The sequence below is a fragment of the Leptospira idonii genome (assembly GCF_004770995.1).
Classification (GTDB): domain Bacteria; phylum Spirochaetota; class Leptospiria; order Leptospirales; family Leptospiraceae; genus Leptospira_A; species Leptospira_A idonii.
Genome location: NZ_RQHW01000047.1, coordinates 230,686 through 461,371, shown reverse-complemented (window position 1 = coordinate 461,371; position 230,686 = coordinate 230,686). Strand labels below are relative to the sequence as shown.

Sequence of the window (230,686 nt, the reverse complement as noted above, 5' to 3'; positions counted from 1 at the left end):
TGAAAGTACCTTTTCTAGTATTTGGTTCATGGCTTCCTCTAAGAATGATTTCTTGTTTTGCGGTTCTTTTGCCGCCATTTTCGGATTTCTTCGTGATTGCCATTCACAAGTACATCCGGAACAGTCCAACCCATAAAATCGTAGGGTTTTGTATACTGTGGATATTCTAACTCTTCTTCTTCGTTGTGAGACTCTTCTTCCAAGCTAGCTTCCTTGCCCAAAAAGCCCGGAACCAAACGAGAAATGGAATCTGCAACTACAAGAGAAGCTAAATCACCCGATGAAATAACATAGTTTCCAATGGCCACTTCCCTGTCAATTAAATGCTCCGTTACTCTATGATCCACTCCTTCATAATACCCGGAAATAAAGGTAAAAGTTTGAGAACTGGCATACATTTCCTGGGCCAATCTTTGGTTGAAAAGTTGGCCGGAAGGACTGAGGAGCACAACCTGTCCTTTGTTTTCTCCCAAAGATTCTAAAGCTCTGTAGACAGGGCCTACCTGCAAAAGCATTCCTGGTCCGCCTCCGTAAATGGTATCATCCACCTTTTGGTGTTTGTTTCCTGCGAAGTCTCTCAGATGAACCGTATGAATTTGAATGAAGCCGTTGTTCTTTGCTTTGCCAGGAATTCCGGAAGAAAAATAAGAATCGATTTTATCCGGAAACAGTGTGATGAAATTAAACAGCAAACCAATCCTCCCAAGATTTCACTTCGATTTCTCCTGTTTCCAAATTCCAATCCCCGACATAGAGATTTAAAAAAGGCACAAGGATTTCTGAAAAATCTTCCTTAGGAGAATTAGAAACAAATCGAAGGATGGGGTGAGCAGGATTATCAATAACAGACTCTACCGTATAATCTAGTTTTTCTCCCCCGAGAGAGAGAACGGCAGACAAACCCACTAGATCGGTCACATACACTTCTCCATCATCGACTTTAGGAAGAAGAGAACGGGAAAGCCAGAGACTTGCATTTCGAAAAATGACAACGGATTCAGGAGAATCGTAACCTTCGATTTTACAAAGAAGATGATTTCCATTCGGCTTGAGAGAAGTGATTTTGATTTCTTTGGTTCCTCCCCCGAGAGGCCGAACCTGACAGACTAGAGGAAGTTTGGCAGAGACAAGAGAATCTCCACCTGTATGAACTTTGATAAAACCCTTGATGCCGTGGGTGGCCCCTAAGGTACCCACTTGGATGAGGGGGTCTTTAGTCGACAATTTCTAAAGTATAATTTTTGCCTTCTTTGGTTCCGGCAGCTTGCAAAACAGTTCGTAAGGACTTAGCGATACGACCATTTTTTCCGATGACTTTTCCCAAATCTTTGCCAGCCACTCTCAGTTCAATAACTGTCTCTTCTTCTCCAGGCACCTGAGTGACAGATACCTGGTCCGGCTGATCAACTAATGAATGTACGATGTAACGAACCAGTGATTCCATAATTTAAACTAAGGAATTAACCTTTGTGTTTCGCCCAAAGTCCGTCTTTCTTGAGGAGAGCCAAAACAGTCTCTGTAGGCTGAGCTCCTTTTTTTAACCAAGAAAGAGTTTTTTCTTCATTAAAAGTGGATTGTTGCACAGTAGATGCAGTAGGATGAAAGTGACCGATGGCTTCGATGAAACGACCATCTCGTGGAGACCGAATATCAGCCGCAACGATGCGGTAGTGTGGATCTGCTTTTGTTCCGGTTCTCTGTAATCTTAACTTTACCAAGAAAAAATACCTCTTTTGCAACAAGTTTTAAAAACTAGGGCTCTCTGTCAAGAGCGAGTTCCTATCCTTTTGCCAGTTCCTTTAATTTTTTACCTTGTTCGTTCGGATTTCCCGTTTTATAGAGTCCTGAACCCACCACGCAGATATCCACACCTAGGTCGGAGAGTTGTTTGATGTTGGATTCATTCACCCCTCCGTCTACTTCCAATTCGATCCCATAACCTTGGGTCATTTTTCTGATTTTTTCGATCTTTTCAAACCCTGTTTTCACGAAGGATTGCCCGTAAAACCCAGGATCTACAGTCATAAGAAGGACCAAATCCAGATAAGGCAAAATGGTAGAAATCGCTTCCGGAGGTGTGGCAGGATTGAGAGATACCCCTACTTTGCTCCCCGACTTGCGGATTTCTTCCGCCAAACGAACCGCAAAATGAGTGGTTTCGATATGGAAAGTGATGCAGTAAGGTTTAAATTCGAAATATTTATGGACGTGATCCTCCGGTTTAGCAACCATTAGGTGAACATCCAAAGGAATTTCGGTCAAACGTTTCACTTCTTTAGTGATCGCTTCTCCGAAAGAAATTTGAGGAACAAAATTTCCGTCCATCACATCCATATGGATGAAATCGATGTTTTCTTTTTTGTAACCGGGCATTTCTGCCGCCAGTCCGGTAATTTGTGCGGCCAAAATAGAAGCTGAAATTTTCATTTAAATCAATAATACCCTTTGAAATTCCAAACTTTCGCTTCACCTGTATTTTGTCCAACAAGAGTGAGCTTTGTTTTTCCTGCTCTGTAAAAAACCAGATGGATCGTTTGATCCTCATCCAAAGTTTGAGAAGTCATAATTTCTCTTTTTACTTCGTTTCCCGTTTTTTCATCCGTATAACTTAAGATAGCTGAATAAGAATCCTTATCGTCGATTTGGTAACGAACGGATTCGTAATCGTATTTCAATTTTTCTTCCGGGCTTAAATGGAAACTTGTGATTTCCGCACCCTTAGGAGTGATCTTTAAATTCTCCACGGAACCGTTTTTTTCACGAGTATCTGGCTTTTTCACTTCTTTGATGAGGTATGGCATTTTTCTTCGTTGCAATGCATCGATCGCAAAAGGAGTAGGAACTCCGATCAATTCCTTATCCCAATCGGAATTGGACTGACTTGCTTTTTTTTCATTCGTACCTTCCGTAACCAGAAGATAGATTTTTTCTCCCGAATGGGTTTCTTTTCCAGGAAGAGGAATTTGATCCACAACGGTATCCGGCGGTTCGTCACCAACTGACGGAACATAGGTGATTCCTCCGATAGGAAGAGGAACATAAACTTCTCCGGATAGAACCTTTTCCAAAATCGCTTTCGCTCTTTTTAAGTCTTGGCCTTTCAGGTCGGGGATAGTGACTCGGTCGAAACCGATATTGACAGTCAGATAGATTTTAGAACCCGCTTCTACTTCTTTTCCCGCATCGATGGATTGAGTTAAGATGATACCGTCCGTTTTTTCTGGAATTCTCATAGTTTCCAAACGAACCTTCAATTGCAGTCTTTGCAGTTCGTTGTGAACCTCTACATAGTTCTTTCCCACTACGGAAGGCATTGTGATTTTTTGTTCGTCTTTGGTTCGGACGACTACTACCAAAAATGCCGCCACGAAAAAAACCAAAAGACCTAAACTGACGAATAAAACATAACCGCTGTAAGGTAAAATTTTAAGAAATTTTTCTTTCACGTAAATCTTTCTCCAGAAGAAACTCTGGCTCCGTTAAAAAAATCAAAACCGCTCATAGGCTTTTTTCCCTCAGGCTGAACTGTCTCGATACCAATCAGATTTCCGTCTCCGCAGACACAGAAAAGTCTTTTTTTCTCGCCCAGAAAAAAGCTTCCCGGCGACCATTCTCCTTCCGGTGCCTTAGTTTCGGGAGAATAAAAAGATCTGTTCAAAATCACTCTTTTGCCTCGGAACTCAGTGAATGCCAGAGGATCGGGGTATAAAGCACGAATGCGGTTGTGGATTTCATACGCGGATCTTTCCCAATGAATCGGTCTATCTTCCGCTGTCATCTTTTTGCAATGAGTTGCCAGAGAATGATTTTGAGGAGTCCCCTTCAGTCCATTCGCTTCCAATTCGGACAGGAGCTGCAGCAATCGAACCGATCCTTTTTTAGTGATTTCGCTTAACAAGGATTCCGTTGTATCTTCCGAAGAAGTTTCCCATTCTTCCTGAGAAATGATGTCCCCCGAATCCACTTCCTTTGCCAAAAATTGAATGGTGTATCCTGTGTTTTTTTCTCCTCCCAAAAGAAAACTCTGCACGGGAGAAGCGCCTCTGAATTTCGGAAGAAGGCTTCCGTGAAGATTGATACTCCCGTACTTCGGATGGAGAAACACTGCTTCAGGCACAATGGAACCGTAGGCATATACGATATGGATTTGAGCAGGATAAGAATTTATTTTTTCCTGTGCAGCAGCATCGGTTCTCAATCTTTCCGACTGGATGACCGGCAAAGAATTTTCCTCGGCAAATACTTTAACAGGTGTAGGAGTGAGTTCCTTTTTTCTTCCTGCAGGTTTGTCGATATTAGTGACCACGAAATCGATTTTGATTCCGGACTCGAATAATGTTTTCAACAAATCCCTTGCATGGGAAGGGGAACCGAAAAAACCTATGGAAACGGACATACACTCACCTCGAATTTTTCATACAAGATCCAAAGGATCCAAATCATATTCCACATAACAACGAATATCCGGCTTTGCTTCCGACTTTAAGTTTCTTAAAACTTCCCGGACATTCTGTATCGTGGGAGACTTCAAAAGAATATGATAACGAAAATTATTATCTATTTTGTAAAAAGGACAGGGAGACGGACCGAGAATATCTATCCCTGAATTTTCGTTCAAAAGATTCACTAGTTTTTCTTTGTACAAAATAGCAGTTCTATTGGCACGCTCTTCTTCTTTGGAACGAAACACAAGCCTTGCCAGTCTGGAAAAAGGAGGATAGCGTAAGGAATGCCTCAGATCTATTTCCCATCTGTAGAATTCGTGAAAGTTTTGATGAAGCGCCATTTGAATGACCGGATGACTGGGATCACTTGCTTGGATAAAAACCTCTCCAGGGATGGCGCCCCTGCCTGCTCTCCCCGCTACCTGAGAGATCAAAGAATAGGTTCTTTCCGCACTTCTGAAATCAGGAACACCTAATCCATGATTGGCGTTTAAAATACCTACCAAACTCACTTTGGGGTAATCCAAACCTTTCGCAACCATCTGCGTTCCAGTAAGAATATCCAATTCTCCCGCTTCCAATCTTTCCAATACTTCCTTAACAATGTCCTTATTTTTAGTGGAGTCCTGATCGAGTCGTTCCACCTTCGCTCCAGGAAATATTTTGACTAAGGTTTCTTCCAGTTTTTGAGTTCCTGCTCCCACAAGATCGATCTCTCCGTTTTCCTCGGCAGAAAGATCTCTCATCATGATTTTATATCCGCAAAGATGGCAGCGGGCGATTCCTTCGTTATGATAACAAAGAGAAGAGGAACATTTGGGACATTGTATGTATTCGTTTTTCTGTTTGGAAAAAATAAGAGGACTGTATCCTCTGCGGTTCAAGAGGATAAGAGTCTGTTCTTTTTTTCTCAAACGATCTTGGATGCGAAATTGAAGGTCTCCCGAAATGAGTTGGGAATCTTCCCTGGGTTTTCCTATTTCGATTTTCGCCAAGGAAGAATTCGGATTCGCTCTTTTCGTCAACTTATGAAAGCCGATTCTACCGGTATATGCCTGGTGGTAAATTTCCAAACTGGGAGTGGCGCTTCCCAAAACCAATTTTCCAGAGTTCTTTTTTAATCGTTGTAAGGCGATTTGCCTCGCATGATAACGAGGAGAGGAATTTTCCTTATAAGAACCGTCGTGTTCTTCGTCTATGATGATCAGTTGAATGTCTTCGAAAGGAGCAAAGACAGCGGATCTGGTTCCGATCACGATCCTTTTTTTTCCTTCCAAAATATCGCAGTAATTTTGAAATTTTTCCTGAATTTTGAGATGCGAATGAAGCACTGCCACTTGGTTAGGAAATACTCTTTCAATTCTCTGGATGGTAGGAAAGGTAAGACTGATCTCAGGAACTAAAAATAAAATTCCTCCTCTTTCCTTTTCCAAGTAAGCTTTCATTAAATGGATATATACTTCCGTTTTACCGCTTCCTGTAATACCATATAACAAATGTACCATTTCTTCCAAGGAGGAGGAAAAAATTCGATCGAATGCATTTTTCTGCTCTTCATTCAATACTTGAAGGTTTTCCTCCAAGGTAGCAGGAATGGTTTCGGGCTTAAGTTTTCTTCTTTTTCCTTTGGGAACCATCTTAAATAGCGCTTCCCCCAGAGAGGAAAGATAGGTTTCCGCCATCCATTCTCCCAGCAAGATTTGACTTTCCGTAATCACGGGAGAAGTATCGATGAGTTTGATGATTTTTTTGGTTTTGTAATTCGGTTCGTTGTTATGCGTTTCTAATACGACAGCTTCGGATTCGTCTCCGTTCAGTTCCACAAGAACACGGATACCTCTTTCTATATTGGAAACTCCTTCGGGCAATTCATAGGTAAGGGTTTTGTTTTCCCAACTGATATTTACCGCCACCTCCGCATACAAAAACATAGATCAGGAAACGACGGATTGTAATTGTTTCAATTGGTTTAAAAAAGACTCTTCCAAAGAATTTCTTTCCTGGGCGTATTGGAAAAGAGCGGTGTCTTCATCGGAAGCTTTTCCTTTCGACTTTTCATCCAAAAATACAAGTGCCTCAGGAGAACGAATCGTAAGCACAGGAATTTTTTTCCCGGCGATCTCCCATTCAATCAATTTTCCCAAAGACTCTTTCGCTTTTTCTGCACCGAACACTAATTTAGCGGAAGAACCGAGAATTACGATCGCTTCAATCTGAAAGTCTTTGATGTTTTCTTCCACATAGACCTTGCACGTATCGACTCTTTTCTTCCAATCCATCTCGGTGGATTGAGTGTGGGAAAAATTGCAGGCAGGGTATTCCTGGTGAAACAACTCCAGATAGGAAAAACCGAATGCCTTCTGGATCAAATCGCCCCATACTTTTTCAGTCAGTTGTTCCCTAAAGATTTGATTCGGATTCTTTTTGACGAAAGGTTTTTCTTTGGGAGTTGTAGCTCCGGAATAATGCAAAACCAGGATAGGTTTTCTTCCCCGATAAAAGAAGTTTTTAATTCCGGAAACCTTACCGGTACATAAGGAACAAGGAAAATTGATCGTTTCTCTGTTCGATCTTTGTTTTTCCTTGGTTTCCAGAGCCTTTTGTTCCCCGGACTTTTTCGTCAAAGGTTTCCATAAAAAGTGCAGATCGTTCGGATCAGGTTCCGTTTCGTATTTATAAACAGGAAGAGTATTCTTTTTGAGAAAGTATTTGGTATCCTCAATGATTTCTACCAATTCCGTGAATATTGTTTTTTTATTCATTGAATTTTACCCTTCGTTCAATTGATCCGTTTGGATGTTCAAGGCTTTCAATTTTCTATATAAATGAGTTCTTTCGATTCCCAAAACCTTGGAAGCACGAGTGACATTCCCGTCGAAGTTTTGTAAGGTTTTGATGATATACTGCCTTTCGAATTCCTCTTTGGCATGTTTCAAATCCCCTCTTTCCGCCATCTCATTTGCTTTTTTAAAGCCGTGAAGAGAGTCTTTTACGTCTTTCGGTCGAATCGTATCTCCGGGAACCATAATGGAAAGCCTCTCCAAAATGTTTCTCAACTCACGAATGTTACCCGGCCAAAAGTGATCGGTCAAAAGATCCAAAGCTTCCCGATCTATAGATTTAGGACTGAGTCCGTTGTCTTTGATCGATTTTTTTAGATAATGTTCGACCAAAATAGGAATGTCCCCCTTTCGTTCCCTAAGAGGAGGAAGTTCGATGGGGATCACGTTCAAACGATAATAGAGATCTTCCCTGAATTTCCCTTCTTTAATGGCATCTTCCACGCTGATGTTCGTAGCAGCAATGACTCTCACATCCACGGAAATGGTTTCGTTTCCGCCTAACCGTTCGAATCTCTGTTCTTGCAGGACTCTAAGCACTTTGGCTTGAGTGGACAGGGACATATCGCAGATCTCATCTAAAAATAAAGTTCCCGTATGCGCCTGTTCGAATTTACCTATTTTTCTATCATTGGCGCCGGTAAAAGCCCCCTTTTCATACCCGAATAACTCCGATTCGATGAGTTCCTCCGGAATGGCGGCACAATTGATTTCCACATAAGGAGATTCCCTTCTTTTGGAATTTTGATAGATCGCCTTGGCAACCAATTCCTTTCCCGTTCCGTTATCTCCGTAAATGAAAACTCTGGCGTTCGTTTGAGCTGCTTGATAGATAGCGAACTTAACTTTTTTGATCCCCGGAGAAAGTCCAAGAATTTCATCATATTCTAATTTGATTTCCGGAATTTCATTATCGCCGTCTTTAGTTTTTTGAAGAGCGATCTCAATGGTTTGAATCACCTTTTCGATAGAGAGAGGTTTTTCTAAAAAGTCGACAGCACCCTTTTTTGTCGCATTTACCGCAAGTTCGATGGTTCCGTGCCCTGAGATCATTACCACAGGAAGAGTCGGATAGATTTTTTTACATTCGTCTAAAATGGTAAGGCCGTCTTCTTTGCCTACCCAGACATCCAACAAAATCAAGGAGGGACGTTCCTTAGAAAGAGCCTTCAATAAATTTTTTCCGTTGCTGAAGTCTTCCACAAGATATTCTTCGTCCTCCAAAATCGCACGAAGGGATTTGCGGATTTCCTTTTCATCGTCTAAAATGTAAATCTGCTTGGGCATACTTAAGACTGTCCTAATGGTAATTCGATCCGGAACTTACATCCACCTAATTTCGAATTCTCAACGGAAATATGACCATGATGGTCGATGATCGTTTTTTGAACCACAGCTAAACCGATCCCGGAACCGTGGTTTTCCTTAGTGGAAAAATAGGGTTCAAAAATCTTTTCCTTAAATTCGGGCTTTAATCCCGGACCGGAATCGTCGATTTCAATCACGATCGACCTACGCAAAGGTTTTCTTTGCAGTTTGGTCATGATCCGGATCTTTTTCATTTTGGGAGACCAAAGATCCACTTCCTCGCTGGAATTATAATCGGACTGAATCGCTTCGACCGCATTTTTCAATAAATTATTAATAACACCCAAAAACAGTCGTTTATCGAGAAACACTTCGGGAAGATTTTCCGCTAGTTTCAATTCGAAATCTATGTCAGTGGATTCTTTAAAAAGCCGGACAGCTTCCTCCAAAATCGGATTCAAATTCTGATTGATAAGAACAGGAACAGGCATTCTCGCAAATTCACTGAACTCTTTCACCAAATGTTCGAGCACCCTTACCTGACCGATGATGGTTTCCGTCGCATCCTTAATCACGGAACCTAAGTTTTCCGTCTTAGGATTTTGAAACTTACGTTGGATTCTCTCTGCGGAAAGCTGAATGGGAGTGAGAGGATTTTTAATTTCATGAGCCATCCTCTGAGCGACTTCCTTCCAAGCGGCGATCCTCTGAGTATGCATCAGCTCTTCCGACTTAGACTTCAAATCGGAAACCATTTGATTGAAAGATTCGATCAGAATTCCCATCTCACCGTCTTCCGTCATTTCGATCTTCACATCCGATTCACCTAATGATACTTTCTTGGTAGCGTTCGCAAGATTGATGATAGGCCTGGAGATTTTACGCGCAAAGATAAAAGAAAAAAGAATCGCAACGAAGAACATGGAAAACGAAAAAAAAGCAATGGTTAGTCGAATGCTGTGGGGGATTTTTTCCTTCCAAAGACGAACCGTATCGTATGTGGAAGTAGCGTTCACAATGTTCAAAACTTCCTTTTCGACACCCTTATGAATTCTTTGTCCCAAGTATAAATTAGTTTCTTCGTTCAATGTGAACTTGAGAAAATAATAAGCTTTGTCTTCCAGATAAAGTTTCGCCTGAAGAAAATCGGGTTTAGATTCGGGATGAACGAATTCCAGATTTTCGATATATTTATATAGTCCTCTGGATTCGAACTTAGCCTTCCCCTTTTCCGTATAACAAAGATAATAATCTTCTTTTTCGAAAAACCCGTATTCCACCGCTTTTCTGAATATATCGTAACCGTCCGAAGATTCGTTTTTAGCGGAACGAAACAGGCGGATTCCTTTTTCCTGAAGATTTTTCTCCGCTTCTTTTTCCGCATTAGAAATCAAAAATTCGGAGGATTGTAAGGCATTAGAGATATCTACTCTGTAAAACCCTTCGATCAGTTTCCCCGTCAAATTGGAAGAAAGGATAAAAATAGGAAGAGAAGGAAGAAGAGCTACGAATAAAAAAGCAAGTGTTAAACGATACCGTATGGAACTTCGAATTTTTCCCGTTTCTAAGTTCCTTTTGTTCCGGTAAATATAACTTAGAATGAGGGATAATATGAAAAAAGGAATTAAGAGAAGAACATAAGTATCGAATTTCGCGGAGAAAGGAACTTCCTCCTCGGAGCGAAAAATAAAAATTTCAGCCAAAGTGACGGAGACGGTTACGGTCAGACAGAAGATGAATACGTCCCTCAGGTAATAACGGTTTTCTTCCGAAATCCGAAAGGGAAATTTAAATCTATTTCGGAACATCCAGTTCAAAATTGTTTTTGATTAGGTTTTCCAAGGCAGCCAAAGCCTCGTCCTCTTTTTTGCCTTCCGCACGAACCGAGAACTCAATCCCGGCTCCAAGCGCGAGCATCATTAGTCCCATAATCGATTTGCCGTTCACCTCGATATCATCTTTGATTACGAAAATATCACAAGGAAAGGAGGATGCTACCTTTACGAATAAGGAAGCGGGTCTTGCATGAAGCCCCATGCTCTCTTCATTAATCTTTAACTGGATTTGTTTCAATTTTGCTCTGTTGTATATAAGATGTTAGTTTATTCGAAAATTCTTTCGCACTGTTTTTTCCCATCTTGCGAAGTCTTTGGTTCATCGCAGCGGTTTCCACGATGATAGGGATGTTTCTTCCCGGTTTGACGGGGATCTCAATATAAGGAACGGAAACACCCAAAATATCTTCCATACTTTGTTCGATCCCGGTCCTTTCGTAATCGCCCCCGCCTTCTTCCCATTCCTTCAGATTGATGATGAGTTCGATGAGTTTGTGATCTCGAACGGAACCGACACCAAACAAATCTTTAATGTTTAAAATTCCCAAACCTCGAATTTCCATATGATGCCGAAGCAAATCGGAACAGGAACCGATCAAATAACTTTCGCTGAGCCTACGAATCTCCACCATATCGTCCGCTACCAAACGATGCCCTCTTTCTATGAGTTCCAGAGCAGTTTCGCTTTTTCCCACTCCGGATCTACCGGTAAGAAGAGTTCCGATCCCGAATACTTCGATCAGAACTCCATGTCTCATCGTACGAGGAGCCAAGGCACGATCCAGAATTTGGGAAATCAAAGTGATGAATCTATGAGTGGAAACTTGAGTCACAAAAAGAGGGATTCCTTTTTCTTTCGCCTTTTCCACAAAAGGAAGCTGAGGCTCGTTGCCGTGAGTATAGATGATGCAGTTCAGATGGAATTGAAAGAATTGATCAGTAATATCTGTTAGTTTTTCAGGAGAAAGGGAGTTCAAATAAGCCCATTCTCCTTTGCCCAAAATTTGGATGCGGTCGTTGGCAAAAAAATCGAAAAAGCCCGTTAAAGAAAGTCCAGGGCGATTGATCTCCGCATTATTGATTCGATTGGTAAGCCCCTGCTCTCCCGTCAAAAGAACGAGCTTTAGATCTTCATGGTCTTTGAGAATGGTTTCAACTGTGATTCCCGGAACGGGCATGATCTTAACCTTTTAGGGAACTGATTCGTTTTCTTTGGTTCGAAGGTAAAATCCGAAGAACCTTACGATATTTTGCAACCGTCCTTCTTGCAATTTCAATCCCTTTTTTCTCCATCAAATCCACAATATCCTGGTCGGAAAGAGGGTTCGCCTCATCTTCGTTCTTCACTAAATTACGAATGATCTCATGTATTTTTTTAGAACTCTCTTTTCCGCCTTCCGCAGATTTCACTCCGGAAGAGAAAAACCATTTCAATTCGAAAATTCCCCAAGTGGTTTGAATATATTTATTCGTTGTTATACGAGAAATAGTGGATTCGTGCAGGCCTAATTTTTCAGCGACTTCTTTCAGGGTCAAAGGTTTGATATTGGTGATACCTCCCCTGAAAAAATCCACTTGAAAATCGATGATGCAGCTCACCACCTTCTGTAATGTTTGGCGTCTTTGTTGGATGGATCGAATGAGCCACTGCGCCGAACTAAACTTAGTTTGGAAATATTCCTTTTCGGCCGCAGGAAGTTTTGTGTTCAGTAGTTCCTTGTATTCGTCTTGGATGGAAAGTTTAGGAAGCCATTCGTCATTGATAAAGATATTAAATTCGTTTCCGATTTCTTTGACGACTACATCAGGCACGACATAGTCCGTTTTTTTTCCTTGGAACAAAGTGGCAGGATAAGGTTCCAATTTTTTAATGAATCTCGCCAGATGCGAAACCTCATCCTCGGATACCTTTAAGTTCCTTGCTATTTTTTTATAATCGATCTTTTCCAGGTCGGTCAAAAATTCACCGATCAATTGATGCAAAAGATGATTATCAGGAAATAAAATTTTAGCCTGAACGAGAAGAGTCTCTTGGATGTCTTTGGCTCCGATTCCGATGGGATCCAACTCTTGGATCAATTTCAAAACCTTTCGGAGTTTCAATTCGGGATAATTCATCTCTACTGCGAGTTCATTCAGGTTTTGAGTGATAAAACCCTTATCATCGATCATAGAGATAAGAACCTCTCCCATCTCAAACTCAAGTTTGGTGAGACGGATGAGGCGCAATTGGTTTAAAAGATGTTCCTCTAAAGACTCACCTCTGGAAGAGGATTCTATGTATTTTTGATTTCGATCGCTTGCTTCCTGATTGTAAGATTTCGGCCCTTCGATGGAATAAGTTTCCTGCCAATTGACATCCGTGCTCTTTTCATGGTTGAGCTTTTCGATTCTTTTGACTTCCTCGAACGAAAACAACTCTGGCATTTTCGCTTTTTCATCGGAACCCACTTCATCCAAAAGAGGGTTCTCCATCAATTCGCTTTGAATTTTATCGGAAAGTTCCAAAGTAGAAAGAGATAAAAGTTCGATCGACTGACGCAAATCATGCGTCATCACCAGTTTCTGCGTCTGCCTATGGGTGATCGCCGGACCGATTTTCATGGAACTCACAGCTTAAAGTCTTCTCCCAAATAAATTCTTCTGGTCTCAGGGTCGTTGATAAGATCGTCCGCTGTTCCGGAAATCAAAATTCGTCCGCTGTACATAATGTACGCCCTATCCGTGATTTTCAAAGTTTCACGAACGTTGTGATCCGTAATCAAAATCCCGAGACCTCTCGTCTTCAAAGATTGAATTACATTTTGGATGTCTTTCACCGCAATCGGATCCACTCCCGCAAAAGGTTCGTCCAAAAGAATGAAATCAGGATTCGTCACAAGAGCTCTTGCGATTTCACATCTTCTTCTTTCTCCCCCGGACAATGTGTAACCTTTTTGGTTGGCTACCCTCATGATCTGAAGTTCCATCAAAAGAGCGTCCCTTCTTTTTATGATTTCGTCGCCCGGAAGATTCATCGTTTCTAAAATCGCTTCCAGGTTTTCGGCAACGGTCAACTTTCTAAAGATGGAAGCTTCCTGAGCTAAATATCCGACTCCCATTCTGGCGCGGATATGCATAGGCGCTTTCGTAAGATCTTCCTCATCGATAAAAACATGTCCTTCATCAGGGGTCACAAAACCGACGCTCATGTAAAAGGAAGTGGTTTTTCCGGCACCGTTCGGACCTAAAAGCCCTACGATCTCCCCTTTTTTGATATAAAAGCTGACTCCATCTACCACCTTTCTCTTGTTATATATCTTAACAAGATTCTCCATCTTGAATGTTTTGATGTGAGCGGGAGGAGAAGGAACGGTTTCCACAACCTCAGTCTCAGCTGCCTGAGTTTTTTTAGTTCTTTTCGTCATTGTTCAACACTTTTAATCCGTCGCTCAAAGTAGCTTTATCTTCCGTAGGATAAAGAATGATCTTTCCTGCAGAAACCTTGGTTCCGTCTCTCACAAGAGTCGGATTTCCTTCCAAAATCAATTTATCTTCTTCTTCGTAATAGGTAGCAAACTCGCCTCCTGCAACGGAAGATTGAGTTTCGATGCGGACATTTCCTCTGGCGACCGCTTCTTTTTTTACATCGAATCGTTCGATGAACACCGCAGATAAATTTCCCTTTTCTGTCAGAGTTTTTTTATCCAAAAAGAAGATTTGAGGAGTTTCAGAAAGATATGAATACCCTTTTTGCTTATCGTATTCCAAAAAACCACCCTGCATTCTGTATCCGTTTTCTTTATCCAGATACGAAACATCTCCTTTAGCTTTTATGTTTTTATTATTTTCCCTACTTTCGATTTCTTTCGCACGGAATTCGGAATCTTCCCGATGCAAAAGAGCGTTTCCTTCCATGGAAGTATAAGAGTCTTGCCCTTTGTTTTTATGGACCAACTTATCTCCACTAAATATCGTTATATGGCGTTTCTTTTCTTCAGACAAGGAGGCGGATTTATTCGTATCTTCCTGTTTGTTTTTTTTACCAAAACCTTCTTTTTGGGATTTATCCTTTTCGTAACTTACCTGATAGATATTCGCATTCTCTTCCAAACGAATGCTTCCTTCTTTTACGAAATAAGAAAGAGTTTTCCCTTGCAAAAAACGATTTTCGCTGAATAAAAATGGTTCTCCTGCCAAATCGATTCTATCTTCTTTTTCATAATAAACTGCATCCTCTCCAAACACCTGAAAGTCGGAGGAAACTACAGTCACTTTTCCGGATAAAACAGTTTTTGCCTCTTCCAAATAACGGACGATAGATTCACAATGGATCTTAACCGTTTTACCGTCTTTTTTATGAATGAGAACCGGTTTATTTTCCAAAGAAACGGTGCCTTGAAGTTTATCGTAAACACCTTTAGAAGCGATGAGTGTGGCTCCGTTTTCCTGGTCCTCCACAACTACTTGCCCTTTTAGATTTCCGAGAACAGCATCTTCCCCTATGATTTCGATCTCACGAGCGCTGAGTTTCACTGACTTATGAGTGATGTAAGCGCCTCCTCCCAAAATAAAGGTCTTCATCTGAAATCCGTTGATCACTCTTTCTTCTTGTGTCAAAGAATTTCCTCCCCACAAAACAGGGGTTTTGTCTCTCTTTTTATCTTCCTTTTTATTCAAAATAGAATCCAAAGAATTGGATCTCAGAAGATCATCCGATCCGAACAAAATGGGCGGCTCTAAGGTATGAGCGGGAAGTCCCGAACCGATAAACAAACAAAAGATGATTAAAATATAAAACGAGGCTTTCATTTATCTTTCAATGGGTTGGTTCCGCCGACGGAAATTGCGGAAGGTCGCAAAATGGTATATTTGTTCAGGCCTTTATCCGCTCTTAAGCCTTTTCCTCGAATCGTGGTTCCGTCGGAAAAAATAGTCACATCATCATCCGTAGAAAGAGTTTTTTCACTTAAATTGTAATTTAAAGTTTCCGACGTCAGAGTTCTTCCTTCATCCGTTCTGAGTTTGACTCCTCCCTGCAATACGACAGCTTCACTGGCATGATTGATTTCTCCTCTTTCTCCCGATAAATACGATTTGAACTTACCGTTTTCGTATTGGTAGAACTCGAATCCGTAAACGATTGTGCGATTGTCTTTCGGGAAAATATAAGATTCTTTTCCCATCAATTTCCATTCCAATTGGCCTTCTTTCGTGTAAGAAATGCGGGAAAAATCCCTCATGGAAATCATAGAGCCGGATTCTTTCTCTTCTTCTACGCGAAGGTATTTTTTGTCCTTACAAGTGGAAAAACAAAAAACGAAAGAAAGAATCAGAAGAAACTTCATCAGAAATTCACCTAATAAAAATTACTCGAATCCCAGAACTTTCGTTTTTACAAAACGATCGATCTCCAAAAGGTTTTTCAATAGTTGTTTTGCCTTATGAAGAGGAAACTGTGTTGTCGCATCCGAAAGCGCTTTTTCAGGATCAGGATGCACTTCCATAAAAAGCCCTTCCACTCCTACGGAAACTGCGGCACGCATCATGTGAGGAATGAACTCTCTTACTCCTCCGGTGATGTTTCCTGCGGCTCCTGGAAGTTGAGCGGAATGAGTTCCATCGTAAACGATAGGGATTCCATGTTTATGGATCATCGGAATGGCACGAGTGTCGAAAACCAAGTTTCCGTAACCGAAGCTGGCTCCTCTTTCTGTAACCATATATTTTTCGGAACCTGATTCTTGGATTTTTGTTTTGATATGACGAGTGTCATCCGGTGCCAAAAATTGTCCTTTTTTTACGTTCACCCATCTGCCGGTTTCCGCAGCTTTTGCAATTAGATCCGTTTGGCGGCAAAGAAATGCAGGAATTTGGTAAATATCCACAGTGTCTTTCAAAGGGTCTACCTGAGCAGTTTCATGAACATCTGTTAGCACAGGGAGATTGTATTTGTTTTTTATGAAATCCAAAAGTTTTCGGCCTTCTTCCAATCCGGGTCCTCTGTAGGAATTGATGGAAGAACGGTTCGCCTTATCGAAGGAAGACTTAAAGATATAAACGATTCCCAATTCATCGCAGATCTCTTTCATTTCCCCGCAAACTCGATCCAAAAGATCTTTGTTTTCCATAACACAAGGTCCGGAGATCAGGAAAAAAGGATTACGACCTCCGATCTTTTTACCGAAAAATTCTCTTTCTTCTATTAAATCAGTCATATCATTCCTCCGATTTTTTCGCAAGTTTTGCGGATGCACGAATGAAACCGGCAAACAATGGATGCGGTTCCGTCGGTTTGGATTGGAATTCAGGATGGAATTGAACTCCTACGAACCAAGGATGATTCGGTATCTCCACGATTTCCACCAAACTTTCATCAGGTGAAAAACCGGAAAGAATCATACCTTTTTTCTCATATTCATCTTTGTAACGAAGTGTGAATTCGAATCTATGTCGGTGCCTTTCCGAAATTCGTTCCGACTTGTATTCCTGATACGCCAAACTTCCTTTTTTAATCACACAAGGATAAGCGCCCAATCTCATAGTACCGCCCATTCTTTCTATTTCCATCTGTTCTTCGATCATGGAAATGACGGGATATTTAACTTGCGGTTGGAACTCTGTGGAATTGGCATCCTTAAAGCCCAAAACATTGCGGCCGAATTCGATCACAGCACACTGCATCCCCAAACAGATTCCGAAAAAAGGAATGTTTTTGGTTCGAGCATATTGTATGGATGCGATTTTTCCTTCGATCCCTCTCTCTCCGAAACCGCCGGGAACTAAAATACCGTGCACCCCTTTGAGGAGTTCTTTTACGTTTTTGGAATCGATTTCTTCCGGGTTCAATTTTACAACTTGAACTTGGACATCGTTTGCAATTCCTCCATGAGCTAACGACTCGTAAACGGAGCGGTATGCATCTTGTAAGGAAATATATTTACCAATGAGTGCGATTTTAACGGTCTTCTTCGCATTTTTGATCTTTTTTACCAAATTTTCCCAATGGGCAAAATTCAGTTTTCGAAGATCCATTCCCAATGCATTGAGAACCACTTCATCCAATTTGTCTTCCCTATACATCATAGGGATTTCGTAGATGGAAGTTTCGATATCCACTGCAGAAATAACGTTTTGATCTTTTACGTTACAGAAAAGAGAGATTTTACTCTTCATTTCTTTAGACATAGGTTTGTTGATTCTACAGATAAGAACATCCGGCTGGATTCCCAAAGCTAACAATTCTTTTACGGAATGCTGAGTGGGTTTCGTTTTCGCTTCTCCGGCGGCAACGATAGTAGGAACCAAAGTTAGATGCAGGAAAAGAACCTGAGATGCTCCGTGCTCGTAGCGCATCTGACGAATCGCTTCCAGAAAAGGAACGGACTCTATGTCTCCTACGGTTCCTCCGATTTCCACAATGACGAAATCGGTTTCGTTGTCCCTAGACAACGCATAAATTCTATTTCGAATTTCATTCGTGATATGGGGAACCACTTGAACGGTTCTTCCCAGATAATCGCCTTTCCTTTCTCTTTCGATCACTGCATGATAGATTTGTCCCGTAGAAACAGAATTTTTTCTGGAGAACTTGGATTTGGTAAATCTTTCGTAATAGCCCAAATCGAGATCGGTTTCTGCGCCGTCTTCGGTCACATAAACTTCCCCGTGTTGGTAGGGACTCATGGTTCCCGGATCGATATTGATATAAGGATCCATCTTTTGCAAAGATACCGAGTATCCTCTTGCTTCGAGCAGGCAACCGAGAGCAGCTACGGTAACTCCCTTGCCAAGAGAGGAAGAAACTCCTCCCGTAATGAATATGTATTTGGTCTTGGACAAATCGGACCTCAGGAAATGAATTGTTTTTTACAGACTGGGAGAGTTTACCCCAAAATCAATACGTTTAGAGAGAGGATTTAGCTTTTTCCAAAAGAGAGGTTGTGGATTTCCCTTGTAAAAAGGGCAAAATGACCACTTCTCCGCCCAACGATTGGATGAGAGAAAATTCGGGAAGTTTTTCTTTCACATAATCCCCACCTTTCGTATGAATCTTGGGTTTCACTCTTTCGATCAAACGAAGAGGAGTGTCTTCTTCAAAACCGGAGATCAAATCCACACATCCAAGCCCTGCCAAAACTTTGGCTCTATCTTCCAAAGAATTTAAGGGTCGGCTAGGACCTTTCAGTCTTTTCACGGAATCATCCGAGTTGAGTCCCAGCCAAAGCAGATCTCCTAAATCTCTGGCACGAGAAAGATACTCCACATGACCTGGATGTAAGATGTCGAAACAACCGTTGGTAAAAACGATTTTTTTACCTTCCAAGGAAGAACGGATCTCTTCGATTTTCTCGGAAGGAACGAGTTTGGAAGAAAGAGAAGAATAAAAGCTCATTTATTTTGCCTCTTCCAAAAGACCCAATTGTTTTAAATTGTCTTCGATCTCTTTATGAGTCACGGTAGCAGCACCTAACTTCCCAACAACGACTCCCGCACTTGCGTTGGAGATCAGGCTCGCCTCGTGAATGGACATTCCTGCGGCAAGAAAAGCGGTATATGTGGAAATGACAGTATCCCCCGCCCCAGTCACATCAAACACTTCTTTGGCGACAGTGGGGATATGGTGAAACTTTTTAGTGTCCGTCTCATAGATCGTCATACCTTTGTCGCCTCTGGTGATCATCATCGCTTTGGGACGGATTCTTTCGGAAATTTCGATGCAGGCAGCTTCGATATCTTTTTCCGTTTCCAATTTTTTCCCCAAGGCCTTTCCTGCTTCGTGATGATTCGGAGTCATGATGTCGATCCCGTTGTATAGAAAAAAATGACTGATCTGAGGATCGACAGTTACGATGACTTTGTTTTCCACAGCGATCCGAATCACTTCTTCGATCACTTTTTTTGTCAAATAACCTTTGTCATAGTCGGATACGATCACTGCGGAACATTCCCCGATTTTAGACTTAAATTGTTCTAAAACGAAATTTTCCTCATCAGGAGTCAAAGGGACGATTTCTTCCCGATCCACCCTGCAAACTTGCTGTTGTGAGGCGATGATTCTGGTTTTTAAAATAGTGGGAATTGTCTCGGACTCTAGCAGTCGAAGATCTTTTTCGGACACATTTCCCTTGAGTATCAGGGACTTCATCAAGTCTCCCGCCTTATCTTTCCCCAATCTACCCATTACAATGGACTTGGTTTCTATGGAAGAAAGGTTTTGGATGACGTTCCCGGAGCCTCCCAAAGTGTGTTTGTCGTTTCTCACCCAAACAACAGGAACGGGCGCCTCGGGGGAAATGCGATCCACAGTTCCGAATAGATATTCATCCAGGATAAGATCCCCGATCACCATGATTTTTTGTTCTTTTAAACGGAGGAACGTTTCTTGCAATTTCAAGGAATTGATTTTCAAATGCTTCTCTTCTCTTTCTGGTCTTTTTAGATTTACAGCTTAACAGTGAATAGGAATCCTTTTTTCGTGTCAACCTTCACGTTGCCGATATTCCCCCTGCCGGAAGTATTCCTTTTCCCGGGAACTTTTCTGCCTTTGCATATCTTCGAGCCAAGATACAAGATGATGCTCGATTTTTGCCTGGAAAACGGAAGTGAAATGGCAATGGCGCCCTTTCCCAAAGAATGGAAGGGTCTGGGAATTCCTCCCATCCCTGAAATTTTCGGATGGGGTCATATCATCCAAAAGGAAAGACTTCCTGACGGGAGATCCAATATCATTTTGGAAGGTTTGGGAACTGCCAAATTACTGGAGTACCAATCCCAAGATCCGTTTCTCATCGCCACTGTGGAAAAAATTCCACAGGAAGGTTTTCAAAAACAAAACGATGAATTCAAAGCGGTTTTAGACGAACTTTTGATGCTCACCAAAAGAATCCTTCTGGCGGAGGGAGCGGATGAATCCCTCATCATGAAGATGAATCACATATCCAAACATCCTTTCCCTATCGATTTCATCGCATCTCTGTTAAACTACGAATTTTTAATCAAACAAGAAATATTAGAAACATCGAATATCATCGAAAAAGCGGCGAAATTATTGCATATTGTCCGCTCTTTGAATCTAAGAGAATGAAGTTCTAAAAAGGAGATAGTTCTGCGATAAAAAGCAGAAAAGGGGAAAGTTCCTTCGTATTTTCGCGGAAAAATACTCTGGGATGCACTTGGTCCGGAGACTGAAGATACAAATAAGAGGAAGTTTCTTTTCGAATATAAGCCCTTGTTAAATGATTCGCCTTTTGGGAATCGATCAAAAACTGGGATAAAAGTTCGGAAAGACTTGCGGACTTTTCTTGGTCTCTCCCGGAAGCACAGAAAAAAACGACTTTTTTGTCTCTCTCAGTGGTTTCCCAATTCATTTTGTATTTCCAAGAATCCTGAAAAGAAATTTCAGTATGGGAAATCTCTTCTTCGCCTAAGGAAAGTAAATCGGGAATGAATTCTAAAGTGACCAAATTGGAATTCTTTTTGAAATAACCCGACTTAGAAAGATACGTTTTCCAAATACGGGAAAGTCCTCTTACTTGGAGAGGTGCTCCGAAGGATTCAAAAACAAGAAAAGAACGAAGGGTTAAAAAAGCCAAAAATGCAGGATGGAACTGAGGAACATTTTGAAAGTCCCAGATCTCGTTTTTCTGCAAAGGGGACAAAAACAAAGAGTCCATCCCATAATAATCCTGATGGAGATAAGGGTAAAAAACGGAAGGTTCTAGTATTGATGAGGCTTGGCCATCCAAAGGATTCACATAAAATCTATCGGCAAAATGGGAAAAAAGAAGAAAGCAAAAAAAAACCGCCTCGAAAGAAGGCGGTTTTTTCGAACATCCAGTTCTGTAGCTTCCGATTTTAGTTATCAGTAGCGTACAAGCTGGCGATCTTTTCTTTATATTTCTCTGCGATGAGGTGGCGCTTCATTTTATGAAGGTTGGTCATCTCATCTCCCACTTCAAACTGTTTTGTAATCAAAAAGAAAGGAGTGACTTGTTCGAAAGACTTAAATCCGGTTTTCGTATTATTGAGAGCCTTGATTTCCTTTTTGTAGAAATCGACAACTTTCGGATTTTCAATCAACTTCTGTTTGTCGGTCTCGCTGATTCCGTTTTCTTTCGTCCATTCGGCTAATTTATCGAAATCAGGAATAATGATCGCTCCCAAGTTCTTTTGATCTTGTCCTATCACCATACACTGGAAGATATAAGGAGATTCGGTCAGTTTGTTTTCGATCGGAACCGGCTCTACGTTCTCTCCGCCAAGAAGCACTACAGTGTCCTTAGCACGACCGGTGATGGTCAAAGTCTTTTTGAAATTGAACATACCGATGTCTCCGGTATCCATCCAACCATCTTTCAATACTTTCGCAGTGGTTTCTGGGTTTTTATAATACCCTTTCATCACTTGAGGTCCTTTGATGTGGATCACACCTCTTTGTCCGATTTTACCGGCAAGAACCTTCTGGTTTGCATCCATATGAGTGAGAACTTTTCCGGAATCGTCCCGGATTTGAACTTCTGCCTGAGGAGTGATCGCTCCCACAGAACCTTGGATCAATTGTTTGAAAGTTCTTACGGAAATGACCGGAGAAGTCTCTGTCATACCGTATCCTTCCAAAACATTGATTCCTATATCATTGAAGAATGCATCCACATGTTTTTGAAGGGCACCACCACCGGACACGGAAGCTTTCAATTCCCCGCCTGTGGCTTCTCTGATTTTAGAAAGAACGATTAAATCCAAAACAAAATAGAGAGGAGCTGTAAGAACAAGAACCACGAAAGAGTAAATCCCCATTCCCAAAGAAACGATCGGGTTTCTGCCAGTATAATCGACTTTGTTCCCTTTCAAGAAGCGCAATGAAGCGTTGAAATGTTTGGAGAAAAAGTAAGCTAATTTGAACAAACCTCTTCGTATTGCAGGAGTTTGTTTTGGATCGCTGATTCTCGTATAAATTCCATTATAGATACTTTCCCAAAGGCGAGGAGCGGAAGCCATAAAAGTAGGCTTTGCTTTTTTCATATCGTCTCTTAGGTCACGAACGTTCGTGTAATAAGTGGAACATCCCGCAGCAATCGCAAGATATTCGAACACTCTTTCGAATACGTGCCAAACAGGAAGGATGGACAACATTCTTTCTTCCGCTTTGATATCGATCATTTCGGAAAGGATGCTAGTTGTTTGGTGAAGCATATTGGAATGTTTCAACATAACCCCTTTCGGCATACCTGTAGTTCCTGAAGTATAAATGATTGTAAATAGATCTTCGGAGTTGATTCCTTTGACTCTTTCTTCCGCTTTGCGAGAACCTTTCGCTCTCAACTCTTTTCCTTTTTCGATCAAATCGTAAAGTTTGAGAACTCCCGTAGCGGTAGACTTAGCATCCATAATGACCAATGTTTTCGCGAATTCGAATTGAGATCTGTTCTTTTGGAACTTCTCCAACATCTTATCGTTTTCCAAGAAAACAACTTTTGCTTCGCAGTGATTGAGAATATATACGATTTCAGAATCGGTAATATCTGTTCCACGAGGAACATCGGCAGCTCCGGACATCAAGATTCCGTAATCACTGACGATCCATTCCAAACGATTGTCCGCAAGTAAAGCGACGTTTTCTCTTGCTTGTACTCCTAAATCGATTAGGGCTTCTGCAAGATTTAATCCTAATTCATAAACTTCTTTAAAAGTAACTGGTTTGTAATTCTTTGTTTCGTCTTTACTAACAAAGGCGGGGCGGTTCCCAAATTTTTCAGCACTCTGCTGGAAGAGTTCGGGCAAATTGGCTGGCATTATTGACTCCTTTCTGGATCTATACGTAAAAAGGTATATTTAGCTGACTTGTACGAAGTCACTCAGTCAAGACATTTTCCACAGATAAAACTCTTTCGAAACAATTTTGCTAACGTTTGTTTTATTTGGCATCGCACAAATTTATAAAGAAAATATCAATCATTCCAAACTCTGGAACGTACAATGAGTCCCGCCAAATCTTCTGACTGAAGACCGTATTGACGATAGAGCATGCGCCCATCTTTTCCAAAAACGATAAGACACGGCATTCCTTCCACTTGGTAATTTTCAGTTAGTTTCCAATCCGGATCCAAGACGGATTTGTATTTCATATCCAATTTTTCGCTATGTTTTTCAATCTCTTGCACACTCGCTTCCGTGTCCGTGTTCACTCCCAAAAATAAAAAATCCTCTTCCGGCACGGAAGACTTCCAACGATTGATCACTGGAACCGCTTTGGAACAAGGCTCGCACCAAGTAGCCCAAAAATCCAAAACGACAACCTTTCCTTTCGCTTCGGAAAGATTGAACTTTTCTTTTTTTGTAGTGTAAACATCTAGATCGATGAGTTTTTGAGAAGGAGAGACATCACTCTTTTTGCAAAAAATGAGAGATGGAAGCAAAACGAAAAATAAAATGGACAGAGAAGTTCTCATAGGAATATAAAATTCTGAATTTTCGCCCTTACAACTACTTCTCTTCTTTCGAGGAATGGAAAATTTACGCTCGAGGAAAATGGTCCGGCTCCGGCCTTTCCATGATTCTGACGGAAAAAGAACCCTACGAAAATAATGCACAAACGGAAGTTTTGTGGTCCCATAAAAAGGGACAAGATGGTTCCGTTTTTGAAAGAGAAAAATCCAAAACGACAATCGTTTGGGAAAACCCTGTGGAAATTTACGCAGACACCCTGGAATTTACAGATCTTTCGAAGGAATGGAAGGCGAAAGTCCAAGCGATGACTTCCGACAAATTCCATCTCCATGTGGAATCTATTTCCCAAAAGAATTTGATTTTATTTTCCGGAATCGTCTGGAAAAAGAAGGGATTCTTTCAAAGATTCAATATCTTTTGAAATGTCTGCTCCGTAACTGAGGCGGCATTTTCCCAAGTGAACTTGGAAATGTCAGAACCCGGTTGGATGGGATTTTGATAAAATTTAAAAATTTCCAAAGCCCACTCTTTCGCATCTTCTTCCGTTTGGTAAGGAAGATAAGTCACTCCGTCCCCACCGATCTCTCTGAAAGTGGGAATATCCGAAACCATACAATATTTTTTATGGTAAATCGCTTCCAACATGGGAATCCCAAAACCTTCGTAATGCGAAGCGAACAAAAAGAGCCCTGAGTTTTTATAGATATGCTGAAGATCGGAATCTCCCACGGAATCCAGAATATGGAGGTCTTTGAATAAGGATTGTTCCTGTCTCAGCTCTTCAATGAATTCACTGTTTTCCCATCCTATTTTTCCCACAATCACCCAATGTTTGTGATCTTTGGGATTCATCCTTCTGTATTCCCGAAATACTTTCAAAAGGAAAGGATAGTTTTTTCTGGGTTCGATTGTGGAAACGGTAAGAATGAAATCTTCGCCTAAGTCTTGTATTCTTCTGGAAGGATCTTTTTTTAAAAGCTCATCTATTTCTTTTCGATTCACTCCAGGATAAGAGACATCCGTACGATCCGTAGGATAATCAAAATACGCACACATATCATCACTTGTCTGTCTGGAAATGGAAAGAATATAAGCGGCCCTATGCACGGAATAACTTTGGAATAATCTTTGCTGCCATCTTGCCAGAGTGCGCATGGTTTTAGGATAAAGATACAAAACCAAATCGCAATAAGTCAGTACTGCTTGGATTTTACCAGGTAAAAAAGGAGGGAGGATCTGCTGAGAGCCCCAAAAAAGATCGATAGGCATCCATCTCAAGATCCAAGGAAGATAGAGATTATAATACAATCCTCCTTTCCAACGGAAAAAACCTCCTCCGGAAACCAAAGTCACATTCGGTAAGTTCAATACGGAAAGATGGTCCGGATGGATGGGAAGATGGGTGAATAGATAAAAATGATATTTTTCAGGATGAGGAAAGGCCTTGATGGTTTCCGCAATCAATCTGCCTACCCCGGAGATGCGGGTGGAGAGAGGTCGGGCATCCATAGCGATTCGTATGGGATTTACCACTTGTCTTTTACCCTTTCCGACAAGGTGGAAATGGAAACCAGTTTTTCCAAATATCCTACAGCCTTTTTGTTTCCCGCAACAAGTCCGAAGGATTTCGTATCTTTTCTGTTAAACGAATAATTGGAATCTTTTTTCAAAGGGAAATATTTGAAATTCTCTTCATCTAACAAAGATATGCCGCCACAAATATCCCATTCGTTTTTGGGTTTTAAGGAAACGATCAAATCCACATGACCTGCGGATAATAAGCCTAATTTGTAAGCAATGCTTCCCATCGCCTTGATTTCAAAACCGTCTTTCCAAAAGGAATCTTCGAAAAGACCTTCTTTCATTTCAGAGTAAGAAACATTCAAAATAGGTTTGTGTTCCTTGCCGAAATCGATGTCTTCATGAGAAAAAACGGATTTGGAAGTGAGCAGAATTTTTTCCAAATTTTCGGCAGTGAAAAAAGGAGGAGTGAGTTTGATGAAAAAAGTAGAATCCAATTTGGAGAAAAACTCTCCCGTAGCAGGATTAAAAATCACTCCCCAAACAGGTGTTCCATTTCGAACCAAACCGAGGCTGAGTGCGAACTGATCGTTTTTTTTCACGAACTCTCTGGTTCCGTCGATAGGATCTAAAATCCAAACCCATTCTTTGTCCAAACGATCCGAATTGTCACGAATTTCTTCGGATAAAAAACCATGTTTAGGAAATCTTTCGGAAATTTTCTTTTGAAGGAATTCGCTGGCGAGGAGATCCGCTTCCGTAACCGGATCATTTCCTCCCTTGTCTTTCACTGCAAAATCGGTTTGGTAAATGGCAAGGATTTGATCCCCTGCCTCCAACACCCAATTCCATACTTCTACAAAATCTTCATTGCCCATTGAAACTCGAAAAAGTTATTTCGCCTGCGCTTTCTCATCTTGGTGAGGAGAAGCATTTAAATCCGCTCCTGCAGGTTTTTCCAAAAGTTTCTCTTCCACGGGAGTGGTTAAGTATTCTTCAGGATCTACCGCATAAGAATAGGATATATAGAAATTTTTATATTTTACGAACAGATTGTTCGTTCCTTCCAAACGCTCAGTCTGAACGTCCTGGATTTTTAAGTCTTTCAATTCTTTCTTCGGATCGGCAAGTCGTCGATTCAAAGTGATGCGAATCGAGTTTAGAATATTGGACTCGAAGATTTTTTTCTTCTCTTCGGGAGATTGTTTTTTATTTCTAAGGTAATCTTCCAGTTTAGTGAATTCTTCCGCCAAACCTCCGCTTGCTTGTGCAGATACGGATGCCGTGAATATAAAGGAGAATAGGAAAAGGACGATCAACTTTCTCATAAAACCTCTCTTTAGTTCAAGAGATTATCTCTAAGGGTGTGTATGCCAATAAGAATTTTTTCTCCGTATGGGCACCGAAACGCACTTCTACCTTACGATTGTCCCCCGTGCCCGAAATGGAGATGATCTTTCCCTCTCCATAAACCTTATGTCTAACTCGTATTCCTACCCTGTATTCGCCGGAAGATTTTTGGGCGGAAATGGATTCGTATTTATCCTCAGGCGTTCCTTTCGTACTAATCCCGGAAGCTTGAGGCGTTCTTTCCGGTCTTCTCACTCCGTAAGCGGATTCGATCCATTCTCCGATCAGATATTCTTTCGGAATCTCCTCCAAAAATCGAGAAGGGATTCTGGCTTCCACTTCTCCGAATTTACGAGTGTATCTGGAAACACTGATTTCCAATTTTTCTCTGGCTCTAGTGACCGCCACATAACAGAGTCTTCTTTCTTCTTCCAAACCGTCTTTGCTGTCGCTTGCCAAAAAATGAGGGAAGGTTCCCTCTTCCATTCCCGCCATATAGACGTTTTTGAATTCCAAACCTTTCGCATTGTGAACCGTCATTAGAATTACATAATCTGCTAAATCTTTCGTATTGTCTTCACTCGTAATCAGCGAGATATTTCCCAGATATTCCTCGAGACTTGGATCGGGAGTGGTTTCTTCGTATTCCTTCAATGCGTTTACGAATTCGTTCAGGTTTTCCAAACGGGAAATCGCTTCTTCCGTTCCTTCATTCTCCAAAAACTCTCTATAACCGGAACGTTCCAAAACCTCGTATGTGATCTCCGAAGGAGAAGCCTTTTTCTCGTGTTCTTCGATCATATCTTCGAAGAGTTTGGAAAGATCTTTTAATTTGCCTGCGGTTCCTTTTTTTACATCCGGAATTTTGCGGGACAAACATTCGAACAAAGAAATTCCTTCGTCGATGGAAAACTGAGTGAGTCTTCCTATGGTGGTATCTCCGATCCCTCTGGGAGGAGAATTGATGATACGAAGAAGAGAAGTGGAATCGACTGGGTTTACGATTACGGAAAGATATGCGACCAGATCTTTGACTTCTTTACGGTCGAAGAAACGAAACCCACCGAAGATTTTATAAGGAATTCCTTTTTTTCGAAAAGCTTCTTCGAAGTAACGAGACTGGCTGTTGGTTCGATAGAAAACCGCATTGTCCGAATAACGTGTGTTTCCCGTTTTATATTTTACGATTTTTTGTAGAATGCCAGCCGATTCTTCCGTTTCGTTTTGGTAAGCGGTGACACGGATTTTTTCGCCTTGAGGATTGTTCGTTCTCAAGGTTTTGTCCGTTCTTCTGGAATTATTGGAAATGATGCTAGCTGCGGTTTCAATGATCGTTTTGGTGGAACGATAATTTTCCTCCAGTTTCACAATCAAAGCATCCGGATAATCGCTGCTGAAATTTAGAATATTCGAAATATCGGCACCACGCCAGGAATAAATGGACTGATCGTCATCCCCCACCACGCAGATATTTCTGTGTGAGGAAGCTAATTGTTTTACTAGATGGTATTGGATTTTATTCGTATCTTGATACTCATCCACCATAACGTATTTCCACTGGTTTTGGTATTTTTCCAAAATCAGAGGGAAGTCGCGAAACAATAAAACCGTTTTGAGAATCAAATCCCCGAAATCGAGAGCGTTTCTTTTCTGTTTTTCATTCTCGTAAGCGAGGAACACTTCAGAAACGGTTCTTGCATACGAATCGTGATCGTTCTTTCTGGAATAGTCCTCTGCCGTTTGGAAAGAATCTTTGGCGCCCGAAAATAAATTTCCTAGATGAGCGGGACGGAATTCCTTAGTATCCAGATCTTTCTTTTTCAAAATTTCTTTGATTAAGGATTCCTGCATATCGCTGTCATAAACAGTGAAATTGGAACCCAACCCCAAAACCTTTCCTTCTCTTCTAAGAATGTACAAACAAAGAGAGTGAAATGTTTTAATGAAAGGTTCCGAGTTGGATGTATCTAGAAGGGAATGGCACCTCTCTCTCATTTCCTGAGCGGCCTTATTGGTAAAAGTAACCGCTAAAATTCGATTGGGATAAACTTTTTCATCGATTACAAGTTTGGCGATTCGATAAGTGATGACTCTCGTTTTGCCGGATCCGGCTCCTGCTAAAATCAAAACAGGTCCATCTACAGTTACAACAGCCTTTGTCTGTTCGGGATTTAAACCGGTTAAATCCACTAAAAACGCAAATCCCCGATACCAAATACGAATTGAAAGCTGTTATTGTCGGGATAAACTCCGAAAGGACGATCCGCCACACCCGTATAACGAATCTTTTGTGCAAAATAAAGACGAAGAGGAAGCACTGGAATTTGAATCCTAAGGCCGAAACCCCAAGAGTATTTGAAGTTTTGCAAAGATAAGTTTTTAGCGGAAAGAACCAATCTTTCAGGATCGTTCAGATCCAAAGGAGACATGGGAAGTTTCTGACCGTAAGCGTTGTAGTTTTCATAATAATAAGTTCCTACAGGATCTGTCATCCTTTGGGCTCTTACGGTAGCATCGTAATTTTGAAAATATTCTTTTCTCTCCCCGACCGCTTTATTGATCTCTTCGTACATGGCACCCGCATCCAAGAATACGACGAACCAAAGAAGCGAAGGTTCGATCGGAAAACGAAGTTCGGAAGTGAATAGAACCCTGTGTGCCGCACCGTTTTTCCATTCGTCAGGATAGTATTTATCATCAAAAAACCACCCACGCAAAGATTCGTATCCCCCTAGGAAAAGGCGGTCCTGAACCTGAACGTAAGGAACTTTTTCCTTATCCTGAGCCCTGTATTTTGGCGAACGTTCGAAAGTAAAAACGGAAGAAGTACGGAACTGCTGAACCACTCTCCATCGTTTCAGCATATTTTTACGAATCAAACCGAAAAGAGTATAGTCAAACCAAGTATGATAATATTCTAAAATAGGGCTGAACTGATCGAAATGGCTTTCCCCTCCCAAATACTGACCCACATTATCTACAGAGAAAATCATGTTGAAACCTTGGGTGGAATTGAACACATTATCCCTGTTATCGTAAGCAATACCATTGGTCAACTGAGAACGAAATTGCCAACCCCTGTCCACTTCCGCCAAAACCTGATCGGAAACCAGAGAGGTAGGTCTGGTAGATGCGAAAAAAGAAGGAGAATATCTATGGAAGTGAGTCCAGTTGATCAAAAATCTATGACCGATCCCCGCACTGACCCCGACTCCCGATCTTTCGTAAGAAGCAGTTTCCTTAATCCCTTGGTTGTTGTTTTCAGTGATGGAAGTCGCTCCCACATACAAGGTTCTGGAGGAATAAAAGGCGGATAAAGTCAAAGACCAAGGCTTATCGTTGAACCAAGGTTCAGTCCAGGACAACTGCAAATAACGACGGATGGGACCGAATTCGATACGACCGTTGATTTGTTGCCCCGTTCCATTCAAGTTATTTTCACCTAACTGAGTAAAAATGGAGAACCCAGTGATGGTTCCGTAACCACCCCCCATGGACACAGTCCCGGTAGGCTGTTCCAAAAGTTCGATGATGAGGTTCATTTTCGTCTCATCGGAACCGGGGCGCATGTTAAAGTTTACCTCTTTAAAATAACCCAAGTTAAAGATTCTTTCTCTGGAACGGTTTACTAACGTGGAATTGAAAAGATCTCCCGGTTTGAAAAGCAGCTCTCTTCGAATCACACGATCCTGGGTTTTTTTATTTCCTTTGATGATGATGTTTTCAACGAATGCCAGGTTATTTTCCCTGATGGTAAAATCCACATGGATGAATTTTTTACCTCTCAGATCCTTATTCGTTTGGTAGAGTTCCCTTAATTTAGCAATATTTAGACGATTGTATTCTTCTTCACAATCCCTAACTGCGTCGGGATTGGTTCGAACGGAACAATTTTCGTAACGACTCAAAGATTCTTCAGATAACTCTACGATCCTTCTTCTGGGGATTACCTGAGCGAAAAGATAACCTTTTTGGGAATAAGCCTCGTTGATAGATCCCCTGTCTTTTTGAAATCGGGACTCATCGAACACTTCTCCTACATCATTGTCAGCGAACTCGTATTGTTCCTTTAGGTGTTTCAGTTCATAAACAGGTTTCCACTCATCGGGAGGAGTTCCCACAGGGTTGTTTTCTTTATTCAAATAAAGAGGCATCCCTGTCGGTCCCAAAGTCATATCGTGAGCGGTGGAGTAACCGTTGAAGTAATATTGTTCTCCTTCGGTTAACTTAAAATTAACTACGACAACACGTTTGTCTTTTTTCTTGGGATTTTCCCATCGAATTTCCCAATTCGTTCCGTCGTTGCTGAGCTCCGCATCTACATAACCTTTGGTTTTCAAAAAACCGACTATTTTTTGTTTGTCGGTCTCAAATGCGGATTCTTTAAAAACGCCGGATTCGATAAGGCCACTTTCTTTCAAATCCAAAATGGACTGGATTTCGTAAGTGTCTACCTCTGAGTTTCCGAAAATATTGATTTTAGATACGGGGATTTCTTCCCCTTCATCGATGATGAATTTCGCTCGAACCGTGTTGGTCTCAGGATCTACAGGATCGGTTTCAAACCGAACGTAAGCTAGAAAAAAGCCTTCATCCCTGTATTTTTTAAGGATCACTTCTTTGGAAAGAGTCACTTTTTTAGGAGTGATGACTTCGTTCTCTTTCAAAGGGATTTTCTCCCTTAAATCGGAAGGGAATACCTCGTCGGCTCCGATAAAGTCGATGTCTTTGACTCTGGGTCTTTCCTTGACTACGATTAAAATTTTGACTCCGTCAGGTCCGTCTAACTCCCCTTGGATGTCGATTTGAAAGAAAAATCCGGATTGAAACAACGCTCTCATATCGGCGTTTAATAGATCTTTGGTGAGAACCATATCGGGTCTCATATCTACTAGATCTAAAATATCGTTTCCGGAAGTGTTTTTGTTTCCGGAAAATTCTATTTTTGTGATTCTTTTATCGATGAAAGCGGATCGATTCGACCAAAGAGCAAACCACTTTACGGAGAACAGCAGTACAAAGCAGAATAGAAAAAGGGAGAAAGAATAAAACTTATTGAGTTTCAAAAACTTATTTTGAAGTGCCTTTTACCATTGCTAAGTTAAATCGACTCACACCTGCTGCATTCACAGCATCAATCACTTTCACAACAATTTGGTAAGAGGCACCGCCATCTCCGCGAATGATCACTTTGTTTTTCTTCGGATCTCTTTCCTTTTCAGGACCTAAAAACCCGTTGATTCGTTCCGTCAATGCTTCTAGTGCGACAGGATCGGTACTTTTATCCAGGAATACTTTGCCTTGTTTGTCGACGGTGATGATGAGTTCATCTTTTTGTTTCTCTTTGGAAACACTGGAAGACCTAGGCAACTCCACTTTGAGAGCCGTATTTTTCTCCAAAGTGGCATTCATTAAAAAATAAATTACGATAAAAGAAATAACATCAATCAATGGGGCAAGTTCGATATTGTTGAAAGATTGTTGCTTCTTACGAAACTTCATAAACTTATTTTCGCTCTTCTGTTAAATAAGGGAGAACTAGCTCCGTTACGTTTTCCATTTCCACAATTCGTTCTTCTTTCGATTTGGAAAAATAATTATAAAAAACATAAGCAGGAATCGCCACCGCCAAACCCATAGCAGTCGTATAGAGAGCTTCAGAAATTCCTAGTTCCGCACCTTTCGATCCCATACCTTCAGCAAAAGACCGAACAATTCCCACAACGGTTCCCAAAACTCCCAAAAGAGGACCAATGGTCGCAATGGTTCCTAAACTGGTAAGATATTTTTCCATCAGGCTCACTTGTCGGTAACCTTCTTGTCTTACATCATCTTCCAAGTAAGGAATATTTCTTCTCTTCAGATCGAATGCAAGTTGAAGTAAGATGGATGCCGGGGATTGGCTCTTATGAGCAAGAAGATCTCTTCCTTCATCCCATTTGGATTCTCTCGCCAATTCTCTGACTTTTCGAAAATCGTCTTGAGAGATGGGCTTGAGTCTCCAAAAGAACACCAATCTTTCGATAATGATGGTCACTCCTACGAGGGAAACTAACAAAATAATAATAGGGATGGATTCAGGTGGAATCCACGAAATAAATGATTCTGATTTAGCGAAAGGAAAGAACATGAAATGACCCCAATTCAGGACTACAGAATAAGGATTTCTTTCTTCCCTTTTTCGCCAAATACTATTTTTTCCCGGAATTAAACCGCTTTCTTTTGTAACAAATCAGTGGCGGCTTTTAAGACTCCTTGGGTCAATTGTTTGCCTCCGATCATTCGAGCGAGTTCCCGTTTTCTTTCCTCATAATTCAAATCTTTTGCGGAAGCGATGGTCCTTCCATTTTCCGTATGTTTTTCCAAGCGGAAGTGCTGATCCCCTGTCGCCGCAATCTGTTGCGTATGAGTGATGAGTAGAATTTGTGAGTTTCTGGACAATTTTTTCAATTTAGAGGCAAGAGAATTGGCTGCTTCTCCCCCCAAACCGGTGTCAATCTCGTCCAAAATCAAAATTTGAGGTGCAGGGCTGAATTTCCCTAAGACACTCCTTAGTGCGAGCATCACACGAGACAACTCTCCACCCGAAGCCACTTTGCGCAGCGGACGGGGCTTTTCTCCCACATTGGCACTGAAATAAAATTCCACTTGGTCCAAACCGGATTCGGAAAGATAATAAGATTTGGAACCTTCTTCTACTTCACCGTCCGGATTCTCTTCCCAACGAAGCACCACTTGCAGCCTGCTTCCTTCCATCCCCAAATCATGAAGTTCTTTTTGCACTTCTTCTTCAAAAGGAGACAAAACATTTCGCCTAGCACGAGATAATTGAAATACCAATTCTTTCAGTTCTACCAGAGATTGATCGTGTTTTTGAACGAGAAAGTCTCTGTCTCCCTCTTCCAAACTCCATTTTTCCATTTCCGCCTTTTTTTCTTGCAGTTGTTGTAAAATTTCGGGAACCCCACATCCGTATTTTTTTTTGAGACGGGTGAGTTCTTGTAAGCGGGTTTGCACCATATCCAGGCGATCTGGACTGAAAAATAATTCCTCTTCATCCTCTCTCAATGTGGTTCTCAAAGACTTTAGATGATCATAAACTTCCTCCCATTCTTCTCTTAAGGTTTGTTTTTCTGGAAGAAGTTGGGAAATTTTTTCCATAGCATGGATGAGAGAAGGAAATGTTTTGAGTATGGAATTTTCCTTATCGGAAAGTTCCTCTAAAATATAACGATAGTTCTCGGATAGTTTTTCTCCGTTGGCAAGGAACCTTTCTTCTTGGGATAAGGATTCGTCCTCGCCCTCTTTCGGAGAAACGGATTCGATTTCTCCGATTTCATAAGAAAGGGTTTCTTTTCTTTTTTGGGAATGTTTGAGAGTTTCATCGAAATGAATCAATTTGTCTTTCCAATGGCGGAAGTTTTGCAGAGAAAGTTTCACCTTGGCCTTCATGGATTCCAAATGACCGAATCGGTCCAAAAACTCCAATTGGTGCGTTTTTTCCAAAAGGAAAAGTTGTTCGTTTTGGCTGTGGATTTCCGCAATGCATTTTCCCAGTTCTCTCAAATGAGAAGTAGAAGCAAGGGAGTCTCCGATTTTCACTCTGGCTTTTCCGTCTTTCAAAAGTTCTTTGCTGAGAATGATTTCTTCTCCTTCCCACTGGAACCCTTGTTTGGTGAGATATTCTTTCGCTTCTGGATGTTCTTTCAAGGAAACGATTGCCTGCAGAGAATATTTTTCTTTCCCTGTGCGTATATTCGTTGTGGAACACCTGCCCCCCAAGATAGAAGTGATGGCGTCGAAAACAAGGGATTTACCGGAGCCTGATTCCCCCGTAAATACCGACAGTCCATTCCCAATATCCAGGTCCAGGGATTCCAAAAGAGCAAAATCGCGAATTTTTAAATGAGTGATCATACAGACTCCTGTTTACTAAACATATAAATAGCACTATACGCATAACTAGTCAACAAAAAAAGCGAAAAATGCATAAAAAACCAAATTTCATTTCTTTCAGGAAATAAATTCTGGTTTTAGGAAAGAGAAAATGAAAGATCTCGACGGTAAAATTCACTTAGTATCAGGTTTGCCACTGTTTCGAAACCTGAACAAAAAAGAACTCCATTGGGTAGCGGATGCGGTGCAAATCGTAGAAGCGAAAAGGGACGAGATCCTATACAAAAAAGGTGGAGAAGATCAAAGTCTTTATTTGATTTTGTCCGGTTCCGTTTCCATTTTTAATCCTGCAAAAGGAGAAACCAAAGAGGAAGAACTTCAGATTTTAAAGAAAGGGGAATACTTCGGAATCCATTCCCTTCTCACAGGGGAAAATCATTCTCATAACGCCAAAACATTAAGCGACTCCCGCTTTTTGGTTCTATCTCCCAAAGAATTCAGGGAGTTACTGAAAAAAATCCCTATCTTATCCACTGCCTTCTCCAAAATGCTGACCAAAACTTTGCGAAACGAACTGTTAGGCAGCAAAGAATTCTTTCGCAATTCCGTAGTTTGTATTCTTCATTCAAATCCGACTGCAATTAACTACTATTCGGTGCTACTTGCGGAAGCCATCGAAAAAGAATCCGGCAAAAAATCTGTGATACTCCGATTCAATCAGCCTATTTCCGCAGAATTGGAAAAATCGGGTTATATCAAACAATATAGATTCAGAGATCCGGACAAAATCAAAGACAGTTTAGGCAGACATTATTCCACTCATTCCTTTATTTTTCTGGAAGTATTTCCGGACGATCCTCCCGAACTCATCCAATCCTTGTTAGATGAATCCGACAATGTGGACAACCTTGTGACCTTCGGAAAGGATCTCAAAAAAGAATTTCCAACAGTCTGTGAATTTCTTTCCGAAGAATCCAGATCCAACGACGTTCTGTATCATGAAACTCCCATCGATACGATCATCGATCATGGTAAACTGGAAATCCATATCCGCAGAAAGGCAAGAGAACTTTCAGGAGTCCAAGTAGGGCTCGCTTTGGGAGGAGGAGCTGCGTTAGGATTGGCTCAAATCGGAGTGATGAAAGTCTTCGAAGAAGAAGGACTCAGTTTGGATATGATTTCAGGAACCAGTATCGGTGCCATCGTAGGTGCATTCTGGGCCAGCGGTCTGGGATACAAAGGAATTAAACCTTTGTTAGCTGAAATAGATTCTTTTTTCAAAATGCTGAAACTCGTGGATTTGTCTTTTCCGGGACAAGGACTTCTCCATGGAAAAAACGTAAGAAATATGTTGGAAAAATATTTGGGAGATCTTTATTTCGAAGACCTTCCCGTAAAGCTGAGGCTCATCTCTTGCGATATTTCCAACAGACAAGAAATCGTTCTTTCCGAAGGGAAGGTGTTGGATGCGGTGATGGCAAGCATTTCGATTCCAGGGGTTTTCGTTCCACAACCTCAGGAAAACGGAAAGACCTATGTGGACGGAGGGATCGTAAATCCTCTCCCCGTTTCTCCCCTAACAAAGGAAGGTGTGGAGAGAATCATAGCGATCAATTCCATGCCTTCTTCCAGAGATCAGATGAAAACGAATAAACTTCTCAACCTGAATGTTTTGGATATCATCGTAAACAGTCTTTATTCCTTGCAGTATAGAATCGGAAAATACTCTGCCCAAGAGGCGGATGTGTATTTGAATCCTATCCTGCCCAACTCAAACTGGTTCGAATTTTGGAGAAGTGCAGAGTTCATAGAACTGGGAGAAAGAGTCGCCAGAGAATCTCTTTCCGAAATCAAAAAACTCTATATATGAAATATATTTTGGAGAAAAGATCAGAATCTTAACTTGTAAATAAATTTACACTACTCGGGGTTTATGCTTATTTTTAATTGCCGTTAAGGCAAAATATAAATCCATGAAACCCTTATCCCTTATTTTCCGTTTGTTCTTGGTTCTTTCTTTCACAGGCTGCAGTTATGAAAAAGCAAGTGAAAAAGACAAAGACACCGCTTTAGGAGCCCTTCTTCTTTCCCGATTGGCAAGTTCCTCTTCCTCTACAGCTTCCGGCGCTGCAGGCAAATTTCCCATCCCCAGCTGTGAAACTCCCTCTCCGGCCTTCTCCAGTCTTGCGACTGCGGGCTTTAACAGCACTTGTGGTACCTCCGGCTGCCACAACGGTTCCGTTCGTTACGACACTACCTCATACAGCCAAGTGAAAGGATACACCAACCCGGGAAGTCCTACCACATCCATCCTTTATAAGGAACAATCTACGGGAGCGATGGCAATCCATACGAACCAAGCAATAGACAAGGCCATTTATTGTTGGATTTTGGGAGGTTCTTCTCCATGAAATGGAATTATGTTTTCCTTAGTGTGATTCTTTTTTCGACAGCCGTATCTACCGAAGCACAGTCCTTGTGGAAAATAGAATCCGGAAAAATCCAATTCAAGTCCGAATCCAAACTGGAAACCATCTACGGGGAAGGAGAAACAGTTTCAGGGTTTCTGGATCCTAAAACGAAACAGATCCAAGTAATCATCGACTTAAAGGATTTCAGCACGGACAATCGACTGCAAACATCCCATCTGCAAGATAATTATCTGGAAACACATATCCATCCGAAAGCGATTTACATAGGTGAGGTGAAAGAGGTCAAGGAAACGGGAGAAGTGACTGCTCTGGGAAGTTTGGAACTACACGGAGTGAAACGGGAAAAAGTTTCTCTTACGGGAACGGTTGCAGGAAGTTCGGGAAGGATAGAATTACAATCATTATTCGAGATTCGATTGGAAGATTATAAAATCGAAGTCCCTAAGATGTTGTTCTACAAGATCAGCCCTGAAATCAAAGTCAGAGCCAAAATCATATTCAAAAAAGAAGGATAAAATGAAATTTTTCCGTATTTTTATCATCGCATTACCATCATTATTTGCATTTCCCTTTCCCGTTTTTTCAGAACCCATGTCCACAACACATTTTATGGGCTCAAGCATGATCTTTATGCCTAGCACGGAAGATATCGGTAAAAAGAATTTGGTCTTTCGATTCAATCATAGATTCGGAAACGCAAAAACGGGATTCGAAAATTTCTTCGGTTTGGACGACGGAGCCAACACTCAACTTTCACTCGACTATGGAATTACGGACAGGCTGAGTGTAGGAGTCGCCAGAACTTCCCAATACAAAACTTGGGAAGCCAGAACCAAATTCAAAATTGTATCCCAAAACGACGGGTTTCCTCTCACCATCAGTCTGTTTGGTGTTTTAGGTCAGGAAACAACGGATCAATCACTCACATTCAATTATTACAATCGAGCTTGGACGGGACAGTCGGTCATAGACAACAAAATCAATAAGGATCTGAATACATACGAACTTTCCGATTCGGACAAAAGATCCTATATGGCATCTCTTCTCATCTCTCGAAAATTTACGGAAAGAATTTCATTACAGATCTCTCCCCTATTCGTCCATAGAAACTTCGCTCCCTACCAGATTGCAAACGACAGAGCCGGATTGGAAATCGGAGGAAGGATCAAAATCACCAACCGATTCGACATCACCTTCGATTCTCTTCTCGCTCCTCACAGAGACTACTTCGGAGATAATTATGCAACTGAATCCCAAAAGACGAAACTCTCCGGTATCACTCAGTACACAAGCGATCAAATCAACCAAGGACTGGCGAACGGTTCGATTACTTTAGCAGATGTCTTTGCCAGAAATATCGTTTTGAATGAACCAGTAAAACATAGATTCGTTCCTTTCGCCTTGGGATTCGATTTGGAAACGGGAGGACATGTGTTCCAAGTGTTTGTTTCCAATACAAGAGCGCTTGCCCATACGCAGTTACTCCGAGGAGGGGACTACGACTATTTCAAACAGGAATTTTGTCTGGGTTTCAATATTATGAGGCAGTTTTATCTGGGCGAAGAAAAAGAGAAGTGGTAAACTAATCTCTATCAGGCGAAAGAATGATGATATTGAAAGGTTCTTTCGAATTTCTAGTCTCTTCCTCATGTATCTTTGCGGAAAAACGAAGAGCTCCAACGATGACGGTTCCTGTTGTTAATCCGGCAAAGATGCCCTCTTTTTCATAAAGATCTGCCTGCAAGTGAAGGGCTTCTTCCGGAGAAACTTGGAAGTAATCGTCGATGAGTTTGGGGTCATAAACGGAAGGAAGAGAAATGGATTCTTGTTCCTTTTTATCTTTTGCTCTTCCGTATCTCAAAAAGGAAGAGTTTTGTTTTCCTGAAATGATCACCTTTACTTTGGAGTTTTGGGATTTCAAATAACGTCCGATTCCAGTGATAGCACCACCTGAACCGGGTGCGGAAATTACAGCACCTACTTTGCCTTGTAAGTCTCTCCAAATTTCGGGACCGGTCGTTTTAAAATGAAAGTTAGGATTTGCAGGATTCGAATGTTCATCAGGAATCCAACCGTTTGTTTTCTGAGCTTTGGCTTCCGCCAATTCCGCCAAACGATTCAAGTCCGACTCGTTTGTGACAGTCACATCCGCACCGTAACTTCTCAAAATTTGAATTCTTTCTTGGGAAGTTTGCAGCGGCACCAAACAATACACAGGGTATTCTCTGAGTTTCCCGATCCAAGTAAAACTGATCGAAGAGGAACCGGCGCCGTAAAGAACTACGGACATTCCTTTCTTCAATTTTCCTCTTCGTTCCGCATCGATGAACATGGCAAGCGCCGTTCTATCTTTTGCGGAGCCCGTAGGATTGAGAAACTCCGCTTTTAAATAAAAATGAATTCCTGAATATTCGGAACCGATCCGATTCAATCGAATGAGAGGAGTGTTGCCGATCATCTGAAGAACATTATCTTTGATGGGATTGGCAACGGATAACTCCTTACCAAAGAAACCTTGGACGTTGTTTAACGCTTGTAATAAGCTATTTCCGAAGTCGTCAATTCCTTTCGTAATCGGGTCTAACATAGGTTATTTTACTTTGAGCAGTTCCACTTCAAAAATCAAGGTCGAGTTGGCAGGGATCGGTCCTACAGCTCTACCGCCGTAACCGAGTCTAGGAGGGATGGTTAAAGTTCTTTTACCGCCCTCTTTCATTCCAGCGATTCCTTTTTCCCAACCTTGGATCACTTGCCCGGAACCCAAATCGAAAGTGAACGGTTCTCCTCTGTCTACGGAAGAATCGAATACTTTACCGTTAGTGAGTTTGCCGGTGTAATGAACCGTAACAGTAGTGCCTCTCATCGCTTCTTTTCCCAAACCGAGTTTGGTGTCTTGGATTAGGAGATCATCCGCCGCAAAAAGAGATGTGATGGAAGTGATCACCGAAGCAAATGCTAATAATCGAATGAATTTTTGAATCATGAAAAGGATTATATAACGTTTTTATAGAGCCAGGGAACTTCTTTTTGATTCGAACTTTCAAATTTTTTAATTTTGTCTTCTTTTTGAAGAGTGAGTCCGATGTCATCCAAACCGTTCAGTAAACAGTGTTTTCTAAAAGAATCCACCTCAAAAGAATAGGATTTCCCTTCTTCCGTAACGATGGTCTGTTTTTCCAAGTCTATGGTTAATTTTGCGCCTACTTTTTTATCGATGGCTTGAAAAATTTCCTCTACTTTGTCTTCGGAAAGAACAATGGGAAGCATTCCGTTTTTGAAACAATTATTGAAGAAAATATCAGCAAAAGAAGGAGCAATGACGGAACGAAATCCGTAATCTTCCAAAGCCCAAGGAGCATGTTCTCTGGAAGAACCGCATCCGAAATTATCTCTAGTCACTAGGATATTCGCACCTTCGTATCTTGGCTGGTTCAATACGAAATCGGGATTGGGCTTTTGGCCTGCATCGTCCAAAAATCTCCAGTCGTGAAACAAGTGTTTACCGAATCCTGATCTTTCTATTTTTCTAAGAAATTGTTTAGGAATGATTTGATCGGTATCTACGTTTGCTTTATCTAATAAACCTGCGATTCCGTTTAAAACAGTAAATGCTTTCATAATGACTTTTCCTTATTTCCAATCTCTGATATCGACAAAATGACCTTCGATCGCCGTAGCTGCTGCCATAGCAGGACCGACCAAATGGGTTCTTCCCCCTTTTCCTTGTCTTCCTTCGAAGTTACGATTGGAAGTGGATGCACATCTGTCTCCGGGAGAAAGGACATCATCATTCATCGCAAGGCACATGGAACAACCCGGATTTCTCCACTGAAACCCTGCTTCCAAAAAGATTTTATCCAAACCTTCTTTCTCAGCCTGGCGTTTCACTCTTCCCGAACCGGGAACGATGATTGCTTCCACTTTAGAGCTTACTTTTTTTCCTTTCACTGTGTCTGCGACCACTCTTAGGTCTTCGATTCTGGAGTTGGTGCAGGATCCGATAAATACCTTATTTACTTGTATGTCTGAAATTTTTTGACCGGCACTTAACCCCATATAGGCGAGTGCGGATTCTGCGGATTTTTTCTGAATCGGATCTGAGAAATCATTCGGTCCGGGAACCAAGGAAGTCACAGGTACAACTTGTCCGGGAGAAGTTCCCCAAGACACCATAGGAGAAATTTCATTCGCATTGAGAACGACCGTTTTATCGAATTTAGCACCGGGATCGGTTGCATAAGAACGCCATTTTTGAATGGCACGATCCCATTCTTCCCCTTTAGGAGCGTAATCTCTTCCTTGAATGTAGGAAATAGTGGTTTCGTCAGGAGAAATCAAACCGGCTCTCGCTCCCGCTTCAATCGCCATATTGCAGATGGTCATTCTTCCTTCCATAGAAAGAGAACGAATGGCTTCCCCGGTAAATTCGATTACGTAACCGGTGGCTCCATCCGTTCCGATTTTTCCAATGATAGCAAGTACGATGTCTTTTGCGGAAACGAGGGGAGATAATTTTCCATCCACTCTGATTTCCAAAGTTTTCGGTTTTGTCTGAACCAGAGTTTGAGTGGCAAGAACATGTTCCACCTCGGAAGTTCCGATTCCGAAAGCAAGAGCACCGAAAGCGCCGTGAGTGGCAGTGTGGGAGTCCCCACAAACAATAGTTAAACCAGGATGAGTGATTCCCAATTCGGGAGCGACTACGTGAACGATTCCGTTGTCGGGATGATTCGTATCAAAAAGAGTGATTCCGTTTTCTTTGCAGTTGTCCATAAGAGTCTGCATTTGTAACACGGAAACAGGGTCTGCCGTTTTCCAATCTTTGGAACGAGTGGATACGTTATGATCCATAGTGGCGAAAGTTGCGTCCGGTCTGCGGACTTTTCTTCCTGTCAGTTTCAAACTTTCGAATGCTTGCGGGCTGGTAACTTCATGAACCAGATGACGATCGATATAAATAATGCAAGTACCATTCTCCTCATCGACAAGATGGTCATTCCAAATTTTCTCAAACATCGTTTTCATACGAACAATTCCCCTACCATAGTCATACATTAGACCAGGGGGGAGACGTCCAGAGAATTTGAAGAAAATAGAAGGGATTTAAGGAGTTTGCACTGTAGTTCCCGCTTGGAACACTCCTGGAGATGTACAGAGGGCCTGTGCGGAAGAAAGATCCAAAGAAGGTCGATATACGGAAACGATTGTGCCCACTCCCGATTGGGCGATTTTGCAAGACCCCACAACTGTTCCATCTTCGGTACATTTTCCGGATTGTTTGGTTCCTCCGAAAAGACAGGAGGAGAAAGATCCGTAATAATTCTGGCAAACTCCAGTTGCGACTCCGTCGCAAGCAAACTTGAAAGTGGTGGTAGAACCACCGTTCAAAATATCAGTCAGAGAATCGCCTGAGATCGCCTGCACAGGTGTTCCAGTCGTCAGGACTGTGGTAGGTGTTGTATTCGGATCCGGCTGTTGATAGAGATATAACAAATAACTTCCCGACTTCAAAAAGGAAATCGTTGTGGTATCTGCCACAGTTCTGGTGTATTCCGTTCCTTCCTTAGTTAAAGGAGCTGCATCCAAATCCAAGGGGCAACTGGATGAATTATAAATATTCGGTTTTAGATCTCTGTTGAGTACGACATTGGTTCCGATTTGTGCTCCAGCAATTTGAAGGACTGCATAATAAGTTTGTCCCGATAAACGATAGTTTACCGACTGAGAAGAGGTAGTGATTCCAGTGTATCCCGCTTTTACTTGCGTGCTGAGTCCGTAAACTGTGCATCCGTCTGCACCTGTTTCTTTAGGGAACAAAGCAGCAGTAGCTGCCGCATTGGAAGAGGTTTTCCCGCTGCAGGCAACTAACAAAGCCATAAGTAGAAATGAGATTGGAATTCGTTTGTTCATTGTTTCACCCCTCTTTTCCCGATGCGACCCTTCGATGATATACCATTTTATCTGGCTCGGAAAGAAAATAATGTTTTCCCGATTTCGATTTCATCCAAATCGTAAAGTGCTTTGGGACGTAATAATTTTTTTCCATTGAGAAACACCCCTGTACTGGAGGCACAATCGAAAATCAAAAATCGACCTCTTACCTTTTTGATTTTGGCATGCAGTAGTTCCGCATAAGGATCGGACAAAACGATGTGATTTGCCTCTCCTCTACCCAAAGTGATTTCCTCCCCTCTCACGGGGAATTGGGTTCCGGATCCGGCGCCTTCCTTCAGGATCAAAACCCCGTAGGAATAATTTTCTCCCGTAATTTTATCTCTTTCCACAATCTGAGCGATGATCTCGTTCTCTCTGGCTCTTTCGGCGACTTCGCCATACACTCGTTCGTAAACTTCCACTTCCTCTTTGTTCCTTTCTTCGTAAAAACCGGAACGAGGAGGAAGGATTTTAGTTGGAGAAGATTCCTGTTTGGAAAGAGAGGATTTATTTTCTAAGGGAGCGGAATACCCTCTTAAAAAATAAAGAACCGACAAACAAACAATGATTAGAAATAATAAGACCGGATAAAAGACCAGAGGGTCTTTCCCTTTCCTGTACAAACTGTGCAGAGGGGAAATCTCGTAACTGAAAGAAAGAGAATTTCCTTCTCCTAAAGCAAGATTGGATACGATGATGGATTGCTGCCACAAAGAAACATTCCAAGGGGAAAGATATACAAGTCTGAGTTTGGGAGAAATCAAATGATTGATTTCGGAATATAACTCTGCAAAACTTTCCTTCTTGGTGATATTGAAAAATCGACCGTTCACATAACTTGCCAGTTTGGTGGTTTCCAAAGAAGGAGGAGCCACTACTAAAAAATCTATATTCTCCGCATTCACTCTTCTGGCGAAATCGGATATCTTATAACGATCTTCCCATTCTTCTTTCAAACTGACTACGATCATCACCTTATCCGGGTTCGTATCCGAGTGAACTCTGGAAAGAACCTTTTCCCAAGAACGAATTGGATATTTAGGCTCTTTTTCTTTCGGAAGAGAAAAAGCGGGAGTCAGTTTGGAAGACGGAACTCCTTCGTAAAAAAGAAATTGATCATCCGACTGTACATTTAGAAAAAATTTACCTTTGGATTTTTCTGCAACGGATGCGATGGATTGGGCAAATTGAACCAACCATCTTTTTTCTTCCCAATTCGCATAACTAGGAATAGATAAATAAAAATGAACAGGATTCGGTTCGGAATGAGTCGTGAGTTCGAAACTGGTGCTTACCTTTTTGGCGGAAGCGATATCTTCCGTAATTTGGATCTCATCCTCTTTGCCGGACAAAGTTTCTCTTACCTTGAGGTCGACTCTCACCTGAGGGTAATCGGAAACATCCCAATCTGCGATTTTATAGATTTTTTCGGAAAAAATTGAGGAAGAAAAAAGAATGAAAACGGCAGAAAAAGAAAACAGCAGTTTAATGGAAGATGCGGCTTGTTTGTTCCAATAACTTTCCGTAATCCGATTTAGGTTCAATTTTTTTATCCTTAACGGGAGTGGTTTCCAAAACCTTCCCTTCTTTCATTATCGTAATCCGGGAGGCCATACTTTCGACGATCCGGAAGTCATGAGAAATAAAAAGAATCCCCTTTTCTCTTTCTTTTGCCAGTTTTCGTATGTTTTGCAAGACCCATTTTTCCGATTTGGCATCCAATCCCGTTGTAGGCTCGTCCAAAACTAAAATCCGTTGGTCTCCCAACACGGCCAAGGAAAGGCAAATTCTCTGCTTTTCACCCCCGGAGAGAGATTTCGCATAAGAATCCCATTTCTCTTCCGGATGAGAAATTCCCATCTCCCCCCAAAGATTTTGCATTTCTTCTTTAGGAACTTTTTTACGAAGAGACAGACGGAAAAAATCCTCCATCTGATCCCCCATCTTTCGATAAGGATGAAAGGCTAGATTTGGATTCTGAGGGACTAAGAACAGGGAACTTCCTCTGTTTTTTTCTCCCCAAGGCCCGGACCATTCTTCCAGAGAATGTCCTAAAACATCCCAAAGGCGGTATTCACAGTTCCAGAGAGAAGGAAGCAGGCCGAATAAAGAAAGAGCTAAAGTGGTTTTGCCGGATCCAGACTCACCCACCAAACAATGAATTTCTCCTTTCTTCAGATTCCAATCCAAACTCTTCCAAATAAGTGTTTGGCGTTCCGTGAAAAGATCGGCAGATTCGATTCGAACTAAATTCTCTTCGGAATTCAATCGAGTCCGAACAACTCCTTTTCGATGATGCTACAGATGATATGCCCGATCAAAATATGGGATTCCTGGATTCTAGCGGTTACAGTGGAAGGAACGATCACTTCCAAAGAAGCTCTTCCTTTCAATTTACCTCCATCACCACCTAACAAAAGCAGAGTTTTCATTCCGATTTTTTCCGCTTCGTCCATGGCAAGTATGATGTTTTTGGAATTTCCTGAAGTGGTCAGCCCGACAAAAAGATCGTTCGGTTTCCCGAAGGCTTCGATCTGTCTTTTGAATATATGTTCGTAACCATAATCGTTGGAACAGGCAGTAAGGACCGCCTGATCCGAATTGAGTGCAATTGCGGGAATCGCCTTTCTTTCGTTACCCGACTTATAGCGGATCACAAGCTCTGCGGCAATATGGGAAGCGTCACAACTGGAACCACCGTTCCCGCAGAAATACAACATCCCCCCTTTTTGCAGAGAGGATACAGCCAACTTTCCCGCTTCTTCGATGGCGGGAGCCAAGGTGGATAGTACCTGTTCCTTAACTCGAATCGACTCGGAAATTGCTTCCGTAACTAAAGATTTATGCTCCATTTTCCTGCTCCCTCTTGGTTGCCACGATGTCCATTTTCGTTGAAAAATCCCTCAGTGCCTGGCCAAACCCGTATAAATTCTTATTTTTTCCGTGAGGGTTATCCGTCTCCGAAGTTTTGCCTGAGTTTAAAAAGAAAAATTCATCCCTCACCAGTTTCTTTTGTCTATCAGTCGCCACAGATTCGAAGAATTTTTTGAATTCCTCACCTAGTCCCAAAATCACAAGTGCCGTTTCGTTCGGAGAAAGAGCCAAAAGCAACTGCTCTTTCCAAAACCTTTCCCAAGTTAAAATCAATTTCCAATCTTTCTGTTTGGCGGAAGAAGTCTGCAGGATATCGGTTTTAGGAATGGATACCTTATCCAAAAAACCTTCCAAAAGGGAAAACTCTCCCTGAACGGCTTGGTTGAGTTCCCCTTCATCCACGAAAAGAATGCCCGCAGTTTTGCCGTCTTTAGTTGGATACAAACTGTTCCCGGTGGCAATCACTACTGAAAACGTCTCTCCTTCCAAACGAAATAACTTATCGTTCGTTTTCAGAAGTCTGTATCCTTTTCTTTCCACAACAACTCCGCTTTCCACTTGTTTGGTGAGAAGAAGATGTTTCCATTTTTCATGGGCGATTTTCCATTCCATCTGGAAATGCTGCGGTTCTTTTTTGCGAGCCGCCGCTTGAGGAACGGAAGAAGATCCGCCTCCGAATAAGGAATCGATTAATTTTTGAAAGAAGGAAGGTTTATTTTTTTGTGCCATAATCTTTTCTTATATTGGACGGACGTTCTATGTATTTTTTATCAAGTTCGTAAATTTTGGCATATTTCAAAAAAGTAGAGAATGAAGATGCCAAAGCGATATAAAGCCCGGGAACCCCGTCTAAAAATCCTCTTTTCATCAGATAAATTTCTATAAATTTACCGATCGGTTTTAAAATCGATTTCAAAAGGGAAAAAGAATGCCCTTTCGCATAACGAGTATTTGCAACAATGGAAGAGAATTGATTGATCGTAGTGATCTGATGGGAAAAATCGGCGAAACTATAGTGCAGAATGTCCCCTTTCAGAATTTTTCCTTTTTTAGGATCTTTCAATTCGATAAAGTCGTGGGGATTTTCTCCCACCCAAACCGCCTTTTCTTTTCGGAACAATCTATATCTTCTTTGAGGATACCATCCGCTATGATAGATCCATCTTCCCAGATGGAAAGTGAGTCTTGCAATTTGAAAACCATCCACCTCTTCCGTTTCAGATTCCAAAAATTCCAGAATGGATTTTTGCAAAACATCATCCGCTCTTTCATCCGCATCTAAGGATAAAATCCATTCGTTACTGCAGTATCCGATAGCTTTGTTTTTTTGTTCCACATGACCGTGGAAAGGGCCTTCGTAGAAACGAACTAAAGTTTCTTTGGTTGCGATTTCTTTGGTTTTGTCCGTGCTGAAAGAATCCAAAACAATGATTTCATCGCAAATGTTTTTGACGGAATCGATGCAAGCTTGGATGTTCTTTTCTTCATTGAAAGTGATGATTGCAACGGAAAGTTTTCTTTTTGATTTGCCAAGCATAGCCGCTCTATCCTAAGTTCAGTACCAAGCATGTTCGGGAAAGAAACATTTCGAAACCTAAAACTAGTTTTTCTCTGTTTATTTTGGGTCTCCGTTCCACTTTCCATCAGCCTATCTCAAATCCTGGGAGGAGCCGCCCTCCTTTTTTATCTGATTTCCCTATTTTGGGAGAATCCTCGTTTGCCCCGCCTTTTCCTCTGGGGAGTCTGCCTCTATGTTTGGATTTTAATTTCAGGAATTTTCCAGTCGGAACTTTCTATCCCTTCCATAAAAAAAATAATTCTGAAAACGGAATTCGGGGATCTTTGGATGTATCTTCTCATCCCTGCAGTCGCCTCCTTTTCCGGAGGAGAAAAAAACAAAATCAAACGTTGGATTTATCTGGCAGGAATCATATTAGTAATCGCAGGAACCTTTTCTTTATTCTTTCCGTACAGACTGTCCACTTACGTGATGGACGGATTCAAATACATAGAAGGAAAACGACTTCCCCATTTGATCGGCCACCTCCCCGTTTTAGGAACGGGAGTGTTTCTTCCCATCGGATTTCAAAATACTCATCTTACCTATGGAGGGCTTCTTGCTCTATTTTTGCCGGTTCTTTTTTCCAAAAACTACAGATGTGCTAAAATTTACTTCCTTCTGAAAGGACGACAAAGGTTTTACTTTTATTTCTATTCTTTTGTTTCTCTATCCGGACTCGTTCTACTTTTTTTCAACCAGAGCAGATCAGTCTGGCTAGGTCTTATTTTATCTTTCGGATTTTATTTGTATTCCGAGAAAAAACTAAAATCGATTTTTACTCCGAAACATCTGATTCGCCTTACCATCGCAAGTTTATTGTTTTTGTTTCTCCTCGCCGCTTTTTACCAAAAGAACTGGCTTTTCAAAAGATCCATAGATCAGTTATTCGCTAAACAAACATTAGAAAATCAAAGGTTATGGATTCATAAGGGAAATTTCAATATCTTAAAAAACAATCCTTTCCTGGGAGTAGGTTCAGGGAACTATACGAAAGAATTTGAAGCTTCTTATGTGGATTTGGTAGAACGAAAACCCTACCTTTATTACGAAATTTCCATCACACCCAAGTCCCATGCCCACCACGACTTTCTTCATTTTTTGATTTTAGGGGGAATTTTAGGAGGAATTTTTTATCTTCTCATTTGGTGGGAGATATTAAAACTCCATTCGATTCAGAGAAAAGACCTTCTTTTCTTTTTAGGAATCTATTCTTTTTGGATCGCAGGCTTTTTCCAATGTTATCTTCTGGATGACGAGGTTTTATTTCCCTTTTTATGCCTTGTTGCCATGATGCTTCCGAACCATAGCAATACCGCCAAACTTAAGTTTGCCTGGGAAAGGGCTTTCTTTTTGTTTCTTCCTCTCTGTATTTCCCTTTTCGCGATCTTTTGGGCGGTAGATACCAAAGAAGAACATCTATTTCTTCATAGAGCTAGAGATCGAAATAATTTCCCTTCTCCATTGGCGCAGAAAACCATCAATGGCTCTCCTCAAATCTGGAGAGAAGGGAATGAAAATTCTTTCTATTTCAAATGGGAAGGATGCCTCAACCAAATCGCAAGTCTCACAGGAAAAAACAAATCCAGAGAGATTCCATTTCGTTTCCAGATTCGGATCGATTCAGAAATGTTAGGCGAATCTGCTCCGGAATCTTACAGATTGGAAATCAGAGAAAGGGAAAGTTTCGACCAAGACAAACACTTTAAAGCTCATGGAGAAAGAGTGATTCGCATCTTGGAAGGGAAATTTCATTCGGGCCAAAATGAATTCATCTTTCCTTCAGAAGAAACGAAAGATAAGCAGGATCTCTATTTTATCGATTTCGGAATGGAATATATTTGGAAGGCAGGATCGAAAGAAAAAAGCCTTCCTGTCTTACAAATCTCAGAAAATTGCGATTGATTTAGTTGGGAAAGGGTAAGAAACACTTGGAGCGGAAATCGCTTCCAACTTCGGACCTCCGACCTTTCGTTGTCAGCTCGTCTTGCTAGTCACCTCGGACTTCCGTCCTAGGAAAAAACGCTTCACGCTCCCTATGGGTCGCTACGTTTTTTTTCGACTCGCAATCGTTCGATTCATTACCTGGAGCGGGAATCGAACCCGCACGGGATTACTCCCACAGGATTTTAAGTCCTGTGTGTCTACCAGTTCCACCATCCAGGCATATTCGATGGAGGCGTCGGCCGGATTCGAACCGGCGGTCAAGCTTTTGCAGAGCCATGCCTTACCACTTGGCCACGACGCCTAATCATGGACTTTGGATACGCTAAAATGCAAGACCTCACTGTCAAATGGATTTAAGTTTCACATTTTAACCGGAATGTAATAATGTTACGGAATTTTCATTTGATGGGGGTTCGTTTGGATTTTTGCTATATCTATGAATCGAATTTTATTTATTTTCACTCTAACTTGCAGCACTTTCGCCATTTCCGCTTCCTTGTTTGCGGACAGCGTCACAATCAAAGCAACTAAAGTGGTTCTTGAGAACGTAAAAACGACTCAAGTAGGCAAAAAAGAAGTCATCGTAGAATCCAAGGACGGCACCAAACAGTCGTTTAAACCAAATCAGGTAGTCGTCACTTCCGCACCTGTCGTTTGGGAAGAAACAAAGCCTGAGGAAAAACCAGGATTTTTCAAAAGAATGTTCTCTTCCGAAAAGAAAGAGGAAGCTACTGCTTCCGCTACTCCGGAAGAAAACAAAACAGTCGCAACTGCGGGAGCTGAAACCGCCCAAGAAGAAAAACCTAAGTCTTTTTTCGACCGCCGATTCCCAGAAATCGCAATGGGAGTGATGGCGGTTCTTTGGATTCTTCTTCCTTAATTTTCTTTCTTTACTCCCACTCGATCGTACCGGGTGGTTTGTGAGTTAGATCATATAACACAAGTGAGATCTCTTTGATTTGTTTGATCTCTCTTGTGATTCTGCTGAGAATTCTCCGATCCATAGAATAAAAATTCGCAGTCATCGCTTCCAAAGATTCCACAGGACGAAGCACAATTCCATAAGTATCAGGAACGGCTCCCACAGGAACCAAAACCACAGGCATCTGCCAAATCTGAGTGTGAATTTTCTCTTCGTAAAGAATTCGATTTACGATGGAATCCGCCTCTCTGAGCAAATCGGAGTGTTTTTGATCCATCTTGATCTTTTGAAATGGAAAGGATACGGGTAGTTCGGATTCGTCAGGAGCAAAAACAACACGATTGATCTCTCGAATCGAATTCGTGATTTGAAGAGAAACCGATTCCAATTCCTTCCAGTCCTTCGTAAAATCATTTAGTACGGCACAGTTCGCATAACTTCTTTGATCCCCCTGCACACCCACGGAAAGAATCGGAAGAGTTCTAAATTGAAGCTTAGAAGAAAATTTTTGCAAGATAGGAGCGACTGCCTCTTTTAAATCGGGAGCGGCTGCTTGAGAAGAAGCGATCATTCTTACTACTAGACCAGGACCGGGGAAAGGATGTCTTTCGATCCATTGTTCCGGCAGACCCAGAATTTTTCCCAATTCACGAACTTCATCTTTGTAAAGTTCGGCGATTGGCTCCACGATTTTACCTTCTTCGATCAGCTTTTGAATGGCAGGCACCCTATTGTGGTGGGTTTTGATTTTATGAGAATGTTTTGTTCCGCCGGATTCGATCGTATCCGGATAGATCGTACCCTGTCCCAAAAGCCAATGTTCCGTATCCAAAGAAAGTGCCGTAGTGGCCTTGCCTTGCGCCTCCAAAAATTGATCCCCTACGATTTTACGTTTTTCTTCCGGATCGGAGACATCGTTTAACAAACGATAAAACTCCGCACTTTCATCCCAGATGGTAAGATCGAACCCCAATAGATCCAGATTTTTTTTGAGGTCGGACACTTCGTTCTTTCTCATAAAACCTGTGTCTACAAGAAGTCCCTTCACTCTGTCTTTTCCCAAAGCCTTCGCCAAAAGAAGGTAAGCTACTGAGGAATCCACTCCCCCGGAAACGAGTAAAAATACGTTTTTACCTTCCGGCACTTTCTTTCGCAAAACATCGATTTCTCTTTCCAAAAAGGAACTTAAGTTCCAAGTATTTTGCACATTGCAGATTTTAATGAAATTTTTCAGAAGGATTTCTCCTTCTTCGGAATGAGTCACTTCCGGATGAAATTGAATCCCGAAATGATTTTTGGATTCATCCGAGACAAATGCATAACGACAATTATCCGAATCCCCCATCGGAAGAAAACCTTCCGGCAGTTTCGTCACTTCGTCTCCGTGGCTCATCCAAACTTTAGTTTGGCGGGACATTCCTTCCGTCAGACGGGAAGATTTGTCGGATAATCTCAATACGGCAGGACCGTATTCCCTATGAGAAGAAGACAGAACCTCTCCTCCTAAAGTTTTCATCAAGAGTTGATGTCCGTAACAAATTCCTAAAATGGGAACGGGAATTTGAAAGAATTCTTTCGAAAGTAGAGGTGCCCCTTTTTCGTAAACACTGGAAGGACCACCGGAAAGAACGATTCCTGCGTAAGAAGAATAAACGGAGACTGGTTCATCATTGCTTAGGATTTCCGTATAGGCTCCTAATCTGCGGATTCTGGCTGCGAGTAGATGAGTGTATTGACTGCCGAAATCGATGACTGCGATTTTTTTATCACTTTTCATGGGATGGTTCCAAAATATTTTTGCAAATGCCAGGGTAAACAAATGTCGGAAAAAAAATCCGCCTCGCTCTACGAGGACAAACAAGACCACATCCCCTCCTGGAAGACCCCGGAAATCGAATGGTTTGCCAACGTCTACTCAGGTAAGGACTATAAAATCGAATTCACGATTCCTGAATTTACGGCAGTCTGCCCGAAAACAGGGCTTCCCGACTTCGGTACCATATTTATCGAATATTCCCCCAACGAAAAATGCATCGAACTCAAATCCCTCAAGGAATACATGATGGCCTTCCGCAGTGTGGGGATTTTTCACGAAAACGTAGTGAATAAAGTTTTGGAAGATTTGGTCCAAGCAGTGAATCCCAAGTATCTAAAGGTTGTGGGAGACTACAACATTCGAGGCGGAGTCAAAACCATAGTATCGAGAGAATACAAACAGTAATCATGGAAGCCCTACTCGGATATTTCGCAGCGGTGTTTACAACTCTATCTTTTCTTCCCCAAGTTCTTAGAGTGATTCTCACCAAACAAACCAGAGATATTTCCAGGAATATGTACATACTTTTGGGAGTGGGAGTTTTTCTGTGGCTGATCTACGGTTTCAGCAAATCGGATCTTCCCATCATCTTAGCAAATGCATTCACTCTCATTTTCGTACTGATCATTCTCTATTATAAACTGCAAACGGAGGAGAATCAAAAAAACGAACCATGAAAAAAGCATACGTTGATAAAGACAATTGCACATCCTGCAACCAGTGTGCGGACAATCTGCCCAAATACTTTATGATGGATGATGATGACGTTTCTCAAACCCATTTAGGGGGAGAATTCATCAATGACGCCAGCATTCCGGATGAAGATACTCAAAGAGTACAAAAAGAAATGGATGAATGTCCGGGAGAATGCATTCACTGGAAAAGGTAAAAACTCATTTTTTATCTTTATCTACAAGCTGAATGATTTTAGATTTTATCTCTTTCGTTTTTTCCTTAGAACCTAGTAAAGAGGCGAAATACAAATGATTTTTCGCTTCTTTACATTCGGGAAACATCACAAAACTTTTTTTTGTATTTCTAAATAAATACTTAGGGAGGACACTGATTCCGTTTCCTACGGACAGACTTTCTAAAATCAATTTCAAGTTAGGAAGAACCAATTTAGGTCGAAGAACAGGTCTTTTCTGAAAATTTTCCTTCCAAAACCGACGAACAATCGCTAAATCGGAACTGTAAACAAACCAATTCTGTTTCAAAAGCCATTTTTCTTTTTCCATCTCCCATTCTTTACCGAACTTGTTCCGTTTCGGAAAATCGGATCTATCTAACGAAGGAGATCCCACCAAAACGAACTCTTCCTCAATGAAAGGATCATACTCTATCTCCGGATCGGTAAGTTTTTGGCTTACAATCGCCAATTGAATCTCCTCTTTTCTAAGTTTGTCGATGAGTTCGGAGACCACTCCGAAACTGATTCTAAAATCGGAATCAGACCTCGCCGCCAAAGGAATCAAATATTCGGAATAAAACTCGATGGGGCTTCCTAATTCGATTTTGGATTCCTTTTTCAGATGAATTCCTCTGAACTCTTCCTCGATCCCGTTCAACTTTTCCATTGGTTCCACGATTTGGGTGTATAGAATTTTTCCGTATTCGGTTGGGATCATCCTTCTACTGGTTCTCTCAAACAACTGTTTACCGACATAGTTCTCCAGACTTTGCAGCTGTTGGCTGATTCCCGGTTGTGTCATCAGTAATTGGGAAGCGGCTCTGGTCAAAGTGCCTTCCCTATAAATGGTGAAAAACGTTCTGTAGAGTTCCAAATTGATCATAGAAAATAAGTATAAATTATATTATATATTCATATAAACACCATTAGTTTTTTTATATATTTCTTTATTTGTCTAAAAATGGATAAACTGAAATTCTGGACGTTAAGGATTTCCGTCAAAGTTCGGAGGAAAACATGAAGATCTTAAAAGCAAGTTTCATAACTGCCGCAGCACTGATTCTCGGTTCAGGACTACTGCAAGCAAACCCAAGGAGTACAAATCAAATGAAGAAAGTATTATTCGTCATCACAAGCCACGGAGTGAAAGGAAACACTGGTAAGCCGACAGGTTATTATCTGGGAGAAGTCAGCCATCCTTGGAAAGAGTTGAAAGAAGCAGGATACGAAATTGATTTCGTCAGCCCCAAAGGAGGACTATCTCCCGTAGATGGAAAGGATCTGGAAGATCCGATCAATAAAGAGTTTTGGGAAAACAAAGTATATCAGAAAAAAATTTCCAACTCTTTCAAACCGGAAACGATCAACTCGAAAGATTACATTGCCATCTTTTATGCAGGCGGACACGGAACTATGTGGGACTTTCCGGAAGCAAATCTCATCGGAAAAAAAGCGGCTGAGATTTATGAATCGGGTGGAGTGGTCGCCGCTGTTTGCCACGGCCCTTCCGGCTTAGTAAACTTAAAACTTTCCAATGGAAAATATTTGATCGAAGGCAAAAAGGTAAACGGTTTTACGAACGAAGAAGAGGAAGCTGTGGGACTTACGAAAGTGGTTCCATTTCTTTTGGAAGATAAACTGAAAGAGAGAGGAGCAAATTATAAAAAATCGGAACCCTGGAAAGAACATGTGGAAGTGGATGAAAGGCTCATCACGGGACAAAATCCTCAATCCGCCGCAAAAGTAGGAAAAGAAATGGTGAAATTACTTTCCGCAATTAAAAACTAACATACAATCAACGGTTAGAACTTCCGTATCTTCGATTCCGATACGGAAGTTTTATTTACATTCCAAATCCAAAAGGCGACAAGAAAAAACAAATACATCTTTCACGGAATGCATCTTCCATTTTGTTTCGTCTCTTGTTCCCTTCCAATACACTCCTCCGATGGTTTTCATCTCAGGATTCGTGTTTTCATATCCGTGCCCGTGGATCATAGATTTGGATGAGGAAAAAAGTTCTCCTTTTCTAGTTCCAGAGAAATATATTTTTTCCTTTGTATAAAGATATCCTAATGCATTCGGATGTTGGGTCTTTCTCAAAAACTTAAGATCTTCTTCCCCGGCTCTCCATTCCGCTCCGGGACAATTTGTTTCCAAATCGTTTCCGATGGAAATTTTTTCCTCTTCGGAAAGAAAGTTCTTTTTACCCGGAAGTAAAATCGCAGATCCCCCGGAACTTTTGAAAATCAAATCATAGGAAGAGGATTCCTGCCGAATCCATCCCTTATTCAACAAATACAAATTAGGGGAACAAATTTTATCGGCAGAATGAAAACCATGATCGGAAATCAGAATGAGAGCCAAATCGTCTCTTTCATACAAACGAATCGATTTGATGAATTCTCCGAATAAGGAATCGATTTGTTTTAATTTTTCCTTTGCCTGATCGGAAAACGGACCGTATGCATGATGGGAACTGTCCAAGTCGGTAGTATAAAGAAACATTAAATCAGGGGAATATTTTTCCCAGAGCCAAACACCTGTTTTGAATTTTACGGAATCTTTAGTGACATCGTTTAACGGTTCTCCTACGGATAGTTCCGCTTCCTTATGCAATCCTTTCGTGGACAAAACTCTTAACAGTTTATCGTCTTCCTGAATTCTTTTGCGCCAAATTTGAGGAAGATTATAGTCGATCCCTGCTCCTACTGTGACCGGCCAAAAAACATTTCCCGTTTTTAAACCTTTTTTAGAGGCAAAATCCCAAAGAGAAGGAACTGCGATATCTTCCGCATACCACATCCAACCCCCGTCATTTCTTTCGAAAGGGTCCACTAAAGTATTGTTATAGATTCCGTGTTGAGCAGGATCCGTTCCCGTCACCATAGAAGTATGGGAAGGATAAGTGACAGTAGGATTCACTGTCCGGATTCGATTGGAAAAAGAAGATCTTTCTGAAAATGCTTTTAGGTTGGGAATCAATTCCAAAATTTCAGGAGAATCGAAATAGTATCCTGGAAATCCATCTATGGAAAGAACGATCAGCTTAGGATTTTTTTTCTTATGCGAATTCGAAACAACTTTCTTATCCTCGGCAAACAAAGAGTTTGCGAAAATAAGAAAGAAATAGATCGGTAAAAAAGAAACAGAAAGAAAAACAAACCGAAACGACAAAAAACAATCTCCCAACAAAACCCGGTCGGATTAATATTCCTGCTCGGATCTTGTGGAACCTAATAACTCGTCCGGAATGTCTTCGATGCTGTCTCCTATCTGAATGGCCAAACGGTTCCCCACTCTTCCCGGAGTCGCTTTGAATTTCCCTCTGTCTCCTACCTTAACGGTCAGATCCGATTTAATAGGAGTGTTTTCCAATTTGATCACATCCCCTGCATGAAGGTTCATCAAATCGTTTAATGAAATATCCACGCTTCCCACCTCCGAGATAAGAGGAATTTTTACCTGATCGAGACGTTCTTGGATCACCGCTCTATTCTCGTCCACTTCCCCTTTACGGATGGAGGAATACCAGTATTGAGCGGAAAGTTTATTGATGATCGGTTCGATTGTGATGTAAGGAATACAAAGGTTGGTCATCCCTTCCACTTCCCCTACTTTTGTTTCCAAGGTGATCAATACCACCATGTCATTGGGAGGAACCACCTGAGCGAACTGTGGGTTCGTTTCAATGTTTCCCAAACGAGGACGAAGATCGATTACAGTAGACCAAGATTCTCTCAAGTTTCCTAAGATACGGACAATGATACCTTCCATTACGGAAAGCTCGATATCGGAAAGCTCGATATCGGAAAGTTCCCTGTTGACTTTAGAAGATTCCCCTTTACCACCGAACAAACGATCGATGATAGTAAAAGAGATGGAAGGGTCTATCTCTAGAATGGCGGAACCACGCAAAGGGTCCATATTGATGACGGCAAGAGTGGTTGGATTCGGAATGGAACGAATGAATTCCTCATAGGTAAGCTGATCCACGGAAGCCACATGCACGACCACCAAGGCACGAAGCTGAGCGGACAAACCTGTTGTCGCCAAACGAGCGAAAGTTTCGTGCATCATCTGCAAGGTACGAATTTGGTCTTTTGAGAATTTATCCGGACGTTTGAAGTCGTAAATTTTTACCTTTTTCTGCTCTCCTACGGACGAATATTCGTCTTCGGAAACCTCTCCCGAGGAGATGGCATTTAACAGTGCATCAATTTCGTCTTGTGAAAGGATTTCGGTCATTTTTTCACCTTAACCAGTAAATTCTTAATCTGCCAATATCCAACTCTCATTCCCTCGTCTTTTTTTAAGGAATAACTATATTCATATCTTGTTTTAAAGCGGCCTTGCATTCTTTCAACATAAACTTGCACTCTGGCATCGTTTCTGGAAGGATAATCCACGGAAAGAACCTTGAAGTATTTCAAAATCCCGGACGGAGAAGAAGTGAGATATTGTTTGAATTCTTCCACTACCGCATCTCTATCGGAAACATGGCTGTCTATATAAACGGAACTGAAACGATCATAAGCGAGAATGTATTCGGAAAAATCGAGCCACTTGAAATGAGATTCCCAGTTTTTTCTCATTTCACTTCCTAAAAATAGAAAGATGGTTTCTTCCGGAGTGATGACCCCCGTTTCCCCCAAACTCTGTGCGATCGGAGTGAAATTTCTTTCCTTCTTGGATTTTTGCAAAAGGAAAGAGGCAGTGTTTTCTGATCGAAGAAAAGAACTTTTATCTTCCGTATAATTGGGATAAAAATAACCGGTAATAAAATACTTTTTGTTAGGTTGGAAAGAATAATACTCATCCAAATAGATCGTCTTGGAAAAGGATTCGTTTCTGTGCAGACTGATTTCCTTGTTTTCGTCCCCCACCAAATTCACGACTGTGGTTCTTCTTTTTAGAACCGGATCGTGAAATTCAGGATCTTCCAAAGGAGGAACCAATCTGTCGTCTTCGTCCTTGATGATGATTTGAAAGGAATATCGAAAATCGCCCGCAGGAAAAATGCGCACAACTTCTTTCCCCACATTTTGGATGGAATAATGAAGAGGGATTCTCTCCCCTTCCTGAAAATTTCTTTGAGAGAGGGAAACTTTGATTCTGGACTGAAGTGCGACGAAGTTTTCGACTCTCTCTCCCCGAGCGTCGCGGTCGGGAAAAGAAAATAAACTCATCGTTGTTAGAAAAACGGAAATTCCAACTAGATACAAAGCGCGCATACACTTAGAATTTCGGCAGATTTTTAAAATCTTAATCAGAATTTTTAAGACATAAAAAGATTAAGAGGCCATTCTTTTTCCTTCTGCGATGATGTAGTCCGCAATTCGGATGAGCCTCTCCAGAATTTCCCTGAATTTTTTGTATTGGTAATAACTTTCCCTGTGTTTGTCCAAATGGGCCTCGATGAGAGCCACCGTTTTGGAAGAGATTTTCAGGGTTTTGATTTCGTTTTCAGTCACCCCGTAAAGGTTCGCTTCCGAAACGAAACGGTTCAATTCCTTCACCAAACTCTCATCAGTTAAATCCTGGATTTCGAACACCTTCTCCACTTTTAAGATGAAGTCGGTGAGAGTTTTTTTAATTTTTGCCTCTTCCTCTGTCGGCCGTCTTTTTGAAGTAAGTTGGTTTAGGATTTCGTAACGATCCAAAGATTTTTCATACAGATCGTTCACCTTGGCTTTCTGTCCTAAAATAAAACTCATATAGGAAAAAAGTCCGACCAGAGTGTCCGGATATTTATTGATTCCCCCGATTTCATCCAATGCATTCGAAAAACCGGCTTCATCATGAGGAACCTCTCGGATGAAGTCGAGAATCGGTTCTACGGAAGAACCTGCCGTATATTTTTGAATGATTTCGACTCCTTCCAAGTAATTCATTATCTTTTGTCCACCACTGTGATATGTTTGATCGTTGTTTGCAGATTTCCTTTATCGATGATTCGATCCAGAACATCCATGCCTTCAACCAATTGTCCGAATACTGTGTGCAATCCGTCCAGATGAGGAGTGTCCACTTGGTTGATGAAGAATTGGGATCCATTCGTGTTCGGACCTGCATTGGCCATAGCAAGAGAACCTCGAACCGCTTTTTTACTTGTGAGCACTTCGTTGTATCTATAACCGATGCGATGCAGGATTTCGATCACAGGAAGTTCCAATGCGTCGGTATAAGCTGCTTCCACTTCGGCCGTTTTCTCTTCCAATTCTTGTCTGGATTGAATGTTCATTTCCGTAAACAGAGCTCTTTGTAGTTGGGACTGATACTGAGGAGCATCTTTTACTTTCAGAGTTTCCAAACCTAAAGACTTCGCATTGATTTCGTCTTCGAATTTATAACCTGGTCCGCCGCCTCCGTCTCCTCTAGGACAACCGCCTTGTATCATAAAGTCTTTGATGACTCTGTGGAATTTCAATCCGTCGTAGAACGGACGTCTTTCGGTTCCCTTCTCGGAAATAAATTCTTTCTCACCTTGTGCCAGATCGATGAAATTCTGAACCGTTTTTGGGGCTTCATTCGTGAATAATTCCAATACCAAATTTCCAGCAGTCGTTTGTATCACAGCATACACGGCGGGTTTGGAAGGAAGAGGAACATTGGTGGTTTCCGATTTCTTCACAACTACGTTCGGACGGGAGTAAGTGACCGGTTGGTAGTTCATTTTTTTGAATCTTTTGTCGCTGCAAAGAATGGAAGTAAATCCAAGCCCGATGCAGATCCAAATCAGCAGAGAACGTTTCCCTAAAACTTTATACATTCTTCTTTCCTTTTGTCAGATTGTTTTGTATCATTTTTTCAAGATCTTTCAACTTTCGTTTTGCGGACTTCAATTGTTCTTTTTGCTGCAATTTGGAAGTTCCTCCGGGAACATTCTTTTTATCGCAGGAAGTCTCTAGAACAATCGCTTCCTCATAGCCAGGATCGGTAAGGACAGGATTGATTTTTCCCCTTTCTCCGCTGGGGATCGTAAATAAATCCCACCCCTTCGCAGAACAAACCTTAACCAATTCACCTACGATTTCATGGGAAGTACGGAAGGGGATCTTTTTTTGAAACACAAGCCAATCCGCCAAATCGGTGGCTGTGGAAAAACCGCTTCTAAGGCTGCGAATGGCATTGTTCGGAAACACTTCCAAACCGTTTACCATCTCTCTAATTCCTTCGATTCCCAATTTCACTTGTTTGACCGCATCGAATAAAGGGATTTTATCTTCCTGAAAGTCCCTATTGTAGGAAGAAGGAGTTCCTTTCATCATCATAAGAACATGATTGAGCCCCCCTACAACTCTTCCCGCTTTACCTCGGATGAGTTCTGCGACATCAGGATTTTTTTTCTGAGGCATGATGGAGGAGCCTGTAGTCAAAGAATCGGGAAGACGGAAATAAGAAAATTCCTGAGAAGAAAACAGAATCACTTCTTCACAAAAACGGGAAGCGTGGATGTAGTATTGAGATGAAGCGAATAAAAATTTCAGGATATGATCTCTTTGACTCACCGCATCCATTGAGTTTTCGGAAATTCTTCCCAATTGTAGATCTTTCTGAAGAAAGGCCCTATCCGTTTGGTAATTGACTCCTGCAAGTGCCCCAGAACCTAACACTAATTCATCGGCTCTATTCTTAGCGGAAACAAAATCTTCGAAGTCCCTGACGTTGGCCCAAAAATGAGATAAAAAATAATGAGAGGCACGGATGGGCTGGGCGATTTGAAGATGAGTGTATCCGGGAATGATGACATCTATATTCTTTTCCGCTTTTTCGACCCAAGTTTGGAGCAAGGAATATAACAAAACAAGTATATTAGAAATTTCTTCCTTTAGGTATAATCTAACGTCTTGAGAAACCTGATCGTTTCTGGATCTGGCGGTGTGGAGTTTTTTTCCCAAGTCTCCCAAAATTTCAGTGAGCCTGGATTCGATAGACATATGGATGTCTTCATTTTCGATTTTAAATTCGAATTTGCCGGATTGGATTTCCTTTTTGATCAGAAGAAGGGTATCTTCTATTTTTTTCTGTTCCTCTGCGGTTAAAATTCCTATCTTTTTCAACATCCTGGAATGGGATATGGAACCGGTAATATCTTGACTGTACAATTCCCGATCGAAACTAATCGATTCTCCGATTCGGATCATCAGCGAGGAAGGAGCTTCCGCAAATCTTCCTCCCCATAATTTTTTTTCCTTCATCTAATTTTCCTTTTCGCTCTCTTCTTCTAATTGCAAAGCCCATTCTTTCAACAGCTCCACTTCCTTTTCGGAAAGGACTGCGTTTCTATGAATGAGCGTGTAGGAAGTAAGAGGCATTTCTCCTTCCTCGATTTCTTCTATAATGGAATAGGCTGCAGTAGCCTTCTTTTTCGGACTTAGATTTTCCCAATGGGAAAAATTCAATTCGTCTCTTCCTTCATCCACATGATGTTTTACGAAATAAGAGACTGGAAATATATAAGAATAAAGAGGCCACTCCGTACGATTCGAATGACAATCGTAACAGCTCTTTTTCAAAACGGAGATTACCTCAGGGCTCGCCTGTAAGGGATTTTTTTCCTCGGGATTCTCTTTCCCTGTCTGCAAAAACTGTAACGCAGAAAAACAGAAAATGAAAATGAGAAATCCTCGCTTCATATCTATCCTGACAGGGTTTCTGAATCGAAGAAGAAACAAAGTATATTTTTGTTGCCAAAGACGGGTTTGGAGGCTTTGCTTCAGGAAAAGAGAATCAAATTGAACGTATTTTTAGAACAAACCCCTTATTTTTGGGTCATCGGGGGAATTTTACTCCTGGCTTTAGAATTTTTGATCCCAGGAACCTTCGTCATGTTTTTAGGGATTGGCGCAATCATTACGGGAATCACTTCCAGACTTTTTCCAATGGAAATTACAACTCAAATCATTCTTTGGATGGGGACAAGCCTAAGTTCCATTTTGTTAGGCGGGCAGATTGTAAAAAAATTATTTCGTTCAGAATCAAGCGTAGATCCTTTTGTGAAAGATGATTTTTTAGGCCAGATTGTTCCCGTAGAAGTGGATATTCTGGTAGGACAATTGGGAGGAAAGGTGAAATTCCAAGGTACTGTATGGGATGCAGTCTCAGAAAAAGAAAGAATTCCTAAAGGCACCATGGTGAGAATTCTTTCCAGAGATAATCTTACATTCACTGTAGAAACCGTTTCTCTCGACTGATATTTTTTGAAAAAAAAACGAAATCGGTAAAAAATCCCTTTTCTCAAACGAACGATCCCTTACTTTATTGTCCAACAAACAATCAAAGGAGAGAATCACAATCAATGGGTGTCACATTCATTATTATTTTTGTCTTGGCGATCTTTATCATCCAAAAGACAATCATCATCGTCCCGGAACAGAGTGAATACATCAAAGAAAGGCTAGGAGTCTTTCAAGGGGTTCTAAAACCAGGTTTTTATTTTTTAGTTCCTTTCATCGATCAAATTCATTACAGACAAAACCTAAAGGAACAAACGATCGATATCGATCCTCAAGTTTGTATCACCAAAGACAACGTATCCGTAGAAGTGGATGGAGTTCTTTACATGAAGGTGATCGACAGCGAAAAGGCTTCTTACGGAATCGATAATTTTATGCTCGCAACTTCTCAGTTGGCGCAAACCACTCTTCGTTCCGAAATCGGTAAACTTGTGTTAGACAATCTTCTTTCCGAAAGAGAAGAAATCAATGCCAATGTGGTTTCCAATATCGACCGTGCCACGGATCCTTGGGGAATCAAAGTCACCAGATACGAAATCAGAAACATCACTCCTCCCAAACAAATTCTTTTGGAAATGGAAAATCAAATGAAATCGGAAAGAGAAAGAAGAGCCGAAATCACCATTTCCCAAGGAGAAAAAGAATCCTTAGTCAATAAGTCCATCGGGGAAAAACAAGAATCCATTAACATCTCCGAAGGGGAAAAAATCAGGCTGGTGAATGAATCGGAAGGAAGAGCGAAAGAGATAGAGCTCATCTCGAATGCAACCGCCAAAGGACTGCATCTCATTTCGGAAGCGATCAATAAAAAAGGCGGTAAGGAAGCAGTGAGTCTGCAGATCACTCAGGAATATCTGGATGCTTTAGGAAGCATTTTGAAAACTTCCAAGACAACAGTTGTTCCGGAAACTCTAGCCAATATCGGAGGAGTCTTCGAAGGACTTTCCAGAATCACAACCAAACTACCGCATACCGGACAAGGAGAAGAATAATGGAACTATTTATCATCGGTTTCTGGTCTATCGTTACCATTTATATCGTTTACAAACTTTTCCGCTGCATCCGCATCATTCCCGCACAAGATGTTCTTATTGTAGAGAGATTGGGAAAATACAGCCGTTCCCTCAGAGCCGGTTTTCACATACTGACTCCCTTTTTGGATAGAGATGCATACTACCACACTTTAAAAGAACAAGCAATTGATGTACAACCTCAAATCTGTATCACGCATGACAACGTTCAGGTGAAAGTGGACGGAGTTTTGTATTTGAAAATCATCGATCCTGTTCGCGCTTCTTACGGAATCCAAGACTACCGTTTCGCATCCATTCAATTGGCACAAACCACAATGCGTTCCATCATAGGAACGATGGAATTGGATAAAACCATCGGAGAAAAAGATCTGATCAATTCTACGATCGTTGCGGCGATCGACCAAGCATCCGAACCTTGGGGAATCAAAGTCAATCGATACGAAATCCTGAATATCGTTCCCCCAAAATCCGTGTTAGATGCCATGGAAAAAGAGAAAAAAGCGCAGATCACAAAGCGTTCTCAAATTCTAATCTCCGAAGGAGAAAGAGATTCCAGAATCAACCGCTCTTTAGGGTACAAAGAAGAAGCGGTCAACAAATCGGAAGGGGAAAAACAAAGAAGGATCAACTCCGCAGAAGGTAAGGCAACGGAAATAGAAGCATTGGCGCAAGCAAGTGCCAAAGGGATCGAATCCATTGCTTCCGCAATTGCCGACCAAGGAGGAGCTTCCGCGATTAAACTTCAAATTACGAAAGCGTTCATTCAGAACTTCCTCAATCTCGCCAAAGAAAATACGGAGATATTGATTCCTGCGGATGTGATGAATCTACCTACTCTTATCTCTAACCTAACAGAGAATAAGAAAGCCGCAAAACCTTGATGTAATCGGAAAAAAAATCCGTAACCCACGGAAGAGGATCACTCCTCTTCCGTATACAAAGGAACACATGGTTTCGCCATCGCTCTGGCAGCAAGTGATAACAATAAACTCTCGTTATCATCCGGTCCGATTCGATTGGCGTGAATCACCCCACAACCTTTGCATCTATGCAAAAGCACCCACTCTTCCTTTCTGACCCAGATGGAAATAGGTTCCATCACGCTTCCACATTCGGAAGATCTGTCTCCAGGAGTTTGATCCACATGCAGACTGTGTAGACAGTTCGGGCAATGGTTTCTTTGTACGGTTCCGGAAGGAGGACGTACAACCATAAGTTTGCAGTTTTTACATCTGAATTCGGAAGCACCTGGGTTTCTTCTGAAGTTCTGTTTTTTTCTTTTTAGATCCAGATCCTCTTCAGGATCGAAATCATCAAATCGTTGTTTGTGAGAGATTTTTACAAAATGGGAATCATTTGAAAATCTGGTCATATCCGTTCGCGGCAAGCGAAGTCCATAGAGGGACGGTCGGAGCATTTAGTCCGATTCGGATTTGCCAACAGAGACGTTAGGGAACTTTCGATAAAAACACCCGAGTGAGCCGCTATCGTTACTTTAGATTAGGCGGTTTTAACGGAGTTTGTCGTCTCGGTCGGCTTATTAGGCAATGGCCAGCAAAGTAGGTAACATATTTCCAAGAACAGAAAGCCTCTTCCTAGATTTACTGGCAAGAAAAAAAATGAATTAAAACCCGCTTCCTAGAATCGCTCTGTCTGATGCAGGAATCAAAGAAAGATTAAATAAGTAAGATGCGCCTTTAGACAAAGGTTTCGTATCTCTCAAGTTGATTGCCTTCTCTTCCAATTCCAAATCGGAAGTGCCGTAAACGACTAAATCGGGGATTGAGTCTCCATCGGAATCGATTTCCGCTCTATCGACAAAAATAAAGACAGTGGGTCTTCCTTCTTTTTTAACATCGATTTCTCTTCGAACAACTCTCTTCTTCAAATTATAATACATTGTAGTTTCGAAGTAACCGTCTCCGTCAGAATCTTTCTGCGCAAGTGCAATGATTTCATTGGGCATCAGCCAACGAATAAGATCGATTTTGCCATCATGGTTTTCATCCACTTCTTCATGAACTTTCACCATATTTTTTACAGGAGAAACAGGATCTTGTGTAGTCGCATGACCTTGCCAAATGAATTCGTCGGAAGAACCGTTTCCATTTTTGTCCAATTCCACATAAATGAGTCTATAATTGTCTTTTTCAGGGATATAATATCCTACGGAATCGATTGTTCCATTTTCCGCTGAATCCACAGGCATTTTACGAATCTCCGCACCGAACGGCAAAGGAAGTGATGAATCTTTACATTGGAATGCAAATAAGGAAAGGGCAACAATCAAAACAAATCGAATCATGTCGAAAAGATACGAAATGGGTCAGGAATGAGGCAAGTGTTTTTAAGAAAAAGAACTATAAAGATTCCGAGGAAGAAGGTAGTTTTTTACAAAGGAAATAGCAGTTGTGGCCTGCAGGATAATCCTCGATGAGTCCCACTTGTTCGTAACCCATCTTCAAATAAAATCGAGGAGCTTGAAACCCGAAAGAATAACCAAACACCAAATTGGCCCCGCAAGAAACGGCTTCCTCTTCTACCCTCCTCAACAACAAAGTTCCTAAGTCCTTTCCCCTTTCCTCTTCCGCCACCCATAAAAGCTGCAAATTAAGTCCTTGAAAAAAAACATAACAAATCGTTCCCGCAATCACCTTCTCTCCGTCTTTTACCAAAAGACAAAAAGATTCGGTACGTTCCATGGAACCGACCGGCTGCAGCCGGGAAAGACTATAGGATTGCAACTGAGCCCAAAGAAACTTTTGTATTTCTGAATCGGGGTCTGCTAGTTTCTCTATTTGCATCTGATGATTTTCGGCTCTAAAAAGAATGAATCTATAGAAAAGCGGGGGCTCCGCCTAATCGTTCCATCGGATCTACGATTTGAGTGATTTGGATTCCGTAATAATCGTCAAGGACGATCAACTTTCCTCTTCCAACTAACTTTCCATTTGCGAGAATATCCAGCTCTTCTCCAATGTTTTTATCCAACTCTACTACGGTTCCCTCCGTTAACTGTAAAACATCCTTAATGAACATTGTAGTTCTTCCCAATTCGATGGTGAGCTGTAAGGTTACATCTAAAAGTAGGTTTAAATTGGCAGTATTGTTTCCCGCAGCGGCTTGAGGTTTAGGAGTCGCTTTGGAAGGTGTGGGAGTGGAACTTGGGCCTAAGGCAGCTGCAATGTCCGCAAAAGAAGGACCACCGTCATCTCCTCCGGCTCCACCGACAAGGGCGTCCAAATCATCCAGCCCTCCTCCACCGCCGCCTCCGGCAGGAGTGCTTCCCCCTCCGAAACCACCGAGTAATGCGTCTATGTCTTCTTGCGATAATGAGCCTTCACCCATAAGGTAACCTCTTCTTTCTTAAACTGTCGGTGAAATAAAAAATCCTTCCTTGAAAAAAAATAAATCTTCTGATTTTTCGTAATTATGTCCAATTCATCCCCTCATCTGGATTTCTTCAAAGCGAAGGAATTGATTCTGTCCGAAATCGGAGGGGAAGGTTACCAGTTTTTATCGGAAAAAGAGGAATTATTATTTCGATTCACTACCCCTGTTCCCGGAAAAGAACGTCTATTCGACTCACTGGGGATTCTGAGAAATTATATAGAAAACTTCCGCCTCTATAACTTCGAAGAAGGATATTTCAGCGTACAGGCGCTCAACGAAAATCTATTCGAACCGGAAAAGAATCTATCTAACAAAATTCGATTTCGTTTTTCATACCAATCCTCCTCCCTAAAATTGGAAGCTTCCAAACGAGGAGATTTCACCCTGAAAGAAATCCAAACTTGTCTGGCTCTTTTTCGTTTTTTCACAGGATCAGAAAGTAAAAAAAGAGATCCTAAGGAAATCTTAACCAAACTAGGTGCGGAAGTTTTCGACCCCAAAGAAGAAAAAGCAAAGGGAACTTTACTCGGCTTCGAACATATCTTCGGATACGAAGGGGTCAAATCCCAAGTGATGGAGAGTTTGGTGATGCCTTTGCTGAAACCGGATCCTTTCCAAGAAATCACTAAATTAACGCGTAAATTCCCAGGTTCCATCCTGCCTAGAGCCGTTTTATTCGAGGGAGATCCGGGTGTGGGAAAAACAACAATGGCAAAGGTAGCGGCAAGTCTTTGTTATGTGCCGATGATTTACGTTCCTATCGAATCCATACTCAGCAAATACTACGGAGAGTCCTCCCAAAACCTGGCGATGGTATTCGATGCGGCTTCTCTTTTCGACAAATCCATGTTATTTTTAGATGAAATCGACTCACTGGCTACTTCACGGGAAGACGGGCTTTTCGAAGCCACAAGAAACCTTCTCAGTGTTTTGCTCCGAAAACTGGACGGATTTGCCACCCAATCCAGAATCATCACAATTGGAGCCACGAACAGAAAAGAGGACTTAGATCCTGCTCTTCTCTCCCGATTCGATAGAAAAATCTTTTTTCCCCTCCCGAATAGAGAAGAAAGGGCGCAAATTCTGGAAGGATACGCCTTGCAATTGAGCTGGGAGGACAGATTGTCCCTTTCAGAGAACCTGGAAGGAGCTTCCGGCAGAAATCTAAAAGATTTCTGCGATTACGTAGAAAGGCGATGGATCACCCAGGGTTGGAAGGAATCCGAGGCGATTTCCGCCCCGGGAGCGACATTTTATCGGGAATCTCTCCCGGATTTTCGCTGGAAATAAGGAAATAAAAATTCCCCCTCAATCTTCCCTAAGATTTTCCGATAATTATATAGGATATTTCTTTACGGTAGGTCACCGTTCTAAGGTATCCTCAATTTAATCGTTTTAGGATGACTCGGACATGAAAATAATAAAGATTCTTCCCATATTGATGCTCAGCTTTGGGGTTTTCGCTCAAGCAGGAGCACCGGAAACTGGTTCTTCCTCGGCTGGTTTGGATGTAAGCCAAGATGGAAAATCGATTTCTGACACAGAAACAGAACTTGATGGAAATATTTCTGAAGTGAACAAAAAACTCACTCGTCACACGGTTCTTTTCAAAATGAAAGTAAGAACCCTTCCTCACAGAACAGTTCTTTTCAAGGGAAAACCAAGCCAAGACGGAGAAAGATGTGAATCTACTCCTGACCAAGAAGCAAAAGACAATACTTGCATTCACTTGGAAGTATTCGATTTCGTAGGAAGTGATGACGGAAAATCCGCATACAACTTCGGTGCTAAGTTCAAAACAATCGAACTTTTCTTCGAAGGTGCAAACAATGCAGATCCGGATCCAAGAAAAGAACTTCCTAGAAACCTAACAAAAGTCAGAACTTACGTTTATAAAAACGATTTCGTTATGGAAGACAAAGTGATTTCCGTAATCGCAGACACTGCGCCTAACGGACAACCTGCTCATAACGAGAAAATAGAACTTTTTTACCAACATGACGGAAACCCAATCTGGGGTTCTCCTGAAACTCCTTCTGAAAAAGGTGTTGGAAAATACATTCTATCGAACGTAGAAAACACGAAGACGAACCCGATTCGTAACAACTTCAAAAAACAATTCTACTTCAAGAACCTGGACTATTTCGATAAACTTTTCACAAAAGTTTTTGACTATAATGACAGAGATTCCAACAAACATTACAAAAAGAATGTGGAAACTCTCAAAAACTCTTTAAAATACTAAGAGATAAGGAAGGTTCTTATCTGAACTTTCTTAAAAATTGTCCGAATTGTTCGACCACTTTAAGGTTCCCTGCAGGTCAGGGAACCATTTTGGTTCGTTGCCCAGTCTGCTCACATAGTTTCCAATTCAATCCCGGGGAAACAAACGACGGAGAATACGAAAAGGAAACCATTCCTTCTTTTCAATTCCAACCAAGCGCCAAAGAATATTTGAATCTCGTTGTAGATTTGTTATATGCTCCCGTAGACTTTCTAAAATCGAAGTTCAGTTCTCCTGCCTCCAAAACCTCATACCCCCAAGAAAAGATTTGGAAAAAACCCCACACATTAGCCGGTTACTTTCTCTTTCTGATTTTCATTCTTTATTTAATCAAAGGTTTCGTTCCTACTGAGAAAGAAAAATCCCTTTTGCCGGAAAAGGAAACCCCTCCTACAGCCACAGAACCGGAACACTCTCCTCCTCCGCCTTCTAACGAAGAAGAATGGAACCCTCTGGATCGAGAAGATCTTCCTAGCGTTCAAATTTGAACTGGATCATTCTCAAAGTTTCGGATGAAGAGAAAAAAACTTCTCTCTCTATTACTGGCGCAAAAAAAGATCACATCATAAACATTCTGAAAAAGAAGGAAGGAGATCTTCTCAAACTGATCCTTCCCGGTTCGGGAAAATTTACGTTTCAAATAGAAACGATCACTGGTTCGGAAATCAAAGGAAAAATCATCTCTCAGGAAACCGAAAAACAAATTCATAAATTCGAATGTACGAAAGTATTTTTCGCTCTTCCCCGCCCCCAAACAGGCAAAAAAATTTTCCATCTATGCGGAGTGTATGGAATGGGCGAAATTTGTTTCATCCATCCTAAATCTCAAAATAAGGAATTTTGGACTTCTCCTCTTTACAACGGAGGGGAATGGGAAGAAATAGAAAGCGGACTCTCCCAATCAGGAAATATTTTTCCAACAGCATTTTCTTATCATAAACAGGAAAATTGGAAAGAATACTTAGGCCCGTCGGAGAATGTTTTTATTTTCGACGGAACAGGTGTTCCTTTTGAAAGTCATAGGGAAGAGATAGTAACCAAGGCACTGTCTCGTCAAAAACTGAATTTTTGTTTCGGGCCGGAATCCGGATGGCCTCAGAAAGATTTGGATGAATTCAAATTCAGAAACTATCGTTTGGTTTCTTTAGGTTCTCTCGTTCTTAGGACTGAATTCGCATTTCATGCATTTCTGCACCAAACAAGAACTTGGTTAGAAACTGATTCCGCCTGAAACCAAAAACCTAAGTTCGTCCGTAGACTGAAATACTTTTTCGGAAGGATTGAGGAAATACCTTCTATAGTTTTGCACTCTTAACACCAAAGGACCGAAAGATTTCGAAATCTCCGCCGCTCCTTGCGCGTTTTCATCCACCTGAAACGCTTTTCCGCTTCCATCGTAACCTTTTTTAGTATAGTAAAAAGACAACAAAAAGGAAGAACCCAGAGGTATATAAGCGGCAGCGAATATTCGATTATTGTTTTTTCCACCGTAATCTTCCACTGCGAACTCGAATCCAAGATGATAAAAATTGATATAAACGGTGTGATAATAACCAGTTACGGTTCCTTTCGCTTGACCTTGGAGTTGTTCGTATTTCGTTCTCATCGGAGCGGAGACTGGAAAGTTCTGAAATCTTTCTATCTCGTAAAAACTATCGAAATACATTGGGGCGTAATTAGTGCTCATCCTGCGAAATTCTGGTTTCAGGATGATGTTCAAATCCTTGGTTCCTAATCTGAATATGGTTCCGTAATGAGTTCCTTGAGACTGATCCAAACCTTTGATTCTATTGATATCCACATAAGGGGTCAGTTCGAGAAAAGGAAGATTCAAAAGTCTGTATTCCAAATCGAAACCTTCGATACTCACTCGTGTGATCTCTTTGGTTGTAGGATTGTCTTTGTTCGTTACGGTAACTGGCGAACCGTTGGAGTTGTAATATAATTCAAGAGGAGCCGCTTTATCCCAGGCAGTGGTATAACCCAAAGTCAAACGGTTGTACCATGGATCGTTGTCCACAAGTTCCATACGGGAATCTTTATTGATAGGACGAATTTCTTTTTTCTTCGAAACGGATTTATTCTTATCTCCGCCCACTTCCTCTTCCACAGTCAGTCTTCCGGCATCATCCAAAACGTTTCCTCGAATGTTCATCATATAGGACACATTAGATCCTGATTTATCGAAGAAAGAATAAATTTTGCGTCCGATCGCCAACGGTTTGATATAGACCCTTGCTGCATTCACATCGAAGTTCATCACTGAATTTGAAAAATACTGAACTCCTCCGTAATCGGAGTTGAGATCTGCCATTATGCTCGGGTTGTAAGAATCGAAACGAGAAGAAGACTGATATTTATTTACGATGGTTCCATGGCCGATATAACCGTCGATCACCTTGCCTGCATAAAACGAATAAGTCACTTGACCCGGATTCTGCTGGTTATATGTTCCGTACGAAACGTAATTCAAAACTCGAGCATAATCGTTTTTGCTGTTGTAATCCATCTCCCTGATTTTTCCGGCTTTGGCTCCTTCGATCAAAGGATCCCTGTCTACTAGGAGAGTATTGACAGGCAAAGAAAAAGAATAACCGAAGTTACTTCCGTGATTGTATGTGAAATTAGGAGAGATGTATCCGTAGTAGTCGCCTTTGAAGGAACTGGCTCCCGTATCGAATTGAAGTGCAGAAGGACGTCTGGTTTCCGTTCCACTAGGCACCCAAACTTGCGCTTCCAGAGAAACTTGGAATGACAATACTGCCCAAATAGCGATCTGTAATCCAAAAACTCTCATAGAATTCCTTATTAATATCGAATCGAAGGTCCCTGAAAATAAGAATTTTAGTGACAAAGGCCCCATCTGTTAATTTGGACAACAATTCCAATTTAACAGATTTTTTCTTGACATAAAAGAAACCTTATGGAGTATTGGATGGAACCACTCTAGGGAGACAAAATATATGCCTCGTAATTTTAAAACAGAAACCCTTGCCCTTCACGGAGGACAAGAGCCGGATCCTACCACCACTTCGAGAGCCGTTCCTCTCTACCAAACCACTTCTTACGTCTTCAAAGACACAGATCATGCAGCACGTCTTTTCGGACTGCAAGAATTCGGAAATATCTATACTCGTTTGATGAACCCTACTACTGACGTTTTGGAAAAACGAGTGGCCGCTTTGGAAGGAGGAGTCGCTGCACTCGCTACCGCTTCCGGCCAATCCGCAGAAACATTAGCGTTATTGAATATTGTTGAAGCAGGTCAAGAAATTGTTGCCTCTTCCTCTCTTTACGGAGGGACTTACAACCTGCTTCACTATACATTTCCAAAACTGGGAATCAAAGTACATTTCGTAGACCAATCCGATCCTGAAAATTTCAGAAAGGCTTCCAATGACAAAACAAGAGCCTTTTATGCGGAAACATTAGGAAATCCTAAACTAGATACTTTGGACATAGAAGCGGTAGGTAAAATTGCGAAAGAAGTGGGAGTTCCTCTCGTCATAGACAACACTCTTCCTTCACCTTATCTTGTGAACCCTTTGAAACACGGCGCGGACATCGTAGTTCACTCACTTACCAAATTCTTGGGAGGACACGGAACATCTATCGGAGGGATCATCGTTGACGGAGGATCTTTCAACTGGGGGAACGGAAAATTCAAGAACTACACTGAGCCGGATCCTTCTTACCACGGTTTGAAATTTTGGGACGTATTCGGAAAATTCGAACCGTTCGGCGGAGTCAATATCGCCTTCATTCTTAAAGCAAGAGTACAAGGTTTGAGAGACTTAGGACCTGCGATTTCTCCTTTCAATGCTTGGCAAATCCTCCAAGGTGTGGAAACTCTGGCACTTCGTTTGGAAAGACATTCCACAAATGCACTGAAAGTAGCCGAGTTCCTGAGCAAACATCCTAAAATCGAATGGGTGAATTACCCTGGCCTTCCAGGAGATAAAAACCATGCACTGGCGAAAAAATACCACCACAGAGGGTTGTATGGAGCCATCGTAGGTTTTGAAATCAAAGGCGGATTGGAAAAAGCCAAGAAGTTTATCGACAGTTTGGAATTGTTCAGCCTTCTAGCTAACGTAGGTGATGCGAAGTCTCTTGCGATTCATCCTGCTTCCACAACGCACCAACAGTTGACATCTGCGGAACAAATCTCTGCAGGAGTGACTCCTGGATTCGTTCGTCTTTCCGTAGGATTGGAACATATCGATGACATTCTAGTAGACTTGGAAGAGGGATTGAAAAATATCTGATCTATAGAGATCAAAATGCCTACTCCTGCGAGTTCAGAATCCATCGACCCTCACTCAGTAGGCATCGTACACACTCAAATCATCCGATTTGAGTCTCTCACATTAGACAACGGGGAAGTTTTACTTCCCCTTGAGATTGCCTACGAAACTTACGGCACTCTGAATGAAAAAAAAGACAATGCGATTTTAGTCTGTCATGCTCTTTCCGGAGACGCTCATGCTGCGGGTTACCACGAAGGGGAAAAAAGACCGGGCTACTGGGACTACTACATTGGCCCTGGAAAAGCATTCGATACGAATCAATACTTTATCATCTCCAGTAATGTCATAGGAGGCTGCAAAGGCTCAAGCGGCCCATTGACCATCAACGGAAAAACGGGGCAGCCCTTTCAATCCTCCTTTCCATTCGTTTCCATTGCGGATATGGTTTCCGCTCAGGAGAAATTGGTTTCCCATTTCGGCATTGAACAATTGTTCGCTGTTGCAGGCGGATCCATGGGAGGGATGCAGGCGCTGCAATGGTCGGTCGCTTACCCTACTCGCTTAAAAAATTGCATCATTATGGCTTCCACTTCCGAACACTCCGCACAGCAGATCGCATTCAACGAAGTAGGAAGGCAGGCGATTTTGGCCGACCCTCACTGGAACAACGGAATTTATACGAACGAAAACAAACCTTCCAAAGGACTGGCACTTGCCAGAATGATGGGACACATCACCTATCTTTCCGACGAAATGATGAGGGAAAAATTCGGACGTAAACCTCCCAAAGGAAACATTCAATCTACCGACTTCGCAGTGGGAAGTTATTTGATCTACCAAGGGGAATCCTTCGTGGATCGTTTCGATGCGAATTCTTATATCTACGTAACCAAAGCTCTGGATCATTTCAGTCTAGGAACGGGAAAAGAACTTACAAAAGCTTTATCCATTGTTAAATGCCGATTCTTGGTAGTGGCTTATACTTCCGATTGGCTTTATCCTCCCTATCAATCGGAGGAAATCGTTAAATCCTTGGAAGTGAATGCCATTCCTGTAAGTTTTGTGGAATTGAATAATCCGGCAGGACACGATTCCTTTCTATTGCAAAGCGAAGAACAAGATTCCATTTTGAGAGATTTTTTATCTTCCAGCGACGAAGGAGAAACTCTTTAGTCTATGAATAAAATCCCTCTCAAAGAAAATTTGGATTTCGATCTAAGCAAAAGACCGGACATTTCGTACATTGCCAATCTTGTGCAACAAGGCCAAAGAGTTCTCGATTTGGGCTGCGGGAACGGCGAACTTATGGTGATTCTCAAATCCAAGGGAGTGAAAGTGCAAGGAATCGAAAAAGACGACTCTTGCATCATTCAATGCGTAAAACGAGGGTTATACGTTCACCACGGGGACATCGACGACGGTCTGCAGCACCATTTGGACAAAAGTTTCGATTACGTAATTTTAAACCAAACGATCCAACAAACTTTGAATCCGGGTGCGATCATAAAAGAATGTCTCAGGATCGGAAAAAAGGTAGTCATCGTATTTCCCAATTTTTCCCATTGGCAAATTCGCCTTTCTATTTTGATCAGCGGGAAAACTCCCGTGACGGATTTAATGCCTTTCCATTGGTACGATACTCCGAACCTTCACTATCTATCCACCAAAGACTTCGCAGATTTTTGCGAGTATGAAAAAATCAAAGTATTGAAAAGAGCTTTTTTCAATCACAAAAGAGAAATCAAAGCTCTCCCGAATTTATTTGCCACCTTAGCACTGTTTGTGATTCAGGCGCAGAATTAAACAATCGTTTCGAAAATCGGTCTTTTTTCCTTCCGGAAAAGTCATCACGTTGGTTCTTGGGAATAAAATTTAGGCAGATAGTGTTTTAAAACTTCCAGGTAAAAGGTTTCATTTTTCAAAAACTGCGCAGATGAGTTTTGCAAATTGAGATGTTTTACTTCCGAAATCATTTTCAATAATTTCGCTTTACTGTCATTCTGGCTCAGCATGCTAGGCTCTCCTTTTAACTCAGCCGGATCAAAATCACGTTTAGAATGATTGCAATAAGCACAAGAAAGAGCCAGATTATTCGAATCATCAATCAGATCGGGATATTTGGATCTAGGAAAGATATGATCCAACTGCATTGTGGCATAAAGAAGCCGATTGAGAAGCAAGTCGATTCCGCAATACGAACACGTCCCTTTGGAAAATTCAATCGCTTGCCGCCAATTCTTATTTAACGCATCCTCGATTATGCCCATTGATACTCGCTAGTGCCATCTAACTAAAATAAGCCTTTACTTCCTCTTCAACTGCCCGCCTGCCATCAAGATAGGAAGAATCAATTCGGCACCTAAATAACCGAGCCAAAGTCCGTGAGGCTCAGGCAAACCGACGATAGACATGGAGATCAATCTTCCTACAGCCGCAACGAATATCGCAAGGGCGATCAAATACACCAAAGTCTTTTGAGTTTGAATGGTATATGCGGCCCAGAAGCAGATGATTCCCATGGATAAATATAATCCCGCCATAAATCGATGGATATTGTCCAGTCTGGGACTTACATCCGGCTCACCTAAATACATCTGTACGGATCCTCCGAAAAGTGCGATCGCTGCGGCGAGAAACAAACAAACTTGGACAATGCGGGTGCTGATGGATACGGTGGATTGAGAATTCATAATGCAAGATTTCGATCTTGAGATAAACATTGTCAATATTTATCTCCTCCATTTTTGGCGGTCGGAGTGTTTCCGCACACCTTCTCAAAATAAAAAAAGCCCGGCAATCACTCCGGGCTTTTTAGCTGTACGGCGATAGTTTCTATCATTCCGATTATCGAAGTTGTATCGAAAAACTTTAGAGTTCCCTGAATTCTTTACTATCGGAAACGAGCAAGTTCGTATTTATTTTCGAAATCGGAAATTAAGAACTTATATCAAATATTCGAATAGATTTTCATCCTGATTCACAAGCGTGTAATTCAATTTAAAAAGATCCATTCTAACGATAAGAGAATCAAAGTCTTCCCTGGACTTCACTTCGATTCCAATGAGTGCTGGACCCGATTCCTTGTTATTTTTTTGAATGAATTCAAATCGAACGATATCGTCATTAGGACCTAAAATTTCATTCACGAATTGTTTTAAGGCTCCCGGTCTTTGCGCAAAACGAACGATAAAATAATGTTTCAGACCTTCGTATAACAATGATCTTTCTTTGATCTCCTGCATCCGGTCGATGTCGTTGTTTCCTCCGCTGAGAATACAAACTACCTTTTTGCCTTTGATCCTATCCGCATATAAATCCAACGCAGCAATGCTCAAAGCACCTGCAGGTTCGGCAACGATCGCATCTTCATTGTACAATTGCAGAATGGTGGAACTCACCTTTCCTTCCGGAACAAGCAACATCTCCGACAAAACATCTCTGCAAAGTGGAAACGTAAAATTTCCCACGGTTCTTACCGAAGCTCCGTCCACGAATTTTTGAATGGATTCCAATAAAACAGGCTTTCCCGCTTTCAATGCTTCCGTCATGGAAGGAGCACCTAACGGTTCCACTCCGATGATCCGAGTGGAAGAGGAATGTTCCTTAAAATAACTTCCTACTCCTGCACAAAGACCTCCTCCTCCTACAGGAAGAAATACGAAGTCGAATCCGGACTCCTCTTCCAAAATTTCCTTGGCCACGGTTCCTTGTCCTTCTACGATTTTGATATGATCGAAAGGAGGAATGAATTTTTTATTTTCGGACTCGGAGTATTCCAATGCATATTTCTGACATTCGTCGAAGGTGTCTCCCACCAAAACGATTTTGATTCTATCTCCCCCGAACATCTTCACTTGATTGATTTTTTGTTTAGGAGTGATGGCAGGCATATAAATCACTCCGTCTATATTCAATAATTTGCAGGAGAAAGCGACTCCTTGCGCGTGGTTTCCCGCACTTGCACAAACAACTCCTCTTTCTTTTTCAGAGGGTTCCAAACTTTGAATGAGATAATAGGCTCCTCTGATTTTATAGGAGCGGACAACTTGCAGGTCTTCTCGTTTTACGAAAATCTTCGCTTTAAATTTTTCAGACAATTTCGAATGGAATTGAAGAGGAGTTTTCAGGATGATCGGCTTTAAGACTTCGTAGGCCGAATCGATATCTAATTTCATTGATGTATACCGAAGTGAAGAAAAGAGGAAGGAAAGAAAAATCGAGAAACCGCCGTTAGAGCCCCAACCACCTGCTCTTTCCGGCGACTTCTCTTATCCTATTACTGGAGTAATCTCATTACGGACTGAGACTTCATGTTCGCTTGCGCTAACATGGAAGTTGCAGCCTGGCTCAAGATTTGGTATCTCGTGAAGCTGGTCATTTGCTCAGCCATGTCAGTATCACGGATACGAGACTCAGACGCTTGTGTGTTTTCATAAGCGTTCATAAGTCCTTTTGCAGCATGCTCCATACGGTTGTAGTATGCACCCAAGTCAGCTCTTTGTTTAGAGATAACTCGAAGAGCATCGTCACAAAGTCCGATCACGGAGTTTGCTTTACCTGCAGTCGAAAGAGAGATGAAAGTAAGAACCGTAGGGTTTCTTAATCCCAATGCAGCAGTGTTCATTGTTTCAATGTACACACGCTCTCTTTGGTGCATGTTCGCTCCAATATGGAACCACATACTAGCGGTCGGGTTAAGACGCGCGAATGCTCCCGTAAGGAGTTTCATTTTGTTGAACTCCGCTTGAGATGCAATTCTATCGATCTCGTCTACAAGCTGTGACACTTCGACTTGGATCTGTTGTCTATCTTCTTCAGTGTAGATACCGTTGGCTGCTTGAACAGCTAACACACGAACGCGTTGAACGATTTCATGTGTTTCTTGGAGATATCCTTCAGCCGTTTGGATGAGTGACATTCCATCTTCAGTGTTTTGTTCTGCACGACGAAGACCCGAAATCTGAGTTCTCATTTTCTCAGACACCGCGAGCCCAGAAGCATCGTCTCCCGCTTTGTTGATTCGCATACCGGAAGATAGCTTCTCAATATCTTTGTTCAGGTTTGCGTCATTCGACTTCAAAGTCCTGTGTGCAAAGATAGCACTTATATTGTGGTTGATAATCATCCGGGTTCCTCCTTGAATCCGTTCTCCCTCCCCTTAAAGGCGAAAGAAATTGATGAATTTTCGAAGAGGCCTTCCTTGGCCCTTTCAAGAGGAAGATCGGCTGAAACAGGTTCGGGGATTATAGATAATTTAAAATATTTTCCAATAATCTTGCCCACTTCCAGTTTCTAAAATATGTCCCTCAAAAATTTCTCTTTTCAGGACTATCCCTCCCTGTAAAAAGGAGACTGTAGAGAAGAGGAATTCTTTGTTAGAAACGATTTATTTAGCCAATCCTCGCGGTTTTTGCGCCGGTGTGAAATATGCGATTTCCTTTGTGGAAACAGTTCATGCGAACAATCCGGAAACTCCTTTATTTGTGAGAAAGGAAATCGTCCACAACCAGAGGGTTGTGGAAGAAATGAAGAAAAAAGGAATCCAATTCATAGACGAACTGACGGAAGCCCCTGACGGCGCCACAGTGATCTTCTCTGCACATGGAGTTTCCCCCGAGGTAGTGAACGACGCCAAAAATAGAAATATGAGGATCGGAGACGCCACTTGCCCTCTGGTCACTCGAGTTCATAGAAAAGCAAGAAACATCAAAGACACCCATCAAATCATCTACATAGGCCATAGAGGCCATGACGAAGCCATAGGAACCATGGGAGAGGCGGAGATGTTCCTTGTGGAAACAGAAGAAGACGTAGTCGGATTGAAAGGCAAAATCGGAACGGAAAAACCTCTCACCTATCTGATGCAGACAACCCTCTCCGTCAAAGATACGAAAAATATAGTCCAAAAAATCGAAGAAGTTTTCCCTTTCGTGGAACATCCGCAAAAAGACGACATTTGTTATGCGACAACGGAAAGGCAAGAAGCGGTTTCTCAAATGATCGCCTCTGTGGATGCCATGCTTGTGATCGGTTCCCCGAATTCTTCCAATTCCGTTAGGCTCTGTCAGTTGGCGCAAAAAACAAAACCTTCCTCCTATCGAATCACCACAAAAGAAGAAGTAGATCCGAACCATATCCTCAAAAACGGGATCAAGGTTTTGGGGATCACTGCGGGAGCCTCCAGCCCCCAAGTACTTGTGGATGAAATCGTAAAGGAACTTTTATCCCATTTCCCGAATGCTACTGTCTCTCTGTTTCCAGGCAGCAGGGAAGATACTATGAATTTCAAACTCCCAAAGGAAATGTTGACTCAATACTAAAATGACGTCTCCCAGGCAAGATTCCCATTTACCTGGAGATATCGATAAAATCGATAAACTCATATTAGCCTACGAAACCCTGGAACACATCGGCCAGGGGGTCGTTATCGGCAGATTGAATTTAGATACGGAAGAGATAGAGTCTCTTTTCGAAAACGAAATTGCCATCCATTCCCTGAAAGATTTCAATTATAGAGAAACAGTCATATCTTCGGTTCAATCCAGAAAAAGAACTTCCGGTTCTTTCCAAACCCACATTGACCACCAAACGAAAGTCTTCGAATACAATCTGTTCACGATCCCGTCTCTTTCTCATGGAAACCAATTGGTTTTTTCACTGATCCTCACGGATATTTCCGAAAGAAGAAAACAGGACGAAGAGATCGCCAAACGCCTCCGCTTCGAAGTAGGAGTCGCATCCGCCACCCAAATACTCATCCAACCTAGCCCTTCCGTAGACAATCTATCTCAAGCGCTCAACCAACTCATCTTTTTCACAGAGATGGATTGCGTTTATCTTTTGAAACAAGTGCATAGGGAAGACGGAGAAGACCTTTTTTCCATCACTTTGGAAGAGACTAAAATATCGGCTTACCTGGGTTACCGCAGCCTGCTCATAGAAGAAAGCTGGCAGAAGATCGGACTGGGAAGATGGGTCGATTTACTGAAAGCTGGAAAACAAATATCGGGCAAACCGGAACATTTTCTGAAAGACGAACAATGGTTCTTCGACAGAGGAGTCTTATTTCTCATCCTATTCCCCATCTTCGTTCATGGAAAATACTACGGTATTTTAGGATGGGAAATCAATAACCCAAAAACCAATTTTGATGAAGACGACATCCATCTATTCAAAACGGTTACAAACTGGGTAGGCCATTACCTGGAAAGAAAACAAGACCTGAGAGAACTGAATGAACACAAAACCAGGTTGGAAGACTTGGTCAGCGATAGAACCATCGATTTAAGGAACGCAAAAGAACAGGCGGAATCGGCAAACAAGCTTAAATCGGACTTTTTAGCCCATATGAGCCATGAACTCAGAACCCCTCTTAATTCCATCATAGGATTCACCCAGCTCATCCAAATGCCCCCGGAAGATGAAATGGGAAAAAAATATCTGAACTATATTCACGGTTCGGGAGTGAAACTTCTCAAAATCATCAACGAAATATTAGACCTTTCCAAATTGGAAGCGGGGAAAACCTCAATCTATATAGCACCGGTTAATGTTTTAGATATCTGTAAAAATGCATTGGAACTGATGACCCCTCAGGCCAAACTCAAAGGAATCGAATTTCGGTGGGAACAGAAAGGATTAGAGCCCTATTCCATTCCCTCCGACATCCAGAAGATCCACCAAATCCTAGTGAATTTGATTTCCAATGCGGTAAAATTTTCTCCTGAATCCTCTATCATCCAAATCCAATGTAATTTTTTGAAAGATTCTATCGTCTTATCCGTCATTGACCAAGGGAAAGGAATCTCTCCGGAGAACCAATCCCATCTTTTTGAGAGTTTCACGAGATTTTCAGAAAATTCAAATACAGAAGGTACTGGATTGGGACTAACAATTTCTAAAAAATTCGCAGAACTACTAGGAGGCCGGATCACGGTGGAAAGTAGACTTAATATAGGTACAACCTTTTCCTTGCAGCTTCCTGCAAACTTAACTAAATAATCTAAAATCAAGATTTGAATTGAACCTAATTCTATTTTGAACTAGTATAGCCGATAATATACTGATGGGCTCGAAGGATTCCGACTTAACTTTGCCTGTAGCTAGGAAGAAAATGACTTCTTCCAGCCGTAGGCCTACTTTGCCTCTACTCATCGTAGAGGATAAAGAAGAAAACCAAATGCTTTTAGCGGGCATTTGTGCTAAATTAAATTTCCCTTATAAGATCGCAGGCAACGGAGCGGAAGGTCTAGAGCTTTTAGAGAAGGAAGAGTTCAGCGTTTACCTGGTCGATCTCATGATGCCCGTTATGGACGGGAAAACCTTCATACAAAAGTTAAGAGAAAGAGATTCGGATCCGGTCATTTTGGTACAAACCGCTATCGACAGTTCCGAACAAATCATAGAAATCATGAAACTGGGAGTATATGATTATATTATAAAACCCTTAAACGTAGAAATATTCAAATCCATACTCGAACAGGCATTAGAATACAGATACCTAAAAGACATCGAAAAACAACTGCTTGCGGAAGAAAGCAAAGAGCTTAGAGATCAATTGGAATGGTTGAACTACAAAGAAGCTTCTCGCAAAACGTCCGATAACTCTACGGAGATGAATTCCATTTTCAATCTAAGAACCACTCTTTCCCAAGGCTCCGGCTTCGGTGCAATGACGACACTAATAGAAACGATCAAAAGTTTTGCTCCTAAAGATGCGGACGGAAAGAATTATATCATAGAAGCGGAATATTTCGATCTGCTTCTGGAAAACAACGAACATACAAAATCGATGTTAAGGGGACTAGACAAAGCGGTCAATATTCTGGACAAAAAAATAGACCTAACCCTTCAAAAATCATCCCAACTACTTTCCGTTCTTCCGGAACTCATCCATAAATGGGAGGATCATTTGGAAAGAAAGAAGATCAAAATCAATCTTCCCATTTTCAAATCGGACATCCAACTTTCCATGGATTTGGAACTCATCCGTCAGGTGTTGGAAGAGATTCTTCTCAATGCGATCAAATACTCTCCGAATGATGCGAATTTAGATATATTTCTCACTCTCGTAGACGGCTATTTTTGTCTTTCCATCAAAAACAAAGTATTGGATGATTCCTATTCGAATTTTTCCAAAGATGTGCAGAAAAATTTAATTCTGCCCTTCTATAGAGTTCATCCTCCAGTGGAAGAATTTCATTCGGAAGAACCTTTCAGTTTGGGTTTGGGACTCACCATGGTCGATTATATCGCCAACAAACATCACGGGATGTTTTTTATCAGAAATGCAAAAGACCACACTACGGAAGAAACGAGTCTATGCATCATCTCAGAACTTTTTTTACCGATTCAAAATGAACAAAAGGAAATCCAAACATGAATAAAAAGGTACTTATCATAGATGATTCTGCGGTGTTTCGCAAGATCATCTCCGTCCACCTAAGGAACGCTAAGTTTGATTTGATCGAAGCGGGAGACGGAATCGAAGGTCTCCAACAATTGGCAAATAACAGCATCGATTTGATCGTGTCCGATATGAACATGCCGAACATGGACGGAATCAGTTTTATCAAAAAAGTAAAGGAAGATCCTAAATTCAAATTCATCCCCATCATTATGCTGACCACAGAATCCCAGCCTGAAAAAAAACAAATGGGATTGGATGCAGGCGCAAAAGCTTGGCTCACAAAACCGTTCTCTCCGGAAGAACTGATCGAAACGATTTCTAAATTGATGGTATAAGTCAAAAGTGGATCCGGTGTTAAAGACGAGAAATACGAACTCCGGTTTCGAATCGGAGTGGGAAGGTTATCTTACCATTCCGTTCATTTCCCAATGGAAAGAAAAAACAAATTCCTTCCCTTGGAAAGCAGGATCCCAAATCATTCTCGATCTGAAAAACATCCAAAGAATCGACGCCTCCGGAGTACAACTTCTTGTTTATCTGAAGAAAAAGTCGGAAGATAAACACTGTCTTATGACCATCCGCAATCATTCCCTCCCCGTCTTAAAATGCTTCGATTTACTCGGAGTGGTCTCCTTCTTCGGAGACAAAATCAAACTTAAAAAAGAATACGCAAACGAAGTAGAATTTTCTTACGGAACCAAGAAGGCCTAAAGATGGATCTATCCGAAGTTATAGACGCATATCTTTTAGAGTCCGATGAACTTTTGCGGGAGATGGAATCCATCCTTCTGCAAATGGAAAAAAAAGATCCCGATTCCGAAATGATGAACGCACTTTTCCGCGCCGTTCATACCATCAAAGGAACGTCCGGAATGTTCGGGTTCGACAAAACGGTAAAATTCACTCATATTATAGAAAATCTTTTGGACAATCTGAGAGAAGGAAAACTCAAATCAAACAAAGATTTGGTGGATATACTCCTTCGAGCCAAAGACCAAATGGATTATTTGGTGCAGTCGGAACAGAAAGGAGAAATCTCTCAGGAAAAATCGGAAGAAGGCAAAAAGATTTTGGATGCGATCGCACCTTATCTGGAAGGAGGTATTGCGGCAGCGCCAGCAATTGAAAAACAAGAGACAGTTTTTTCTTCCGTCATTAAATCAACTCCTTCCGTATCCTCTTCCCTTACTCTTGCAAACTATCTCATTTCTCTTCGTCCGAAACGAAACGTATTCCAAAACGGACTCGATCCGATCTCTTTTTTAACTTACTTAAAAAAATTGGGTAAAATTCTTTATCTGCAAACCATTATCTCAGAGATACCGACAAACGAATCTTATCTGCCGGAAGATTGTTATTTAGGATTTGAAATTTTTTTCCAATCGAAGGAAGATTCCGAAAAAGTAAGAAAGGTTTTTGAATTTATAGAATCCGATTCCTTTTTGCATATACTACCGCCGGGTGCCAGTGTTGAAGACCTAAGTTATTTAGCGGGACAGCTTCCTGAAGAAGAAATCTTTCTGGGAAATCTTTGGAGAGAAATGGGAGTTCTTTCCTCGGAAGGACTTGTACAATTTTTACGTTTTTTTTCTCCCACCTCTTCCGAACCGGAAGCGGTCCATGCTACTGTAGTTCCAGAATCGACCAAAGAACAAGAACTTCAAAAAGCGGAGTTAGGCAAAAGCACTATCCTGAAAGTGGATTCCAAAAGAGTGGATCAGCTCATCAATCGTGTGGGAGAACTTGTGGTATCTGCCGCAAATTTAAACCAACTTGTATCAGGTAGCCAAGATTCCAATCTGCAAGAGTCCTCCTTACTGGTCAGCAGACTTCTCAATGAAGTCAGGGAAATTTCCCTGAAACTCAGAATGGTTTCCATAGGAGAGGTACTCCAGAAATACCAAAGAACGGTTCGAGATATTGGGAAAGAATTAGGCAAAGAAATCGTTCTTCATATCGACGGCAAAGAAACGGAACTGGATCGAAACATAGTAGATAAGTTAGGTGACCCACTCATCCATATTCTGAGAAACGCATGTGACCACGGTCTGGAACCTACGGAAGAAAGAATTTCCAAAGGAAAATCGAAATCGGGAAACATTTGGCTGAATGCCTACCATGACACAGGTTCGGTAGTGATAGAAATCAAAGACGACGGGAAAGGAATTCAATCCGATTTGGTTTGGAAAAAAGCACTGGAGAAAGGGCTGGTTTCCGGTTCAAAACCGGACCAAGAAGAGGAAGTTTATAAACTTCTGTTTCATCCCGGTTTTTCCACAGCAGGCTCTGTGACCAATCTTTCCGGAAGAGGTGTCGGTCTGGATGTGGTTCAGAAAAACATAGAGTCTTTAAGAGGAACCGTTCAGGTACATTCCATCCCCGGCCAAGGAAGCCGATTCGTCATACGCCTCCCACTAACACTTGCCATCATAGAAGGTTTTTTAGTCAGTGTAGGCACTTCCCTTTACATACTTCCCATGGAGATGGTTCTGGAATGTTTGGAGTTTTCTCAAGAGAATTCCGATGGCAAAAACGACTACTTCGCGTTACGTGGAAACCTGATCCCTTTCCTCAGAATGAGGGAAATATTCCCGCAAGAAGAAAAAAAGACAAATGCAAGAGAAAATATAGTCATCGTTCGAATGGGCGATAAAAAAGCCGGCGTTGTAGTAGAACAACTATTCGGTGAATTTCAAACGGTCATCAAACCGATGGGAAGCGTATTTCATAATGTAAAAGGAGTCAGCGGTTCCTCCATCCTTGCGGATGGAAGAGTCGCTCTCATCATCGATCTACCGTCTTTATTCGAAAGAACGGTAGCTTTGGAAAAAGCAAAAAATTAAGAATAAGAGGACAAGTATGAAAAATTTAACCGTGGGAACTAAGCTGGTGCTATTCTTTTTGATCAGCGCTTTTTATGTTCTATGGATCTCGGTTGTTTCGGTTCAAAAATTGAATTCAATCGGCGATTCAGTAGATATCATTTCAAAGAACCACCTCAAAAAGGCAGAATACGTATTTGTGATCCTCCAGAATAATTTAACCATTCAGAGAAATCTTCTTCCTGCAATGGAGGCTACGTCCCAAGAAGAAGTGAAACTGAAGTGGGACGAAATCAAAACCAAAAGGGAAGAAGTGACCGAGTTATGGAAAAAAATCCAGGCACTCACTACTTCAAAAGAACAATTGGATGAGATTTCGGAAGTACTTCAGAAAAGATCCGAGTTCGGGACACTCCTCTTACAATTCCAAAACGAAGGTTATACGGAAGTAGATCCTTTGAAAAAGGAAAAATTAAAAGAGAAACTGACTAGCGCTTGGACGGATTATACGGGTGCTCTCAGCAAAATCAACGAAGCAGTATTTTCTGATACGCAAGACATCAACATTGCTGCGCAGCAAAATATAGAATCAGGCACTCTGATTTTCGTGATTGGAGGCATCCTATTCGCACTCATAAAAACGACTTTGCTTTTCTTGATCCTCAGAAGCATCTCCACTCCTCTTAAAAATGCAGCGGTTGTCACTCAAAAGATTGCAGCAGGAGAAAACGACCTGCGCCTTACAGTAAGTGCAAAGGACGAAATCGGAAATTTATTCAAGTTCATCAATCAAATGCTGGATGGTTTGATAGAAGAGTCAAAAAACAACTTACGAATCAAAACTGCTTTGGACAACGTATCAACAAACATTATGATGGCGGACAACGACTTAAAAGTGAACTATATGAACAAGTCCATTGTGAATATGTTCAGAAAGACGGAAAACGAAATCAAAAACCAACTACGTCATTTCTCCACTCAAAACCTGATGGGAAGCAATATCGATTCCTATCACAAAGATCCTTCTTATCAGAGAAAAATCCTCTCCACATTCACTGCCGAATTCAAATCCAGCATCACGATCGGTGGAAGAATTTTCGATTTGATCGCAAATCCTATTCTGACTGAAAAAGGGGAACGATTGGGCTCCGTTGTGGAATGGTCCGACGTTACCGAAGCAAGAAAGATCGAAGAGGAAAAACAAAGGTTATCCGATGAAGCGATGAGAATTCAAGTCGCACTGGACAATGTTTCTACGAACGTCATGATGGCGGACAACGAATTGAATGTAGTGTACATGAACAAGGCCATCTTACAAATGTTCCAAGTGGGAGAAAAAGACATTCAAAAACAACTTTCTTCCTTCAACTTAAAATCTCTGATGGGAACGAACATCGACAACTTCCATAAAAATCCTGCCCACCAAAGAGGGATTTTAGGAAGTTTCACCAATACTCATAAAACCTCCATCGTCATCGGAAGAAGACATTTTTCTTTGATCGCGAATCCGATCATCAACGAAAAAGGACAAAGACTAGGTTCCGTTGTGGAATGGTCCGATATCACAAACCAAGTTGCCGTTCAGGAAGAAATCGACGGAATCGTAAATGCCGCCATCCGAGGAGATTTCTCCAAACGAATTTCTATCGAAGGGAAAGAAGGTTTTTATATGAACCTCTCTTCCGGAATGAACAAGTTGATGGATATTTCTTCGAAGGGACTCAATGAAGTGGTTCTGTCTTTGGAAAAACTTTCCAACGGAGATCTTTCCGGAATCATCACGAATGAATATTCCGGAACTTTCGGTATGCTGAAAGAGTATGTGAACAATACTTTAGAAAAGCTGGAATCGATTTTAGGAGACGTAAAACTCAAGGCGGACACTTTGAAATCCGCTGCGGAAGAAGTATCCTCCACTGCAGGAACTTTATCTCAAGGTGCCAGCGAACAAGCGGCTTCCGTGGAAGAAACCTCAGCTTCTTTGGAAGAGATGGGCGCTTCAATCGATCAAAATGCCGCAAACGCAAAACAGACAGATGCGATCGCAACGAAATCCGCTAAGGAAGCAAAACAAGGGGGAGATGCAGTTAAAAATACTGTTTCCGCTATGAAGGAAATTGCGGATAAAATCTCCATCATTGAAGATATCGCCTACCAAACCAACTTACTTGCGCTAAACGCAGCTATCGAAGCGGCGAGAGCGGGAGAACATGGAAAAGGTTTCGCAGTGGTTGCCTCAGAAGTCAGAAAACTTGCGGAAAGAAGCCAGAAGTCTGCCAACGAAATCGGAAGTCTTGCGGGCGGTTCCGTGCAAATCGCGGAAACTGCGGGAAAACTCATCGAAGAGATCGTTCCGGCCATCAACAAAACTGCGGATTTGGTTCAGGAAATCGCGGCGGCAAGCCAGGAACAATCTTCCGGTGTGAACGAAGTGAACAAGGCGATGGGCCAGTTGGATCAAGTCTCTCAAAGAAGCGCATCCGCATCGGAACAGCTTGCCGCCATCGCGGAAGAGCTGAAGTCCCAAGCGCAACAACTTCTCACTTCCATCAGTTTCTTTCAACTCAATCAGTTTAAGTTTCAGTCGAGAGCGGAAACAAAATTCGGAAGGATCAGTTCACAATCGACGTCTTCCCATCGAGCGGACGATTCGTCCGATGACGATCGTTTTCAAAAATACTGACAGGTAGGAAAATACCATGCAAGAGATCCAATATCTCACCTTTCAGTTGTCGGACGAAATTTTCGGATTGGGGATCCTCCATATTAAGGAGATCATCGAATACGAATCGGTCACTCATGTTCCTATGATGCCGGAATACATTCCGGGGGTCATCAACTTACGGGGAAATGTGGTACCAGTTTTGGATCTGAACAATCGTTTCTACAGAAAAAAAACGGAAATCGGTCGCAAAACATGCATTATTATCACGGAAGTTTCCATAAATAAGGAAACTCTGGATATAGGATTGTTAGTCGATTCCGTAGATGAAGTTGTCGACATTCCTCAAGCCTCCATCGAAGCGGCGCCCAGTTTCGGAGCAAAGATCCGTCTGGATTTCATCCAAGGCCTGGGAAAAATAGATACAGGTTTTGTGATTTTACTTAAAATCGACCAGGTACTGAATCTGGACGAACTCTATCAAATTCAGGAAAAAACGAATCTAATGCCGGAGGTATAATCCAAATGATGGAGGCACCTTTTCAAATTAAAGATCGTTTTCTCAACCCCGGTGAATTCTATTTCGGGGGACCCGATTTAAGACTTAAGACTCTTTTGGGTTCTTGCGTATCGATCGTGTTATGGCACCCTACCAAATTCATAGGTGGGATGTGTCATTATTTACTTACCACTAGAGGAGATAAAAAAACGGAATCTTTTTCACCGGACGGAAAGTACGGAGACGAAGCATTCTGCCTTTTTATGGATGCGATCCGAAACGCAAACACCAAACCGACCGAATACGAAGCCAAGATATTCGGAGGAGCAGATATGTTTTCCAGAGAAGAAAAATCGATCGCAGGTTCCCATCTGGAAACCAAAGCCAAATTGATCGGTCTTAGAAATGTGGAGTTCGCAAAAATCAAATTGAAAGAAAATTCCATCAAAATCGTTTCAGAAAACACAGGCGGATCTTCCAGCAGAAAAATCTTCTTCACTCTTTGGGACGGGGAAGTCTGGTTGGAATCCCATAAAGAGCACTGATATGAAAAAAATCAGAGTATTCGTAATCGACGATTCCGCAGTCGTAAGACAGGTACTTGGTGAACTTTTTTCGAAGGACAACTCCTTCGAATTTTTAGGAAGTGCAGCAGATCCGATCTTTGCTATGGACAAAATGGCCCATGTGTGGCCGGACGTAATCATACTAGATATAGAAATGCCTCGTATGGACGGGATCACATTCCTCAGAAAAATCATGAAGGATCGCCCCACTCCCGTAGTGATTTGTTCCACTCTAACGGAAGAAGGTTCTGAAACCGCAATGATCGCCCTTTCTTTGGGAGCTGCGGAAGTTATCACCAAACCTAAAGTAGGCTTGAAGGATTTTTTACACGAATCCTCCATCCATCTTACGGATGCAGTGTTAGCTGCCTCGGTCATCAATCTGGGAAAATTGAATGTAACTCCTCAAAACGAATCCAAACAGAACAAACCGTTAAATAACGATATTTCACAAATTCAAGCAACGGAAAAAATAGTGGCGATAGGAACTTCAACGGGAGGAACCATCGCCTTAGAAGATATTCTCACCAAGTTGCCTAGAACGAGCACTCCAGGAATCGTCATCGTCCAACATATGCCAGAAAAATTCACGGAAGCATTCGCAAGAAGATTGAACTCCGTTTGTGAAATCGAAGTGAGAGAAGCAAAAGACGGAGATAGAGTTCTGCCTGGGCTTGCACTCATCGCTCCAGGCAGCAGACACATGCAGATCAAACGGTCGGGAGCTCAGTATTATGTGGAAGTGACCGATGGTCCTTTGGTGAACCGTCACAAACCTTCCGTGGACGTTCTATTCCGTTCCGTTGCCAAACACGCAGGCAAAAATGCAAAAGGAATCATCATGACGGGGATGGGAGACGATGGAGCAGCAGGATTATTAGAAATGAGACAAGCAGGTTCTTATACGATCGCTCAGAATGAAGAAAGTTGTGTGGTGTTCGGGATGCCTAAGGAAGCGATCCGAAGAGGAGCGGCAGATTTAATTCTGCCGCTGGGAGAAATTCACAAGTCCATCATTGGGTTTTATTAACTTAAACCCAACTCCGTTGTTGTTTTTACTTTTCTAGCTCTGATCTCTTCCGGAGATTCTTCCTTTAGAACTTCATCCGGTTTGATCTTGAAGATCGGCTGTGCTTTTCCAACGATCTTTCCGTCGGAATCCACCATCAAGTTCTTCACGACCGTTCCGCTAACTGGAGCCAAGATCTTATTGAACATCTTCATAACTTCGATGATGAACAAAGGCTGGCCTGCTACGAAATGATCCCCTTCCGCAATGAGTGCGGGAAGATTAGGAGCTTCTTTCGAATAGAACATTCCTCCCATAGGAGCAACAATTTCGTCTCCGCTCATCTTAGGAGGAGGGTTCAGAGTTTTGATCAATGCATCTCTAGTATCGGCAGTTTTGAATTCAGTAGGAACGACTCCTTCCAAATCCTCATTGATGTCCAAACCGAAGAAGTTCGATTTTTTACCGATGTTCGGGATGATTTCAAGAATTTCCAAGCCCGCTTGAAAACCTCTATGGGCTGCTTGCGATTGAGTCCATTGAGCGTCAGTAATGCGATCCGGTTTAGGATTTTTACCGTTTTCCAAAGTTTGGCTCAGATCTTTCCAAGAAGCGATTCCGGTTCTGGTTTGGATTTCGGAATAAAAATCTTTTGCTTCCGCAAGAAGAGTTTCATCGTGATCCCAAATCTTTTCGGAAGAAGGTTTCCCTTCCGTGTTTTCCAGATTCAAATAGTAATATAATTTTTCCAAAAATTGGATCGGATTTTCCAAGAAAACGGCTTTGTTTCCTTTTCTATCCCACAACTTCCCATCGTAATATCCTAAAAATCCGCCCAAAAGATGAGGGTTGGCGAAAATTTTCTCCAAAGGACGCAGAACAAGAGTTAATTTTTTAGAAAGAACTTTTTTCTGATCCGCATCGGCTTTTTTGATTTTTTCAGACCAAAGGTATTCCAAATCGATATTGTTCAGAACGGATTGAAGAGAACCGATTCCCGCAAGATAGGAAATCATAAATGCAGTAGAAGGTTTGAACATAGCGTCCTTACCCAAAATCCACTGAATGAGTCCGTAGTGAACGAGCAAATTGGTTTCTAGATTTTGTCCTCTAAGCTCCGTTTTGCGAAGCATATTCCCTAAAATTTCCAAGTTCTTTTTACGAGATTCCCCGTAAGAAACCAGAAGAGCTACATTGGAATCGTAAGCTCCGGCTAAATTATAGTGTACGAAAGAGCCGGTATCCGGGTTGCGGGTGCAAATCCCTTGGTCGTCCCGAATCTCTCCTTCCAATGGAGGAGACCAATTTTGAATGATTCCTCCTGCGTGAGGCTGCAAAGCTCTGTTGGTTGCGTTGATTCTCACTTCCGCACCGGAAACGTTACGCAACACTCTTTCCGGCTTAGGAACTCTAATTCCGTGAATGGAAAGAACAGCCATCGCTTCCACAAGAGAGTCGATGAAAAAATATTCGTTCGGATTTTGAGGATTCACAAACTTGAGTTTGTAAACCATCTCTGTCACTCTGTGCTCCACTTGGATACGAGTGTTTACTTCCATGAAAAAGAAGTTATTTCCTTCAACGATACACTCGAAAGTGGAAACACTATTGAGTCGGATCGCCTTACCGAAAACTTCCGCTTGGTTTTCCATGTCCTTGAGAGTCAGTAGATCTTTTTGCAGGATCTCCGATTTTTTAGGATGGGTTGCCTTACATTTTTCCGCTTCTTTTTGAAGAAGTTCCTGAGTAAGAGAGATCTCCAATAACTTCTGTTCGTGCATCTGCAAAGAACAATCTCTTCCGCCCAGAGACAAAGACCATTCTCCGTTTCCGATCAGCTGGATTTCATTGTGACGAGTGTTTTCGATGTTCAACTCGATAAGGAAGTTACGATTGGAACCGACTGCGGTCACTTTGGATTCTGCCAAAATTTCCATAACAGCGGAATCAATTTGAGACTTATCGTTAATGACACGTTGTCCCTTACCGCCACCGCCACCGATGTATTTGAAACGAACCCTTTTGCCAGGGAACTGTTTCCAAATGGTTTCCAATTGGATCTCGGATTCTTTTTGAAGGTCCGCAATGGAAGTTAGATCGATTGTTTTTTCATAAGAAAGTTGGAGGAGGTTTTCCGCATTCTCTTCTAACGAAAGTTTATCGTTGAATTCGAAATTGATTTGGTTTTCTTTTGCAGTCTTGAGAATTCCTTCTTTGGAATTTCCAGTCTTACGAACCAAAGCAAGAGCGGTGATGTTATCCACCCCGGGAGTTACGGAAACTTTCAATGATCTTGCTAATTTTTTAGCTTCGTCTTTCGCTCCCGCACCCTTTGCTACATGGGAGCTAGGTCCCATAAAAGTGATGCCTGCATCTTCTATGGCTTCGATGAATTCAGCATCTTCAGCCATAAATCCGTATCCTGCAAAAATATGAGTGTATCCGCCCGTTTTTGCGATCTCTATGATTTGTTTGATTCTGGCTTCTTTTTCTTCCTTACCTGCTCCCATATAATCGGGAACTCTATGAACGTTTTCAGGGAAACGGAAGTTTCTAAGTTCAGGTGCGAGCGCCTTAGGATAAACGATGGAGTCTTTTTCGGAAAGTAAAATCCCGTATTCTCTCACTCCTATATCATCGAAAACATCCATGGTTTCTTTACGAACCGGGCCTCGGCAGACGATCAAACACTTGATGGATTCAACCGTAAAGGAACGAATCCAGGAAGAATCGGATTCTTGGAATTTAATGCGATTTAGATTTTTATCTAACATGGATATTATTCAAACTCCCTTTGAGGGCCGCTCATCGGAGCGGGAGTGTATTTTGACATCAAATAGTTCAGGTTTGTCGAAAGAACCTTTCTAGTGTAACCGGGAAGAATGATGGAAGAAACGGAACCCAAAGAAAGAGCTTCTTTCGGATTCATTAGTTCCTTTTCATATCTTTGACCGACTTCGAAAAGTTTACCGTCTCTTACGGAAACAGCTTCTTTTTCGGACATTCCTTTCTTCAAGTTCGCTTGGAACTCTTTTTGAATGGAAGTGATCTCATCCTTATAAACGTATTCCTTTCCTGCAGGACCCATAACCGCGATTCTTGCAGTAGGAAGAGCGAATACAAGAGAAGCTCCAGTGAAGTAAGAATTGAAGGTAGCGTATGCTCCTCCGAATGCGTTACGAATGATTAGAGTTAAACGAGGAGTTCTGAGGTCGATGATGGAATCGAGAAGTTTTCTTCCTTCCAAAACGATACCGTTGTGCTCTTGGTCTCTACCAGGAAGGAAACCTGTAGTATCTTCCACAAACACCATAGGAATGTTGTAAAGATTACAAAATCGAACAAAGCGAGTTCCTTTTCTAGAAGCACCGATGTCGATCTGTCCGGAAGAAACAGCGGAGTTGTTCGCAAGGAAACCGACTACGTTTCCACCGATACGACCGAAAGCGGTAACGATGTTTCTCGCTCTTTGCGGCTGCACTTCGAAAAATTCTCCGTGGTCGCAGATTTGTTGCAAGTATAGAGTGATGTCGAAAGGAGTGTTCATTCCCGTAGGACTGTTGAAAGTTTTGCGGAAAAGAATATCCTCTTCGTAAATGAAACGATCCATAGGATCGGAAGTAGGATAAAATGGAGCGATAGAGCGGTTGTTATCCGGCAGGTAAGAAAGAAGACGGATCGCAGTACGAAGAGAACCCAGCTCATCTCCTGTCACCAAATCCACAACCCCTGATTGTCCGTGCACCTTAGGTCCGCCCAAATCTTCCGCAGAAATGTCTTCGCCTAGTACGGATTTTACGACACCTGGTCCGGTCAAACCGAAGAAAGTATTATCACATTGGATCATAAAAGATCCTTGGCGAGGAAGGTAAGCTCCTCCTCCCGCATTGAAACCGAACATAAGCATGATGGAAGGAACCACACCGCTGATCTTACGAAGTGCAGTAAACGCTTCGGAGTATCCGTCGAGTCCGCCCACTCCCGCAGGAACATAGGCACCTGCTGAATCGTTCATGCCGATGAGAGGAATTCCATGTTCTCCTGCCATCAAAATGAGTCTGGCAAGTTTGCTACCGTTCGTTGCATCCATGGAACCGGCACGCAAAGTGAAATCGTGTCCGTAAACGGCAACGTCTCTTCCTTTGATTTTCAATATTCCCGTAACAATGGAGGCTCCGTCCAAATTCGGACCCCAGTTTTGGTAAGTGATGTTAGGTTCTGAATCCGTAAGTACTTTGATTCTTTCCCAAACCGTCATACGGTTTTTGGAATGTTGCACTCGAATTCGATCTTCTCCACCGCCTTGGAAAGGTTTTTCAATCAACTCTTTTCCAAGTTTTAACGCATTGTCATAAATCCCTGCGGGACTAGACTCGCCGGGCTCCGATTGTTTTTTGAAAGGGTTTTCTAGGGAATACTGCTTGGTTTCCATAAGGTTTTTTCCAATGTTTTGAGTTGAATCACTTAGAAAAGTGATTTTTAAGAGAGTGCGGCGTTCAGATCGGGATAGATGGTAAAAAGCTCTTGCATCCCGATGATTTCGAAGACTTTTTCCACCGCAGGCTGCAAACCGCAGATAGAAATGGATACTTTCATTTCCTGACAAAGCCTAAGAGAAGTAACAAGCATCCTAAGTCCTGCCGAAGAGATAAAGTTCACTTCGCTTAAATTGTACACAATCGAATGAGTGGCTGTCTTTACCATGCCCATCAGATTTTGCTCCACCTTATGCGTATTGTGGACATCCAAATTTCCTTGGACGTGAATGACCAGTTTGTCTCCGACGAATTCGGAATGGACGCTGACATTACTCTCGTTCATAGTATTTTTTTCTCCAAGTAGGTGTAGTTTTTATTTTCCTTAAATTCGTAACTGACTTTATCCATAAGTTTTTCCATCAGGAAAACTCCGAACCCGCCCTTTCGTTCCCCTCTCATATTCGCTTCCAAGGAAGGAGAAGGAACCTTGTCTCTGTCGAAACGTCTGGCTTCATCCACCAAAGTGATAACCAACTTTTCTCCGAAAATCTCAATGATGCAGTCGAAGTAAGGTTGCTTCAGTTCGGTATTTTGGTATCCGTGCATGACAATGTTAGTAGCAGCTTCATCCAAAGAAACCAAAACATCATCGAAAGCGTAAGGAAGTTTGATCTTAGCCTCTAATTTTTGAGCCAAAAAATCCCTCAGTTTGGGGATTTCAGAGCCGATGGCGGAAAACCTCTGAGTGTAAAACTCAGATTTAAATTCAGGAAACTTTAAGATCATTACGGTAAAGTCGTCGTACTGCTCGGACATACCGGAAAAGTTTCGAATGATTTGATAGATCTCTTCGATGATGACCTGAGACGGTTTGTCTTTTCGGGAAATGATTTCTTGGATGAGTCTTTCCAAACCGAACTCTTCTTCGAATTGATCTTTCTCTTCGATGGCTCCGTCCGTGTAAAAGACCAACATATCTCCTGGGTGGATATCGAACTCCCCTCCGATATAATTTCCTACGGGAACCACACCCAAAGGAGCGCCTTTCCCTTTCAATAGTTCGTAAGTTCCGTCCTTTCTGATGCGAAGTTGGTCATTATGGCCCGCAGACGCAAAACGGACCTTATTCGATGAAGAATCGAAACTGGCAAAAAACAAAGTTACGAACATACCTGACTGAGAGTCTTCGTAAATCAGTGAGTTGGCTCTTGTCAATAGTTCGGAAGGAGAAAGTTCCGAAGTCCTGGAAAGAGTTCGAATGATGGATGATGACATCGCCATAAAAATGGCAGCGGGTAAACTTTTACCGGAAACATCAGCGACAAGAAAAGAAAATCTTTGGTCGCCGTAAGGATGGAAATCGTAAAAATCACCTGACACTTCTTTTGCGGCAACCGACTTTACTCCCAAATCGAAATCAGTGGATTGCAGTATGGAATTGGGTAAAATATTATTTTGAATGTTTCTAGTAATTTCGATTTCTTTCTCTATGGATTTTTTGGTGATGATCTCCTGGTTCAGCCTCAAGTTCTCATAGGCTTTTGCAAGGGGAGAAGAAATCGTCTGCAACATACGTAAATCAGCATCGCCGAACATACCTTTGTTCTTTTTATTACAAACGTAAAGAGCCGCTTTCAAAGAACTTCCGCTAGGTGACACAGGAAGCACTAAAAAGTTATCTTTTAAGACGAAAGATTCCAAACCTAAAAATTCCTCTTCCGTTTCTTTGGTGACTTTTCCCAGTTTCGCTTCTTTGGATTGGATCGCTTTCAATACAAGGCTGCTTTCGGAAAGTTCATAAAAAGATTCGAAAACGATTCCGCCTTGTCTGGCATAGACTTGGATGAGATTCTGTTTCCCTTCCAAAAGAATGACCATCCCCGCATCGTCCGCATCCAGCTCTTTTGTCAAGATAGTGAGGCATCTGGACATAAGGCCAAGTTCGTCGTGGGATTCCAAAACTGCCTGACCCAGTTCGAAGATGGATTCCAAAGTGCTCAACTTTTGTTTGAGCGCAAAGTTCGTTTGATTCAAGTCTTCCAAAAGACCCGTTTTCTGAATGGCAACGGCGCAGGCGGAGGAAAAAGACAAAAAGAAATCGATATCGTTTTGACTGAAGTTGTTTCGATCGATGGTATTGATCGCTTCGATGACTCCGATCACTTCCTCTCCCACGATGAGAGGACTTGCCAAAATATTTCTAGTGATGAAGTTGGAGGCTTTGTCCACATCCCGAAACACTCTAGGATCGTTTTGAGCATCGTTGATGATCATCGGCTGTTTTGTGACAGCAACGGTTCCCGCAATCCCTTGTCCGATAGGAACCTTGATTTTAGCGACCTCTTCCTTTTTTTCACCCGTAACCGTATGAAAGAGCAAAAATTCTTTTTTATCATCCAATAAAAGAAGAGAACTTGCTTCCGTTCTAAAAACGGACTTCGCAGATTCCATCACCATTTCCAAAACCTTGCTCAGATCCAAACTTTTGTTGATCAGAACGGAAACGCGGATGATTTCTTCCAGGAAATAATGCAAACGGTTGTTGTTATTATGAATATTCGAATTATCTAATAGAAGGAGTATAGATGTAGTGAGTGCGCTAAAAAACTGCCCGTCGCCTTCCGAATAAACTGTATCCTTAAAAAGTGCGGTCAGATTCGATGCAAAATAATTGATTAGATCCAGATCTTGTGAGGAAAAATGATCGAAATGGCGGATCCCCTCCAAAACGATCACTCCCAAAGAAAGTTCCCCCATCTCTTCCCCCAAATAACAAGCCAAATACGATTCTTCCAAAGGAGGGGAATTTTTAGAAAGATGGGTTCCTTTGCGAAGAAGAAGATTTTTTTTAGATAAGAATACGTGTTTGGCGATTCTTCCAGCGGATTCCAAATCTTTGATGGCGCCTACACGGGAAAGATTTCCGCCTTCATTCTTAAGGTAGAATGCGCCCGATTTGGCGGAAACCAAACGTTTCGCTTGACTGAGAATGAAATGATAAAGGTCGGTGAGTTCGCTGGAAGAGGAAACGAAATAACCTCCCTCTCTCGATTTTTGAACGACGGGAGGAAGAGGAAAAGAACTCACTTCTTTAATCTTTGTTAAACTTTAACGACTCTTCGCGAAGTTTTTTATTTGCGTCTTCCAAGGCTCTGATCTTATCGAAAGCACCTAAGAGTTCTTCTCTGCTGAGATTGGAAACCATAGAACTAGCTTGCACAGTCTCTTTTGCTTCTTTCAATTCGGAGCGAGAGTAATCGATGATTTGTTCGTACATGCGAATGATCTCATCTGCGTTTGCTAACTCTTGTTCGTTGAGTCTCAACACTTTTTCATAGCCTTTGATGATATCCGATTGGATTTTCAGCTTCTTATTCAAATCTTCAATAGTTTCTTGGGCCATAAATACAATAGTTCCTTCTCACTCCAGGATTCTTTCGATTGACAAGCGACGATGAATTCACACTTTGGTAGTGCAATCGGGGACGTAGCTCAGTTGGGAGAGCGTTTGAATGGCATTCAAAAGGTCGGGGGTTCGATTCCCCTCGTCTCCACCACCACTCCCATTTTTCCATAAAATTACCCCGATTTTGATCTAATTGTCAAATTCTTTTTCCCTTAAAGCAAAGAGATCACTTGATCTCTAAGGCCACTCATTCGAATCTAATCCCCAGTAGAATTTATGGCAGTTAGAAAAATCTTAAAGATAGGCAATCCCCTCCTCAGAGAAACCAGTGAGGACATTCTGGAATCCGAAGTTCAGACAAAGGACTTCAAAAAACTAATCCGAGACATGTTTGAAACCATGAGATATGCGGATGGAGTCGGTTTGGCCGCTCCTCAAATCGGAGTTCTCAAAAAAATCGTAGTTGTAGGACAAGAAGAAGAGAACCCCCGTTATAAAGGCACCCCGGAAGTCCCCAATCAAGTCATCTTAAATCCGGAAATCACTCCCCTGGCTCCTGCCGGAGACGGTTTTTGGGAAGGTTGCCTCTCTGTTCCGGGAATGAGGGGTTATGTGGAACGGCCGAACAAAATCAAAATGAAATGGAGAGATGAGAACTTCGAAGAACATGAAGAGATCATCGAGGGTTACAGAGCCATCGTGATGCAGCACGAATGTGACCATTTGTTCGGAGTTTTGTACGTAGACAGGCTCAAAAGCACGAAATTGTTCGGATTCAATGAAGACATTGATACCGAAGGCAAACTTTTAGATTAAGATTCGAAAATACGCATATTTAGGAGCCTAACATGGGTTCTTCGCTCGTCCAATACTTTCTTTCCAAGAGCTTATTCGTCAATCTGCTCACATTTTTGATTTTGGTTTTGGGCGGGCTGACCGCCTTTACGATGAATCGGGAAGCCTTTCCCAATATCAATTTCGATATCGTAAGCGTTTATACCATCTATCCGGGAGCATCTCCCTCCGATGTGGAAAAATTGGTCACCAAACCGATCGAAGACGCTCTTAAGGAAGTGGACGGACTCAAAGAATATCGTTCCAGTTCCCTGGAAAACCGTTCAGGAATCATCATCACCATCGATCCGAACGTAAAAGACACAAAAAAAGTGGTGGATGACATCAAATCCGCAGTCGATAGAGTGCAAGATCTTCCTGAAGATGCGGAAGATCCGGTCATTGCAGAGATCACTACTGCCAGACAACCTGTCATTGAAGTCCATTTGAGTTCCTCTTGGGAAAACGGAAAACCGGTTCTTTCTCCCAAAGAACTGAGAGACGAAGCGAAAATTTTAGAGGACAAACTCAAAGAACTTTCCTCCGTCGCAAGGATCACCAAACGAGGATGGAATGAGAGAGAAATGAAGGTCGATCTTTTTCCTGACAGATTGACCGCATATTCCATCTCTTCCACTCAGGTAGTGAACGCACTTCGATTGAGAAACATCAATTTCCCTGGCGGAAACATTTCAGAAAGATCGAAAGAAATTATAGTCAGAACCGTAGGAGAATTCGACACACCTGCGGAGATAGAAAACGTATTCGTCCGAACGAACGATGCAGGGCGATCCGTACGCATCAAAGACATCGCCAGGGTTACGGAAAGTTTCGAAGATTCAGAATATCTGGATAAATCGAACGGATATGTCGCCATCGCTCTCACAGTCATCAAAAAGGAGAAATCCGACGCCATAGACGTTGTGGAAGATTCCAAAAAGATCGTTAAGGAATTCGTAGCGTCTTCGAAAGGCAAAGTCAAATACGCATTCGTAAACGATTTATCGAAATACATTAAACGAAGATTAGGCGTATTAACATCCAACGCTTTGACCGGACTTGCCCTAGTCACCGCCTCTCTTTTCGTCTTTTTAGGATGGAGAATGGCGCTTATGACCGCCATAGGCATTCCTATATCAGTCGCAATGACATTCATAGCGATGAAATATATGGGGCTCACCCTCAATTTGATTTCCATGATGGGACTTATCATAGTGGTAGGTATCCTAGTGGACGATGCGATCATCATCTGCGAAAACGTGTATCGCCATTTGGAAATGGGAGAAACTCCTTTCGAAGCGGCCCTCAGAGGAACGAACGAAGTGATCGCTCCCGTCACTGCGACAGTAACAACCACTATCGCTGCCTTCGGGCCGATGCTCTTTATGACGGGCATCTTCGGAAAATTCATTTATTCCATTCCTCTTGTGGTGATCATCTCCCTCTGCTCATCCCTATTCGAAGCTTTTTTTATGCTTCCCTCTCATTTGTATGATGTGAGTAAATCTTCGAATTTGAAAGGGGAAATTAAAGAAGAGTCGAATTGGTTTCTACGCTTCAAAAAAAGATATTATCTGCCGTTACTTTCCTTCGCTTTAAAAAACAAACTCATCATGACATTCATATTGATGGGGGTCGTGGTTCTTGCGGCGATTTTGCAGGCGAATTTCGGAAAGTTCAAATTGTTCCCTGGTGCCATAGAAACCTTTCAAATCAGGGTTCATGCACAAACAGGACTCACTCTGGAAGAAACGGATAAATTCATTCAAGCCATAGAACATTCCTTAAACGAACTCCCCAAAGAAGAATTGGAGAATTATATTTCCAGAGTGGGAATCATTCAGAAAGATCCGAATGATCCTTTTACCAAACGGGGAAAAAACTACGCTCAAATTATGGTTTATCTGACTCCTGAAGAATCCAGAGAAAGATCGACAGAAAGAATCATAGAAACGGTACGGCACAACGTCAAATTTATGTTAAACGACAAGGCTCTTCTTTTATTCGAAGAAAAGTTGGCCAAAGAAAGACAGGGAAAAAAGGAAAAAGAAGAAATACAAGTATCTCCCGTTCCTGAACGTTTCGCATCCCTGCAAGGAAAACTGATGAATTTGGAATTCGAAAAATTGGCGGGAGGGCCTCCCGTAGGAAAACCGGTCGCTATCGAAATCAAAGGGGACGATTTCGACACTTTGATGAAAATCGGTGGGGAATATAAAAAAATCCTAAACCAAATTCCGGGAGTTGTGGACATAGGAGACGATTTCAACGAAGGCAAAGATGAGATTCGAGTGACCGTAGACGAATCATTGGCGTCTCTGGCTGGAGTGAGCGTACAATCCGTATCTCTTGCGATCAATACCGCCTTACAAGGAACTGTTGCTACAAAAATCAAAAGAGCGGATGAAGAAGTGGACGTAAGAGTGAGATTCCCCGAAGAATACAGAACCTCACTCACCCATTTAAATAAAGTGTATGTGAACAATTTGGCGGGGAACTTAATTCCCGTCTCCCGATTGACCAGTTACGAACGTTCGCCAGGAAGAGCCTCAATCAACCATTTTGACGGAAAACGTTTGTTAACCGTAACAGCAAATATAGATGAAACGGTAACCAGTTCCAGAAGTGTGAATATGGAAGCCAAAAGAATCTCCCAAGGACTCATAGAAAACTATCCAGGATACTCAGTACGATTTTCGGGAGAAAACAAAGATACGGAAGAATCCATGACTTCCCTTATCGTGGCATTCGGTTTCGGAATTCTGATCATTTTTATGATCTTAGCATCTCTCTTCCGTTCTCTTGTGCAGCCTTTGATCGTGATGAGCGCAATCATATTCACTGTTCCAGGAGTGATTTTTACCTTTTTGCTTCACAACGAACCCTTCTCCTTCCTTTCCATTTTAGGAATCATAGGGCTTGCAGGAGTTGTAGTCAACGACTCGATCGTTCTGGTAGACTGCGCCAATCAATTGAGAGCGGAAAATCCGCATCTGAACAATTACGATTTATTGATAGAAACAGGCTCGATCCGATTGAGAGCGGTGATACTAACAACGATTACAACCGTATTGGGCCTTTTGCCGACCGCCTACGGAATCGGAGGAAGAGATCCGTTTTTGGTTCCGATGGCGCTTGCCTTCGGATGGGGGCTCACCTTTGCAACCTTCATCACTCTAGTGATGGTGCCGGTGTTCTATCTCACCACTTATAATTTTTTAGATTGGTTTAAAGAGAAAATTTTAAGAAAAAAGAAAACGGCGAATGCGATTTGATTTAGATCGAGAACGCCTGCTTGGCAATCGATCTAAGATCAATCCTTCGTATCGTTTAATACCTCGGAAAGGGTCACGAAACGATATCCTTTCTGAGTCATTTTTTCGATAAACTCAGGCAAGATGTAGATCAACTTATCGAACTTTCTAGGTCCTCCCAAGTGCATCAGTATGATGGCTCCGTTCATTCCGTGCGGATCACTCGATTCCCAACGATCCAAATAATCCAAAGTTTCCCTGCTGGTTTTGTAGTGAGGATTTTTCACCACTTCCTTTTTTCCGCCTTTTCCTAGTTTGTATAAGAAAGGACGATGAATGTAATCGGGAAGATCCAAAGAACCCTTTGTATTTCTAGACCACATGATATGATCGGTGTATCCCACTGCCGCATGAGAATCCAAAATCAACTGATTGATGGCACCGTAAGGGAGTCTATAGTATTTAGTGAGTTCCCTTTTAGTTAATGCGGAATAGATGTCTTCTACCCTTTTGAGTTCTTCCGCCATACGAGGAAGATCCAAAACTTGTTTGGAAAGATATTCCAACACTGTTCTTTTTCTTTGGGAAGTTTCCGTTACGGATCGGAAATAATTGAAATGACTCCAAGTGTGATTTCCGAATTCCACCTGATCCGTCTTAGCCATCTTTTTGATGATATCCAGGTTTTGACGGATAAAGAAAGATCCGCTGACATCGGAAGGTCTTTCATTAGATAAAAATACAGTTACCTTGATGTTGTAGTTTTTGATGTATTGCAGAAGAGTAGGAAGTTCTTCTCCTGTCGCCAAATCGAAAGTAAGCGCAATTTCAGGATAAGACTCGTTTCCTCTCAGGATATTTCTGCCTTTATACCCTACAGTTGCCTCTTTCAGATAATTGATGTTGTCTTCTACTTGTTTTTTGAAGTAAGAATCGGCTTCGGAATCTTCAGCTAAGGAAAGTTCTTCCCTCAATTGTTCCTGATACATCAAAGAAGAAAGACTTTGTTCCATCTCCTGGAGACTTTTATCTTTTTCCTTAACTTCCGTTTCCAAACGGGAAACGGAAAAATTCAAATATAATAAATAACTAACTAAAGTGATTAGGCCGGCGATCAAAGCGCCAGCAAGACCAAGGATCAGAACCTTCTGAACTTTTTTGGCGAAATCACGATCCTTTTCAATGTCTTTCGAAAGTTCATGAACGATATCCTGAATTTCCTTTTCTTCTTTGGTCGGATCGAGAGACATTTAGATATAAGTATCCTTATTCTTGATTATCGGATTTATCCTAGTTGTTCTTCAATTCAAGAAGGAGTCACTATCTTTAAAAATTTACCTTTTTTTCCCTGGCGGATCAAATACTCTTTTCCCCTACCCAGAACAAAATTGGGATCTGTCAATTTTTGTTCATCCAGATAGAGCCCCCCCGCCTGGATCAAACGGCGTCCTTCGGAAGAGGAAGGAATGAATTTGAGCTGGGAAAGAACGGAAACCAAAAGAGGAGGTTTTTCTAGGAACAGTTCCTCGCTCAACGTTTCCGTTTTTATGTCGTCAGGAAGGGCTCTGTTTTTAGGATCATGGATTCTTTGCCATTCTGCAACCGCTTCCCGATTCGCCTCAGCAGGATGAAGTTGATCCATAATGAGGAGAGCCAGTTCCGTCTTCACATCCTTAGGATGGGATTTTTTCTCGGAGATGGCAGTCTTTCTTTCCGCAATGGAAGCGAAAGAAAGATCGGTCAATAGGTCGAAATAGTTCCACATCAGCTCGTCGGAGATCGACATGATTTTTCCGTACATATCGATCGGAGCTTCCGTAATTCCGATGTAATTGCCAAGAGACTTGGACATTTTTTTCGTTCCGTCTAATCCCACAAGAAGAGGCATCGTCACCACACACTGAGGAGCTTTTCCGTATTCTCTTTGTAAGTCGCGGCCCACAAGCATATTGAATTTCTGATCGGTTCCACCTAACTCTACATCGGCGTCCATAGCGACCGAGTCGTATCCCTGCACCAAAGGATATAAAAATTCGATCATGGAGATGGGAGTTCCCGCTTTATGCCTTTTCGTGAAATCGTCCCTCTCCAACATACGAGACACAGTGTATTTGGAAGTGAGGATCAAAACATCTTCGAACTTCATCTCACTGCACCAATGAGAATTGTACAAAACCTGAGTTTTCTTCTCGTCCAAAATCTTAAATACTTGCTCTTGGTAGGTTTTGGAGTTTTCCAAAACTTCCTCTTTGGTCAGACGTTTGCGGGTTTCCGACTTGCCGGTAGGATCTCCGATCATTCCGGTAAAATCGCCCAACATAAATAAGATATCGTGGCCTAAATCCTGGAAGTGTTTGAGTTTTCTAAGCAGAACAAAATGACCCAGATGCAAATCGGGAGCGGTAGGATCAAAACCTGCCTTGATTCTCAATTTTCCTTTAGTTTTGATTTTTTCCTTCAGTTCCGGCTCGCTGATGATTTCAACGGCCCCTCTTCGGATTTTTTCTAGTTCTTGTTGGATCTCAGTTTCAGTTTTCATGTGCAGTGCGTAAATTTTAGATGGATGAAATGGTGACTTTTGACAACAGTTACCTAAGAATCTCTATAGGCAACCAAAGCAAAACAAACAAATGGCTCTATCCAAAGAAAGATCAAAAACTCTATCTACAGTTTCTCAAACTCAATACGACGTTCTTATTTTAGGCGGAGGGGCGACTGGTTCCGGAACGGCTCTCGATCTTGCCTTGCGGGGTTACAAAGTAGCTCTTCTCGAGAAAAAAGATTTTGCCTCAGGCACATCTTCTCGTTCGACGAAACTCATCCACGGGGGAGTTCGTTATCTAGCGCAATTTCATTTTAAACTGATTCATGAAGCTCTTTCGGAAAGAAAAAGACTTTTACAGAATGCTCCTCATCTTGTGAAACCTCTTCCGTTTATCCTGCCTACTTACTCCTGGTATGAGAAACCCTATTTTTCCATCGGACTCACTATGTACGATCTTTTAGCGGGAACTTCCACCGTCCCAGGTCATAAAAGAGTTTCCAAAGAAGAAGCACTGGATTTATTTTCCTCTCTCAAAAAACAGTCGTTAAAGGGTGGGATCAAATATTACGATGCACAGTTCAACGATTCCCGATTGAACGTAGCGACCATCCGAGCCGCAAAAGAAGCGGGAGCGGAAATTCTTTCCAGAATCGAAGTGACAGGTTTTCTCAAAGAAAACGGAAAGATAGTAGGAGTCGAAGCGAAAGATCTTATCTCTAAAAAGAAAATTTCCATTCGTTCGCAAGTGGTTGCCAACACCACAGGAGTTTGGATCGACTCCATCCGAAAATTGGACGACCCTGCTGCGGAACCGGTCCTTTCCCCCAGCCAAGGAATTCACTTGGTGTTCTCGAAGGAAAAGATCCCCTGCACTTCCGCGATGATCATCCCGAAAACAAAAGACGGAAGAGTCGTATTCGTAATTCCTTGGGAAGGAAAAGTGATTTTAGGAACGACGGACACTTCCATTAAGTCCATCGAAGAAGAACCTCTTCCATTCAAAGAAGAAGTAGATTTTTTACTCCAAACAGGAAACGACTATCTAGACACCAAACTAACCAAAGACGATATCGAATCCGTCTTTTCAGGACTCAGACCGTTGATCTCTTTGGATCAATCCAAAAATACTAAATCCATTTCCAGAGAAGAAGCGATTTTGGTTTCCCCTTCCGGACTGGTCACTATGTCCGGAGGAAAATGGTCCACCTATAGAAAGATGGGAGAAGACTTATCCGACAGACTCATCCAAGAAGGAAAGTTATCTGAGAAAAAGGAATGTTCCACTTACGATTTTCCTTTCCCAGGAAAAGAAGGTTATTCTTCCGATCTCTACAAAACTCTGCAAAATAAATATTCCCTTTCCAAAGAATCTGCTCTTCGTTTGGCGGACTCTTTCGGAGGAGAAGCGGAATCCATTTTGGGAAAAAAACCGAAAGAACTGAAAAAAGGAACGGAATACTTCGAGGAAGAAATCGCACATTTCGTGGAAAAAGAATTCGCACTTTCTGTGACGGATGTTTTGGCAAGAAGATGGAGAGTTTTGTTCTTAGATTTGAAGCTTGCCGGTGAACTGGCAGAGCCTGTTGCCAAGTCCTTAATGAAACTTTTGAAGTGGACAGAAGCTGAGAAAAAATCTTCCCTCAAAGAATGCAAAGATTTGATTCAATCTCTGCAGGCAACCATCGATTGATTTTTATTTGATCGGGATTTGATAGTTATAGAAAGAACGATTCGATTCCTTCTCTTTAAAAAAGAGAAGGTAATTGTTTTTCGAATCGAACACTTCCGAAAACTGAGGACCTAACTTCGTTTTGAAAGTGTTGAAGTCTTCGTCGTTGGAGACAGCTCTCTTAAAAATCCAAGAATCGTTTCTTTCGATTCCGTTCGCATCAAAATAACTCAAATTGAGATCGATCCCATATTCTCCGGAAGCTAGGATAGAATAACTTCCTTGAATGGCAGGAGAAAAACCTCCGCTCGCCGGGTCTCCTCCGTACATCTCTGAAAAACTGAAAGTATTGTCCGCTTTGAAATAAACGGGAAGCACCAGTTCTCCGTCGTAAAAATTGATCGATCCGGATTCGTTCGATTTGATGAGTTTACGAAAAGCCCAATAATGACGGGAAGCTTCTTCGTAACCTGCGATCAGGGATTTGAGTTTGGGTTCGTTGGAAATAGGATACACTTCAAACTTCGATTTTTTCACTTCACCGAAACGAAGTTCGGAAATGCATATATCAGAAGATTTGGAGCCTGGAAAAAAATCGGAGAATTCTACTCGAATCACATTTCCTTTTAAGGTTTGTCCCAATTCCACAAATTGTTCGTTAGGTGTAGAACCGGTAAAGGAAACTTTTTTTAAATCCACCGTCACAGACTCTTGCGACTTCACTTTCATTTTGCCTTCTTCCGAATACATCACAAGAGAAGTGAGTTTAATTTTTTTTGCCTGTGCGTTTTGAGTGGCATCCGAAGAAGATTTAGCAAAACCGTTTGTGATTTGAATGGCAGAGAACTCGGCGTTCTTCTCTAAGAACAAAGCGAATCCTGAATCCAATTGTTTGGAATCGGCACAAAACACAGTGGAGTTCTTTCCATCCAAAACGAATTCGGGACTGAAGCGCCAAGGTTGTTCCGGATACAATTGCCCTACGGAAGTGGAATAATTGAGAGTGAGCGCTTTTTCTGCACTCGGGCCGCAATGAGAGAAAGAAAGAAGAATGAGGACGAAAAAGGAGAAAAGAGAAAGTTTCATGAATAGATCCTAATGTTTGGATACGACCAAAACATTAGGATCAATACTTCATTTAGGCAAGCGAAAAACTAATCGATATAATCTTTCAGTTTTTTAGATCGACTCGGGTGTCTTAGACGACGAAGAGCTTTGGCTTCGATCTGACGAATCCTTTCTCTTGTCACTTTAAACTGATACCCTACTTCTTCCAAAGTCTGAGCATATCCGTCATCCAAACCGAAACGCATGCGAATGACTTTTTGTTCTCTGGCAGGAAGTGTTTGCAAAACCTGCCTGATCTGTTCCGACAAAATGGAAGTGGCTGCAGAGTTCAAAGGAGAGATCACATCTTTGTCTTCGATGAAATCTCCCAATTCGGAATCTTCCTCGGAACCGACAGGGATTTCGAGAGAGATCGGTTCGCGAGCGACATTTTTCACCGCCTTCACTTTCTGCACCGGCCAGCCGAGTCTTTCTGCGATCTCGTCATTGGAAGGATCTCTTCCGAATTCCTGAACGAACAGACGGGTCTCACGAATCACTTTGTTCACTTGTTCGATCATGTGAACAGGAACACGGATCGTACGAGCTTGGTCGGAAATGGCTCTAGTGATCGCTTGGCGGATCCACCAAGTGGCGTATGTGGAAAATTTATAACCTTTTTTGTATTCGAACTTGTCTACGGCGCGGATGAGACCGATGTTTCCTTCCTGAATCAAATCGAAGAAATGCATCCCTCTGTTCGCATAACGTTTTGCGATGGAAACCACCAAACGAAGGTTTGCACGAACCAATTCTCTTTTGGCTTGCGCAATTTCCCGTTCTCCTTTGATGATTTTTTCGCCCCAGTCCTTGATTTCATGAACGGGGGAACCGGCTTCCTGCTCCATACGGCGCAGTTTTCTTTCGTTGTTTCGAATGTCCTTGATGACTTCTCTGACTTCTTCGATGTCACAGCCCATCATTCTTTCGATTTCATCCAAGTTTTCGTTCTTTTCGATGAAACGGTTCAGGCCTTTGATTTCACGAACATCATGTCCGTATTTGGCTTTGATCTTTAAAAAGTGTTTTTCGATCTCTTTGACGCGGAAAACCATCGATTTGATCTTTTGGGAGATCTTTTGAATTTCCTTTTGAGAAACCCCTATTTTGCGGATGGCTTCGTCGATTTTACCGAAAGACAGATCGATTTTTTCTTTGAGCTCTTTGTATTTTTTGGAGTTTTCTGAATATTTTCTGATTCGGTTCGAAGACTCGTTCAGTACTTTTTCATCCTGTTGGATGAGTTCCATATTCTCGAAGAATACTTTCTCCAATTTGTCCGCTTGCTCTTGGTTGAGAGCGTACATTTTGTCCACTTTCACCAGATCGTAGACTTTGATTTTTTTGGATTTGATCTTAGGGATAAGTTTGGCGAAGTTTTGGCGAAGGATAGAAGAACCTAAAATGGTCTCCTCTATGATTTTTTCTCCCTTCTCGATTCGTTTCGCTAAAAATACTTCCGTTTCTCCGGAGATCAAAGAAACCTTTCCGATCTCTTTCAAATACAAACGGATCGGATCTTCCGAACTGGAAGAAACATTGGATTCCCTTTTTTTACGAGCAGGTTTGTCCTTAGTTTCTTTGTTCGTTTCTTCTTTAGCGGTTGTTAAACTAGAAGACTCTTCCAAAGATTTTTTGGAATATTCCTCCACAATCTCGATTCCCATCTCATGGAGAAGTGTGAATACATCGTCTATCTTTTCCGAATTGAGGATTTTATCGGGTAGAATCTCGTTGATTTCGTCGTAGGAAACTTCCCTATTTGCCTTACCTATGGAGATAATCTTTTGTACTTCGGGTAGGCTTGCTAAATTTTCCATTTTTCTATTTATCCTCTATTAGACTTCTTGTGGTTGGAGTTTTCGAAGATACTCCCAAATCTTTTCTCGTTCGTTCTTCAAAAACGATAGTTCGGAGAGAAGCGCTCTCTTCTCTTCCAAAGAAAGGGAACTGTCTCCCATCTTCTTCGTGATCGTGCTCATCGCCAAATCATAGGAATGAACCTTATGCTGCCAGAGCAGTTCCTTGAACAATCGATCGTTCTGATTTTCATCTTGTGAAAATTGTTCCGCCACAAAACCGAGATACTCTTGTGGTATGTCTTCTTTGGAAAGGATCTCTGCTGGAGAGATCGTTTCATTTTGTAAAAACTTAGTATAAATATAATCCCATAGGAATGCAGAAGCATCGTCTTGGAATTCCATTTGCAGGATTTCGTCGGCGAAGGAAAAGAACTCAGGGTTTAGAATCAAACGGGCGATCATTTTCCTTTCGCAGATTTGTACCGGAGTCACCTTTTTGGCATCAACGACCGACCTGCTACCTTTTTGATTATCGACCGCGGGGGGGGTGGAACTTTTCTCCGCAACCGATCGAAAATCCTGAAAAATGGCAGAAAATGAAATTCCCAGTTGTTTGGCTCCTTCTTGGAGATACACCTGTTTGTCCGTTTCCTTCTCCATGGATTTCACAAATTCCATGAGCCGTTTGACACCTGCTTGTTTGGCCTCAGGCAAAGAGGCGGAATCGGTTCCTTTTAGGATTTCGGAGATCATAAACTGAGAAGCGGAACGGGAAGTTTCCAAAACGTTTCGAATCTCTTGTTTGTTGTGAGCGACAGAATAATCGAAAGGATCTTTTCCTTCGGGAACGGATGCCACTTTCACTTCGATCCCTTCCTTATTGAGAAGATTGACCGCACGAAACGCACCTTTGGCTCCCGCAGAATCGGAATCCATCATCAGGATGACTTTATCCGCCATGTTTTTCAAAATGCGGGCATGTCCTTCCGTGAAACCGGTTCCCAAAGGAGCCACTACGGATTCGATTCCTTTTCGGAAAAGTCCGATGGCATCGAAAACCCCTTCCACAACGACCGCTTCTCTGGATTTTCGGATGGGATCTTGCGCTAGATTGATATTATAGAATATTCTACTTTTATCGTAGATAAGTGAATTAGGACTGTTGATGTATTTGGCCTCTTCCGAGGCACCTAAGATCCTTCCAGAGAAAGCAACTACCCTTCCCTTGGTATCAATGACAGGAAACATCACCCTGTTTCTGAAAAAATCGTAAGGATCTTTGTTTTTATCCTGCCGTTTGAGAAGGCCTAATGCTTCGCCTAACTTCACTTCAGATTCGTTTCTGAAAATGTCCTTGATGATATTGGAAAAACCGGGAAGAGCGAAACCGATCCCGAAGATTTTGATGTCTTCTTCGTACAATCCTCTATCTAGGAGGTATTTATAGGCCTGTTCTCCCGCTTGGGTTTGGAAGTTTCTTTGGAAGTATTCTTTGGCTCTTTGAGAAATTTGAAACAGTGCTTCCTTTTTGCGATCCTCTTCCTCATCTTCTTTTGTTCTTTCTTGAAGAGGAATGCCCGAATATTCGGAAAGAATTTCCAAAGATTTGATAAAGTCTACCTTTTGGTAGTCCATCACGAAACGGAAGATATCTCCGGAGGCTTTGCAGCCGAAACAATGATAAAAGCCGGATTCAGGATTTACGCTGAAGGAGGGTGTTTTTTCGTTATGAAAAGGGCAAAGGCCTGTTAGGTTGCGGCCAGCACGACGTAAGGGTACAAACCTGTTGATGTAGGAATCAATGGAGACTTCCCGGCGAACTCTTTCTTTGAAATTTTGGTAAGGATTCACGGGAACCGCTCTTAACGAGATGTTAATGCTTGTTTTACGTGATGAGAAACCTTAGAGCCGTCTATATTTTGGCCTTTAAAAACTGCCATAACTTTACCCATCACCTTGCCCATATCTGAAGGGCCGGCAGCGCCTAATTCTTGAATGGCGACTTCTACCGCTTTTTGAATTTCCTCGTCGGAAATTTCGGCAGGAATATAACGGGCAATTACATCCGCTTCCAATCTTTCCTTGTCCGCTAGATCTTTTCGATTGGCTTTGTCGTATTCTACTGCAGTGTCTTTTCTTTTCTTAAAATTCGTTTTGAGGATCTGCATCACCGCCGGGTCGGATAATTCCGCAGCACCGGTTTTGGTGAGTTCGTACTGAATGTCCGCCTTCAAAAGACGCAAGGTTCCTAAAAGTGGCTCTTCTTTCGCTTTCAGAGCCAGCTTTAGATCGGCATTGATTGTCTCTTGCAGGGTCATGTTTCAGTGAAAAAAGATAAAATTAGAGTTTGTCTTTTTTTGCGAACAATCTCTTCTTTTTGTCTCTCTTACGTCTTGCAGCTTCTACAGCTTTCTTTTTGACAACACTTGGTTTTTCAAAGTATTCTCTGCGTTTGATTTCGCTCATGATACCAGCATTGGCACAATCTCGTTTGAATCTACGAAGCGCTGCCTCGATAGATTCCCCTTCTTTTAAATAAATCCCTACTTGTGGGGTCATAGACAAATAACTGTCCTCTCGTAAATGGTCTAAATTTTACAATAATTCGAAGACCGTTGTGTTGTCAATTCGGGCTAAAAGAAAATCAGAAATTTTCCATAAATAAGGTGCAAAACCGGTTGGAATCGTCCACAATTTCCTTTGTGACAGGGAAAAGCTGTAATTTGTAGTCCAAAATCATATGTTTTGAAGGAAAATAAATCGCTTCTAGTCTTTTGGTCGCTCCTTCCATGGTTTCCCCAGGGCAAAATAGGTAAAAAGAGCGCAAATTCATCTGAAAACAAAGCTCTCCCTTCCTGGCAGAAGATTGAAGAGTAGAAGAAACTTCCCTTAAAATCTCTTGGCTTTTGACCACACCCAAAGGTTTGAAAAAAGGAGAGAGATCTTGCAAGTGAAAGAGAGCTAAAATCCCTGTATTCACTTCTCCCTGAAAACAAGAGGCCATTTTGTGCCGAAATACTTCCGTAAAACTGCGAAAGCTCAAAAGAGTTTTTTCTCTTTGAGAAATCCCCATAGAAAGATAGGTCAAAACGGAGTCGGATAATTTGGACCAACGATTTTTAGGAAATTCTACTCCCATCTCTTGGATCACGATTCCGAATACGAACAATTCATAGTGAGGAAAACGAATGAGAACCGCCTGTAGGTTTTTTCCATTTTCTTCCCAAGTGGAAATGCGGGCAGGAACCATCGGTTTCGCCTCTTTTTCCAAATTTGCAATCTGATGAATGATTTTAAGAACGAGTTGGTTTTCTTTGGAACAATTTCCCAAACGAAACACAGGCTCCCTTTCGATAAATAAAAACCCGTAAATGGCACCTGCATTCCAAAAAGCGAGAGTGAGTTTGCGAATATGATAATCGGTCAGTTTGAGATCTGCGGAGGCTGTATAATTAGGGATGGAATCCATGGTATTTCCTTCTCAGTATCGGCCTATGCGACATTCTTTCCCAGCAGAAAGGAATTGCCTGTGGGCATCCCCCTCCAAAATGAGGAGAAAACCATCCGGGGCATCTAGTGAACGCATCTCCAAAACAAAAAAAACTCATCTCTCTATCTCAATTCATCATAGAAGAGCAACTCAAAATCCCTCATGCATCCGGAGAATTTAGCGCCCTCCTCAGCCATCTGGTTTATGCAGCGAAAATCGTAGGAAGAGAAGTCAGAAAAGCAGGACTTTTGGACGACATTTTAGGGGCTACAGACGATACGAACGTCCAAGGGGAAACCCAAATGAAATTGGACCAGTATGCGGACAATGCGTTCAATCAGTCCTTAAAAATCTGCGGACACCTTTGTGTACTCGCCAGTGAAGAACACGAAGAGATCATCCCTATTCCCAACGGATATGCGATGGGAAAATACACTATGTCCATCGATCCTTTGGACGGATCTTCCAATATAGACACGAACGTTTCCATCGGAACGATTTTTTCCATCCACCAAAGATTGGAACCGAACTCTAAAGAACCCGGAACGGAAAAAGACCTTTTGCAAAAAGGTTCTTTGCAAAGATGTGCAGGATACATAATATACGGATCTTCCACTATGCTTGTTTTGAGCACAGGGAAAGGAGTTTCGGGTTTTACCTTAGATCCAAGCGTTGGAGAATTTTTACTCTCTCATCCGAACATGCAAATGCCAGATAAAGGAGACATCTATTCTGCGAACGAAGGGAACGCAGGATATTGGAGTCCTGAAGTTCAAAATTATATATCTCATATTAAATCCATAGAAGGCGGAAAAAAGCCTAAAACAGGGCGTTATATAGGCTCTCTTGTGGCGGATTTTCATAGAAACCTTCTTAAAGGGGGGATCTTCCTCTATCCGAATGACACAAAATCGTCAAAATATCCGAACGGAAAACTTCGTTTGTTATACGAAGCCGCTCCTATGGCATACATTGCGGAACAAGCGGGAGGAATGGCGGTTACGGTGAAAGGAGAAAGAATTTTGGATTTGGATCCTACTTCCCTCCACCAAAGAACCACTTTGATCATAGGAAGCAAAAAAGAAGTAGAGGAATTTCTGACCTTTATTCCTAAAAATTAAATTTAGGTTTAGGAAAGATTTTTCTTTCCTATTGAGATTGAATCTCTAAAATTTGGTCAATCTGTTTAGGTTAAGGAGACCTTCTAAATGAATAGAAAAACATTAATTCTTGTTCTTGGTATCGCTATGGCATCTGGCCTTGTGTTCTGCAAAAAAGAAGAAGCAAAAGTAGAAGAGAAAGTAGAAACTGTTGAAGAAGCAGCTAAAACAACTGCTACTGAAGTAGAAAAAACTGTAACTGACGCTGCTAAAAAAGCAGAAGCAGAAGCTAAGAAAAAAGCTACTGAAGCGGTAAACAAAGCAACTGATACAGCAAAAGACGCTGCTAAAGATGCATTGAAAAAACCTTTCTAAGAATTCTCTAAAAAACCATTTTTAGAAATAGAACCAACCCAGTCAGTCGGGTTGGTTTTTTTATTTTTACTCTGTCATTTTGACACGAGCATGTAATTCCTCTTCCAAAGCGCATTTAGGATAGGTTCCCACCGAGAGAGCAGTACCGATATAACCGAAAGGATCTTGTGCGGAGATGATCTTCAAATCCCATCCGTTTACGATCCAAGGACATTGATAGTTTCTGTCTTTGCAAAGGATCTGAGCTGCCTTAGGTTTCGGGTAGGCCCACGCAGAAGGAGGAAACTTACATTTGTTTTCTACTTCCGCAACAGTTCTAACTCTTTTGATGGCTTGGTCGAATTCTGTGAATCGGTTGATCATCGGATCTGCGATGTCTTTTCGAAACATTCCTTTTTCCGTATTGTATGTGAACATCACTAAAAGTTTTTCGGACACTTGGTCCTTAGAACTTGTTTTTAAATTTTCGATCACATAACGGGCGATCTTCAAAGACTCAAGAACTGTCTCCGCAGTATCGTCCGAAAACTCCCCTTCTTCCTCCTCCTCATTGATGGATTCGTCGTCTTCCAAACCGCTTCCAGAAAGAAGATCTTGGTTGAGCTGATTTTTACGAAGTTCCTCCACATTCACTGTGGCGGGCACGGCGTTCGGAATTTCAAATTGAGCGATGGGATGACTGTTGATGGCAGTGGTCACTTCTTCAGGAAGGCCGAACTTTCTTGCGATCTCCATAGAAAGGGATGTGGTTTGGGAAAGGGATTTACCGAATAACGATTGTCTGTATACTCCGTCTTGGATGGTGCTGATATCGGCACAAAGTCCCGCTAAAAAAGAATAACGATTCACCATTTTAAAATTATAGTTTTTTTGGATGACTGAACCCAGAGCCAGAAGACCGAAATCGGCAAGATGGGAAAAAAATTCCTTATGATTCAATAAGATTCTGAAAAAAGCAAGAGCGATCGCTTTGGAATAAAATGCGTTTTGTATGATCCCCTTGAGGCTGGCCATTTTTTCCGTATTTTGTTCATAGAGGTGGTTGATGAATTCGTTGTTTCTGTCTGCGATTCTGGCCATCACCGCCTTGGATAAAACCATCTTCAGCATTTTCATCAAATCGCGGGACATCGCCAGTTTGAAGGCGGGGATATATTTGCCTTCCATGCTTTCCAATTTTTTGAGCATGTTTTCCTTGATGGCGACCTTTTCTTTGATCAATATATTGCCGCTTTTATCGATGACCGGTTCGCTCAGGGCAACAGAACCTAACAAACCATATTCTGTTGCGAACCGTTTAAACTCATTAAACTCTACAAATTCTAAACCGGTGCTTGTAATTTTCATGAAACCTTGCTTTAATAGTAGTATCTCAAATAGGAGATTGATCCGCAAGATTTTTGCTTTTCAGTCTCGTCTAAATGGTGTAGTTTTTTATTGTTCTGGAGGTCAATTTGGTTTCTTCAATCCCGAAAGATGCAAAGTCGGTTCAAGAGTTAAAAGAATTTTACAGACAAATGGTACTTATCCGCAAATTCGAAGAAGCTGCCGCAAAAGCGTACAGCGTCGGAAAAATCGGAGGCTTTTTACATTTGTATATTGGCCAAGAAGCAGTAGGAGTCGGATCTCTTGCCGCCTTGGAACCTAAAGATTATATCGTTTCCACATATAGAGACCACGGACATGCAATCGCAAGAGGATTAGATCCGAAACCTTTGATGGCGGAACTCTTCGGGAAAGCCACAGGAATCTCCAAAGGAAACGGAGGCTCCATGCACTTCTTCGATAAAAACGCACATTTTATGGGCGGTCATGGAATCGTAGGAGGACATATCTCCCTTGCTGCAGGAATCGCATTCGCATCCAAATACAAAAAAGAAGATTCGGTTACGATCTGCTTTTTCGGAGAAGGAGCGGCTAACATAGGTTCCTTTCACGAAGGATTGAATCTGGCAGCCATCTGGAAACTTCCCGTAGTATTCATTTGCGAAAACAATCATTATGCGATGGGAACCCCGGAATACAGAGCTTTGGCGGTGAAAGACGTTTCTGTCCGCGCTTATGCTTACGATATGGCGAGGGATCATATTGAAGGAGACGAAGTCAGAAAAGTAAGAGACCATGTGAAGGTAGCGGTGGACCGAGCCAGAAGAGGAGAAGGCCCTACCCTAATCGAAGTTTCCACATACAGATTCAGAGGACATTCCATGTCCGATCCTGCCAAATACAGAACCAAAGAGGAATTGGAATCCTACAAAAAGAAAGATCCTCTCTTCCGAGCCAGAGGAGAACTCGTCCAAGCGGGCCTATCAGAATCCGAATTGGATGCGTTCGACGAATCGATTCAAAAACAAGTGGATGAAGCTTACGAATTTGCGGAAAACTCTCCGGAACCGCCGCTCTCCCAACTGTTCCAACATGTGTTGGCAGAGGATAAATAAGATATGCCGATACTAACTTACAGAGAAGCTCTCAACAGAGCCATGACGGAAGAAATGGAAAAAGATCCTCTCATTTATCTTATGGGAGAGGAAGTAGGACATTACCAGGGAGCGTACAAAGTGTCCCAGGGAATGCTTCAGAAATTCGGGGAAGAAAGAGTGATCGACACTCCTATTTCCGAAAACGGCTTCGCCGGGATAGGAGTCGGTTCCGCAATGACTGGACTCCGTCCCATCATCGAATTTATGACTTGGAACTTTTCCCTTGTCGCTATCGATCAAATCATCAATTCCGCAGCTAAGATGAATTATATGAGCGGTGGCCAATTCCCTATCCCCATCGTCTTCCGAGGTGCTGGTGGCGCTGGAGGAAGATTAGGAGCCCAACACTCCCAAGCCTTCGAATCTTGGTATGCTCATTGCCCCGGGATGAAAGTGGTTTGCCCCGCTACTCCTAAAGATGCATACGGCTTACTCAAATCCTCCATTCGGGATAATAATCCTACCATCTTTATCGAATCGGAAGTGTTATACGGTTCCAAAGGAGAAGTTCCTGAGGCGGAATATACAATTCCTTTAGGCAAAGGAGAGATCAAAAGAAAAGGAACGGATCTATCCATCATCACCTGGTCCAGAGCCCTTTCGTTTTCGGAAGAAGCTGCTGCGATTTTGGAAAAAGAAGGAATCTCCGTGGAAATCGTAGACCTCAGATCCTTACGTCCACTAGATGAAACGATCATTTACGAATCCGTAAAAAAAACAAACAGAGCTTTGGTGGTAGAAGAAGGCTGGCCTGTCGCAGGATTCGGGGCGCAAGTTGCCTATCTCATCCAAAAGAATGCATTCGATCATTTGGATCATCCCGTAGAAAGAGTCACCCAAAAAGATGTTCCTATGCCTTACGCAGCAAATTTGGAAAGAGAAAGTTTGCCGAATGCGGAAAGAGTCGCGCAAGCGGTTCGAGATATGTTGAAATAGGAGGGCGACAGACATGGCAAAAATTCAAGAAATGACCCAACTTTCTCCCACTATGACGGAAGGAACCATTGTTAAGTGGATCAAAAAGGAAGGAGATTCCGTATCTCCCGGAGAAGTTTTAGCGGAAGTAGAAACGGACAAAGCAGTGATGGAAATGGAAGCCTACGATTCGGGAGTGCTTCTGAAAATCATCGAACAAGAAGGCTCCAAACTGAAAGTGGGCCAAGCACTTGCAATCATAGGAAAACCGGGAGAAGACGTTTCTTCCCTTTTGGAAAAGGCAAAATCTTCACAACCGGCATCTAGTCCTGGGAGTTCTCCTGCTTCGAAAGAAACTGTGGTAACTGCGGCAGAGGTTGTAGTACCTCCTACTGCAAAAACACAGGCAGATTCCAATTCTGTCTCCAAAGCAGAGCCTTCATTCCCTGCCAAACAAACAGCGGAGCCGAAAAAGGAAATCAATCCGGAATTGCGAGGACAAGCACGAATCCTTGCCTCCCCCCTTGCGAAATCCATCGCCATCGAACAAGGAATCGATCTGCATCTGGTGATCGGTACCGGCCCGGAAGGAAGAATCACTAAAAAAGACGTATTGGATGCAATAGGAAGCAAACAATCTTCCGGTGGAAGTTCCGTATCCTTTTCCATAAACGCTAAAGACGAAGTGATTTCTTTGGGAGGAATGAGAAAAACGATCGCCAAACGTTTAACGGAATCCAAACAAAACCTTCCTCATTTTTATCTGAATGCGGACATCAATGCGAAAGCTTTGGAAAGTTTCCGAGTTTCTTTGAACGATTTCAAAGATAAAAATCTGGGAGAAACAGCACCTAAAGTCAGCGTCAACGACATCATAGTGAAAGCTGTGGCCGCATCACTTAAGTTACATCCCAAAGTAAATGCGAGCTGGCAGGAAGATTCCATACTTCAATACGGAAGGATCGACGTGGGTATCGCAGTTTCTCTGGAAGGAGGACTTCTCACTCCTGTAGTCAGAAGTGCGGATAAAAAATCCATCTTTCAAATTTCTTCCGAAGTGAAGGAACTTGCAAAGAAGGCAAGAGACAGAAAACTAAAACCGGAAGAATTCTCCAACGGAACCTTTACCATTTCTAACTTAGGAATGTACGGAATCAGCAAATTCACTGCCATCATCAACGAGCCGGAAAGTGCGATTTTAGCAGTGGGAGGAATCGAAGACAAACCGGTAGTGGAAAACGGGGAATTGAAAGCGGGAAGAGTATTATCGATCACTCTATCCTGCGATCATAGAGTGATCGACGGTGCCGTAGGAGCGGAATTCCTAAGAACACTGAAATCCCTTTTGGAGAACCCAAGCCTAATCAGCGGAATCTCTTAATCTCTCTTCTTTCGTCTCTTCCGAACAGAATGTATTTTCATCTGTAAGGAAGAGACCCCCCCCCCCATCCGTACATTTTGTACATCACTTAGAATCATTATTACTCTAATTCAAATAACACTGATTTTAGTCTCAGGAAATGATCCGACTTGATGAATATCAAACTCTTGTTTCCAAATTTCCATAGAAATTTCAAAGCCTTTCCTAAGTTTGAATTCTATGAAAACAGTAAAATGGGAAAAGAAGTTCGAAACTGGAATCCCCACCATTGACAGACAACACCAACAATTATTCGATCTTACGGGAGAATTGATTAAAGCCACGGAAGAAGGAAAAGGAAGGAGAATCATCGTTGATGTTTTAAAAAATTTAATCCATTATACTCAGACTCATTTCGTAGATGAGGAACGAATCATGAAAGAAATTCATTACCCTCATTATGAAATTCACAAGAAAGAACATGAAAATTTCATTCAGGAAGTTTTGGTATCCACGAAAGAACTGATCGAAGGGCGTTCCATGCCTACTCTCAAATTGACCAATTTCCTTTCTCAGTGGCTTATAGAACATGTTCTAATCCATGACAGCCAAATCGGAGAATTCGCCCATCATTCCCAAGTGGAAAGGAAATGAACAGATCTCCTATCTCTGTCTACTCTCAGTTCGAAGGCTTTTTAGAAGAAACAATGTTTCTCACAACGATGGATGAGGATCGAAACATCAATGTGATGCCGATTACATTCAAATCTTTGGGAAACCTTCTGGGAGACACCTGCATTCAAATCCTGGTCTCAGAAAGAAGATACAGTTGTGAAGTATTGGATTTTGGAATTCAGGAATTCACTCTTTCCAGAGGGAAAAGACTTTCTCCTCTAGTAGAACTTTGTGGTACCTCTTCGGGCAGGACCGTAGATAAAGTCAAAGAATATGGAATCGAACTTTTGGAAGGAAAAGTCACTCAGGTTCCCGTTCTGAAACAGGCAGAGATTTCATATGAATGTAAAATTTTGGATTCCCTAGAAGAGGAATGTTTTATGGGATTTAAGATGTTTATCGGTTCTGTGGAGGGAGTCTTTCGGCACAAGGCCTAAGGGAAAATGTAGTACCTCTTACATTTGGGAATATGGTCGTCGGATACCATTTCCCGATCTTGTTTAGGAACTATGCAGCAAAAAAGTCAGCGCTTCTGATTTCGGAAAGAGGGATACGTACCACACCTTCTGCCAAATTGCCAATCACTACGTCGTCTTCCATTTGGCGGTTTTTATCCAACTCTACCATTTTTCCATCCTTCAGATGTAAAACGATATCAATTCCTCTGTAATGAATGTATCTTTCTAGTGTGTTTTTGAATTTGTGTGCTTTGTCCATCTGGTTTGTATCCCCTTTTTGTTTGTAACTTACAGAGGGTATCGTACGAACTTTAGGATTCCTTTAGAAAATTTTGTCTCATTAGAGAAGTTTTTTTTGACATAAGCACGGAAATTAAGGAATTATGTCTCATGCAGAAGTCCAATGAAGTTTCCTCCCCCAAAGGCGTTCGAAAAGCGGCCCTACTACTACTCTCTCTCGGAGGGGACCAAGCGGCGGAGGTCCTAAAACACCTGGACGACTCCATGTTGGAGGCGGTGATTTTGGAAATGTCCAAAATCAGAGCGATTTCCAAAGAAGAAAGAGCCAAGATTCTGACGGAATTTCATTCCACAATTACGGAATTGAAGGACGGAGCCAAAGGTGGGCTGGATGCCGCCAAACTCTTGCTAGAGAAATCCGTCGGTGCAGAGAAAGCGAATGTCATTCTTAAAAAAATCAACAAAGAAGAAACCAAAAACGACTTCGAATTTTTAAACCAAGTAGAACCTACTGTTCTGCAATCAATGTTATCTTCCGAATCTCCTCAGATCATTGCGGTCACATTGTCCAACCTGGACCCCAAAAAGGCAGCGGACGTTTTGAAACTTTTTCCGAAGCAGGACCAAGCCAAAATAGCGATGAGACTTGCCACCACTTCCAAAACCCATCCGGATGTGATTCAGAACATCGCCAAAATTCTGAAAAAAAGATACGAAGAAAGAGACCAAAGAGAATACTCCGAAGCGGGAGGAGCTCACGTACTTGCCAATATTCTAAATTTCATGGAAAAAGGAACGGAAGAGTCCATTTTACAAGAATTAGATGAATCTTCTCCGGAAGTGGCAAGCCAAGTTAGGGAACAACTTTATACATTCGAAGACATAGTTCAGTTGGATGCAAAAGAAATGAGAGTTCTCATCAACAAAATTGCGGACGATGAATCCATTTCCCTGGCCATTCGAGGAGCGGGAGATGAAATTAGAGCGAAATTTTTGAAAAATATGTCAGCCAATAGATCCGCAGACATATTGGATTCCATTGATATGAAACCGAGGGTGACTTTAAGGGAAATCAACGAAGCAAGAAGTAAAATCGTTCAGATAGCAAGAGAGCTGGAAGAACAAAATTTGATTTTATTTAAAAAAGAAAAAGAGGAATATGTCGAATAGTAAATAAATTTCCGAGGGGAATGAATGGCGCACTTAGGATGGAAAGAAACCCCGCAACTCTTGTTTAAAGAGACTAAAAATCCTAAGGCAGGCGGGTGCGCCATGGTAGTAGGTTTTTTATTCTTCGGTTTTTTCGCTCTCATCGCTTCCGCTTTTTTCGGGTCAATGATCTACCTGGGAGAAATGGTTCTTCTTTCTTCCTTTGCCATTTTTTTTGCTTTTTCTCTTCTGTTTTTATTCGCCTCCTCCGTTTTCAGCTATCGAAAAGCCTCTCATATCGTAAGAACCATTGAAATTGATTTGGAGAAAAGAGTTCTCTCTTTGAAAGAAACCTCTTGTCCGAATGTAGAATGGTGTCTTTCCGATCTTATCTCCTACATGATCTTGTACAGAGTGGAAACGAACCAAAATTCCAGCACCTCCACGACAATTCAGAGAAAAAGGTATTGGGATTTATATCTAATTCACAAAGATGGAAGCCTTCTTCTTTTGGAAACTTATCTGAATCAGGATTCCGTAAAACAAGGATTACGTTTTTTTAAAGAAAAATTACTCCTGCCAGTTTTGGACAAAGCAGGATTGGATCTATCCGATTCCCAATCCTCTCATTTTGAAGAAGCTCAATTTTTGCAAAAACCCACTGCAAGCGATTGGGTAAAGACGAAGGAAACGATGGAAGGAACCGGAATCAGTTTTTCAGAACCCAAATCTATTTTGAAATCCTCCGTTTCCTTTTTGGTTCCTACCTTATTTTATGGAGCTTGGTTTTTTTGTGCCCGGATGATCTTTTCCGAACCTGGATTCGATTGGTTGATTTTAATCTTCTTTATTCCGTTCTCCGTTTTGTTTTTAGGATTCACTTCCCTATTTATGATTTTTATTCTATTCAAAAAAACGGAAATCATAGTGAATCGAAGCGAAATCGTATTTCGTTATTCTACAAACATTCCTATCCTTTCTTCCCTTCTTAAAAAAGAAAGAAGAGTATCCGCACAATCTGTTCGACAAATTCGCACCTTACGAGTGGAAGAAGATATGCAGATACTTTGTATCGTATTAAAGGAAACTTCCGTTCCTGAGAAAAAATCGATCCTAGATTTTCTTTATAATATCCAAACAGTTTCTCTTTCCGATAAAATGTTTTCCCAAGATAAAGATATGTTGGGAATTTGGACGATTCCTTCCTGGATAAACGGACCGAGTCATTCCGATTTAGTGTATGCAGAAAAACTAATAGAGAACAAACTTTCTTTAGAAGAAGAAAACCTGACGTATCAATCTATTTTATAGTAGAAATAGGGATAAATGAAGGATGAGTGGGAAAGGGAGAAGTCGGTGGCGGAGCTGACGGGACTCGAACCCGCGACATCCTGCGTGACAGGCAGGCACTCTAACCAACTGAGCTACAACTCCCCGACTAAAAGCCATAATAATGAAAACGCTCATCCAGTCAAACTGAAAACATTTGTTTTCTTGCTTCCTGAGGCATTTTTTAAAACCTGGAATGCATAGATTTTATGCAAGTGGAAGGCAAAAAAGCAAAGGAAATCTTCGAAGATAGAATTTTCACGGTTTCCAATTTCCTATCGATTTCAAGGGTTTTAATGCTCCCTTTCTTTTTCTATTCCACGGACAAATATGCAAAATCTCCTTCCGAACTTTTCTATCTTTACTTATCCGTTTTTTTCTGTTTGGCGGCTGTCCTAAGCGACTATCTGGACGGACTATTTGCCAGAATTCTGAACCAAGAAACCACATTGGGGCGCTATTTGGATCCTGTCTGCGACAAGTTCGTGACCTTAGGGGGACTAGGAGTGGTGACCTATCATTTCCGTTTTCCTGCCTGGATTCTCATCGTTTATTTTTTGAGAGAAATCTTAGGGGTTTGGCTGGGGGGATTTCTCTATCTCAAAAGAGGACTTCAAGGCAGACCGAACTGGTGGGGAAAGTTCGGAGTGGGAATTGTCGCCTTTTCCGTGTTATGGTATATGCTGCTCCCTCATTTCGAACAGGTACCGAACGTCCATCCACTTCTATTGGAACCGGAACTCTCCGCTTACCTGCTTCTCATCGTTCTTATCGGAGGAGTCATCGCATACATCACCCGCTACTGGGACATTGTGTTCCATCCTGAAAAATTCGAAATCGATCCTGAAAACAAAAAACAAGCCAAAAAATATAGAAAGCTCTAGCTCCCAATCCGCAAAAAAATAAGTTTGTAACACTTATGATTGAATGGATCCGATTGAAGTTTTTTATCTCGTTGATTCTTCTACTATCCTTACTTTCTTGCAAAATCGCTTCCGTTACGGAAGCGGAAAAAGAAGCAGAAGCGGTCTTCCTTAACAAAGTCCAAAACGGAAAAAACATAAAAACGGGAACACTCCTCGTTCACTCCGATCGATTGCAGCTTCATTGGAAGTTCGGTTATGAAAAAGTTTCCAAAGAAGAAAAACAAAGCAAGTATGCCTCAGACAGACCTTTCCATATTGCAAGCATAGGAAAGGTTTTCACAAGTGTTCTTATCTGGAAGCAGATTGAGATAGGTAAACTCTCCTTAAACGATCCTGTGGAAAAGATCCTAGGCAAAGAAATTCTGAAGGATCTATTCGTATTCCAAGGTAAGGACCACTCTTCCGAAGTTACAATCTCTCATTTACTCTCTCATACTTCCGGAATTGCAGATTATTTCGAATCCACAGATTCGAACCCGAACGGCTCTCAGATTTCCGTTTTGGAAGAAATACGCAAAGATCCGAAAAAGTTTTGGACTCCCAAAGAACTGCTCGATTTCACAAAACATCACCTAAAGGCGGTAAGTATTCCCGGAGAAAAATTCCATTATTCTGACACCGGTTATATCCTTCTGGGACTGGTAGTAGAAAAACTATCGGGTAGAACCTTCGAGAAGGAATTGGAAGAAATCATTTTTTCTCACTTGGGAATGAATCATAGTTATATGCATTTGAGAAGCAAACCGAAAGAAAAAACGAATTTGCCTCTTTCCAGGATGAGCTTAGGTGATACGGATGTTACCGACTATACCAGTGTCAGTGCCGACTGGGCAGGAGGAGGAATTATCTCCACAGCGGAAGATCTGCTCCTTTTCCAAAAAGCACTCGTTTCAGGCAAACTGATCCGCCAGGAAACCTACGAAAGAATGAAAGGTTCGTATCCATTTAGAGACGGAATTCTTTACGGCTATGGTTTAATGACGGTTCGGTTCGGAGACATCTTGTTTCTTATGGCAGGCACTCCGGACGTTCATGGGCATTCGGGGATTCTTTCTACTCTTATGTTTTATTGTCCCGAATATGACGCCCATATCATCTCCAATTTCGGGAGTTCCGACGATATAGAAGGAAGTTTCGAGATGATGTTTCGACTTCTTTCCTTTTTAGAAGCAGTCAATAAACTTCGATTAAATGGAAGTTAGGTAAAGAGTGTCATGTCGATCGATTGCGGGAACTTTGCTCGAAGGGGGACTCGACCTCTCCGTTGGCTTCGCATCCTGCTTCGCCTGCACTTCGAGGCACGGCTTTGCTCTTTCTCGGACTTCCTGTCCGAGAATTCGACAAATCGCTCCCTATGGGTCGCAATTTGTCGGATCGCAAAACTGTTCGAGACCGATCTTTTGAAAGTGAATGATTTGTTAGATGATTGCGGGAACTTTGCTCGAAGGGGGACTCGAACCCCCACACCTTGCGGCACTACCACCTCAAAGTAGCGTGTCTACCAATTCCACCATCCGAGCGAGATGTATTGTATTTCTGCCAGGCTAAGAAAAACCTTTCGTTCGTCAAGGAGATCAATTTTCTCTTGTCACACCCATTGCCTGATCGTGTAAGGTTGAGGTGCCCTATTATGCAAGTTTCCGATTTATACTTTCGACTGAAATTACTGACGTTCGGTTTCTTATGCCCTGTCTTTATTTATCTCGGGCTACTGCTTTCCTCTCCCTATTGGCTGAAAGTTTCATCCCCTTTCCATAAGTCGGATGTAGCCGTTTTGGAAACGAATCCCTTTCCTTCCAAAAAATTCCTAAAATCCGTAGCGATTTTGTTCCAAAAACAAACCTTCTCAAAGTTAATTTTAGTTATACGAGAAGACAAATCGGACAACGCTCTTTTCAGCGTCCAAGAAAGGGAAACCAAACTGATATCCTATCTTGCCACATTGAATCTGCCGCAAACCTCCGTCCAAGTTCTTAAAATTTCCCCTTCCAAACTTGGTGACACGGACGAGGTGGCAAAAAACGTATTAAAAATAGCGGTTTCCGAAAACTTAAAATCGATTTTGATCTTGGCTCGAGAATACGAGTCCAAGAGGATGCTCAAGATTTATCAAAAAAATCTGGCATCTTTGCCCCTTCAAATTTCGGCTTATCCTTTCGCTTCCGAAAATACACCGTCTAACTGGTTTTTATCGGAAGAAGGGTTCCGGGAAGTTTCGCTAGAATTTTTAAAATATATTTATTCCGCAGTCAGAGGAGTCATCTAAATGGATGAATTAAAAGAAACAAATGAATTGGTAGCGCAAAGAATCCAAAAAATCAAAGAATGGAAAGAAAAAGGAGTCAATCCTTATCCTCTCCGTTTTTTCCCGGATTCCCATTCCCAATCACTCATCCAATCCTTCGATCCTAACTCTACTGAAAAAAAAACGTTCAAATTAGGCGGAAGACTCCATGCCAAAAGAGTGATGGGAAAAGCATCTTTCGCTCATCTGAAAGACAAAGAAGGCCTCATTCAATTGTATGCGACAAGGGACGATTTAGGAGAAGAAAACTATTCTCTTTTCAAATCCTTCGATTTGGGAGATTGGATCGGTGTGGAAGGATGGTTGTTTCAAACCCAAAAAGGTGAAACCACTCTCCATATAACCTCCGTAAAACTACTTGCCAAATGTATCCGCCCTCTTCCTGTCGTTAAGGAAAAAGACGGAGTCGTCTACGATGCCTTTTCCGATGTGGAACAAAGATACCGTATGCGTTATGTGGATCTAGTGGTAAACGATTCCGTAAGAGAAACATTTAAGATGCGTTCCAGAATCGTTTCCGAAATCCGCAAGTTCCTCACTCAGGAGGGTTTTTTGGAAGTGGAAACTCCTATGATGCAACCGATTGCCGGAGGAGCTGCGGCAAAACCGTTCATCACCCACCACAATACTTTGGATATGGATCTTTTCCTGAGAATCGCTCCGGAACTTTATCTCAAAAGACTGATCGTTGGCGGACTCGACCGAGTCTTCGAACTCAACCGTAATTTCAGAAACGAAGGGATCTCCACAAAACACAATCCCGAATTCACCATGATGGAAGCCTATATGGCCTTCGGAGATATGGAATCCATGTTGAAGCTTACGGAAAACATGATCGTAACTGTGGCGCAAAACATCGGTAAGGGATTAAAATTCGCTTATGGCAAGGAGATGATCGATATCACTCCTCCTTGGAAAAGAATCAAATACGTAGACATCATCAAAGAATATTCTGGAATCGATTTCAGTGAAATCAAAACCTTAGAAGAGGCAAAGTCAAAAGCGAAAGCAGTTAAAGTGGATGCGGACGGATGCGTTTCCATCTGGAAAGTATGTGACGAAGTGTTCAGTTCTCTAGTGGAACCGAATCTCATTCAGCCGATCTTTATCACCGACTTCCCTAAAGAACTTTCCCCTCTCGCAAAATCCAGAGAAGATGATCCTCGTTATGTGGAAAGATTCGAACCTTATGTTGCCGGCAGAGAGATAGGAAATGCATTTACCGAGTTGAACGATCCTTTCGACCAAAAAGAAAGATTCGAAGAACAAGTAAAACAAAGAGAAGCGGGAGATGATGAAGCGTTTATGATGGACGAAGACTACATCCGCGCTTTGGAATTCGGTCTACCTCCTACAGGAGGATTAGGGATCGGAATCGATCGTTTGGTGATGCTTCTGACAGACTCTCATTCCATCAGAGACACCATCCTATTTCCATTGATGAGGCCGGAATAAATCCGGCACATTTCAAAAGTTTATTTCTGAATTTTCATCTTCTGCTCGGATTCCAATTGTTTTTGGAGTTTGAGCAGATTGTCCTGAAGACGAGAGACCTGGGTTCCGTTTAAAGGAAAATTTTCCGTTCCAGAACGATTCGTATAACTCACCACAAACGATTTTCCCGAACCGATAGCGGCAGTCACTTCCGGCGGTAAATGAGAACTAACAACGATTGTATTTGAATAATCGGTAGAAGATTTTTTCAGATTGTACCAAGTATCCCCTACTTTCAAGGAAACTCCCAAAGGAAGATCCACGTCGAAGGTTCCGATTTCATATCTGAAATAATACTGTACCTGACCGGAATTATTGTCCTTTTCCCCTTTGACGGAGATACAGGGCCTTCCTGAAAAAAAGTAGAATCTAGTCCCTATGCAGATTTCTTCCGACTGGGAAGTCACCTGCTCCAAAGTAGGTTCCGGTTTGATCGAGTAAGCATTGCTGGAACAATGCAAAAGGGAAAAAACGAGAAAAAGCCCAAAGCCGACGGAGTAGAAACGGGGAGATAACGAAATTCTTTCCATATCAGTTTCACCTTTTTCGAGATGCAAGGTTTCGCAAAGGAAAAAATCCTGTTCTTATATGGTATCTTACCCCAAGGGAAAAATAAAAGTCCTCTTACTAGAAAACATTCATAAAGACGCATACGAACTCTTCCAAAGAGACGGTTTCGACGTAACTCTCGAAAAGGATGCTTTGGAAGAGGATGACCTTGCCAAAAGGATCGCAGACATTCATGTTTTAGGAATTCGCAGCAAAACAAATGTTACTCCTAAAGTTTTGGAGAATGCTCGCAGACTTCTCACCATAGGCTGCTTCTGTATCGGAACCAACCAAGTTTCCTTGGATGAAGCGGAGAAAAAAGCGATTCCCGTATTCAACGCACCATACAGCAACACTCGTTCCGTAGCGGAGCTTGTGATTGCGGAAATCATCATGTTAGCGAGAAAGGCGACCGACCAATCCAGAGATGTTCATTTAGGAAAATGGAATAAAATCGCAAAAGGTTGTTTCGAAGTCAGAGGGAAAACCTTAGGGATCGTAGGTTACGGTCATATCGGTTCCCAAGTTTCCGTTCTGGCGGAATCCATGGGAATGAAGGTGATTTTTTACGATACAATCGCCAAACTTCCTTTAGGAAATGCGAATCCGGTGGGAACATACGAAGAACTTCTTTCTCATTCCGATTTCATCACCTATCACGTTCCAGAAACACCTGAAACAAAGAACCTGTTTAGAAAAGAACATCTTTCCATCATCAAACAAGGATCTTATCTCCTCAATCTTTCCAGAGGAAAGGTGGTAGAAATCGAAGCCTTAGCGGAAGGATTAAAATCTGGAAAAATCGCAGGAGCAGGAATCGACGTTTTCCCTGAAGAACCAAAATCCAACGACGATCCATTTACATCTCCTTTGCAAGGATTGAACAATGTAATCCTCACTCCTCACGTAGGAGGATCCACGGAAGAGGCGCAAAGAAATATAGGAACGGAAGTCGCACAAAAACTTCTAAAGTTCATTAACAACGGTTCTACGACTTTCTCTGTAAACTTTCCTAATATCGAGTTGGGAAATCTGAAATCAGGGTATCATAGAATTTTGAACATCCATAAGAACCAGCCGGGTTTTTTAAGGGACATCAACTCCGTCATTTCCGAATTGGGAGGAAACATTCTGACGCAGAATCTAAGTACTTCGGAGAACATAGGTTATTTGTCGATGGAAATAGACAAAAATCTAGGGGATGAATTGAAAGCCAAAATCAAGGCTCATCAAAATTCCATTCGAACCAGGATCCTCTATTAGAATCTAGGAACTATGCTGTCCGTTTTACAGCTATTCACTCATTCTCCGCTTCGAAACTTCTCGTATATCGTTTATTCGGATAGAAGCGGAGAAGCGGTTTGTATCGATCCTTACGATGCGAAACTCATCCTCACTCATCTGAAAAAACACGGTTTAAAACTCAAATCCATCCTGAATACACACGAACACAACGACCATGTGGCAGGCAATTTGGAATTGAAAGAAGAAACAAAAGCACTCATCTACTCTCATCCGAATGCTCTGGGTAAAATTCCTGGATTAGACGAAGTTTTAAAAGAAGGAGATATCGCCTTCTCTCACGAATCGGAAACTCTCGTGGCATGGGATACACCCGGCCATACGAACTGTCATCTTTGTTTCGTATTGAAAAACAAAACTTCCCACAAAGCGGTATTTTCCGGAGATACGATCTTCAATGCGGGGGTGGGAAATTGTTACCGGGGTGGAAATCCTTCCACATTGTACAATACTCTCAAAAATCGTTTTTTCTCCATCGAAGGAGAAACCCTTCTTTACCCTGGGCACGATTACTGGGACAGCAATTTGAATTTTTCGGAAACGATGGAACCGGATAACAAGGAAATTACGAAGATTCGAAATCTTGCGGAAGCAAAAAAAGAAACTTCTGAATTTTTAGTTTCAGATTTTTCTATGGAGAAAAAAGTGAATCCCTTCTTTCGATTGGAACAAACAACCCTGCAAAACAACATTCGAGAGAAAAATAAAGAAACGGATTTCGATTCCGAAAAATCTTACTTTTTAGGATTAAGACGTCTAAGAGATCATTGGTGAATGAAATTAAGGATCGTTTCTTGGATAAAAAACTTTTAGTTGCCTTAACGGAAAAGAAGCCGTTTTATGTTTCTTAAAACATAACGAGGTTCTATGACGATTCCTTTCGCTGCGGTTTTATTTTCGGTTCTATTGATTTATCTCAACAAAATCCCTGTGGCTTTGGCAATGCAGAAAGAAAAAGGGGGATACAACAACAGCCTTCCCAGGGACCAACAAGCAAACCTCAAAGGATTCGGCAAACGTGCCCTAGGTGCTCATTACAATTCTTTCGAAGCATTTCCTATCTTTGCGATCGGAGTCATCATCTCCTCCCTAAATTCCGCAAACGAAACGATTTTTAATTCGATCTGTATCGCATTCATTCTCATCCGAATCGCTTACTCCATTTGTTATTTATTAGATATAACGTTTGTTCGATCCAGTTTATGGACGATCGGCTTTTTATTATCCGTTTCCCTTTATCTACTTCCTTTTTATAAAATTTAACCGGAGGAAATCGTCATCAAATCCTATCTTTTTTTTCTCATTATTTCTCTGTCAGTCTTCTGTTTTTCCGAACTCTCCCAATTGAATGCGGAAGATTCCGATTTTAATCAAACATCCGAAAGTAAAAAAGTAAAGTCCGGTAAAGGAAAAAACAAGGCAGGCGATTTTCAGGCGGCAAAAAAAATCCTGAGAAAGATGTACAAAAAGATAGGAGTCGAATTTTATTGCGGCTGCCCTTTCGACACGGAACCGGACGAACAGGGAAGGTTCAGAATCTTCTCAGGCAAATGCGGTTTAAAAACAAGAACGGGAAGTCCCAGATCTTATCTGGTGGAATGGGAACATATCGTTCCCGCCCACGCTTTCGGAAAACACAGGGAATGTTGGACGAAACCGGATTGTTCTTTCTCAGGAAAATCATTGAAAGGAAGAAAATGCTGCGAGGCAATCGATCCTGAATTCAAAGAAATTGAAGCTGACCTGCACAATCTAGTCCCTGCTCCCGGTGAGATCAATAACGACAGAGGAAATTATTTCTTCGCAGAAATCGAAGGAGAAAGAAGAGAATACGGAACTTGTGATTTCGAAGTCGACTTCAGACGCCAAATCGCAGAACCTAGACCGGCCATTCGGGGAGACATCGCACGTATCTATTTTTATATGGAAAAACAATGGGGAATTTCCATTCCTCCCGATAAACGAAAGATATATGAAGCATGGAATAAGGAAGATCCTACCGATACTTTCGAAATCAGAAGAAACGACCTCATCGAAAAAGTGCAAGGAAGAAGAAATCCGTTTATAGATTGAAAATCGTCTTCGATTCCGTTTCAAAAAATTTCCAAAAGGCACTGACCCTACCGGAGGGAAGTCTCACTTCAGGACTCACCATCCATACATCTCCGAAATTCTCTATGGAATAGTCTCGCAAAACCGGAATTAAATTCCCCTTTTTCAATTCTTCCTGTATATCCCAGAAAGAACGAATCAACACCCCCTTCCCTTGCAGTGCCGCTTGGATGAGACTGCCGGAATCGTTAGAAACGAAATTTCTTTTTTTCGTCACAGATTGAAGAGAAATGTTCGTTCCCTTAAACTTTAGATTTTTATGAAGGTCCAAATACAATAGATTATGATTTTCCAAATCTTCCGGTCGATTGATTGCAAACGTTTCTTGTTTAGAATATTCGGAACTAATCGAAGCAATGATTTGATTGGGAAACAAGCTGACTCCGTGCAAGGAAGAAGGAGGTTCTGTCCCTACGCGAATCCCTATATCGATCGATTCTTCCATCAAATCGAGAAGACTGTCCGTCACTACAAGTTGGACATTGATTTTAGGATATTTCTCCTGAAACCGAATTACGATCGGAGAAACAAAACGATTCGCCATAGAACTGGCACAGGTGATCCTCAGGTTTCCTTCTAGGTCTTCTTTTTTAGCAATGGAAGCCTCCAAATCCCTTGCGGAATCGATTACGGGTAAAACCTTTTGGTAGATTCTTTCCGCTTCCCTGGTAGGTACCACTTTTCGAGTGCTTCTGTAAAAAAGTTGGGTCTGCCATCTTTCTTCCAGGCCAGCAACTCTTTTCGCAACCGCAGCCTTTGTAATGCCCATTCGGGAGGCGGCTACGGTGAAATTTCTCTCCTGGAAAACGAGTAAAAATGCTCTTAGGTCTTCTAGACTGCCTAGTTCCATGTAGTAGGTACTACATATTGTAAACTAAAACTATACAATCTGTCAACTATAAACATATCAGTATATTTTCTATTTACAAAAAACAGCTTCCATCAGACGCCGTACCACATGAGGAATGCATTTGCTCACAGCGGAGCCACTCTGGCAGGATTAGTTCTGAGACTGGCAATGGGAGCCAACCACCTCGGACGATGTGTATCCTGGTTTTCGGAATGGCCTTCTGGAAAAATGGGAGATTGCGAGAATCCAAATGGTTTATGTGGTCTGCTATTTCCTACTACTGAGATCGGTAGAAAAACAAATTTTTTCCTTAGATTCATTTTTTAAAAAAGGTGCCAAATGAAAGCGATTGCTGCCGTTTACGATTCGAAACAAAACAAACCAGTATTACAAGAAATAGAAATAGAACGACCATCACTCAAACCTAACGATGTCTTGGTGGAGGTGAAAGCGGTCTCGGTGAACCCTGTAGACTTCAAAGTCAAACGATCGATCTCCGAAAAAAATCCGGGACCTAGAATCTTAGGCTGGGACGCTTCCGGAACTGTGGTCGAGGTAGGATCTCAAGTCACCTCGTTACAAAAAGGAGATGATGTCTATTATGCGGGAGATATCACTCGCCCAGGTTCCAATGCGGAGTTCCAGGCAGTAGACGAATGGATCGTTGCCAAAAAGCCGAAATCAATTTCTTTCGAAGCGGCCGCCAGTCTTCCGCTTACTGCAATTACAGCCTATGAGTCGATCTTTCATAAATTGAAATTGGACAAACAAGATAAAAAGAAAGTTCTCATCATCGCAGGAGCAGGAGGAGTCGGTTCCATCGCCGTTCAAATCCTAAAACAAATGACGAATTCCATCGTTTTAGCCACTGCCTCAAGAAAAGAATCTGCGGATTGGGTGAAATCTTTGGGAGCTGATCACATATTGGATCATAAAAAAGATTTTCTCTCCCAACTCAAAGAAATTCATGAGAACGGAGTGCACGAAATTTTGGTATTCAGTGATCCTGCCGAACACTTTGTACAAATGGCGAATGTGATCCTTCCTTTCGGAAATATCTGTTCCATCGTGGAAACGGATGGAGAATTGAATATGAATCTGTTAAAACAAAAAAGTGCAGGATTTCTAAACGAATTTATGTTCACAAGATCCATGTTTCAAACGGAAGACAGAGTCGTTCAAAAAAAGCTTTTGGAGGAAATCGCTTCCTTAGTGGATCAAGGAAAAATCAAATCCACCAATACATCGAATCTTGGAAAGATGACACCGGAAAATCTAACAAAGGCACACGATCTCCTCTTGTCCGGAAAAACAATCGGAAAAATAGTTTTAGAAAGGATATAAAAAATGGATCTTCAATTAAGAAATAAAAAGGTTTTAGTGACTGGCTCCACAAAAGGAATCGGATTTCAGACGGCAATTGCTTTCGCCAAAGAAGAAGCGGAAGTTTATCTGCACGGAAGATCCGAAAAAAACGTGAACGAAGCGTTGGAGAAAATTCGTTCCTTGTTTCCGAATTCAAAACTACAAGGGGTCTCTGCGGACTTAAATCAAGAAGAAGGAATCGAGGAGATCAAAAGAAAAATACCCGAATTAGACATACTCATCAATAACGCAGGTTATTTTGAACCGAAACCTTTTTTCGAAATAGGAAGAGAGGACTGGAAACAAATGTTCGATACGAACGTTCTTAGCGGTGCCAGACTCACACAAATTTATCTGGAAGGAATGATCCGAAGAAACGAAGGAAGAGTGATCTTCGTCTCGAGCGAATCCGCATTGAACATCCCTGTGGAAATGGTTCATTATGGAATGAGTAAAACGGCACAACTATCCATTGCAAGAGGTAGCGCCGAACTTTGCAAAGGCACGAATGTAACAGTGAATAGTATCCTGCCCGGTCCGACTCTCTCCGAAGGAGTGGAAGAATTTATCGCTAGTTTAGCGGAACAAAACGGAAAAAGCATCGAAGTGATGGCAAAAGATTTCATCAAAGAAAACAGACCGTCTTCACTCGCCCAGAGATTTGCAAAACCCGAAGAAATCGCAAATTTGATCGTCTTTTTGGCAAGTCCACTCTCCTCCATGATCAACGGAGCAGCCGTCAGAGCGGACGGAGGAGTCGTAAAAACGATCTAAAGAACGAAGGATTATCTTTTTTTTAAAGTTTCCTTCCTCTAGCGTCATTTACAGAAATACCGAGTTTTTCGATTCTGGAATTAAGGCATGAAAGAATACGACATCATCGTCATAGGCGCTGGGGGAGGAACGAAACTAGTCACCCCTCCTTCTCAAATCGGCAAAAAAGTCGCTGTTTTTGAAAAGGAATCTCCCGGAGGAACATGTCTCAATAGAGGATGCATTCCTTCCAAAATGCTGATCTATCCTTCTGAGATTTTAAGATTTCCACAGGAGTCCGAAAAATTCCCGATCCGATTTCCTTCTCTTCCTGAAGCGGACTTTTCGACCATCGTCAAACGAGTGTCAGATACGGTGGATGCGGATTCAGCGTCCATACCGGTTGCCTACGATAAAAATCCTAACATCGATTATTATCCTTATTTTGCCCGTTTTCTTTCCGACAAAGTCATAGAAGCGAACGGGGAAACATTCACCGCCAAGCATATATTCATAACTGTTGGAACCAGACCTCTCGTTCCGGAAATCCCCGGTTTGAAAGAAACACCTTTCTGGACTTCCCGAGAGGCACTCCGACCGGACAGTCTTCCTCAATCGATGATTGTTCTAGGTGCAGGATTTATCTCTTTGGAGTTAGGAGCGGCATACGCAGCTTACGGATGCAAGGTGACCGGATTTGCAAGAAAAGACGTCATGAAAGATTTGGATGGAGAAGTAAAGGAAGAGTTAAAATCTAATCTTCCCTTCCCTATTCATACTCACTCTGCAATTCAAAACGTTACTTTCGACGGAAAAAATTTTTCCGTAACTGCAAAAGACAAAGAAGGAAATTCTTTCGTTACTACTGCGGAGAAACTTCTTGTTGCTACAGGAATCATTCCCAACACAGACGACTTAGGTCTGGAAAATACGAAGGTAAAAATCAATGAAAAAGGATTTATTGAAGTAAACGACTTTTTAGAGACTTCCGTTTCAGGAGTATTCGCTTTTGGAGATGTGATCGGAAGACATTTTTTCAGACACAGCGCCAATTTCGAAGGGGAATATCTGTTTCAAAATTTATTTCTGAGCGAAACTTCATCCCCCATTCATTATCCTCCCATGCCATCTGCAGTCTTCACTCATCCTCAAATCGCAAGCGTAGGTTCCACAGAAGAAGAATTGATTCGGAAACAAATCCATTATTACAAAGGAGTGAACCGATATTCCTCTTCCGCAATGGGAATGGCAAGAATGTCGACCACCGGATTCGTAAAGGTGCTTATCGACAAACAAAAAGAAACGATATTAGGCGCCCATATCATCGGGGACGAAGCCAGCAATATGATCCACCATTTGGTTCTGGGAATGAATCTGAATGCGAACCTGGATCAACTTTTAAACATGATCTATATCCATCCGGCACTTCCCGAAATCACAAGAAACGCTCTTCGAAAGGTTAAGGAAGAAAGAAAAAAGGAAAAGGGATTTTAATATGGCTAAAAAACTTTTATTCAACAAATACGACAAACAAACGTTATTCAAAAAAGTAATTTCCGATCCTAGGGAAAGAAGAGTCGTTTCCTTCTATCGTTATGTGAAAATCGAAGATCCTGCTTCTTTTAGAGACAATCTATACGAGAAAATGGATCAATTGGGGATTTTAGGAAGAATCTATCTTGCGGAAGAAGGAATCAACGCTCAATTTTCCGTTCCTGTAGAGGAATATTCCCGCCTGCGTATGTTAGTTGACTCTATCCCGGAACTGAAAAACATATACTTCAACGATGCGGTCGAAGATAAAAAAGAGTCCTTTCTCAAACTTGCCATCAAAGTTCGCAGCAAAATCGTAGCGGACGGCTTGGATGATAAAACCTTCGATCCGAGCGACGTAGGAACCCATCTATCTCCTCTCGAATTTCACGAAGCCTTATCCGAACCGAACGTAGTCATAGTGGATCTAAGAAACAATTACGAATCCGAAGTAGGTCATTTCGAAAATGCGATTTGTCCAGATGCGGGAACCTTTAGAGAAGAACTTCCTATGGTGGAAGACATCCTTAAAGAAGAGAAAGGTAAAAAAATCCTTCTTTACTGCACGGGAGGAATTCGCTGTGAAAAAGCGAGCGCCTATTTGAAACATAAAGGATTCGAACAAGTCCACCAGCTCCGAGGGGGTATCATTAATTATGCGAAGGCGATCCAGGACAACGGACTCGTTTCCAAATTTAAGGGAAAAAACTTCGTATTCGATGACAGATTAGGCGAAAAAATCACGGATGATGTACTCACTGTATGTTATCAATGCGGAAAACCTGCGGATCGTCATACGAACTGCGCCAATCTAGGATGCCATGTCCTTTTCGTTCAATGCGAAGAATGCGCTGCGGAAATGGAAAACTGTTGTTCCGAATCGTGTAAATCCATGGTGCAACTTCCAGAAGAAGAACAAAAAAAAATACGTAAGGAAGGAAGAAAACACTCCTATCCTACTCATCATCTAACAAGAAAACTTGTGGGAAAATAAATTGAAACAAACCCAAAACAATGTTTATGCGATTGAAATAGAAGGTTTGGAAAAAACCTATAAAAGCGGAGTGAAAGCTCTCGATTCCATCGACTTACACGTGCAAAAAGGAGATTTTTTCGCGCTTCTAGGTCCGAACGGTGCAGGCAAATCAACTACCATAAGTATCCTGAGCAGTCTGGTTCAAAAATCGGCAGGCAAAGTCAAAATCGCAGGAATCGATATCGATGAAAATCAGAATCTGGCGAAAACCTTTCTGGGAATCGTTCCTCAAGAATTCAATTTCGGCATCTTCGAAACAGTAGAAAACATTCTCATCAACCAAGCAGGTTACTACGGGATCCCCTATAAAACCGCCAAAGATAGAGTGGAATATTATCTAGACAAACTTTCATTAATCGACAAAAGAAAAACCCAGTCCGGCCAACTTTCCGGTGGGATGAAAAGAAGGTTAATGATCGCAAGGGCACTCGTCCATGAACCGGAGATTTTGATTTTGGATGAGCCCACTGCGGGTGTCGATATCGAAATCAGAAGATCCATGTGGGAGTTTCTGAAAGACCTGAATGCCAAAGGCAAAACGATCATCCTTACGACTCATTATCTGGAAGAAGCGGAATCTTTGTGCAGAAACATCGCCATCATCGACAAAGGAAAAATCGTGGAGAACACTACGATGAAAAAACTGCTGCAAGGTTTGGATACGGAAACCTTTATCATCGACCTGAAGGAAGAACCTAAAAAGAAAACCTCTTCCTCTAAGTTCACCTATCAATGGATTGATGGAAAAACCATAGAGGTTCAAATCAGCAAAAAACAATCCGTAAACGAATTATTCGCAGAACTCACCAAACAAAAACTGCAAGTTGTCAGTTTAAGAAACAAATCCAACCGTTTGGAAGAATTATTTTTGAATCTGACAAGAAGGAAATCCGCATAATGTTCCGACAAAATCTGATCGCATTCACTACCATCATTAGAAAGGAATGGATTCGTATCATCCGTATCTGGCTCCAAACACTCATTCCTCCGGTGATCACAATGGCTCTTTATTTTCTTATCTTCGGAGAACTCGTAGGAAAACAAATCGGTAAAATCGGAGAATTCACCTACATTCAGTTCATCGTTCCAGGACTCATTATGATGAGCGTCATCACAAACGCTTACGGGAATGTGGTTTCCTCCTTTTTCGGAACGAAATGGCAAAAGAACATAGAAGAACTTTTGGTTTCGCCTACTTCTTCCTATACGATTGTTTTGGGTTATACGTTCGGAGGAGTGGTAAGAGGAATTGCTGTAGGAACTTTGGTGACTCTCACTTCTTTGTTCTTCACAGAACTAAAGATTCATAACCTGTTTATCATATTGGTTACTGTTCTTTTGACATCCATCTTATTCTCTTTAGGCGGATTTCTAAATTCTCTTTTCGCCAAAAAATTCGACGATGTAACCATCATCCCTACTTTCGTCCTGACCCCTCTCACCTATTTAGGAGGTGTCTTTTACTCCGTGAAAAACCTTCCCGAATTTTGGCAGGCAGTATCCTTCGCAAACCCGATCCTTTACATGGTGAATGCATTTCGATACGGGTTTTTAGGAGTGAGTGACGTAAATATCTACTTTGCCCTTCTATTTCTTGCCGTTTTATCCACCGCATTATTCTTATTTTGTGTTCGTTTGATGGAGAAAGGATATGGAATCAGGAACTAGAAAAGACCGCATAACTCAAATTTTAGCAAAATCACTTTCCCCTCGTTTTTTGGAAGTCATCGATAACTCCCAAGCACATGCAGGGCATGCGGGTTCTTCTCCCAGCGGAGAAACCCATTATAAAATCAAAATCCAGGGAGATGCCTTTGCGGGCAAAACCCCTGTGGAAAGACATAGAATGGTATATGCGCTTGTGGATTCCGAATTCAAAACGGGTCTACATGCTTTGGAAATCGAAGCGTCCCCCTAAACCAAGGAGTCTAATAAATAGATATGAACAAACCCACTTTAATCAGCTTTAAACTTTGCCCTTATGTTCAAAGATCGGTAATCACCCTTCTCGAAAAAAAAGTAGATTATGAAATCAAATACATCGATCTAAGCAATAAACCAGACTGGTTCCTAAAGATTTCCCCCTTAGGCAGAGTTCCCGTTTTGCAAGTAGGGGAAGATGTTCTCTTCGAATCCGCGGTGATCAACGAATACTTGGACGAAGTCAGTCCACCTTCCATCCATCCGGAATCCCCCCTTACGAAAGCGAAACACAGAGCATGGATCGAATTCGCCAGTGCCTTGTTAGTGGATCAGTATTTTTTGACTATGACGAAAGAACAGGCGGAATTCGAAAAGAGAAAGGGAGAGATCATAAACAAATACAAACAATTGGAAGCGATCCTTCCTGAACCTAAAAACGGGGCGCTTTATTTTTCAGGAGACCGTTTCCATCTGATAGACACCTCCTACGCTCCCGGGTTTATGAGATTTGCCATCCTTCAATCCGCCCTTCCCGAACTGGACTTAGACAAAGACTTTCCCAAAGTAAGAACCTGGGTCAAAACCCTACTTTCGAAAGAATCCGTCCAGAAATCTGTTTTACCGGAAGTGCCCGAAGAATACATTCGATATATCAAGGATCACAAGTCCTATTTAGGGAGTTTGCTGAAGTAACCCAAATGACTTTAGAAGAAATTCAATCCAAAATTGAAACAGGCCTTCCCGGATCCAAAGTGGAAATTTTAGATCCGTATAAGGATGGAGTTCATATCAAAGCGCTAGTCACCTATTCAGGGTTCAGCGGAAAATCTATGATTGAACAACATAGAATGGTTTATGCCACTTTAAAAGACGAATTAAAAGAAGAAATCCACGCCCTCGGCTTGGAAACTAGGAGTGAATGAATATGGAACAAGAATTAAAAACCAAAATCGAAGATATGATCAAATCCAAAAAGGTTTTCCTTTTTATGAAAGGAACTCCAGAGATGCCTCAATGCGGTTTTTCCGCAGGAGTCGTGAGCATCTTAAAACAACTGCAAGTTGATTTCGGATCTTTCAACGTTCTCTCCGACATGAAAGTAAGAGAAGGAATCAAAGAATTCACGAACTGGCCGACGATCCCTCAACTTTATATCGATGGAGAATTCATCGGAGGCCATGACATCACTGTGCAAATGGCTCAATCCGGAGAACTTCTCAAAAAAATAGGTTAATCCATGTTTCAACTCTACCAATACGCATCTTGTCCTTACTGCCAAAGAGTCATCAGCTATTTGAGCAGAACATCTCTTGTTCCCGGGAAAGATTATGAATTGGTAGAGGCTTCTCACGGAACTCCCGGAAGAGAGGAAGTGGTTCGTTTGGGAGGGATCTCCCAAGTTCCCTTTTTGGTGGATAAGGAAACCAAACTCTACGAATCTATGGACATCATAGAGTATCTAAAAAGAAAGTATTCGTAAAGGCGATAATCAAATTCAATTCCCGATAACAATTTATTTCTAAGAAAATCATGTTAAAGGAAACTTTCTTTTCTACTTTAGGAAAATATTCAGTAACCCAGAAACAAAGTGAAAGTTATTGGAAAGAGGTAGTTTCCTGTTATTCGGAAAACGGAAGATATTATCATACTCTGACCCATATCAAAACTCTATTTGATCAACTGGAAAACAAAAAACACTTTTTTCAAAATTGGGATGCCGTTTTCTTCGCAATCGTTTATCATGATATAATATATAACGTTTCTTTTTATGAGAATGAAGAGAAAAGTGCTGAGTTGGCTCGGGAACGACTTTCCAACACATCCTTTCCTTCTCAAAATATTTCTCTTTGTGTTTCTCAAATACTGGCTACCAAAGAGCACAGCGACTCAGAAAGTTCCGATACAAATCTTTTTTTGGACGCCGACTTATCGATTTTAGGGCAAAACAGAATTTAAAAAGAGAACTCCAAGGATTGGAATCGATAAAGTAATATTTTTTACTCCCTATATTAAATTCACTCAAATCCCAATAGATCTAAAATCTTTTTCCCTACTTGTCTCTCCTTACCTTCGTAAGGAAATTCATGGATATAAAGAACAGGATTAAAATTGATTTCTAAGATAGCATAATGTTTAGGATCGGGTCTTTGTTCGATTTGGGTGGAGATGATATCGATTCCGCAAATGACCGCATTGGCTGCTTTCGCGGAAGCAAGAGCGATCTCTTTGAACTCAGGATGAACTTTATCCGTAAAATCAAGTGAATCCCCTCCCGTAGAAATGTTCGAATTTTTACGAAGATACGCAGTTTGCCCCTGAGCCAGAACGGAAGAAAAATCCAAACCTTGAGAAGCTAATACTTCCTTTTCGATTTCTGTCATTTGGATTTTTTCTAAAGGGGTTTTGTGACCTTCTCCTCTTCTGGGGTCTCTATTTTTGATTCCAATCAATTCTGCGACTGTCGACTTTCCGTCTCCCTTTACATTCGCAGGTACACGGTTGCAGACTGCGACAACTTCATCACCTAATACTAAAAAACGATATTCGGGGCCTTCTATGAATTCTTCTATAATGATGGAAGGGGAATAGGAAAAAGATCGTTCCACGAAGGTTTTGAAATGATCGAAAGAATCCCCTGCGGGGGAAATTCCGATTCCTATCCCGAAATTCGTAGTAACCGGTTTGATGACTTTTTTGGATGCTTCGAAAACCGGAAAATCGGAAAGAGCGGATGCAACGTCCGAATAACTTCTGCCTAAAGGAACCCTGATTTTGTTTTCGGAAAGAATCAGTTTGGATGCGATCTTATTTTCCATCACCAGATAAGTCATAAGGCTGTCCAATCTGGTTTTGCTTGCTTCCTTTACGAATTCACTGTGGTTTCCTTGGACAAGCCGCAGAAAATTTTCTTTTCTGTCGACGATCTCTATTTGAATGTTTCTGGCAATCGCTTCTCTAACAATGATTTGGGTGGATATTTCCATATCCTCCCATCCTTTCGGTAAATCCATATTCGACTGTGTCATACTGTTCCGGAACAAATATTCAGAGGTTTTAGTTCTATCGGTTTTTGATTCTTTTTTAGATGGGAACCTTCCAAGTTCTCCAGCTTTTTTTGTTCGTATAAGGATTGTTCTGCCATATCTTCGAAATATTGCATTCTCTCCAAACTGATAGGAATTTCTTTCAAATATTGAGCATGACTTTGGGATAATTTAAGACCGAACTCCGCATAACTCATCTTATTGATATTTAGATCCAGTTCGGAGATTGTGGTCGCCAAAAGACCTGGATCGTTCCATTTTTCCCACTGAGCTTCCCAAGCCTTGGAATACTTTCCGTTTTCAGAATCATTTCGATCCAAAATGTCCGCAATCGGCTGGAGTTCGACTAATACTTGATATATGAATTCTGAAAAATTCCATTTTTCTCCCATAAATTGTACGGAAGTTTTCGGATTTCGACCGTTCCAAGTCACCTTTTCCTGGTTGGCTTTCCAATCCTTCATTTCGGATCTATCCGCTTTGGGAGAATCGGACAAAAGACAATGAAGAAGAAGTAGATGAATGAAATACAAACGGTTCTCTTCCACTCCTACCGGAGAAAAAGGATCCACATCCAAAAGCCGAATCTCTAAGTATTCCACTCCTCTTTCCATCAATGCATCCAATACCCTTTCGTCTCCATGAGGAACCTGCTTGGGACGGACTAAGGAATAGTATTCGTTTTCGATCTGAAGGTAATGATCGTTCAACTGTTCTTTTTCAGAAATAGAAGAATATCCTGAATACGGTTTGGAGACCGCCGCACACATATCGTATGAATAATCTTTCAGGGAATTGACGGAGATGGGATGTTTTCCCTGGACGGCGCTGGTATAACCGATGCTCGATAAACGAAGAGTAGTCGCAAAAGGAGAGTATAAAGTTTTTTTCCGATAGGAGGACAGGTTTTTATCCTCCTTATGAAAACTCTCATCGATTAAACTGGAAGCTCCGAAAAAATATAATAAAACAGGGGATATACGATTGAAATTACGGATCGTATCGAAATAGATCTGCGATTGGGTTTCTTTAGTTAAGGGCTTTTTATAACGCAGATCAGAAATAAAGGAAAGAAGGCATTTATCGAAAGAAAGATTATAATGCACTCCTGAAATCGTCTGCATCTTTCTCCCGTAACGATTTCCCAAACCCTTTCGATAGATCGTTTTTTTTCTGCCTTCTTTGCTGGTTCCGTACAACCCGACAGGAATTTTGTCTTCCGAAGGTAGAGGGCCAGGCATACTGAAAGGCCAAAGGGTTTCGCCATCTAACTTTCGCAAAGTGAACGCATGTAGCTCCGTCAATTCTCCCATAGTTTCTTCTATGGTTTTATAGGCGCCTGTCGCATATTCCACTTGCGGTTCCGCGAAATCGGTTTTGATCAGAGGATGAGTCAGTGCGGAGCCTAAAGATTGAGGGTGATTTTTTTTGGAAATTTGTCCTTTTCCATCCACTCTCAAAGTTTCTCTCTCTAATCCGTGTTTTGCGGAAGAGAGACATTCGGAGTAATTTTCTTTCAGAATCGTTTTGGCTGTTTTTTTATAAAAGCGAGAAAGTAGTTTTGGTTTTGTCATATTAAAAACCGAGAGGAATTCCGTCCCCTCTGGGATCGGACACTCCTATGAGTTTGTCTCCTTCTTTGGCAACGGCAAAAACTTTTGCCCTATGTCTAGTATATTGGACTTGGTAAAATGGCAAATCCACTTCCGGAAAATTCGATTTTGCTTCCGGTTCCACAAATAAAATATCAGGTTGAAATTGATGGTGCAGACGAGGATAGGACGCACTTTCGTACAGACCGTTTCCCTCTACCTGATAGCGATACAAAGTATTCAAAATTGTGGTGGGGATTTGAGATCCTCCGGGAGCACCAATCACGATCAAACTGTTTCCTTTTTCATCCAGAACAATGCTGGGGGACATGCTAGAAAGAGGAGTTTTTCCTTTGCCGATCGCATTGGAAGCCGCACCCACCAAACCGTATAGATTAGGAACTCCAGGTGCCACGGAAAAATCGTCCATGGTATTGTTCAGAATGAGTCCTGTCCCTGGAACCAAAACCTTCGCCCCGAAACTTCCGTTGACGGACTGTGTGGAAGAAACAGCATTTCCTTCCTTATCCAAAACGGAGATATGAGTTGTGTTGTAAGATTCAGGTTTCAAAGATGAGGAAGAGTTTTGCGGCCAAGCACCGGAAACAATTTTTTTCTCGATTTCCGCAGCTTCCGATTTCGCATAATTTAATGAGGTGAGTCTATTCACATCGATCGCAGTGAATTTAGGATCACCTCCCAAATTGGCTCTATCCCGATAGCCGACCCGCATAGCTTCCGTTAAATCCAAAATCGGACGAATTTCTCCTCCTGGAAGTGTTTTCTTCTGATTCAATTCGTTCCAAACATGAAAGATAGTGATCAAATGAACTCCCGAAGAAGGAGGGGGCATGGTCATGATTTGTTTCCCGAAAGCAGTCCCGAAAATGGGTTCCGTTTCCAAAACCTGATAGTTCTTCAAATCGGAAGCTGTGATAAATTCCCCATGAGAAAGATAATAAGAAACTATCTTTTTGGCAGTCTCTCCTTCTCTGATCTCGGCATCTCCGTTGGTTTGGATCTGTTCCAAAACTAAAGCAAGATCTTTCTGATAGATCATTTCCCCTTCCCGGAGAGGTCTGCCTTCTCTTCCGAAAACGGACTGCATCTCAGGATTCATCAAAGACCATTGGGATTGGATGGCTCTCGCCAAATCTCCGTAAACGGAAAAACCTTTCGATGCGATATGAATGGAAGGTTCCAAAACCTTTGCCAAAGGAAGTTTACCGTATTTTTTCTGAATGAAAACCAAACCCTGTATGTTTCCGGGCACTCCCGCACTATAAGGACCGTTCAATGTTTTTCCAGGGATCGGTTTCCCGTTCTCATCTAAATAAAGTTCGGCGATTCCTTTTTCGGGAGATCTTTCTCGGAAGTCGAACGCTTTCCTGAGTTTACCTTTGTTCAGATTGATCACTGCAAACCCTCCTCCCAAAAGCCCGGTGGACTGAGGGCGAAGCACGGAAACGGCAAAACTTGCGGCGACAAAACTATCCACCACGTTTCCCCCTTCCTTCCAAGCGAACATACCCGCATCGGAAGCGAGAGGATGATCCGTAGCGATTACGAATTCGTTCCCTTTGATTTCATATCTTTCCCTTTTTTCGGGAGCTCCCTCGATCTGAGGGAGGATTTTAATCTCTTTGGAAGCAGCGGAACCGGATTGTTGGAGAAAGGCAGGATGGCAATGAACAAGTAGAAGGAAAAAAAATAAGAAAGAGGATTTAGCATATAACTTAAGTTTCATGGCATTTCCTCAATCAAAGATACCCATCTGCATCTTTGCTTCTTCACTTGCCATCTCTCTGGGGTCCCATTTCGGGTTCCAGACGATATTGACTACCGCTTCGTTGATTCCGTCCACTCGAAGAGCGAAATTTTCGACATCCTGCTTCATTTGAGGACCGGCAGGGCAAGCCAGAGAAGTGAAAGTCATCACGATATCCGCTTTGCCGTCTTCCACGGTGATTTGATAGATTAACCCTAGTTCAATGAGAGAAATTCCGATTTCAGGATCTTCCACCTCACGAACGCTATTGTAAACTTCCCATTCTTTCGGAGTGTTCGGCATTGTGATCATATTATTCTCCTAAAATCCCTTTTTCAAGGCAACATAAGGCAGTAAAGCGCATCTGTGACGTCCAGGATAATGCAAAACGATTTCCCAGAATTCTCTTTCCGAATCGGGAATCTCTTCGGAACCGATTCCTGTTTCCAAATACTTCTGCCTTAGCTCCCACTCGGAACGGACAAAATCTTCCGTCCAAAGATGTTTTTTCGCATATAAAATTCCTGCGGAAGCCTGACAGATAGAACAGGCTTCTCCTTTTAGACCCAAGATTTGCAAAGAAAGGTTCCTATCCTGCGAAACAAACAATTCCGTTTCGTCACCGCACATAGGATTTTTAGCATATAATATTCTGTCGAAAGAGGAAGAGAAATTCCAAATTCCCTGGTTTTTCCAATTGAGGAAAAGATCGATATGATTATTTTCTTGCGACACGGGAAAAAATAGATTTCACCTTCTCGATACCGTAAACGAGTGCATCTACATCTTCTTTGGTATTGTACAAATAGAAAGATGCTCTACAAGTTCCAGGAATGCTCCAACGCTTCATCAAAGGCTGGCAGCAATGATGCCCCACTCGAATGGCGATGCCTTCTTCATCGAGGATGGAACCTACGTCATGAGGATGAACTCCATCCAAAGTAAAGGAAATCACTCCCCCTCTTTTTTCCATATCTTCCGTTCCGTAAATAGTAAGACCGCCCATACGATTCAGTCGAGAGAGAGCGTATTCAGTGATCTCCATTTCATGAGCATGGATGTTTTCCATTCCCAATTGACTGAGATAATCCAAGGCATAAGAAAAACCGATCACTCCTGCGATATTGGGAGTACCTGCTTCCAGTTTGGCGGGAAGATTGGCGTATGTGGAACGTTCCAAATCGACGGATTCGATCATATCTCCTCCGCCCATCCAAGGAGGCATAGCTTCTAAAATCTCTTCTTTTCCGAAAAGAACTCCTACACCGGTAGGCCCGAGCATCTTATGCGCGGAGAATGCGTAAAAATCGGCATCTAAAGAAACCAGGTTCACTTTCAAATGAGAAGCGGCCTGAGCTCCATCTAATAATACTTTTGCGCCCACTTGGCGAGCTCTTTCGATGATGGGAGCCACATCGTGGATGGTTCCGGTCACATTGGACATATGAGAAACCGCAACCAATTTGGTTCTTTTGGTGATGATGTCTTTGAGACCGGAAAGGTCGTATTTACTGTCCTCTTGGATGGGGATGAATTTCAGAATGGCTCTTTTTTCCTGAGCCAACATCTGCCAAGGAACCAAATTGGAATGATGTTCCTGAACGCTTAGGACGATCTCGTCCCCTTCCGAAATATTCACTCTCCCCCAAGTCTGAGCTACCAAGTTGATGGATTCGGTAGTTCCTCTGGTAAAAATGATGGCTTTCGCACATTGCGCTTGGAAAAAATGAGAGGTTTTGATTCTCGTTTTTTCGAACATCTCCGTTGCATGTTGGGAAAGATGATACACTCCCCTGTGGATGTTCGCATTTTCTTCCGTATAATATCGATTTGTTGCTTCTATTACGGACTTAGGCTTTTGGGAAGAAGCACCGTTGTCCAAATAAACCAAATTTTTACCGTTAGGTGTTTTCGTGGAGAGAATGGGAAAATCGTTTCTGATTTGATACGGATCTATCTTCATATCAATCCTCCAAATCCACTTCTAGATTTTCTTCTACTACTCTGGTTTTAAAAACAGGAAGAGGTTCCGTAGCAGGGCGTTCCAAAACCTCACCCGTACGAATGTTGAACTTCGCAAAATGTCTGGGGCAAGTGATGACTTCTCCTTCCAAGGTTCCGCAGGAAATCTCTTCCCCGTCGTGAGTGCATTGGTCTTCGAAAGCAAGATAATCGTTTCCAACCTTTGTCAATGCAACTCTGCAATAACGGGTATCGACTACCTTGATCTCACCTTCCTTCACTTCGTTTGCGGAAATCAATCTGCGATAGCTCATCCGATCTTCCTGCCTGAAATTTTAGAATGAATTCTTGTTTCCAATGTTTCCTTCAAAGAATCGGGGAAAGGAAGTTCAGCAATGGCTTTCCCGTAAAATGCGGAAACAAGAAGAGACTTGGCATCCTCGGGAGAAAGCCCTCTGGAAAGAAGATAAAACAACTGTTCTTCGTCGATATCTCCCACTGTGGCCCCATGGGTGCAGGATACGTCTTCCGAAAAAACTTCTAATTTAGGATTCGCTTCCGCTCTCGCCTTTTTGTCCAAGGAAAGATTATGGGATTCTTGATGAGCGACCACCTTTTTTAAATTAGGTGGAATATGGAGATTTCCGGTGAAAATATGATGGGATTTGTCAGTGACAATGGTCTTATAAGAAAGTTTGCTTGTAGTATGATCCGCATGATGGGTGACAAGAGCTTCCACATCGTTCCATTCTCTTTGATTCAGAGCAGTGACTGCGGAAAGATTCAATTCGCTTCCTTTTCCGGAAAGTTTAGGAAAATAGAACGTTTTTCCTCGGAACCCTCCCAAAGGAAAACTGTATAGGGAAAGTTTGGAATCTTTCGCCTGTCTGCTGAATACGGAACGGAAATGATAAAGATCGGGATCGTAATCCTCGGTAAGAACCAAATCCAGACAGGAAGCATCTTCCAAATCGTAGAAACTAACGGAAGTAAATAGATGAAGTTTATCGGAGACAGTGGATGAGGAATAATTCTCAGTAAGTCGAACTTTTTTGTTTTTAGGAACATGGAGCAAAAATACCGAGGAAACGGAACCTTCCCCTTTGAAGTGAAAATTCCAATCTTCCACTTCGTCTTTGCCATCCTGCCCGCCTAACGAATAGAAATAATATTCCTTTGCATGAACCAAACCGTACAAGGCGAAAAAATCGGACTTACAAGATTCCAATAATTCGTCGAAGATCTCACTTGCTTTGGAAGAAACAATTTCGGATGCAAAAATGGAATCTTTCACCTCTACGGAAGAAGTCAAAGGTTCAGAACTTAACTCGGGAAAATGAAATTGATTTAACGGAAATTTTCTCCAAACTTCCTCGTCTCCTTTGGGAAAGGAAAGAGTGCCAAGTAATGACTTCGCTTTTTCTCGAAAGGATGCGACAAGACCTTGGTCCAATCGGGAAGTTTCATTCCTAAGGAGAGAAACGTTCAATTATTTAACCCCTTCTCTTTCCAAAATCCAATCGTAACCGGATTCTTCCAATTTCAAAGAAAGTTCTTTTCCTCCGGTTTCCAAAATTCTTCCGTCGGCGAACACGTGTACGAAATCGGGAACCACATAATTCAGCATTCTTTGGTAATGTGTGATGAGTAAAATGGAACGTTCGTTTGTTTTGTTTGCGGTGATTCCTTCGGAAACGATACGAAGAGCATCGATGTCAAGACCGGAGTCTGTTTCATCTAAGATGGATAAGGTGGGCTTCAAAAGACTCATCTGTAAAATTTCGGCTCTTTTTTTCTCACCACCGGAAAACCCGTCATTCACATAACGACCAATAAACGAATCGGGGACTTCCAAAAGGGACATTGCCGATTTCAATTCGGAACGAAATTCCTTAACAGGTATGTCTTTGCCTCGATGAGCTTTTAAGATCGATTTTAGAAAGTTTCCAATCGTCACTCCGGGAAGAGCGGTAGGATATTGGAAGGATAGAAATAAACCAAGTCTAGCTCGTTCTTCCGTAGGAAGGGCTAAAATGGACTGACCTCGGAACAGAATGTCCCCGGAGGTCACTGTATATTTAGGATGACCTAAGATTACATTGGAAAGAGTGCTTTTTCCAGAGCCGTTCGGACCCATGATGGCATGCACTTCGCCCGAGCCAATGGTCAAATTGACTCCTTTGAGTATTTCTTTGTCGCCCACAGTCGCGTGGAGAGAGCGGATTTCTAGAATGGCGGACAAGGTGTATATCCCCGGTAAATTTAGTTAGAATGATTCTACTTTTAGACGAATCCCTTCTACCAGGAAATCAAGCTAGTCAAAAAAAACAAACCATTCCCTATTCGGCCCAATCCACCTGAGCGATCAGGATTCTGGCATTGGAGAGAGAAAAGGTAAAGATCACATATTGATTTTGATTTTGGATATCATATAGAGGGTAAGTCACCCCCCATTTTTTACGGAATCGGTCCGCTTCTGCCCTATGTCTTAAAAAATAGGGTTTCCAGGCGTAATTATTGCCGATTTGATTCATCTTTTCCAAATACCCGCCTCTTCTTCTGTCCAGATCGTAAGTGGGAGTGATTTGGTAACCGTCTTTGTCGCAAACGAAAATCTTAAGTATGTTATTCGGAAGTGAATCCAGAATTTTACCGAAGTTATACGCAAAATCGTTATCATCGGAATCGGACAGACCGTTGAAAATCTCGTTCAATCTGTCGATGATGTTCTGCTCTCTGATTCCCTTCTCTATAATTTCATTGGAACGATGTTTCGAAAAGTTTTCCAATACTGTGGTCATTTTGTCAGAGAAAGTGCTTCGATTCAAGAAGTGAGGGTTCGGAGTGGAGAAATAAAATCCCTGAAGAAGATTGGCTCCCATAGACAAGGCAAGATTCACTTCCTCTTCCGTTTCAATTCCTTCGAAAAGCAACTGAGAGCCCAATTTTTGAGACATTTCGGAGATCGCTCCCAAAACCTGTTTGAAAGAATTCTTATTCAAACTCTCTCTCATGATTTGGATGTCTACTTTCATGATGTCCGGATGAAGATAACCGATTCTCTCCAAATTGGAAAACCCGGATCCCAAATCATCGATTGCGATTTTCAAACCATAATCTCTAAAGATTTGTACGATTTGAATGAGTCTTTCGATAGAGCCGTCGAATTCATCCTCGGTGATTTCGATCACAACCTGATTTCGGTTGATTCCGTATTTTTCAATGAGTTGGATGATATGAAAGTTTTCCGCAAATAGATCGGTATGATGCACTCTCGAAAGAAAGTTAGGCATCATGTTAAAAAATAATTTCGTGCGAAGGCCGGATTCCTTGAGCTGTTGAACCGCTTTTTCTCTTAGGATTCTATCTATATTGTATATGGGAACCATGTCTTGTTCCCTGCTGTGAAAGAGGCCACCGAGAGAGTGGTATGTATTTTCGTCCGGATTGAATTGCCGCCCTAGAACTTCATAAGCGGAGATGGAGCGATTGATCGCATTGACGATCGGTTGGAAGTGAGGAACAAAATGAGTTTCATTCCAAAACTGATTTCCTTCGTGTGTTTCAGTGATGAACATAGTTCCTGTGCGTCCTTTCCCCTCCATCTTGGGATATGCAACATAAGTGACAAGAATTTATTCCATCTTTTATACCAATTAGGACATTTTTTGCCATAATTATGGCGAATTTGTGCAATGCTAAATGGAATATCCGTCCGGAACTGTGGTATGTCTGGGAACAACGATGATTCCATCCCTGATTTTTATGTATTCGTCTTCGTATTCCGTATAGTTTTTCAGGTTCAAAAGTTTCACATCCGCACCTATGGCACAGTCCTTGTCCACGATGGTATTCCGAATTTCACAATTCGGGCCAATTCCATTCGGAATTTTGCCGGATCTTCGGTCGAAATACCCGTAATGATCGAGACCCATGACAATGGAATTGTAGATTTTGGTGCCATGGTCGATGAACTGCCTCACTCCGATCACAGATTTATGAACTTCACAATGATTGAGGATGGTTCCTTCTGAAATCAATGCCTGATTCACGATCGCATGATTGATTTTAGTAGGAGGAAGAGACCTAGGTCTTGTGTAAAAGGGAGTTTTTTCCAGATACAAATTGAACTTTGGAATGTCATCCGTAAGCATCAGGTTGGCTTCGTAAAACGCTCGTATGGTTCCTATGTCTTCCCAGTAGCCATTGTAGACATAAGACTTCACTTTTTTTTCCCGAATCGCCTTGGGAAGAATCTCTTTTCCGAAATCGGTCATGGAAAGATCTTCCAGAACATCGACTAAGGTTTTCGTATTGAAGATATAAATCCCCATATTCGCCAAAAAGCTTCCATCCTGCTGTCTGCAGTTTTCCACCTGACTTATGTCTTGCGGCTTTTCAATAAATTCTTGAATGAACCCGTTTTCACCGGTTTGCACGATTCCCAATCCGTAAATTCGATCTTCCGGAACGGAATTGGAAGCGACACTGATCTCCGTTTCCGAATCCGCCAGATGGTTTTGAATGAAGTCGGAAAGATCCATATTATAGAGCTGATCCCCGGAAAGAATCAGAACATATTTCGGTTTTTGCTCCCTGATATAAGGAAGAACCTTTCTCACCGCATCCGCTGTGCCTTCGAACCAATTTACGCTGGATACTGTTTGTTCCGCTGCGATGATTTCCACAAAACTCTTTTGATGGATGGAGTTCGTGGAATAGGTTCTATGGATATGTCTGTTGAGTGAGTACGAATTGAACTGAGTGAGTACGAAGATTTTTTCGAAACCGCTGTTGAGAGAGTTCGAAATAGGGATGTCGATGAGCCTGTATTTTCCCCCGAAACTTACCGCAGGCTTGGATCTTTTTTCCGTTAGGGGAAGAAGTCTGGTTCCCTTGCCTCCCCCCAAAATAACGGTGAGAACTTCATCTTTCCGCAGAACAAACCCTGCGGAATCAATTGAATCTTCCTGAAAACGCATACCAAACTTATAGAAGGTTTTTCAGAAAAAGCAAGGAATAGTCTTTGATTTAAGACAATTTCCGAATCACTGCATCTAGAATGATTTTACCGTCCACATTGCCGGTGTAAGGATTGATTGCTCTTTCCGGATGAGGCATCATTCCGATTACGTTTCCTTTCTCATCGCATATCCCTGCAATGTCGTTCAAAGATCCGTTCGGATTTTCCTTGTAACGAAATACTACGGAACCGGAATCTTCGATTTTTTTCAGACCTTCCGCATCCGCAAAAAATGCACCTTCCCCATGAGCAATGGGAATAGAGAGTGAAACATTTTTGATGTTTCCGGAAATAGAATTATTCTTAACAGGAAGAAGATCCACATCCTTGCAGATATATTTCAAACTTCTATTATGAAGAAGTGCTCCAGGAAGAAGTCCGCTTTCCGTAAGGATTTGAAACCCGTTGCAGATCCCTAGAACCTTACCGCCTTTTTTGACATAAGAAAAAACGGATTCCATCGCAGGGCTGAACCTAGCCATCGCTCCGCAACGAAGATAATCTCCGAAGGAAAACCCCCCAGGAAGCACTACTAAATCGGGCATATCTTCGAAATGATCTCTATGCCACACATAACTTACGTTTGCATTGTATTCGTTCGCAAGAACGGTTCCCACATCCTTATCACAATTGGAACCGGGAAAAGTGATTACATGTGCTTTCATATTTTTTCAGTCACAAATCGATAGGATTCGATCACTTGGTTCACTAGAACGGATTCGCAAAGTTCTTTGGCCAAACTGTCCGCAGCATTTTTGTCTTCCGTATCGATTTTGACTTCCAGATATTTCCCCACTCGGAGGTCTTTTACGGAAACCTTTCCTTGGTCGTGCAAGGCGCGGAGTACTGTCTGTCCTTGAGGGTCTAGGACGGAATCTTTCAGGGTGATATTTATTTTTGCGATAAACATAGGTTAATTTTCTCTTCTAATAATAAGTATTTTGCTTTTAGTTCCGAAATAAGGGAAGGAGACAACGCAGGAGGAGGAGGATTTTTATCCCAAGACGTGGACTCAAGCCAATTGCGTAATATCTGTTTGTCGAAGCTGGCAGGAGTGGTTCCCAATTTATAGGAAGACTCATCCCAATAACGGGAAGAATCGGGAGTGAGAATTTCATCGATCAAAATAGGTTCCCCAGACTCGATTCCGAACTCAAACTTAGTATCACATAAAATGATTCCTTGTTTTTTCATCAGGTCGTGAGCTTCGGAAAAAAGACGAAGAGAGGTTTCTTTCAATTTGGAAAACAATTCTTCCCCTACTTCTTTTTTCATCGTTTCTTCACTGATGTTCTCATCGTGGCCGATATCGTTTTTACGTGCGGGTGTGAAGATAGGAGTTTCGAATTTTTGAGATTCCAACATTCCTTTCGGATAATCCACGAAAGCAACCTGACCGGTGGATTTGTATTCCTTAAAGGCGGAACCGGAAAGATATCCTCTTACGACACATTCATAGTCGATACGTTTCGCTTTTTTCACAAGAACGGATCTGGAAGAAAACTCTTTTCTCCCACGAAAAGGCTCGGGAAATAAATTTACATCCGTTTCCAAAAGATGATTTTTGAAATGCGAAAAATGACGGAACCACTTTGTGGAAATGCGGGTGAGAATTTCCCCTTTGCCGGGAACGTTCTCCTCAAAAACCACATCGAAGGCAGAGATACGATCTGTAGCGCATAACAAAAGTGTATCGCCTAAGTCGTATACGTCTCTTACTTTACCTCTGTAACTGGGTGTAATTTTCAGATCTGAATGCATACCATTGCCATGTCGTCATTAGGGATTTGTTTTCCGCAAAATTGCAGAATTTTAGATTGCACTGATTCCAAAATATCTCCCCCCCCATTCACTGACTCGTGAAAAATTGTCTTCATTCCCTCTTCCGAAAGAAAATGAAAGCTGTCATTTCTGGCTTCGCTGGCTCCATCCGTGTACATAAACAGCTTATCTCCCGATTTGAGGGCAATTTTTTGAACCTCGTCCTGAGGGTTCAAATTGATTCCCATAATCATAGGACTCATTCCCTCCAAGGAAACGGTTTTCCCGTCTACATAAAGCAAAGGAGCAGGATGTCCTCCGTTGATATAGGTGAGGTTCAGTTCCTGATCCAGTATCGCATAACAAAAGGTAATGGAGTAGTCTTCAGGGAGGACGATTTCCATATTTTGTCTCAGATGATTCACTCTTTCTTTCAGATCCAATACAGGGGACAAATTGAAAAGCTGCATCTTGAACATGGCTCCGATGAGTGCGGCACTTGGCCCGTGGCCTGAACAGTCGGCGATCACTATATGGAGTTTTTTGGAATCGATCCAGCAGTCTACAAAGTCGCCGCCGATTTGTAAAAAAGGATGAAATAATGTCTGAGCTTTGATCCCGTTCCAGATAAAACTTTTTTCAGGAATGAGTTGGTCCTGCACCTTTCTTGCCGTCTGCAGTTCTTTTTCGTATTTCGCCTTCTCTCTCAACAGTTCGTCTTGAAGGTCTTTGATTCGAATGACGGAATGAATCTTAGCAACTAACTCTCTTTTATTGAAAGGTTTGTTGATAAAGTCGTCTCCTCCGTTTTTCATTGCCTCTTCAAAACCGATATCTCTGTCGATGGAAGTGATAAATAGGATGGGGAGAAGTTTAAACTTTTCCATAGTTCTGAGTTCTCTGCAGAAAGAGAAGCCGTCCTGAACTGGCATATTTACATCTAAAAGAAGAGTATCAATGGGAGTATTCATCAGAACCAACCTCGCCTCTTCTGCGGAGAACGCAGTATAGGCGGTGAAACCTTCCGTAGTCAGAAGATATTTGAGAAGCTCCACATTCTCCAAAACGTCATCCACAATTAGGATGTTATGCGTTTTTCTGATTTCGGAAGAATTTGGCATTTAGGCTCTTTCCGCTCTCAAAGTTTCCCTGTAGGAAAGAATTTTCTGAGTGCGGTAAACGATTAGAAATAAAATCAAAAATAGAAAATGATAAGCTAGAACGGAAAGCCAAAAACTGATCTTCATATCGGAATCCATTCCTCCTTTTCCCAAAACACTACCTGGATGGTTACCAGGGTTTTCGATCCAACGAATGGCGCCCCAAGTCAAAACTGAACTGATTGCACAAAGAAGGGAAAGGTAGGAAGAGATGATCGCTTTTTTCTTAGGTTCCAAAATTAAAAAACGAAACACGAAGTAAGAAACTAGAGAAAGACAAAGAATGAAAAAAGATTGCAACCTAGCATCTGTTCTATCCCAAGGAACACCCCAAGCGCTGTTGGCCCAGATGGGACCTGAGAATAAAACTCCCAATGCGAATAAAAATGAAAGTTGGTTGGAAGAAAAAGCCAAATCGTCCCATAGCCTTTTTTTTGTCACAAGGTAAATCAGAGAAAAAAAGGAAGCAAGGATAGGCCCATATAACGCAACCCAGGCGACAGGAACGTGAAAATAAAAAATTCTATGACTGAGGCCCTGTTCCAAAATCACATTGGGATAAAGAATGGAGAACAAAACCGCACTCGGTATGGAAACCGCTACAAGCAAGTACAGGAATAAATCGAATCCTATAGGAAGGATGGAAATTGGCTTTCTCACACAGTCCAAGATTCAGTTTCTTTGGAAAAATTCTAGGAAAAAACGGGTTTAGTTTTCTTTCCTGAGGATTTCCAGAAACAACCCTCCCAAGGTGCCGTAAAACAAAGCGAAAAATAAAAGCAAAAATACGCTCGGCCAATAGAATCCGATCTCTCTCCAAAACCTTTCCTCCGCTTCCAATCCGAATAAAAATAGAGGGATGGAAAAAGGAAGTTGGAGGAGCGGAAGAACGATCTCCTTCAGTCGGCTTTCTTCGGAAATGAGCCCCATGGAAACTCCCAAAAAGACCAAAGAGAAACTTCCTAAGCAGGAAAAAAGCCACTCTCCTGCGAATCGTTCCATATTCGCACTCTGGAAAAAGACGGAAAGAGCGGCTACGATCGCCAGGTTCACAAGAGATGTACAAATCCAAATCACCAGAGACTTTGCAAAATAAAGCGTACTCTGAGAAGCGGAGGATAAACTGGCATTCCATCCTCCCGATTCTCTTTCCTCCCAAAGGGACTGCCCCACCAAAACGAAATTCAGCAAAAACACGATCGCCCACTTCAATCCCCGGACACTTCGTTCTCCCAAAGCTTCGTTCACTTCGATGGAGGAATAAAAAATAAAAATCAAACAAAAACTCAAAGACAATAAGGAGAGAACTCCTCCCAAAGAACGACCGACTAACAAAAATTCTTTTTTTAAAACTTTAAGAAACATATTCGATCGTTTTTCCCAGTTGAATTTTACTCAGGATCTCCAATTTTTCAGGGATCTCATGAAGAACGATAATAATCAGCCTTTTGGATTTTTCTTCATTCAGGATGTCTGTCAGAAGTCGAATGGAGGCAACATCAAGACCAGTGTACGGTTCGTCCAGCAATACGATATTAGGTGAAACAAGAAAAGAACGAATGAGAGCCGCTTTCTGCTTCATTCCTCTGGAGAAAGTATGAAGAGGCTCCCTTCTTCTTTTTTCCAAACCGAAACGACTGAGCCAAAAATCCAGTTCGTCTTGAGGGAGGGTTCTTTTTCCCAAAGAGAGAAAATAATCCAGATTTTCGGTAAGAGTCAAAGAGGAATACAGCCCCAAATCGTGGCCTAAGTAACTCAAAGATTTTTTCCCCTTAGGCCAGACCCAAGCAGGATGGGAAGAGGATCTATGATAGATCTCTTTCAGAAGAGTGGACTTCCCGGCTCCGTTTTCTCCTTGGATGAGAACCATTCCCGTTTCAGGAAAAGAGAAACTCAGATCACGAAAAATGGTTTTATAGCCGACAGATATGGTGAGAGACTTACATTCTAGAATCGTTTCCGCCATACACCTACCATGTTCCGTGATCTCCTTACATTTTCACTTCTGTTTTTTATTTCCCTGCCTATAACGGCACAAAAACAGATCGGAGATCAGGAATATCCGGAAATCCTTTGGGGCAAAGATCAGGAATTCGACACTTCCGATTTTCCGAACGGCTCCCTCGTCTATCATAAGGAAGATTTTATCCTGGCTCGAGGAAGAATCTTCCAAGGAAGTCCCCCTCCTTCGGTAGGGAGTTTCGAATACGAAGGTAAAAAAATCACAAATTCAGGTGAATGGAACAATGAGACCATTGCGATGCTTCTTTCAGGAAAGGAAAAAGCAAGAAAGGAAGCGATCAAACGCCTGGAAGCAGGAGTAAAATTCGATCCTCAGTTTTTTCCCTTTCGTTACAATTTAGGAAGATTATATTCTTTAGAATTAGAATATGCGAAAGCACTGGTTCAATTCGAATATGCGAAGGCGGAAGTTCCCGAATATTTCAAAACCTATCTGCATATCGCCATTCTTTCCGAAATCACGAGGGAAATTTATTATGCCGTCATGAATTACAAACTGGCCGCAGAAAAAAATACGTATGATACGGAAGCACTCATACGTCTCAGCGATCATTATTTGGCGACAGGTCTCAAGAACAGAGCACTCATCTATCTCAACCAAGCGTTAAAAATCGAAGAAGCCAGCCCCAATGTAAGATTGGGATTTGCCCGTCTGGAAATGGAAAAAGGGAATTACCACATCGCTTATAAAATTTTCAGCAAAACCTCACTCTCCACCCAGGAAGGAAAAGAAAAACCTTACGACAAAAAGTTTCATTATTATTTTGCGGAAACAGCATCCAAGGTCACTGACTATGAAACTGCGGAAGAACAATATACCAAAATGTTGAGTTTCAAGAACGATCCCTTTTTTGCGACAGTATCCGCAAAGGTCATTGCGAGAAGAAGAGATATCGCCCGCAAATTCGCAGAAGCCAAAAGGACTCAGTTGGATGAAAATGCGGAAGAGGAAGCGGTTCCCACGGAATGATCGGTGGACAAATCGTTCTCTAAATATCTTTCAAATTGCGGGATGCGATCAGTTCTTTCGTAAATTCAGTTTTAGGACGGGTAAAAACTTCGGAGGCCTCTCCCGATTCGACCACTTCTCCTTGTTCCAAAAGAAACACTTGTTTGCAAAGATGTTTCACCAAACCCAAATCATGTGAAACCAGAAGGAAACTTATGTTTTCTTTTTCGTTGAGATTGCGAATCAAAGAAACGATCTCTGCCTGCACGAGAGCATCCAATGCGGTCACCGGTTCATCTAACAAAATCAATTCGGGACGAGCAAGAATCGCACGAAGTATACTAAGTCTTTGGAGTTGGCCTCCGCTCAATTGATTCGTTCTTTTGGAAAGAACTTCCTCTTTCAAATGAAATCTTTCGAAATAGGATAAGATTCGATCCGTCTCCTCCGACTTTCTTTTTTTGCTTAAAAAAATCCCTTCTCTCACCTGCAGAGGCTCCAGAAGTGATTCTCCCAAAGTTTGGTAAGGAGACAAAAAAGAGAAAGGATCCTGAAATACCGGCTGAATGGGTTTCGTAGAATATTCCCGAACGTCTCTTCCCTTCCATTTGATTTCTCCTTCGATTTCATATCCTTGGATGAGTTCCGGGACGGCTAAAATGCTGCGAAAGAGTGTGGACTTGCCGGAACCGGATCTACCCACAATCCCCGTGATCTCACCGTTATTTGCAGTTAGATGAACATTCTTCAGAATGGTCTTCCCTGAAATGCGAACCTTTAAATTTTTGATCTCTAACACTGCGGTTGGAAGCGAAAGGAAAACGATTGCCTTTCCGGTCTTTAGGAAAGAAACTGAATGGGAAAGGAGAAATGGCAAGTGAATTTTGTGAAGATTACGGAAGTAGGTCCGAGAGACGGATTGCAGAACGAAAAAACCATCGTTTCCACGGAAGATAAATTCAAATTCATACTTTCTCTCATTCGCGCGGGACTCAAACATATAGAAGCCACATCTTTCGTAAGAAAAGAATGGGTTCCTCAAATGGGAGATGCTCCCGAGCTCGCCAAACTAATATTCAGCGAAAATCGTCCAGGGATAGAATTCTCCTGCCTCACTCCCAACATCAAAGGTTACGAAGCGGCAATCAACTCAGGCTTCAAAGAAGTGGCGGTATTCACTGCAACTTCGGAGTCCTTCACTCAGAAAAATATCAATAAAACCATCGAAGAATCCATAACCGCCTTTTCCGAAATTTTCAAAAGAGCCCGTATAGACAATGTGAAAGTGAGAGGATATATCTCCACAGTCATCGCCTGTCCTTACGAAGGGAAAATGGCTCCCGAAAAAACGTTAGAAATCACAAAACGACTCTTAGATGAAGGGGTTTACGAAATTTCTTTGGGAGAAACGATAGGAGTAGCTGTTCCTTCGGAAGTGGAGGCGCTTTTAAATGTATTGCTGAAAGAAGTTTCCCCTGCACTTCTTGCCGGTCACTTCCATGATACATACGGAATGGCAATCTCCAACGTAAAACAATCCTTATCGATGGGAATTCGTTCTTTCGATTCTTCCGCAGGCGGTTTGGGGGGCTGTCCTTATGCCAAAGGAGCTTCCGGAAATTTAGCCACGGAAGATTTGGTCTATTTTCTAGAAAGAGAAGGTTATGCAACAGGAGTGAACTTGGACCATTTAGTGGATGCCTCTCTGATCATGCAGAGTGCAATGGGAAAAGCATTCGCCTCCAGAACCTTTATCGCAAAGTCCCATGCAAGAAACTCCTGAGTTTCCGAGAGCACTCAAACTCTCTCTCGACAAAGCGCAAAAATTTTATTCCGATCCCAAATACTTGGAATCGGACCCCATCCTTTTTCCCTCTCGTTATACGAACTCTTTGGACAGGGAAATTGTTTCCCTGTTTTCTGCTCTATTCGCATACGGAAACGTAAAGGCAATCCAGCAGTTTTTAGCACCGCTCTTTCTGGATCTGGGAGACCATCCTTACTTGGCACTTGCGGAGAAAAATCGATTCTTTGAAACGGCAAAAAAAAACATAAAATACTACCGCTTTCAAACACAAGCTGACAATCGTTTATTTTTGGACATAGTGTCCGATATTGCTTCCGAAACAAAACAATCCAAGGACAACTCTCCCCTATTCGAAACCTATTTCCTAAACGAAGATGGATTCGATCCCATAGAAGGAATCTCCCTGTTTCAAACGATCTTTACAAAGAAGATCCTTTCCCAAACGGGAAAAAAACAACTCTCTCCCGGATTAAAATTCTTAATAGGGGAACCTCTCTCCAAATCCGCAAAAAAAAGAATCTGTTTGTTTTTACGTTGGATGGTGAGAGACAAATTTCCTGATTTCGGAATTTATAAAAAGATTTTGCCGAACCAAATTCCCTTTCCTTTGGATGTGCACATCCAAAGACTGATAGGTATTTTAGGAATCTCAGAAAGAAAAACTTTCGGAATCAAAGAGTCCATACTCATTCGAGACTATTTCAAAAACTTTTATCCCGACGATCCGTTGTTATACGATTTTTGTCTGACAAGAGTAGGAATCATCCGGAAATGCAGAGGGATTCAAGTGGAAGAGATTTGTTCTATTTGTGAAATTAGAGAGGCTTGCAGGATTGGTAGTGCCACGGGGAATTGAACCCCGATTGCAAGGATGAAAACCTTGTGTCCTGACCATTAGACGATGGCACCAGATTGAGTGAACCGAACGTTTGAGTCGTCGGGGATTCGAACCCCGGACCCATTCCTTAAAAGGGAATTGCTCTACCAGCTGAGCTAACGACTCGTGCTCTGTTGCCAAGAATAATGACAAGGGGTTCTTGGTCAATCACTACTTCAAAAAAAGGATTGGTTTTTCCAAATTTATTTCATAATGATCGTGTGCTCTCTGTCCGGTCCAGTGGAGACGATTCCTATTTTAGTTCCCACCAATTCCTGCAAAGAGTTGATATAACTTTGGCAAGCTGGAGGAAGTTTGGAGAAATCGCAGATTCCGGAAATATCGTCTTTCCATCCTTTATAATCGGCAAAGATAGGTTTTACGTCTTCCAATCCCTGTGAAGGAAAATGAGAAAGTTTTTTCCCTTTGTATTCATAACCGATGACAACCGGGATCGAATCATAGTGAGATAAAACGTCTATTTTTGTGAGAACGAGAGAGTTGATTCCGTTCACCACGATGGAATGTTTCAGCATTTGCACATCGAACCATCCGCATCTTCTAGGTCTTCCCGTAGTGGAGCCGTACTCGCCGCCTAACTTACGCAATATATCACCGGCTTCTCCCAGAATTTCGGAAGGAAAAGGGCCTTCCCCTACTCTGGTCGCATAAGCTTTCGTGATCCCTATAACATCTTTTAAATGGCGAAAATTTACACCGGATCCTGCAAGCGCTCCTCCCGTCGTAGGATTGGAGCTGGTTACGTAAGGATAGGTTCCGAAATCGATATCCAATCCTGTCCCTTGCGCCCCTTCCAAAAGGATTCTTTTTCCTTTATCCAATTCTTCGTTGAGGTAGTAGATGGTATTGATGATGTTTTTTCCCATTTTCTCGGCGAAATTGAGAAGGTTCGGATAAATTTCATCGAAACGAACCGGTTCCAGATCGTAGTATTTCACCAACTCCTGGTTTTTCACATCCAAAATGTGTTCCAGTTTTTTCTTCAGAACTTCCTTATCCAAAAGGTCTCCCGCACGAAGTCCCATACGGAGCATTTTGTCCGCATAACACATTCCGATCCCTTTTTTGGTAGTGCCTATCTTTCTCTCAGGAGAAGAACCCAATTCTCTGGCTTCATCGATCATTCTGTGGTAAGGAAGCAGGATATGACAGGAATCACTGATCAAAACTTTCTCTTTTACCCTAAATCCGCTTTTTTCCAAATCGGCGCATTCCTGCAAAAAGTAGTCAGGATCCAAAACGACCCCGTTTCCGATCACACAGACAGTATTATCATAAATGATTCCGGATGGCACTAAGTGAAAGACGTATTTGGTTCCGCCGACTACTACAGTATGACCTGCGTTAGCTCCACCTTGGTAACGAACGATGATGTCTGTATCTTTCGATAAATAATCAATGACTTTCGCTTTTCCTTCATCGCCCCATTGGGCACCGACAACTAAATTTGCGGGCATAGCCTACCTCATTTTTTGATATTGAAAATTTCTTCGATCGGATCTATATGTAATGCAAAACCGCAGGCATCTTTTTTGATTTCCGTATAGGTTTCGTAAAGGGAGTTGTAAACTCCTCCGGCAAACACTGGTTCAGGATACGCATTCATATATCCTTGAAACACGATACCAGTATAATAATTCACATCTCTGATGAGAGCAGGATCCCAAATTCCAGTGAAATGAACGTTCCCCTTTTCCCAAGTCTCGATAAAAGAACGAACTTCTCCCAAAGATTGTTTCACAGAATCGATTTGATTTCGTACATCTTCTTTGGTCGCAGTTTGTTTGCGGAACTCGGAAGTTTCCCATTCTTTTTGTAATTCGGATAAAAAGGATACGATTTGTTTCTCAAATCCGGAGAACTCTGTGAATGCCACAGGTTTGAGAAATGCCTTCAGGATTTGAATGAGAGAAGGAGGAGTGTTTTTTCTTGCCGCAAGGCCGATGAGTTCCGTGCTGTTTTTAGTGAACAGAAGCTGACGGAAAGTTCCTTCCCATTCCTCTGTCCAACCTAAAAGTTCAAACACTCTGCTGATCAGGCCGGAATGCCCCAGGACAAAACTAACACTTGTTTCCCTGCAAGAATACTTCCAAAGTTTTTCCAATAATAAAACTTGGGAAATGATTTGGGAAGGATGACTGTTCCCGATGGACTCTCCTCCAATTTGGAGGATTTCTCTGCGGGATGCATTTCTTTTTTTATGATCTCTAATTTTGCGGCCGACGTAATAGACGTTTTGGTTCTCTTCCCAATGGGATCGAGTGGCCATACCCTTTACCACCTGCAAGGTGAGGTCTACTCCGGGAGAAAGTTCGAAGCCGTCCCAATCTTTGGAACGAAGCAAAGAACTGGATTCACCTGCTTCCATTTGCGATTGAAAGGAGGAAGTGTAATCAAAGGAAGGAAGAGTGATTTCGGAGTAATTATGTTCTTCGAAGATTTGGGTGAGTCCCTGTAGTAGATTCCGCCTATTTCTACTTTCTTCCGGTCCTAAAAAATGGAAGCCGTCGGGGATCCATCTTCTCTCTGCAAGTTTTGATTTTTTAGCTGAATTCATGACTGGACTAGCGCCCAAGAAGTCAGATTAGAGAAAACGATGATTTATGCAATCACTTGTAAAAATCGGATAGACAAATGGCATTTCTTTCGCTACTTTAATGTCGGTTTAGAGGGCAATATGACAGAAAAAGAAGCCACATTGGGACGTTGGCATAAAGAGTTTTTTGAAAATATACATTTATTTATGAAATCAGGTCTTTCTCAGACCGAAGCAAAATCCATCCTAGAAGAATTCTTAGTTCTCTCGCAAGCGACTCCTAAGCCAAGGGTCATGGATATTTTTACTGAGCCCGAAAAATTAGAAGAGATCGGAGTTTTTACGGACATCAAAGCAGAGCCAAGGGACTTTATGCTGAAGTTCCTAGACCCGATCATGAAGAAATTCACGGTCGAAGGAGTGGAAAATCTCAAACTTTTAAACGGAGTCCTGGGAAAATATCCTGTTACACTCATCTCGAACCACTTGAGCCATTTGGATGCTCCTGCCATTTTCACTCTTCTTTACAATGCGGGGCCGGAAGGCAGAAAAATTGCGGAATCTCTAGTGTTCATCGCAGGTAGACTTGCCTTCGAGCCTGACTTCACTAGACTGGGTCTCTACATGTTCGGAACTCTGCTTGTATGTTCCAAAAAAGACATGGCGGACAACCCTTCTCTTTCCGACGTAATGACCAAAATCAATATGAGAGCTTTCCGAAACTCTCAGAAGTTGCAGTCGGACGGAAAGATCATTTCCATCTTTCCGGAAGGAACCAGATCCAGAGACGGAAGGCTGATGCCTTTTGTGGACACTGTGTACCATTACGTTGCCAATAAAGTGATCCTGCCTATCTCCTTGGAAGGGACGGATAAAATCCTTCCGATCGAAGGGCTTCTATTCAACCAAGCTGTAGGAAAATTAGTCATCGGTAAACCTGTGCTTGTCGGGGAGCTGACGAAAAAGGAAATGGAAACTTTCCCTTCTTCCATTGAACAAATCTCTTTTCCAGGAGGAGGAGATAAAAAACAATTCATCATCGACAATTTGGCGCTTTTGGTCGGCTCCAACCTGAACAAACACAAACATGGAACCTACCGCAATCTCTACAAAGGGGATCATTCTTCCAATCAGCTCATCAGCATCCCTAAAACTGTGGAAGAAAACATTGTCATCATCGGCTCCTCTAACATGTCCGTGGCAATTGCCTGCGTTCTAGCCAATAAAAACGTAAAAGTCACAGTTTACCAACCTGAGTCCGATATAGTGCAGCAGTGCAACGAAGAAAGAAGGGATATCATCCACTACCCCATCTATAAACTTCCACCGAATATCCATTTTTCGGATGACCCTACTGTATGCGAAACGGCAACCCTATTCATCCAAGGAACCAATCCTTGGGATTTCGATTCCGTTTTCCCGAAAATCAAACCTTACCTTCAAAAGAACAAATCTCCCATAGCGAATGTCATCAAAGGGTTTACCGGTTCCAAAAAAGGTTTAATCTTGGAAGACCTAAACGAACTTATGGGAATCGAAAGAGATCGTTTGGCGGTCATTTCAGGTGCTTGTTACCCGGATCAAATCATGGAAAGAAAGATCTCCGGATTTGAAGTTTCTTCTTTCGAAGACTCTCTCATCCCCAAACTTCAGGGATTATTTAACACAAGTTATGTATTCACAAGACCTGCAATCAATTCGAGAGATACCAAAGGTGTTCAATTGGGAGGAGCTCTCAAAACCATCTATGCAGTTGCGATGGGACTCGTGGAAGGCTACTTCAAACGAGAATTAGGTGGCAATGTGGACAACACACTCTTCCATCTTTCGAATCGTTTTTTCAACGAAATGGTTTCGATAGGAGTGCTTTTAGGAGGAGACCCTACTACCTTCAACGGGCTTTCCGGAATGACAGATTTTATGTTGGCTTGTTTCGGTTCGGACACAAGAGACAGAAAGTACGGATACGATCTAGCTTACGGAACCAGACCGGAAAAAATCACAAACGGTTTTTACGGCCTGAAAGTTCTTCCCAACCTAATCAATTTGGACGAAAAACGCCATCCGATCGTAGCATCCTCCTACAGAACGGTGATTCAAAATGAAGACTTCGATAAAGTTGCAGAGCACCTGCAGCTTCAATTGGCAAGATTATAGTTTTCATAAACAGAAACTGCTTCCGGGGGACAACTTCCGGAAGGGTGGATATTTGCATGCGAATGATTCGTTTGTTATACATAACCTAAAAGCCAATCGATGAAAAAGATATTTTTATCTATTCTTTTTCTGTTTCTGTTTGTTTTCAATCACTGTTCTCCTGAGAAAAATATAGTCATCATTGTTTCCGCAAATGCAGAATGGAATTCAGTCAAAAATATCGTAAAAGCGAATTCCGATATTCTGAAACAATCTCCTTACGGGGAATTTTTCTTCGCAGACAATTCAGATTCCTCATTCAAAGAAAACGTTATCTTCTTTCATGGAGGATGGGGGAAAATTGATTCTGCCGCGTCCACTCAATGGGCGATCTCAAATCTCAATCCTAAGCTGATCATCAATATAGGAACCGCAGGCGGATTTGATAAAAAGGTTAGAATGTTCGATGTTATTTTGGCGAAAAATGCCTTTGTTTACGATATCATCGAAAGAATGTATGATTCTCAATCGGCGATCCATCATTATAAAACGGAAATGAAATTAGACCCTTCGATTCGTTTGCCAAAAAATCTCATCCATGCAAATATCATATCCGCCGATCAGGATTTAGATCCTTCTCAAATTGATACACTTTCTAATTTATATGATGCTTCTGCTGCCGATTGGGAATCTGCTTCTATTGCAAGAGTTTGTAGTAAAAACGATATTCAAGTGATTATTTTGAGAGGTATTTCCGATATTGTTAGCTCTAAAGGGAGTATCACATACAATAACAAAAAAGCATTCGAAAAGAATACGGATATAGTGATGCAAAAGTTGATCAGTGTGATCAAAAATTCATTCTAAGAAGGGAATGATGTTTCGCCAAACGAGTCCGATTTACTGAAATGAACCGGTCGGCGAACATTCTTTCTTTTACATAGAAATGCGAAAAAAGTTGTTATAGATAGTTTTCCTTATTCGTCCGATCATTCTGTGGGAAATTTACTCATATCCATAAAGAAGACTTCCCAAGTGTGTCCGTCAAAATCTTCAATCGTTCTTTGCTGCATAAAACCGTAATCCCTCATTTCGTTTGGTTCGATTCCGCCCGCTTTTAGTCCGTTGGACATCAGTTGATTCACTTCGTCTATGCTGTCCAAAGATAAAGAAAACAATCCCGCCAAACTAGATTTAGTTTCTGCGATCGGCTTGGATGTAAAAGTCTTAAACTTTTCATGTGTCAGTATCATTACAAAAATGGTTTCACTCCACACCATACATTTTGCTGTGTCGTCCGAAAATTGAGGATTGTTTGTAAATCCCAATGCTGTGTAAAAATCCATTGATTTTTGAAGATTTTTTACCGGTAAATTTATAAATACTTGTTTTGCCATTTTCTTTCCTTAACCTCTATTTGATTTTTTAGCTATAACTCAATTCGTTTAACATCGCAGTCAAATGTACTTTGGAATAATATGAACATGCATTTCCACATCAGCAAGTGTTTTATTATTCTAAATTTTTGGAATCAATCTGCGGATAGAAATTAATTTCCTTGGCCGATTGTAGCAGCGAAATACAGAATTCCTTATGATTTATATTTGGTTTCAATCGGAAACAAGCTTTACAATTAAAAGATCTTCCCTTCTTTAAGTAGCTACCTATAGCCGCAGGAAGGAGGTAGCATCTATATGATCATCACCAGGATCCGATCCGCTTTCCAATGGATACTTGGGCGCCACCTTTTGACAGGTTTACCTGAAGAAGAGCGCCGTTCTTTTTACCTCACCGCCAACACAATCATCATCCTGGCAGTCCTAGTATTTTTTTCCTGGGTGCAGCCTGTTCCTGCAAATTTGGTCATAGCCTTACATATCTTAAGCTTTGCCTTTTTTACGGAACTCACAATTAGCTGGGTTCTATTGAGAAGGGGCTATCTGCTTGCCTCCCAGGTTTTCTTGTGTTTCGCATTATGGGTGATGGACATAACCATTATTTTCAGTTTCCCCGGCCAACAAGCCCATTTATATCTATCCGTTGCAATGCTTCTTCCTTTACTCCTAGTCGCTCGTAAACACAAAAAGATTAGGATTGTCCTCGCTCTGGTTCCCTTTTGTTTGTTCATCGCACGCGAGACCTATTTCAAAATTCTAGGAGGGCAAGCTCTATATGGTCCTGAGCCGGCGCCAGGAACTCTACGAGCAGATGAAGTCCTTTTGGATGTGATAGGCAGCCAGTCGTTCCTACTTTTGTTAGCGTATCTCTTCATACGCGGAAGAGACGAAGCAGAAGCCAAGATGCAAACGGAACATGAAAAATCGGAGCAACTTCTTCTTAATATATTACCTATGGAAATCGCACAAGAGTTGAAGGAGAAAGGAGTTTCCGAGCCTCGGCTGCATAACAATGCAACTGTGTGTTTTACAGACTTCAAAGGTTTCACTCAAATTGCGGAAACCCTTTCACCCACGGAACTTGTTGCGGAATTAGACCGCTGCTTTTCCTATTTCGACAGTGTGATGGAAAGGCACAATTTAGAGAAACTCAAGACGATCGGAGACAGTTATATGTTTGCTGGCGGTATCCCTGAAGCAAGTAAAACACATGCGATCGACTGCGTAATGGCCGCTTTGGAAATCCAAGCGTTCATGAATCAAATGAAAGAAATCAAAGCGACTCAGAATCTCCCCTACTGGGAACTTCGCCTTGGGATCCATTCCGGTGATCTGGTTGCAGGAGTCATTGGCGAGAAGAAGTTCGCTTACGATGTATGGAGTGATACTGTCAATATCGCCAGCCGCTGTGAATCATCCGGCATTCCAGGCCGCATCAACATCTCCAGCGCTACATACGAATTGGTAAAAGATTTCTTCGAGTGTGAATACAGAGGTGCCGTACAAGCGAAACACAAAGGAAAGATCGAAATGTATTTTGTCAATGGACTCTTGCCTGATCTTAGACGCACCGGAGAATCACGGATTCCAAATGAAGAGTTTCGCAAACGATACAAGCTGCTTCTTGGGTGATCGATCTATCCTCGTTTGTCGGCGATTTAAAGTGAATTCGGCAGCCGAACAAAAAAGACAGTTTTGCCTGGAACGGATTCAAAAGAGATATCTCCTCCGTGTTTTTCCACAATCGACCGACGAACAATCAATAATCCTAAACCGCTTCCTTCACCTAATCCTTTTGTGGTGAAAAAAGGATCAAAAATTTGATTTTTGATTTTATCCGAAATTCCGGGACCGTTGTCCTCAACGGAAATCACGATCGCATTTTTCTCTTCTTTCAGACGGATCTCGATTTTCCCTTTGAACTCCATCGCCTGAAGCGCATTATAAATCAAATTGGTCCAAACCTGAATGAGATCATCCGGATAAGCCGGAACGATCGGGCGAACACCGAAATCAGTGACAACTTCCACTCCGTCTCTCATTTTATTATGATACAAAGTGAGAACCGTCTCGATGGTCTCGACTATATCCGTATTCTTTTTCTCATGGGATGTATCCAAACGAGAATAACTTTTAAGGGAAAAAACGATTTTAGAAGTTCTTTCCACGGCGAAACGAATGGATTCATGATTACGATTGATTTGTAATTCGATGAGGATGATATTCAGAAGCTCTCTGAACTTAACATCTCTGAAGAGATCGATGTAAGAATCGACTTGGGAAGAAATTCCCAAATCCACAACTCGATCCGCCCAATCATGAGGATTTTCATAGTCCCAAGTTTTAAAGAGATTTTCCAAATTCTTTTTCATCTTTCGAACATCACTGAAGCTAAAAACTTCCGGTCGGACTGTGAAAATCACATTGATGAAATCAGTAAATCGTTTCAGATCCTCATCTGAAAGATGGAATAGAATTTTTTTCAATTCCGTCAAACGATCCCCTATTTTTAAGGAATAAGAATGGATTTCTCCGCTGAGTGCGGAAATAGCACCTAACGGATTATTGATTTCATGAGCGACTCCGGCAACTAACTGGCCCAAAGCGGCCATTTTTTCGGAAAAAACGAGCTGATTCTGCGCTTTTTTAAGATCTTCCAAGGTTTCCGCTAGTTCTCTAGTGCGCTCTTGAACTGCCTCTTCCAAAGCTTGTTTGGATTTTTTCGTTTCAGTGATGTCGATTAGAATCGCAAGCAGCTTCGGCCGTCCTTCCATAATCAAAATCGCATTCCCGGAGATCACATGTTTGTATGCTCCTGATCTATGACGGATGGTTGCCTCCATCCCCGTGCTCCAGCCTTTTTTCATAAGCTCAGCAAGAAGTCTTTCTCTATCGAATTGAGTCTTCCAAATATTCAATTCGTAAGATGCCTTCCCGATGATCTCTTCTCTTGCGAAACCGATCAGTTCTTCATAGGCAGGATTAATATCTATATAAACAGCGGTTTCCAAATCGGAGAGACTGACCGCAGCAGGATTCAATCGAAACAGATTTTCGAAAAGGTTTTTGCTGATAGTAAGTTCTTCTTGGAGAATTAGATTCTTTTTCTCCTTTAACTTGATTTCAGTGATGTCCTGACCGATGGCTAAAATGTATTGGCGATCATTCAAATAACGGGCATTAAATAAGATTGTTCGCACCATCCCGTCATCCGTTCGAAAACCTACTTCCATATTACGGACAAAACCGTCTTTCATCAGTCCTTGGATGATATTTTCTCTGTCGGTTTCGTTCGTATAAACGTTCAAATCGGAAGGAGTTTTTCCCAGAATTTGCCGTTTTTGTTTTCCGACCCAATTGAGAAATTGTTGGTTTGCATCCAGATAACGCCCATCAGCAGAAGACAAAGTGATCCCTATAGGACTCAATTGGAAAACAGTCTCCCAAATGCTGCTGGGAAGGTCGGGAAGCTTCATAGTGCCTGAGCGAAATTAGACGAAAAGAAGAAGGTAAGCAAGAAAAAAAAAGCCCGCAAAGGTTTGCAGGCTCTTTTCGAAAAGGCAAGATTAGGAAAAAAGTTATTTCGCTGCTGCGGCCTTTTTCTCTTTCTTTTCTTTTTTAGGTTTGGAATCAGCTTTCGCCTTAGGAGCTGATTTTTCTCTCTTTTGGCGGATCTCTTCTTTCAACTCAAGATGAGTTTTGCGATCTACTAGTTCCAAAATTCCCATTTCGGTATTGTCGGATTGGCGGTTCACCAAACGAACGATACGAGTGTATCCTCCTACTCTGGTGGCAAATCGATTGGAAATATCGCTGAGAAGTTTGTTCACGATCTCTGCATCACCCAAATGGCTGTAAAGATAACGTGTATTATGCAGAATTTTTTCCGCTTTTTTCTTCTCGTCAAGGTTTGCCAGATTCGCATCCAGATTTCCTTTAGCACGAGTGATGATTCTTTCCGCCAAAGAACGAGCAACCTTCAATTTTGCAACGGAAGACTCGATTCTCTCGTGACGAAGAAGAGAAATCACCATGTTTTGAATCATGGCTTTTCTGTGGTCAGCAGATCTATTGAGTTGTTTAACTTTATTACGTTTTCTCATTTTAAAAATCTCTCATTCCGAAAGACAAACCAAGGGATTGTAGTTTTGCTTTCAATTCTTGTAAACTTTGTTCACTGAAGTGTTTTGACTTAGTCATCTCTTCTTCAGATCTTTTTACCAGCTCGCCGATAAAATCAATTTCTAGGCTGCGAAGAACATTCGTAGCACGAACGGAAAGTTCCAATTCCTCTACGTGTTTAGAAAGAGAAGCTTTCAATTTTTCATCAGCTTCGTCTAACTCTTCTTCTTCTTCTTCGATCTCTTCTTCGAAATTGATGAATACGGTCAAATGGTCTTTTAGGATTTTAGCAGCTTGAGCCACTGCATCTTCCGGAGATACGGAACCGTCTGTCCAAACTTCCAAAGTGAGTTTTTCGTAGTCGGATCTTTGCGCAACTCTCGTCTCGGAAACTTCAAAAAGAACTTTTTGAATCGGAGAAAAGATAGAATCGATCGGGATCGTTCCTAGAACTTCGATGTCTTTCTTTTTATCCTCTGCAGGAACGTAACCTCTTCCTCTTTGGATCTCCAAATCAAGGATTAGGTTAGCATCTTCGTTCAAAGTAGCGATATGAAGATCAGGGTTCATGATCTCGATGGAAGAATCCACAGCAAGATCCCCTGCTCTGAAATAACCAGCACCTTTCAATTCGATATGAATGACTTTGCTTGCTTCTTTATCTTCCGGCTCGTATTTGATACGAACTTGTTTTAGGTTAAGGATGATACGTGTTACATCCTCTGCAACACCTTCGATGTAAGCAAATTCATGAGTTACACCTTCGATGCGAATTGCAGATATTGCCGCACCTTCAATCGAAGACATAAGTGTTCTTCGTAGAGAATTGCCTATCGTTGTTCCAATTCCTCTTTCAAAAGGCTCAGCAACAAACTTACCATAATTAGGAGTATTCACATCTGTAGTGAATTCGATTTTTTTTGGTCTTTTAAAACCTTTTAGTAAATTCTTTGGGGACAATGTCGTATCCTTCTTCTCTAGATTCGTTAGCTTACTTAGAGTACAACTCTACGATGACCTGTTCTTTCACTGGGATGTCGATATGCTCTCTTGTTGGAAGAGAAAGAATCTCTCCTGTGAATTGAGAATAGTCTACGCTTACCCAAGATGCCGTTCTATTGATTGCTTGCGCAAGTTTGATGTTTTCTTCAATAAAAGCAGATTTTTGGAACTTATCTCTGATTTGGATTTTATCTCCAACATTCACTCTGTAAGAGCAAATATCTACACGATGACCGTTTACTAAAACATGTCTGTGTGCTACGAAGTTTCTAGCTTGTCTTCTAGTTACCGCATAACCCATACGATACAAAACATTGTCCAATCTTCTTTCCAAGAATTGGAGAAGGTTTTCCCCAGGAATCCCAGGAGTGTGAGAAGCTTCTTCAAAATAACGACGGAATTGTTTTTCAAGAACTCCATACGCTCTTTTTACTTTTTGTTTTTCACGCAACTGAGCGCCATATTCAGTTACCTTTCCTTTTTTCTTAGGAGGTAGACCTGGCGGGTATTTTCTTTTTTCTAAAGATGATTTCTCTTTGTGAAGAGTGTGACTGTTTTTAAGAAAGAGGTTCAGTCCCTCTCTTCTCATTAACTTTACAACGGGTCCTCTATAACGTGCCATAAATGATTTCCTCTATCCCCTTACTAAACTCTTCTTCTTTTTCTAGGACGACATCCGTTGTGAGGAAGCGGGGTTACGTCCTTAATCAATTTGATTGACAATCCCTTTGTTGTGAGGGAACGAATCGCAGATTCTCTTCCGATTCCGGGACCGGAAACCATTACGTCTACTTCAGAAAGTCCAGTTGCTTCGATTGCTTTTTCAGCAGCATTCGTTGCAGCGATTTGCGCTGCATAAGGAGTGGATTTTTTAGATCCTCTGAACCCCATCATTCCGGAAGAAGACCAGGAAAGAACATTTCCTACCATATCTGTTACGGAAACGATCGTGTTGTTGAAAGAGGCTTGGATATAAACTTTCCCTCTAGGAACGTTCTTCTTCTCTTTCTTTTTTACTTTCTTGGTATCTTTTTTGCCTTTTGCTTCTTTCTCAGCCATGAATGATTCCTCTACTACTTAACAGCCTTTTTCTTGTTTGCCACAGTCTTCTTCACACCCTTTCTAGTACGGGCATTTGTACGAGTTCTTTGGCCGTTGACCGGAAGACCTCTTCTGTGACGAAGGCCTCTATAACAACCTACATCCATAAGTCGTTTGATGTTTAGGTTTACTTCAGAACGAAGATCCCCTTCTACTTGATATCCTTCTTCAATGACTCTACGGATCGCGGCTTCATGTTCGTCCGTTAAGTCCTTTACTCTAATGCTTTCATCGATCCCTGCTTTTTTAAGGATCTCTTGAGAAGAAGTCTTACCTATTCCGAAGACATAAGTGAGACCGATCACAATTCTTTTGTTTGATGGTAAATCAACACCCGCGATACGTGCCATATATTCTTATCTTTGCCTTTGTTTGTGTTTTGGATTCGTGCAGATCACTCGGATCACACCTTTTCTGCGAATGACTTTGCATTCCGGACAGATTTTTTTAACTGATGCTCTTACTTTCATAATTTTCCTATTTCTTTCTGTAGGTGATTCGACCCTTAGTTAAATCATAAGGAGAAAGTTCTACTGTCACTTTGTCTCCAGGTAGAATTCGAATGTAGTGCATTCTCATCTTTCCAGAGATATGTGCCAACACCTTGTGGCCATTTTCCAGTTCCACTCTAAACATAGCGTTCGGGAGGGGTTCCAAAACGGTTCCGTCAATGGTAATTGCTTCTTCCTTTGCCAGGGTGATTCTCCTATTGAATCGATTTTAAAATAGAATCGGTGATTTGTTCCATACTTCCCAAGCCATTGATCTGCCGAAGGATACCTGTTCCCTTATAAAAATCGATCAGGGGCAGAGTCTTTGTGTTGTAAGTATGCAGACGGTTTTTGATGGTCTCTTCGTTGTCATCCGAGCGCCCTTCTTTGATCGCTCTACCTAGCAACCGTTTCACCAATTCTTCATCGGGAACGTCTAAGTTGACAACGGAGTCGAGCTCCATGCGAAGCTCTTTGAGGATTTCCGAGAGAGCCTTTGCTTGCTCCACCGTCCTAGGAAATCCATCCAGTATGAATCCACTCGCACAATCGGATTCGACCAAACGATCCCGAATAATGCCGATAACGACAGCATCCGGAACTAGGTCTCCTGCGTCCATATATTTTTTCGCTTCTAAACCCATTGCAGTGCCATTTTTTACAGCACTACGAAGGATATCTCCCGTAGAGATTTGAGGGATTTTGAATTTTTCTTTGATGATGTCTGCTTGCGTACCCTTCCCTGCGCCGGGAGGTCCCATAAAGATCAGTCTTTTCATGAAATTAAACCCTTCCTTTGATTTTAGTCTTTTTCATAAATCCTTCGTAGTTTCTCATCAAAAGTTGTGCTTCGATTTGTTTCAAAGTTTCCAAAGCGACACCTACCATGATTAGAAGCGAAGTCCCCCCGAAAGTATAGACCAATGTTCCTCCTCCGGTATTAGAACCAAGGTTGAGGAATTTAATGATCAAATAAGGGGCAAGAGCAAGTCCTGCTAGAAAAAGAGCACCTGGAAGGGTGATTCTATTAAGGATCTTCTCGATCATTTCTTTGGTTTGTGTTCCAGGACGAACTCCAGGAATGAACCCGCCGTATTTCTTCAAATTGTCAGCTAACTCTTGTGGGTTGAACTGAATCGCAGTATAGAAATAAGCGAAGAAAATGATCAGGGAAGTATAAATGACGAAGTAAAATAAAGAGTGGTACCAAATTTGGGAAAATGGATTGAAAAAGTCCATAATCACTGCCCAACCTGCCCACTGTCCTCCTTTGGAAGACAACCACTGAACAATCGTTTGTGGAAAAAGAATCAAGGAAGATGCGAAGATGATCGGCATTACGTTCGCACTGTTCACTTTGAAAGGAATGGACTGGCTGCGAGCCTGAACCATCTTACGGCCTACCATTTGTTTTCCGTAATTCAAAGGAACTCTTCTCACCCCTTGTGTTAAAATCACAGTAAGAGCGATTAGAATGATGAAAATAAGAAGTAAAATCAAAACGGAAAGTGCATCAGAAGTATCGGAAGTAAACATGGAAATGAGAGCTTCCGGCATACGACCGATGATACCGGCAAAGATGATGAGAGAGATTCCGTTTCCGATTCCTCTTTCCGTAATTTGTTCTCCGAGCCAAATCAAAAGAACTGTTCCTGTAGTGATGGACAACATCGCCAAAGGAAGGAAGTAAGCTTCTACCGAAGGATTGATAAGGCCTGGATATTTTGCAGGCTGATTGCCGGATCCAGTGGACCAGGAATTTGCCAATTGGATCACAGCCAAAGACTGGATCGCGCAAAGAATCAAAGTTCCGTACTTAGTGTACTGTTGAATTTTTTTTCTTCCCTCTTCTCCTTCTTTTTGCATTTTTTGCAAAGAAGGGATGAGAACCATCACAAGTTGCATTATGATGGAAGAAGAAATATAAGGCATGATCCCCAAAGCGAAGATAGAGAATTTAAGTAATGCTCCACCCGCAAACAAATCCACCATTCCCAAAAAACCTTCGTTCGGGTCTGCTGTGATTCCAGTTACAATGACACTGTTGATTCCAGGAATGGTCACATGAGTTCCCATTCTGAAAAGCAACAACATGCCGATTGTAAAAAATATTTTGGATCTTAATTCTGGAATTCTAAAGATGTTTGCGATTGTTTGAAACATTGTTTAATTATTTTTTCTCTACTTTATTCTTCTCTCTGAGAATCACCTTTCCACCAGCTTTTTCGATTTTTTCTTTTGCTGAAGCGGAAAACCCGTCTACAGTGATTGTGATCGCCGCAGTAATTTCGCCAGTTCCCAACACTTTGATGAGTCCTTCTTCGGACTTAATCAAACTTTTTGCTTTTAGAATCGCAGGAGTTACTTCACCGGATAGACCCGCTTTCGCAAGAGCTACCAAATTCACCGGTTGAAATACTTCGGAGAAAATATTAGTGAATCCTCTTTTCGGCAAACGTTTGTGAAGTGGCATCTGACCACCCTCAAACCCTCGCTTCATGGAAGATGCACGAGCTCTTTGGCCTTTGGATCCTCTTGTGGAGGTTTTTCCCATTCCGGAACCAGGACCTTGTCCGACTCTTTTGGGAGATGTTTTTGCACCGGCAGGTACTGGAACTAGGTTTTTGTTTCCTAGAGAAGTGCTTTTTTTAGCTCTTTTTTTTCCAAAGCCTCTGCCTTGTTCAATTCTTTCTGATTGTGCCATCTAATTATACCTTATCTACTTTCAGCAGGTAACCTACCTGACGAAGCATTCCCTTCAATTGAGGAGTTACTTTGTGCTTTCTGGATTGGCCTTTTTTCTTCAGGCCAAGAGCGATCAAAGTCTTCTTATGAATCGGAATGATACCGATAGAACTTTTTTCTTGTGTAATCAATACTTCTTCCATACCGGACTACCTTTTATAAATCTTGACCGAACAAGTGTTTGAGGCTCACTCCACGGCGTTTTACTGCCATAGAAGGAGTTTCCAATTGTTGAAGAGCATCCATAGTCGCCTTTACGATGTTCATCGGGTTGGAAGAACCCCAAGACTTAGTCAAAACGTCTTGGATTCCCGCTCTTTCCAAAACGGAACGAACGGAAGCTCCAGCGATGATACCGGTTCCCGGAGAAGCCGGTTTCAAGATCACTCTTGCAGATTTGAAGCTGCCGATCACATCGTGAGGAACAGTATGTCCGATGTAATGAATGGATTTCAAATTTTTCTTAGCGGACTCGATGGACTTACGGATTGCATCCGGAACTTCATTTGCTTTTCCGAAACCGATTCCCACTTTACCTTTGGAATCCCCTACTACGGAAAGTGCGTTGAAGGAGAAACGACGTCCCCCTTTCACTACTTTCGCAACACGGTCGATCTTTACGACTTTCTCGGTAAATTCTTTCGTTTCTTCTTCTAGGATCATACTCATATATTAGAACTCCAAACCGCCTTCTCTTGCCGAATCAGCGAAAGCAGCGATACGACCATGGTAAACCATACCGGAACGATCCAAAACCACTTGAGAGATGCCCGCTTTTTTCGCTTTGTCGGCAATCAATTTACCCAATTGAGTTGCAGCAGACTTGCTCTTTTTAGAGTTCTCATGTTTAGGAAAGTCTTTCTCTTGCGTTGTAGCGTATGCAACCGTAACACCTTTGGTGTCATCAATTACCTGAGCAGTCAAATAACGATTGGTTTTGTTGAAAACCAATCTAGGACGGCCAGCTGTAGCACGAATCTTATAACGAACTCTTTCTGCTCGTCTTTCTCTTTGAATGTTCTTTGCTGTCTTGTTGATCATAACGACTTACTACTTCTTACCGGTCTTTCCGGCCTTTCTACGGATGTACTCATCGCTGTATTTCACCCCTTTTCCTTTGTAAGGCTCAGGAGGTCTTTTAGAGCGAATGTCTGCTGCTACTTGGCCAACCAATTGGCGGTCAATGCCCGATACTTTAATTTTAAGCTGATCCGCTACATCGATCTTGATTCCCGCAGGCTCAGGGAAAACAACCTCGTGAGAGTAACCTAAGTTCATCACAAGATCTTTTCCTTTCTTTTGCGCACGATAACCAACTCCGGTGATTTCCAGGTTTTTTTCCCAGCCAGTAGTTACACCTTTTACACTGTTCATCGCAAGGGATCTAACGAGCCCGTGCAATGCGACTGTCTTTTGGTCTTCACTGTTTCTAGTAAAAACGAGTTCACCGTTTTCGATCTTTGCAACAACACCTTCGTAAATAGGGGTTTTTAGTTCCCCTAAAGGCCCTTTAATGACCAGGCTTGTCGCATCAGCTTTAACTTCTACCTTTGCAGGCAATTTAATGATACTTTTTCCAACTCGAGACATTTGTAATGATCCTTTGTAAGATTAGAACACCTTACAAAGAACTTCTCCTCCTACTCTGAGTTTACGGGCACGTTTTCCGGTCATCACTCCCTTGGATGTAGAGAGGATGAGTGTCCCGATATTGTTTCTAAAGGGACGGATTTCGCCGGATTGAATGTAAACGCGTCTACCAGGAGTAGATACTCTTTCAATCATACGAATCACCGGTTTTTTCTCCGTATCGTATTTCAATTTCACTTGAAAATCATCAAAACTTCCGTTTTTTACGGTTTGGACATCATCCAAGAAACCTTCTTCTTTCAAAAGGTCTAGGATGGATTTCTTAATTTTACTTCCCGGAATCACACACAACTCGTGTTTCGCTTGTTGTGCGTTTCTGATGCGGGTTAGCATATCTGCAATAGGATCTGAAAGACTCATTTATAATAACCTTTCCTATATTCTACCAGGAGGATTTTTTCACACCGGGGATCTGAGCTTTACTCGCTAGATCTCGGAAGCAAAGACGACACATATCAAAGCGGCGCAAGTATGCGCGCGAACGACCGCAAAGAGGGCAACGATTGTACTCTCTCACTTTGAATTTTTGCTTTTTGGCGTGGCGTTCCATCATCGATTTTTTCGCCATGACTCTCTCCTACTTACCTGCAGCTGTTCGGTAAGGCATACCGAAAGCCTGGAATAATTCGTACGCTTCTTTGTCTACTTCTGTATTCGTAACAAAGGTGATGTTGATTCCGTAGATCGTATTGATTTTATCAAATTGGATCTCAGGGAAAATGATTTGTTCCTTCACGGAAAGGTTGTAGTTCCCTCTTCCATCGAAACCTTTTGGGTTGACGCCGCGGAAGTCACGAACCCTTGGAAGCGCCACGTTGATGAAACGATCCAAAAATTCATACATATAGTTTCCGCGAAGAGTTACCTTACAACCGAGAACCATACCTTCTCTCACTTTGAAACCAGCGATTGATTTCTTTGCGAAGGTCTTCACCGGTTTTTGTCCGGTGATTTGGCCGATTTCCACAAGGCAAGCTTCCATAGCTTTTGGGTTGGTGTGAGCCTCTCCCATACCTACGTTGATTACGATTTTTTCTAACTTAGGCACTCGCATCACACTCTTGAATCCAAGCTGCTTTTGCAGACCTGGGCGAATGTCCTTTTCGTATTTTTGTTTAAGCCTAGGTACCATGATTATACTTCTTTACCTTCCGGACGAGTGACTCGGACAGTTTTACCATCCTTTTTCAAAAAGCCAATGCGTACAGCCTTAATTTTCTTCTTAGGCTTCGCTTTGTTGTCCAACTTAGCATCGTGGAACATTACGTTCGATAAGTGAATCGGGAACTCGATCTCGATGGATCCGCCTTGCGGGTTTTCTTGAGTCGGTCTCACATATCTGCGTCTTTTATTAACGCCTTCGATATAAACGCGGTCTTTTCTTTTATCGATCGCGAGGACTTTTCCTTTTTTGCCTTTTTCTTTTCCCGCAATCACAAGAACTTCATCGTCCTTTTTGATTTTGGTTTTTTTGAATTTCGTGGGTTCTGATCCACGGTATGCTAACTTAGCAGCCATTTAGAGAACCTCCGGAGCAAGTGAAATGATTTTCATGTATTTTTTATCTCGGAGCTCTCTAGCTACCGGTCCAAAGATACGAGTTCCTTTCGGATTACCTTTGTCGTCGATGATTGCTACTGCATTATCATCGAATCTGATATAAGTACCATCTGCACGGCGAACTTCTTTTTTAGTTCTCACCACAACGGCTCTTTGAACTGCCTTGTTGTGAACCTTCTTTCCTTGTCCGTCACGCAGACCGTAAGCAGGTTGTGCATCTTTAACAGCGACAATGATTTCATCGCCGATTGTGGCATAACGTTTCTTGGAACCTCCAAGAACTTTTACGCACATGACTTTTTTTACACCCGAATTGTCGGCAACCTGTAAAATAGTTTCTTGCTGGATCATACTAGTTTCGCCTTCTCAACAACTTTAACAAGTTTGTGATGTTTTTGCTTCGATAGAGGTCGAGTTTCCACTGCGATCACTTTGTCCCCTACTTGGCATTCGTTTTTCTCATCGTGGATTTTTACACGAGAGGTTTTGGTCATAATCTTTTTGAATCGAGGGTGTACTTTTCTTGTAACGATCTCGATCACTACGGTTTTATCCATAGCATCGCTCACTACTACACCTTGGATGGTTAAAGATTTTTTTAAGTTCTTAAGTTCCATAACCTACTTCTTCTTACCCTTGCTCGATTTCGAAGCCGCAGCAGCTGCTCCAGCCTTAGGCTGAATTCGTTTCAACTTACCTTGAGCTTCCAATTCTTTCTCACGAAGAACTGTCAGTGCCTGAGCCACTCTTTTCTTTTGATTGCGAATCAATTTCGGGTTTTCAAGGGATCTTGTCACACCGAACTGGAAACGCGCTTTTCTCACTTCCTCAAGGGAAGATTGAATTTCTTTTTTTAATTCATCCGAGGATAAAGAACGAAAATCGTCTTTCATAGAATGTTCCTCTTTACAAATGCAGTTTCAACTGGCAGTTTAAACGCTGCTAAGTGAAGTGCTTTTCTTGCTGTTTCTTCATCGATACCAGCCATCTCGAAAAGAACTCTTCCTGGGCGGATCTCAGCAATCCAGAACTCAGGATTTCCTTTTCCTTTACCCATCCTGGTTTCAGCAGGCTTTTTTGTGATAGGTAAATGAGGGAAGATACGAATCCACAATTTACCGCCTCTTTTCACCTGACGGTTGATAGTAATCCTTGCTGCTTCGATTTGACGAGCAGTGATTCTACCGGACTCAACTGCTTTTAAACCAAATTCCCCAAAAGCAACATAAGAACCTCTTTCGTCCTTACCTTTTAGGCGCCCTCTTTGGCGTTTTCTGAATTTAACTCGCTTAGGTGCTAACATTTTAGTTTCTCTTTAACAGTTCTTAACTAGTTCTTCTTTTTACGGCGTATTTATCTTCATCAGATTCTTCTTTTGTAGGGAAGAAATCGCCAGTATAAGTCCATACCTTCACACCGATCTGACCGAAAGTTGTGAGAGCTTCTTTGAATCCGAAATCGATTTTGGCACGAAGAGTATGAAGAGGAACTCGTCCTTCCATATACTTTTCTGTTCTCGCCATATCCGCACCGTTCAAACGTCCGGAGATTTGGATTTTAACACCCTCTACTCCACCACGCATAGCACGTCTTAGCTCAGCCTTCATAACTCTTCTGAAAGGCATCCTTTGTTCGATTTGCAAAGCAACAGTTTCAGCGATCGCCTGAGCGATGATCTCAGGTTTTTTGACTTCGATGATGTTCATTCCGATCGGTTTGTCCGCCATCTTCTTCAATTCTTGCTTCACTGCTTCGATGTTCTGTCCTTTCTGACCGATCACCATACCTGGTTTAGATGTATGAAGATTGATATTTACTTTTTCAGGGAACCTTTCGATTACGATTTTCACCACAGATGCGTTTTTAAATTTCTTTTGGAGAAATCTACGGATCTTGATGTCCTCATGCAGGTTTTTAATGTAGTCTTGTTTGGAAAACCAAACGGAATCCCAATTTCTAGTGATTCCTATACGAAGACCGATTGGATTTACTTTTTGGCCCATACCTTAGCTTGCCTTCTTCTCTATCTCTGAAACAACCACGGTGATGTGGCTCAAACGTTTACGAATTCTGGATGCACGACCTCGTGCTCTTGGTCTGTATCGTTTCATGATAGGACCGTCATCGATGTATATTTTTTTGACAAAAAGACTTGCAGGATCGATTTGATCGTTCATCTGGATTGCGTTCGCAACCGCAGAATTCAAAAGATTGATGATCATTGAACTTGCGGCTTTGTTCGTAAAACGAAGAATATCGATCGCTTCTTTGTAGTCATAACCTCGAATTTCATCAGCAACTAGTCTTGCTTTTCTAGCTGAAATTCTTACGTGTTTAGCAACTGCTTTGGCTTCCATTTCTCTACCTATTTCTTCGCTACTTTTTTGTCCCCGCCGTGACCTCTAAAGGTACGAGTCGGAGCAAATTCACCGAGTTTATGACCGATCATGTTTTCGTTCACATACACAGGAACAAATGCCTTACCATTGTGAATCATAACAGTATGCCCAATCATATCAGGGTAGATTGTGCTTCGGCGAGACCAAGACTTGAAAGGGTTCTTCTTTCCTTCCGAGTTTAGTTTCGTAATTTTTTTCATGAGGTGGTCGTCTATGAAGGGACCTTTTTTTAAGCTTCTAGCCATGGAATCCTAGATCCTACCTGTTTCTATTTTTCTTACGTCTTTGAACGATGAATCGATCAGACGGTTTCGTCTTACGAGTTTTATAACCTTTCGTCGGTTTACCCCAAGGAGTCACTGGATGACGTCCACCGGATGTTCTTCCTTCCCCTCCACCGAGTGGGTGGTCAACAGGGTTCATTACAACACCACGAACTTTAGGACGTTTTCCTAACCATCTATTTCTTCCCGCTTTTCCGATGATCACTTGGTTGTGGTCTTTGTTGGAAAGTTCTCCGATGGTCGCTACACATTCTTTACGAACTTTGCGAACTTCAGAGGAAGGAAGTCTGAGACTTACATAATCTCCGTCTTTTGCAGCGATCACCGCAAAAGAACCTGCGGTTCTCGCGATTTGGCCGCCTTTCCCGATATGCAATTCGATATTATGAACGTTTGTTCCTGCAGGAATTTTATCCAACGGAAGGGTATTCCCCAATTTGATTTCCGCAGTAGGACCGGAAACAACCTTGTCCCCTACTTTCAATCCATGAGGAGCAAGAATGTATCGGTATTCTCCATCCGCATAACAAACAAGAGCGATGAATGCAGAACGGTTTGGATCGTATTCAATCGTTTTTACTGTCGCAGGGATTCCGAATTTGTTTCTTTTGAAATCGATGATACGGAACTTTCTTTTGTTTCTTCCACCCTTTCTACGAACTGCAATTCTACCTTGGTTATCTCTACCAGCTTTGTAGGTAACATTTGCAGTTAAAGGTTTATGGGGAGTTACTTCTGTGATTTCTTTAAAATCAAGAACAGAGTAAAATCTGGAAGATTGCGTTGTTGGTTTTAATTTTCTAATTCCCATTGTTAAACCTTAGCGAAATCCAAATTAGCACCATCGGCAAAAGTAACGATTGCTTTCTTGAAGTGAGGTCTTGGAGAAGGCATGTTACGAAATTTTTTCATTTTACCGCGGAATACAGCAACATTCACAGATGTAGGAACAGCTCCATACATCTTCCTTAATGCTTGTTTGATGAGAGTCTTGTTCGCATCAGGATGAACTTTAAAAGTATATTTTACAGTTCTTTTTCCCAAACGCTCACCTATGGATTGAAGATCCTGAGACTTTTCAGTGACTACGGGGGAAAGAATCACATTCTCTAAATTCACTGCATTACCCTTTTTTCGAATACTGAGAAAGGAGCTCGTTTAGAGCGCTTTCAGAGATTACTAAATTATTATTGTAAAGAATGTCTCTGCAAACGACACGTTTGCTGTTTACATACTTTAAGTTTTCAATGTTACGAGTGGATCTTTTCAGGAACTGGTTTTCTCCAGCGACAACGAAGCCGATGTTTCCTTTTTCTGCAATTTCCATTTTTTTAAGGATATTGAAGATCGACTTAGTAGAGTAACTAGATGGCTCTACATCTTCGATGATGGAAATGCGGTTTTCTTCCGCTTTCTTGTTGAGAATAGAAAGCACAGCCTTCTTTTTCACTCCACGAGAAAGGTTAGAAGAATAGTCTCTTGGTTTTGGTCCGTGGATGATACCACCGCCCACGAAATGAGGCGCTCTGATGGAACCTTGTCTTGCTCTACCCGTTCCTTTTTGCGCCCATGGTTTTTTTCCACCACCACGCACTTCGGAACGATCTTTTGTAGAGTGTGTTCCCTGACGAAGGTTTGCATTTTCTGCTTTCACTGCGTCATAGATGGCACCAAGAGAAATACCTGTTTCAAAAAGCGCTGCAGGTAACTCTACTTCGCTTACGAACACGCCTTCTTTATTGTATTTACGTGCTTTCATATATTATCCTAGTTATCCGATTTTCTCGATCGTTACGATGGAACGATCTCTTCCCGGAACGGAACCGGAAACGAAAACCAAATTTGATTCTTCCTCGATTTTAACCACTTTCAGGTTTCTTACTGTGCTTTGAACATTTCCAGTACGACCACCCATCTTCAAACCTTTGAATACACGGCCTGGAGTTGTGTTGGATCCGATGGAACCAGGGTGTCTTTGGAATCTGGAACCGTGACCTTTTGGTCCGCCCGCAAATCCGTGTCTTTTTACGACCCCTTGTGTTCCCTTTCCTTTGGATGTTCCGGAAACCTTAACTGTATCATTCAATGTGAATACATCGGAAAGTTTTACTTCCGAACCTAACGTTGCTGCATCGAAACCTTCGAATTCAGCAAGATGTTGTTTTGGGCCGATGTTTGCTTTCTTTAAATGGCCGACTTCAGCCTTAGAAAGATTCTTTTCTTTAGCATCATCAAACGCTAGTTGAACGGCATCATAACCGTCGTTTGCGGCTGTCTTGACTTGGGAAACAAAACAAGGACCCACACGCAAAACGGTTACGGTAACCATTTTACCTTCGTTATTAAAGATGTGGGCCATGCCCAATTTTTCTCCGATTAAACCTTTTGCCATGGATCCTATCCTTAGGATTTAATATCTACTGAGACTCCAGCGGGGAGTTGAAGCTTCATTAAAGCCTCTACAGTATCTTCATTAGTATTTAAAATATCTATGAGTCTCTTATGAGTTCTCATCTCGAATTGTTCCCTAGCTTTTTTATTCACGTGAGGAGAACGTAACACCGTGTAGATTTCTTTTTTTGTAGGAAGCGGGATAGGACCGGAGACAGTTGCTCCAGTCCTTTTCGCTGTCGCTACGATTTCATAGGTTGATTGGTCTATCAACCTATGATCGAAAGCTTTTAACTTAACGCGAATTCTTTGTCCAGCCATTTGGATTACTCAATGATCTCCGCAACAACACCCGATCCGATGGTTCTTCCACCTTCACGAATCGCAAACTTGAGACCTTGATCCATCGCAATTGGGTGAATCAATTCAATTGACATTGTTACGTTATCACCTGGCATAACCATTTCCATTCCACCAGGCAAGTTACAAACACCAGTGATGTCAGTAGTTCTGAAGTAGAATTGTGGGCGATAGTTGTTGAAGAAAGGAGTGTGACGTCCACCTTCATCTTTTGTAAGAACGTAAACTTCTGCTTTAAACTTTCTGTGAGGAGTGATTGTTCCTGGTTTCGCAAGAACCTGACCTCTTTCGATGTCTTCTTTTTTAGTTCCACGAAGAAGTGCACCGATGTTGTCTCCAGCTTCTGCTTGATCCAAGAGTTTACGGAACATTTCAATACCGGTAACAACAGACTTGGTTGTATCACGGATACCAACGATTTCGATTTCGTCGTTGATTTTAAGAACTCCCTGCTCCACACGACCGGTTGCAACAGTTCCACGACCAGTGATCGAGAAAACGTCTTCAACAGGCATAAGGAAAGGTTTGTCCACAACGCGAGTAGGGTTTGGAACGTAAGAATCTACAGCTTCCATCAATTTTACAATTGATTTCATTCCTAGATCAGAATCTTCACCTTCCAATGCTTTAAGAGCAGAACCGTGAACGAAAGGTGTTTTATCACCAGGGAAGTTGTATTTGTTGAGAAGGTCTTTGATTTCTTCTTTTACCATCTCAATCATGTCTTCTCTTTCGTCAGCGGCAAGCATGTCTGCTTTGTTCAAATAAACTACGATGTAAGGAACACCTACTTGGCGAGCCAAAAGAATGTGTTCTTTCGTTTGCGGCATAGCACCATCAGTAGCAGATACTACAAGAATGGCAGCGTCCATCTGAGCCGCACCGGTAATCATGTTTTTTACATAGTCCGCGTGACCTGGGCAATCAACGTGTGCATAATGGCGGTTAGGAGTTTCATATTCTTGGTGGGAAGTAGCAATAGTGATCCCACGAGCCTTTTCTTCTGGTGCGTTGTCGATTTGGTCGTAAGCAATCGCTTTATTCTTTCCACCGACTACTTTTGCTAATGTTGTAGTAATAGCAGCAGTTAGAGTGGTCTTACCATGGTCAACGTGACCAATAGTTCCGATGTTTAAGTGTGGTTTTGATCGATCAAATTTTTCTTTAGCCATTTTTAGAATCTACTCCTCAATCGTGGTCCGGGACCCGATTCGGGTTCTTTACTCCTTTAGAACTGCATAAAATTCAGAGGTAAAAGCAGTCCTTTCCCAGGAAATGCCAATCCCTTTGGTCATGTTTCTAAGAGCCCCTGAAAAGCCAAGCATGTTTTCCGCCGATGCCGTGGCTTTTAAATGGCTCTTACCAGCTCGTTCCTCTTCCACGGAGTGGATTTTCGCAGAACGGCGGTTTAACTCAGAAAGAACTACACCCAGATGGTTTGCATCCACGGAAATTTCCACTTCCGTCAGAGGACCGACCAGCTTGGTATTCTCATGAAACAAATCCTTTAGTCCTGAATGGACGGCGACCTTCAGCAAAGAGGGCAGAAACTCTTTGTCAGGAGGTGGCAATTGAAACGAAAGGACAGTAAGCCTTACGCCAATTACTTCAAAGCCAAAGAAACCATACGAGATGGATTCATAAAAGGCAGTTTCAATCGAGTTTTTTACTTCTTCCGGAAGACTTACCTCGAAGGCAATTTGCTTCGAAAAATCGGCAGTATCTTCCAGGACTGCGGTGAGCGTACCACTTGACTTTGTTTCTTCAAAGGCACGATGCTCTAGTGCAACCTTAGAGGACATTTTTTTCAAACGCTCAAATCTGGCAATGTTTATAGAACCGATTTGCAATTTTTTTTCGGTATTCTCAAGAAGCCTTTTGGTCCCTACCTCTAAATGGAGCTCCCCTCTTCCGAAAAATCGAATCTGTCCGGTATCCTCTTCCAAAGAGAAATGATACCCTGGATCTTCCCAAATCAATTCCTTTAAGCGACATAACCAGAAGTCTTTTTCAGAAGAAAGCTCAGGTTCCAGACGAATGGAAAAAGGACTTCTCGAAAGATCTCGGGACAAAGAAACACTCTTTTCCGCATGCAGATCTTCTCCTGGAATGGCGGATAGATTCTCATCTGCCCAGACCATATACAATTGTCCTTTTTGCACGGAAGTAATCTTTCCCTCCTCTTCTCCGGAATAAGCGGATTCGATTCGATATGGCTGAGAAGGATCCGTATTTTGAAACGGAAAGGAAAGATCTTCTTTGGGGAAAAGAACGATATAATTTCGATTTTGTGCATTCGTCCTTCGAGAGAGAACGAAATTTGGATTGGAGGAAGTATCCGTATCTTTCGGATCTACCCAACACAAAAGGTCCAAAAGTTCCCTAACGCCTACACCTTGTTTTGCGGAGCCTCCGTAAACAGGGAATAGCTTTTGAGCCTTGGGGCCTGTTTTTAAACCGATAAAATCGTATCTGGTTTTCCCATCGGGATCGTTCCATGCGGAAAGAAGAAGTTCATCCGACCATTTAATTAAATCTTCTCCTGTGGACTTAGGAAACAGATGAGAGGAATCGAAATAATGTACGAACGTTTCGTCCTTTCGATCAAAAAGAACCACGGGGGCAGTTCCTAAGATCTCCTCCAAAGAAACGAGAGAATCCAGATAATCGTCTCCGAACTTATCCAATTTATTGATAAAAAAGAGAATGGGGATATTTGCCGCAAGCAGCTCTTCAATCACAAGCCTTGCCTGAGACTGCACTTCACTCCCTCCTTCCAAAACTACGATTGCAGTTTGAATGGCAGGAAGGATGTCGGTGATTTGATTTCTAAAGTCGATGTGACCGGGAGTGTCCACAATCTGAAGGATGAATTCTCCGAAACCTGTTTTCCAAGGAAGAGAATGAAAGGTAGTACGAATAGAGATTCCTCTTTCGATTTCCTCTTTTAGAGTGTCCGACTCAGTGGTTCCGTCCTCGATCGATCCGGCTGCGGTTATTTTTCCCGCTTCGAATAAGATTCGTTCGGTGAGGGTGGTTTTTCCAGAATCGATATGTGCGAATATTCCGACGGTCAGGTAGCGCATAAAAATAAAAAAGCCGAGCGGTTAAACTCGGCTTATCAATCTCTTTAGAATCGAATGTGATCGGATTACCAGCGATAATGAGAGAATGCTTTGTTGGCATCCGCCATCTTTCTGATATCTTCTTTTTTCTTAATAGCAGAACCGGTGCCTTTTTGAGCTTCCATAAACTCTGCAGCCAATTTGTTCTTCATAGATTTCTCGTTTCTGTCACGGCTGTAACGGATGAGCCATCTGATTCCTAGAGCCAATCTTCTTTCCGGACGAACTTCGATCGGAACTTGGTAAGTCACCCCACCCACTCTTCTGGATTTTACTTCCACTTGTGGTTTTACGTTTTCCAAAGCTTCTGTAAAAACTTGGTAAGGATCCTGACCTGTCTTTTTGTTGATGACTTCCAAAGCATCGTAGAACACGGATTCTGCGACGCTTTTTTTACCGTCAACCATCAGACAATTGATGAATTTTGTGATAACTTTATCATTGTATTTTGGATCGCCAATGATAGGACGTGGATCTACTTTTCCTCTTCTTCTTGACATATATAAACTCCCTATTATGCCTTAGGACGCTTAGCGCCGTATTTAGAACGTCCCTTACGACGTTTGTCAACACCAAGAGTATCCAGTGTTCCACGAATGATATGATAACGAACCCCTGGTAAATCTTTTACTCTTCCCCCGCGGATCATAACAACGTTGTGTTCTTGCAAGTTGTGTCCTTCTCCAGGGATATAAGCAGTTACTTCAATTCCAGTTGTTAAACGAACCCTTGCGACTTTTCTAAGAGCCGAGTTCGGTTTTTTTGGAGTGAAAGTCATTACTCTAGTGCAAACTCCTCTTCTTTGAGGGCATGCCTTGAGGGCAGGAGACTTAGTTCTTTTCTTTTGTGCGTCTCTTCCGATACGGATGAGCTGATTAATTGTAGGCATTCGATTCCTTCTTAAACTCTTTATCTATCTACGTGTTTATGCCGTTTTCGTCCAAAATTCCAGAAACCCTCATTTTGTAAACGAAAACCTAAAAATTACTGGTCGGGAGACGACGATCTAATCGTCGTCGTCCTCGTCATCAGAATCATCGTCCGAGTCGTCTTCCAACTCATCTTCGTCTTCATCATCCTCTTCCACTAAACGGGAAAGGGTAGCTGTGGAAACAGGTGCGGATTCAGGAAGTTCGGAAACTTCTTCCTCAGCCTCTTCTTCTTCCACATCCCAGTCCAAATCTCCCGGAAGATCTTTGAAAACTTCGATGTCTCTGTATTTTTTCATACCGGTTCCTGCAGGGATCATATGTCCGATGATCACATTTTCTTTCAGACCCATAAGATTGTCCGTTTTTCCTTTGATGGCAGCGTCCGTCAAAACCTTGGTGGTTTCTTGGAAAGAGGCCGCAGAGAAATAAGACTCGGTATTCAAGGATGCTTTCGTCAAACCGAGAAGGATAGGACCGGATTGGGCAGGGCTTCCCCCTTCCGCAATCACTCTGTCATTTTCTTCTTGGAATTGGAATTTATCCACTTGTTGCTGATTTACGAACGATGTGTCCCCGCTATCGGTGATCACCACTTTACGAAGCATCTGGCGAACCACAACTTCGATGTGTTTATCGTTGATATGAACCCCTTGCAGACGGTAAACTTCCTGAACTTCGGAAACCAAATACTCATGAAGTGCATTCGATCCTTTGATACTCAAGATATCGTGCGGATCGAAGTTTCCTTCGTCGATCTGATCCCCTCTTTTTACGAAATCCCCGTGACGAACACGGATTTGTTTACCGATCGGGATAGCCACTTTCGCCTTTTCTTGGTCCGGAGAATCAGGAAGAATATAAAGAATTCTTTTTTCTTTAACGATCTCACCGCGATCTTCGATCTTACCGTCTAACTCTGCTAATGTGCAGGCGTCTTTCGGACGTCTTGCTTCGAAAAGTTCGTCTACACGAGGGAGACCCCCGGTGATATCTCTTGTTTTCTCTGCAACAGACGGGATTTTGAAAATGATATCCCCTTCTTTTACCTTGTCTCCGTCCTGGAATTGGATGAGGGCATCCACAGGAACAGAGTAAGATTCGGAACCGATGATGATTTTCGGAACCAAACGATCTTTCTTTTGTTCGATCACTTTTAGAATGATGTTGGATGTTTTAGGATCCACATCTCTTCTTACGTTTTTACCGATTTCAAGATCTTCCCAAGTGATGGTTCCCGAAAATTCGGAAACCGCGATTTCGTTATAAGGGTCAAACTCACCCAAAGGTTTGTTCTCTTCTACGATTTCGTTTTCAGAACATTTTAAAACGGTTCCGATTTTCACAGGAATGACAACGTCATCTCCCAAAATTCTCAATAAAGTACCTTGTAAGGATACGGAACCAGGTTGGTCGGAAGTGACCATTTGTTCTCCGTTTTCAGTGAGTTGAGTTCCGAATACTTCCCCTTTTTCCAATCTTTGTCCGTCTGTTACACGAACGTTGGAAAGTTCCGAAGTTTGGAATTCCTGAACCAATCTTTGAACGATGATGGTTCCTCTACGGGCAAATACCTTGTTTCCGTTTTGGTTTGTCACCAAACGACCGTTTACTGATTTTACTAAAGAGCGATAAGGAACTTTGTGCTCTTTCTCTTGGATGGTTGCGGAAGCCGCACCCCCAACGTGGAACGTTCTCATCGTAAGCTGAGTTCCTGGCTGACCGATCGATTGAGCGGCGATTGTACCCACTGCTTCTCCGATTTCCGCAGGAACCAGTCTTGCCATGTCCATACCGTAACATTTTGTACAGATACCGTGGCGAGAACGGCAAGTCAGAGGAGAACGAACATGGATCTTGTCGTATCCTAAGTTCTCGATCTTTTGACCGATCGCACGAGTGATGAGAGTGTCTTTCGGGAAAACAACTTTCTCAGTAACCGGATCCACTAGATCTTCTGCAGTGTATCTTCCGAAAACACGATCCGCAAGAGATACGATGATGTTCTCCCCTTCTTTCACAAGACCTAGGATGATGTTTTCTTTTGTTCCACAATCTTCTTCGGATACGATCACGTCTTGGGAAATATCCACAAGACGACGAGTGAGGTAACCGGCATCCGCAGTTTTCAAAGCGGTATCGGCAAGACCCTTTCTCGCACCGTGCGTAGAGATGAAAAATTCTAGGACTCCTAATCCTTCACGGAAGTTGGAACGAATCGCAAGTTCGATGATCTCACCGCTCGGTTTCGCCATTAGGCCCCTCATCCCTGCCAACTGACGGATCTGTTGTTTCGATCCACGGGCTCCGGATGCGGCCATTACGAAAACAGGGTTGAACCCGCCTTGGTCTTTTTCCAATTCCTTAAACATACCGTCGGTGATTCGATCGTTGGTTTTCGTCCAAATTTCGATTACCTTTTTACGGCGTTCTTCGTTTGTGATGATACCTTTACGGTATTCCATGTCGGCCTTTTCTACTTCTTTGTTTGCATCGCCCACCAAACCTTCTTTTTGAGGAGAAACTCTGATGTCTTCGATGGAAATCGTAGGAGCGAAATAAGTCGCATATTTGTATCCGAGCCTTTTGACTTCGTCTAGCATCACTACAGTGATACCAGGCCCGAATTTTTCATAAACGTCTGCGATGATTCTGTTGGTTTCTTTATCACCCAAAGTTCTGTTTACGTAAACATAACCTTTAGGCATCACTTGGTTGAAAATCAATCGACCAGGAGTGGTTTCGATGATTTTACCTTCGTGAAGCACGGAGATTTTGGAACGAATTTCAACTGCTTTGGATTCGATGGCATACATCACCTCTTCCAAACCTGTAAAAAATTTCCCTTGTCCTTTTCCGTCTTTCACTTCGGAAGTGAGGTAGTAAATTCCAAGTACGATATCTTGAGTCGGTCCGCAGATCGGTTGTCCGTTCGCAGGATTCAAGATATTGTGAGGAGAAAGCATAAGCATCCAAGTTTCCAACTGCGCTTTAGGAGCGAGAGGAACGTGAATCGCCATTTGATCCCCGTCGAAGTCGGCGTTGAATGCGTGACATACGAGAGGGTGAAGTTTAATCGCTTTTCCTTCTACAAGGATAGGTAAAAATGCTTGGATTCCCAATCTGTGAAGAGTAGGAGCTCTGTTCAAAAGTACAGGGTGTTCTTTAACTACAGTGTCCAATACATCGAAAACTTCTTTGTCTTCTGTTTCGATTTTTTTCTTCGCAGATTTGATGTTTGGTGCTAATTCCAAATCAACGAGTCTTTTCATAATGAAAGGTTTGAAAAGCTCGAGAGCCATCTTTTTAGGAAGACCCATTTGGTGGTATTTCAACTCAGGACCGACAACGATTACGGAACGACCGGAGTAATCTACCCTCTTACCGAGTAAGTTTTGACGGAAACGACCTTGTTTTCCTTTCAACATGTCGGAAATGGACTTCAAAGGACGGTTTCCCTTTCCTTTTACGGTTCTTTTGCGACGGCTGTTGTCGAAGAGAGCATCCACTGCTTCTTGTAACATACGTTTTTCGTTACGAACGATGATTTCTGGAGCCTTCAAGGCAAGAAGTCTCTTCAAACGGTTGTTACGGTTGATCACTCTTCTATAAAGATCGTTCAAGTCGGAAGTAGCGAATCTTCCTCCTTCCAACTGCACCATAGGGCGAAGTTCCGGAGGGATGACAGGTACCACATCCAAAACCATCCACTCTGGACGGTTTCCGGAATCACGGAACGCTTCCAATACTTCTAATCTTTTAAAGATACGTTTGTCAGAGATTTTATTTCTATCTTGGATTTTTTGGCGGATGACACGAGCTTCCGCATCCACATCGATACGAGCCAAAAGTTCTTTGATCGCATCTCCACCGATCCCTGCGATGAATTTGTCTCCGTATTCATCTAGGTAGTTGTGGTATTCGTCCTCATCAATGAGTTCTCCTCTGTTTCTACCGGAATCAGCAGGATCGATGATTACATATTTTTCAAAATAAAGTACGCTCTTCAATTGATTGATGGTCATATCCAAAAGAAGACCCATACGGGAAGGAACAGAACGGTAGTACCAGATGTGAGAAACAGGAGCAGCAAGTTCAATATGCCCCATTCTCTCTCTACGTACTTTGGAGTGAGTTACCTCAACACCGCATTTGTCGCAAACCACTCCCTTGTAACGGATGGACTTGAACTTACCGCAGTAACATTCCCAATCCTTAGTGGTTCCGAAGATCTTCTCGCAGAAAAGACCGTCTCTTTCCGGCTTGAGAGTACGGTAGTTGATGGTTTCTGGTTTTTTTACTTCCCCGAAAGACCATTCTTTGATTCGTTCGGGCGAAGCCAAACGAATCGTGATCGATTCAAAACTGTTGTAATTTCTCATGTTCTTTCCGTACCCTTACGCGTTCTCGATGCTCTCGAATTTGATTTTCTTTTTGTTTTTCGAGAATTCATCTTCGTAATCAGAGATGTCCACTTCCAATCCTTCGGAATCTTTGATGATGATGTCCAGTGCTAGACCGCGTAACTCTTGAACCAATACGTTGAAGGATTCAGGGATTCCAGGTTTAATGGAATGAATTCCTTTTACGATGGCTTCGTAGATACGAGCTCTACCCAACATATCATCCGATTTAATTGTGAGTAATTCTTGTAATGTATGAGATGCGCCGTATGCTTCCAGAGCCCAAACTTCCATCTCCCCTAGTCTTTGACCACCGAACTGAGCTTTACCACCGAGCGGTTGTTGTGTTACTAGAGAGTATGGTCCAGTAGAACGAGCGTGGATTTTGTCATCCACCAAGTGAGCCAGTTTCAACATATAGATGTATCCGCAGAACACCGGATTGATGAAACTTTCACCGGTTCTACCGTCATAAAGTTTGAATTTACTGTTTCCTGGAAGACCCGCTTGTCTGCAGAACTCTTGAACGTCTTCTTCCGCAGCACCGTCGAATACAGGTGTTTCGAAATTGAGTCCTAGTTTTTTCGCAGCAAAACCCAATTGAGTTTCGAAGATCTGGCCTAAGTTCATACGAGAAGGAACACCTAACGGGTTAAGGACGATGTCTACAGGAGTTCCATCTTCCATATAAGGCATGTCTTCTTGAGCCATAACTCTAGCGACTACCCCTTTGTTTCCGTGGCGTCCCGCCATTTTATCCCCCACAAGAAGTTTTCTCTTGCGAGCTACATAAACTTTTACCATCTCTTCCACACCGGCAGCCAATTCGTCGCCGTTGTCTCGAGAGAATCTTTTAATATCTATAACAGTTCCTTCAAAACCGTTCGGCATACGAAGAGAAGAATCTCTTACTTCTTTCGCTTTTTCCCCGAAGATGGAGTGAAGTAGTTTGTATTCAGGAGTAAGGTCGGTTTCTCCTTTAGGAGTCACCATACCTACAAGGATATCACCCGGTTTCACTTCCGCACCGATACGGATCACACCGGACTCATCCAAGTCACGGAATGCCTTGTCGGAAAGATTCGGAATATCTCTTGTGATTTGTTCTTGCCCCAATTTCGTTTCACGAGCTTGGATCTCGAACTCTTCAATGTGAATGGAAGAAAATACGTCTTCTTTGATGATTCTTTCGGAGATAAGGATCGCATCCTCGAAGTTGTAACCTTCCCAAGGCATAAATGCCACGAGAACGTTTCTACCGAGTGCCAAATAACCTGCGTCTGTCGAAGGACCGTTCGCAAGAACAGTTCCTTTTTGCAGGATTTGACCGAAGTCTCCTAATTTTTCTCCCTTGATCAACTGACCTGCAATCGGGAACCCTACCGGCACTTCCTGACCTTCTTTTACTAAAGGAACGAATTGAGTGTCATCGGAAACGACTAGTTCGTGAGTTTCCTTTTCACCGTTGTTCAAAGTGATTTCAATTCTTTCTTTAGAAACTTTCGCAACCTTTCCTGCTTCGTAGTTATGAAGCATAGTCACGTTCGGTTTTTGATTGAAACAAGTACCTTGGTTGGTCTTTTTGAATTTAATCATCGGGTAATGAGCCACTTCTTTAGAAGAGTCTTCTTTCACCCAAATTCCCGAAGCGTCTACTTTAGAAACGACTCCGTCTTTTTTCGCTACGATACAAACACCTGCATCGTAAGCTGCTCTCGATTCAATTCCTGTTCCCACGAAAGGAGCTTCTTCGGTAAGAAGAGGCACCGCTTGACGTTGCATGTTCGAACCCATTAGGGCACGGTTCGCATCATCATGTTCCAAGAAAGGAATGAGCGCAGTAGATACGGAAACCACTTGCAGAGGAGCCAAATCCATATATTGGATTTCGTTCGGGCTTCTGAAAGGGAAATCCCCTCTGTGACGAGTAGAGATCAATTTGGATTGAAAATCTCCTTTTTCGTCGATTGCAGAAGAGGCTTGCGCCATGTAGTGGTATTCTTCTTTATCAGCTGTTAAATATTCGATTTGTTTGATGACTTTTCCGTTTTTCACCACACGATAAGGAGTCTCTAAGAAACCGTAATCGTTCACTCTGGCAAAACTGGACATGGAAAGAATCAGACCGATATTCGGACCTTCAGGAGTTTCAATCGGACACATTCTACCGTAGTGAGAATAGTGAACGTCACGAACTTCGAAACCGGCTCTGTCTCTGGAAAGACCACCAGGTCCAAGTGCGTTTAATCTACGTTTGTGGGTCAATTCCGCAAGAGGGTTGGTTTGATCCATAAACTGAGACAATTGAGAAGAGCCGAAAAATTCATTGATCACAGCAGTGATCGGTTTGATGGAAATGAGAAGCTGAGGAGTTTGTTGCTCAGGCTCTTGCACCGTCATTCTTTCTTTGATCACTCTCTCCACTCTGGAGAAACCCAATTTCAATTGGTTTGCGATAAGCTCTCCGACGGAACGGATCCTTCTGTTTCCTAAGTGGTCAATATCATCCGGATAGTAGTTTTCCGCATCGGACATGAGCATCACTAGGTAACGAACTGTCTCGATGATGTCTTCTTTACGAAGAACTCTATCTTCTACTTTTCCGAAGTCTTTAGGATTATTGAATTCGAATTTGCTATTGATTTTATAACGACCTACTACACCCAAATCGAATGTTTTGTGTGAGAAAAAAAGTCGCTTCAGTTCCGCTTCTGCGTTTTCAATCGTAGAAGGTTCACCGGGTCTCATGATCGTATGGAATTTTTTGATCGCATCTTCGTAATCGTTGACTGCGTCTTTTTCCAAACAGTTGATGAGGACAGGATTGTCTTTTCCTTTCGGAAATTCGATGACATCGACTTCTTTCACTTTCATTTCGCGAAGGATGGAGATGTTATCTTCGTTGATTTTGGAACCGGCATCGAGCATAACCTCTCCGGTTTCCATATTGATGATATCAGCAATCGTACGACGACCGATGAGTCGTTTTAGCTCTTTCGGACCCGCACCCGCAATTTTCATTTTGCTGGAACCGTAGAACAAACGTAATACTTCTTCGTTTGTTCCCATTCCCATAGATTTTACAAGAAGGGTTGCTGGGAATTTTTTCTTACGGTCGATTTTTGCGACCAAAATCCCTTTGTTGTCCATCTCGAATTCCAACCAAGATCCTCTGTAAGGAATCACTCTGGCGGAAAAAGTATCTCTCACTTGGTCATAAGAAAAGAAAATACCGGGAGATCTATGCAACTGACTGACTACAACTCTCTCAGCTCCGTTGATGATAAAAGTTCCATGATCGGTCATCACAGGCAAATCGCCCATGTACACCACTTGTTCCCGAATCTCACCGGTTTCTTTGATGATGAGTCGTATCACCGCTTTTAAAGGAGTGGCGAAAGAGGAATCTGTATCTTTACATTCCTGAGGATTTCTTTTGGGTTCTCCCAAAACATAATGACCGTATTCCATCACCATATCGTTGTTAGGACTTTCGATAGGGAAGGATTCACGGAATACAGCTTCTAAACCTTGGTTGGCTCTCTTAGTGGGATCTTTCACTTCCGCTTGGAGGAACCAATCAAATGATTTTTTCTGTACGTAGATAAGATTAGGAAGTAAATTGAGGTCGGTAATTTTACCGAAATTTACCCGCTTTCTAGTTTGCATTCGGGTATTCATGGAACACTCTCCCTAGTAACGACAAAGTATGGGTGTAATTATAATAAATGACAAAATAGAGGTGGGGACGCCTACGGCCTCCCTGCCTCTATCATTTTGAAGAAAGGGGATGTGAAATCCTGCAAGCTGGTGATTAACCGGCAGCAGCAACTTCTACTTGAGCCCCGGCACCTTCGAGTTTTTTCTTAATGTCAGCAGCTTCGTCCTTAGAAACTCCTTCTTTCACCGGTTTTCCACCAGCTTCAACAAGAGTTTTCGCATCTGCTAAACCAAGACCAGTAATTTCTCTAACGAGTTTAATTACGTCGATCTTTTTATCTCCGTGTGCTTTCAAGATAACGTTGAAAGTTGCAGGCTCTTCAGCAGCAGCAGCAGCTCCGCCCCCAGCAACAGCAGCTACAGCAACAGGTGCAGCAGCAGAAATCCCGAATTTGTCCTCCATCTTTTTCACTAGGTCAGCAGCCTGAACCAGTGTAAGACTTCCAATTTGTTCTAATAGCGCGTCAACAGACATCCTATATTCTCCTTACTTACTAATCACTATCAATTCAATGTAAAATTAGCCGTTTTTCTCACCGACTGCATTGATTGCACGGGCCAGACTTGCCATAATTTGGTTGATTCCGGATGCAATTTGCGTTGTCGGAGCATTGAGTCCTCTTGCTATTTGAGAAAGAAGCTCTGCTTTAGAAGGAAGCCCAGCGATTGCTTCCACTCCTGATTTATCCAATACCTGGCCATCCATATAGCCAGTCTTCACTTCCAATTCTTTCTTATCTTTAGCGAAGTCTTTGCAAACTTTCGCTATCGCAGGGAGAGATTCAGTGGAAAATATTGCTGCCAAAGGGCCTTTGTAGGCATCTCCAAACTCGATGGATTTGTCTTTGTGTGCGGAAGATTCTTTCAGAGCACGAAGAAAGAGATTGTTTTTGATCACTTTCATTTCGGAACCTTCTTTACGAAGTTTCGCTCTGAGGTTAGACATATCTTCTACCGTCAAACCGCTGTAAGAAGCCAAAATGAAATTCGGCTTATTCTCTAGTCTTGTTTTTAATTCAGATACTGCTTCAATATTTGCTGCGTTTGCCATGGTATTCTCGTTAAATGTTCGCGTTTACTAATTCTTTTACGTCCACTTTCACACCGATTCCCATTGTAGCGGAAACGGAGAAAGAACGGAGGTAGTCACCTTTCGCATCGGAAGGTTTGTCTTTCATAAGAGCGGCAACAACTGCATTGATGTTGTCTTGAAGTTTGTCATCAGAGAAGGAAATTTTACCTACTCCCAAATGAACCACTCCCCCTTTATCAGGGCGATACTCGATACGACCGGCTTTCAATTCTTTCACGGCTTTAGCGACATCGGTAGTTACCGTTCCCGCTTTCGGCTTAGGCATAAGACCTTTACGACCAAGAACCGGACCAAGCTTTCCTACTTCCTTCATCATGTCTGGAGTAGCAACGCAAGCATCGAACTCTGTCCAACCGCCGGAAACTTTTTCGATCAAATCCATATCGCCTACGAAATCAGCTCCAGCTTCTTTCGCTTCGTTTTGTTTGTCTCCTTTGCAGAAAACCAAAACTTTAATGGTTTTACCTGTTCCGTGAGGAAGAGAGATTGTTCCTCTTACGTTTTGAAGAGATTTATAATTGATTTTTGTCGAAATTTCTAGGGTTCCGTCAAATTTCGTATAAGAAGTAGACTTTGCAAGACCCACTGCGTCCGAAAGTGTATAGGACTTAGTGCGATCTACTTTATCTTTCAGTTGAATGTATTTCTTTCCGCGTTTCATAACTTATCTACCAAGATCCTCTTAGAGTTCTACGTTCACGCCCATGGAACGGCAAGTTCCAGCAATGATTTTCACTGCTGCGTTTAGATCGTTCGCATTGAGGTCTTCCATTTTTGTTTTTGCAATTTCTTCTAACTGGGCACGTTTGATGGTTCCCACTTTCGCAACGTGAGGAGTGGCAGAACCGGATTGAATTCCAAGTGCTTTCAATACCAAAAGAGCCGCTGGAGGCGACTTAGTGATAAAAGTAAAACTTCTGTCAGTATAAACAGTGATGACAACAGGAAGTTTGAGGCCGATTTGAGCCTTTGTTCTTTCATTGAATTGTTTACAAAATTCCATGATGTTCAAACCAGCTTGACCTAACGCAGGTCCTACTGGAGGAGCCGGGTTTGCTTTCCCTGCTTCTACTTGGAGCTTAATTTGTTTTACTACTTTCTTTGCAGCCATCTCGTTCTAAAATCCTTAACTTACAACTCAAACTAAAATTACGGTTCCGATTTCACTTGAAGATAGTCCAACTCCACAGGAGTGGATCTTCCGAAAATCTCAACTCTCACTCTCAATCTCCCTTTATCAGGGAAGATCTCATCTACAAGCCCGCTGAAATTAGCAAAAGGGCCGTCGATGATTTTCAAAGTTTCTCCCACTTTGAAAAGGAAACGAGGTCTTGCTACCTCTTCGGACTCGACACTTCCCACATCACTGAATAGATTTTTAATCTCATCCAAAGATAGAGGTTCAGGGCCTTTTCCTTTTCCACCAACAAAAGTAGAAACAGAAGGAAGATTCTGAATTTTAAATCTCAGATCATCCGTCATATTCATCTCAACAAGAACGTAACCAGGCATAAGTTTCTTCTTGGTTACTTTCTTCTTGCCGTTTTTCATTTCGGCAACGTCCATAGAAGGGATCTTCACCGAGAAAATTTGATCTTCCAATTTTTGTTGTTGGACCATTTTTTCTATATTGGTTTTGACCTTATTCTCATGACCCGAATAGGTCTGAAGGACGTACCATTTTTTTTCCGCAGACTCGCTCATTGTAATTACTCTGAATCCGTCCCCTACGCTGCCACCGACCAAAACCATTTTAATAGTTTTAGGAAGAGGTAATCAGATGTAGAAAGAAAAATCGAAAATATAATAACTGTTACAAGGACGACTATGGTGGAGCTAACCACTTCTTGGCGTGTCGGCCAATGAACTTTTTCCAGTTCGGCTTTGCATTCTTGAATGAAACTTGTGGCCTTCATCAACTCGTCCTAAAAAAACTTACTCTATTTCTTGGTAACCGCTGTTCTTTGGCAGGGCTGGAGAGAATCGAACTCCCACCAAGGACTTTGGAGATCCTAGTTCTACCATTAAACTACAGCCCTAAAAACAAGCCCTCTACCAGGCTTGAACTGGTGACCCCTTCCTTACCATGGAAGTGCTCTACCGCTGAGCTAAGAGGGCAATTCTGTTCCCACTTCAAAGCACGGGCTACCAAGCAGGGCTAGGTTTTTTACACTATTTTAAATAGGCTTGTTTGGTCAATGGAAAATGAGTTTATTTCCATGAATTCGGAAAAATTAACATAAATCTTCCCATCTCCCCGAAGATTTTTAGTTTTCAGGATTCTGGGTTCGATAATATGAATGCATCCTCACATTTGGAATGCATAGGATTTCGTTGTGGCAAAACCTTTCTTAGAATTAGAAGCACAAATACCAGATTTGGTAAAGGCAAATTCCAAAATTTCCGTTCGTTCTTCCCGAATGAACCGCCAACTGGAACAATACGTTTTGGCTGTCATTACCCAAATCCTTACGGAAATGAAACAAGAGCGTTTTATCGAAATGCTCTATACGATCACGAAAGAACTTACCATCAACGGAATCAAAGCCAACCAAAAAAGGGTTTTCTTCGAAGATGAAGGTTTGGAGATCACGAACGAAGCTGACTACGAAACGGGGATCAAAGACTACTCTAAACGATTCTCGGAAAAAATGGCAGAAGAATACGGACGCAGATGCCTAGCCCGAGGGGTTTATGTGCAGTTGAAGTTCCACTATTGTTTGGACGGACTTCTGGTAGAAGTGGTGAACAACACCCCTGTCATCAAAATGGAAGAAGTTCGGATGAGAGAGAAAATGAGAAAGTCCATGGAATACAACGACATTGCTGAATTCTATATGGACAATATGGATAATACTGAGGGCGCAGGATTAGGAATTGCGTTGATCATGATCCTTCTGAAAAACGAAGGTGTCGACCCTCACCTATTTAGAATCACAACTCATTCGGACAAAACAGTTGCCAGAGTAGAAATTCCTTTTACAGACAATTACGTTTCGATCCGAAGCGCCGAAATCGCAGATCTACAATAACCTAATTTCCTAGACGTTCCCGAGTGCCCTTTCTAGTTTGGAGGGCATGGAATTAAAAGGTTCAACAGTACTTGTCACCGGTTCTGCCGGCGGCTTAGGGAAAGCAATGGCGCACCGCCTAGGAAAACAAGGCGCCCAAATCGTTCTTTCTGACATTCAAAAAGATAAATTAGACGAAACGGTATCTTCTTTCCAGAAAGAAGGAATCGAAACAATCGGAATCGTGGCCAATGTTGCCAAGGAAAAAGACTGCGTTCGATTGATCCAAGAATCCGTGGCTAAATTCGGAAAGTTGGACGTAGCAGTTCTCAACGCAGGGATCTTAAGAGACGGACTACTCATTCGAGTGGACAAAGAAACTGGAAAAGTCAAAGGCAAGATGGGAATCGACCAATGGCAGTCCGTAATCGATGTCAACCTAACCGGAGTTTTTTTATCGGGAAGAGAAGCGGCAGCGCATATGGCGGAACAGAAAAAAGGAATCATCATCCCTATCGCCTCTATCGCTATGCATGGAAACTCAGGCCAAACCAATTACAGCGCAGCAAAAGCGGGAGTGGCCGCCATGACGGTAACCTGGTCGAAAGAACTTTCCCGTTTCGGAATCAGAGTGGCAGGGATTGCGCCCGGTTTTATCGGAACGGAAATGGTAATGAAAGATATGAACCCGGAAGCATTGGAGAAGTGGAAATCAGTGATCCCTGTAGGAAGATTAGGGGAACCGGACGAAATCGCGCAAACTGCTCAATTTATCATCGAAAATGATTTGGTGACAGGGGTCGTACTTGAAATTTCCGGCGGGGTGAGAATTTAACAATTGATATATTAGAAAATTCTCTTTCACTTTATAGAGAAGACGGAGTGTTTTGGGGTTTGTACGATTGATTTTAATTTAGTAAATTTTTTTACAAAATAAAAAAAATTCGTAGTCCCCAAGGCACTGTTTTCGTCATAAGAATATAACGGATTACGTTTGATGAAAATAAAAACTGAATTAACGAAACAACAATTGGATCAAGCCATTAAGGGGATCCAAGGAATCGCGCACCCAATTCGACTTTTGATTCTTTATACTTTGGCTAAAGAAGAAAAATCGGTGGGGCAATTGGTAGAATTGTTGGGAACCAGCCAATCAGCTGCCTCTCAACATTTGAGTAAAATGAAAAACAACGGGATTTTAGATTCGAGAAAATCGTCCAATCAGGTTTACTATACCTTAAAGGATCCTAAATTCAAAGAATTGATCAATACCATTGTTAAAGTTTATAAAAAATAAAAAAAAGTAGAAACGACCTTAACTAAAGCCCTTCTTTTCGAAGAAGGGCTATATAATCCTTCGCTGCCTCTTCCAGGCTTGTAAATCCCTGATCATACCCTGCCTTTAACAATCGATCGATATTTGCACAAGTATAGTACTGGTATTTTCCCTTAAGAGACTCAGGCATATCGACATACTCGATCCGAACATCCTTTTCCATCGCGCCAAAGAGAGACTGCGCCAAATGATTCCAAGTTTCCGCAATCCCTCTTCCTACATTATAGATGCCTGTCTTATTTTCCCAAAGAAGAAAGAGAGTGATTTTACTTGCGTCCTTTACATAAAGGAAATCCCTTTTTTGTTCTCCGTCTTTGTATTCAGGTCGGTATGACTTAAACAAATTCAATTTACCGGTATCCCTGATCTGTTCGTATCCTTTGAGCACAAGACTTCTCATATCTCCCTTATGTTCTTCTCCGAAGCCAAACACATTGAAATATTTTAAGCCGGTGATATGATCTGCCATTCCTGTTTTAGCAGCGTAAAGATCGAATTGATGTTTGGAGTATCCGTACATATTTAACGGTTTCAATGACTTCAAGGAAATCGAATCATCGTAACCGAACTCTCCGTCCCCATAAGTAGCCGCACTGGAAGCATAGACGAAAGATATTTTTCGATCCACTGCGATATGTGCCAGATCTCTAGTGAATTCATAATTGTTTTGGATCAGATAACTTGCATCTTTTTCCGTTGTCGCAGAACAAGCACCTAAGTGAACGATATGAGTGATGTCGTCGAAGAACTTATCCTTCGACTGGATTTTTTTCCGGAGTTCGTCCTTTTCCAAATAATCGAGATATAAATTGCGTCGTAAATTTTTCCATTTTTCGGAAGTACCTAAATGATCGGAGATGATGATGTCTGTGATTCCTTGTTCATTTAAGTCCTGAACCACTTGAGATCCGATGAGCCCTGCTCCGCCTGTGACTAAGATTCGATTTGTTTTCATGGAGTGATTACTTTATTTTTTAATTCCGTATATAATTCCATAAATTTATCGTTCGGAATCTTTCCTTCTTCGTCTCTGGAAAGTTCCGGTTTGATTCTTTGTACGAAAAACATATCGATGGTTCCTTTGTTTTTGGCCTCGATCTTACCCCTATATTCGCAGTCGAAAAATTCTTTCACAGCTTCGTATGTGTCTCTGGAAATATTCACCTTCCCGATCTCTCCGGAAGATTCCATCCTGCTTGCAGTGTTCACCGTATCTCCCCACATATCATAAGCGAATTTTTTGTTTCCGATCACTCCCGCTACCACAGGACCGGAATGGATTCCGATTCTAAGTTCCCAATAAGGAAGTCCTTGATTGATTCGTATCGACTTCGCCGTTTCCATAAAGTCTTTGATTTCCATTGCGGCTCTCACTGTATCCACAGGATGAGTGCTGTTCACTTCGGGCAATCCTCCCGCAGCCATGTAGGAATCTCCGATGGTTTTCAATTTTTCCAGATTGTACATTTCGGTGATTGCATCGAACTGAGCGAAACACAGATCCAATTGTTCCACAAGTTCCTTGGGTTTCATGAACTCCGCCACATCAGTAAACCCTTTGAAGTCGGTGAACAAAACGGATACATCGGAAAAATATTCAGGTTCATCATAACCTTGATGTTTCAATCTGTCCGCAATTTTCTCAGGGAGAATGTTTCTGAGAAGCCTCTCCGACTCTTCCAAACTTTTTTCCAATGCTTGGGCTTTCTGGCGGATCTCTATCTGCGCTTCCATCAATTCTTTATTTTGTTTGATGGTGTTCTCGTAAATGGAAAGGAGCATCTGCAGGATGTGCATTTTGTCCGCAGTGATCTGATATTCTCTTCCCGCATAATGGATTTGAACAGGCGGCTCTTGAATGGTATTTTCGATCGGATTGTTCAATAAGGCATCGATTCGATACATCAAAAAAGTTTCGTCGTAAGGTTTGGTCACATAACCGTTCGCCCCTACTTCGATCCCTCGGATGATATCTTCCGGTTCGGATAACGAAGAACAGATGACTAAAGGAATTTTAGAATATTCAGGATGGGATTTCACTGCTTTGCAAAATTCGAATCCGTCCATCTCCGGCATTTCCACATCCGTTATGATGAGATCGGGAGAAAAGTTCTCCAGAAGTTTAAGAGCTTCCTTTCCGTTTTTTCCCCATTCCGTGACAAAACCTCTGGAAGTAAGAAGTCGTTTTAAAACCACTCCTTGGATGGAATTGTCTTCTGCAAAAAGGATCTTTTTAGACATGACTCAGCTCCAAAATTCTTTTGGAAATTCGATTCAAAGGAAGAACTTCCCTGGCAGCACCCAACTCGAAAGCGACTCTAGGCATTCCGAATACCACGGAACTAGATTCGTCTTGGGCAATCGTATAACCACCGTTCTTTTTGATATGAAGAAGTCCTTCCGCTCCGTCATCTCCCATACCTGTCAGTAAAACCGCAAGCACCTGGTTTTTAAATTCCCTAGAGGCGGATAAAAACAAACGATCTACGGATGGTCGATGGCCTTTGACATGAGCCTCTTCGGAAACGGAAACCTTTCCGTTCTCCAAAACCAAATGACGGTCATCCTTAGGAAAATATATCTTTCCTGGCAAAGGAGAAATCGCTTCTTTTACAAGAACCACTTCCAATTTTGAAGTTTGATTCAACCACTCCACCAAACTTTCCGAAAAACCTGTGCTGATGTGCTGAACACAAAATACGGGAAGGGGAAAGGAAGAAGGAAGAGAATTTATGATTTCCAAAAACGCCTGAGGTCCTCCCGTGGAAGCCCCCATAAGAACCGCTTTGCATTTGTTTTGTGAAGGAGGATCTGCAACCGGTTCAGAAACTCCCGATAAATTGATGTTTGTGGAACCAGGATTCTTCTTTTTAAAAACGAAAACTCCCTTTAGTATTCGAATCTTTCGAGCCAGTTCCTCGGAAAGAAGAGAAACATCTCCTCCTGCCTTAGGTTTAGGAAGAACATCCACAGCACCTAATCTCAGAACATGAAATCTGTTGGCCTCCTCTTCTGTCTGAACCAAATCGGAAAGGATCAGAATCGGTTTTGGATTTTCTTCCATTACGATTTTAGTGAATTCGAATCCGTCCATCACTGGCATATTCAGATCACAAACAATCACATCCACGTCGTTCGTTCTCAAAAGATCAAGGCCCTCTTTGCCGTGTTTGGCCTGACCCACAATTTCTATATCTTCCAAAGAAGACAAAGCCTTGGAATAGGCCAGTTGAATGAGAGGATTGTCTTCCACGATCAGTACTTTGATTTTAGGCATATAATTAGGCGAGTAATCTTTCCACTGTATGAAGTAAAACGGTTTGATCAAATTGGGATTTGATCAAATAGGAATTGGCTCCCGCATCCTTTCCTCTCGCCACCTGCTCCTCTGAACCAAGGCTGGTAAGAACCACGATGGGGATTTCCTTTCCGGAAGTAAGGGATCGAATGTCTCGAACCAGCTGGATTCCGTCCTTCCTAGGCATCTCCACATCCGTCAAAATTAGAGAAAAATTTCCTCTTTGGAATTTTTCGAAAGCCTCTTGTCCATCTATAGCGGTCGTTACATGGTATCCGTGTTCTTCCAAAATTTTTTGAATTTGTACACGAGTGATCAAACTATCTTCCGCAATCAGAATGTTTCGAACCATTTTCGGCTGAGAAGATTCGATAGAAAGATTACTTAGGATCTGTTTTCCTCGGACTTCATTCAATAGTTCAGGAACCTGAACCATATAACAAATCTCACCCGATTCCAAGATTGTAGTACCTGCGAGCTTAGGAACGGACTCCAAAATTCCTCCGAAAGGCTTCAAAAGAATTTCTTGTTTGTCAATGATGGAATCTACGATGACGGCGAGTCTCTCCCCGTTATGCCTAAGCACGATGCAGGATAAAGATCCGTTCCCTTTGTTTTGTATCCCCTTCTCGAAAGAAACGGGAAGATAATCTCTCAAAGAAATCAAACGAGTGGGCTCATCCCCCCAAGAGATCACAAGTTTGCCGTCTATGTTTTGAATTTCCTCAGGCCGTATGAACAAACTTTGTTCGATGTATTCAGTAGGAATTCCATACTTCCAACCTTGAGAATGGATGATAAGAACATGATTGGTACTGAAATTTATAGGAAGTTTTAAAGTGAATTTCGTTCCTATCCCCAAACCGGAATCGATCGTGATGTTTCCTTTGAATTTTTCCACAAAGGTTTTCACTACATCCATCCCTACCCCTCTCCCGGAAACGTTTGTTACTTGGTCTTTCGTGGAAAAACCGGGATGAAAAATGATTTCATGGATTTCCGTTTCCGTAAATGTATCTAAAGTCTCAGAGGAATAAAGTTCTTTCTGGATGGCTCTTTGTTTGATTTTTTCCGTATTGAGCCCTGCTCCGTCGTCTTCTATCTCCAACCAAATGGCATTGTTGATTTGTTTTCCTTCGATGCGGATGCGAGCAGGATTGGGCTTTTGTTCTTTTTCCCTTTCTTGTCTGGTCTCGATTCCGTGATCCAATGAATTTCTAAGAAGGTGCATCAAAGGATCTTTTAATTCTTCTATTACAAGTTTGTCCGCAGTGACGTTTCCTCCTTCCAAAGTCAGATACACTTCTTTTCCCAATTCCCTGCTCATATCCCGAACGGTTCTGGGAAAAATATCAAATACGGAAGACAAAGGAAGAAGTCTTACGTTTTGAATCCCTTCCTCTATCTTACTTGCGATTAAGTCGAGTTTGGCGGAATCCTGAATGGACTTCACTTTCAGAGCGGAAAGTCTCTGCACAAGAGAGTCCCATTTTCTTTTTTCATCCGCATAAAGGGATCGAATGTTTTCCAAAAAACTGGGAGGAGCTCCCGCCTGTTTGGCAAGTTTTTCCAACGAAAGGAAAATTTTTTTCTTATCACTCCACTGTTTGTTCTGGTCTTCCACCTGAAACAAAAGGTCGAAAATCTCAGAGGCTCTTTTTTGAATTCGATTTTTACTTACTGTCAATTCTCCCGAATAACTGAGAAGGGAATCCAGTTTTACAGGATCAACCCGCATAGTATCGATTTTAAATTTGACAGCTTCCTGTTTTTTAACAGGAGCTTGCGGGACATTTTGAACGGGACGAGGCTCTGAAGTTTCTTTGACAGCAGAAGAAGTTCTTTCTTGAGGAACCTGATCATGCGCTGCAGATTCTTTCACAGCAACTTCCTTATGTTCCGAAGGAGGTGCAGCTTGCGGTTTTGTTAGTGATTCATGGCCGTGTAATATGGCGATGGTTTTTGCCAGATCGACATTTACTTTTTTTCCAGTGACGGCCTCTTCCACCAAAAGTTTCAGCATATCCAATGCATAATAGATGCGATCCGCATCTTCAGGCTGGTATCTTGTATATCCTTTGGTGAGCTTACCTAATTGATCCTCGAGAACATGAGTGATGCTTTCGATTTCCTTCAGGCCGAGTAGTCCCGCAGCTCCTTTCATACTGTGGGCTTCCCGAAAAATCGTTTTAAGAATCTCGGAATTGGCAGGATCTTTTTCTAATTCGAGAATACCAGATTCAATATTTTGAATATGTTCGGCACTATCGATTTGGAAAAGTTCCCGGAACTCCGGATCGTCTATCATCATACGATTGTTATCTTCTTACCGTCTACAGTTTGTTTGAGACTCAAAGTTGCTTCTTTCACCTGCTGAATTCCCAACTTCGTCTGTGTGATTCCCGTAGCGGTTTCTCCCGCTCCTCGGTTCAGACTCGTCATCGCCTGCACTACTTCGTTGATCGCAATGGACTGTTGTTTCACATTGAGAGTGATTTGTTCCGTGCTTGTGAACACGGCACTGATGGACTGAAACACTCCTTCGAAAGAACGAACCACTTCATTTCCTAAGATTGCGGAACGATCCACTTTTTTGTTTCCTTCCTCAGCCGCCATAACTGTGGAGTCGGTGGCTTTTTTGATTTCGGAAAGTATATCTTGGATTTTTTCCGCAGATCTTTTGGATTCATCCGCAAGCTTTCGAATTTCACCTGCGACCACCGCGAAACCTTTTCCGTATTCTCCCGCTCTGGCAGCTTCCACTGCGGCATTCAATGCGAGCATATTTGTTTGATTGGCGATGTCGGAAACAAGTCCGATGATATTTCCGATTTGGTTGTTTTTTTCGGAAAGATGTAGGATTTGATCGCTGATTACTAGTACCTTGTCTTTCAGCTCTTCCATGGAATGAACCATCTCTGAAATTCGGTGAGATCCTTCTTTGGCCGTTTCTTGCGCTTCTCTGGATTTTTCAGTTACCGTTTGCGATTGTTCTGCGGTGTGTTTCGCACTGGAACCTAGTTCCGCCATCGTGGTGCTTGTTTCGTTCACGGATGCGGACTGCATCTGTGCCGTTTTCTCTTGTTGTTCCACTGTCGCTGCGATCTCTCTTGTAGAGGAAGATAGAATCGTAACCGCTTTGATGATAGGGGTGGAAATCGCCCTGGCCACGAAGAAAGTCACTAAAACGACAACACTGATCAATACAAGAAATGCGATCAGGATTTTAACCTTAATTTCGTTTAACAATAACAAAGCGCTATCGGTCTCGTATTCTGAAATGAGAGCATATTTCGTTCCCATGATTTCTATGGGAGTGAATGCGGTGAAAACGCTTTCTCCTCTGTAATTCACGTCTTGTTTTACGCCGGAAACTTCATTGAAAGCGAGAGTGACCACGGGAGAATCGTTTCTTTTGCGGAGGATAAAATCCTCATTCTTAAACCTGTGGTCTGCCGTTCTGAATAGATTGTCTTTTCCGATTAGATAAACGGCACCGTTGTCTCCCAAAAAGCCGTCATGCATAGCTTCGTTGATTTCGTCGATCGGCATCTGCGCCATCAGCACACCTTCCGTTCTTCCTCCTACGATGATAGGAAGAGCGATGAAAGAAGCTGGATCATTATTGGATGGAGGATAGTTTTCGAAATCCGCAAATAAAACTTCGGAAGGATCATTTGCACTTCTTGCTCTTTTGAAAAGTTTACCTATGTTCGTATCTTTGTATTTTCCATCCAAAAGATTCGTGGCATAGTCATTTTCCTTAAAAACGGTATATAACAATGTTCCGTCCAAATCGACGATAAACAGATCGTAAAAATATTTCTGTTTGATGTATCTTCTGAAATAACTATGAAACTTTCGATGCACTTTGCTATAATCGGAACCGTCCAATGCATCGTCTAACTGCTCTTTTTTGCCGATCGGATTTGGATTTGAAAAAATATATTTTTCTTGAAGATAGGATTCTGCCCCTGCGCGGGAAGATTTTGCGGCAAGGGTTCTATATGCTTTTCTAAACTCGAACAAAGAGGTGGTGATATCGAGAGAACCGTCAAGAGCGATCATATCCGACTTTTTATTTTGGAAATAGGTCAGTATGTTTTTTTTCTTCGAATCCCTAATGTTATTCATCTGGCTTTCAAAATTCTGAACGATTGCGGATTTGGCGATAAACAGATAGGTAAAAGACATTCCTACCGAAACCAAAACCACGGAACCTATGGAAAAGATCAGTAGTCTGAGTCGTAAATTCATACTTTGAAAGAATCCGTTCCGTATTATATTTGCATCCATGCTCGTTTTCCTTAACTCTCTAATGTAATTCTTGTTTTGTTCGTTTCAGTATGGTGGATATATTCAATAAATTGATAAACCCGTCCCCGTGTTTGTAGGAAGACTGTATCATTCCTTCCAAATCTCTGGTTCCCAAAGGAGGAGGCCGTCTATCCTCTTCCTTTTTATAAACCACATCCACCAGCTCGTCCACAAGGATCCCGAACTGCTGGGAATCTTCCTTAATGATGACTACCTTTCCGAATCCGTACGGTCTGTCCGTTTGATTTCCCAGTATCTGATCCAATCCAAGAACGGGAAGCACTTCCCCTCTCAAATTCATACATCCTACCAAAAGATTCGTCACTCCGGGAAGAGGAGTGAGGTGGCTCGGATCCGAAAATTCCAGAACTGCATCGAGGGAAATTCCGTAACTTTCCTCGGACACCTTCACGATAGAAATCGGTTCCATTCCGCCTGTTTCGATCACTGTCGCCAAAGCGGTGTAAGAATCTTTTCTGGCATTCACTTCTTTATGTTCCGATTCGGACATAATCGAATAACAAAGATTATGCCAATTTAGTTTGGAGTTTTCCTCTCCTGGAAGAAAAAACTCATCCCAGTTTTTTCGTTTCGTATCGACTAACTGGATCGAATCGCCCTCTTCCGCAATGGATAAATCCCCATTCTCTCTTTGTTCCAAAGGTAGGAACATGTGCGGATGAAGCAGGCTCACCACTTTGTTTTTCCAAACTCTTTCTTCCCAGGCCCCCGTAGAATCGGGATGAATTTCTTTTTTGGGATCTTCCCAGGAGATCACTTCCAAAACATTCGTAATGGGAAGAGCCATTCCAGAATCTAACAAAAGCAGTTGGTAGGAACTTTTATAGGGGGAAGGTTCCGCTCCCCAGGAAAAAAATAAATCGAATACGGGGATGATTTCTCCTCTGAGAGGGAATGTTGCAAAAATTCCTTTGGATCCGAGTGTGGTAGGTGTGAGGGGGAGAAACCATAGGATTTCCCTGACAAATTGCGCCTTCAGCGCAAAATATCTATCTCTGATTTCAAATAACAACCAATCCGTGTTTTCTGCCATGAGATCTAAAGAGAAAGGCTCAGAAAATCATCCCATTCCGAGACCCAATTCCCCCTCTTCTTTATAAGGTCGACTTTGGCAGGGTCATTCTTGAGAAGGACCTGAGCTTGGGCTTGGTAACTCCTCGCCATTTTCCGATCCCCTTTCTCCCAAAAATAATTGGAAAGTTCGTAATAAGCTTCCACGGAATCAGGATCTTCATAAAGAACCTGTTTCCAAAAAAAATGGGCCTGCTCGTAGTTCGCTCTGTTTTTCTCCAAAAGCGCAGATTCTCTGGCAGTCGGTTTCGGTTCTTTTTTCTCCTCCGGACGAAGGGAAATCTGAGGCAGACTAAGAATAGGATCCAGGGGGAGTTTCTGTTTTGTTTCCTGCTTCAGAATGGAAGGTGTTTCCTTAGGAGAAGGGAAATTCTCTTTTAGGGAGGACTGAGGATTTTTTATGCGAGTTCCCTTTTTGAAATAACTTGTTTCTCCCGAAATCGAATGAGAGGATAGATTCTCAGGGAGAGCTCCCGAATGTTCCGCATGACCTAGAACGATGATTCCTCCGTCAAACAAGGATTTGGAGAAATTTTCCAATATGGATTCTTTGGCGTCATTTTCCAGATAAATAAAAACGTTTCTGCATACGATTAAATCGAAAGTTTCTTCCATAGGTTCCAGAAGATTTTTCTCAAAAAATAGAGTCTTGTTTTTGATCGCAGAATGAACGGATACCTGATTCGCATCTCGAATTAAATACTCTTCCATTCCCTCGGGAAGATGATTGCGAACGGAATAATTGGAATACACTCCCTTTTTTGCAATCTCCAAAGACTTCGATTGGATGTCTGTTCCTACAACCAAATAACTGTTCAACGCTCTCTTTTCGGAAAGAATTTCCAACATGCAGGAGAGGGTATATGCTTCCTCTCCCGTCGAACATCCTGCACTCCAAACGTGAAGATGGGTTTTACCGGTTAGTTTCAAATATTCCGGGATCAATGTTCCGAAGATCGCCTTCAATTGAACGGGATCCCTATGGAAATAAGTTTCGGAAATATTCAATGTGCGGAACAGCTCCGCCCAAAGAGAAGGAGAAGGATCTCGAATTAAACTTTTGAACTGAGATTCGTTGAAATGGTTTCGGATCAAATCCCATTTTTCGGGTGAATCGATCCTGATCCCTGCCTTCTTCAACAAAACATCGCTTAGTTCCTGATAATAAGGATCCATTATCCTCCGAACAGTTCAAAAATTTAGTATTATCTGAACATCGAATCTATGATCTTTCCGAATTTTTCGTCAACGTTTTTCGAAACTTTCGGATCGGGAGTCAAAACTTTAGGAATCCAAGGTTTCATTCTGGAATCAAATACAAGAGGAGCCTTGTGTCGGATGTGGTTATTTTCAACAATCTGCTTAGAATATAAGTCGGAAGCAGGCTCCATTCGGGTAAACATAGTCCAAATGAAGTCGTGATCGGAACGAACAGCATCCGAGGAGTCATCCACAAGAAATACGAATCGAAAGCCGGAAAGGTCCTCATCCAATAAAAGACGAGCCAAGTCGTCCTCCTTTCTGTAAGAAGAACCTTCTACAACCAACACTCCGGGAAGAAACACTTTAGGATTCTTAAATCTGGAATCTTTCAAAGGGCGGGAGAATTGAGTGGGAAGATTTTTATATTTGGGTTCTCCCGTTTCGCTGATTCCCATAATCAGCATCTTACTTCCTTTGTTCACCCTTCCACTTGTGTAATCCAAACTGTCTTGGCTGATATGATTGAATACATGAATATCCGTTTCCAAATCACATCGCTCCACGATGGTTTTGAATGTTTCCGAAAAGTTCTTCAAAGAAACATTTTCGTTTGTAACTAACAAACATTTAGTGAGAGACAACTGCCCTTCTCCCAAAATGCGAAGGGCTCCCATAAAGGCTTCTCTGTAATATCTTTCTTTTACGACTGCCGCCGCCAAAGAATGGACTCCCGATTCTTCATAAGCCCACACTCCCACTACCTGCGGCATCACCAAAGGGAACATAGGAGAAAGAAGATCTTGGAGAAATTCAGCGATATAATGATCTTCTTGAGGAGGCCTTCCTACGACAGTGGCCGCCCAGATCGCATTCTTTCGATAATGCACGGAACGAACATCCATATAAGGATAATCATGTTGTAAAGAATAGTAACCGTAATGGTCTCCGAACGGTCCTTCCGGTTTTCTTTTGTTAGGTGGAATGTCACCGATGATTGCGAAATCGGCGTCTGCGACGATAGGATAAGGAGAAATTTTGGAGTCCCTGGTGATTCTTAATTTTTCTCCCATAAGAAAGGAAGCGAATACCAACTCGGGAATTTCTTCCGGAAGAGGAGCGACTGCCGCGATGGTAAGTGCGGGAGGACCGCCAACATAGATATGAGCCGGCAAAGAATTTCCCCTCTTCTCCGCTTCATAATAATGAAACCCTCCTCCTCTATGGATTTGAATGTGCATGCCTGCGGTGTTCTCATCGAATAATTGAATTCGATACATTCCCAAATTTCCGTTTCCCGATTCAGGATGCTGGGTATAAACTAACGGAAGTGTGACGAATGGACCTCCATCCTCCGGCCAGGACACGAAATTAGGAAGTGCTTTCAGATTTTCAGGGAAAAGATGATTCTCCAAAACAGGAGCTCTTCCGATCCGTTTCATCCCCACCAAAAAAGGAAGAAGTGCCAGAGATTTTTCCTTCCAAAGTTTTCCCAGTTTAGGAGGAAGAATTTCCTTCGCCAACGTAGCCAATCTCTGAATGGTCTGAACCGGCTTTTCGCCGAATGCCAAATGGATTCTTTTTTCGGAGCCGTACAAATTGGTCGCAACGGGAAACCTGGTTCCCTTTACCTTGGGGAAAAGAAGTGCGGGGCCTTTCCTAGTGACCACCCTTCTTTGGATCTCTGCCAATTCCAGATAGGGATCGACTTCTTCCGGGAAAACAAATACTTCCTTCTCCCTAGAGAGAAGCTGGATAAAATCATGAGTAGAACGTAAACTTGCCATAAAAAAAGGGTGGAAAACTAATCTTCCTCGATTAGACTATAGCGACAAGTTTTTCATTTTTATGTCTGAAGCAAATCATCCTTCTCAATCCACTTCTTCCATCACCGATATCAAACGAATCGCAGTTTGTGGAGGTTCCCTAGGACGGGAAAGAAGGTCCTATATCCGCGGCCAAGTTGTGGACATCGGAATCACGGACTTAATGAGGGCGGAAGGTCTTTGGGATTTGGTCACAGGGCTTTTTTCCGGGGACGAAAGAAGAATCACTCCCTTTCTGGATTTTTCATTAGCGCCTGTTAGAAAACCTGTCTTAAGAATCGAAATCTACAACGATATAGGTCACAAAATTTTTACCTCAGCAAAGGTAAAGGCGGATGAAGACGGCTTTTTCTCCTGCGAGATTCGCGACAGACTTCCCGTCGGCAAACATACGTTTCATGTCATTCTGGAAGGTTTGGACAGTTTCCGCCAATACTCGAAAGACTTAGCGCATCTCAATTCCAACGAAGATTCCATTCTGGGAAAAACCACAATCGTGGGAAAAGGCAAATTGAGGATCTTAGCGGAAGAATATACGGGACTCATAGTGACTTCAGATATAGACCAAACTTATCTTGCGACAGACATCCACTCAGGCAAAGGAAAGTTTACGACCCTGTTCGAAACTCCGGAGCAAAAAAGAGCTCTTCCCGGAATGCCCGAATTGTACCGCCAACTGAGAAGAAGCTTGAACAACGCTCCCCTTGCCTTTATTTCCGCAAGCCCTCACTTTTTTCGCAGAACCATGCTTGCTACGATCGCAAATCATAAAATCGAAATCGAATCCCTGCATTTGAAGTATCTGGAAGGAACCATCAAAGGGGTTTTCGACAAAGTGATCGATACGATTTTTAATCCTATCGATTTTCTGCAAAACGGATTCAAACCGGCCTGGTCCAGAACCAAAAAATTTCTAGGGGCATCTTACCAAAGTTTGTTCGACCAAATGTCCTATAAACTTTCCATTCTTCTTTACGACAGAGTCTTTCAACCAACTCACTCTCAAGAGATCCTGATGGGGGACAATACCGAATCCGACTATATGATCTTCACATTGTATCAATTGATTTGCCTTGGCAAAATCGAAGGGGATGCTTTGGAAGATTATCTTTATGAACTTAATTTTTTAGGCAGAGATGCGATCACAAGAGACGCAGCAAAACGCATTAGAAAATTAGGAGAAGAAAATATTAGAATACACGGAAGAATTAATCCGGTTTCCCTCTCACTCATCAACCAGACGGAAAAAGGACCTAAACACGAGGAAATGAAAAAGCTGGTAATGGAAGCTCTCCCTCAGGGTGTCTGGGATCAAGTATTCAAAAAGGAAGACGCTTTTTTCGGAACGGAAGGGGCTTTGGGAATGAGTGTGATTCTGCACTCGAAAGGGCATTTGGAATTTGCCCAAGTATTCCCTGTGGTGGGAGAAATGATAGGAAAATGGGTGGCGGGCGGAACGGTTATCGACGAAACCCAGATTTTGTCAGGATTAGACAACCTAACAGTTCCGGAGTTCGCAGAAGGCGACAGAAAGATGTTGAAAGATCTTTTAGAAAAAGCGTTTAAAGGGACAATTTAGATATTGCCAGGCGATCAGCATTATACGATTCTTCCATCTTAGAATGCTGCAGGCTGTCACAACAAGGCTGAGATCTCTTCCTTCCAATCAGTTAATTAATTATTTACTATTATCGTTTTTCCTAGTTTTAGGTTCCTATCTTAGAATCAAAAACTTGGATCTGCAATCTCTTTGGTATGATGAACTCTTTTCCGTCATACATTCCTCTCTTCCGAGCCTCTCAGATACTTATAGATCTTTTTGGGAAGAAACCAATCCTCCTTTGCACGGATTGATTCTGCATTCTTGGATTCAAATTTTTTCCAACTCGGTCCATTCTGTTCGAGGATTAAGCGTTTTGTTCGGAATTATAAATTTATCCTATTTGGGATATATCGCTTACAAAGAGAAAAGCCAACGATACGTTTATTCATTTATTTTGTTTTCCGTATCTTTCGGAGCGATTTATTATTCGCAAGAAGCAAGAGCATACTCTCTTTTGATGTTATTATCTTCGATTCTTACTATTTATTTCTTAAAGTTACTTTCTTTTTCGAAAGAGGAAGATAGAAGAGAATCGGTCAAAAACTGGAGTGTTTTCCTCATTACTGGAACACTCGCCTCATACACTCATTATTTCGGTTTTTTATTTTTAGGTCATCTCTATTTATTAATGACCGTTCATTTTATCATCAGCAAAAAAAATAAAGAACTGATCGTAACTCTCCTTCTGGGAGCACTACAGATACTATTATTTTCTCCAGAATTGTACAAAATCGCTTTCATCTTACCCTACTCTACCAGAATCAATTGGGTTCCGGAAACAGGAGTTTTCGTATATTTCGAAATTCTAAACTATACTTTTTATCTGATGCCCTACAAAGGACTCCCGATTGTAGTTCTGGTTCCTGTCGCATTTCTCGCTTATCTTTTATTTCAATCGAAGCACTTCAAAACTTTCTTTTCTGCAAAAGAAAACAGCAAACTTTCCATGGAAGCGGTGTATCTTTTTTCACTCATCGTACTGTTTTTAACGAGCACCGCTCTCGTTTCTATTTACAAACCGATCCTTACGGGAAGAAATCTTTTAGTTTTGAGTTTTCCCGCCATCCTGCTTGTTTCTCTCCTGATCGAATCAGCAAAAATTCTTAGACCTACGAACAAACTTGTCATAGTTTCTTGTTTTGCGGTATTTTTCGCATCATCGATTTCTAAAGGTTACTACAAACCGTTCAAAATGCACTACAAACAATCGTTAGTTATGATTATGACAGAGGCGAAGGAAGGAGAAAAAGTTTACTCGCATTCTTTTCAGGAATTTTACGACTACTATCCTTCCGTTTTGGAAAATCCGAAACAGATTCACGTAGAAAATTTTCCGAAAAAGAATGGAAACTTCGATTGGAAGAAACTAGACGAGCTGAAACCCAAAGAAAGGATATTTCTCATCGATGCTGAAATTCACGGAACGTTTCAGAAAAAAGAACTTTCTGAAATTAAAAAGAGGGTGAGCAGGATGGATACGATCCCCGTTTTCGGAATCAATATCTTCATCCTTACCAAATAGCAGAGAAGAGGCGGGAATTGAAAAGCGGAAAAGGCTTAGAGCCAGTTGCCGCCTTTAGGGAAATATTTCACAGGCATTCCTTGTTTGAAAAACTTAGACTTAGACTGGATCCAGTTGAAATAAACGATGTGGCGAAGAGCAGCCACCCCGTCTTTCCAAGTGATCTTTTTGCCTTCCAGATAATTTCTAGGATAATAAGAAATAGGAAATTCCTGAACCTTGATTTTCAAGCGGGCAATCTTTGCAGTGATCTCAGGCTCGAATCCGAATCTTTTGGACTCCAATTCAACGTTCTGCACGATTTCCGCTTTGAACACTTTGTAACAAGTCTCCATATCTGTGAGATACAACCCGCTTAGAAAATTGGACATCATCGTGAGGAATCGATTGATTAAATAATGGAAGGTTCTATGAACCTGTCTGCCGTCTTTCTTAAAACGAGAACCGTACACCACGTCCGCTTTATCACGCAATACAGGATCTACGAGCATAGGGATTTCATCCATATCGTATTCGAAGTCCGCATCTTGCACAAGTATGACGGAACCTGTAGCCGACTCTATCCCTCTTTTCAAAGCGGCACCTTTGCCTTGATTGATTTCTTGGAGGAGAATTTGATGTTCTGATCGGAATTTGAATGCACTTAAAATTTCTCTCGAATTGTCTTTGGAACAATCGTCAATAAGAACCAGTTCCTTTTTTACCGGCAAAACCAATGCGTCGATTTTTTCCAAAAACTCCTGAAGATGGCCCGATTCGTTATAAATAGGAATGATCAATGAAATTTTGGAAGAAGAAGTTTGTTTCGATTTGGTTACTTTTGCCATCTATTTAAAGTCCTAAAAGTTGAGTTTTTATTTTAAGTTTCTTTTTGCTACGTAAAAATTAAGGTTGGGAAGACTCTCTTCGTCCCTGCAAAAGATTTCTTCAAAACAAGAATCTTTCGCTTCAATATCCACAAGAAGAACCCTAGAAGCATCTACTTGGGAAGCGGTCAAAAATTGACCTATTTCTTCTTTTGTTACATGATATTGTTTTTTCTCAAAAAAATAAGTTTGTAGATTTTTGGGAAGTCCAGTTTCCAAAAACACGATCGTATCCTGCGGTTTGGAAAGAATTAATTTCGAAATCAAAGATACAGTTTTATCCGACTCTCGAACAAACTGAACGGTTTTCCATAATTGTTTTACAGAAAATCCGAAACATAGTAGAAAAACGATAAGAGCTGACAGTTTCCCTTTCCCGGAAAACTTTAAGATATCTTTTACAGCAAGAGCAGTAAAAAGAAAAAAGGAAGGATACACTCCGAATAGATAACGAGGAGAAAGATGATCTCCATGATTCGGCGCAGTGAAAAGTATCAAACTCATGGAAAGAATAGAGACTGTGAAAAAAAGAAATTCATTGGATTTGTAATCTTTCCATTTCCCCTCCTTTCCGAAATGAAACAGCCCGAAAAGAAAGAACAAAAGCAAATAAGGGGATTGATAGAAAAACCCTCTCAACTTTCCGAATAAAGTTTCGTAAACCACATCTAACTTGGAGTTTTCGATTGTAATCGGATCGTTCATAGTCAAGAGATAACGGAACCCTAACGGATGGCCGTGAATGGATTGATTCAAAGCGAAAAGGGAAACCAAAAGCAGCAAAAAACCGGGGGCGAAATAAAAACAAAGCTCTTTGAATTTGAATCTTCCCGTAAGAAAAGAAAGAGAAGTCCAGGCAAATACAGTAAAAATAAATTCCAATCGAAAGAAGAGAGAAATACCGCAGAAAATCCCCGCCCAAATCAAAAGCCTGCGGTTTTCCAACATAGCACTCAGTAAGAAGAAAATTCCGGTATATAAAAGACAAACAGCGATCGAATATTCATGAATCGCCATATTATATGTGAACATGGTCGTTCCCAAAAGGAGCCCAAAGGAAGATAAAACGGATAAACGAATTTCTTTCGTAAATAAGAATACGATTCGGAATAGAAAAAACAAAGAAACAGATAAAGAGAAAGCCTGTAGTAGATAAACAGAAAGATTGGAAGAAGTCAAAGGGCGAACGATTGAGATCACCAAAGGAAAATAAGGTGGGAAATCGATATAGAATTTCCCGTTATATTCCCCTAAAAAAGGTTTTAAAAAAGGAAGAAACAACCCCTCAGGGTCGAATCCTTTCCCGGAGTAATCGAATGCGAATGTGGAATATCCGGAATGAATCAGGTCCATCATCTGGAGCCACATAAAACCGGAATCTCCATAAACAGTAATAAAGTCTTTTTTTAGAAAGAAAAACAAAGAAAGAACAGATGCTAAAAAAAGAAAAAAGACCTTAATCATTGTTTTTGGCCCAAGTAAAGGATTGATTCAAATTATAATTAGTCACAGTTGCAAATATAATACCGATTAGGTTGGCAATATAAGTCACCTGCTCAGGAAAAAAATCGGGACAATAAGACTGAAACAATCGCACTAGAAAAAACCAAGAAGAATATTGAATCAAAAAACCGAACAAACTCACTCCGTTGAATTGAAAGAAACCCACAAGCTGATTCACAAAGCCCGTTTTTTTTCTGCTGGAGAAAGTCCAATGGTTGTTGAATAAAAAGTTGGAAACAACACTGAGTTCGAACCCGAATGCGACCGCAAAGGAAGGAAGAAGAATGTCTTTACCTTCTAAAGAATTTGTATCCATACCGAAACATTGAATGTAGCCCCATTGACCGAATAAATTCACGAATATACCGATGGTTCCGGTAATCGCATACTTAATGAACTGCCAGGAAATGAATCTTCCAAAACGAAGATCGATAAGAGCAACTAAGTATTGTTGCATGACTGTCCCTGATAGTTTCGTTTCTCCGAATTCTCTTTTTCGGAAAGAATACCCGACTTCTCCCACTCGAATGCCAGGGTTCCTTGCTAAAAATTCCAATAATATTTTAAAGCCGAGAGGGTTCAGTTTGTTTTTGGAGCTTTCAAATAAAGTTCTTCTTAATACGAAAAATCCGCTCATTGGATCCGTGGTAGAAATGGGAAGGAGGATCTTCGCCATCAAAGTTGCGCCGTAACTTAAGAAACGACGAAACCATTTCATCTCGCCGTAACTACCCTCTTCCGTTCTACGAGAACCTACAACCAGATCTTTCTCTTTCAAAAGATCCAACATTTTAGGAAGAATGGATTCGTCATGCTGCATGTCCGCATCCATCACTCCGAGGGAATCTCCTTTTGCGGAAGCCATTCCTGCAAGCACGGCACTAGACAGGCCTTTTTCATTCACTCTTCGAATCACTCTTACATTTGCATTCGTGAGGGAATATTCCTGCACCCATTCCCAAGTTCGATCGGGAGAATCATCGTCTACAACTAACACTTCATACTTCAAATTGTTCTTTTGAAACAAGTCGGACAGTTTGGGTAGAAGAACCTTTAGATTTTCTTTCTCGTTGTATGTGGGAAGTATCAGTGTAAACATATCACTCCGTTATGCTTTTGAATGGATCCCAAAACTGCCTCAAAGCAAAAACTTCCTCCTTAAATTTAGGAGACAAGGAAGAGCTCAAATGCAGATGGATGAGATGAAAATGAACAGGATTGTTGGGATGGATCTGAATCGCAATCCCTAAAGAATGCAGAGCTTCGGAAATAAATTTTTCCCCAGGGGAATCAATATTTAATTTCACAAAGTAAAGCGCCTTATATTGACTAAACTCTTCACTGGGAAACCAGGAAAAAAAAGTATCCGCATAAGGATGTTTCCACTCTCCCAATTTTTTAGGTTCGGGAGTTAAGTCCGCTACCTTCAAATTATGAAAGAAAAAACTCTTGGAAAGTTCATGTTTCACATTTCCAATCATTCGGATCTTAGTCACATTCAACACGACAGCTGCCAACACTGCAAACATCAATAGGGAGAATAAATAAGTGGGGCGAAACTTTCCGGAAACGGTAGGATGCATCGAAGAAATCAGAAAACCTATAAAAACGGAAATAGGAATCATCAAAGGAGATTCGAATGCGTTCAAATCCATAAGACCGTGAATTGCAAAAGCGAATAACACTAAATAGGAAAGGGTCGTCAGATTGAAAATTTCCAGTTTTTCGGAAAGCACCGTTTTCAAACCAGAATACAATAAATAAAGCAGACAGCACAAGAAGAAAACGGTCCCGACAATCCCGAACGAACTGAACCATTGAATGTAAATATTATGCGCCTGAGGAAAGGCATGAAAAACCCTAAAATAATCGGTGATTCTGTCTGTAAATTTTGCGACTTCAAACCAGGGAATGTAAAAGAACAGCCTTGTCTCAGGATGAGCACCGAACCCGAACAAAGGAGATTCCATAATTGTCTGTGTTAGATGATAATACCAAATCGAATTTCTGGATTCTACAGAGGAGAATGCGAACGCTTTCGGATTCGTAAAAACAAAAAGAGTCAAAACCCCGATCAGAAGAGACAGAAGGATCCAAAGATGCCCTTTTTTCTGGCGACTTAGAAACCAATACACACCTACAAAACCTGCGGAAAGGATGGCTGTGTATTGAGAAGTTCTGGAGTTGGAAAGAAACAAAAGTATGATAGTGCCTAAAAACAAAATCAAAGCGAAGCTCAGCGCCGTTTTTCTGCTGGGAAAAACAGAACGTGCAAAAAAAGAAATCAAAAGCCCCAACAGAGCGACGGCACCTATCTGACTGATATGAGAACCTGCCAGCACAAAACTAGAGTTAATAACATTTTCCTTCTTCAATAATTTATGCACAACGGAAAAATTTAAAAATAGAATCTCCGCAAGAAGGAAGAGAAATAGAATTCTTAATAATTGTTTTTTCCTTTGCAAATCCATCTTCGAGACGATCAGAATCAAAAAAAAGGAAACGAAATAATACAAAAAATAAGTCACAGAATCAAATAACATTCCATTGACGATCCAAGTAAATACCGCAACAAGAACTCCGAAAAGAAAAAGGTAAAAGGTTTTTAAGGAAACACGATTCGATTTGGAAGTCAGAAAAAAAAGAACAAGAAAACCAAGGAGTATATTCAATTGGAATTCATCTACCATAAAGTATAGGGAATGCATTCCTAAAACAATTCCCAATGCATACAAACGGAACGTTTCCAAATCACATTTACGATATAAATAGATCAAATAGAACAAAGATCCGTAATGAAGAGACCTCAGAAATTGTTTATTGACAAGCTCCGAATATACTAAATGAGTTTGTGCGGAATAACTGATCGAAACCAGAACCGAAGCGGAAAGCAATAAAAACAAAAAGTTCTCTTTTATTTTCTCCACGGACAACTTGATGCTCCCCAAAAGAAGGAGAGAAAAAGAATAAAACAAAAGATTATTTCTCGCAACAATCAGCGATTGATCACCTAATACGGAAAAGACTAAAAAAAGAGAATAAAGAAGGGAAATAATTTGATACAAATAAGTCATAAATTCTAAATTTTCTCCGCAAAAACGATTGTGATCCCGTTGAGTTTCATCTCCTCTTTAATCTTTAAAGGGAGTTTATTGAGATATAGAGGCGTTTGAAAACGCGGGTGTATTTTTTTAGGTATGTCTGGAGAGATATAAATCGAATCGGGACTGAGCAAAAAGACCAAGTTTTCCTTCGCAGGAACTTTCTCCAAAAAGGAATTTCCTTCTGTGTTTCCAGTCAACTGAACATGTTTTTTATCCAGAAACGATCTTCCCATAAAGATGGAAGTATATAAGCTGGAATGAACTACGTAATTTTCGGATTTACCCAGCCAAGTCTGTAGGATTCCCATCTCCTTTGCAGAATTCCTCAGTATTTTCAAACCTTCTTTTGTGGAATGGTAATTAAAATAAAAAGAAACGATAATGGAAATAAACAATAAATAGGCGGGAATTTTTCTCTTCGAAAGATCCTCACGGGATAATAAGAATCCGAAAGAAAGGATCAATAGAAAAAAAGACGGTTCCAAATACCTCAAACCGAAATAACCCACCCCTCCGTAAAAAGTAACAGTCAAAGGAATAAGAATCATGGAACCTACCGCCGCAGTGATTCCAATGAAAATGAATTTATGTCGATATAAAGTTCGATACAATGAAGCGAATGTGACAAGCATCACTCCTACAAAAGGTTGGAACCGTAAAATTCCCACCATCACTGAATCACCGAATAAATAGGCCTTCAGAAGCTGAAAACGAAGCAATAACCCTGCAGAAGCGTTCTCATTGTCCTGGATAGAAGAAACGTAACGAAATCCTAAGATATGCCCGGATACGGAAAAATTATAAAAAAACAAAAACAAAGCAGGAATTGTAAACCCCACTCCCATCCAAAACGAAAACTTAATATTCTTATGATAGGTAAACGAAAATGCAAATAACAAAACAAATGGGATCAGAATTTCAAGCCGTAAAACAAACGCTAACCCCAGAAACAATCCTGACAAAAAGAAAGTTTTTATTGAAGCCCCCTCTTCTTCCGTTCGGAAAAGAAAAAAGTAACCGATCAAATACAAAAGGATGAAAAGAGGATTCTCAGTATAATCGATCGCCGTCACCAAAGGGAAGGAAAAGAAGGAAAGTAAAACCAGAAACGCCCGAAGGGATCCGTGCAAGTTCCACCCTCGAAAGACCCAATCTAAGAACAAAATCGCAGCAGCATAAAAAAATAAAGGAATCCAAAAAACTGCCTGGAGAGAAAACAACTTCCAAACGAAAGTTCCTATCCAAAGGAAAAAAGGAGGATATTCCAAAACACAAGGCAAACCTTCCGCATGAAAAATAGCCCAGGGATAATGAATCGGATAATAAGAGTAAGACGGATCAATCTCCTTTGCTGGATAGACACACTCTAATGAAAAAGGCCCGGATTCTTTATATTGAAAAGACTGGTACAGCTTGATGGCACCGTCACTGGTTACATACGGCCCGGATTGATCCAATTGACTGCGAAAACTGAAAATAAATCCGATGAGAACGATATATATCAAATATGGGAAAAAACGGGAAACATTGGAAAACAGATTTTTTAAGGATATCATCATTTTGTATGCAGCCTAATTCCTGTAAATCGAGAGGATCGTTTGGTTCACTAATTTTCTATCGAATTTTTTCTCAGCAAGTTCCCTGGAATGTTTTCCTAAAACCTCTAGCTCATCCAAATGATCCGCCAAATATCTCAACTTGGAGACAGGTTCTTCTACGTTTTTATCTTTTACAAGAAAGCCGTTTTTTCCCTCTTCCACGACTTCCCTGCACCCTTGCACATCCGTAGTCAAAACACCTCGTCCCACCGCCATCGCTTCCAATAAGGAAACAGGAAGGCCTTCTCCATAAGAAAGCAACACCACCAAATGGGCTTTTTGGTAATAAGGAAGAACATCATCGGTAAATCCTTTCCATTCCCAAATCCCTTCCTCTTCACATTGTTTGACGAACTCAGAAGAAAGAGAAGAAGGATTCCCCGCATCTATCTTTCCGATCAAAGTGCAGAGAATATTCGGATTCGTTTTTTTTGATTCTCGGATCGCCTCTGAGAGTTCGACAATTCCTTTCGTTTTCAAGAGCCTAGAAGCACATAATATACGTAAGTGGGAATCTTGCTTCAAAGGAGTGAATGGAAATTTTTGTAGGTCAACTCCGGTGCCTGGAATCACTTTTACCAAATCTTTATGCAGACCCAAAGAAGAAAGAAAGACCCTTTCGTCATCAGGGTTTTCCAATAAGGATAGAGCGTTTGTCCTTTGAAAATAAAAAGAAGCAAATTTAGAAAAGAAATACCGAATCAATCGAACAAGAAAAAAGGAATTCGAATAAAGATATCCCAGACCGGTGATCGAATTCACTATTTTACATTTTTGGTAAAAATAAGAAGCAACGGTTCCCAGTAAGGAGAGCTTCATGGAAACATTGTGCAAAATGTCCGGCTGAATCTTCCTGAGAAGTTTTCCAACTTCCTTAACTTTTCCGATTTCCTTAAAAGGATTCAAATTTTTACGATCGATAGAAAACTCATGAAAGTGAATTCCGTAAGAAACGATTTTATCAGTAAAATCCCCTCTTCTGGAAATCAAATGGACCTCGTAACCGTTCGCCTTGGCTTCTAAAGCGATCGGAAGTCGGTGCATCCAAAAATACCAATCCTCCGAAACCAGATAAACGATTTTCATTAAGGTTGAATGCCCCAAGAGCGTATCTTACCGGAAAAACCTTCCCAAAGCGCTTTCCCGATCAAACGAATCTCAAAACGAAAGAGAAGTTTAGGAACATATCGAAAAATAACAACGGATACACGAATCAATCGATCAGGAAAAAAACGAAGCGAATTATAAATCCCGTTCCTAAGAGCGTAAAATAATTTCCAACTAGGCATAGTTTGAAAACTGGCAACAGGATGATAATGATAAGAATCCAAAACGGTATAAACGGGTTTCCATTTACGAAGGCGCATATGAAGGTTCGTTTCATCTCCCCAGATGAAAAAACCAGGATTCACAAGCCCTATCTGCTCCAAAGAGGCGACATCAATCAAACTTCCGTTAAAGAAAGAACCCCAAGGATAAAGACCTTCCTTCGCATTTTCCTTCAATGTTTCCAATTCCCGAATGGAGTTAGACAAAGCAGGATCCCCGCTTTTTTTAAGAACGGAATATCCGAAAGATAAAACGGAAGAACCAGGTTTTTCCAAAACAAGAGAGTTCCATGCGGAAACATCTTTCGTTCCGATTCTATCGCTCAAACGCTTCAAAGCATCTTTATCTGGATAACCGTCATCATCCATAAGCCAGACCCATTTAGCGCCTACACGGATCGCCTCAGCCATTCCTCGATGAAAGCCTCCGGCTCCTCCTGTATTTTCATTCAAAATCACCTGCAGGCCTTTTTGTTCCTGCAACCAATTCCTTGTTCCGTCCGTGGAATCATTGTCCACTACGAGTACAACATTCGGTTTTTGGGTTTGAGATAAAACGGATTGGATGCAATTTTTAAGAAGCTCCAAACGATTTCGTGTAACAATCACTGCAACGATCATATTCTTTATTCTTAGTTATGCTGTGAGATATAGGAATCTGCGACTTCCAATGCTTCTTCAATCACTTGATGCATATCCAAATATCTATAGGTAGCGAGTCTTCCTAAAAAGGAAATATTTTCCAAAGACTTTTTTTCCTCTTCATATTTCTGTAGAATCTCCATATCTCCGCTTAATCTTTTCGGATAATAAGGGATATCGGTTTCGGTAGTTTCCTTACTGAACTCTTTGAAAAAAACAGTCTTTTCATGAGTCTCCCAAGGAGTAAAATGTTTGTGTTCATGAATCCTTGTGTAAGGAACATCTTCATCACAATAATTGATCACCGGATTTCCTTGAAAATCCCCTTCCGTCTCATGCCTTTCAAAAGTTACAGTGCGATAAGACAAACGTCCGTGTTTGTATCCGAAAAATTGATCGATAGGACCGCTGAAAAAAATATGCTCGTACCTGTAATCTTCTTCGGAACGGATATATTTTTTTCCTAACTCAAGCTTGATGTTATCATGGCGGAACATTTTTTCTATGATGGCCGTATAACCATCCCTAGGGATTCCTTGATAAACATCGTTATAATAATTGTCGTTATAATTGAATCGAACGGGAAGTCTTTTTAATATGGATGCGGGAAGTTCAGTAGGTTCACATCCCCATTGTTTTTTCGTGTAACCGTAAAAAAAGGCTTTATAGATGGACTTACCTAAAAATCGAATCGCCTGTTCTTCAAAAGATTTCGGTTCCGTGATAGAAGTGTCCGCTTGTTTCCCGATCCAATCGGCGGCTTCTTTCGGATTGAATGTCTTGCCGAAGAACTGGTTGATCGTATGAAGATTGATAGGCATGGAATAAATCTGTCCCTGAAAAACCGCCTTTACTCTGTTAACAAAAGGTTCGAAAGGAACAAATGAGTTCACATAGTCCCAAACCTTCTTGTTGGAAGTATGGAAAATATGCGGACCGTATTCGTGGATCATCACTCCCGTATCGGGATCTCTTTGTGTATGGCAATTGCCTGCCACGTGATTTCTTTCGTCCCAAACGACGATTTTTCTTTTATTATGCAAACGAGTAGAAAGTTCGTGAGCCAAAACAGCTCCGGAAAAACCGGCGCCCACAATCAAAATAGATTTTTCCATACTAACGATTATATTTTCCCATTCGTTTTAAAATTCCGTCCCGATAACCCTTTAAGATATACAAGGTTCTCTCCCACTTTTGATCCAAAAAGACAATCCAATACAAAGAACGCAAAAGGATATCTTTCAGATTTCTGAATCTCCAACTGAAATCATTGCGCCCGTCTCTTAGCAAAACAAGCATATTGCGAACCATATAATAATTCCTAAGAGGAGAATAACGAATTAATTTTTTACCCAAAAGTTTCAAATGGAACAAATCGTCCCCGATCGAATGGTTTAGGATCGCCGAAAGATCACCGAACACCCGATAACCGAAATATCGAATTCGAAGACACCACTCTACATCCACTTGATCGATAAAGTAGTCTTCCTTAAGATAACCGATTCTGGAAATTAAATCGCTTTTGATCAATGTACCGGATGTGAACAAATGAGTCACCTCCACCACACCCTCTTCTACAGGATGAGGATTGACAAAGGGCAGCTTTGAATCGTATTTTCTATCAAAGATTTGAGGTCCGATCGCACCGGGAGAAAATCCTTTAGCTTCCAAATCCTCAAAACGACGAACAAGTTTCTCAACCATTCCTTTCTCGGGGATACTGTCCTGATCGAAAAAGATAAAATAATCGTTTATCTCTCGGTATTTTCGGATCGCAAAATTGATCGCATAACCGATTCCGAAATTGGATTCCAAAGGAAAAAACTGAAGTAACTTCGAAACGGGAAGGGATTTTTGAAAGGATTGGGAAGACTGATTGTCTACGATTACCGTTTCAATATCATCACAAATCAAAACAGAAACCAGCTCGTTTAAAAGAGACAGGTCAGGATTGAAAGTAACAATGATTGCAGTAATTCGTTTCCCAGACATGAAAGGATAGTTTATGCCGATTGTTTCGTTTTCTTCATAGAAGTCAGAAGGGAATAAAATAAATTCCGAATCGGATCTCCCCAAAATCCACAAAATAAAAAGTAATAAACCATCATTTTTTTTCCACCGGGAACATCCAACAATTTCAGAAGGGAATATCTACTTTTCCATTTTCCTTTAAAAATAGCTCTTTTGAAATCCCTCTGTAATTCGATTTCCTTCTTATATTTGGGAAAAATCCCCGCCCTCAATATGGAATGATCGGACAAATACCCCTTCCTACTCTCTTTTAAAAAGGTATCGAAATTTCCCAAATTCGCACCGATGACGTTTTTATCATGCTGGCGATACAATTGTAAGGGAAGATCAAAAAATTCAATCTTCCCTAAATAACAAGCAGCTAACGCAAGATAATGATCGTGCATCCGAATTCCTTTAGGAAAAGGGAGAGAAAAACGAGCCAGTTCCTTGCGGATCAGAACAGAATTTCCGGTTACATTATTCCCCAAAAGATAATCGGTAAAAACATGCTTATCTTTTGTTTTAGAATATGCGAAATAAGAAGGATGAAGGGTGTTCCCTTTCGAGTCGATGAGAACGGAATCACAGTGAATCAGATAAGCATCGCCTATATGGCGATAGAGTTCGAAGATTTTTTCCGGTAAAAAGATATCATCTTGATCGGAAAGAGCGATAAAATCTCCCTTACAAAGGGAAATCGCAGTTTCAAAACTTCGAACAACACCCTTATTTTCGGAATTGAAAATCAAAGAAACATTATCATGAGCTTTCTCATAACGCTGCAGAATTTCCCTGGTAGAATCACGGGACAGATCGTCACAAATAACAATCTCCAAATTAGGATACGTCTGAGAAAGAATGCTATCGATTTGTTCTTCTAAATAACGATCTCCGTTATAAGTAGCCATTGCTACGGAGATTAGAGGTAAATCGGATTCGGATTGATTTTCTGAAAAATTAGATTTCATGAAGAAGGAATTTCGGAGCAAGGAAATAAATGCCATCTATTTCCCCCGTCAGATCCACCTCCGCTTTACGAGATACCGCCTCTGACCAAATTCTTTTGTCTGAAAAAACATAAAGAATCTTATCCGAGAAATTACCCTGCTCTATTTCCTTTGCTAATTTATTTTTTGACTCCAGTAAACGAACTCGATTCAATCGGGTAAAGTATCCGAAATTGATGGACAATCGATTTTCCAAAGCTACCAGAGCTAAAGTTTCCCAATGCTTTGGTTTATTCTCAGGAAAAACCAAATACATCGAACGATAAGGCTTGGATATCTTAGTCCATTCAGGAGATGCAGCAACTAATTGTTTTTGATTCGCTGTAGGAACATCGAAACGCTTTTGAAAAAATTCAATCTTTGGATAGAGATCGAAAACAAATATAATTAAGATAACGAACGTTACCAGTTCTATCCACTTCTTAGAAATGGATTTATAAAATTGAATCATTACAACTAGATAAATAGTATAAAGAACCGGCCAGAAAAAACGCCCATTTGCGCGAAATACAGAATGGAACGGCTCCAAAATCACAGGATACTGATAAACAAAAATAGTTTTATCGGCAAAATTGATTTTCTCGGACAAAGAATAGAAAAACAAAAAAAGAAGAAAAAAACCAAGAGGAATCATTTTCGGTTTCAGAAACAAACTAGTTCCTTTTCGAAAGGAAAGGAAACAGAAAACAATTAATATTAGAATTCCAGTTCCGATAAAATTAAATCCTTCGTATTCAAATCTTTCTCCAGGAATATCAGGAAAGATCCTAGACCAACCTTCTTCTGCGTCAAAAACAGAAAGTAAATTCATTCGATATCCGGATGTATCCGAAGACAAATCACTGCCTAACGAAAAATAACCGGCAGAATACATTCCTGCTCCCAAAATCGAAACACATAGGCAAAACAATAAAATAACTTTATAAAAGCTCAATTGCCGTTGTAAGGCCCTTTGTAAAAGATCAATACAGAAAAAAGATAAACAGAAAA

238 protein-coding genes, 9 tRNA genes and 1 pseudogene (2 of these 248 running past the window's edge) are annotated in these 230,686 nt (G+C 41.7%); 77 read left to right on the top strand and 171 right to left on the bottom strand.

Annotated features, from left to right (window positions below; translation table 11 throughout):
* The 22 genes from rplS to rfaE1 all read right to left on the bottom strand — a co-directional run.
* Window positions 1-30: the beginning of a 50S ribosomal protein L19 gene (rplS, locus tag EHS15_RS14175; protein ID WP_167884246.1), read on the bottom strand. Its footprint begins 405 nt before the window's first position; the window shows 30 of its 435 coding nt (coding positions 1-30); the start codon lies at window positions 28-30; the stop codon falls past the left edge of the window.
* 8 nt (window positions 31-38) lie between these two features.
* Window positions 39-692 carry a tRNA (guanosine(37)-N1)-methyltransferase TrmD gene (gene trmD, locus EHS15_RS14170; RefSeq protein WP_135761212.1) on the bottom strand — a complete coding sequence of 218 codons (654 nt, stop codon included), beginning with the start codon at window positions 690-692 and terminating at the stop codon, window positions 39-41.
* Entirely contained in the window at window positions 682-1,224 is a 543-nt protein-coding gene (rimM, locus tag EHS15_RS14165) for a ribosome maturation factor RimM (protein ID WP_246052150.1), read from the bottom strand. The genes trmD and rimM overlap by 11 nt, the downstream gene beginning before the upstream one ends.
* A complete protein-coding gene (locus tag EHS15_RS14160) occupies window positions 1,214-1,444 on the bottom strand; it encodes a KH domain-containing protein (RefSeq protein ID WP_135761211.1) in 231 nt (76 codons plus the stop codon). The genes rimM and EHS15_RS14160 overlap by 11 nt, the downstream gene beginning before the upstream one ends.
* 16 nt (window positions 1,445-1,460) lie before the next feature.
* A complete protein-coding gene (gene rpsP / locus EHS15_RS14155; RefSeq protein WP_135761210.1) occupies window positions 1,461-1,718 on the bottom strand; it encodes a 30S ribosomal protein S16 in 258 nt (85 codons plus the stop codon).
* Between the two features lie 61 nt (window positions 1,719-1,779).
* The gene (gene rpe / locus EHS15_RS14150) at window positions 1,780-2,427 is read right to left on the bottom strand and encodes a ribulose-phosphate 3-epimerase (RefSeq protein WP_135761209.1); all 648 of its coding nucleotides are present in this window, start codon (window positions 2,425-2,427) and stop codon (window positions 1,780-1,782) included.
* 5 nt (window positions 2,428-2,432) lie between these two features.
* Window positions 2,433-3,446: a PASTA domain-containing protein gene (locus tag EHS15_RS14145; protein WP_135761208.1), complete on the bottom strand. Its 1,014-nt coding sequence runs from the start codon at window positions 3,444-3,446 to the stop codon at window positions 2,433-2,435.
* Window positions 3,443-4,396 carry a methionyl-tRNA formyltransferase gene (gene fmt / locus EHS15_RS14140; RefSeq protein WP_135761207.1) on the bottom strand — a complete coding sequence of 318 codons (954 nt, stop codon included), beginning with the start codon at window positions 4,394-4,396 and terminating at the stop codon, window positions 3,443-3,445. Before fmt ends, EHS15_RS14145 begins: the two co-directional genes overlap by 4 nt.
* An 18-nt stretch (window positions 4,397-4,414) precedes the next feature.
* Window positions 4,415-6,376 (bottom strand): replication restart helicase PriA, encoded by a 1,962-nt coding sequence (gene priA, locus EHS15_RS14135; RefSeq protein WP_135761206.1) that lies wholly within the window; start codon window positions 6,374-6,376, stop codon window positions 4,415-4,417.
* Between the two features lie 3 nt (window positions 6,377-6,379).
* Window positions 6,380-7,207, bottom strand: coding sequence for a hypothetical protein (locus EHS15_RS14130; protein WP_135761205.1), 828 nt, complete (start codon window positions 7,205-7,207; stop codon window positions 6,380-6,382).
* 6 nt (window positions 7,208-7,213) lie between these two features.
* Window positions 7,214-8,572, bottom strand: coding sequence for a sigma-54-dependent transcriptional regulator (locus tag EHS15_RS14125; RefSeq protein WP_135761204.1), 1,359 nt, complete (start codon window positions 8,570-8,572; stop codon window positions 7,214-7,216).
* Window positions 8,573-8,574: 2 nt separating this feature from the next.
* Window positions 8,575-10,401, bottom strand: coding sequence for an LIC_11548 family sensor histidine kinase (locus EHS15_RS14120; protein WP_135761203.1), 1,827 nt, complete (start codon window positions 10,399-10,401; stop codon window positions 8,575-8,577).
* Entirely contained in the window at window positions 10,388-10,666 is a 279-nt protein-coding gene (locus EHS15_RS14115) for an HPr family phosphocarrier protein (RefSeq protein ID WP_135761202.1), read from the bottom strand. Before EHS15_RS14115 ends, EHS15_RS14120 begins: the two co-directional genes overlap by 14 nt.
* Window positions 10,641-11,606, bottom strand: coding sequence for an HPr(Ser) kinase/phosphatase (gene hprK / locus EHS15_RS14110; RefSeq protein ID WP_135761201.1), 966 nt, complete (start codon window positions 11,604-11,606; stop codon window positions 10,641-10,643). The genes EHS15_RS14115 and hprK overlap by 26 nt, the downstream gene beginning before the upstream one ends.
* Before the next feature lie 4 nt (window positions 11,607-11,610).
* Window positions 11,611-13,032 (bottom strand): RNA polymerase factor sigma-54, encoded by a 1,422-nt coding sequence (gene rpoN / locus EHS15_RS14105; RefSeq protein ID WP_135761488.1) that lies wholly within the window; start codon window positions 13,030-13,032, stop codon window positions 11,611-11,613.
* Between the two features lie 5 nt (window positions 13,033-13,037).
* The gene (gene lptB / locus EHS15_RS14100; protein WP_135761487.1) at window positions 13,038-13,745 is read right to left on the bottom strand and encodes an LPS export ABC transporter ATP-binding protein; all 708 of its coding nucleotides are present in this window, start codon (window positions 13,743-13,745) and stop codon (window positions 13,038-13,040) included.
* A 73-nt stretch (window positions 13,746-13,818) separates the two neighbouring features.
* The gene (locus EHS15_RS14095; RefSeq protein WP_135761200.1) at window positions 13,819-15,219 is read right to left on the bottom strand and encodes an LptA/OstA family protein; all 1,401 of its coding nucleotides are present in this window, start codon (window positions 15,217-15,219) and stop codon (window positions 13,819-13,821) included.
* Window positions 15,216-15,755: an LPS export ABC transporter periplasmic protein LptC gene (gene lptC / locus EHS15_RS14090; protein ID WP_210416350.1), complete on the bottom strand. Its 540-nt coding sequence runs from the start codon at window positions 15,753-15,755 to the stop codon at window positions 15,216-15,218. Before lptC ends, EHS15_RS14095 begins: the two co-directional genes overlap by 4 nt.
* Before the next feature lie 21 nt (window positions 15,756-15,776).
* The gene (gene kdsA / locus EHS15_RS14085; RefSeq protein WP_135761198.1) at window positions 15,777-16,625 is read right to left on the bottom strand and encodes a 3-deoxy-8-phosphooctulonate synthase; all 849 of its coding nucleotides are present in this window, start codon (window positions 16,623-16,625) and stop codon (window positions 15,777-15,779) included.
* A gap of 1 nt (window position 16,626) precedes the next feature.
* Window positions 16,627-18,249: a CTP synthase gene (locus EHS15_RS14080; RefSeq protein WP_135761197.1), complete on the bottom strand. Its 1,623-nt coding sequence runs from the start codon at window positions 18,247-18,249 to the stop codon at window positions 16,627-16,629.
* Window positions 18,250-18,313: 64 nt separating this feature from the next.
* Window positions 18,314-18,802 (bottom strand): D-glycero-beta-D-manno-heptose 1-phosphate adenylyltransferase, encoded by a 489-nt coding sequence (rfaE2, locus tag EHS15_RS14075; protein ID WP_135761196.1) that lies wholly within the window; start codon window positions 18,800-18,802, stop codon window positions 18,314-18,316.
* Complete coding sequence (gene rfaE1, locus EHS15_RS14070) at window positions 18,803-19,819, bottom strand: D-glycero-beta-D-manno-heptose-7-phosphate kinase (protein ID WP_281277637.1); 1,017 nt, start codon at window positions 19,817-19,819, stop codon at window positions 18,803-18,805.
* A 66-nt stretch (window positions 19,820-19,885) separates the two neighbouring features.
* Here rfaE1 and EHS15_RS14065 point away from each other — a divergent pair, with 66 nt between their 5' ends.
* Entirely contained in the window at window positions 19,886-20,494 is a 609-nt protein-coding gene (locus EHS15_RS14065) for an LON peptidase substrate-binding domain-containing protein (protein ID WP_135761195.1), read from the top strand.
* Window positions 20,495-20,498: 4 nt separating this feature from the next.
* Here EHS15_RS14065 and EHS15_RS14060 read toward each other — a convergent pair whose 3' ends face one another.
* From EHS15_RS14060 to EHS15_RS14050, 3 genes are all read right to left on the bottom strand, one after another.
* Entirely contained in the window at window positions 20,499-21,164 is a 666-nt protein-coding gene (locus tag EHS15_RS14060; RefSeq protein ID WP_425460646.1) for an LIC11631 family protein, read from the bottom strand.
* Window positions 21,165-21,264: 100 nt separating this feature from the next.
* Window positions 21,265-23,202 carry an AMP-dependent synthetase/ligase gene (locus tag EHS15_RS14055; protein ID WP_135761193.1) on the bottom strand — a complete coding sequence of 646 codons (1,938 nt, stop codon included), beginning with the start codon at window positions 23,200-23,202 and terminating at the stop codon, window positions 21,265-21,267.
* Between the two features lie 155 nt (window positions 23,203-23,357).
* Window positions 23,358-23,858: a TlpA family protein disulfide reductase gene (locus EHS15_RS14050; protein ID WP_135761192.1), complete on the bottom strand. Its 501-nt coding sequence runs from the start codon at window positions 23,856-23,858 to the stop codon at window positions 23,358-23,360.
* 101 nt (window positions 23,859-23,959) lie between these two features.
* Here EHS15_RS14050 and EHS15_RS14045 point away from each other — a divergent pair, with 101 nt between their 5' ends.
* Entirely contained in the window at window positions 23,960-24,277 is a 318-nt protein-coding gene (locus EHS15_RS14045; RefSeq protein ID WP_135761191.1) for a hypothetical protein, read from the top strand.
* Here EHS15_RS14045 and EHS15_RS14040 read toward each other — a convergent pair.
* From EHS15_RS14040 to recN, 8 genes are all read right to left on the bottom strand, one after another.
* A complete protein-coding gene (locus EHS15_RS14040) occupies window positions 24,256-25,389 on the bottom strand; it encodes a glycosyltransferase family 4 protein (RefSeq protein WP_135761190.1) in 1,134 nt (377 codons plus the stop codon). The genes EHS15_RS14045 and EHS15_RS14040 overlap by 22 nt on opposite strands.
* A complete protein-coding gene (locus EHS15_RS14035) occupies window positions 25,383-26,255 on the bottom strand; it encodes a 3'(2'),5'-bisphosphate nucleotidase CysQ (RefSeq protein ID WP_135761189.1) in 873 nt (290 codons plus the stop codon). The genes EHS15_RS14040 and EHS15_RS14035 overlap by 7 nt, the downstream gene beginning before the upstream one ends.
* 15 nt (window positions 26,256-26,270) lie before the next feature.
* Entirely contained in the window at window positions 26,271-26,705 is a 435-nt protein-coding gene (locus EHS15_RS14030; RefSeq protein WP_135761188.1) for an LIC11625 family surface-exposed protein, read from the bottom strand.
* A gap of 16 nt (window positions 26,706-26,721) precedes the next feature.
* On the bottom strand, window positions 26,722-28,917 hold the full coding sequence (locus EHS15_RS14025) for an ATP-dependent helicase (RefSeq protein WP_135761187.1): 2,196 nt from the start codon (window positions 28,915-28,917) through the stop codon (window positions 26,722-26,724).
* Window positions 28,917-31,742, bottom strand: a complete 2,826-nt coding sequence (locus tag EHS15_RS14020; RefSeq protein ID WP_476737713.1) for a BamA/OMP85 family outer membrane protein — start codon at window positions 31,740-31,742, stop codon at window positions 28,917-28,919. The genes EHS15_RS14025 and EHS15_RS14020 overlap by 1 nt, the downstream gene beginning before the upstream one ends.
* Before the next feature lie 55 nt (window positions 31,743-31,797).
* The gene (locus tag EHS15_RS14015) at window positions 31,798-32,229 is read right to left on the bottom strand and encodes an ExbD/TolR family protein (protein ID WP_135761185.1); all 432 of its coding nucleotides are present in this window, start codon (window positions 32,227-32,229) and stop codon (window positions 31,798-31,800) included.
* Window positions 32,230-32,233: 4 nt separating this feature from the next.
* Complete coding sequence (locus EHS15_RS14010) at window positions 32,234-32,857, bottom strand: MotA/TolQ/ExbB proton channel family protein (RefSeq protein ID WP_135761184.1); 624 nt, start codon at window positions 32,855-32,857, stop codon at window positions 32,234-32,236.
* Between the two features lie 77 nt (window positions 32,858-32,934).
* Window positions 32,935-34,644, bottom strand: coding sequence for a DNA repair protein RecN (gene recN, locus EHS15_RS14005; RefSeq protein ID WP_135761183.1), 1,710 nt, complete (start codon window positions 34,642-34,644; stop codon window positions 32,935-32,937).
* Between the two features lie 130 nt (window positions 34,645-34,774).
* Between recN and EHS15_RS14000 the strand changes: the two genes are divergently transcribed.
* The 4 genes from EHS15_RS14000 to EHS15_RS13985 all read left to right on the top strand — a co-directional run bounded on the left by EHS15_RS14000 (window position 34,775) and on the right by EHS15_RS13985 (window position 38,636).
* A complete protein-coding gene (locus EHS15_RS14000) occupies window positions 34,775-36,493 on the top strand; it encodes a patatin-like phospholipase family protein (protein ID WP_135761182.1) in 1,719 nt (572 codons plus the stop codon).
* Window positions 36,494-36,596: 103 nt separating this feature from the next.
* Window positions 36,597-37,034, top strand: coding sequence for an LIC11213 family lipoprotein (locus EHS15_RS13995; protein WP_135761181.1), 438 nt, complete (start codon window positions 36,597-36,599; stop codon window positions 37,032-37,034).
* Window positions 37,031-37,570, top strand: coding sequence for a YceI family protein (locus EHS15_RS13990; RefSeq protein ID WP_135761180.1), 540 nt, complete (start codon window positions 37,031-37,033; stop codon window positions 37,568-37,570). Before EHS15_RS13995 ends, EHS15_RS13990 begins: the two co-directional genes overlap by 4 nt.
* A 1-nt stretch (window position 37,571) precedes the next feature.
* On the top strand, window positions 37,572-38,636 hold the full coding sequence (locus EHS15_RS13985; RefSeq protein WP_135761179.1) for a DUF5777 family beta-barrel protein: 1,065 nt from the start codon (window positions 37,572-37,574) through the stop codon (window positions 38,634-38,636).
* 1 nt (window position 38,637) lies between these two features.
* On the opposite strand, the gene EHS15_RS13980 is transcribed toward EHS15_RS13985, so the two are convergent.
* The 10 genes from EHS15_RS13980 to EHS15_RS13935 all read right to left on the bottom strand — a co-directional run bounded on the left by EHS15_RS13980 (window position 38,638) and on the right by EHS15_RS13935 (window position 47,400).
* Complete coding sequence (locus tag EHS15_RS13980; protein ID WP_135761178.1) at window positions 38,638-39,642, bottom strand: PLP-dependent cysteine synthase family protein; 1,005 nt, start codon at window positions 39,640-39,642, stop codon at window positions 38,638-38,640.
* Window positions 39,643-39,645: 3 nt separating this feature from the next.
* Window positions 39,646-40,038 carry an FKBP-type peptidyl-prolyl cis-trans isomerase gene (locus tag EHS15_RS13975; RefSeq protein ID WP_135761177.1) on the bottom strand — a complete coding sequence of 131 codons (393 nt, stop codon included), beginning with the start codon at window positions 40,036-40,038 and terminating at the stop codon, window positions 39,646-39,648.
* 8 nt (window positions 40,039-40,046) lie between these two features.
* Entirely contained in the window at window positions 40,047-40,673 is a 627-nt protein-coding gene (leuD, locus tag EHS15_RS13970; protein WP_135761176.1) for a 3-isopropylmalate dehydratase small subunit, read from the bottom strand.
* A 12-nt stretch (window positions 40,674-40,685) separates the two neighbouring features.
* Entirely contained in the window at window positions 40,686-42,080 is a 1,395-nt protein-coding gene (gene leuC / locus EHS15_RS13965; protein WP_135761175.1) for a 3-isopropylmalate dehydratase large subunit, read from the bottom strand.
* 78 nt (window positions 42,081-42,158) lie between these two features.
* Complete coding sequence (locus EHS15_RS13960) at window positions 42,159-42,965, bottom strand: hypothetical protein (RefSeq protein ID WP_135761174.1); 807 nt, start codon at window positions 42,963-42,965, stop codon at window positions 42,159-42,161.
* Between the two features lie 47 nt (window positions 42,966-43,012).
* Window positions 43,013-44,533 carry an FHA domain-containing protein gene (locus EHS15_RS13955; RefSeq protein WP_135761173.1) on the bottom strand — a complete coding sequence of 507 codons (1,521 nt, stop codon included), beginning with the start codon at window positions 44,531-44,533 and terminating at the stop codon, window positions 43,013-43,015.
* The gene (locus EHS15_RS13950; protein WP_135761172.1) at window positions 44,475-45,257 is read right to left on the bottom strand and encodes an ATP-binding cassette domain-containing protein; all 783 of its coding nucleotides are present in this window, start codon (window positions 45,255-45,257) and stop codon (window positions 44,475-44,477) included. The genes EHS15_RS13955 and EHS15_RS13950 overlap by 59 nt, the downstream gene beginning before the upstream one ends.
* Window positions 45,254-45,841, bottom strand: a complete 588-nt coding sequence (locus tag EHS15_RS13945) for an SIS domain-containing protein (protein ID WP_135761171.1) — start codon at window positions 45,839-45,841, stop codon at window positions 45,254-45,256. Before EHS15_RS13945 ends, EHS15_RS13950 begins: the two co-directional genes overlap by 4 nt.
* Window positions 45,831-46,592 (bottom strand): LBBP_01157 family protein, encoded by a 762-nt coding sequence (locus EHS15_RS13940; protein WP_135761170.1) that lies wholly within the window; start codon window positions 46,590-46,592, stop codon window positions 45,831-45,833. The genes EHS15_RS13945 and EHS15_RS13940 overlap by 11 nt, the downstream gene beginning before the upstream one ends.
* A complete protein-coding gene (locus EHS15_RS13935) occupies window positions 46,576-47,400 on the bottom strand; it encodes a glycosyltransferase family 2 protein (RefSeq protein WP_135761169.1) in 825 nt (274 codons plus the stop codon). The genes EHS15_RS13940 and EHS15_RS13935 overlap by 17 nt, the downstream gene beginning before the upstream one ends.
* A gap of 180 nt (window positions 47,401-47,580) precedes the next feature.
* Between EHS15_RS13935 and EHS15_RS13930 the strand changes: the two genes are divergently transcribed.
* Window positions 47,581-49,326: an O-antigen ligase family protein gene (locus EHS15_RS13930; protein ID WP_167884240.1), complete on the top strand. Its 1,746-nt coding sequence runs from the start codon at window positions 47,581-47,583 to the stop codon at window positions 49,324-49,326.
* Between the two features lie 177 nt (window positions 49,327-49,503).
* On the opposite strand, the gene EHS15_RS13925 is transcribed toward EHS15_RS13930, so the two are convergent.
* A tRNA-Leu gene (locus EHS15_RS13925) sits at window positions 49,504-49,587 on the bottom strand.
* An 8-nt stretch (window positions 49,588-49,595) separates the two neighbouring features.
* A tRNA-Cys gene (locus EHS15_RS13920) sits at window positions 49,596-49,669 on the bottom strand.
* A gap of 135 nt (window positions 49,670-49,804) precedes the next feature.
* Here EHS15_RS13920 and EHS15_RS13915 point away from each other — a divergent pair.
* Window positions 49,805-50,248: an LIMLP_04285 family protein gene (locus EHS15_RS13915; RefSeq protein ID WP_135761167.1), complete on the top strand. Its 444-nt coding sequence runs from the start codon at window positions 49,805-49,807 to the stop codon at window positions 50,246-50,248.
* A gap of 10 nt (window positions 50,249-50,258) precedes the next feature.
* Here EHS15_RS13915 and guaA read toward each other — a convergent pair whose 3' ends face one another.
* Complete coding sequence (guaA, locus tag EHS15_RS13910) at window positions 50,259-52,067, bottom strand: glutamine-hydrolyzing GMP synthase (RefSeq protein WP_135761166.1); 1,809 nt, start codon at window positions 52,065-52,067, stop codon at window positions 50,259-50,261.
* 42 nt (window positions 52,068-52,109) lie between these two features.
* Here guaA and queF point away from each other — a divergent pair, with 42 nt between their 5' ends.
* From queF to EHS15_RS13895, 3 genes are read left to right on the top strand one after another with little or no spacing between them, the layout of a single operon-like run.
* A complete protein-coding gene (gene queF, locus EHS15_RS13905) occupies window positions 52,110-52,511 on the top strand; it encodes a preQ(1) synthase (protein ID WP_135761165.1) in 402 nt (133 codons plus the stop codon).
* Window positions 52,512-52,513: 2 nt separating this feature from the next.
* Window positions 52,514-52,783 (top strand): SemiSWEET transporter, encoded by a 270-nt coding sequence (locus EHS15_RS13900; protein ID WP_135761164.1) that lies wholly within the window; start codon window positions 52,514-52,516, stop codon window positions 52,781-52,783.
* Window positions 52,780-52,995, top strand: a complete 216-nt coding sequence (locus EHS15_RS13895; RefSeq protein WP_135761163.1) for a ferredoxin — start codon at window positions 52,780-52,782, stop codon at window positions 52,993-52,995. The genes EHS15_RS13900 and EHS15_RS13895 overlap by 4 nt, the downstream gene beginning before the upstream one ends.
* A 4-nt stretch (window positions 52,996-52,999) precedes the next feature.
* On the opposite strand, the gene EHS15_RS13890 is transcribed toward EHS15_RS13895, so the two are convergent.
* Complete coding sequence (locus EHS15_RS13890) at window positions 53,000-53,899, bottom strand: LysR family transcriptional regulator (protein ID WP_135761162.1); 900 nt, start codon at window positions 53,897-53,899, stop codon at window positions 53,000-53,002.
* A gap of 134 nt (window positions 53,900-54,033) precedes the next feature.
* On the opposite strand from EHS15_RS13890, the gene EHS15_RS13885 reads away from it, so the two are divergent.
* A complete protein-coding gene (locus EHS15_RS13885; protein ID WP_246052147.1) occupies window positions 54,034-54,804 on the top strand; it encodes a type 1 glutamine amidotransferase domain-containing protein in 771 nt (256 codons plus the stop codon).
* A gap of 51 nt (window positions 54,805-54,855) precedes the next feature.
* Here the strand turns inward: EHS15_RS13885 and EHS15_RS13880 are convergent, their stop codons facing one another.
* Genes EHS15_RS13880 through EHS15_RS13850 form a run of 7 tightly spaced genes read right to left on the bottom strand, consistent with a single transcriptional unit; the run spans window position 54,856 to window position 61,655 of the window.
* Window positions 54,856-56,193 (bottom strand): alkaline phosphatase family protein, encoded by a 1,338-nt coding sequence (locus tag EHS15_RS13880; RefSeq protein ID WP_167884239.1) that lies wholly within the window; start codon window positions 56,191-56,193, stop codon window positions 54,856-54,858.
* Between the two features lie 30 nt (window positions 56,194-56,223).
* On the bottom strand, window positions 56,224-57,264 hold the full coding sequence (gene fliM / locus EHS15_RS13875) for a flagellar motor switch protein FliM (protein ID WP_135761160.1): 1,041 nt from the start codon (window positions 57,262-57,264) through the stop codon (window positions 56,224-56,226).
* Window positions 57,261-58,250: a hypothetical protein gene (locus EHS15_RS13870; RefSeq protein WP_135761159.1), complete on the bottom strand. Its 990-nt coding sequence runs from the start codon at window positions 58,248-58,250 to the stop codon at window positions 57,261-57,263. The genes fliM and EHS15_RS13870 overlap by 4 nt, the downstream gene beginning before the upstream one ends.
* A gap of 60 nt (window positions 58,251-58,310) precedes the next feature.
* Window positions 58,311-58,910, bottom strand: coding sequence for a hypothetical protein (locus EHS15_RS13865; protein ID WP_135761158.1), 600 nt, complete (start codon window positions 58,908-58,910; stop codon window positions 58,311-58,313).
* Window positions 58,910-59,788 carry a peptidylprolyl isomerase gene (locus tag EHS15_RS13860; RefSeq protein WP_135761157.1) on the bottom strand — a complete coding sequence of 293 codons (879 nt, stop codon included), beginning with the start codon at window positions 59,786-59,788 and terminating at the stop codon, window positions 58,910-58,912. The genes EHS15_RS13865 and EHS15_RS13860 overlap by 1 nt, the downstream gene beginning before the upstream one ends.
* Window positions 59,781-61,217, bottom strand: a complete 1,437-nt coding sequence (gene argH / locus EHS15_RS13855; protein WP_135761156.1) for an argininosuccinate lyase — start codon at window positions 61,215-61,217, stop codon at window positions 59,781-59,783. The genes EHS15_RS13860 and argH overlap by 8 nt, the downstream gene beginning before the upstream one ends.
* Window positions 61,218-61,655, bottom strand: coding sequence for a heme-binding domain-containing protein (locus EHS15_RS13850; RefSeq protein ID WP_135761155.1), 438 nt, complete (start codon window positions 61,653-61,655; stop codon window positions 61,218-61,220).
* 99 nt (window positions 61,656-61,754) lie between these two features.
* Here EHS15_RS13850 and EHS15_RS13845 point away from each other — a divergent pair, with 99 nt between their 5' ends.
* The 3 genes from EHS15_RS13845 (at window position 61,755) to EHS15_RS13835 (ending at window position 64,170) form a co-directional block, all read left to right on the top strand.
* A complete protein-coding gene (locus tag EHS15_RS13845) occupies window positions 61,755-62,213 on the top strand; it encodes an NfeD family protein (protein WP_135761484.1) in 459 nt (152 codons plus the stop codon).
* Window positions 62,214-62,317: 104 nt separating this feature from the next.
* Window positions 62,318-63,247 carry an SPFH domain-containing protein gene (locus EHS15_RS13840; RefSeq protein WP_135761154.1) on the top strand — a complete coding sequence of 310 codons (930 nt, stop codon included), beginning with the start codon at window positions 62,318-62,320 and terminating at the stop codon, window positions 63,245-63,247.
* Window positions 63,247-64,170, top strand: coding sequence for an SPFH domain-containing protein (locus EHS15_RS13835; RefSeq protein WP_135761153.1), 924 nt, complete (start codon window positions 63,247-63,249; stop codon window positions 64,168-64,170). The genes EHS15_RS13840 and EHS15_RS13835 overlap by 1 nt, the downstream gene beginning before the upstream one ends.
* Before the next feature lie 38 nt (window positions 64,171-64,208).
* Here the strand turns inward: EHS15_RS13835 and EHS15_RS13830 are convergent, their stop codons facing one another.
* The 4 genes from EHS15_RS13830 to fliN form a co-directional block, all read right to left on the bottom strand.
* Complete coding sequence (locus EHS15_RS13830) at window positions 64,209-64,661, bottom strand: RNHCP domain-containing protein (protein WP_135761152.1); 453 nt, start codon at window positions 64,659-64,661, stop codon at window positions 64,209-64,211.
* A gap of 252 nt (window positions 64,662-64,913) precedes the next feature.
* Window positions 64,914-65,594 (bottom strand): Lsa25.6 family adhesin, encoded by a 681-nt coding sequence (gene lsa25.6, locus EHS15_RS13825; protein WP_135761151.1) that lies wholly within the window; start codon window positions 65,592-65,594, stop codon window positions 64,914-64,916.
* A gap of 55 nt (window positions 65,595-65,649) precedes the next feature.
* Window positions 65,650-66,093, bottom strand: a complete 444-nt coding sequence (locus EHS15_RS13820; protein WP_135761150.1) for a GNAT family N-acetyltransferase — start codon at window positions 66,091-66,093, stop codon at window positions 65,650-65,652.
* 31 nt (window positions 66,094-66,124) lie between these two features.
* Window positions 66,125-66,637 carry a flagellar motor switch protein FliN gene (gene fliN / locus EHS15_RS13815; RefSeq protein WP_135761149.1) on the bottom strand — a complete coding sequence of 171 codons (513 nt, stop codon included), beginning with the start codon at window positions 66,635-66,637 and terminating at the stop codon, window positions 66,125-66,127.
* Window positions 66,638-66,721: 84 nt separating this feature from the next.
* On the opposite strand from fliN, the gene EHS15_RS13810 reads away from it, so the two are divergent.
* From EHS15_RS13810 to EHS15_RS13795, 4 genes are all read left to right on the top strand, one after another.
* On the top strand, window positions 66,722-67,972 hold the full coding sequence (locus tag EHS15_RS13810) for an AAA family ATPase (RefSeq protein WP_135761148.1): 1,251 nt from the start codon (window positions 66,722-66,724) through the stop codon (window positions 67,970-67,972).
* 121 nt (window positions 67,973-68,093) lie between these two features.
* Window positions 68,094-68,927, top strand: coding sequence for a flagellar-coiling protein FcpB (gene fcpB, locus EHS15_RS13805; protein WP_135761147.1), 834 nt, complete (start codon window positions 68,094-68,096; stop codon window positions 68,925-68,927).
* Between the two features lie 89 nt (window positions 68,928-69,016).
* The gene (locus tag EHS15_RS13800; protein WP_135761146.1) at window positions 69,017-69,454 is read left to right on the top strand and encodes a hypothetical protein; all 438 of its coding nucleotides are present in this window, start codon (window positions 69,017-69,019) and stop codon (window positions 69,452-69,454) included.
* Window positions 69,451-70,197, top strand: a complete 747-nt coding sequence (locus tag EHS15_RS13795) for an RsmE family RNA methyltransferase (protein ID WP_135761145.1) — start codon at window positions 69,451-69,453, stop codon at window positions 70,195-70,197. The genes EHS15_RS13800 and EHS15_RS13795 overlap by 4 nt, the downstream gene beginning before the upstream one ends.
* On the opposite strand, the gene EHS15_RS13790 is transcribed toward EHS15_RS13795, so the two are convergent.
* A complete protein-coding gene (locus tag EHS15_RS13790; RefSeq protein ID WP_135761144.1) occupies window positions 70,177-71,763 on the bottom strand; it encodes a hypothetical protein in 1,587 nt (528 codons plus the stop codon). The genes EHS15_RS13795 and EHS15_RS13790 overlap by 21 nt on opposite strands.
* A 166-nt stretch (window positions 71,764-71,929) precedes the next feature.
* On the opposite strand from EHS15_RS13790, the gene EHS15_RS13785 reads away from it, so the two are divergent.
* Genes EHS15_RS13785 through metW form a run of 3 tightly spaced genes read left to right on the top strand, consistent with a single transcriptional unit; the run spans window position 71,930 to window position 75,019 of the window.
* Window positions 71,930-73,234 carry an O-acetylhomoserine aminocarboxypropyltransferase/cysteine synthase family protein gene (locus EHS15_RS13785; protein ID WP_135761143.1) on the top strand — a complete coding sequence of 435 codons (1,305 nt, stop codon included), beginning with the start codon at window positions 71,930-71,932 and terminating at the stop codon, window positions 73,232-73,234.
* 15 nt (window positions 73,235-73,249) lie between these two features.
* On the top strand, window positions 73,250-74,389 hold the full coding sequence (metX, locus tag EHS15_RS13780; protein ID WP_135761142.1) for a homoserine O-acetyltransferase MetX: 1,140 nt from the start codon (window positions 73,250-73,252) through the stop codon (window positions 74,387-74,389).
* A gap of 3 nt (window positions 74,390-74,392) precedes the next feature.
* Window positions 74,393-75,019, top strand: coding sequence for a methionine biosynthesis protein MetW (gene metW, locus EHS15_RS13775; protein WP_135761141.1), 627 nt, complete (start codon window positions 74,393-74,395; stop codon window positions 75,017-75,019).
* 44 nt (window positions 75,020-75,063) lie between these two features.
* On the opposite strand, the gene EHS15_RS13770 is transcribed toward metW, so the two are convergent.
* From EHS15_RS13770 to EHS15_RS19125, 5 genes are all read right to left on the bottom strand, one after another.
* Complete coding sequence (locus EHS15_RS13770; protein WP_135761140.1) at window positions 75,064-75,483, bottom strand: HNH endonuclease; 420 nt, start codon at window positions 75,481-75,483, stop codon at window positions 75,064-75,066.
* A gap of 36 nt (window positions 75,484-75,519) precedes the next feature.
* On the bottom strand, window positions 75,520-75,906 hold the full coding sequence (locus EHS15_RS13765) for a DUF4345 domain-containing protein (protein ID WP_135761139.1): 387 nt from the start codon (window positions 75,904-75,906) through the stop codon (window positions 75,520-75,522).
* Between the two features lie 252 nt (window positions 75,907-76,158).
* Window positions 76,159-77,391: a threonine ammonia-lyase IlvA gene (gene ilvA / locus EHS15_RS13760; protein WP_135761138.1), complete on the bottom strand. Its 1,233-nt coding sequence runs from the start codon at window positions 77,389-77,391 to the stop codon at window positions 76,159-76,161.
* A gap of 101 nt (window positions 77,392-77,492) precedes the next feature.
* Window positions 77,493-78,341, bottom strand: a complete 849-nt coding sequence (locus tag EHS15_RS13755) for a flagellin N-terminal helical domain-containing protein (protein WP_135761137.1) — start codon at window positions 78,339-78,341, stop codon at window positions 77,493-77,495.
* Window positions 78,338-78,499 (bottom strand): hypothetical protein, encoded by a 162-nt coding sequence (locus tag EHS15_RS19125; protein ID WP_167884238.1) that lies wholly within the window; start codon window positions 78,497-78,499, stop codon window positions 78,338-78,340. The genes EHS15_RS13755 and EHS15_RS19125 overlap by 4 nt, the downstream gene beginning before the upstream one ends.
* An 89-nt stretch (window positions 78,500-78,588) precedes the next feature.
* On the opposite strand from EHS15_RS19125, the gene ispH reads away from it, so the two are divergent.
* The 11 genes and pseudogenes from ispH (at window position 78,589) to EHS15_RS13705 (ending at window position 90,204) form a co-directional block, all read left to right on the top strand.
* Window positions 78,589-79,536 (top strand): 4-hydroxy-3-methylbut-2-enyl diphosphate reductase, encoded by a 948-nt coding sequence (gene ispH, locus EHS15_RS13750; RefSeq protein ID WP_135761136.1) that lies wholly within the window; start codon window positions 78,589-78,591, stop codon window positions 79,534-79,536.
* Window position 79,537: 1 nt separating this feature from the next.
* Entirely contained in the window at window positions 79,538-81,217 is a 1,680-nt protein-coding gene (locus EHS15_RS13745) for a GAF domain-containing sensor histidine kinase (protein WP_135761135.1), read from the top strand.
* Between the two features lie 112 nt (window positions 81,218-81,329).
* Complete coding sequence (locus EHS15_RS13740) at window positions 81,330-82,598, top strand: hybrid sensor histidine kinase/response regulator (RefSeq protein ID WP_135761134.1); 1,269 nt, start codon at window positions 81,330-81,332, stop codon at window positions 82,596-82,598.
* On the top strand, window positions 82,595-82,960 hold the full coding sequence (locus tag EHS15_RS13735; RefSeq protein WP_135761133.1) for a response regulator: 366 nt from the start codon (window positions 82,595-82,597) through the stop codon (window positions 82,958-82,960). The genes EHS15_RS13740 and EHS15_RS13735 overlap by 4 nt, the downstream gene beginning before the upstream one ends.
* A gap of 7 nt (window positions 82,961-82,967) precedes the next feature.
* The gene (locus EHS15_RS13730; protein ID WP_135761132.1) at window positions 82,968-83,336 is read left to right on the top strand and encodes an STAS domain-containing protein; all 369 of its coding nucleotides are present in this window, start codon (window positions 82,968-82,970) and stop codon (window positions 83,334-83,336) included.
* A gap of 2 nt (window positions 83,337-83,338) precedes the next feature.
* Entirely contained in the window at window positions 83,339-85,468 is a 2,130-nt protein-coding gene (locus tag EHS15_RS13725) for a chemotaxis protein CheA (protein WP_135761131.1), read from the top strand.
* A 16-nt stretch (window positions 85,469-85,484) separates the two neighbouring features.
* Window positions 85,485-86,000: pseudogene (locus EHS15_RS19525) on the top strand (MCP four helix bundle domain-containing protein); the annotation flags it as partial.
* A gap of 54 nt (window positions 86,001-86,054) precedes the next feature.
* On the top strand, window positions 86,055-88,130 hold the full coding sequence (locus tag EHS15_RS13720) for a methyl-accepting chemotaxis protein (RefSeq protein WP_281277643.1): 2,076 nt from the start codon (window positions 86,055-86,057) through the stop codon (window positions 88,128-88,130).
* 16 nt (window positions 88,131-88,146) lie between these two features.
* The gene (locus EHS15_RS13715) at window positions 88,147-88,629 is read left to right on the top strand and encodes a chemotaxis protein CheW (protein ID WP_135761130.1); all 483 of its coding nucleotides are present in this window, start codon (window positions 88,147-88,149) and stop codon (window positions 88,627-88,629) included.
* A gap of 5 nt (window positions 88,630-88,634) precedes the next feature.
* The gene (locus EHS15_RS13710) at window positions 88,635-89,153 is read left to right on the top strand and encodes a chemotaxis protein CheD (RefSeq protein ID WP_342775523.1); all 519 of its coding nucleotides are present in this window, start codon (window positions 88,635-88,637) and stop codon (window positions 89,151-89,153) included.
* A 1-nt stretch (window position 89,154) separates the two neighbouring features.
* Complete coding sequence (locus EHS15_RS13705; protein WP_135761129.1) at window positions 89,155-90,204, top strand: protein-glutamate methylesterase/protein-glutamine glutaminase; 1,050 nt, start codon at window positions 89,155-89,157, stop codon at window positions 90,202-90,204.
* Here the strand turns inward: EHS15_RS13705 and EHS15_RS13700 are convergent.
* Genes EHS15_RS13700 through EHS15_RS13680 form a run of 5 tightly spaced genes read right to left on the bottom strand, consistent with a single transcriptional unit; the run spans window position 90,201 to window position 98,064 of the window.
* Window positions 90,201-92,957 (bottom strand): ATP-binding protein, encoded by a 2,757-nt coding sequence (locus EHS15_RS13700; RefSeq protein ID WP_135761128.1) that lies wholly within the window; start codon window positions 92,955-92,957, stop codon window positions 90,201-90,203. The genes EHS15_RS13705 and EHS15_RS13700 overlap by 4 nt on opposite strands.
* A gap of 5 nt (window positions 92,958-92,962) precedes the next feature.
* Complete coding sequence (locus EHS15_RS13695; protein ID WP_135761127.1) at window positions 92,963-94,615, bottom strand: acyl-CoA carboxylase subunit beta; 1,653 nt, start codon at window positions 94,613-94,615, stop codon at window positions 92,963-92,965.
* 47 nt (window positions 94,616-94,662) lie between these two features.
* Window positions 94,663-95,004: an STAS domain-containing protein gene (locus EHS15_RS13690; RefSeq protein ID WP_135761126.1), complete on the bottom strand. Its 342-nt coding sequence runs from the start codon at window positions 95,002-95,004 to the stop codon at window positions 94,663-94,665.
* On the bottom strand, window positions 95,001-97,748 hold the full coding sequence (locus EHS15_RS13685) for a SpoIIE family protein phosphatase (protein WP_135761125.1): 2,748 nt from the start codon (window positions 97,746-97,748) through the stop codon (window positions 95,001-95,003). Before EHS15_RS13685 ends, EHS15_RS13690 begins: the two co-directional genes overlap by 4 nt.
* A 4-nt stretch (window positions 97,749-97,752) precedes the next feature.
* Window positions 97,753-98,064, bottom strand: coding sequence for a hypothetical protein (locus tag EHS15_RS13680; protein ID WP_135761124.1), 312 nt, complete (start codon window positions 98,062-98,064; stop codon window positions 97,753-97,755).
* A gap of 78 nt (window positions 98,065-98,142) precedes the next feature.
* Here EHS15_RS13680 and EHS15_RS13675 point away from each other — a divergent pair.
* From EHS15_RS13675 to EHS15_RS13665, 3 genes are all read left to right on the top strand, one after another.
* Window positions 98,143-98,218 (top strand) — tRNA-Ala (locus EHS15_RS13675).
* 125 nt (window positions 98,219-98,343) lie between these two features.
* Window positions 98,344-98,883, top strand: coding sequence for a peptide deformylase (def, locus tag EHS15_RS13670; protein WP_135761123.1), 540 nt, complete (start codon window positions 98,344-98,346; stop codon window positions 98,881-98,883).
* 32 nt (window positions 98,884-98,915) lie between these two features.
* The gene (locus tag EHS15_RS13665; protein ID WP_135761122.1) at window positions 98,916-102,176 is read left to right on the top strand and encodes an efflux RND transporter permease subunit; all 3,261 of its coding nucleotides are present in this window, start codon (window positions 98,916-98,918) and stop codon (window positions 102,174-102,176) included.
* Window positions 102,177-102,214: 38 nt separating this feature from the next.
* On the opposite strand, the gene EHS15_RS13660 is transcribed toward EHS15_RS13665, so the two are convergent.
* Together EHS15_RS13660 and tyrS are read right to left on the bottom strand one after the other, a co-directional pair.
* Window positions 102,215-103,405 (bottom strand): polysaccharide deacetylase family protein, encoded by a 1,191-nt coding sequence (locus EHS15_RS13660; RefSeq protein WP_135761121.1) that lies wholly within the window; start codon window positions 103,403-103,405, stop codon window positions 102,215-102,217.
* Window positions 103,406-103,461: 56 nt separating this feature from the next.
* Complete coding sequence (tyrS, locus tag EHS15_RS13655) at window positions 103,462-104,694, bottom strand: tyrosine--tRNA ligase (RefSeq protein ID WP_135761120.1); 1,233 nt, start codon at window positions 104,692-104,694, stop codon at window positions 103,462-103,464.
* A gap of 91 nt (window positions 104,695-104,785) precedes the next feature.
* Between tyrS and EHS15_RS13650 the strand changes: the two genes are divergently transcribed.
* The gene (locus EHS15_RS13650) at window positions 104,786-106,390 is read left to right on the top strand and encodes a glycerol-3-phosphate dehydrogenase/oxidase (RefSeq protein WP_135761119.1); all 1,605 of its coding nucleotides are present in this window, start codon (window positions 104,786-104,788) and stop codon (window positions 106,388-106,390) included.
* Between the two features lie 3 nt (window positions 106,391-106,393).
* Here the strand turns inward: EHS15_RS13650 and EHS15_RS13645 are convergent, their stop codons facing one another.
* From EHS15_RS13645 to EHS15_RS13620, 6 genes are all read right to left on the bottom strand, one after another.
* On the bottom strand, window positions 106,394-107,455 hold the full coding sequence (locus EHS15_RS13645; protein WP_135761118.1) for an NADase-type glycan-binding domain-containing protein: 1,062 nt from the start codon (window positions 107,453-107,455) through the stop codon (window positions 106,394-106,396).
* Between the two features lie 68 nt (window positions 107,456-107,523).
* On the bottom strand, window positions 107,524-109,296 hold the full coding sequence (rpoD, locus tag EHS15_RS13640; RefSeq protein WP_135761117.1) for an RNA polymerase sigma factor RpoD: 1,773 nt from the start codon (window positions 109,294-109,296) through the stop codon (window positions 107,524-107,526).
* Window positions 109,297-109,314: 18 nt separating this feature from the next.
* Window positions 109,315-111,129 (bottom strand): DNA primase, encoded by a 1,815-nt coding sequence (gene dnaG / locus EHS15_RS13635; RefSeq protein ID WP_135761116.1) that lies wholly within the window; start codon window positions 111,127-111,129, stop codon window positions 109,315-109,317.
* Window positions 111,130-111,140: 11 nt separating this feature from the next.
* Window positions 111,141-111,596 carry a GatB/YqeY domain-containing protein gene (locus tag EHS15_RS13630; protein ID WP_135761115.1) on the bottom strand — a complete coding sequence of 152 codons (456 nt, stop codon included), beginning with the start codon at window positions 111,594-111,596 and terminating at the stop codon, window positions 111,141-111,143.
* A 22-nt stretch (window positions 111,597-111,618) separates the two neighbouring features.
* Window positions 111,619-111,837 carry a 30S ribosomal protein S21 gene (gene rpsU / locus EHS15_RS13625; protein ID WP_109019595.1) on the bottom strand — a complete coding sequence of 73 codons (219 nt, stop codon included), beginning with the start codon at window positions 111,835-111,837 and terminating at the stop codon, window positions 111,619-111,621.
* Between the two features lie 85 nt (window positions 111,838-111,922).
* Window positions 111,923-112,747, bottom strand: coding sequence for a hypothetical protein (locus tag EHS15_RS13620; protein ID WP_135761114.1), 825 nt, complete (start codon window positions 112,745-112,747; stop codon window positions 111,923-111,925).
* A 107-nt stretch (window positions 112,748-112,854) separates the two neighbouring features.
* Between EHS15_RS13620 and fbp the strand changes: the two genes are divergently transcribed.
* A complete protein-coding gene (gene fbp / locus EHS15_RS13615) occupies window positions 112,855-113,889 on the top strand; it encodes a class 1 fructose-bisphosphatase (protein WP_135761113.1) in 1,035 nt (344 codons plus the stop codon).
* Between the two features lie 87 nt (window positions 113,890-113,976).
* Window positions 113,977-114,243 (top strand): hypothetical protein, encoded by a 267-nt coding sequence (locus tag EHS15_RS13610; RefSeq protein ID WP_135761112.1) that lies wholly within the window; start codon window positions 113,977-113,979, stop codon window positions 114,241-114,243.
* 66 nt (window positions 114,244-114,309) lie between these two features.
* Here EHS15_RS13610 and EHS15_RS13605 read toward each other — a convergent pair whose 3' ends face one another.
* A complete protein-coding gene (locus EHS15_RS13605; protein ID WP_135761111.1) occupies window positions 114,310-115,590 on the bottom strand; it encodes a hypothetical protein in 1,281 nt (426 codons plus the stop codon).
* A 107-nt stretch (window positions 115,591-115,697) separates the two neighbouring features.
* Here EHS15_RS13605 and pdhA point away from each other — a divergent pair, with 107 nt between their 5' ends.
* From pdhA to EHS15_RS13580, 5 genes are all read left to right on the top strand, one after another.
* Window positions 115,698-116,684, top strand: a complete 987-nt coding sequence (gene pdhA, locus EHS15_RS13600; RefSeq protein ID WP_135761110.1) for a pyruvate dehydrogenase (acetyl-transferring) E1 component subunit alpha — start codon at window positions 115,698-115,700, stop codon at window positions 116,682-116,684.
* Between the two features lie 3 nt (window positions 116,685-116,687).
* The gene (locus EHS15_RS13595) at window positions 116,688-117,662 is read left to right on the top strand and encodes a pyruvate dehydrogenase complex E1 component subunit beta (RefSeq protein WP_135761109.1); all 975 of its coding nucleotides are present in this window, start codon (window positions 116,688-116,690) and stop codon (window positions 117,660-117,662) included.
* A 13-nt stretch (window positions 117,663-117,675) separates the two neighbouring features.
* On the top strand, window positions 117,676-119,022 hold the full coding sequence (locus tag EHS15_RS13590; RefSeq protein ID WP_135761108.1) for a pyruvate dehydrogenase complex dihydrolipoamide acetyltransferase: 1,347 nt from the start codon (window positions 117,676-117,678) through the stop codon (window positions 119,020-119,022).
* Window positions 119,023-119,241: 219 nt separating this feature from the next.
* On the top strand, window positions 119,242-119,655 hold the full coding sequence (locus tag EHS15_RS13585) for a bacteriohemerythrin (protein ID WP_135761107.1): 414 nt from the start codon (window positions 119,242-119,244) through the stop codon (window positions 119,653-119,655).
* Window positions 119,652-120,113, top strand: a complete 462-nt coding sequence (locus EHS15_RS13580) for a flavin reductase (protein WP_135761106.1) — start codon at window positions 119,652-119,654, stop codon at window positions 120,111-120,113. Before EHS15_RS13585 ends, EHS15_RS13580 begins: the two co-directional genes overlap by 4 nt.
* Before the next feature lie 70 nt (window positions 120,114-120,183).
* Here EHS15_RS13580 and EHS15_RS13575 read toward each other — a convergent pair whose 3' ends face one another.
* Window positions 120,184-120,393 (bottom strand): hypothetical protein, encoded by a 210-nt coding sequence (locus EHS15_RS13575; protein WP_135761105.1) that lies wholly within the window; start codon window positions 120,391-120,393, stop codon window positions 120,184-120,186.
* Between the two features lie 131 nt (window positions 120,394-120,524).
* Between EHS15_RS13575 and fliG the strand changes: the two genes are divergently transcribed.
* A complete protein-coding gene (gene fliG, locus EHS15_RS13570; protein WP_135761104.1) occupies window positions 120,525-121,544 on the top strand; it encodes a flagellar motor switch protein FliG in 1,020 nt (339 codons plus the stop codon).
* Between the two features lie 24 nt (window positions 121,545-121,568).
* On the top strand, window positions 121,569-122,834 hold the full coding sequence (locus tag EHS15_RS13565; protein ID WP_135761103.1) for a hypothetical protein: 1,266 nt from the start codon (window positions 121,569-121,571) through the stop codon (window positions 122,832-122,834).
* 46 nt (window positions 122,835-122,880) lie between these two features.
* Here the strand turns inward: EHS15_RS13565 and EHS15_RS13560 are convergent.
* A tRNA-Asp gene (locus tag EHS15_RS13560) sits at window positions 122,881-122,957 on the bottom strand.
* Window positions 122,958-123,061: 104 nt separating this feature from the next.
* Here EHS15_RS13560 and EHS15_RS13555 point away from each other — a divergent pair.
* Together EHS15_RS13555 and EHS15_RS13550 are read left to right on the top strand one after the other, a co-directional pair.
* Entirely contained in the window at window positions 123,062-123,736 is a 675-nt protein-coding gene (locus tag EHS15_RS13555; protein ID WP_135761102.1) for a CDP-alcohol phosphatidyltransferase family protein, read from the top strand.
* Between the two features lie 35 nt (window positions 123,737-123,771).
* Entirely contained in the window at window positions 123,772-124,980 is a 1,209-nt protein-coding gene (locus tag EHS15_RS13550; RefSeq protein ID WP_135761101.1) for a serine hydrolase domain-containing protein, read from the top strand.
* A 236-nt stretch (window positions 124,981-125,216) separates the two neighbouring features.
* On the opposite strand, the gene EHS15_RS13545 is transcribed toward EHS15_RS13550, so the two are convergent.
* Window positions 125,217-125,298, bottom strand: a tRNA-Leu gene (locus tag EHS15_RS13545).
* A 110-nt stretch (window positions 125,299-125,408) separates the two neighbouring features.
* Here EHS15_RS13545 and EHS15_RS13540 point away from each other — a divergent pair.
* Both EHS15_RS13540 and lysS read left to right on the top strand, forming a co-directional pair.
* Window positions 125,409-126,044: a hypothetical protein gene (locus tag EHS15_RS13540; protein ID WP_135761100.1), complete on the top strand. Its 636-nt coding sequence runs from the start codon at window positions 125,409-125,411 to the stop codon at window positions 126,042-126,044.
* Window positions 126,045-127,538 carry a lysine--tRNA ligase gene (gene lysS, locus EHS15_RS13535; protein ID WP_135761099.1) on the top strand — a complete coding sequence of 498 codons (1,494 nt, stop codon included), beginning with the start codon at window positions 126,045-126,047 and terminating at the stop codon, window positions 127,536-127,538. It abuts the gene before it with no gap.
* A 20-nt stretch (window positions 127,539-127,558) separates the two neighbouring features.
* On the opposite strand, the gene EHS15_RS13530 is transcribed toward lysS, so the two are convergent.
* Window positions 127,559-128,107, bottom strand: a complete 549-nt coding sequence (locus EHS15_RS13530; protein ID WP_135761098.1) for a hypothetical protein — start codon at window positions 128,105-128,107, stop codon at window positions 127,559-127,561.
* A gap of 58 nt (window positions 128,108-128,165) precedes the next feature.
* Here EHS15_RS13530 and serA point away from each other — a divergent pair, with 58 nt between their 5' ends.
* The 4 genes from serA to EHS15_RS13510 all read left to right on the top strand — a co-directional run bounded on the left by serA (window position 128,166) and on the right by EHS15_RS13510 (window position 131,501).
* Entirely contained in the window at window positions 128,166-129,389 is a 1,224-nt protein-coding gene (serA, locus tag EHS15_RS13525; RefSeq protein WP_135761097.1) for a phosphoglycerate dehydrogenase, read from the top strand.
* 12 nt (window positions 129,390-129,401) lie between these two features.
* Entirely contained in the window at window positions 129,402-130,202 is an 801-nt protein-coding gene (locus EHS15_RS13520) for a hydroxyacylglutathione hydrolase family protein (protein WP_135761096.1), read from the top strand.
* A 93-nt stretch (window positions 130,203-130,295) separates the two neighbouring features.
* Complete coding sequence (locus tag EHS15_RS13515) at window positions 130,296-130,691, top strand: MAPEG family protein (RefSeq protein ID WP_135761095.1); 396 nt, start codon at window positions 130,296-130,298, stop codon at window positions 130,689-130,691.
* Between the two features lie 81 nt (window positions 130,692-130,772).
* Complete coding sequence (locus EHS15_RS13510) at window positions 130,773-131,501, top strand: endonuclease (RefSeq protein WP_246052146.1); 729 nt, start codon at window positions 130,773-130,775, stop codon at window positions 131,499-131,501.
* On the opposite strand, the gene EHS15_RS13505 is transcribed toward EHS15_RS13510, so the two are convergent.
* Entirely contained in the window at window positions 131,491-132,390 is a 900-nt protein-coding gene (locus EHS15_RS13505; RefSeq protein ID WP_135761094.1) for a LysR family transcriptional regulator, read from the bottom strand. The genes EHS15_RS13510 and EHS15_RS13505 overlap by 11 nt on opposite strands.
* A gap of 339 nt (window positions 132,391-132,729) precedes the next feature.
* Here EHS15_RS13505 and EHS15_RS13495 point away from each other — a divergent pair, with 339 nt between their 5' ends.
* The 12 genes from EHS15_RS13495 to EHS15_RS13440 all read left to right on the top strand — a co-directional run bounded on the left by EHS15_RS13495 (window position 132,730) and on the right by EHS15_RS13440 (window position 140,956).
* Window positions 132,730-133,734, top strand: a complete 1,005-nt coding sequence (locus EHS15_RS13495; protein WP_135761093.1) for a zinc-binding alcohol dehydrogenase family protein — start codon at window positions 132,730-132,732, stop codon at window positions 133,732-133,734.
* Window positions 133,735-133,737: 3 nt separating this feature from the next.
* Entirely contained in the window at window positions 133,738-134,529 is a 792-nt protein-coding gene (locus EHS15_RS13490; protein WP_135761092.1) for an SDR family NAD(P)-dependent oxidoreductase, read from the top strand.
* Between the two features lie 87 nt (window positions 134,530-134,616).
* Complete coding sequence (locus EHS15_RS13485; RefSeq protein WP_135761091.1) at window positions 134,617-136,002, top strand: dihydrolipoyl dehydrogenase; 1,386 nt, start codon at window positions 134,617-134,619, stop codon at window positions 136,000-136,002.
* Window position 136,003: 1 nt separating this feature from the next.
* Window positions 136,004-137,035, top strand: a complete 1,032-nt coding sequence (trhO, locus tag EHS15_RS13480; RefSeq protein ID WP_135761090.1) for an oxygen-dependent tRNA uridine(34) hydroxylase TrhO — start codon at window positions 136,004-136,006, stop codon at window positions 137,033-137,035.
* Window position 137,036: 1 nt separating this feature from the next.
* Window positions 137,037-137,975 carry an ABC transporter ATP-binding protein gene (locus EHS15_RS13475; RefSeq protein ID WP_135761089.1) on the top strand — a complete coding sequence of 313 codons (939 nt, stop codon included), beginning with the start codon at window positions 137,037-137,039 and terminating at the stop codon, window positions 137,973-137,975.
* Entirely contained in the window at window positions 137,975-138,745 is a 771-nt protein-coding gene (locus tag EHS15_RS13470; protein WP_135761088.1) for an ABC transporter permease, read from the top strand. Before EHS15_RS13475 ends, EHS15_RS13470 begins: the two co-directional genes overlap by 1 nt.
* A complete protein-coding gene (locus EHS15_RS13465) occupies window positions 138,729-138,995 on the top strand; it encodes a BolA family protein (RefSeq protein ID WP_135761087.1) in 267 nt (88 codons plus the stop codon). The genes EHS15_RS13470 and EHS15_RS13465 overlap by 17 nt, the downstream gene beginning before the upstream one ends.
* Window positions 138,996-139,018: 23 nt before the next feature.
* Window positions 139,019-139,693: a glutathione S-transferase family protein gene (locus tag EHS15_RS13460; protein ID WP_135761086.1), complete on the top strand. Its 675-nt coding sequence runs from the start codon at window positions 139,019-139,021 to the stop codon at window positions 139,691-139,693.
* 5 nt (window positions 139,694-139,698) lie between these two features.
* Window positions 139,699-139,923, top strand: a complete 225-nt coding sequence (locus tag EHS15_RS13455; protein WP_135761085.1) for a BolA/IbaG family iron-sulfur metabolism protein — start codon at window positions 139,699-139,701, stop codon at window positions 139,921-139,923.
* Between the two features lie 2 nt (window positions 139,924-139,925).
* Window positions 139,926-140,234, top strand: coding sequence for a Grx4 family monothiol glutaredoxin (grxD, locus tag EHS15_RS13450; RefSeq protein WP_135761084.1), 309 nt, complete (start codon window positions 139,926-139,928; stop codon window positions 140,232-140,234).
* A 3-nt stretch (window positions 140,235-140,237) separates the two neighbouring features.
* On the top strand, window positions 140,238-140,480 hold the full coding sequence (locus tag EHS15_RS13445) for a glutathione S-transferase N-terminal domain-containing protein (protein WP_135761083.1): 243 nt from the start codon (window positions 140,238-140,240) through the stop codon (window positions 140,478-140,480).
* Between the two features lie 50 nt (window positions 140,481-140,530).
* Complete coding sequence (locus tag EHS15_RS13440) at window positions 140,531-140,956, top strand: HD domain-containing protein (RefSeq protein ID WP_135761082.1); 426 nt, start codon at window positions 140,531-140,533, stop codon at window positions 140,954-140,956.
* 59 nt (window positions 140,957-141,015) lie between these two features.
* Here EHS15_RS13440 and gshAB read toward each other — a convergent pair whose 3' ends face one another.
* The 18 genes from gshAB to EHS15_RS13350 form a co-directional block, all read right to left on the bottom strand.
* Complete coding sequence (gshAB, locus tag EHS15_RS13435; RefSeq protein WP_135761081.1) at window positions 141,016-142,026, bottom strand: bifunctional glutamate--cysteine ligase GshA/glutathione synthetase GshB; 1,011 nt, start codon at window positions 142,024-142,026, stop codon at window positions 141,016-141,018.
* Complete coding sequence (gshA, locus tag EHS15_RS13430) at window positions 142,023-143,618, bottom strand: glutamate--cysteine ligase (RefSeq protein WP_135761080.1); 1,596 nt, start codon at window positions 143,616-143,618, stop codon at window positions 142,023-142,025. Before gshA ends, gshAB begins: the two co-directional genes overlap by 4 nt.
* A gap of 1 nt (window position 143,619) precedes the next feature.
* Window positions 143,620-145,383: a gamma-glutamyltransferase gene (gene ggt, locus EHS15_RS13425; protein WP_135761079.1), complete on the bottom strand. Its 1,764-nt coding sequence runs from the start codon at window positions 145,381-145,383 to the stop codon at window positions 143,620-143,622.
* Window positions 145,384-145,392: 9 nt separating this feature from the next.
* Window positions 145,393-145,716: a metal-sulfur cluster assembly factor gene (locus EHS15_RS13420; protein WP_135761078.1), complete on the bottom strand. Its 324-nt coding sequence runs from the start codon at window positions 145,714-145,716 to the stop codon at window positions 145,393-145,395.
* Window positions 145,717-145,725: 9 nt separating this feature from the next.
* Entirely contained in the window at window positions 145,726-146,139 is a 414-nt protein-coding gene (locus EHS15_RS13415; protein ID WP_135761077.1) for an iron-sulfur cluster assembly scaffold protein, read from the bottom strand.
* Complete coding sequence (locus EHS15_RS13410; protein WP_135761076.1) at window positions 146,123-147,367, bottom strand: cysteine desulfurase; 1,245 nt, start codon at window positions 147,365-147,367, stop codon at window positions 146,123-146,125. The genes EHS15_RS13415 and EHS15_RS13410 overlap by 17 nt, the downstream gene beginning before the upstream one ends.
* Window position 147,368: 1 nt before the next feature.
* On the bottom strand, window positions 147,369-147,680 hold the full coding sequence (locus tag EHS15_RS13405) for a Rieske (2Fe-2S) protein (RefSeq protein WP_135761075.1): 312 nt from the start codon (window positions 147,678-147,680) through the stop codon (window positions 147,369-147,371).
* Window positions 147,677-148,855, bottom strand: coding sequence for a SufD family Fe-S cluster assembly protein (locus EHS15_RS13400; RefSeq protein ID WP_246052144.1), 1,179 nt, complete (start codon window positions 148,853-148,855; stop codon window positions 147,677-147,679). The genes EHS15_RS13405 and EHS15_RS13400 overlap by 4 nt, the downstream gene beginning before the upstream one ends.
* A complete protein-coding gene (sufC, locus tag EHS15_RS13395) occupies window positions 148,856-149,608 on the bottom strand; it encodes a Fe-S cluster assembly ATPase SufC (protein WP_135761074.1) in 753 nt (250 codons plus the stop codon).
* 97 nt (window positions 149,609-149,705) lie between these two features.
* A complete protein-coding gene (locus EHS15_RS13390) occupies window positions 149,706-150,944 on the bottom strand; it encodes an EAL domain-containing protein (protein ID WP_135761073.1) in 1,239 nt (412 codons plus the stop codon).
* A 120-nt stretch (window positions 150,945-151,064) separates the two neighbouring features.
* The gene (locus EHS15_RS13385; RefSeq protein ID WP_135761072.1) at window positions 151,065-152,348 is read right to left on the bottom strand and encodes a sugar phosphate nucleotidyltransferase; all 1,284 of its coding nucleotides are present in this window, start codon (window positions 152,346-152,348) and stop codon (window positions 151,065-151,067) included.
* A 49-nt stretch (window positions 152,349-152,397) separates the two neighbouring features.
* A complete protein-coding gene (gene purQ, locus EHS15_RS13380; protein ID WP_135761071.1) occupies window positions 152,398-153,054 on the bottom strand; it encodes a phosphoribosylformylglycinamidine synthase subunit PurQ in 657 nt (218 codons plus the stop codon).
* Window positions 153,051-153,299 carry a phosphoribosylformylglycinamidine synthase subunit PurS gene (gene purS, locus EHS15_RS13375; RefSeq protein ID WP_135761070.1) on the bottom strand — a complete coding sequence of 83 codons (249 nt, stop codon included), beginning with the start codon at window positions 153,297-153,299 and terminating at the stop codon, window positions 153,051-153,053. The genes purQ and purS overlap by 4 nt, the downstream gene beginning before the upstream one ends.
* Window positions 153,281-154,150 carry a phosphoribosylaminoimidazolesuccinocarboxamide synthase gene (locus tag EHS15_RS13370; protein WP_210416348.1) on the bottom strand — a complete coding sequence of 290 codons (870 nt, stop codon included), beginning with the start codon at window positions 154,148-154,150 and terminating at the stop codon, window positions 153,281-153,283. The genes purS and EHS15_RS13370 overlap by 19 nt, the downstream gene beginning before the upstream one ends.
* Window positions 154,135-155,271, bottom strand: a complete 1,137-nt coding sequence (locus EHS15_RS13365; RefSeq protein ID WP_135761069.1) for a PP2C family protein-serine/threonine phosphatase — start codon at window positions 155,269-155,271, stop codon at window positions 154,135-154,137. The genes EHS15_RS13370 and EHS15_RS13365 overlap by 16 nt, the downstream gene beginning before the upstream one ends.
* Entirely contained in the window at window positions 155,272-155,970 is a 699-nt protein-coding gene (gene ccsA, locus EHS15_RS13360; RefSeq protein WP_135761068.1) for a cytochrome c biogenesis protein CcsA, read from the bottom strand.
* 48 nt (window positions 155,971-156,018) lie between these two features.
* Complete coding sequence (locus EHS15_RS13355; protein ID WP_135761067.1) at window positions 156,019-156,675, bottom strand: heme exporter protein CcmB; 657 nt, start codon at window positions 156,673-156,675, stop codon at window positions 156,019-156,021.
* A complete protein-coding gene (locus EHS15_RS13350; RefSeq protein WP_135761066.1) occupies window positions 156,665-157,276 on the bottom strand; it encodes an ABC transporter ATP-binding protein in 612 nt (203 codons plus the stop codon). Before EHS15_RS13350 ends, EHS15_RS13355 begins: the two co-directional genes overlap by 11 nt.
* 9 nt (window positions 157,277-157,285) lie before the next feature.
* On the opposite strand from EHS15_RS13350, the gene EHS15_RS13345 reads away from it, so the two are divergent.
* Window positions 157,286-158,302 carry a tetratricopeptide repeat protein gene (locus EHS15_RS13345; protein ID WP_135761065.1) on the top strand — a complete coding sequence of 339 codons (1,017 nt, stop codon included), beginning with the start codon at window positions 157,286-157,288 and terminating at the stop codon, window positions 158,300-158,302.
* A 19-nt stretch (window positions 158,303-158,321) separates the two neighbouring features.
* On the opposite strand, the gene EHS15_RS13340 is transcribed toward EHS15_RS13345, so the two are convergent.
* Window positions 158,322-159,158 carry an ABC transporter ATP-binding protein gene (locus tag EHS15_RS13340; RefSeq protein ID WP_167884237.1) on the bottom strand — a complete coding sequence of 279 codons (837 nt, stop codon included), beginning with the start codon at window positions 159,156-159,158 and terminating at the stop codon, window positions 158,322-158,324.
* Between EHS15_RS13340 and EHS15_RS13335 the strand changes: the two genes are divergently transcribed.
* Window positions 159,138-160,064, top strand: coding sequence for a hydroxymethylglutaryl-CoA lyase (locus EHS15_RS13335; RefSeq protein ID WP_135761063.1), 927 nt, complete (start codon window positions 159,138-159,140; stop codon window positions 160,062-160,064). The two genes, EHS15_RS13340 and EHS15_RS13335, sit on opposite strands and share 21 nt — an antisense overlap.
* The gene (locus EHS15_RS13330; RefSeq protein ID WP_135761062.1) at window positions 160,048-160,944 is read left to right on the top strand and encodes a TIGR02757 family protein; all 897 of its coding nucleotides are present in this window, start codon (window positions 160,048-160,050) and stop codon (window positions 160,942-160,944) included. The genes EHS15_RS13335 and EHS15_RS13330 overlap by 17 nt, the downstream gene beginning before the upstream one ends.
* Here the strand turns inward: EHS15_RS13330 and EHS15_RS13325 are convergent.
* The 4 genes from EHS15_RS13325 to EHS15_RS13310 all read right to left on the bottom strand — a co-directional run bounded on the left by EHS15_RS13325 (window position 160,923) and on the right by EHS15_RS13310 (window position 163,543).
* Window positions 160,923-160,997, bottom strand: a tRNA-Glu gene (locus tag EHS15_RS13325). The two genes, EHS15_RS13330 and EHS15_RS13325, sit on opposite strands and share 22 nt — an antisense overlap.
* 21 nt (window positions 160,998-161,018) lie before the next feature.
* Window positions 161,019-161,091 (bottom strand) — tRNA-Lys (locus EHS15_RS13320).
* Between the two features lie 77 nt (window positions 161,092-161,168).
* On the bottom strand, window positions 161,169-162,443 hold the full coding sequence (locus EHS15_RS13315; RefSeq protein ID WP_135761061.1) for an adenylosuccinate synthase: 1,275 nt from the start codon (window positions 162,441-162,443) through the stop codon (window positions 161,169-161,171).
* Window positions 162,444-162,451: 8 nt separating this feature from the next.
* The gene (locus EHS15_RS13310) at window positions 162,452-163,543 is read right to left on the bottom strand and encodes an ATP phosphoribosyltransferase regulatory subunit (RefSeq protein WP_135761060.1); all 1,092 of its coding nucleotides are present in this window, start codon (window positions 163,541-163,543) and stop codon (window positions 162,452-162,454) included.
* A 120-nt stretch (window positions 163,544-163,663) separates the two neighbouring features.
* On the opposite strand from EHS15_RS13310, the gene EHS15_RS13305 reads away from it, so the two are divergent.
* Window positions 163,664-165,679 carry a 1-acyl-sn-glycerol-3-phosphate acyltransferase gene (locus tag EHS15_RS13305; protein ID WP_135761059.1) on the top strand — a complete coding sequence of 672 codons (2,016 nt, stop codon included), beginning with the start codon at window positions 163,664-163,666 and terminating at the stop codon, window positions 165,677-165,679.
* Window positions 165,680-165,778: 99 nt separating this feature from the next.
* Window positions 165,779-166,525 (top strand): 5'-methylthioadenosine/S-adenosylhomocysteine nucleosidase, encoded by a 747-nt coding sequence (locus EHS15_RS13300; protein ID WP_135761058.1) that lies wholly within the window; start codon window positions 165,779-165,781, stop codon window positions 166,523-166,525.
* A gap of 122 nt (window positions 166,526-166,647) precedes the next feature.
* On the opposite strand, the gene EHS15_RS13295 is transcribed toward EHS15_RS13300, so the two are convergent.
* Window positions 166,648-167,055 carry a VOC family protein gene (locus tag EHS15_RS13295; RefSeq protein WP_135761057.1) on the bottom strand — a complete coding sequence of 136 codons (408 nt, stop codon included), beginning with the start codon at window positions 167,053-167,055 and terminating at the stop codon, window positions 166,648-166,650.
* Window positions 167,056-167,352: 297 nt separating this feature from the next.
* Here EHS15_RS13295 and EHS15_RS13290 point away from each other — a divergent pair, with 297 nt between their 5' ends.
* Window positions 167,353-168,687 carry an adenylate/guanylate cyclase domain-containing protein gene (locus EHS15_RS13290; RefSeq protein ID WP_135761056.1) on the top strand — a complete coding sequence of 445 codons (1,335 nt, stop codon included), beginning with the start codon at window positions 167,353-167,355 and terminating at the stop codon, window positions 168,685-168,687.
* A 26-nt stretch (window positions 168,688-168,713) separates the two neighbouring features.
* Here the strand turns inward: EHS15_RS13290 and EHS15_RS13285 are convergent, their stop codons facing one another.
* The 45 genes from EHS15_RS13285 to EHS15_RS13065 form a co-directional block, all read right to left on the bottom strand.
* Window positions 168,714-170,531, bottom strand: a complete 1,818-nt coding sequence (locus tag EHS15_RS13285; RefSeq protein WP_135761055.1) for a PAS domain-containing sensor histidine kinase — start codon at window positions 170,529-170,531, stop codon at window positions 168,714-168,716.
* 102 nt (window positions 170,532-170,633) lie between these two features.
* Window positions 170,634-171,158 carry a 50S ribosomal protein L17 gene (gene rplQ, locus EHS15_RS13280; RefSeq protein WP_135761054.1) on the bottom strand — a complete coding sequence of 175 codons (525 nt, stop codon included), beginning with the start codon at window positions 171,156-171,158 and terminating at the stop codon, window positions 170,634-170,636.
* Window position 171,159: 1 nt separating this feature from the next.
* Window positions 171,160-172,137: a DNA-directed RNA polymerase subunit alpha gene (locus EHS15_RS13275; RefSeq protein ID WP_135761053.1), complete on the bottom strand. Its 978-nt coding sequence runs from the start codon at window positions 172,135-172,137 to the stop codon at window positions 171,160-171,162.
* 31 nt (window positions 172,138-172,168) lie between these two features.
* Window positions 172,169-172,801 (bottom strand): 30S ribosomal protein S4, encoded by a 633-nt coding sequence (gene rpsD, locus EHS15_RS13270; protein ID WP_135761052.1) that lies wholly within the window; start codon window positions 172,799-172,801, stop codon window positions 172,169-172,171.
* A 23-nt stretch (window positions 172,802-172,824) separates the two neighbouring features.
* Complete coding sequence (rpsK, locus tag EHS15_RS13265) at window positions 172,825-173,238, bottom strand: 30S ribosomal protein S11 (RefSeq protein WP_135761051.1); 414 nt, start codon at window positions 173,236-173,238, stop codon at window positions 172,825-172,827.
* Window positions 173,239-173,252: 14 nt separating this feature from the next.
* Window positions 173,253-173,630, bottom strand: a complete 378-nt coding sequence (gene rpsM, locus EHS15_RS13260; RefSeq protein WP_135761050.1) for a 30S ribosomal protein S13 — start codon at window positions 173,628-173,630, stop codon at window positions 173,253-173,255.
* A 6-nt stretch (window positions 173,631-173,636) separates the two neighbouring features.
* On the bottom strand, window positions 173,637-173,750 hold the full coding sequence (rpmJ, locus tag EHS15_RS13255; RefSeq protein WP_002974084.1) for a 50S ribosomal protein L36: 114 nt from the start codon (window positions 173,748-173,750) through the stop codon (window positions 173,637-173,639).
* A 7-nt stretch (window positions 173,751-173,757) separates the two neighbouring features.
* Window positions 173,758-173,976 carry a translation initiation factor IF-1 gene (gene infA, locus EHS15_RS13250; RefSeq protein ID WP_012476295.1) on the bottom strand — a complete coding sequence of 73 codons (219 nt, stop codon included), beginning with the start codon at window positions 173,974-173,976 and terminating at the stop codon, window positions 173,758-173,760.
* A gap of 10 nt (window positions 173,977-173,986) precedes the next feature.
* Window positions 173,987-174,550, bottom strand: coding sequence for an adenylate kinase (locus EHS15_RS13245; protein WP_135761049.1), 564 nt, complete (start codon window positions 174,548-174,550; stop codon window positions 173,987-173,989).
* A 4-nt stretch (window positions 174,551-174,554) separates the two neighbouring features.
* Window positions 174,555-175,934 (bottom strand): preprotein translocase subunit SecY, encoded by a 1,380-nt coding sequence (gene secY, locus EHS15_RS13240; protein WP_135761048.1) that lies wholly within the window; start codon window positions 175,932-175,934, stop codon window positions 174,555-174,557.
* A gap of 7 nt (window positions 175,935-175,941) precedes the next feature.
* On the bottom strand, window positions 175,942-176,475 hold the full coding sequence (rplO, locus tag EHS15_RS13235) for a 50S ribosomal protein L15 (protein ID WP_135761047.1): 534 nt from the start codon (window positions 176,473-176,475) through the stop codon (window positions 175,942-175,944).
* A 4-nt stretch (window positions 176,476-176,479) separates the two neighbouring features.
* The gene (gene rpmD / locus EHS15_RS13230) at window positions 176,480-176,659 is read right to left on the bottom strand and encodes a 50S ribosomal protein L30 (protein ID WP_135761046.1); all 180 of its coding nucleotides are present in this window, start codon (window positions 176,657-176,659) and stop codon (window positions 176,480-176,482) included.
* Between the two features lie 13 nt (window positions 176,660-176,672).
* Complete coding sequence (gene rpsE, locus EHS15_RS13225) at window positions 176,673-177,179, bottom strand: 30S ribosomal protein S5 (RefSeq protein ID WP_135761478.1); 507 nt, start codon at window positions 177,177-177,179, stop codon at window positions 176,673-176,675.
* A 9-nt stretch (window positions 177,180-177,188) separates the two neighbouring features.
* Window positions 177,189-177,557 carry a 50S ribosomal protein L18 gene (gene rplR, locus EHS15_RS13220; protein ID WP_135761045.1) on the bottom strand — a complete coding sequence of 123 codons (369 nt, stop codon included), beginning with the start codon at window positions 177,555-177,557 and terminating at the stop codon, window positions 177,189-177,191.
* Window positions 177,558-177,566: 9 nt separating this feature from the next.
* Entirely contained in the window at window positions 177,567-178,106 is a 540-nt protein-coding gene (gene rplF, locus EHS15_RS13215) for a 50S ribosomal protein L6 (protein WP_135761044.1), read from the bottom strand.
* A gap of 21 nt (window positions 178,107-178,127) precedes the next feature.
* Window positions 178,128-178,526 (bottom strand): 30S ribosomal protein S8, encoded by a 399-nt coding sequence (gene rpsH, locus EHS15_RS13210; RefSeq protein ID WP_135761043.1) that lies wholly within the window; start codon window positions 178,524-178,526, stop codon window positions 178,128-178,130.
* 22 nt (window positions 178,527-178,548) lie between these two features.
* Window positions 178,549-178,734 (bottom strand): type Z 30S ribosomal protein S14, encoded by a 186-nt coding sequence (locus EHS15_RS13205; RefSeq protein ID WP_108973195.1) that lies wholly within the window; start codon window positions 178,732-178,734, stop codon window positions 178,549-178,551.
* Between the two features lie 9 nt (window positions 178,735-178,743).
* Entirely contained in the window at window positions 178,744-179,298 is a 555-nt protein-coding gene (rplE, locus tag EHS15_RS13200) for a 50S ribosomal protein L5 (RefSeq protein WP_135761042.1), read from the bottom strand.
* Between the two features lie 2 nt (window positions 179,299-179,300).
* On the bottom strand, window positions 179,301-179,684 hold the full coding sequence (gene rplX, locus EHS15_RS13195; RefSeq protein ID WP_135761041.1) for a 50S ribosomal protein L24: 384 nt from the start codon (window positions 179,682-179,684) through the stop codon (window positions 179,301-179,303).
* Window positions 179,685-180,077 carry a 50S ribosomal protein L14 gene (gene rplN, locus EHS15_RS13190; RefSeq protein ID WP_135761040.1) on the bottom strand — a complete coding sequence of 131 codons (393 nt, stop codon included), beginning with the start codon at window positions 180,075-180,077 and terminating at the stop codon, window positions 179,685-179,687.
* Complete coding sequence (gene rpsQ / locus EHS15_RS13185; RefSeq protein WP_135761039.1) at window positions 180,074-180,343, bottom strand: 30S ribosomal protein S17; 270 nt, start codon at window positions 180,341-180,343, stop codon at window positions 180,074-180,076. The genes rplN and rpsQ overlap by 4 nt, the downstream gene beginning before the upstream one ends.
* Before the next feature lie 3 nt (window positions 180,344-180,346).
* Window positions 180,347-180,619, bottom strand: a complete 273-nt coding sequence (gene rpmC / locus EHS15_RS13180; RefSeq protein WP_135761038.1) for a 50S ribosomal protein L29 — start codon at window positions 180,617-180,619, stop codon at window positions 180,347-180,349.
* Window positions 180,616-181,029: a 50S ribosomal protein L16 gene (gene rplP / locus EHS15_RS13175; RefSeq protein WP_135761037.1), complete on the bottom strand. Its 414-nt coding sequence runs from the start codon at window positions 181,027-181,029 to the stop codon at window positions 180,616-180,618. The genes rpmC and rplP overlap by 4 nt, the downstream gene beginning before the upstream one ends.
* 22 nt (window positions 181,030-181,051) lie before the next feature.
* Complete coding sequence (gene rpsC, locus EHS15_RS13170; RefSeq protein WP_135761036.1) at window positions 181,052-181,729, bottom strand: 30S ribosomal protein S3; 678 nt, start codon at window positions 181,727-181,729, stop codon at window positions 181,052-181,054.
* A 3-nt stretch (window positions 181,730-181,732) separates the two neighbouring features.
* On the bottom strand, window positions 181,733-182,083 hold the full coding sequence (gene rplV, locus EHS15_RS13165; RefSeq protein ID WP_135761035.1) for a 50S ribosomal protein L22: 351 nt from the start codon (window positions 182,081-182,083) through the stop codon (window positions 181,733-181,735).
* A gap of 8 nt (window positions 182,084-182,091) precedes the next feature.
* Window positions 182,092-182,370, bottom strand: a complete 279-nt coding sequence (rpsS, locus tag EHS15_RS13160) for a 30S ribosomal protein S19 (RefSeq protein ID WP_135761034.1) — start codon at window positions 182,368-182,370, stop codon at window positions 182,092-182,094.
* A 13-nt stretch (window positions 182,371-182,383) separates the two neighbouring features.
* The gene (rplB, locus tag EHS15_RS13155; RefSeq protein ID WP_135761033.1) at window positions 182,384-183,220 is read right to left on the bottom strand and encodes a 50S ribosomal protein L2; all 837 of its coding nucleotides are present in this window, start codon (window positions 183,218-183,220) and stop codon (window positions 182,384-182,386) included.
* Window positions 183,221-183,222: 2 nt separating this feature from the next.
* Window positions 183,223-183,528, bottom strand: a complete 306-nt coding sequence (locus tag EHS15_RS13150) for a 50S ribosomal protein L23 (RefSeq protein ID WP_135761032.1) — start codon at window positions 183,526-183,528, stop codon at window positions 183,223-183,225.
* A gap of 4 nt (window positions 183,529-183,532) precedes the next feature.
* Window positions 183,533-184,168, bottom strand: coding sequence for a 50S ribosomal protein L4 (gene rplD / locus EHS15_RS13145; protein ID WP_135761031.1), 636 nt, complete (start codon window positions 184,166-184,168; stop codon window positions 183,533-183,535).
* Between the two features lie 12 nt (window positions 184,169-184,180).
* A complete protein-coding gene (gene rplC / locus EHS15_RS13140) occupies window positions 184,181-184,801 on the bottom strand; it encodes a 50S ribosomal protein L3 (protein ID WP_135761030.1) in 621 nt (206 codons plus the stop codon).
* A gap of 11 nt (window positions 184,802-184,812) precedes the next feature.
* Entirely contained in the window at window positions 184,813-185,121 is a 309-nt protein-coding gene (gene rpsJ / locus EHS15_RS13135) for a 30S ribosomal protein S10 (protein ID WP_108973166.1), read from the bottom strand.
* A gap of 5 nt (window positions 185,122-185,126) precedes the next feature.
* Window positions 185,127-186,332 carry an elongation factor Tu gene (gene tuf, locus EHS15_RS13130; RefSeq protein WP_135761029.1) on the bottom strand — a complete coding sequence of 402 codons (1,206 nt, stop codon included), beginning with the start codon at window positions 186,330-186,332 and terminating at the stop codon, window positions 185,127-185,129.
* A 48-nt stretch (window positions 186,333-186,380) separates the two neighbouring features.
* Window positions 186,381-188,246 (bottom strand): elongation factor G-like protein, encoded by a 1,866-nt coding sequence (locus tag EHS15_RS13125; RefSeq protein ID WP_135761028.1) that lies wholly within the window; start codon window positions 188,244-188,246, stop codon window positions 186,381-186,383.
* A 65-nt stretch (window positions 188,247-188,311) separates the two neighbouring features.
* Window positions 188,312-188,785: a 30S ribosomal protein S7 gene (gene rpsG / locus EHS15_RS13120; RefSeq protein ID WP_135761027.1), complete on the bottom strand. Its 474-nt coding sequence runs from the start codon at window positions 188,783-188,785 to the stop codon at window positions 188,312-188,314.
* 14 nt (window positions 188,786-188,799) lie between these two features.
* Window positions 188,800-189,174: a 30S ribosomal protein S12 gene (rpsL, locus tag EHS15_RS13115; protein WP_135761026.1), complete on the bottom strand. Its 375-nt coding sequence runs from the start codon at window positions 189,172-189,174 to the stop codon at window positions 188,800-188,802.
* Window positions 189,175-189,291: 117 nt separating this feature from the next.
* The gene (gene rpoC / locus EHS15_RS13110; RefSeq protein WP_135761025.1) at window positions 189,292-193,596 is read right to left on the bottom strand and encodes a DNA-directed RNA polymerase subunit beta'; all 4,305 of its coding nucleotides are present in this window, start codon (window positions 193,594-193,596) and stop codon (window positions 189,292-189,294) included.
* 15 nt (window positions 193,597-193,611) lie between these two features.
* On the bottom strand, window positions 193,612-197,298 hold the full coding sequence (gene rpoB, locus EHS15_RS13105; protein WP_135761024.1) for a DNA-directed RNA polymerase subunit beta: 3,687 nt from the start codon (window positions 197,296-197,298) through the stop codon (window positions 193,612-193,614).
* 133 nt (window positions 197,299-197,431) lie between these two features.
* On the bottom strand, window positions 197,432-197,812 hold the full coding sequence (rplL, locus tag EHS15_RS13100; RefSeq protein WP_135761023.1) for a 50S ribosomal protein L7/L12: 381 nt from the start codon (window positions 197,810-197,812) through the stop codon (window positions 197,432-197,434).
* Window positions 197,813-197,857: 45 nt separating this feature from the next.
* Window positions 197,858-198,388, bottom strand: coding sequence for a 50S ribosomal protein L10 (gene rplJ / locus EHS15_RS13095; protein WP_135761022.1), 531 nt, complete (start codon window positions 198,386-198,388; stop codon window positions 197,858-197,860).
* A gap of 10 nt (window positions 198,389-198,398) precedes the next feature.
* Entirely contained in the window at window positions 198,399-199,091 is a 693-nt protein-coding gene (rplA, locus tag EHS15_RS13090) for a 50S ribosomal protein L1 (protein WP_135761021.1), read from the bottom strand.
* Window positions 199,092-199,112: 21 nt separating this feature from the next.
* The gene (gene rplK / locus EHS15_RS13085; protein ID WP_135761020.1) at window positions 199,113-199,541 is read right to left on the bottom strand and encodes a 50S ribosomal protein L11; all 429 of its coding nucleotides are present in this window, start codon (window positions 199,539-199,541) and stop codon (window positions 199,113-199,115) included.
* A 38-nt stretch (window positions 199,542-199,579) separates the two neighbouring features.
* Window positions 199,580-200,134 (bottom strand): transcription termination/antitermination protein NusG, encoded by a 555-nt coding sequence (nusG, locus tag EHS15_RS13080; protein WP_135761019.1) that lies wholly within the window; start codon window positions 200,132-200,134, stop codon window positions 199,580-199,582.
* Between the two features lie 23 nt (window positions 200,135-200,157).
* Complete coding sequence (gene secE, locus EHS15_RS13075) at window positions 200,158-200,346, bottom strand: preprotein translocase subunit SecE (protein WP_135761018.1); 189 nt, start codon at window positions 200,344-200,346, stop codon at window positions 200,158-200,160.
* Between the two features lie 49 nt (window positions 200,347-200,395).
* Window positions 200,396-200,469: transfer RNA gene (locus EHS15_RS13070), tRNA-Trp, on the bottom strand.
* Window positions 200,470-200,476: 7 nt separating this feature from the next.
* Window positions 200,477-200,548: transfer RNA gene (locus EHS15_RS13065), tRNA-Thr, on the bottom strand.
* Between the two features lie 218 nt (window positions 200,549-200,766).
* On the opposite strand from EHS15_RS13065, the gene EHS15_RS13060 reads away from it, so the two are divergent.
* From EHS15_RS13060 to EHS15_RS13050, 3 genes are all read left to right on the top strand, one after another.
* Complete coding sequence (locus EHS15_RS13060) at window positions 200,767-201,462, top strand: histidine kinase (protein ID WP_135761017.1); 696 nt, start codon at window positions 200,767-200,769, stop codon at window positions 201,460-201,462.
* 46 nt (window positions 201,463-201,508) lie between these two features.
* Window positions 201,509-202,276: an SDR family NAD(P)-dependent oxidoreductase gene (locus EHS15_RS13055; RefSeq protein ID WP_135761016.1), complete on the top strand. Its 768-nt coding sequence runs from the start codon at window positions 201,509-201,511 to the stop codon at window positions 202,274-202,276.
* Between the two features lie 162 nt (window positions 202,277-202,438).
* Window positions 202,439-202,738, top strand: a complete 300-nt coding sequence (locus EHS15_RS13050; RefSeq protein WP_135761015.1) for an ArsR/SmtB family transcription factor — start codon at window positions 202,439-202,441, stop codon at window positions 202,736-202,738.
* A 22-nt stretch (window positions 202,739-202,760) separates the two neighbouring features.
* Here the strand turns inward: EHS15_RS13050 and rfaD are convergent, their stop codons facing one another.
* Genes rfaD through EHS15_RS13010 form a run of 8 tightly spaced genes read right to left on the bottom strand, consistent with a single transcriptional unit; the run spans window position 202,761 to window position 214,471 of the window.
* Window positions 202,761-203,732 (bottom strand): ADP-glyceromanno-heptose 6-epimerase, encoded by a 972-nt coding sequence (gene rfaD / locus EHS15_RS13045; RefSeq protein ID WP_135761014.1) that lies wholly within the window; start codon window positions 203,730-203,732, stop codon window positions 202,761-202,763.
* The gene (locus EHS15_RS13040) at window positions 203,729-205,018 is read right to left on the bottom strand and encodes an adenylate/guanylate cyclase domain-containing protein (RefSeq protein ID WP_135761013.1); all 1,290 of its coding nucleotides are present in this window, start codon (window positions 205,016-205,018) and stop codon (window positions 203,729-203,731) included. Before EHS15_RS13040 ends, rfaD begins: the two co-directional genes overlap by 4 nt.
* The gene (gene cheB, locus EHS15_RS13035; protein ID WP_135761012.1) at window positions 205,011-206,054 is read right to left on the bottom strand and encodes a chemotaxis-specific protein-glutamate methyltransferase CheB; all 1,044 of its coding nucleotides are present in this window, start codon (window positions 206,052-206,054) and stop codon (window positions 205,011-205,013) included. Before cheB ends, EHS15_RS13040 begins: the two co-directional genes overlap by 8 nt.
* 4 nt (window positions 206,055-206,058) lie before the next feature.
* The gene (locus tag EHS15_RS13030; protein ID WP_135761011.1) at window positions 206,059-208,386 is read right to left on the bottom strand and encodes a hybrid sensor histidine kinase/response regulator; all 2,328 of its coding nucleotides are present in this window, start codon (window positions 208,384-208,386) and stop codon (window positions 206,059-206,061) included.
* Entirely contained in the window at window positions 208,383-210,332 is a 1,950-nt protein-coding gene (locus tag EHS15_RS13025; RefSeq protein ID WP_167884235.1) for a methyl-accepting chemotaxis protein, read from the bottom strand. The genes EHS15_RS13030 and EHS15_RS13025 overlap by 4 nt, the downstream gene beginning before the upstream one ends.
* A 58-nt stretch (window positions 210,333-210,390) precedes the next feature.
* On the bottom strand, window positions 210,391-211,446 hold the full coding sequence (locus tag EHS15_RS13020; protein ID WP_135761009.1) for a chemotaxis protein CheW: 1,056 nt from the start codon (window positions 211,444-211,446) through the stop codon (window positions 210,391-210,393).
* 5 nt (window positions 211,447-211,451) lie between these two features.
* Complete coding sequence (locus EHS15_RS13015; protein WP_135761008.1) at window positions 211,452-212,660, bottom strand: CheR family methyltransferase; 1,209 nt, start codon at window positions 212,658-212,660, stop codon at window positions 211,452-211,454.
* 29 nt (window positions 212,661-212,689) lie between these two features.
* Window positions 212,690-214,471 (bottom strand): UbiD family decarboxylase, encoded by a 1,782-nt coding sequence (locus tag EHS15_RS13010; RefSeq protein ID WP_135761007.1) that lies wholly within the window; start codon window positions 214,469-214,471, stop codon window positions 212,690-212,692.
* A 61-nt stretch (window positions 214,472-214,532) separates the two neighbouring features.
* Here EHS15_RS13010 and EHS15_RS13005 point away from each other — a divergent pair, with 61 nt between their 5' ends.
* Window positions 214,533-216,089, top strand: coding sequence for a phosphatase domain-containing protein (locus tag EHS15_RS13005; RefSeq protein WP_135761006.1), 1,557 nt, complete (start codon window positions 214,533-214,535; stop codon window positions 216,087-216,089).
* A 43-nt stretch (window positions 216,090-216,132) separates the two neighbouring features.
* On the top strand, window positions 216,133-217,635 hold the full coding sequence (locus EHS15_RS13000; protein ID WP_135761005.1) for a glycosyltransferase family 39 protein: 1,503 nt from the start codon (window positions 216,133-216,135) through the stop codon (window positions 217,633-217,635).
* A 35-nt stretch (window positions 217,636-217,670) separates the two neighbouring features.
* On the opposite strand, the gene EHS15_RS12995 is transcribed toward EHS15_RS13000, so the two are convergent.
* The 11 genes in view from EHS15_RS12995 to EHS15_RS12945 are tightly spaced (at most 27 nt apart) and all read right to left on the bottom strand, a layout consistent with a single transcriptional unit that may run on beyond the window.
* Window positions 217,671-218,462: a glycosyltransferase family 2 protein gene (locus EHS15_RS12995; RefSeq protein WP_135761004.1), complete on the bottom strand. Its 792-nt coding sequence runs from the start codon at window positions 218,460-218,462 to the stop codon at window positions 217,671-217,673.
* A gap of 27 nt (window positions 218,463-218,489) precedes the next feature.
* Window positions 218,490-219,965 (bottom strand): LA_3751/LA_3752 family putative glycosyltransferase, encoded by a 1,476-nt coding sequence (locus tag EHS15_RS19260; RefSeq protein WP_210416346.1) that lies wholly within the window; start codon window positions 219,963-219,965, stop codon window positions 218,490-218,492.
* A complete protein-coding gene (locus EHS15_RS12985; protein ID WP_135761003.1) occupies window positions 219,958-221,103 on the bottom strand; it encodes a glycosyltransferase in 1,146 nt (381 codons plus the stop codon). The genes EHS15_RS19260 and EHS15_RS12985 overlap by 8 nt, the downstream gene beginning before the upstream one ends.
* Window position 221,104: 1 nt before the next feature.
* Window positions 221,105-223,078: an O-antigen ligase family protein gene (locus EHS15_RS12980; RefSeq protein ID WP_135761002.1), complete on the bottom strand. Its 1,974-nt coding sequence runs from the start codon at window positions 223,076-223,078 to the stop codon at window positions 221,105-221,107.
* A gap of 5 nt (window positions 223,079-223,083) precedes the next feature.
* Window positions 223,084-224,667: an LA_3751/LA_3752 family putative glycosyltransferase gene (locus tag EHS15_RS12975; protein ID WP_135761001.1), complete on the bottom strand. Its 1,584-nt coding sequence runs from the start codon at window positions 224,665-224,667 to the stop codon at window positions 223,084-223,086.
* Window positions 224,668-224,679: 12 nt separating this feature from the next.
* A complete protein-coding gene (locus EHS15_RS12970) occupies window positions 224,680-225,792 on the bottom strand; it encodes a glycosyltransferase family 4 protein (protein ID WP_135761000.1) in 1,113 nt (370 codons plus the stop codon).
* The gene (locus EHS15_RS12965) at window positions 225,792-226,655 is read right to left on the bottom strand and encodes a glycosyltransferase (protein ID WP_135760999.1); all 864 of its coding nucleotides are present in this window, start codon (window positions 226,653-226,655) and stop codon (window positions 225,792-225,794) included. The genes EHS15_RS12970 and EHS15_RS12965 overlap by 1 nt, the downstream gene beginning before the upstream one ends.
* A gap of 11 nt (window positions 226,656-226,666) precedes the next feature.
* The gene (gene glf, locus EHS15_RS12960; RefSeq protein WP_135760998.1) at window positions 226,667-227,791 is read right to left on the bottom strand and encodes a UDP-galactopyranose mutase; all 1,125 of its coding nucleotides are present in this window, start codon (window positions 227,789-227,791) and stop codon (window positions 226,667-226,669) included.
* A 1-nt stretch (window position 227,792) separates the two neighbouring features.
* Window positions 227,793-228,668 carry a glycosyltransferase family 2 protein gene (locus EHS15_RS12955; RefSeq protein ID WP_135760997.1) on the bottom strand — a complete coding sequence of 292 codons (876 nt, stop codon included), beginning with the start codon at window positions 228,666-228,668 and terminating at the stop codon, window positions 227,793-227,795.
* An 11-nt stretch (window positions 228,669-228,679) separates the two neighbouring features.
* Complete coding sequence (locus EHS15_RS12950; protein ID WP_167884233.1) at window positions 228,680-229,657, bottom strand: glycosyltransferase family 2 protein; 978 nt, start codon at window positions 229,655-229,657, stop codon at window positions 228,680-228,682.
* Window positions 229,647-230,686 carry the 3' portion of a DUF6311 domain-containing protein gene (locus EHS15_RS12945; RefSeq protein WP_135760995.1) on the bottom strand. It continues 562 nt past the right edge of the window, so the window shows 1,040 of its 1,602 coding nt (coding positions 563-1,602); the start codon falls outside the window, past its right edge; its stop codon occupies window positions 229,647-229,649. The genes EHS15_RS12950 and EHS15_RS12945 overlap by 11 nt, the downstream gene beginning before the upstream one ends.

Coding starts and splice junctions, on each gene's coding strand:
- EHS15_RS14160 (WP_135761211.1), bottom strand. CDS start 1,444: ATGGAATCACTGGTTCGTTACATCGTACATTCATTAGTTGATCAGCCG.
- rpe (WP_135761209.1), bottom strand. CDS start 2,427: ATGAAAATTTCAGCTTCTATTTTGGCCGCACAAATTACCGGACTGGCG.
- fmt (WP_135761207.1), bottom strand. CDS start 4,396: ATGTCCGTTTCCATAGGTTTTTTCGGTTCCCCTTCCCATGCAAGGGAT.
- priA (WP_135761206.1), bottom strand. CDS start 6,376: ATGTTTTTGTATGCGGAGGTGGCGGTAAATATCAGTTGGGAAAACAAA.
- EHS15_RS14130 (WP_135761205.1), bottom strand. CDS start 7,207: ATGAATAAAAAAACAATATTCACGGAATTGGTAGAAATCATTGAGGAT.
- EHS15_RS14125 (WP_135761204.1), bottom strand. CDS start 8,572: ATGCCCAAGCAGATTTACATTTTAGACGATGAAAAGGAAATCCGCAAA.
- EHS15_RS14120 (WP_135761203.1), bottom strand. CDS start 10,401: ATGTTCCGAAATAGATTTAAATTTCCCTTTCGGATTTCGGAAGAAAAC.
- hprK (WP_135761201.1), bottom strand. CDS start 11,606: ATGCCCGTTCCGGGAATCACAGTTGAAACCATTCTCAAAGACCATGAA.
- rpoN (WP_135761488.1), bottom strand. CDS start 13,032: ATGAAAATCGGTCCGGCGATCACCCATAGGCAGACGCAGAAACTGGTG.
- lptB (WP_135761487.1), bottom strand. CDS start 13,745: ATGGAGAATCTTGTTAAGATATATAACAAGAGAAAGGTGGTAGATGGA.
- EHS15_RS14095 (WP_135761200.1), bottom strand. CDS start 15,219: ATGAAAGCCTCGTTTTATATTTTAATCATCTTTTGTTTGTTTATCGGT.
- lptC (WP_210416350.1), bottom strand. CDS start 15,755: ATGAAGTTTCTTCTGATTCTTTCTTTCGTTTTTTGTTTTTCCACTTGT.
- kdsA (WP_135761198.1), bottom strand. CDS start 16,625: ATGACTGATTTAATAGAAGAAAGAGAATTTTTCGGTAAAAAGATCGGA.
- rfaE2 (WP_135761196.1), bottom strand. CDS start 18,802: ATGAGCTTTTATTCTTCTCTTTCTTCCAAACTCGTTCCTTCCGAGAAA.
- EHS15_RS14055 (WP_135761193.1), bottom strand. CDS start 23,202: ATGCCAGCCAATTTGCCCGAACTCTTCCAGCAGAGTGCTGAAAAATTT.
- EHS15_RS14050 (WP_135761192.1), bottom strand. CDS start 23,858: ATGAGAACTTCTCTGTCCATTTTATTTTTCGTTTTGCTTCCATCTCTC.
- EHS15_RS14045 (WP_135761191.1), top strand. CDS start 23,960: ATGATTCTGACGGAAAAAGAACCCTACGAAAATAATGCACAAACGGAA.
- EHS15_RS14035 (WP_135761189.1), bottom strand. CDS start 26,255: ATGGGCAATGAAGATTTTGTAGAAGTATGGAATTGGGTGTTGGAGGCA.
- EHS15_RS14030 (WP_135761188.1), bottom strand. CDS start 26,705: ATGAGAAAGTTGATCGTCCTTTTCCTATTCTCCTTTATATTCACGGCA.
- EHS15_RS14015 (WP_135761185.1), bottom strand. CDS start 32,229: ATGAAGTTTCGTAAGAAGCAACAATCTTTCAACAATATCGAACTTGCC.
- EHS15_RS14010 (WP_135761184.1), bottom strand. CDS start 32,857: ATGTTCTTTCCTTTCGCTAAATCAGAATCATTTATTTCGTGGATTCCA.
- recN (WP_135761183.1), bottom strand. CDS start 34,644: ATGATCACTCATTTAAAAATTCGCGATTTTGCTCTTTTGGAATCCCTG.
- EHS15_RS14000 (WP_135761182.1), top strand. CDS start 34,775: ATGAAAGATCTCGACGGTAAAATTCACTTAGTATCAGGTTTGCCACTG.
- EHS15_RS13995 (WP_135761181.1), top strand. CDS start 36,597: ATGAAACCCTTATCCCTTATTTTCCGTTTGTTCTTGGTTCTTTCTTTC.
- EHS15_RS13990 (WP_135761180.1), top strand. CDS start 37,031: ATGAAATGGAATTATGTTTTCCTTAGTGTGATTCTTTTTTCGACAGCC.
- EHS15_RS13985 (WP_135761179.1), top strand. CDS start 37,572: ATGAAATTTTTCCGTATTTTTATCATCGCATTACCATCATTATTTGCA.
- EHS15_RS13980 (WP_135761178.1), bottom strand. CDS start 39,642: ATGTTAGACCCGATTACGAAAGGAATTGACGACTTCGGAAATAGCTTA.
- EHS15_RS13975 (WP_135761177.1), bottom strand. CDS start 40,038: ATGATTCAAAAATTCATTCGATTATTAGCATTTGCTTCGGTGATCACT.
- leuD (WP_135761176.1), bottom strand. CDS start 40,673: ATGAAAGCATTTACTGTTTTAAACGGAATCGCAGGTTTATTAGATAAA.
- leuC (WP_135761175.1), bottom strand. CDS start 42,080: ATGAAAACGATGTTTGAGAAAATTTGGAATGACCATCTTGTCGATGAG.
- EHS15_RS13960 (WP_135761174.1), bottom strand. CDS start 42,965: ATGAACAAACGAATTCCAATCTCATTTCTACTTATGGCTTTGTTAGTT.
- EHS15_RS13945 (WP_135761171.1), bottom strand. CDS start 45,841: ATGGAGCATAAATCTTTAGTTACGGAAGCAATTTCCGAGTCGATTCGA.
- EHS15_RS13940 (WP_135761170.1), bottom strand. CDS start 46,592: ATGGCACAAAAAAATAAACCTTCCTTCTTTCAAAAATTAATCGATTCC.
- EHS15_RS13935 (WP_135761169.1), bottom strand. CDS start 47,400: ATGCTTGGCAAATCAAAAAGAAAACTTTCCGTTGCAATCATCACTTTC.
- EHS15_RS13915 (WP_135761167.1), top strand. CDS start 49,805: ATGAATCGAATTTTATTTATTTTCACTCTAACTTGCAGCACTTTCGCC.
- guaA (WP_135761166.1), bottom strand. CDS start 52,067: ATGAAAAGTGATAAAAAAATCGCAGTCATCGATTTCGGCAGTCAATAC.
- queF (WP_135761165.1), top strand. CDS start 52,110: ATGTCGGAAAAAAAATCCGCCTCGCTCTACGAGGACAAACAAGACCAC.
- EHS15_RS13900 (WP_135761164.1), top strand. CDS start 52,514: ATGGAAGCCCTACTCGGATATTTCGCAGCGGTGTTTACAACTCTATCT.
- EHS15_RS13895 (WP_135761163.1), top strand. CDS start 52,780: ATGAAAAAAGCATACGTTGATAAAGACAATTGCACATCCTGCAACCAG.
- EHS15_RS13890 (WP_135761162.1), bottom strand. CDS start 53,899: ATGATCAATTTGGAACTCTACAGAACGTTTTTCACCATTTATAGGGAA.
- EHS15_RS13885 (WP_246052147.1), top strand. CDS start 54,034: ATGAAGATCTTAAAAGCAAGTTTCATAACTGCCGCAGCACTGATTCTC.
- fliM (WP_135761160.1), bottom strand. CDS start 57,264: ATGACCGAAATCCTTTCACAAGACGAAATTGATGCACTGTTAAATGCC.
- EHS15_RS13870 (WP_135761159.1), bottom strand. CDS start 58,250: ATGCGCGCTTTGTATCTAGTTGGAATTTCCGTTTTTCTAACAACGATG.
- EHS15_RS13865 (WP_135761158.1), bottom strand. CDS start 58,910: ATGAATTACTTGGAAGGAGTCGAAATCATTCAAAAATATACGGCAGGT.
- EHS15_RS13860 (WP_135761157.1), bottom strand. CDS start 59,788: ATGTATAAAGTTTTAGGGAAACGTTCTCTGCTGATTTGGATCTGCATC.
- argH (WP_135761156.1), bottom strand. CDS start 61,217: ATGAAGGAAAAAAAATTATGGGGAGGAAGATTTGCGGAAGCTCCTTCC.
- EHS15_RS13850 (WP_135761155.1), bottom strand. CDS start 61,655: ATGAAGCGAGGATTTCTCATTTTCATTTTCTGTTTTTCTGCGTTACAG.
- EHS15_RS13840 (WP_135761154.1), top strand. CDS start 62,318: ATGGGTGTCACATTCATTATTATTTTTGTCTTGGCGATCTTTATCATC.
- EHS15_RS13835 (WP_135761153.1), top strand. CDS start 63,247: ATGGAACTATTTATCATCGGTTTCTGGTCTATCGTTACCATTTATATC.
- EHS15_RS13830 (WP_135761152.1), bottom strand. CDS start 64,661: ATGACCAGATTTTCAAATGATTCCCATTTTGTAAAAATCTCTCACAAA.
- lsa25.6 (WP_135761151.1), bottom strand. CDS start 65,594: ATGATTCGATTTGTTTTGATTGTTGCCCTTTCCTTATTTGCATTCCAA.
- EHS15_RS13820 (WP_135761150.1), bottom strand. CDS start 66,093: ATGCAAATAGAGAAACTAGCAGACCCCGATTCAGAAATACAAAAGTTT.
- fliN (WP_135761149.1), bottom strand. CDS start 66,637: ATGGGTGAAGGCTCATTATCGCAAGAAGACATAGACGCATTACTCGGT.
- EHS15_RS13810 (WP_135761148.1), top strand. CDS start 66,722: ATGTCCAATTCATCCCCTCATCTGGATTTCTTCAAAGCGAAGGAATTG.
- fcpB (WP_135761147.1), top strand. CDS start 68,094: ATGAAAATAATAAAGATTCTTCCCATATTGATGCTCAGCTTTGGGGTT.
- EHS15_RS13790 (WP_135761144.1), bottom strand. CDS start 71,763: ATGAGAGTTTTTGGATTACAGATCGCTATTTGGGCAGTATTGTCATTC.
- EHS15_RS13785 (WP_135761143.1), top strand. CDS start 71,930: ATGCCTCGTAATTTTAAAACAGAAACCCTTGCCCTTCACGGAGGACAA.
- metX (WP_135761142.1), top strand. CDS start 73,250: ATGCCTACTCCTGCGAGTTCAGAATCCATCGACCCTCACTCAGTAGGC.
- metW (WP_135761141.1), top strand. CDS start 74,393: ATGAATAAAATCCCTCTCAAAGAAAATTTGGATTTCGATCTAAGCAAA.
- EHS15_RS13770 (WP_135761140.1), bottom strand. CDS start 75,483: ATGGGCATAATCGAGGATGCGTTAAATAAGAATTGGCGGCAAGCGATT.
- EHS15_RS13765 (WP_135761139.1), bottom strand. CDS start 75,906: ATGAATTCTCAATCCACCGTATCCATCAGCACCCGCATTGTCCAAGTT.
- ilvA (WP_135761138.1), bottom strand. CDS start 77,391: ATGAAATTAGATATCGATTCGGCCTACGAAGTCTTAAAGCCGATCATC.
- EHS15_RS13755 (WP_135761137.1), bottom strand. CDS start 78,341: ATGATTATCAACCACAATATAAGTGCTATCTTTGCACACAGGACTTTG.
- EHS15_RS13745 (WP_135761135.1), top strand. CDS start 79,538: ATGACGTCTCCCAGGCAAGATTCCCATTTACCTGGAGATATCGATAAA.
- EHS15_RS13740 (WP_135761134.1), top strand. CDS start 81,330: ATGACTTCTTCCAGCCGTAGGCCTACTTTGCCTCTACTCATCGTAGAG.
- EHS15_RS13735 (WP_135761133.1), top strand. CDS start 82,595: ATGAATAAAAAGGTACTTATCATAGATGATTCTGCGGTGTTTCGCAAG.
- EHS15_RS13725 (WP_135761131.1), top strand. CDS start 83,339: ATGGATCTATCCGAAGTTATAGACGCATATCTTTTAGAGTCCGATGAA.
- EHS15_RS13715 (WP_135761130.1), top strand. CDS start 88,147: ATGCAAGAGATCCAATATCTCACCTTTCAGTTGTCGGACGAAATTTTC.
- EHS15_RS13710 (WP_342775523.1), top strand. CDS start 88,635: ATGATGGAGGCACCTTTTCAAATTAAAGATCGTTTTCTCAACCCCGGT.
- EHS15_RS13705 (WP_135761129.1), top strand. CDS start 89,155: ATGAAAAAAATCAGAGTATTCGTAATCGACGATTCCGCAGTCGTAAGA.
- EHS15_RS13700 (WP_135761128.1), bottom strand. CDS start 92,957: ATGTTAGATAAAAATCTAAATCGCATTAAATTCCAAGAATCCGATTCT.
- EHS15_RS13695 (WP_135761127.1), bottom strand. CDS start 94,615: ATGGAAACCAAGCAGTATTCCCTAGAAAACCCTTTCAAAAAACAATCG.
- EHS15_RS13690 (WP_135761126.1), bottom strand. CDS start 95,004: ATGAACGAGAGTAATGTCAGCGTCCATTCCGAATTCGTCGGAGACAAA.
- EHS15_RS13680 (WP_135761124.1), bottom strand. CDS start 98,064: ATGGCCCAAGAAACTATTGAAGATTTGAATAAGAAGCTGAAAATCCAA.
- def (WP_135761123.1), top strand. CDS start 98,344: ATGGCAGTTAGAAAAATCTTAAAGATAGGCAATCCCCTCCTCAGAGAA.
- EHS15_RS13665 (WP_135761122.1), top strand. CDS start 98,916: ATGGGTTCTTCGCTCGTCCAATACTTTCTTTCCAAGAGCTTATTCGTC.
- EHS15_RS13660 (WP_135761121.1), bottom strand. CDS start 103,405: ATGTCTCTCGATCCGACCAAAGAAGAAAAGGAAATTCAGGATATCGTT.
- tyrS (WP_135761120.1), bottom strand. CDS start 104,694: ATGAAAACTGAAACTGAGATCCAACAAGAACTAGAAAAAATCCGAAGA.
- EHS15_RS13650 (WP_135761119.1), top strand. CDS start 104,786: ATGGCTCTATCCAAAGAAAGATCAAAAACTCTATCTACAGTTTCTCAA.
- EHS15_RS13645 (WP_135761118.1), bottom strand. CDS start 107,455: ATGAAACTTTCTCTTTTCTCCTTTTTCGTCCTCATTCTTCTTTCTTTC.
- rpoD (WP_135761117.1), bottom strand. CDS start 109,296: ATGGAAAATTTAGCAAGCCTACCCGAAGTACAAAAGATTATCTCCATA.
- EHS15_RS13630 (WP_135761115.1), bottom strand. CDS start 111,596: ATGACCCTGCAAGAGACAATCAATGCCGATCTAAAGCTGGCTCTGAAA.
- rpsU (WP_109019595.1), bottom strand. CDS start 111,837: ATGACCCCACAAGTAGGGATTTATTTAAAAGAAGGGGAATCTATCGAG.
- EHS15_RS13620 (WP_135761114.1), bottom strand. CDS start 112,747: ATGGATTCCATCCCTAATTATACAGCCTCCGCAGATCTCAAACTGACC.
- EHS15_RS13610 (WP_135761112.1), top strand. CDS start 113,977: ATGAATAGAAAAACATTAATTCTTGTTCTTGGTATCGCTATGGCATCT.
- EHS15_RS13605 (WP_135761111.1), bottom strand. CDS start 115,590: ATGAAAATTACAAGCACCGGTTTAGAATTTGTAGAGTTTAATGAGTTT.
- EHS15_RS13595 (WP_135761109.1), top strand. CDS start 116,688: ATGCCGATACTAACTTACAGAGAAGCTCTCAACAGAGCCATGACGGAA.
- EHS15_RS13590 (WP_135761108.1), top strand. CDS start 117,676: ATGGCAAAAATTCAAGAAATGACCCAACTTTCTCCCACTATGACGGAA.
- EHS15_RS13585 (WP_135761107.1), top strand. CDS start 119,242: ATGAAAACAGTAAAATGGGAAAAGAAGTTCGAAACTGGAATCCCCACC.
- EHS15_RS13580 (WP_135761106.1), top strand. CDS start 119,652: ATGAACAGATCTCCTATCTCTGTCTACTCTCAGTTCGAAGGCTTTTTA.
- EHS15_RS13575 (WP_135761105.1), bottom strand. CDS start 120,393: ATGGACAAAGCACACAAATTCAAAAACACACTAGAAAGATACATTCAT.
- fliG (WP_135761104.1), top strand. CDS start 120,525: ATGCAGAAGTCCAATGAAGTTTCCTCCCCCAAAGGCGTTCGAAAAGCG.
- EHS15_RS13565 (WP_135761103.1), top strand. CDS start 121,569: ATGGCGCACTTAGGATGGAAAGAAACCCCGCAACTCTTGTTTAAAGAG.
- EHS15_RS13555 (WP_135761102.1), top strand. CDS start 123,062: ATGCAAGTGGAAGGCAAAAAAGCAAAGGAAATCTTCGAAGATAGAATT.
- EHS15_RS13550 (WP_135761101.1), top strand. CDS start 123,772: ATGATTGAATGGATCCGATTGAAGTTTTTTATCTCGTTGATTCTTCTA.
- EHS15_RS13540 (WP_135761100.1), top strand. CDS start 125,409: ATGCAAGTTTCCGATTTATACTTTCGACTGAAATTACTGACGTTCGGT.
- lysS (WP_135761099.1), top strand. CDS start 126,045: ATGGATGAATTAAAAGAAACAAATGAATTGGTAGCGCAAAGAATCCAA.
- EHS15_RS13530 (WP_135761098.1), bottom strand. CDS start 128,107: ATGGAAAGAATTTCGTTATCTCCCCGTTTCTACTCCGTCGGCTTTGGG.
- serA (WP_135761097.1), top strand. CDS start 128,166: ATGGTATCTTACCCCAAGGGAAAAATAAAAGTCCTCTTACTAGAAAAC.
- EHS15_RS13520 (WP_135761096.1), top strand. CDS start 129,402: ATGCTGTCCGTTTTACAGCTATTCACTCATTCTCCGCTTCGAAACTTC.
- EHS15_RS13515 (WP_135761095.1), top strand. CDS start 130,296: ATGACGATTCCTTTCGCTGCGGTTTTATTTTCGGTTCTATTGATTTAT.
- EHS15_RS13505 (WP_135761094.1), bottom strand. CDS start 132,390: ATGGAACTAGGCAGTCTAGAAGACCTAAGAGCATTTTTACTCGTTTTC.
- EHS15_RS13495 (WP_135761093.1), top strand. CDS start 132,730: ATGAAAGCGATTGCTGCCGTTTACGATTCGAAACAAAACAAACCAGTA.
- EHS15_RS13490 (WP_135761092.1), top strand. CDS start 133,738: ATGGATCTTCAATTAAGAAATAAAAAGGTTTTAGTGACTGGCTCCACA.
- EHS15_RS13485 (WP_135761091.1), top strand. CDS start 134,617: ATGAAAGAATACGACATCATCGTCATAGGCGCTGGGGGAGGAACGAAA.
- trhO (WP_135761090.1), top strand. CDS start 136,004: ATGGCTAAAAAACTTTTATTCAACAAATACGACAAACAAACGTTATTC.
- EHS15_RS13470 (WP_135761088.1), top strand. CDS start 137,975: ATGTTCCGACAAAATCTGATCGCATTCACTACCATCATTAGAAAGGAA.
- EHS15_RS13465 (WP_135761087.1), top strand. CDS start 138,729: ATGGAATCAGGAACTAGAAAAGACCGCATAACTCAAATTTTAGCAAAA.
- EHS15_RS13460 (WP_135761086.1), top strand. CDS start 139,019: ATGAACAAACCCACTTTAATCAGCTTTAAACTTTGCCCTTATGTTCAA.
- EHS15_RS13455 (WP_135761085.1), top strand. CDS start 139,699: ATGACTTTAGAAGAAATTCAATCCAAAATTGAAACAGGCCTTCCCGGA.
- grxD (WP_135761084.1), top strand. CDS start 139,926: ATGGAACAAGAATTAAAAACCAAAATCGAAGATATGATCAAATCCAAA.
- EHS15_RS13445 (WP_135761083.1), top strand. CDS start 140,238: ATGTTTCAACTCTACCAATACGCATCTTGTCCTTACTGCCAAAGAGTC.
- EHS15_RS13440 (WP_135761082.1), top strand. CDS start 140,531: ATGTTAAAGGAAACTTTCTTTTCTACTTTAGGAAAATATTCAGTAACC.
- gshAB (WP_135761081.1), bottom strand. CDS start 142,026: ATGACACAGTCGAATATGGATTTACCGAAAGGATGGGAGGATATGGAA.
- gshA (WP_135761080.1), bottom strand. CDS start 143,618: ATGACAAAACCAAAACTACTTTCTCGCTTTTATAAAAAAACAGCCAAA.
- ggt (WP_135761079.1), bottom strand. CDS start 145,383: ATGAAACTTAAGTTATATGCTAAATCCTCTTTCTTATTTTTTTTCCTT.
- EHS15_RS13420 (WP_135761078.1), bottom strand. CDS start 145,716: ATGATCACAATGCCGAACACTCCGAAAGAATGGGAAGTTTACAATAGC.
- EHS15_RS13410 (WP_135761076.1), bottom strand. CDS start 147,367: ATGAAGATAGATCCGTATCAAATCAGAAACGATTTTCCCATTCTCTCC.
- EHS15_RS13405 (WP_135761075.1), bottom strand. CDS start 147,680: ATGAGCTATCGCAGATTGATTTCCGCAAACGAAGTGAAGGAAGGTGAG.
- EHS15_RS13390 (WP_135761073.1), bottom strand. CDS start 150,944: ATGTTCATCACTGAAACACACGAAGGAAATCAGTTTTGGAATGAAACT.
- EHS15_RS13385 (WP_135761072.1), bottom strand. CDS start 152,348: ATGCGTTTTCAGGAAGATTCAATTGATTCCGCAGGGTTTGTTCTGCGG.
- purQ (WP_135761071.1), bottom strand. CDS start 153,054: ATGAAAGCACATGTAATCACTTTTCCCGGTTCCAATTGTGATAAGGAT.
- purS (WP_135761070.1), bottom strand. CDS start 153,299: ATGTTTATCGCAAAAATAAATATCACCCTGAAAGATTCCGTCCTAGAC.
- EHS15_RS13370 (WP_210416348.1), bottom strand. CDS start 154,150: ATGCATTCAGATCTGAAAATTACACCCAGTTACAGAGGTAAAGTAAGA.
- EHS15_RS13365 (WP_135761069.1), bottom strand. CDS start 155,271: ATGCCAAATTCTTCCGAAATCAGAAAAACGCATAACATCCTAATTGTG.
- EHS15_RS13355 (WP_135761067.1), bottom strand. CDS start 156,675: ATGTTTCTTAAAGTTTTAAAAAAAGAATTTTTGTTAGTCGGTCGTTCT.
- EHS15_RS13350 (WP_135761066.1), bottom strand. CDS start 157,276: ATGGCGGAAACGATTCTAGAATGTAAGTCTCTCACCATATCTGTCGGC.
- EHS15_RS13345 (WP_135761065.1), top strand. CDS start 157,286: ATGTTCCGTGATCTCCTTACATTTTCACTTCTGTTTTTTATTTCCCTG.
- EHS15_RS13335 (WP_135761063.1), top strand. CDS start 159,138: ATGGGAAAGGAGAAATGGCAAGTGAATTTTGTGAAGATTACGGAAGTA.
- EHS15_RS13330 (WP_135761062.1), top strand. CDS start 160,048: ATGCAAGAAACTCCTGAGTTTCCGAGAGCACTCAAACTCTCTCTCGAC.
- EHS15_RS13315 (WP_135761061.1), bottom strand. CDS start 162,443: ATGCCCGCAAATTTAGTTGTCGGTGCCCAATGGGGCGATGAAGGAAAA.
- EHS15_RS13310 (WP_135761060.1), bottom strand. CDS start 163,543: ATGAATTCAGCTAAAAAATCAAAACTTGCAGAGAGAAGATGGATCCCC.
- EHS15_RS13305 (WP_135761059.1), top strand. CDS start 163,664: ATGACAGAAAAAGAAGCCACATTGGGACGTTGGCATAAAGAGTTTTTT.
- EHS15_RS13300 (WP_135761058.1), top strand. CDS start 165,779: ATGAAAAAGATATTTTTATCTATTCTTTTTCTGTTTCTGTTTGTTTTC.
- EHS15_RS13295 (WP_135761057.1), bottom strand. CDS start 167,055: ATGGCAAAACAAGTATTTATAAATTTACCGGTAAAAAATCTTCAAAAA.
- EHS15_RS13290 (WP_135761056.1), top strand. CDS start 167,353: ATGATCATCACCAGGATCCGATCCGCTTTCCAATGGATACTTGGGCGC.
- EHS15_RS13285 (WP_135761055.1), bottom strand. CDS start 170,531: ATGAAGCTTCCCGACCTTCCCAGCAGCATTTGGGAGACTGTTTTCCAA.
- rplQ (WP_135761054.1), bottom strand. CDS start 171,158: ATGAGAAAACGTAATAAAGTTAAACAACTCAATAGATCTGCTGACCAC.
- rpsD (WP_135761052.1), bottom strand. CDS start 172,801: ATGGCACGTTATAGAGGACCCGTTGTAAAGTTAATGAGAAGAGAGGGA.
- rpsK (WP_135761051.1), bottom strand. CDS start 173,238: ATGGCTGAGAAAGAAGCAAAAGGCAAAAAAGATACCAAGAAAGTAAAA.
- rpsM (WP_135761050.1), bottom strand. CDS start 173,630: ATGGCACGTATCGCGGGTGTTGATTTACCATCAAACAAAAGAATTGTG.
- rpmJ (WP_002974084.1), bottom strand. CDS start 173,750: ATGAAAGTAAGAGCATCAGTTAAAAAAATCTGTCCGGAATGCAAAGTC.
- EHS15_RS13245 (WP_135761049.1), bottom strand. CDS start 174,550: ATGAAAAGACTGATCTTTATGGGACCTCCCGGCGCAGGGAAGGGTACG.
- secY (WP_135761048.1), bottom strand. CDS start 175,934: ATGTTTCAAACAATCGCAAACATCTTTAGAATTCCAGAATTAAGATCC.
- rplO (WP_135761047.1), bottom strand. CDS start 176,475: ATGGCACAATCAGAAAGAATTGAACAAGGCAGAGGCTTTGGAAAAAAA.
- rpmD (WP_135761046.1), bottom strand. CDS start 176,659: ATGGAAGAAGTATTGATTACACAAGAAAAAAGTTCTATCGGTATCATT.
- rpsE (WP_135761478.1), bottom strand. CDS start 177,179: ATGATCCTAGAAGAAGAAACGAAAGAATTTACCGAGAAAGTCGTAAAG.
- rplR (WP_135761045.1), bottom strand. CDS start 177,557: ATGATCAACAAGACAGCAAAGAACATTCAAAGAGAAAGACGAGCAGAA.
- rplF (WP_135761044.1), bottom strand. CDS start 178,106: ATGTCTCGAGTTGGAAAAAGTATCATTAAATTGCCTGCAAAGGTAGAA.
- rpsH (WP_135761043.1), bottom strand. CDS start 178,526: ATGAGTCTTTCAGATCCTATTGCAGATATGCTAACCCGCATCAGAAAC.
- EHS15_RS13205 (WP_108973195.1), bottom strand. CDS start 178,734: ATGGCGAAAAAATCGATGATGGAACGCCACGCCAAAAAGCAAAAATTC.
- rplE (WP_135761042.1), bottom strand. CDS start 179,298: ATGGTACCTAGGCTTAAACAAAAATACGAAAAGGACATTCGCCCAGGT.
- rplX (WP_135761041.1), bottom strand. CDS start 179,684: ATGGCTGCTAAGTTAGCATACCGTGGATCAGAACCCACGAAATTCAAA.
- rplN (WP_135761040.1), bottom strand. CDS start 180,077: ATGATCCAGCAAGAAACTATTTTACAGGTTGCCGACAATTCGGGTGTA.
- rpsQ (WP_135761039.1), bottom strand. CDS start 180,343: ATGGAACTTAAGAACTTAAAAAAATCTTTAACCATCCAAGGTGTAGTA.
- rpmC (WP_135761038.1), bottom strand. CDS start 180,619: ATGAAAGACGATTTTCGTTCTTTATCCTCGGATGAATTAAAAAAAGAA.
- rplP (WP_135761037.1), bottom strand. CDS start 181,029: ATGTTAGCACCTAAGCGAGTTAAATTCAGAAAACGCCAAAGAGGGCGC.
- rpsC (WP_135761036.1), bottom strand. CDS start 181,729: ATGGGCCAAAAAGTAAATCCAATCGGTCTTCGTATAGGAATCACTAGA.
- rplV (WP_135761035.1), bottom strand. CDS start 182,083: ATGGAAGCCAAAGCAGTTGCTAAACACGTAAGAATTTCAGCTAGAAAA.
- rpsS (WP_135761034.1), bottom strand. CDS start 182,370: ATGGCTAGAAGCTTAAAAAAAGGTCCCTTCATAGACGACCACCTCATG.
- rplB (WP_135761033.1), bottom strand. CDS start 183,220: ATGGGAATTAGAAAATTAAAACCAACAACGCAATCTTCCAGATTTTAC.
- rplD (WP_135761031.1), bottom strand. CDS start 184,168: ATGAAAGCACGTAAATACAATAAAGAAGGCGTGTTCGTAAGCGAAGTA.
- rplC (WP_135761030.1), bottom strand. CDS start 184,801: ATGGCAAAAGGTTTAATCGGAGAAAAATTGGGCATGGCCCACATCTTT.
- rpsJ (WP_108973166.1), bottom strand. CDS start 185,121: ATGGCTGGACAAAGAATTCGCGTTAAGTTAAAAGCTTTCGATCATAGG.
- tuf (WP_135761029.1), bottom strand. CDS start 186,332: ATGGCTAAAGAAAAATTTGATCGATCAAAACCACACTTAAACATCGGA.
- EHS15_RS13125 (WP_135761028.1), bottom strand. CDS start 188,246: ATGCGCTACCTGACCGTCGGAATATTCGCACATATCGATTCTGGAAAA.
- rpsG (WP_135761027.1), bottom strand. CDS start 188,785: ATGTCAAGAAGAAGAGGAAAAGTAGATCCACGTCCTATCATTGGCGAT.
- rpsL (WP_135761026.1), bottom strand. CDS start 189,174: ATGCCTACAATTAATCAGCTCATCCGTATCGGAAGAGACGCACAAAAG.
- rpoC (WP_135761025.1), bottom strand. CDS start 193,596: ATGAGAAATTACAACAGTTTTGAATCGATCACGATTCGTTTGGCTTCG.
- rpoB (WP_135761024.1), bottom strand. CDS start 197,298: ATGAATACCCGAATGCAAACTAGAAAGCGGGTAAATTTCGGTAAAATT.
- rplL (WP_135761023.1), bottom strand. CDS start 197,812: ATGTCTGTTGACGCGCTATTAGAACAAATTGGAAGTCTTACACTGGTT.
- rplJ (WP_135761022.1), bottom strand. CDS start 198,388: ATGGCAAACGCAGCAAATATTGAAGCAGTATCTGAATTAAAAACAAGA.
- rplA (WP_135761021.1), bottom strand. CDS start 199,091: ATGAAACGCGGAAAGAAATACATTCAACTGAAAGATAAAGTAGATCGC.
- rplK (WP_135761020.1), bottom strand. CDS start 199,541: ATGGCTGCAAAGAAAGTAGTAAAACAAATTAAGCTCCAAGTAGAAGCA.
- nusG (WP_135761019.1), bottom strand. CDS start 200,134: ATGAGCGAGTCTGCGGAAAAAAAATGGTACGTCCTTCAGACCTATTCG.
- secE (WP_135761018.1), bottom strand. CDS start 200,346: ATGAAGGCCACAAGTTTCATTCAAGAATGCAAAGCCGAACTGGAAAAA.
- EHS15_RS13055 (WP_135761016.1), top strand. CDS start 201,509: ATGGAATTAAAAGGTTCAACAGTACTTGTCACCGGTTCTGCCGGCGGC.
- EHS15_RS13050 (WP_135761015.1), top strand. CDS start 202,439: ATGAAAATAAAAACTGAATTAACGAAACAACAATTGGATCAAGCCATT.
- rfaD (WP_135761014.1), bottom strand. CDS start 203,732: ATGAAAACAAATCGAATCTTAGTCACAGGCGGAGCAGGGCTCATCGGA.
- EHS15_RS13040 (WP_135761013.1), bottom strand. CDS start 205,018: ATGTCTAAAAAGATCCTTTTTGCAGAAGACAATTCCATCCAAGGAGTG.
- cheB (WP_135761012.1), bottom strand. CDS start 206,054: ATGCCTAAAATCAAAGTACTGATCGTGGAAGACAATCCTCTCATTCAA.
- EHS15_RS13030 (WP_135761011.1), bottom strand. CDS start 208,386: ATGATGATAGACGATCCGGAGTTCCGGGAACTTTTCCAAATCGATAGT.
- EHS15_RS13025 (WP_167884235.1), bottom strand. CDS start 210,332: ATGAATTTACGACTCAGACTACTGATCTTTTCCATAGGTTCCGTGGTT.
- EHS15_RS13020 (WP_135761009.1), bottom strand. CDS start 211,446: ATGGCAGAAAACACGGATTGGTTGTTATTTGAAATCAGAGATAGATAT.
- EHS15_RS13015 (WP_135761008.1), bottom strand. CDS start 212,660: ATGGATCCTTATTATCAGGAACTAAGCGATGTTTTGTTGAAGAAGGCA.
- EHS15_RS13010 (WP_135761007.1), bottom strand. CDS start 214,471: ATGGCAAGTTTACGTTCTACTCATGATTTTATCCAGCTTCTCTCTAGG.
- EHS15_RS13005 (WP_135761006.1), top strand. CDS start 214,533: ATGTCTGAAGCAAATCATCCTTCTCAATCCACTTCTTCCATCACCGAT.
- EHS15_RS13000 (WP_135761005.1), top strand. CDS start 216,133: ATGCTGCAGGCTGTCACAACAAGGCTGAGATCTCTTCCTTCCAATCAG.
- EHS15_RS12995 (WP_135761004.1), bottom strand. CDS start 218,462: ATGGCAAAAGTAACCAAATCGAAACAAACTTCTTCTTCCAAAATTTCA.
- EHS15_RS19260 (WP_210416346.1), bottom strand. CDS start 219,965: ATGATTAAGGTCTTTTTTCTTTTTTTAGCATCTGTTCTTTCTTTGTTT.
- EHS15_RS12985 (WP_135761003.1), bottom strand. CDS start 221,103: ATGTTTACACTGATACTTCCCACATACAACGAGAAAGAAAATCTAAAG.
- EHS15_RS12980 (WP_135761002.1), bottom strand. CDS start 223,078: ATGACTTATTTGTATCAAATTATTTCCCTTCTTTATTCTCTTTTTTTA.
- EHS15_RS12975 (WP_135761001.1), bottom strand. CDS start 224,667: ATGATGATATCCTTAAAAAATCTGTTTTCCAATGTTTCCCGTTTTTTC.
- EHS15_RS12970 (WP_135761000.1), bottom strand. CDS start 225,792: ATGAAAATCGTTTATCTGGTTTCGGAGGATTGGTATTTTTGGATGCAC.
- EHS15_RS12965 (WP_135760999.1), bottom strand. CDS start 226,655: ATGATCGTTGCAGTGATTGTTACACGAAATCGTTTGGAGCTTCTTAAA.
- glf (WP_135760998.1), bottom strand. CDS start 227,791: ATGGAAAAATCTATTTTGATTGTGGGCGCCGGTTTTTCCGGAGCTGTT.
- EHS15_RS12955 (WP_135760997.1), bottom strand. CDS start 228,668: ATGTCTGGGAAACGAATTACTGCAATCATTGTTACTTTCAATCCTGAC.
- EHS15_RS12950 (WP_167884233.1), bottom strand. CDS start 229,657: ATGAAATCTAATTTTTCAGAAAATCAATCCGAATCCGATTTACCTCTA.